We start from the raw sequence: 230,686 nt of genomic DNA, 5'->3' as shown, positions 1-230,686 counted from the left end.
GGCAAAACAATTCATGGGAGACAATATATTTTTTGTAGTCTAGTTCCCGCACGACTTTTTGTAATAGCAAGGGGCCAATATCACCGTAACCTAAATTCTCTGGCTCTTTGCTATTACTGATTTCACACAACTGGGTGGCTAACTCATTATCTTGGGGTACTTTTAAGACGCAATTATTAGCCAAAGTACCCCACTTGCCTTCATAACTAGAGGAAATTACCAATTCTAATTCAAAGTCAAATGGTTTAAGGCAAACTACATCAGTATCTACCCACCAACCGCCTACTTTTTTTAAAAGATGGTATCGAAAAAGATCGGCAAATCCAGCATAACTGCCTTTACCCCATCCCGATTTGTGTGTAAAAATTCGCTCAGATGGTAAAATTTCGTTACCATCCCTAATTACCGTGTTTATGGGAATATTTTGCACATCCCCATAAACATATAGGTGATATTCATGCCCACATTTTATAAATGAGTTGATAGACAGTTGCTCCATAATGGAAAGCTCACCGCCTATCCATAAACCTTGAATAATTTTATTAGTCTTTAACATAAAAATTTCTGATTATCAATCTCAGTACCCAATAATTTATTCATGTTAATTTTTGGATAAAATATGTTTCCATCCATAGCGGAAATACCAGGATTTAGAGCATGCTACATAGTGGTGTAAAACAGCTTTGGGCTGAATGACTTCTGCTTGATTTGGCAAAACAATGTAATCTGTAGCTGGAGCAACAGCGCAGGGCTGACCTGCCATTAACATAGCAATAAGTGCCTGTTCTTGATAATAATGAGTACCATGTTTCTCAATCATGGTTTTACACCAATATTCTAGTTTTTCCCAATCGATATCCTCACTTTTTAAACCGCAAATTCCTACATTCAATCGCTCTGTAATTTCTGCCTGGGCTAGAGAAGACATAAAAGTCTGGGAGTAACCATAGCAGGTTTCGACATCTACCATGTGGCAAGGTTGCTGAGGAGATGTGATCCATTCTAGGAGAAAATCAGGTGTATTGAAAAACAACATATCAGAGTCAAGTACCAGTTTCCATCCTTGAGAGCCAATATGAATATCTGTTAATTTCTTCAGGTTGGGATAATTGAGGCGGCGTTCTCTGAGATAGGGAAATTTACTCTGTGGTAAATATTGCTCTATGCGTTCTTCAACTTCCGCTAACAGAATAATTTGAGCATGAGGGAAAATTCGCTTAATCTTGTTTTGATATTGCTGATCTAAAGAACCATCATCATAAATAATTGGACGTAATATCAAATTTGTGTGTTGTTGCATTGAGTAGGCACAAAAGCAGGTTTGATACCAAAATTTGCGCCCACTCAAAAAATAAATATCTAAAAATGTTGCGGATGATTTAACCTCAACTGTGGGCAGTTTATCGGCAGCAGCTTCCATCTGGAGGCGTGACCAATAATCAATGGTCATATTGATACTTCCCTGACGGGATATTTTTTCTAAAAATCCCTTGGGAGCATAGTATAATTTGTAGGCGATCGCACCCAATCCCCATTGTTTAGCTAAGTAGCGGAGTTGCTGATTGGCAGTCATATTAAATATTATTTAAATTACTATCTATATATATTTATCGTAAATATACGTAGGGTGGGCATTGCCCACCTGACAAACACTATTTCAACATTGCTAAACCTTCAAACAGCCCACAAGCACCTTGCCACTGTACATAATTAGCAGGACTCTTCCAAGGTTGACAGCTAACAAAAGCTTTAGCTTTCCTCAAATGAACAGTCCAACTAGCAACTTTTCCCCAAGGGCGAATATTATGAGCATCTAATACTTGCACCCAGGAACGGGAAGAGGAATAATTGAGTCGAGCCAGATAATTTTTTGTTAAGCGATTAAGAGAAATTAGATGAGTAAGTTGTAGTTGGGGAAAATAACCAACAGCCCAGCCGGCATCAAGCAAAGTCAGATTAATATCACAATCACCACCAGATTGTAAACTCTTACCAGTACGGTCTAAACCTAATCTCAGACTATCGTTTAAGATACTGTTAACATAAAATTTTGCGGCTTGTTGCTGCAAAGCCATTCCAGCACCAATAGGGGCAAATTCAGGGTGTTGTTTTTCGCTATTTGGGTCTTGGTCGTAAGCATAAATTTTGATGTCATTTCCTAAATCTCGCAATGCCAAACAACCCCAAAATTGTTTTACCCAAGGTTCGGGATCAACTTCAAATTCCGGCAGAGATTTACCACCTATTGCCCCTAATTTGGGATAGGTGTTAAAAATCTTGATAGTGTCTTGCAGATAATTAGGGCAGAGGACATTATCATCATCAACAAAGACAATATATTTGCCTTGGCTGGCTTGAATACCCGCAATTCTTGCTCTGGTTAACCCTAGACGTTCCTCACGGATAATTTTAGTATGGGGATGCCAAGACAAGTCTAAATTAGCAAATAAATCTGGATTGCTAGAAGCATTATCAATAATAATTAACTGCCAATCACTATAGGATAAAGACTGCGATCGCAATCCATCTAAGGTTCTTTGCAATCGAGTTAAATTAGGATTATGAGTAGGAATAATAACTGAAATTAGAGGATTCATATACGTGTTTTGATAACTTTTGCTGGAACACCGACAGCAATGGAATAAGGAGGTAAATCTTTAGTCACAACAGAGCCAGCACCAACCACACAACCATCGCCAATTGTGACTCCACCTAAAACAGTAACTCCTGCACCCAACCAAACATCTTTACCTATGGTTGTTGGCAGCAAAATATCAGGTTGCCAACGAATGCGATCGCATTGTTCAGGAATAGTATGATTTGAGGAAAGAATACGGCAGTGCATAGCAATTAGGGAATCTTGCCCAATAGTTACGCCTCCATGACCATAAATTACGGTATAAGGCCCAATAAAAACATTATCTTTGATCGTGATATTTCCTCCCCAAGCGTGCAGAACCACTCCTTGTTCTAACTCTACATTTGATGATAAGGAAATTTTGCCAGGAGAGCCATTGGCAAATCCCAGCCGAGCCGAAATTTGCTTATTTATAGTGCAAGAAGAATCTAATTCTACGCCACTTAATTTTAGATAAAGTTCCTGCCAACTATTGATCAGTTTTTTTTGTTGTGTCAGGAGGCGGTTAAATAAAAGCAACATTTAAACAGGGTTTTTAGTTAAAATCTGAAAGAGATTACGCAGTTTACTACCGACACCGAGACGAAATCTAATTTGGGAAATCAAGCTGGGCTTACCAATGGGAACTGTATCTTTCCAAGGCGTATCTTGAAGATATTTTGCATATTCATGCTTGAATGGATGTTTACAAGCATAATGCCAAGGCTTTGCACTCCCACCTCCCACAAAATGAACAATTTTTGGATCAGATTTAGCTTTGGCATAATTTAATTTTTCGTATCTATCATGATAAACAGAACTGATTGGTAGTTCTTTATCATCCATAAATACTTGTGAGTTCCAAATTAAATCTATCGGCAACCAAGAATTATGAAGGAGAATATTTAAAGTATCTTGGTCATGCCATTGTAGTTTTTCTGGCTGTTGTGAAATCAGTTCACACCCTCGGTCAAAAATGTTAAAATCACGCCAATATTTCAGGTTAATTAACATTAAACCAGCATTGAAATAAAGTGAATTTTTTGGCAGCCCAATTGCAGTAGGATGTTCATCCATACCAACTGCAATGGTTGCGGCGTGACTATAATTATCAATATTTTTCTGCCAAAGTTCATCAATAGACTGACGAATAATCATGTCTGAATCAAGAAATAGAACTTTGTCAATATTAGAAGGTATAACTTGCGGAATAAATAGCCGAAAATAAGTTGCTAAAGATATATGATGACTAATTGGGGCATTTCTTAAAAGACTTTTATCTATATTGATAATTTGAAATTTCTTGTTACTTTGAGATAAAAATTTGTTAAGTTTATAATTATTTTCCGAACTTAATCCGTCAGTAAGGATGTAAACCGTAAAATCTTCATTTTTATTATTTTGAAATAAAGAAGATAACATAACTGCACAATGTTGTGCATAGTTATTGTCTATAGTACAAACTACACTAATACTCATGATTTTTTATCTATATATTGATATCCATAAGTTTAAATCTGTACAAAAAAATAACTTAGACTGCATCTCAGTCATAAATATTATGCTATGGCTTAAAATAATTCAATTTGAAGCTTTGATAAAATGAATAAAGCCAATTAGGTAACAACAGACTGAGCCGATTTTGCAGTCCATGTTTTCTCACTAATTTATACCAGTAATAAAGCCGTTTGGTGAAAGGTATAAAAGTTAGGAAAGGTTGAATCGCTAGGGTAAAATCGAAGTACCAGCCGTGGACATTGGGTAGGAAAACATCTGGCTCACCCAAAAACATCTGATCTTTGGCAGCCAAAGTATCGGTGATAGGCTTGACTGTAGTAGCCACAGTGTAGACATTTTCTAGAAAGGAGCGCCAATTTTCTGGCCAGTGTGCCTGGGATATTTTGTTTCTGGTTGCTTCTCCTAAAGTAAGCCTATATGTTTCATCTGCTATCAAGTGCGATAGCACATCTGTATATTCTTCCACGTTACGCACGCGAATGAGATTACCTGTTAAACCAGGCATATCAGCGCCAAGAATTTCAGCAGCGTCGGAAGAATAAGGATAACGGCTGACTAAAGGTACTCCATAGCTTCCAGCTTCTAATAAAGATGTAATGGAAACAAATGGAAACGAATCAACATAAATGTCGGCAGCTTGGTAATATATGGCAGTGTTTTGGGTTTCAGTGATCGCTTTAATTCTACCTTGTGTTTGCTCAATAGCTGTTGACCAATCCCCTGGATTATTGGCTCCCACAACCAACAAACAAGCATTTTGATATTGTTGCAAGATAGGAATATGTGCATCAGCATAAGTCATGCCATTGACGGCTCTACTGTACTTAACAGACCTCGCTATTGACAGCAGTACAATAGTATCTTCTGCAATACCAAGTTTTTGCTTCGCTTCGGCACGGGAAAGTTCTCTATAAGTAGGATCTACAATTGTCGGTAAGAGTACGTTGCGCTGCGCTTCAACACCCCGACGTTTCTGTGATAAGCGCATACCAGACTCGCGTAAATTAACAACTAAATCGCTGATACTAACACCTAGCCAAAAAAGATGGTCTGCATAATCAACAAATACCACTGGTGGTGATTGCTCTTTATTGGCAAAGGCAATCATAGGAATTACGTCTTGATTATATACGTGCAGTATAACTAGATCGGCTGTTGCCGCAATTTCCCTTAGCTTTGTAGCTCTAGAAATAATATTGTCAGATTCCTGATTTAATACATATATTTTGCCATCACTCTTGCTCACACAGTCTTGTAAAATTTGGGGAATTTCCTGCGACTCCTGCTTCGTCAAAGCCAGTGAATGGATACTTTCTTGATCTTGCTGCATCCAACGCCAAAGCATTCTGGAATGTCCACCAATGGACATGACAGATGTACATACGTGTAATATATTCTTTGGTCTATTAGATTTAGATATTACAGCCTCTTTTTTCAGATAACTATTTTGTTTAATTGCATGTTTTCCAATTTCTAGTAGAACTTGCTCAAGCTCCCAACTCACAAACAACCCACAAGGTTGGCCACAGGCAAACTTGGCTGCCATTTCTGCACAAACCGTCCCATCCTCATACTTACGACGCTTAACTAGCGTCTTTGCTTGTAAAAGCAGACTATGAAATACTGCAAAGTTTTGGGGAATGAGATTAATACCTTCTTGTTGCCAGAGACTCAAGGTATTTTGGGATTCTCTTTTCATATCAAATCACACACACAGTTTTTGCCCATAAGTTTTAATACTTATTTAAGAAAATAATCTTAAATTTATATTTTTTAGAGACGTTGTATTTCAACGTCTCTATCCAAAGGTTTAGCTCACATTTTGTACTGCCAGATAGAGCTAAGATAATTTAAGGAACAATCAGATTTGCGTTGGGAGCTTGAGGTATTGCTCCCATATCTGCTAAGACATTAACTGTTATTTGCTGGACACGAATATCTTCCCTTGCTGGAGTAACATTATCACTGTCTAGCCCCCAAGCCCATTGAATAGTTCCTGAAGCAAAGACTTTAGCACCACTGCTGGCAGTGTAACGAACAGAATGAGATTTGGTATAGTCTTGATTTGAAGGTAATACTCTTTCTTCGACTGGTTCATCGAAGTTAGGTGATAAGCTCTCAGATGGGTCAACTATGGACTGAGATAAAATGACTAAACCAGCAGGAGTAGACCCATTGTTAACAATAAAATCCCATTCATAGCCTACTAACAGAGGCAGTTGATCGCCATTCTGGAGTCCTGTGTTTGCATAATAAGGATCACTGCTGTTGCTAACAACAAAGTTATAACCCCCGTATATGTTTAAGGTATCGCCACCATACATAACTCCTAACAAAGCGTTTTCTGGCCGTTGGTTTTGAACACTCCGAAACTTATTAGTGGCTGCTGATGCTCCCTGCTGCTGGGCTACAGGATCTTGTGACCAATCTTGCTTGTAACAAGCCATAACGCGATTAGGCCGCACTGACCCAGATGCAGAAGTAGAATTTTCAAAGCGTACTCGCCAATAGCAAGTATTGGCTGAGAAAAATCCCAGATTAATTCTGGCACTACGGGCAGCTTCAACTGCATCACGCATTTCTTTAGACCAGTATTCATCATGACCCACAGACAAAAATACCTTATGGTTTAGTAAACTTTGCCCATTTACGTGGATCTGCACATTATCAGTGTAGGTGACATTGTAAGCCTGAGATTCCAGCCACCGCACCATGTTATATTCCCATCGCAGAGGTGTATCAGCTTCGTAAGATTCCTGAGAACTTGCTTGTGAGTAAGGACGATCATAGGAAACCTTGAAAGCCCTTTGACCATTCAGACTGTTAAAACCATACAAACTATATGACCCCATTGTGCTGTATGCCTGAACAGTGTTACAGGCACTTTGGAAGAGAATATCCGCATTGCTGTTATCATCACGCACAACAAACCACACATGGGCCTGTTTACCAGTTGTTTTATCTGTCAACTTTGCTACATAAAGACCACTAGTCCAATTACCTCCTACTGGTAGAGTATAGGAAGTAGACCAATTGCACTCAATCAAACGGGTAACAGGATCTGGGATAGGGGCTGGTTGAGTTGTACCATTAAGCACTCCACTACTAGCCATTAGCCTGCCTCCTGTACCACCATAGTAACCCAAACGGTACACATCTATGGTGAACTGCCCAGCTTGTGACAAAGAAACCTTAATAGGTAAAGACTCACCTTTATTCACACTGGTGGCGGAGGCATAACCTGCAATTTCGCCACTAGCACGGTTGCTCAATTTCCAGTTAGTTGTGCCAGGATTCGTATTTTCTAAATATATAGAGTTGGGGTTCGCTGGGGCAGCCGAGGCAGAAAATGTGGTGCTGCCAATGCCTGGTACTGTAGCAGTTACTACTACTCCTCCTGGGCCAGTGGGAACTGATCCTAGGGTCAAGTTAGTACTGGCATAGCCGTTAGCATCAGTAACTACACTACTGCGCGAGACTGATCCTCCACCCTTGGTCACACTAAAACTGACAGTGGTTGCTGCCTGGGGATTGTTTTGGGCATCAACCACTCTTAAAATCAAAGGGTTAGGAAGAGTTTCACCAATCGCACCAACTTGATTGTCTCCACTTACTTTGATAAAGGTACTGCCCACAACAAAACCAATGTCGCAGTAATAGTTACTATTTTGGTAAGAACTAGTGGGGAAAGTATTAGGAGTCACGCTAAAAACTCCATTGTTACCATCTGCAACCGAACTTAAGTCATTGTTGATAATAGAGCCACTTAGTTCATTAGTGGTCGCTACATAATACGCGTTGATGTTTACAGATACAACGTATACAATGTCAGGCTCAATCTTAATAGGTGTATTGAATACTTGTTCTTGCCAACCCGAAGTAGTCTCGCTGGTAAAAGTAGCACTCCCTAAGAGTTCTCCTGTCGCTGACCAGATTTTGCCAATATGAGTTCCTGTCTCACTAGGAGCTTTCCAGAAACGAATAGCGATAATCTGTCCCCCTCTAGCACTACGGAATTTCATCCCTAGTTCATAGGAACTATTATCAGTAGCATTATCAATATTTGGAACTTGATTTGTGAAAATTGTTTCTGCATTGCCAGAAGGAATCGCTGTGGCAGAGAAGGTGACACTGCCAATTCCGCTTGCTGTGGCAGTTACTTTATTAACTACACCCAATGTCGCCCCAGGCACAGAACCTAACGTTAAGTATGTTCCTGCTTGTCCATTGGCATTAGTGACTGCACTGGTGAGTGAAACAGATCCGCCACCACTGGTAACGGCAAAGTTCACTGTCACGCCAGATTGCAGATTCCCAGCACTGTCTTTAACTTGGACAACTAACTGATTCGCTAAGGTAGTGCCAGCTGCACCATTTTGATTGTCACCACTGAGTTTGGTAATAGTGGGTTGGGCAACTGCCACAAAGTTAATGTCACGGTAATAGTTGGTGTTATTGTAAGAATTACTGGGAAAAGTACCCGCATTACCAAATACACCATTGCCACCATCAGCAACTGAACTTAGGCTGCCATTAACTATGGAATTAGTTAATTCTCTACTAGTGGCAACATAATAAGCATTGACGTTTACAGAGACGACATAAGTTGTATTAGCTTGAACAGTAAGTGGTGTACTTAAGGTCTGTTGCTGCCAACCAGAAGCAGTTTCGTTGGTAAAGGTAACACTGGCTAACAAAGTTCCTGTAGCCGACCAGATTCTGCCAATATGAGTGCCTGTCTCACTGGGAGCTTTCCAAAAGCGAATCGCAGTAATTTGTCCTGTTGTGGCGCTGCGGAATTTCATCCCTAATTCATAGGGACTATTATCAGTCGCGTTACCGATGCTTGGGACTTGAGTTGTCAAAACTGTTTGTGTATTTCCAGAAGCAATAGTAGTAGCTGAGAAGGTGACGCTACCAATTCCATTTGCTGTGGCGGTTACACTATTTGTTGCTCCAGCTACAGACCCTAAAGTTAGGCTAGTACTAGCTTGTCCATTGCCATTAGTGACTGCACTAGTGGGTGAAATCAACCCGCCACCACTGGTAACAGCAAAGTTCACTGTCACACCAGATTGCGGATTTCCAGCACTGTCTTTAACTTGGACAACTAACTGATTAGCTAAGGTAGCGCCAGCTGCACCAGTTTGATTATCACCACTGAGTTTGGTAATGGTGGGTTGGGCAACTGCCACAAAGTTAATGTCACGGTAATAGTTGGTATTGCGAAAGGAGGTAGTGGGAAAATTGCCAGGAGTTCCATTAAATACGCCATTGCTACCATCTGCAACTGAACTCAGATCACCATTGACTATAGTGTTGGCTAGTTCATCATTAGTGGCAACATAATAAGCGTTGACGTTTACAGAGACGACATAAGTTGTATTAGCTTGAATAGTAAGTGGTGTACTTAAGGTCTGTTGCTGCCAACCAGAAGCAGTTTCGTTGGTAAAGGTAACACTGGCTAACAAAATTCCTGTAGCCGACCAGATTCTGCCAATATGAGTGCCTGTCTCACTGGGAGCTTTCCAAAAGCGAATCGCAGTAATTTGTCCTGTTGTGGCACTGCGGAATTTCATCCCTAATTCATAGGGACTATTATCAGTCGCGTTACCGATGCTTGGGGCTTGATTGGTAAATAATACAGTCATAGCTATTTCTTATAATTAAAGTCTTATTACTGAAGTAAGTCGCTAGAAATTTGATTTTTAACAACCTGCTTAGAAAGTATGTAAACGCTAATTTTTAGCGTCTTGACAAGCCACTTTCAACGTTTTGACAACATAGTCCTGTTCTGGTTCTGTCATTTGGTGAAATAAGGGTAAGAGAACAGTATTGTCTTGTGCTTGCTCACTTTCAAAAAGGCGATCGCAATTTCCTTGACTAGACTGGCAATCTTTTCTTGGATTGGCACATAACCAAGTTTCATGTTGTTGATATGCTGGTTCGCGGTGGGCGCACATAATGCCCCGACGTGTTGATATGCCAGCATCCAACATTGTTTGCATAACTTGTCTTTGGTCACATTTTTGTGGCAACCTAACGCAATAACTCTGCCAGTTACTTTTTGTCCAAGTTGGCTCTGACGGTAATTTCAGTCCAGGAATATCTGCGAGTATTTCCTGGTATCGTTGTGCTAAATAGCGCCGACGCTCCACAATCTCTGGAAGGCGTTTGAGCTGTTCTCGCCCGACTGCTGCTTGAATATCAGTCATCCGGTAGTTATAGCCCAGCATTGGGTAAGACTCAAATATTACCTGTTTTGCACCGTGGCGCACAGTGTCAGGTACGCTCATTCCATGTTGTCGCCAAAGGCGAAATTGCTTGTCCCACTCTGTGTTGTTTGTAGTTAACATTCCACCATCACCAGTACTGATGATTTTGCGGGGGTGAAAAGAAAAACAAGCGATATCACCATGAGGCTTGCCAATCTTCTCCCACTGCCCATTCCAGAGAATTTCGCTACCGATCGCACAAGCTGCATCTTCAATTACTGGCAAATTGTGGCGGTGGGAAATATCTAAGATGGCTTTGAGGTCGCAAGGCATCCCAATCTGATGGACAATGAGAATAGCACGGGTGCGATCGCTAATCGCATCCTCAATTAAAATCGGGTTGATGTTGTATGTCTGTGGTTCAATATCCACAAACACTGGTATTGCTCCGCAATAGCGAATGCTGTTAGCTGTGGCAATGTAGGAATGGCTGACGGTAATCACTTCATCCCCTGGCTGCACACCCACAGCCAAGAGTGCTAAGTGTAATGCTGTGGTACAGTTGGAGACTGCACAAGCATACTGTCCTCCTACATAGGCAGCAAACTCTTGCTCAAAGGCAGTGACTTCTGGCCCCTGTGTGATCCAGCCAGACATAATCGCTCGTTTAGCTGCTTCAGCTTCAGCTTCACCTATCCAGGGTTTAGCGATGGGGATAGATTGCATTCTCTCAGACATTGCTTGCTTCCTGTGCCAATTTTTGTTCACGCCACCAACTAACTAACCGATGTAATCCCTCTTCCAGAGATACCTGTGCCTCGAAACCCAGTAATTGTTTTGCTTTATTTACATCTGCCAGTCGGCGAGACACGGGGTTGACTTTACGTTCTGGCCCGTATTCTGGCTGTAAATCTGAATTCATTACCTTTGCCAAACTATAGGCTAGGTCATTGAGGCTAGTTTCTACATTACTAGCAATGTTAAATACTTCATCGGTGACATCGGCTTTGGCAGCCAAGATATTTGCTCTGGCAATGTCTTCGATATATACAAAATCCATTGTTTGTTTGCCATCACCAAAAATCAGTGGTGGCTGTCCTTTGATAATACGCTCCATCCAGCGAATCAATACTTCAGTATATACACCGTAAATATCCATCCGCGGCCCATAGACGTTAAAGTAGCGTAGTGCTACATAGTCCAACCCGTACATATCATAAAAGCTGCGTAATAAGCCTTCGTTGAAAACCTTGGCGGCTCCATAGAGAGTGCGGTTATTATAAGGGTGATGAGATTCAGTTGTGGGAAATTCCTCTGCCATTCCATATATTGAGGCTGATGAGGCCGCAACTACCTTTTTCACTCCAGCTTTTACTGCTGCTTCTAAAACGTTAAAAGTGCCATCAGCCAGGACTTCCAACGCTAACCGTGGTTCCTCAGCACATTGGGTAATGCGGATTGCTGCCTGATGAAAAACTATATCCACACCTTGCATAACTTCATACAGAAGTTTTTGATCTCGGATATCACCTTCTACAATGACCAAAGGGCCATGTTCTTTTGCCCAAGCAAGGTTTTTCAATTGTCCACGGGTGAAATTATCTAGAATAATAATTTCTGAGACTCCTTCGCCTACTAGTAAATCGGCAATATGGGAGCCTACTAAACCTGCACCACCTGTAATTAAAATTCGTTTATTTTGCATATTCTTCCTTATGTTGGTTCATATCCTTCTCGCCAGCGTAAAAATTTAGCAGGCACTCCAGCCACGATCGCAAATGGCGGTACATCCTTGGTGACAACTGCTCCAGCACCAACAATGCTGTTTTTGCCAATAGTCACACCTGGTAAAATAACCGCATTCATCCCAATATCGGCTCCTGTTTCTATTTTGACAGGTTTAATTTCTAAATCGGTTTGAATAATCGGCAAGTCAATTGGCAAGCCAGTGTGTGTTGAACCTAGTACTTTGGCACCTGGCCCCCAACCGACGTAATCTTCAATAATTAAATTACGGGCATCAAAGTAACTCTGTGGGCCAATCCAAACATGATTACCGATAATACAAGACCCATCGAATCTTCCTTGAATGTAGCTTTGGGAACCAATAAATACTTGATTGCCAATCTCAAAGGTTTCCAAGTGTTTAAAGCCTACATCATTACCAATACGAACGTTATGTCCGAATTTTCGTGCTGTAGCACGCCAAATTGCCCGACGCATCAACCCATCAAAGTCGCCATCACTGGTCACAAACCTGGCATATAGTTCGATTAATGATTGTCGTTCGTACTGAGTACGCAAATATTCTGCTAGTTGAATTTCAAAGTCAGGGTCTAACTTTTGTGCTTGTAAGCCGTGGACAGCTTTGGCTATCTTAATCGTACCTGGGTCGGACATTGAATTTCTGGGTTATGTTAAGCTAATTATTGCCTTAGCAACTTGAGTTTGCGCCTCTGTGGTTAGTTCGGCATACATTGGCAGAGATAACACTTCTTTTGCTGCGGCTTCGGCGTGGGGAAAATCTCCAGCTTTGTAGCCCAATTCAGAATATGCTGGTTGTAAATGGACGGGAATGGGGTAATGAATTCCTGTTTGGATTTCCATTTCTTGCAGACCTTGTTGCAGAGCATCTCTTTGGGGCGATCGCACTGCATAAACATGGTAAACATGGCGGCTGTAAGGCATTACCTTGGGTATGCTCACACCAGATTCTGCTAAGAGTTGGTTGTAATATGCTGCGTGGCTTCTCCTCGCTTCTGTCCAGGTTTCAATGTAACGCAACTTAACTCTTAAAATCGCTCCCTGGATACCATCCATACGATAGTTATAACCCTTGAGAACATGGTGATATCTGCGTTCTTGACCCCAGTCACGCAGCATTCCCATAGTCCGAGCATATTCGGAATTGTTGGTAACTGCCATACCTCCTTCGCCGTAAGCCCCTAAGTTTTTTCCGGGATAGAAACTAAAACAACCAATGTCGCCAATACTACCTACTCTTTGTCCTTTGTATTCAGCACCGTGAGCTTGGGCGGCATCTTCGATCACCACCAAACCATGACGACGCGCAATATCCAAAATTGGCTCCATATCTGCTGGTTGACCGTACAAATGTACGGGCAAGATAGCTTTGGTGTGTTCTGTTATGGCTTTTTCAATTTGGGTGACATCTATTGTGTAGGAAACAGGATCGATATCGACAAAAACGGGTGTAGCGCCGGTATAACAAATGGCTGCCGTGGTTGCTACGAAGGTGAAAGGTACGGTAATTACTTCGTCACCAGCACCAATGCCTGCTGCTAGTAATGCTAAATGTAGCGCACTGGTACCTGTATTGACAGCAATACCGTAATCTGCATTGCAATATGCCGCAAATTCTTGTTCTAATGCTTTGACTTCGTTACCTAAGACGAACTGTGTGCTTTCCAAGACTTTCAGAACAGCAGTATCAATTTCGTCTTTAATGCTTAAATACTGAGCCTTTAAATCTACAAATGGAATCATGCTGCTACCTCTATTTTGTTTAATTCGATGAGTCGGCCTTGTTGTCTCAGAGACTGAGTTGCAGCTTCTAGAATTCTGACGATTTGCAGCCCAGCTTTGCCATCGGTTAGTGGGCGATCGCCTTTGGTAATACAATCGATGAAGTGTAAGCCTTCAGTCCGCAAAGCTTCGGTAACATCCAACTTCGGCGACCACATATCCCCTGTGCGATAACCAATCAGCATTTGGTAAAGGCTTTCAGAATTACCATTGACTGTAATACCCTTGTCATAAATTTTGACTTTTTCACTGGGTTCTAAGTCATCATAAACAATCATTCTTTGACTACCACCGATCAGGGTGCGCCGTACTTTGACTGGCGCTAACCAATTGACGTTGATATGGGCAATCAAGTTATTTTCAAAGAATAAGGTGAGGTAAGCAATATTTTCTGGTTCTCCAGGTACATGACTCACGCCTGTAGCCGATACTGCGTAAGGTTGTGATGGCAATACATAGTTCATGATGGAGAGATCATGAACAGCTAAATCCCAAATAACGTTGACATCATGCTGAAAAAGTCCCAGATTGACGCGCACAGAATCATAATAGTAAATGTCCCCTAACTGATTGCCTGCAATCAAATCGTGCATTTTCCGCACGGCACCTGTGTAAACAAAGGTGTGATCTACCATCAGTACTAGGTTGCGTTTTTGAGCTTCATCAATTAGCCGCATCGCCTGTTCTGAAGTTGTAGTCATCGGTTTTTCTACCAGCACATGTTTGCCTGCTTGCAATGCTGCTAATGCCAATTCAAAATGGGTAGAAACTGGTGTGGCGATCGCGATCGCATCAATTTTGGGGTCTTTCAATAAATCTTGACTATCTGTAGTTACCTTTAAGGTTGGATAGCGAGTTTGGGCTTTTGCTAAGAGTTCTGGCTTGAAGTCACTTACACTAGTAACCTGCCCTCCTGGAATCTCTGCAAAATTTCGTACTAGGTTAGGCCCCCAGTAACCATAGCCAATAACACCGATATTTACGTTGTTTCCCATTATTTTTACTAAATAATCAAAAGAAAGTAAAATCTATCTGAAAATTTGTATGTGAATTTAATTCAATCACTACGTTTATGCTTAACTGATATTGTTGGCCGAGACTTCCAACTGTTGACAGCGATCGCGAACATCACCTATTACTTTAGCTGGGACTCCAACTACAATTGCATAATCAGGAACATCATGATTTACCACTGCTCCCGCACCAACAATGGCTTTTTTACCAATGGTTACGCCTGGTAAGATGGTGGCGTTACTGCCAATAGATGCACATTGTTTAACTAATGTCTTAACAACACACCAATCATCTCCTGTTTTCAAACTGCCATCTTCATTAGTGGCACGGGGATAAATGTCATTGGTAAACATAACTCCATGACCAATAAAAACTTCGTTTTCTAAGACAACGCCTTCACACAAAAAGCTATGTGATGAAATCTTACATCGGCTACCAATCATCACATCTTTTTGAATTTCTACAAATGCTCCTATTTTGGTTTCGTCACCAATTTCACAACCGTAAAGATTTACCAGATTGGTGTGAAATATTTTGACGTTTTTACCTAATTTGACATCATCGTTGATTGGCACTTTACTCTACCTTTTGCTGTTATGAGATTTGTTCCACAGATTGCCAAACGGCATCTTCTAAATAAATACACTCATCAGACTGCCATTCATAGTCTGGACGCTCGAATTTGTGCATAGTGACTTCAAATGGGCAAATTTCTCGGAGATTTTCCTGTAAAGTCTCGCTACGCCTTTCGGACAACCATGTTGTTAAAGTGTATGAACCCATATAAAGTCTTGATTTCGGAATTTCACAGCGGAGAATAAATGTTCCAGTTTTTTGACAAAAAGGAGCATTTGATTCAAAAAACCAAAAAATGCAAATTGGTTGCTGTAAAGAATTGACTATCTGAAAAGCAAAGCGCAGACTCTCATGGGGTTGAGTGATGTGTAATGCAAACTCAACGGTTATTGGTTCGCCCCAACAGTGAATTCCCTCTGCTTCCGATGTATGCACTCGCGCCCAAGCGATGTAATTACCAGTTTTATTTACAGGTGCTTGATAGTATGCGGGTGGTATGGAATCATCTTTCTGTCCAACTAAATACAGCTGTACAGCTTTATTAGTATTACCATCAAACTGAATATTACCTTTAGAAAGTAAGATACAGCGTTTGGTAAGCTGGGCGATCGCTGTCATACTATGGCTAACAAATAAAACTGTCCGCCCTTCCTTGGTTGCAACATCATCCATTTTCCCCAAGCACTTCTTCTGAAATGAGGAATCACCGACAGCTAGAACTTCATCAACAATTAAAATTTCGGGTTCTAGATGAGCTGCCACAGAAAAAGCTAGGCGTACATACATTCCAGAAGAATATCGCTTGACTGGGGTGTCTAAAAACTTTTCTACTTCGGCAAAGGCAACTATTTCATCAAATTTCTGCTTAATTTCAACTTTACTCATCCCCAGCACAGAACCATTGAGATAGATGTTTTCTCTACCTGTAAGTTCTGGGTGAAATCCTGTACCAACTTCTAATAAACTTGCCACCCTGCCTTGGATGGTGATACGCCCTTTAGTTGGTTCAGTAATCCGGCTCAGAATTTTCAGGAGCGTTGATTTACCTGCACCATTGCGTCCAATTACACCAATTGCTTCACCTTGTTTAATCTCGAAGGAAACATCATTTAATGCCCAAAATTCTTCAATATGTGGATTCGATATTTTTTTCTCAGCAGGTTTGATGAAATTGTGAGTTAAAGATTTCGCTTTATTAGCAATCACATCACGGAGAGATTTGTAGCGATAGCGGCCAGCACTCTCCTGTTGATGACTAATAATATATTTTTTTCCAAGATTTTCAACGCGAATTACATTGTCTGACATCTGCTTTATTCCCATTGATTACCATTTAAATTACGTCAGCAAATGTCCGTTCGACTTTGCGGAAATACCAGATGCCACTTAGTAATAAAAGTCCCACTAAGATTAGAGATAAGGAAAATCCTGGCCAGTAAATTTTGGAATCACCACCTAAAATAGCCCAGCGAAATCCATCAATTACTCCTACCATCGGATTCAATGAATACAGCAATCGCCACTGTTCTGGTACGAGGTTGCTACTAAACCCAACTGGTGAGATGTACAAACCAAACTGGACAATAAATGGCACGATGTAGCGAAAGTCACGATATTCTACATTTAATGCAGCAAACCATAGCCCTACCCCAGTGGCAGCAGCAAAGGCAATACAAATAAATAAGGGTAATGTCAGAATCCGCCAATCAGGAACAAAATTATACCAAGCCATAAGTGCCAGTAGAATTGTGCCAGAAATCATAAAATCTACAAAGCTAACAATTACTGAACTCAGCGGCACAATTAAACGAGGAAAGTAGACTTTAGATATCAAGTTGGCATTACCGATAAGGCTGTTGCTACAGTCACTCAGAGCATTGGCAAAAAACTGCCAAGGTAACATTGCCGCAAATACCAGGATTGGATAAGGTGCGGATGAAGGTAATTTGGCTAAATTCCCAAAGACTACAGTAAATACAACCATCGTCAAAAATGGTCGGATTAGCGCCCATGCTAAACCAACCACAGTTTGCTTGTAACGCACCAAGATGTCACGCCAAGCAAGAAAATATAATAATTCTCGATAGCGCCACAAATCCTGCCAGTACTGACGCTCAACTTTTCCAGCTTCTAGTACTAGCTCTGGTGTGGAAGCTATATCTTGACCACTCATAGTATTTATTTAAAGTTTTTATGTCTATTTAACTTACAAATTGGAAATCTTTCATACCTTGATAACTAAGCAGTCTTGACTGCCTACGAGTAAACTCTCCTACAGAGGGATTCCCAGATGGATGAATCACCCCTGTCACTTGCTGCCAAAGTTCTTGTGGAGCTAGTGAAAGTTTATATGTGCGATCGCTAGATTTTTGTACGTGATACCATTTTGTCTGTTGGCACTGTTCACACCAAAATGCCTCTAACCATTCTCCTTCTATGAGAACTGCTGTTTGGCTTGCTACTAGCATTAACGCATTGCGTCGACTGATACCTCTTTGTTGCAGTTGACCTGGTTTATCAGCAAAAATCTGATATTTTTGACTGGAACTATCTATATAGCAGCTATGAATTGGACAGTAGATTGCCCTTCTTTTTGATCGCTTCCGATTTCGGTCACACCTTCTCTGCAATTCGGCCTCCCACACTAATACACTACAAAATAGATAAACAAGGAAGGTTTCAGTGGAGGGACTGAGATCAAAGTGACCATCAAAGCCCATCTCCTAAATATTTGACATCTGACTAATAATTTGATTTAGACTATATTAATTATCGGAATCTTTTACTCTATTAATTAAGTCTATTAGTTCGGTTTTAAATATTATTTAACAAGCATTTTTCGGCATTTTATCTTCATCATACTATTGATACACCTTGAGAAACTAATTAAATATTTTTCCCTTTGCACACCACTATAACATATTTTGAAACTTTGTTTTTTTATCAAATTAAGCTTGGTTTTCAATTTTTATTGAACTTACAAACTTCATGGATGGAAGTGTTGCGCTGTAGTAAAAAAATATTAGTTTTACTTCTTTCAACGGTCAACACTATCCTAACCCATTTAAAAGGAACTAATGATTGGATCTCTAGTTTTTTATTAATAGCTTGCTCTCTTTATAAAGATAAATATTATTTACCTCCTAAACTAAACAATCAATAATAAATATTAGGTTTTAAATTAGTGAATTCGTTATCAACAGTAAGAGGAACAAAAAGTTGGTTTTTCCCTGTTTAAATTTTCACTAAATTAACTAATGAATTAAAATTTCTATTTTGTCTGGGTCTGTACCTGAGATAGTGGAAGTCTCGAATCAGAAGCAATTGCTTGTTGTAAAACTTCAAAATACTGTTGAGAGATTAACTTTGGTGTAAAGTGCGATCGCAAGTATTGTCGACCAGACTTTCCCATTCTTTCGCCTAATTGTGGGTCACGGCTAAGTAAACGAATAAATTGAGCTAGTCCGTGACCATCTCCATTGTCAAAAGTTCCGCCACAATTAGCTTCTGCAATTAACTGTCTCAGATAAGAGTACGGTGAACAAATAACTGCTATGGGTCTTCCCGCAGCTAAAGCCGAGTAAAGTTTACTCGGAACAACTAAACCTTCTGTTGTTTCGTCTACACTTACAAAGGACAAGTCACAGGCTGTTAAAGAGAAAGGGAGTACCTGCTTATCTTGATATGGCAGAAATGTAAAGTTTCTTAATCCTAAGCGGTTTACTTCCTTAATTAGTTCTTCTCGCTTTGCACCACCACCAATACATACAAACTGAATTGGTTCATCTTGTAGTTCTTTGGCTGCTGCTAACATAGTTTCAATATCATGGCAGCGTCCCATATTGCCTGAGTAGAGAACTGTAAACTTCTGCACAAGGTTATGCTTCCATGCAAACCAGTTTTCTTGTTTAGCAATTGGAGTAATTAAATCTGGGTTAGCCCAACTATGAATGACCGAAATCTTATCGCTGATCTCTGGACAATGAGCTAACACACGTTGTTTCATGGCAGGACTTAAAACTATAATCCCTTTGGCATTTAACCAAACTTTTTGGTTAATAGCACGCCAAATCTTAACTAACCAATGGCTTTTTGAAACTACACCCAGAGCGATCGCAATATCAGGGTAAAGATCATATATGATGCAGACATAGGGAAGTTTAAATAATAAATAACCCAAATATCCCAGCAATGGCAAAAACGGTGGTGCTGTTGTCACCAACATCACATTGTTACGTTGCCAAGCTCTCAACATATACAAAAAAGCGCGTAAAGTATACAATACTCCATTAACAGCTTTGCCACGAATTCTTCCTGGCCAAAGTTGAGCTGTCCGAGATCGCTGAACTCTAAGACGGTCTAGTTTTTCTACAGATGGCGCTGCTATTGAGTTAAAGGCATATCCAGGTTGACTAGTAAAAACTTCTACATCTACCCCTTGCTGCCCTAACTGTTTTACTAATTCCTCTATTAACTGTCCCGTAGCAGCATAGTCTGGGGGAAAATATTGGGTAACTACAGATAATTTAAGAGATTGTTGAATTTTTAGGCAATTCTCACTGGTTTCTTCTAACCGAGTAGAAATGGATTGTGAAAACTTTTGGTTCATCCATTCATTGAGTCGCATCGGCAGTATCCTACTTAAGAATTTAGAGATTTCTAGGGAAATATAACTGAACCACTAAAGCTCTTAAGTCATTAATATGTACAGTCTAATATTTACTTTCCTTTACTTATTTTTAGTCAGATTAAAGTCTGGCATAAAAGTGACAAACTTTATTAGCATTTTCACAAGCTTACTGATCGTGATTGGAGTGCTAAAAGACCTTGACTAAATACATGTAAGTGTATTTTATATGTATAATAAATATTACAAAGCAGGGGGGAACACAAGATATATAGTGAGTTTTATTTTTAAATAAAACTTTTTTGGTTAGTTGCTAATTTGCGCGGATTAAATACCTACATAAATAAAATTTGTTAGTCTTTGTTTAGGTACTAGAAAGCCTAACTGAACTTTGTATCTAATTTTTTATGTTGTATGTAGAATTTTACATTGTGTTTTTCGGGTTATTTACTTGCTAGTGATTTTATGCAGTTCATACAATATTGTTGAGAATCACACTTATAATCTTAAACAGTAAGATATCATGTTTTAAAGGATACTCATAAGCTTCATCAAAAATTTATCTTGCCTAAGATTTTTTATACAATATCTTCATATATATCGATTGTTGTTTCCGTACTAGCTCTTATGTGTCTTGAACTGAAGCCTTCACATTACTAACTAGAACTAAATTGGTTGATTTGGTCTTGTTAAGCTACTTATTGACAGTATAATGCTGAAATAATTATGACTATTGAACAATCAAGTAGTTCCTTAAAGTTGATAATTATTTTGAGATATTATAACTTAGCATTAGTCATTAGTATAGTTCATAGTCCAGATATGTATTACATTTTGTCACTTAGCTTGCTTTCCTAGCATTCTTAATAATCCGAAAGTTATTGATTACAATATGTGTATGTAGAGAAATCAAGGACTAGTTTTAATCAAAGTGTATAGTAATTTACTGTGGGTATGTATTTTAAAAATCCATAGACTTGGCTTTAATTACTGAATCTTTATTAGAAAATAATTATTATTTTTACAATAAAAGAAATATAAATATTCTAAAACTTAATTAATTTGTATGTAGTTTGGATTTATTATCATTAATAATGATTAGTACATAAAATTATATATAACTAAACCACTTTTATTAGAATTTTACATATCTTCATAGATATTACTACCCAAACAGCATCTAACAAAAACGTTATAAATATTACAAGTCTTATTTAATTGATTCCTAAGTATTTGCAAATAATGGATAATTATCGCTCTCAATACTCTAACTCAGGACATAATAGCAATCCTGAACATCTATTTTCCTCGAACCAATCTCTGCCGTGGAATGAAGAATCAGAGGGTGGATGGAACCTTCAAGAAATTTTGGATATTTTGCAGCGAAGATGGCTAATTATTTCTGGAGTTGCTACTGTTGCAATGGTCGTTATTGCTACTGGTTTAACGCTTAATCCAGCCAAGCCAGAATATGAAGCTAACTTTCAGATTCTCGTAGAACCAGTTAGTGATGATAGCAAAAGTGTTGATGTAATCAAAGATACTAATGCTAATTCTAATCAATCTACTCTGGATTATGATAGCCAAATTCAGATTCTTAAAAGTCCAGTAATTTTAGGTGATGTTGTTAAACGTGTACAAATTACTTATCCAGATATAACTTATGATTTTCTAGCTCAATCTTTAAATGTTTTTCAGTTAGGCAAGACAAAAATTATACAAGTAAGTTATCGAGATAACGATCCCGATAAAGTGAAGCTGGTTTTAGATAAAACTGCTCAATCTTACTTAGAATATAGTAAAGAAAAACGACAAACTAAATTAGGGCAAGGACTTCAGTTTGTTGAAGCACAACTTAAAATTTCCCAAAATCGTGTTGATCAGTTACAACAACAATTGCAGACTCTCAAACAAATATACAATTTAAACGACCCAGAAACTGAAACAAAATCACTAGATTCTGAAACAGCAAACTTAACTGCACAAAAACAAACAATTAATTTTCAGTTAGCGCAAGCTCGTGCTAATTTAGCTCTGCTGCAACAGCCAGATGGTGCTAAAGCCGCACTGACTGGTGCTGCTTTATATCAACAGTTAATCAGCCAGAAAAATCAATTAGATGCTCAGGTAGCTGCGGATGCGACCCGTTTCCAACCCGATAATCCCACACTTCAATCATTGAAAGAAAAGCGAGATAGTTTATTACCTTTAATTAACCAAGAGGCGAAGCGTTTTTTGGATATTAAACGTGCTGAAATTGTAACTGGAATTAAAGTTTTAGAAGCACAGAATCTAGCTATAGCAAAAAGAGAACAGGAATTACAACAAAAACGCAAGCAACTACCTATTTTATCGCGTCAATATACAGATTTACAGCGAAAATTACAAGTTGCTGTTGAAAGTCTTAATCGTTTTTTATCTACTCGTGAAAATTTGCAAATTCAAAAATCCCAGACAGAATTTAGCTGGGAGCTAGTGCAAGCACCTATTAGGCCAGGATTTCCAGCTACTTCTTCTAGTTTGAAAAAAAACCTTTTATCAGGATTGGCAGCAAGTTTGGCCATTGGAGTTGGTGTTGCTTTATTGCTAGAAAAGTTAGACAGCACCTACAATAGTATTAAAGATTTAAAGGAAAAAGTAAAATTACCCTTGTTAGGTAATATACCTTTTGAAAAGCAAATTCAGACTGAGAAAGATAACTCTTTTTTTCCACGAAATCTCCCTGTGTTCAATTTACCAAAATACTTTTCTGAATTTATACCTAATTTAACCGTTGGAACAGTTCAGGAAAGTAGTAACTACACTACACATTTCTTAGAAGCTTTAAGGGTGCTTTATACCAATATTCAGCTTCTAAATTCTGATCACCCAATTCGTTCTATTGTGATTACTTCATCGATGCCTGGTGATGGGAAATCTACAGTTGCTTTTAATCTAGCTCAAATAGCTACAGCAATGGGTCAAAGAGTACTGTTGGTAGATGCGGATCTTCGTAGACCAACGATTCATAGTTTATCAAATTTAAATAATATGTGGGGGTTGAGTAATTTAATTTCGACTAATTTACCAGTAGGAGAAGCTATTCAAGAAATACCTACGCTGAGTCAATTATCTGTCATTACCTCTGGGCCAATACCACCAGATGCGACAAAACTACTGTCTTCAGAAAAAATGAAACGATTGATGAGTGAGTTTCACAATTCTTTTGACTTAGTAATTTATGATGTACCTCCTTTGGTGGGGCTTGCCGATGTTAGTTTGCTTGCACCCAATACAGACGGGATTTTAATGGTGGTAAAAATTGGCAAAACCCAGTCTTCAGTACTTAATCGTGCTATTGAAAACTTAAAACTTTCTCGGTTGAATATCTTAGGTATAGTTGGCAATGGCGATAAAACCACCTTCAAGAGTTATTAGCTAGTGAGTCTTGATGATGGGTAATTTTCTGGGGCTGGATGTTTTGCTAAGAGAAAGCGATCACTCTCAAACTCCAGCCTATTCAGCTATATAATTTATTTGCAATTACTGGCTGAATTTTGCCAACGCAACTATTGTTGAACGAGTAGCGATCGCATCTTTTTTTTACTTAAAGATTTCTACTTATTCCTTATTAACCTGAGTATACTTTTTATCGTTATCTCTTAAAAGTTTATTAGTGCTGACAAATACAAACACCAACAGTAATAGCTGGATTTGCCAAGGTGCTAAGACTAGACTGACAACTAAGCTGATAATAGTAAACACACCAGTCAAGTAAGCTAGTTCATCGCTACATTTTTTTGATAAATAACCAGTTGCTAAACCAGTGAATAAAGGGATTAAAAAAACCAAAGGCATTGCAATTCTTCTCCTAAAATTTAAGATGCCAAAGATTAAGAAATTTTAATTTAAAGTTTTATTCATAATGATTGCTGTCAATCTTACATCTAAAGATGTTTTCTTCACAATACTCTAAATAAAGAAACAATCACCAAGTTAAGATTCCGTAATTGTCTAGTAAATAAGTTTAACACTCAGTGCTGTCACTATAATATCTATCTAGGATATTACCTTTAGAAGTAACGTTTTCCCCTTATATACCCAATGCTAAACATTCCTCAACTCTTAGCAGCTGAACTAGACCTTAAACCTTATCAGGTGCAGAACGCGCTGGAACTTTTGGCGGAGGGTGCAACGATTCCGTTTATTGCACGGTACCGCAAAGAGCGCACTGGTGAAATGAATGAAGTGCAATTGCGCGATTTGTTTGATAAGTACAATTACTTAACAGAATTAGAGGCAAGAAAATCTGTAATTCTAAATGCGATCGCCGAACAAGGTAAACTCACTGATGAGTTAAAAACACAAATTATCTCTTGCCAACAAAAAACAGAACTTGAGGATTTATACCTACCATATCGACCAAAGCGCCGCACCCGTGCCACCATTGCCAAAGAAAAAGGATTAGAACCTTTAGCTGAGTTTATTCAATCTCTAAATATTAAAAATGGTATAGCTGCATCTTTAGCAGCAGAAGCAAGCAAGTATCTTTCTGAAGAGAAAGGTGTAAAAACCACAGATGAGGCGCTAAAAGGTGCATCTGATATCCTTGCGGAAGCAGTCGCCGAAACAGCAGAACTGCGTGCTTATTTGCGTGATTATTTCCTAGAAGCTGGAGTTTTTGTTTCTCGGATTAAAGATGATCATCCTGAAGGTACAACTAAATTTGAGATGTACCGCAATTATCAAATCAAAGTCAAAAATATTGCTCCCCACAATATGTTGGCATTGTGTCGGGGTGAAGCAGAGGGAGTATTAAGCTTTGATATTAATTTTGATGAAGATTATGTACTTGGTTATCTCGAATCTCAAGTAATTCGCACCAAAGTCAGAGATATTCGGGATTTTTATCAGACAATGTTAAAAGATGCGTTTAACCGCCTGATGAAAACCTCTCTGACGGCAGAAGTAATTTCTACCAAAAAAGATTATGCAGATATAGAATCTATCAAAACCTTTGAGGCTAATTTGCGGGAGTTATTGCTGTCTGCACCGGCGGGGATGAAACCGACTTTAGCGATAGATCCGGGATTTAGAACTGGATGTAAAGTGGCTGTTTTAGATGAAACAGGCAAATTTTTAGAATATCAGGCAGTTTTCCCTCACCAAGCGGCTGAACAACGCACAAAAGCAGCACAAACGATTAAAAATTTGATTGAAAAATATCAAATCGAGCTAATTGCTATTGGTAACGGGACAGCTTCGCGGGAAACTGATGAGTTTGTCATCCAAGTATTACAAACTCTTGACCGTAAACCAATTAAAGTGATGGTGAATGAATCTGGTGCATCGATATATTCTGCCAGCAAAGTAGCTTTAGAAGAATTTCCTGATTTAGATGTAACCGTGCGGGGTGCAATTAGTATTGGCCGCCGTTTGCAAGACCCTTTGGCAGAATTAGTCAAAATAGATCCCAAATCTATTGGTGTGGGACAATATCAGCACGATGTTGATCAGAAGCTGTTGAGAAAGAAACTGGATGAAACTGTAGAAAGCTGCGTCAATTTTGTGGGTGTAGATTTAAATACAGCTTCTAAAGAACTTTTAACGTTTGTGTCTGGGATTACAGCCGCAGTTGCCAACAATATTGTTACCTATCGCAATCAAAATGGTGCTTTTAAAAATCGTCGTCAACTTTTGAAAGTGCCGAAATTAGGGCCGAAAGCTTTTGAACAAGCCGCCGGATTTTTGCGGATTCGCAATGGTGATCATCCTTTAGATAATACGGCTGTGCATCCTGAAAGTTACTCAGTTGTGGAAGCGATCGCCTCTGACCTCAACGTTAAACTAAATCAAGTCAGCCAAATTGCGGAAAAGCTCAAAAAACTCGATCTGAAAAAATATGTCACCGATACCATTGGTGAACCAACATTACGAGATATCCTCAGCGAACTCGAAAAACCAGGACGAGACCCCCGCGCTGAATTTAAGTATGCGACTTTTAAAGAAGGCATCAAAGAAATTAGCGATTTACAAATAGGGATGGAATTAGAAGGAATAATCACAAATGTTGCCAATTTTGGCGCATTTGTCGATATTGGTGTACATCAAGATGGTTTAGTACATATTTCCCAACTCGCCGATAGATTTGTGGAAGATCCCAAGCAAATTGTCAAGGTGGGACAAGTTGTCAAAGTGAGAGTCTTGGAAGTGAACGAGAAATTAAAACGGATTAGTTTGTCAATGAAAGCAGTCAAGCAATGAAAAGTGCTGAGTATTGAAGGAGGCAGGAGGCAGGAGGCAGAAGGCAGAAGGCAGAAGGAAAAATCCTTTCCAATTAATTCAGGACTTACGCAGTGAGACGAAAAATCAAGAGTTTTGGGAAGGGTGTCAGGGCAAAATAAAGTCAAAAATCAAAAGTCAGAGAATTTTTGACTTTTGACTTTCCAGCGCCGCCCTACACCCAGTCTCAAGCAGTACCCTTAAATACTCGTTCGGCGGGGCCAGTCATATATACCCGTTCGTCAATTTCTGACCATTCAAGTTCTAAGCAACCTCCTGGTAATTCTACAGTCGCGGCGCGATCGCATTTTCCAGTTAACACGCCAGCGACTAAAGAAGCACAAGCACCTGTACCACAAGCTAATGTAATTCCTGCGCCTCTTTCCCATACCCGCATTTTCAAGTAGTCACGACTTACTACTTGAATAAATTCGGTGTTGGTTCTTTGGGGAAACACTGGGTGATGTTCAAACTTGGGGCCGATGGTTTCTAAGGGAATTGCAGCGACATCTTCCACAAAAGTGATGCAGTGGGGATTTCCCATACTCACACAGGTAACTTCCCAAGTTTGTCCAGCGACTTCTAAGGGTTGATTAATTACTTTGGCATCAGCCGCACCCAGGGTAGTCGGAATTTCGCCAGCTAGTAAATGTGGTAAACCCATATCCACCTTGATTTGACCATCTGGTGTCAGTTGGGGTGTAATTGTCCCCGCCAAGGTATGAATGCGATATTTATCTTGAGTGCGGGATATGCCTTCTAAATCGGCGAGAAATGCAGCTAAACAGCGAATTCCGTTACCACACATTTCCGGTTCTGAACCATCGGAATTAAAAATCCGCATGGTGTAATCAGTACCGTTTTTTCCTGGTAAGGCGAAAATTACACCATCTGCACCGATACCAAAGTGGCGATCGCACCACTCAACGGCTTTCTCTGGTGTGATACGTGGCGTGGCTGCCCCGCGATTGTCAATTAAAATGAAGTCGTTGCCTAGACCGTGATACTTAGTAAATTCAATTGCCATTTTGCCAATGATGAATTATCAATGATTAGGAAAGTATGAAGTATAAAGTATGAAGCATGAAACAAGAAATTTTGTCCTTCATAATTGATAGTTCATAATTTGCCACTCCTTACTAAGAAAACTTTCGATTGTGCATAAACCATTATCAAAAATGCCGACAACAGAATTTGATACTTCTCTGCCTAGCATTCGGCAAGTACAGAACCTAATTAAACAAGCCGCAGTAGTTGATTTCAAACTAGTCACAGGCGACCTATTGACAGGTAAGATTTTATGGCAAGACCCCGGTTGCGTTTGTATTGCTGATGAAAACAACCAGCAAACAACCATTTGGAAACAAGCGATCGTCTATCTTCAACCCAAAGGTTAATTAGGCTAAAGGTTAGAGGTAGAGGCTAGGGGCTAGTATTTTTGCTCAGAACTCTCAACTCAGCACTTTCAAGACAGAAACTCTTTGAGGGTTTGTGCTTCACTCGCTTTGGCTATGGGGATAGACAAAGGCATTTTGTTGGGTGCGGTGAATAAAGATTGTAGTTGATTCAGACTGGGTAAGCTACCACATAATAATACTTGGTCGCCAACTTTCAGTTCTGTTTTTTCATCAGGGCGGCGAATAAACTTGCCATCCCGTCGCAGTGCTTGGATTTGTAATGATTTTTCGTGATTTTTCAAGTCAGCCAGGGTTTTATTCTCAACGGGAGAATCAGCCTCGATTACTATCCATTGACAAGCACTATTTTCTCCGGGAACAGCTATTTTACCTTGAGCAAATTCTTCTAAGGCGGCTAGTTCTTCGGATGCGCCGACAACTAATAAGCGATCGCCTTCTTCTAATTTTGTGAGATTGTTGGGATAATCGATTTCTGTGCCATTGGCGCGGCGAATCGCCATCAAGCTGACCCCTGTTAAGTAGCGCATATCCGCTTCTTCTAAACTCATTCCAATGAGAGGTGAAGTTGCAGGTAAGGGATACCAGCGCCGATTTAAATCGCGGGTTGCTTGGTCTAAATCGCGGGAAACCTCAGAAGCAGAACGTTCTGGGCGCAAATCCAAATAATGATCGTTGCGGATTTGCTGCATTTCTCGCTGGACGATAAATTGTGAGAAGCCTAGATCGTTTAATAAATAAGTCGCCATTTCTAAGCTGGCTTCAAATTCTGGTTGAACAACTTCCCGCGCCCCTAATTGATAAAGCACCTCAATATTTTTGTCTTGGGTGGCGCGAACAACCAAATTTAATTCTGGATGTAATTCTAAAGCGCGTTTTAAACACAGACGAGTACTCATAGGGTCAGGAAGTGCGATCGCCATTCCTTTCGCATGGTTTACGCCTGCGGTTTCCAAAACGTGAAAACTCACACAGTTACCATAAACATAAGCCACACCCGCATCTCGTAACTGCTGAATCCGGCTTTCGGATTGGTCAATGACTACCACAGGTAAGTCATGCTGTTGCAATAACTTCACCAAATTTTTACCTACCCGCCCATAACCACAAACAACTATATGGTCTTTTACAGGTAATTCTTCCGATACATCTCTGGCTTCACCTTCTCCTGCTAAATAAGGTTTCAGCCAAGGCATCGATTCGGCAAAGTTAAACAAAAATGGTAATAGCCGCAGCACAAAAGGAGTCAATATCAGGGTAACGGCTGTAGTTCCTAAAATTAGTAAATATATACGTCGAGATACCAGCCCTAATGCTTGACCTTCACTAGCCAACACAAAGGAAAATTCCCCAATTTGTGCCAGTCCAAACCCAGCAATTAAAGCTGTTTTCAACGGGTAGCGGAAGAGTTTAACTAAGGGCGTAATAATCAAAAACTTGCCCACAAACACCAACGCCACTAACCCTAAAATTAATTCCAGATTGTTCCACAAAAACACCGGGTCAATCAACATCCCAATGGCGGCGAAGAACAAACTAGCAAAAATATCTCGTAGCGGTTCTACATAAGTTAAAGTTTGGTCAGCGTATTCCACCTCAGAAATCATCAAGCCGGCGACAAACGCCCCCATTTCAATTGATAAGCCCAAATATTCTGTGAGTAGGGCAATACCTAAACATAAAGCTACTACACCGAGTAAAAATAATTCCCGGCTTTCGGTGCGGGCTAACATTCGCAACAATGGCGGTATCAGCCAAATACCAGCCACAACTGCCCCAGCCGCAAATAAACAAATCCGTACCAAGGCTGTGAGTACTGCTACACCAATTACTTCTGCTGGGGCGTGCAGCGCAGGTAAAACAGCCAGCATTAGCCCTAAAGCTAAGTCCTGTACAACCAAAATCCCCAGCATAACCTGTCCGTGGGGCGTTTCTGTTTCGTTACGCTCCATCAAGCACTTGAGGACAACGGCGGTGGAAGACAAGGAGAGAATTGACCCCAAGAATACACCTTTAGCGGGTAAACTGCCCCAAGCGCCCGTTACGCCACACACCACCACTGTGACTAAGATTGTCAAGGCGATTTGTAGTCCACCCCCACCAAGAGCGATCGCTTTTACTTTTTTTAATTCCGCAAAAGAAAACTCCACGCCCAAGGCAAATAGTAGAAAGGCTACCCCGAATTGCGCCAAAGTTTCTACTTGAATAACCTCTTTAATCAGTCCTAGCCCCGCAGGCCCGACAACCATTCCGCCAATGAGATACCCCAACAGCACTGGTTGTTTTAACAGGGATGCCAACAGCCCCCCACAGGCTGCGACTCCCAAAACTAATACTAAATCGACAATTAATCTAAAATCTTCTTGCACAATCTTTAAAAAGAACTATTAAGACCTGTTAACTTCAGCATACAAATTTTTATCTATCTGGGGGTTAAATTGTTGGCATAGAGGTCACAAAATTTGTGCTTTCTTCTTCCAGGACTTACAAACAAAGATTTTTGCTTGGGACGGGTGTAAGGGTTTGGAATACCTTGAAGACTCAATTTTTCGTTTTCTTGTGTCAGCCCTCAAGAATCAACCTACATAATTTATGGCTGGTATAGCCTTTCCTAGTCTACTGAGGTACAAATTTATCTGCGTCCATCGGCGGTTAATTATTCTTGCTTGTACTTCACTAGCATAAGAAATGCCATGACGGCTCATAATTAAATATTAGAGATACAGTTAATTGCAGCATCTCCATCAGCAGAACCACTTGCTCTGCACTGAATTATCCAAAAAAGCGTATAAAAAATCACTGTTTCTAATTTAATTTCAAGAGTTATAGGACTTACGCAAGAACCCTCTCAAATCCTCTTAACTTCGTGTCCTTTGCGCCCTTTGCGGTACCCTTCGGGAAGCCGCTTGTGCGTCTACGTTTTTTCATGATTTTGCGTAAGTCCTGAGTTAGCTGAAGAAATCCAATAAGAGAGAGTATTTCTCCGGTAGTGTACTGACGACCGGATGAGTAAAATTTAGGTTTTACGGCAGTGCATTCAGCTAAAACCTGACTTTGTAAATACTCTCTCATCTTTCTAACCATGAAAATTCTACATTACAAACAAGAATATATCTGGCTCAAAGTTCTTGTTATTTCTATCTTGATTTTAGGAATTTATTTCCGGTTTGTTAACCTTGATAAAAAAGTTTATTGGACAGATGAAGTTTATACTTCATTATGGCTTTCTGGTCATCCCAGTACAGAAATTATTGAAAAATTTTATAATGGTGAAGTTGTTAATGTTGGTATCTTACAACAATATCAACAAGTAAATCCAGCCCAGGGTATCAGTAGTGCAATGGTGCGGCTGGCTATAGAAGATTCTCAACATCCACCACTATATTATTTTTTGGCTTGGTTTTGGTCAGCTTGGTTTGGTAATTCGGTCGCTGTAATTAGGAGTTTATCTGCTGTTATTAGTGTATTTTCTTTAATCAGTATATATTATTTATGCCGAGAATTATTTGCATTGTCTTTAACAAGATGGATGTCCGTTTCACTTATAGCTATCTCGCCGTTTCATATTTTATATGCTCAGGAAGCTAGAGAATATAGCTTATGGACATTAACTATTATCTTTGCTAATTACACAATTCTCTTGGCTTTAAGAAAAAAAACATTTACTAGTTGGGTTATTTATGCGGTTTCTTTAATTTTGAGTTTTTACACATTTTTATTCTCAATCTTTGTGGTACTTGGGCATGGTATTTATATATTAGGTATTAATGGGTTCAAAAAAACTCAGTCATTAATTGCTTATCTATTATCTGTCACAGTAACCATTATCGCCTTTATTCCTTGGCTGATAGTTATTTACCAAGGTAAAATCTCTGGCAGAATTCAAAGACTAGACTGGATCAAAGAAGCGACAAGTTTACCAGCGTTAATTGGGAAATGGCTGCTCAATATAACTCGAATTTTTCTAGATTGGGTAATTATTAATGATAATATCTCATTTAAAGCAATAATTTGGTTGATACCATTTACTTTGGTTATTGTAATTTTAATTAGTTATGGATTTTATTATCTCTATCGTTCAACACCTAAAACTACTTGGTTATTTATATTTACTTTAACTTTAACAACGGCAATAGCCTTAATTATTCCTGATATTATTTCTGGCGGTAGACGTTCGGGAGTTGCGAGATATCTAATACCGACATTTTTAGGAATTCAATTAACGGTAGCTCATCTTTTAGCTAGTAAGTTAGTTGCACTTCAAAGCATAAAACGGCAGAATATCTGGCGATTGATGACTATTTTTATCATTTCTTGTGGGGTGATATCTTGCGTAATTCTTTCCCCAGAAGATATTTGGTGGAATAAAGGTGCGGCAAATAATTTAAGACTAAATCAAGTTGCTGCTGTGATCAATCAAACTTCTCAGCCTGTATTAGTTAGTGATGCTAATTTTCCCTATATTTTAGGATTAACTCATATAGTTAATGCAGATGTGAATTTTCAGCTAACTACTCAGCCTCAAAATTTGGTAATTCCCAAAGCCACAGATAATTTATTTTTGTTTTATCCATCACGAAATTTACACAGATATTTAAAGGTTAACTATCATTTAGAACCTGCTTACATCGAGAAAAATCCAGTTTTTGGTTTATGGAAAATTCAAGCTGTTAATCAGCGCAATTGACAATTAGGTGGGTTAAGGCATCAATCAAGCGATCGCTCTCCATTGGCATAATATTCTTACCGTGCATAATTTCCTGTGTCATCACAAAATGCACCAGTGAACCGATGAGTATTCTGGCTGTGGCTTCTGGGTCGGGGATGTTTAATTCCGAACATGATGCTAAATATTTACTGATAGTCTCAATGGCGGGTTTGGCAATACTCGCAATAAATACCTGCGCCAATTCTGGGAAACGCGCCGACTCTCCCATTAACAGCCGCTCAAATGCTTGATATTCTTGGTCATTCACCATTTGGTCTAATGCTGTTTTGGCTAACCGCCGCAGCACAATATAAGGTTCCCCTTGGAGGGGGTGTGTCCCTAAAATAGAGTGAAACCGCTTTCTAGCCAATTTTTCGATTAATGCCCGAAATAACCCTTCTTTATCTTGAAAATGGCTGTATACCGTAGCTTTAGAAACGTTGGCGGCTTCTGCTACCTTATCCATACTCGTAGCGGCGTAGCCGTGGGCGAGAAACTCCTGCATTGCCCCTTGGAGAATCTTTTCGACTTTTTCTGTTGAATTGGAACGGTCAATTTCTCCCACTTTTGGGCGTGCCATGTTGCAATATTCCTGATTTTGTAATCGTTCTGAAGATTTTCTGTAGCTTAGGACTGACGCACCAACATTGTCTGTGGAGGTTGGGTGTGGGGGTGAAAGGGTATGGGGTGTAAGGGTTTTGAATACTTACACCCTTACACTCTTATACCCCTGCACCCTTTACTAAAACCTTATTTTTTCGTTTTTTTGCGTAAGTCCTAACATACACCCCTTCACCCTTACCTGACAGGTGTAGGTATTTTACAAACGTGGCTGAAATGGGGTTTTTCCGTTAGTTGAAAACTCAAATTTTAGTCTTTGATTTTTTACCTAAGAACGAAATTTCGTTATTTGAACCACGTTTAGAACTCTGTCTGAGAGTGTCCACTCATACCCACATCAAAAACCTACACCTGTCAGTTCACCCTTACACCCTCGCTCACACCTTTGATTTTTCTTCTCACTGCTAAAGTCCTGTAGCTGTAACACCTGATTCGGAAGTCAGTTGAGCAATGCTCTTAAATAGTAAATACTTTTTCGCGATCGCTTGACTAAACTACTCGGTTTAGTATAATCCTAATTATATAACTATACGGTTTAGTTTTGTATTTCCCGCTTCATTGTTCTTGAATAACCGTTGAGCATCTACATCAGGTTTTACATAGATAAGGGTGTAAGGGTATGAGGGTGTGGGTGTGATTTTAAACCTCTATATTCTTTTCAATATCCAATCATCAAAACTGGGTTATGACATTTACCAAAACTCTATTTTGCCACCGGAATTTGAATCAACCAATTGGAATGGTTTCAAAGGTATGCTATCGTGCAGAACTCAAAGCTAGGCAGACCGATATCTCGTCAGTTAATTTTCCGTCCACCTTTTTTGATAGCGACTATTGTATCTTTAACCGTAATTGGCAGCAGTTTTTTTACTGTGTTGAAGTTTCGGGAAGTTGCTAACCAAAGAGCGCAAAATTCATCTGTGCTGTTACCAGAAATCAAGACAGTCACAGCTTTAGGGCGAATTGAACCAAAAGGAAAACTGATAAAACTCTCAGCCTCGACCTCAACAGAAGTTAGTCGAGTCGAACAATTATTAATTAATGAAGGGGATAAGGTAAAAGCAGGGCAAATAATTGCCATTTTAGATAATCGCGATCGCTTAGAAGCAGCATATAAAGAAGCGCAAGAACAAGTAAAAGTTGCCCAAGCGAACCTAAATCGTACCAAAACAGGTGCAAAACGCGGAGAAATTGCCGCCCAAACCGCGAAAATCACCCGCCTCCAAGCCGAACGTCAAGGTGATATTGCTGCTCAAGTCGCCACAGTTTCCCGCTTACAAGCCGAAGTCGCCAACGCTGTCATTGAAAACAATCGTTATCAAATTTTGTTTAAAGAAGGTGCAATTTCCATTTCCCAACGCGATAGCAAACGTTTAAGTTTAGAAACAGCCCAAAAAAGTCTCCAAGAAGCCCAAGCCCAGTTAAAACGCATTCAAGCAGCTAGTGAACAACAAATTCAAGAAGCCGCAGCTACATTAGACCAAATTACCGAAGTTCCGCAAGTCGATGTAGAAGCCGCCCAAGCCGAAGTAAACCGCGCCATAGCAGCAATGAATCGGGCTAAGGTAAATTTAGAACAAGCTTACGTGCGATCGCTTCAAGATGGTCAAGTGATTGAAATCCACGCCCAGCCAGGGGAATTAATTAGTAACGATGGCATTGCGGACATTGGACAAACTAGCCAAATGTATGTCGTCGCCGAAGTGTATGAAAGTGATATTGGTAAAGTCAGCCCAGGACAAAAAGTCCAAATAGTCGGTGATTTTCTACCTATTGAATTACAAGGAACTGTAGAACGCAAAGGCTTACAAGTACGGCGACAAAATCTTGTGAATACTGACCCTTTGAGTAACATTGATAACCGAATCGTCGAAGTACATATCCGACTCGATAAAACATCCAGTCAAAAAGCAGCCACTCTCAGCAATATGCAAGTCAAGGTGGTGATTCAACTGTGATTAAGAGGCTAGAGACTAGGGGCTAGGGACTATAAATAATTCTGCTGAATTATTTACACCAATTCTTTTCCTGTCACCTGTAACCTTTAACCTGTTCCCTCTCTCCATGATTTAATTTTGCGTAACTACAGATGATGGGAATAATCAAACATATACAGCGACGCACACCTTTGGGATGGCTGCAACTGAGTCATGAAAAAAGTCGGCTGTTGGTAGCATTATCAGGTATTGCCTTTGCGGATGTGCTGATGTTTATGCAGCTTGGCTTTGAGAGGGCATTGTATGACAGTAATACAAGACTGCATCGCAGTTTAAAAGCCGATATTGTATTACTGAGTCCTCAAGCCCGTAACTTGCAAAGCATGTCTTCGTTTTCGCGGCGACGCTTGTATCAAGCGATGGATGTACCAGGGGTAGAGTCAGCCGAACCAATGTATTTTAGTAACAGTATTTGGAAGAATCCCCAAACGCGCCGTGAGACGGGGGTGTTAGTCATTGGGTTTAATCCTAATAAGCCAGTGTTTGATTTACCCGATGTCAACCAACAATTACAAACCATCGCCTTACCTGATAACGTACTATTTGACCGTGGTGCAAGAGGTGATTATCAAAAAGCGATCGCCCAAATTGATCAAGGTAAAATTCTTACCACAGAAATGGAACGACGCACAATTAGAATTACTGGATTGTTCCAAGTTGGTGCGTCGTTTGGGGCAGATGGTAGCTTGATGACTAGCGACCAGAACTTTTTGCGGATATTTCCTCGGCGACAGTCAAGTAGTATTAGTTTGGGTTTAATTAAAGTCAAACCTGGCTATGAAGCGAAACAAGTTGCAATGGCTTTGAAATCACACCTGAGAGATGATGTCAAAGTGTTAACTCATGCCGAATTTATTGAATTTGAAAACAACTTTTGGCGAACCAATTCCCCCATTGGGTTTATTTTTAGCTTGGGTGTATCAATGGGGTTTGTGGTAGGGGTAATTATTGTTTACCAAGTTCTTTCTGCTGACGTGAATGCCCATATCAGAGAATATGCCACATTTAAAGCGATTGGCTACCGGAATTACTATTTACTTGGTGTCATTTTTGAAGAAGCATTAATATTAGCATTACTTGGGTTTATTCCCGGTGTTGCCGTGTCTTTAGGACTTTATCAACTAACTCGCGCTGCAACCAATTTACCAATGTATATGACTTTAATGCGGGGATTGCAAGTCATAATTCTCACTTTTATTATGTGTGCAATTTCTGGAGCGATCGCTACTCGTAAACTCCAATCTGCTGACCCTGCGGATATGTTTTAAAATGACTCACAAACCCATTATTGCTATTGAAAATCTCAATCACTACTTTGGTTATGGGCCATTGCGTAAGCAAGTCTTGTTTAAAATCAACTTAGAAATTAACGCTGGTGAAATTATTATTTTGACAGGCCCTTCTGGTTCTGGTAAAACTACCTTGTTAACTTTAGTTGGTGGGTTGCGCTCTTCACAATTTGGCAGTTTGCAGGTTTTAGGACAAGAACTTTGTGGGGCGACAGCAGAACAATTAGTTAAAACTCGCCGCCATAATGGTTACATTTTTCAGGCACACAACCTGCATGGTAGTTTAACAGCAGTACAGAATGTCAAAGTTGGTTTAGAATTACACACTCATATTAGTTCCCAAGAAATCCAAACTCGCTCAATTCAGATGTTAGAGCAAGTTGGTTTAGGAAATCATTTACATTACTATCCTGACAAATTATCAGGTGGACAAAAACAACGAGTTGCGATCGCCCGCGCTTTGGTGAGTTATCCCAAAATTGTTTTAGCCGATGAACCAACAGCCGCCCTTGATAGTCAATCTGGTCGAGATGTTGTCAACCTGATGCAAAAACTCGCCAAGGAACAAGGCTGTACCATCCTGATGGTGACACACGACCATCGCATTTTAGACATAGCCGATCGCATTGTACAGATGGAAGATGGCAAACTAGTCCAAGCCGTCAAGCTGTAAGATTATTCACAACATTGTCGTGTGGTTGCAATATCGTCGTCATATCTATGTGTGATATTAAATGCTGTATTTGGTTACAAAATGCTTTTTTTTGGGTATTAAGGTAGGGCTTCCTACCTTTTTTTTTATTACAACACAGAGGTAGCAAAGATATATTCCTTTGCTACCCCAGCTTGACTAACTACTCAATGCCTTGATAAACCGTTGCAAACTCTTAAACATACTGGGCTTTTTCACAGGTGTAGCGTCACTTGAACCCTGCGATCGCCCTTGCATGAGAAGATAATCGATATCATCACCCGATGGTTTTTTGGGTAGTTCGGCAATTATTTCCCAATTTTCGCCTTTTTGTACTAAAACTTCCCACTGTCCGGGATAGCAGCGAAATACAGCCGTGGTTTCATCAACTGGGCGCAGATAGTAACAAGATTCAATGGTATTCAGAAACCTTTGGCGGACTTGTCTAGCTGCATAACCAATACCCACAGTCCCAGAATCTTCTAGGCGTGGATTTAACATGACCAAAGGGCGATCGCCAATAATTTCACAAACTTTTTCTAGTTGGGGTATTTCCACAGCAGTAGGGGAAACAAATAAGAAAATTTCGTCTTCTGGCTGAATTTTAGATTGAATCGAAACAGCCCTACCCGTACCAATATCCAGAATTTGGAATGGTGCATCTACCCAATCACGCCGCGCTAAGGCTGCACCACCAGCATCAGCAAAGAACACTTTCAACCGCGACTCATATTCAGCAAATAGCGGTATAAATTGTTCTGCTATGGGCATTTGTTTGAGTTCCGGGAACAGCAAATCAATTTGTACACGATTGTAACCATCTGCTAAAGCGGCTTTTGTAGCCTCACGGGCTTGGGCGATCGCATCTTCAAGACTGTCGGGAAGTTGAGTCATAGTTAGTTTATATCAGGTTTGAGTAATTGAATCACCAATGCCTAATTTTTGCAGTTTTACCGCCCAGCGATCGCTTACTCAACCACAAACCTTACTTCATCTGTAACTTTTCTGGCCCCACATTAGCTATTTCATAACCATTCGGGTAACTGCGGATAGGAGAATCAATATAAAAATTAGTCTGAGTCCGAGGCGGAAGCCAGTGCATGAATTTGGCGCGGAATTTGAGGATTTTGACCATAATAGAACGCAACCACGGAGAAGGATGTTCAAAACCAAAGGCATCAAGCATTGTCTCATCCAGTAAGGCATAGACGATTGGTTTCAATGGTTTTCGCATCCACCAAGGAAACCAACTTAAAAATAAAGCCAGTGTTGATTCTCCAACACGGCGGTTTGTATCAGAATAGCGAAAATTTTCCTTTTCGTAGTTGAGTTTATAGCGTTCAAACTCTGCGTAGGTTTCGGGAATATTTTCAATGTGCATTCTCTTACCAACTTCTCGCCAAAAGTAAAAGGACGCTAATTTTTCTTGTTCGCACATCAACCGCCAACCAAAATTGGCATTCCAATCGATAGGATCATAAATAAAGGTCGATAGTACATATAAGAAATCAGCGTTGTCAATTTTAAAGCGTCCGTGGATGGAGTTCATCCGTTGCAATGCTTGTTGACCGCGATCGCTTTTATAACCCCATTTAACAATTTCTACCAACAAAATCGATGTGTCGTCATAGCGTTTTTGCGGACGCTGATGAAATTCTTTGGTTTTATCCAGTAATTTAGAAATGCTGGGAACACAGTAAGTTCGCATTAAAGCCACTTCGAGCGATCGCTGCATTTCCCAAGAAAATTCATACCCCGACATCAGATAATATATCTCGCTATGGTCGGTTACTGGGTCAAGTTGCTGAATCCGATTAAGGTTTTGGTAACGGTTGGGAAACATAATTCATCATCAAGACTGTATTTATTCTTAATCATTTCTGTCAGGATTGATTTATCACTTTTGATTATGTTATTTTTAATCAGACCAATCGGTCGGTAAAATTGACATAAAAGCTTAAAAATGCTGAATATACACTCAGCACTCAGCACTTTTCTATATGTCCAAAGGTGAAGAAACCAAAACTCGCATTCTCCAACAAGCGGCGGAACTGTTTAACCAACAGGGATATGCGGGTGCGTCGATTTCAGATATTATGCGTGTTACCGGATTGCAGAAAGGAGGAATTTACAATCACTTTTCTAGTAAAGATGAACTAGCATTACAAGCATTTGATTTTGCGATCGCGCTTGTCAGTCAGCGAACAAAAGCCGCACTTCGCAGTCAACACCATGCAAGTGAACGTCTAGAAGCAATTATGGAAGTATTTAGCAGCTTTGTTGAGCATCCACCAATTAAAGGTGGTTGTCCACTGTTGAATACAGCAATTGAGAGTGATGATGCTCATCCAGCATTGCGCGATCGGGCGCGACAAGCAATGAACTCTTGGCTTAACTTAATTTCTCAAATTATTACCAAGGGAATAGATAGAGGTGAAATTCGCACTGAAGTAAATGCAGAGGAAGTTGCAACTATTATTATTGCTACCTTAGAAGGTGCAATCATGATGAGCAAATTATATGACGATGTAATTCATATACAAAGAGCAATTACTCATTTAAAACAGTATATAAACACTAATCTTAAAAGCTATGGTACAAGTTAAAGTATATGGTTTAGCAGATAAACTAAATCCAATTAAATCAGATTTATCTCACATTATTCATACCTCACTAATTGAGATTTTCAAAGTTCCGCCAGAAAAGAAATTTCAGCGATACTTTCCATTAGAAAAAGACAATTTTTATTATCCTAGCGATAGGTCAGATAATTATTTAGTTATCGAAATTATTATGTTTGAAGGACGCTCAGTTGAAACAAAAAAAGAGCTAATTCGACAATTGATTCAAAATATTCATAAAACTTTTGATATTTCTGTGAATGATATTGAAATTACTCTTTTTGAAACACCAAAATCTAATTGGGGCATTAGAGGAACAACCGGAGATGAATTAAATTTGAATTACAAGGTAGAAGTTTAAATTGGTGCATAATATCGTGTCCGGTCAAATACTTATTATTAAAGCAGAGGGGGAGGAGAGAGGGTTTTAACGTTTCTGCACAGATTTCTGGAATCATAACTGATTAACCGGACATGATATAAGCTTTAAATGACAATTTAGATTCGCATAATTATCAAAATGTAGCATTTTTTAAAATTAAAAGACCTTTCGGTCTTGAATATGACTTGGAACACAAAGTTAAATTTTTTTGTCTAATTACAAACCTTTCGGTCTTTTATTTTGAGGAATATTGAGTGATGTTGAAGTTTTACTACAATCCCATTTCCCCCAATGCGCGGCGTGTATGGCTCACTTTACTAGAAAAAGAAATTGCTTTTGAGCCAATCTTGATGAATTTAGATGGTGATCAATTACAACCAGAATTTTTAAAAGTTAATCCTTTTCATCATATTCCAGTCCTAGTTGATGATGACTTACAAATAGTCGAATCTCTAGCAATTATGGACTATTTAGAAGCAAAATATCCTACACCTTCACTACTACCCAAAGAACATCAAGCTTTAGCAAAAGTACGAATGGTGCAGTATGTGACTGCTAATGAATTATTTCCACAAATAGTCTCATTAATTTATGAAAATGCAGACTCACCGCAATTTCTTAAAGCCACACAGCATATAGATAAAGTGCTACTATTCTTGACGGAATTATTGGGTAATTCTTTCTATTTTGGCAGTGAACAGTTAACTTTAGCAGATATAGTTGCTGGTATAGCTGTGTCTTCCTTACCAAGTTTAGGTATTAACTTGAATCATTATCCCAAGATAAATGAATGGACTGAGCGACTGATGCAACGTCCAGTCTGGCAGAAAACAAAATTGAGTGCAGATGATTTTGAACAGTTCAAGCGGCGAGTCCGAATTTTAGTAAAGTTGCGTAGGCGGGAGTTAAATCGGGGAAAGTAGTGATTGAGAGATGCGATCGCTTGAGGCTGTATAAATGATATTTTTTCAACGGTAAATTGCAAATATGACAGCACTGTCATCATATATCTCAAGCCGACCAAGTTTCCCGAAAGTCAGCGTAGAGTGTTAGCCCACCATCAATAAATAGTGTTTGTCCCGTGATATATGCGGCTTCATCAGATGCTAAAAAAGCTACGGCTGCGGCCATTTCTTCTGAAGTTCCCGCACGACTCATTGGAATATGACTTTCAACTACTGCGTATTTTTCCTTGGTTAAGTCATGGAATAATTTTTATGAATCTTTTTATTGGGTAATGTGGAGAATTTTGTCTGACTGTGATGGGCAATTTCCTCGACAGTCACCGTGATGTTTTCTAAGGTATTAAATCTTAACTAAGAGGGTCAAAGCGGTTAACTAATGCAGCTACTATAATCATTGGTAGAGCAACAAGTAAGCAAATTAACCATTGATTTAAGTTCAGTGGCGCAGTAGCAAATAAGTTATTCATTAAGCTCCACTGACTGAAAATTATTTGTAAAAATATCGTAGTAGCAATGCCAATTCCAATAGCTGAAGCATCGCTGAATGTTTGTCTAATTCCTCGTAATTGATTAATTAGAAAAACTCCTAATTGGCTAATACTTAAAAGATAAAATAGCCTACCAGCTACTAAAGCTTGAATCGCCATTGTTCGACCTAAATCAATATTGCCTGTAGTTTGTTTGATCCATTCAAATACACCAAAAATTAAAATCCAGTTAAACACAGAAATTACCGCTATACGCTTAACTAAACTTTTAGAAAGTAAAGGTTCACGAGGGCTACGCGGTTTTTGTTGCATGACTCTTTGAGATTTTGGCTCAAAGGCTAAAGGTACAGTCATAGCGATGGAGTTAACCATATTTAGCCACAATACTTGTAAAGATAAAATAGGCAATTCTCTGGCAAATAAAATGCTAATTAAAATCGTCATTGATTCACCACCATTAACAGGTAAGATGAAGGCGATCGCTTTCAATAAATTACGATAAACAGTCCGCCCTTCTTCCACCGCAGCTTCTATGGAGGCGAAGTTATCATCAGTCAAAATCATGTCTGAGGCTTCTTTGGCGACTTCTGTACCCGCACCCCCCATTGCAATGCCAATGTCTGCTTGTCTTAAGGCTGGTGCATCATTTACACCATCCCCTGTCATCGCCACTATTTCACCTTTTGATTGCAAGGCTTCAACAAGGCGGAGTTTCTGTTCTGGTGCAACACGAGCAAATACTGAACCATCTTCTATCGCCGTAGCCAATGCAGAATTATCCATTTGGGCAAGTTGACTACCCGTAAAAGCCAACACTTCACCATCTTGATTAAAGCCCATGCGCTGGGCGATCGCTCTTGCTGTTACTGCGTGGTCGCCGGTAATCATTTTGACTTGAATACCTGCATTCTGACAGGCTGCTACCGCCTTAATTGCTTCTGTTCTAGGCGGATCAATCATTCCTTGCAATCCCAAAAATACCAAATCCTGCTCGATATCTGCATGGTCGAGGGTATCTTGAGTAGCTGAGACAGATTTTTTCGCCAACGCCAGCACCCGTAAACCCAGGTTCGCCATCACATCAACTTCTTGATGTATGGTGTCTGCATCAACAGAGGTGTTGTTACCCTCCACATTTAACATCTGCTGACAACGTTTGAGAATAGCTTCTACTGAACCTTTAACGTAAATGGTTCTTTGGGAGGAACTTCCGCCCTGATGCAAGGTTGCCATATATTGAAACTCAGACTCAAACGGAATGACATCTATTCTGGGCATTTGAGTATCTAAGTCGCTGCGATGCAGTCCAATTTTATGAGCAGCAGTAATCAATGCTCCCTCGGTAGGATCACCCACAACTTGCCATTGTCCATCCTTTTGTTCGAGGTGCGAGTCATTACATAAAAGTCCCACTTGCAGACATTCTGCTAACGCAGGGAAATTTTGCCAGTCTATAGGCTGTTCATCTGCTAAAATTTCTCCTTCTGGGGCGTAACCTGTACCTGTGACTGTATATTGTTCACCACCTGCATAAATTGCTTGTACAGTCATTTGGTTTTCGGTGAGCGTCCCTGTTTTATCAGAGCAGATGACTGTAGCACCGCCCAAAGTTTCCACGGCTGGCAGTTTCCGCACGATCGCATGGCGGCGAGCCATACGGGAAACACCAATGGCTAATGTCACAGTTACTACTGCTGGCAATCCTTCAGGAATCGCACTCACCGCAAAAGCCACAGCCGCCTCAAACATTCCTGCCCAAGAATTGCCATATCCTAACCCGACTGCAAACGTCAGCGCAGCGATACCTAGAATAATGTACAGCAAGGTACGGCTAAATTTATCAAATTTTCGCGTCAAGGGAGTTTTTAAACTCGTTCCTTGTTCAATCAGTTGGGAAATCCGCCCGGTTTCTGTGGCTTCGCCAATGGCGACGACAATTCCCTTACCAGTGCCGAAAGTCACAAAGCTACCAGCATAAGCCATATTAGCCCGTTCTGCTAAAACTGCATCTACCTCAACGGGTTCGATATTTTTTTCAATAGCGACTGACTCACCTGTGAGTGCTGATTCATTAACTTGCAGATTGCGAGATTTTACCAAACGCAAATCCGCCGGGACTTTATCGCCAGAAGTGAGTAAGACGACATCTCCTGGTACTAACTCTGTCGAGGGAACTTCTACCTTTTGACCGTTGCGGAGAATAGTTGCATTGGTTTGGACTGAAGAAGCTAAAGCTGCGATCGCACTTTCGGCTTTTGATTCTTGAATAAAACCTATAATGGCGTTAATCAAAGTTACGCCCCAAATTACCCAAGCATTTACCCACTGTCCAATTAACGCTTTAATTGCAACCGCAATCAGCAAAATGTACAGCAATGGTTGGTTAAATTGCAATAGAAATCTGATTATTGGGTTCGTTCCCGATTTACCCTTAAGTTCATTAGTACCGTAACGTTCTCGTCGTTTTACTACCTCATCTGAAGTTAAACCTGTTTCTGGATTAGTGCTGAAGTTCTGAGCTACCTTTGAGGCTGGTAAATTGTGCCATTGCTTTGGCTGCGTGATTATTTCAGAGGTTGCTGCCATTTTTTTGTATCAAGATGATTAATGTTAATCACCAAGATTATGAAAAATGAATGTGATCAAAAGGTGACAGAAATATTTATTTTGCAAAAGTTTCAATACGCTTCTGGTCTTGGTTAAAAATCACTGTACCGACATTCCTGGGCTTAAGTGCAATTATTCTATTGCTACTGGTATTGTTTACTATTCTTCAAGTCCCTTCTTTTGTTATCGGTAATGATAATTTTTGGTTATTTCGTTGGCGATATGAACAGGACGCTAATTTTTCAATTGCCTTCAATCCCTTAAATGTATTTGCCATAGCATCTATCATTGGCTTGATCAGTATGTGCTTTAACCAGAGTCGGCGCAGATGATAGAGACACTAATGATTGGGAGATGCGATCGCTAGAATCTATGTAGACAATATATTTTTTAAAGCTAGTCCGAGAGACTGCATAAACTCATAACCCCAAACCTATTGATTGAGTGAAGGGATGAAACCCGCACACTAAACACTCACATTCAAAGGAAAACGGTTATGAAAACACATCTTTTATTGAGCCTTGCTTGTTCTATCTCTTTGTTGGGTACAGCTACATTACCTACTCATGCTCAACAAGTTCCACCTGACGAACCACAACCACAAGCCATCAGTTCCGAAATTACCATACCTCAAGATACCGCAATTATTGTGGCTTTTCCTGCACCTGTGACCATCGATGTTGGACAAAAGAAAGATTATCCTCTAACTCTTCCTTTAGCTAGTGCCATTAAAGATGCTCACGGCAACATCATCGCACCTGAAAACACGCCTGTCAGTATAGTTTTAAAACCAAAAGAAGGCGGAGCGAAAATTGTAGCCCAGTCTTTAGTAATTAACGGCAGAATTGTCACCATTAAAGCCTCTAGCCAAGTTATTCCTGGTACTACCATTACCCATGTACGAGCTAATGATAAGGCGATCGAAAATGGTTCAGTTTGGGGGAGAATTGGCGGCAGTACTTTAGGCTTTATCAGCCAAGGAGATCCTGAGCAATTTGATCGAGGAGCTATGTTAGGCAGTGCTGTAGGATTGTTGACAGGCTTGCGTTCCGCAGAAAACACCCGGATTGTGCAAATTCCCCAAAGCAGTGTTTATGTCTTATCCCTTGAGGCTCCTATTAGTTTAACTCCTCGTTAGTGCCAAAAAAATCAGATAAAATCACTGTCAAAATTTTACGCTGGCTGCAAGATGGCTAAATGAAAATTATGTCGATTTTCCACTATCAAGTATTTTTCTTGTAATGGTTGCCACTGCTGCCATAATTGGTAACGATGTTCTGCTAATAAGTTAGCTAAGGTAGGCAGATGCGCGTGGAATTCTGATTTAAAAATATCTGTTAGCCACTCTCCCATCACTACGCTGTCTTGAATGCTCCCTAAAATATCTTGTATGCTTTTTACTTCTGCAATGTAACCTGTGTAAGAGTCTGCATATAATTCAGCAAATAATTCCATTTGATAACGCAACCGTTTTGCTTGTTTGCGTAAATCATGAATCGTATCACCTTTACTAGTTAAATGTTGTTCTATTTTTTCAGCTTGCCAATCATGGCGAATTTTCACTTCTGACTCTGTAACTTGAGTCCCGACTAACCAACCAGGATGGAGAAAGAAAATACTGACTTCTGGTAACAGTAAATCTGGTAATACTTGCTGAATTGGCAGAGAACCTAAAGATTGATATTGAGGTTTTTCTAACCATTCTTCTAATGTTTGCTTAAAAGATTTATATGGTTCATCTTTAAGTGTATTCAACACATCAGCTAATGCAACTTCTCGCTGTTTTGCTAAAGCCTGAAAAGCCTTATTTAGAGATTTTTGTTCTTTATGGGGTAGTTTTGGTTGGTAAAGCTGTTCTAAACTTTCTTTGAGTACATCTAAGTCTCTGAGGCTACCCAATCGGCGAGCAATTTTGCCTATATTTTTATCGCTGGCTGGCTTGGGCAAATCTAATACAACATCAAACCGACTAACTGCGGTGCGGAGACGGCGCATTCCCACACGCATTTGATGTAATGCTTCGGGATCTTCATCTTTTTTAACAGTTTTTTCGTACTTTAAAGTTTTATTAAAATGCTTTTGAATTGCTTGGTAGGCGTATTCGCCTAGGGTTTTTACGGTGGGTTTGGTGGCTAATTTCATAATTAATAACAACTAGTTACTTATTGGGTTTATTGCATACTAGCATTAGTTTAAAAAATCATCTATCTCTAGATAGTTTTTTTAAGCCAATAATCATCATAATAAGTATTAACATTATAATATTTCGGGTTGATTATAAACATAAAAACAAATTTATTTAAGAGATATATTGAGCGATTTATAAGTAAAATGGTTATTATAACTGTTAAAGATTGATGATAATTACAAATTAAAAATTTTATAAAAACTATAGAAAAATTGCAGACTATCCAGCCAGTTATTCTCTGATTTACTGAAGCTTTCAAGAATAAAGAACAGATATTTCGGGAGTCAGGTTAACGCCTGAAAAACATTTATGGTTGGGTTCAGATGAAACTTCTACCTTGGAAAGACTAACGTTGAGTGAGGCAAATAAATTTGCAGAACACCAACAATATAGAGTCTCAGACTTTTTAAATTTACCCGCCTCCGAAGATGAGGAAATTGATATTGAAGGAATGGCGTATACAGACTATTATGTATGGATTTTCGGTTCCCATAGCTACAAACGCAAAAAACCAAAACCTGACCAATCTGATCAAAAAAATGTTTCTAGACTAGCAAAAATTGAAATCGAATTTAATCGCTATATCTTAGGTAGAATTCCTTAAAACTCTAGATTCCAAGATATATCAGGAGTGCCTTCGCTGTTAGTGGTTTATGATTTTCCGGCTGAGACTAGGTTAATTGACGATCGCAACATCACAGCCGATATATTCCCCTGAAGTTAAAGGTTAGTGGAAATCGCTTGCACAGGACAAGTCGGAATACACTGTTCACAAACAATACAGCGCGATCGCGTAAACGTTAGCTTGAATGTTTCTGGGTGCAGACTCAGTGCTTCTGTGGGACATACTCCAGTACATAAGCCACAGTCAACACAAACATCTTCATCAATGGCAATTTCTCCCAAACTGGAAGATACACCAATGTGACGCGATCGCATCCATTCAATTGCTGCATCTAACTGATCAATATCTCCAGAGAGTTCCACCACCAGTTTACCAATTTGATTGGGGGCAACTTGGGCGCGGATAATATTGGCAGCTACATTAAAATCTTTTGCCAGTACATAGGTTACAGGCATTTGAATGGCACGCTTGGGGAATGTTAGAGTAACTCGTTTTTTCACAGGTTTAAGCAGGTAGAGGCGGACAGATAAAAAGAAAACGATAAACTAAATAGTGGCAATAGTTAATAAGTATGAATAAATTTGCTATGACTACAGAAGCACCCGTTAATTCTCCCGCCAAACCGGAATCTAAATTTGGGGCGCGTTTGAGAAACTTCTTAATTGTAATAGTAGCGATCGCCCTGAGTGTTGCCCTTGTCTTAGGGTTAAGAACTGAAACTAATTCCATTTCCGTTGCTGAGTTGGCGAAAAACTCCACCCCCTTAGATGTTGCTGTGAGTAACGGTAAACCATCCATCGTTGAGTTTTACGCTGACTGGTGTACTGTTTGCCAAAAAATGGCACCAGATATGGCAGAACTTGAACAGCAGTATGCCGACAAAGCTAATTTTGTCATGCTGAACGTAGATAACACCAAATGGTTGCCAGAAATGTTGAAATATCGCGTAGATGGGATTCCCCATTTTGTATTTTTAACTAAAGATGCAGAAAGCATAGCCCAGGCGATCGGTGATATACCTCGTAATATCATGGCTAATAATGTCGAGGCGTTAGTTGCGGGTACACCCTTACCTTATGCCCAAGCTAGTGGTAAAACTTCTAAAGTTTCCACCTCAGTTCCATCAAAACAGCAAGATGATCCCCGCAGTCATGGGAGTCAAGTCGTGAATTAATCTTGTTAAACATAGAAAAATCAAGGTAGGTTGGGTGGAACCTAGACACCCGCAGGGTAATGAAACCCAACAAAATCAACATTTCACTGCATCGTCCAATTCACTAAATTACTGATACACATCACTTTCTCTGAACCTCTCCTTCTGTTCGCCGAGCGAAGTCGAGGCGCTATCTTCATATATGTATACTTTTTAAAGTGAAATGGTATCAGTCCTATCTTTGTCAACAAAAACAAATGCACCAGTAATATCTTACTGGTGCAACAAGCAAATCTCGATAAACAGGGAAGTAATTGAGAACAGTTGTTCGCTATTTTTATAGATAGATATTGTACCGATTTGACCAACCTAGATTTTATTGGCTCAACCGCCTGCAACAGCAGGTACAATACTCACTTCATCACCATCTTTCAACGGTGTAGCTATTCCCTCTAAAAAGCGGATATCTTCACTATTCACATACAAATTTAAAAAGCGTCGTGGTTGTCCGTGTTCATCACACAGCCGCTCTTTGATACCAGGACAATGTTTTTCTAAGGAATTGAACAACTCAGCGACACTGCTACCTGTGCATTCGATGGTAGCTTTATTATCTGTGAACTTTTGGAGAGCAGTGGGAATTAAAACAGTAACAGCCATATTGGAAGTGTGAAGTGTGAAGTGTGAAATTTAGGTTTTTACCTTTAACTGCCCTTCGGGCGAGGCAGAAAGCAGAGGACAGGAGGCAGAAGGGAAAATTTTGAATTAAGAATAAAGCCTTTTTGACTCGCCTATATGGGTTTAAGTCTCCCGCCATCATCTGGTGATTTGGCAGTCTACGATTAGAGGTGGGTTTGCATCACCCTCTAATCAGCCTCCTGCCTTTCAACTCCTGTCTCCTTTAAACTAGAACTTGTTGCCATTCCAGGCGGTCTAGAGTACGAGAACGTTCTAGCGCACGTTCAAAACTATCGAGTTTGGCATCAATTGTCAATGGTTCGCCAACGTAACCTTGAACTGCTTCTTGAGTTTTCAAACCATTGCCAGTGATATAAACCACAGTAGTTTCATCTGGATCAATTTTGCCAGCTTCTACCAATTTTTTCAGCACAGCGACGGTTGTTCCACCTGCTGTTTCTGTAAAGATACCTTCGGTTTCTGCCAGCAACTTGATGCCTTCGATAATTTCTGCATCGGTAACTGATTCAATATTACCGCCTGTTTTCTTCGCAATTTCGACAGCATAGACACCATCTGCTGGATTCCCAATTGCGATCGATTTAGCAATTGTATTTGGTTTCACAGGCTTGATAAAGTCGCGATCTTCTCTAAATGCTTGGGCGATGGGTGAACAACCTTCAGCTTGTGCGCCGCTAAAACGCACATTTTTGCCTTCTACTAAGCCAACTTCAACAAATTCTTTGAAGCCTTTATAGATTTTGGTAAATAGTGAACCAGAAGCCAAAGGTGCAACTATATGATCTGGTAATTGCCAACCTAATTGTTCCGCTACTTCAAAACCAAGAGTTTTGGAACCTTCAGAGTAGTAAGGGCGTAGATTAATATTTACAAAACCCCAGCCATGTGTGTTTGCTACTTCCGAACAGAGGCGGTTTACTTGATCGTAGTTGCCTTTAACAGCCATGAGAGTAGGACTGTAAATCAAGCTACCTAGCACTTTACCTGCTTCTAAGTCAGAGGGTATGAATACGCAGCAGTCTAAACCAGCATGAGCCGCGATCGCTGCTGTCGAATTTGCTAAGTTACCAGTACTAGCACAAGATACTGTCGTAAAACCTAACTCTCTGGCGCGAGACAAAGCAACTGAAACTACCCGATCCTTAAAGCTGAGGGTAGGCATGTTGACGGCATCATTTTTAATGTAAAGCTTATTCAGACCCAGGCGACGGGCAAGACGTTGGGAACGCACCAAAGGAGTCATCCCGGTTCCCACATCAATTACATTGTCAGTTGCAACAGGTAAAAATTGACGATAGCGCCAAATTGAATTTGGCCCGGCTTGAATTTTTTCGCGGCTCACACTCAGGCGAATATTGTTGTAGTTATATTTCACTTCCAACGGCCCAAAGCAAAACTCACAAACATGACTAGCTTGGAGTTCGTATTCTGCACCACATTCTTTACACTTCAACGCTTCTAGATTACCTGTGGTGGTTTGGGTGTGTGTGGAGATTGCCTGAGTCATAGCGATCGCTTTCCCTGTTTTGTCCGTCAACTGTCGCTTGATAGTAACACGAGTAAAAATACCAGTCAAACATACCCGATAAAAATAGTCGGATATATTGTCCCGGCACTCTAAATTCTTTGAGCAAACAAAAACCTATTTTTTATTGTTAATGAACACTCAGTATTACGGTGTTGTCATATTAACGAAGTATAAAAAATTAGGAGCATCTTAACTATGATTTAGTAAAAACTACTGTGTACCTTTAAGTATGAATTTTTGGTATACCAGTATTTCGACTGTTTTTTAATTCCAGAGGCTTGATTTAAGGTTGTTATTGTTACGCAATATTGGTGTAACAAGTAATAGCCAAAGTGTCGGTAAATAGTACCGAGTCTAAGTAAAATCTATAACTCGTAGGCAATTAGGATTACATCACCGTTGGAATTGAATAATTCAATTCCAGCATTTATATGGACTCTCATCGAAATTAATCAGGCTGCACCATACTAAGCGACTACACCCAATGAAATCTCGTTACCAAATTCACAAGGCGCAAAACTGTATATTTCACAATACTTTAGTAGCAACAGTATTGTTAGCTAACGGGTTTTTCTTGGTTTCCCCAGTGTTAGCTCAAACTACCCCAACCGCAGCTGGTTCAACTATCGATAACCAAGCAACAGCCACCTACGAAGACCCCAACAATCCCAACGTACCAATCAACAGTACTTCTAATACCGTTACTGTCACCGTAGCCGAAGTAGCTGGGATATCCGTTGTCGCTGGTACACCTGAAGATGATAACGGTGGAACTATTCAAATCGGCGATCTCATCTATTTTCCATTTACAATTACCAACGTCGGTAACGACCCAACTAGATTCCAAATTCCCACCCAAGCTGGGATTACAGGCCCAGGTACCCAAGGCACACTACAATACAGTACCGACGGTGGAACAACATGGACAAATGTTCCTAATGGTGGCTTTACCACATCTTCCATACCTGTGAATGGCACGATACTAGTCAGAGTACCAGTCACAGTCAATTCTGGTGCAACATCAGGTCAAACCATCAAAGTTACTTTAGGGGAAACTAACCCTGCTGAAACCGCAACCAACTCCCCACGTAGCGGCTCAGTTAATGATGCGAGAGATATTTACACGGTAGATAACCCAGATGGTACGCCTGTAGAAGTTCTAGGTACACCTGCTAACGGAGTAGTAGAAGGCAGCGCCTCAGCCAGCATCACAATTAATCCAAAAAATTATTCTTTGGCTACTATCTTCAAAACTCGTGGTACTTATAACAATCAGAATACTCTCGGAGATATCACAGACGATACCATCAACTACAACTTAAGTTTACAAGTTAGGTCTACTGATAATACAGGACAAAACATCACGCCTTCAGCCTTAGCAGGTTCTGTCGTAACAGGTCTTTCTGGCACAAATATCCTAGTATCAGATGCTATTCCCGCCGGTACTCAATTAGCAGTTGCGCCGACAGCTCCTACTGGTTGGACTGTCGTTTACTCTACTACTCCTGTCACTACATCTGCTAACGCTGCTACCTGGACAACCACAGCCCCAACTTTATCTACTGTCACCCGCATCGGTTTTGCAAAAACTACTGTAGATGGCAACACATCTACTTATCTTCCTGCTGCTGATGCACAATCAACCAGTTTCTCTATTCAAGTAAAAGTTAAAGCTGGAGAAACTGCACCTTTAACCATCGCCAACATCGCCCAAGTCTTCGGTAAAACCCCAGGAACAGATGCGCCAGTGTTTGACGAATCTGGTGATCAAAACCCCAGTAACTTCAATGGAGTTTCAGGTAACATGACACCTCCAGCCAACACAGATACAAATGGGGATGGTGTACCAGATCAGTTACCACCGACTGTACCTGACGGTTATATTAATGATTCAAATGATTTAACCACAACTGGAACTGACACTGCTGGCAACAATACTGGTGATACTGAAAATACAACCGCCAACTCTGGTGGTGAAGCCAACGTATTTACTCTTGATGTTGTTTTGCTGCTCAATGGGCCAAACGGTTTTCCTGGAGCAGTAGGGCCAACAAATAACAATGATGACTTTACGAATAAATCTTCCAATGTACCAGCAGATATGACTCCTGGTACAACATTTGATCCAGATCAAGTAAGTTTTACTAACACTATTCTCAATCCGGGTACTGTAGCAGCCAATGTCTCTTTAATACCAACGCCACCAGCTAACCCAAGTAATTTACCTGTAGATACATTGGTGACTATATCTTACGGGGGAGCATCTGCTACTTATAGATATGATGGTACACAGTTTGTCTTTACAAGTGGTACTGGTAGTGTAGCAGGCAATCCAGTTAGTGCGACTAACCCAGTACGCATTGATAACGTAGCTTCCAATGGAACAGCTAGCTACACTGTCATTGTTGACTTACCAAGTGACACGCGACTTTCTACTGATCCTGGCTTTGAACGAGGTTTCTCAGTACCAGTTACAGCATTTGTTGACACTGATAATAATGGATTACCAGATGACCGAGCAACAAACACCACGATTAATCGTGTCTATACTGGTTTCTTGCAATTAATCAAACAGTCACGGGTTTTACAAGGAACAGGCCCAGCCGTGCAAGGAAGTGATGGAACTTTGAGTACAGCACCAAAAAAACCAGCACCAGGCAACATTATTGAGTACGTGATTCAGTACAAAAATATTTCTGAACCGCAGCCAGCGAGTGGTAGTAATAATGTAATTTTAAATGCTGGCAACGTGGTAATTACAGAAGATGGCAGTGGCACTGTAAATTCTAATAATTGGGCGAAAGATAATGATGGCAATGGTGCAATTGATACTAGCCATGTTCTTGGCTCAGTTCAGGGAGCAGGAACAACTCAATTCTTCAGTGGCACTCCTGCTAATAATCTTCTTAGTGGTGAACAAAGTGGTACTACTGCGAGTAGCGATGTCACCAAGTATGTGAATACTCTTACTAACCCAGTTGCACCTGGTGCAACTGGAACATTTATCTTCCAGCGCAAAGTGAACTAATAGTAATTTATCAGGGTGGCTACAATGCAACGAATTTTAATCAATGGAATAGGGGCAATTTTATTACTAACTACAGCCTCATTTATAAATCCTCTACCAGGATTACTTTATAGCTGGACAATTAACAGAGCAGTGGCACAAAGTCCTGAAAAACAACAGACTTTAAAGTTATTTTTGGCAGCTGAAAAGCAAGTTTTAATTAAGGATGAACAAGGAAAGCAAAAAATCACATGGCAGGCTTTGAATAACAAAGCGATTGTCAAACCAGGAGATATCTTACGCTATACCTTGACTGGTGAAAATACAAGCGATCGCCCCCTGAAGAATCTTAATCTCAATCAACCAATTGCCAAAGGCATGGTTTATATTTTAAAGTCAGCTAATTTTCCTAGTGATGTCAAAGTTAGCTACAGCATTGATGGTGGGCGTAGTTTCGTAGTAAATCCCACAATTAAAGTTACTCTACCTAATGGCAATATCCAAACTCAACCTGCACCAGCTAGTGCTTATACACATATTCGCTTTTATAGCCCAGTAATTGCAGCCAACACTACACTCAAAGTCACTTATCAAACGCAGGTGCGTTAAATCCTAAATAAAAAAGACAAAACCTCAAATTTTTCGTTTGAGAATTCATCACTTTTTTATTATTTGGGCTTTACAACTCAAATATTAATTTTTAGAATGTAAATCCATCTACTAAAAATGGTATGTAAAACAATGAATTTTTTCAGTGTTATACGAAAACAAAAACAAAATATTTTTAGTAGTAGATGGCAATATAAATTGTCTAATATTATTGTGGTAATTGGTTTTTTAACAATAAATATTCCTGTCAATACAACGGCACAAGAAACAACAAACAATATTGTCAATCAGGCTAGTTATACTTATACAGATTCACAGAATATTAATAGGCCGTATCGAGGAATTTCTGGTGAGCTAAAACTATTAACTGATATTAATATTTCTAGTAGCAAATCAGGGAGAATTTTAGGCTGTGCTGGAACAACATTGTCTGACTATACAGGTTTCTCTGTGGGCTTATATGAAGCCGATATTAATGATCCAACAGGTACAGAATTAGGCAAAATCGTATCTTTAACTCGCACAGAGTTACCGGATGTTCCAAATAATAATCTTCCTGGTGGACAAAACCCAAATATTGAGAATTCTAATCCTTTTTTCTTGAAAAATAACCCAGCAGGTGTTTACAACATATTGCTTGACCCGAATAGAGGTCAAACTGAGGCTGGTAAAACTTACATTTTGGTAGTCAATCCACCACAAAATTCTAATTACCAACAGCGGCGAATTAAAATTCAGATTACTGGTGTTGATAGCACTAATAATAACAGTGTGAAATATGTGGCAGCTTCTTTGGATGGAGAACCGTTAAATAGTACAGGTGCAACCAGAGTTGAAGACACATTAGTTGCCGTTGCAAAGGCAGAAGTTAACCAACGTAGTTTATTGGCTTTGGCATTTACAGCTAATTTATGTACAGCACAACAATTACAAATTATTAAAACAGGCGATCGCGCCACTGCGGAACCAGGGGATACAGTTATCTACCGCATATCTGTAAAAAACTTATCTGATTCTGGTTTAAACAACTTAGCTGTTACTGATAACTTGCCTTTAGGCTTTCATTTTATTAACAAATCTGTGCGCGGTGAGTTGGATGGTCAAGCAGTTAACATTACCACAGAGCGCAATGGCAATACAGTTATCTTCCGCACAGATGTGACAATTCCATCTCAAAAAGTGGTGAATATTGCCTACGCTGCCCAACTTACACCCGATGCAGTGCGGGGGACTGGTCGCAATAGTGCGATCGCCCGTGTACTCAGAACTGACAATAGTCTAGCAGCCAAGGATGGCCCAGCAACGCACCAATTAGTGATTCGTCCGGGGATTGTGGCTGACTGCGGCACAATTATCGGTCGTGTATTTGAAGATAAAAACTTTGATGGTGAACAGCAAACTGGTGAACCAGGAATTCCCAATGCCGTAATTTTCTTAGAAAACGGTAATCGCATCACCACAGATCCCAATGGTTTGTTTTCTGTTGCCAATGTTTTGCCAGGAAGTCATACCGGAGTCCTCGACCTCAGCAGCATTCCCGGCTACACCCTAGCTCCCAACCGCAAATTCCGCGAACGTAATACCCAATCTCGCTGGGTGCGTCTAGAACCTGGCGGCTTAGTCCGAATGAACTTTGCTGTCACCCCCAGCAGGAGTAAATAAAGTATGAAACCTCAAATATACGGTGTAACTACATTTCATCTCAGGCTGATGGGTGCTGTAGCAGGTGCAATCAGCGTTGTTTTGTATCCGGCTGTTGTTCAAGCCCAAACATTCACACCAGAAACAGAAAATAATCTCCAGAATCAGTTTCCCTCTGCTTCCACCTCAGCCGCAGCAGAGAATCAGATTTCTGTGAACACCTCCAGAGAAGTTGATGAACTTTCTGAGCAAAATCCTTTGGCACAAGACAATCAGATTGATAGTTCGTTGCCAAATATTAACGAACTGACCGCGGTTGAGCCTGTTGTCACAAAAACCAGCATACAACCATTTCAACCAGCAACTGATATTAAAATTCCTAAAAACTTACGTAAAATTGCGGCATCTGTAGACAATCAAAATACAGCGATCAAAATTCTTAACCCATCTACCGATAGTGTGCTAGATATTCCGGCGACTAACGTGAGTGTGCAGTTTTCTAATGGTAGTCAGGTAGAATTGCGCGTCAACGGCGTACTGGTAGATTCTACATTAATTGGACAGACAGAAACTGATAGTCAGACCAATTTAGTCACACAGACATGGTATGGTGTCTCACTCCAAGCCGGAGAAAATATCATCTCTGCACAAGAGGTCGGAAAACCAGAATCATCGCTAAAAGTCAGGATAATAGTGCGGAGTGCGCCAAAAAAGCTCACACTAGAAACAGTTGAAGCTCGTATTCCGGCTGATGGACGTTCGACTGCAACTATTCGTGGTGAATTAATTGATGAAAATGGCAATCGCTCTAACCGCGATGCTGTTGTGACCGTTATCCCAACGGCGGGAGAGTTAGTCGGGAAGGACTTCAAACCTGATGAACCAGGATTTCAGGTAGAAGCGAAAGCTGGAGAGTTTACCGCTACATTACGTTCTGATTTAAAAGCCCAAACCGTCCGCATTCGTGCCATAACCAATGATTTAGAAGCCTTTACCCAACTGCAATTTGAAACGGCTTTGCGTCCGAGTTTATTAACTGGCGTTATCGATGTCCGTTTAGGTGCAAGAGGTACAGATTATTACAGCAGTTTTCGAGATTTTGTCCGTCCTGACAAAGATACCCGCACTCAATTAGATTTTCACTCAGCGATATTTGCCACAGGTGCAATCGGCGAATGGTTGTTTACCGGTGCATATAATAGTTCCCGCACTCTTAACGAAGATTGCAACTGCGACAATCGCTTATTTAGAAATTATCAATTTAACGAGCAGAACTATCCTGTTTATGGTGATAGTTCCCGCACCGATGTTGTTACACCCTCAATAGATAGTGTATTTTTGCGGTTTGAACGCACCTCAAAAATTCCGAATGCGGCTCCTGATTATTTCATGTGGGGTGATTATGACACAGAAGAGTTTGCTCGGATATCTCAGCAATTTACCTCTATTACTCGTCAATTACACGGCTTTAAAACTAACTACAATTTTGGAAATTTTCAATTTACAGGCTTTTATGGCAATAATCTCGAAGGCTTTCAACGAGATACTATTGCGCCTGATGGTACGAGTGGTTATTACTTCCTCTCCAGAAGGTTAGTCATCGCTGGTAGTGAAAATGTCTTTTTGGAATTAGAAGAACTAAACCGTCCTGGTACTGTATTGCAACGAAAACAACTTAGCCGCGGCCCAGACTACGAAATTGATTACGATCGCGGTACATTAATTTTTCGTGAACCAATTCTTCGTACAGATATAGATAGTACTGGACAAGTCTTAGTCCGACGTATTGTAGTGAGCTATCAATATGACAGCCAAGACTCTGACAGTAATATCTATGCAGGTCGATTACAGTATCATTTCTCGCGCACATTGAATCAAGAAAGTTGGTTAGGTGCAACCTTTGTCCAAGAAAATCAAGGAGTGCGAGACTTTCAACTGTATGGTGCAGATGCACTGATTTCGTTAGGTAGTAATGGCAGGCTAATAGCTGAATATGCTCATTCTACAAATGACTCAGAAGTGATTGGCAAAGTCAGTGGTGCAGCTTACCGCTTAGAAGCAGAGGGACAAATTAGCAATACTATTCAAGGACGTGCTTATTATCGATTTGCTGATACAGGCTTTGCTAATAATGCCACCATTAGCTTTGTACCTGGACAAACTCGCTATGGTGGACAAGTCACAGCGAGACTGTCACAAACAACCAATTTTCGGGCGCAATACGACCACGAAGATAACTTTGGAATTGCACCCCAACCACTAGATACTTTTGAAGAACTATTTGCACCACGTTCGGAAGCTACACCAGGGAGTAAAGTTGATAACTCTTTAACAACAATTTCCGCCGGGATTCAACAACGCTTAGGTAAGGCGACGGTTGATGTTGATTGGATTCATCGCCATCGGGAAGATCGGATTCCGGTGAATGCTTTAACGAGTGATTCCCAGCAATTGCGATCGCGTCTGACTTTTCCCATCGCCAAAAACCTGACCTTCGCTGCTCAAAATGAACTTACACTCTCTTCCAGTGCAGATACTGTTTACCCAGACCGTACCATCTTGGGTTTGAATTGGGCAGCTATCCCTGGCGTAAATATCAGTCTCGCCCAACAGTTTTACAGTAGTGGTCAACAGAGTGGGAATTCGATCACCAGTTTAAGCATCAATGGTGAGCATAAACTCGGCACAGATACAACTTTGACGGCTCGTTACTCAATTTTAGGAGGTGCTAACCAACTCACAACTCAAGGGGCTATTGGCCTAAATAACCGTTGGACAATCGCTCCTGGTTTGCGGCTGAATCTGGCTTATGAACATGTATTTGGCAACTTCTTCAACCGCACCGGAGCAGGACAACAATACGCCCAACCTTTTACAGTCGGTCAAGCCGCTTCATCAATTGGTTTTGAAAGTGGCGATAGTTACAGTGCTGGCTTAGAATACAGTGATAACCCTGAGTTCCAAGCCAGTGCGCGTTATGAGCATCGCACTTCTGCGAGTGGTTCTAATACAGTAATTTCGGCAGCAGCCACAGGCAAAATTTCGCCAGCATTGACAGCCTTAGCAAGGTATCAACAGGCAAACTCAGCTAATCAAAAACTCACAGGCTTAGGTGATACGGTAAACCTCAAACTCGGTTTAGCTTACCGTGACCCCAGCAATGATAAATTTAATGCTTTGCTGCGGTATGAATACCGAGAAAATCCAGCGGTGATTCCTGACACGATTTTGTTAGGTAGTGGTACAGGCTCTAAAGACCACACTTTTGCTTTAGAAGCTATTTATGCACCCAATTGGCAATGGGAATTTTACGGTAAATATGCTTTGCGGAACAGTACATCTTACCTAGCCAACGATTTAGTCGGGACTAGTAGCGTGAATTTAGGGCAATTAAGAGCTACTTACCGCTTGGGATACAAGATGGATTTAGTAGGAGAGGCGCGTTGGATAGGGCAAGGTAATTATAGTGAAACAGGCTTTGTTGTCGAAACTGGTTATTATTTATCGCCTAATCTGCGTTTAGCAGCTGGATATGCTTTTGGCAGAGTTGATGACCGAGATTTTTCCGGTGTGCGTTCTGCTGGTGGCCCTTATTTGGGTTTAACCTTGAAACTCAACGAATTATTTGAAGGTTTTGGACAGCAGAAAATCCCACCACCACAACGTTAGAGTTGATAAATCTAGCTTTTTAACTAATTGGTGGTAGATTTAGCGAGACTTTGGGAAATCTAAAAGCTAAAGACTTGGTAAATGAATTAGTCATGTTTCGCCAATAGTATTTCTGAGTATATCGGGAATTTAGTGGTGCGATCGCTATCATTCAATCGACATCAGGAGCTAGTGACACAGCAATGGATCTACTGTACAAACATCTTTTAGCACCCAAAAAAACACCTCGAAAATGCTATCAGAGATTATTCAACAGTGTAGGATTATCATTATTAGCCCTGAGTGTTTGCTCGCAAACTGTCCGAGCCGAAGGAAGCCGCACACTTTATCCTAGTGGAGCTACTGGTAATCGTGCTAACATCGAATGGCGTAATAGTACTTATGGTATAGTACAGCGCCGTACTTTACTCAAAGTCTACGCGCAGGCTGGCGAATATATTCTCATGGGGTCTTCGGCGGTCAAAGTTAGTAATGGTGATATTCGGGTTTTTAGCCCAGGCGCTGTTACCGGTTTCGTTGGTAACGAAAACATTCCTTCTTCAGCGGCTTTTAGCTGTAAGGCTCAATCAGGAACAAATACAGGTAGAATTACTAGCCGGACTCTAGAGTTAGCTGGGCCACGTTCTGCTGATGGTACAGGTAATACCAGTGGTTATATACCTTGTGTTTATCAAGCACCAACCACCGGCGTTTATACTATCGTCTTTTCTGGCCCATCAGGAGAAAACTCTAACAACGAGACAGCCTCCACAGGTGAAATTGAGTTAACTAGTGCCAACAATTTTAATGGTCAGCAAAGTACCAGTGTTGCAGCTTGGGATGTCACAGTCCGCAGCAGTGCCAGCTCAACCACAGATATTAACGGTAGGCTATTCAGTTACTATTTTGCCTTTTTTACTGGTGATAACGGTCGATATCTCAATTTTCCCGTTTATCCAGTCACGACAGATGGCTACCAATATGAAATCAAGCTCAGAGGTACAGACCCGAATGGATTCATTCTTTACGGCAACCAAGTAGGATTTTATGATAGCGATGGTAAGACACCCCTCTATCATAATGTTCTGGCAAAAGATAATACCCTAAGTCCCCTAGAAGGGGGTACTACCTTATCTCGCCCACAATATGCCACATTTTTGAATCCTTTAGATACACAAGCACTGTCATCTATTGATCGCTACAGACCTGATGGCACCTTGGATGGTACTGGTATTCCTCTTACACCTACTGTACCCAGTGTAAGTAATTTGAATTTTTTAGGTACTGCTAGTGGCAATACAAGTTCTTTAGGTACAGGCGGTACTTTTACTTTTAACACCAACATAGCAGGTAACTACGAAATCGTTATTAGTAGAGATGGCTCAAATTTTGACCCGACTAACAGCCAAAACCGTGTGTTAAGAGGTGTGATGAACGTATCAGGCTTACAGTCTGTGAGTTGGAATGGTAAAGATAATAGCGGTGATAATTTCCCAGTGGGAACTAACTATCCAGTCCGTGTCAAGGTTCATTCAGGGGAATATCACTTTCCTTTACTGGATGCAGAGAATAACTTTTCTGGTGGGCCGACCATTACAATGCTGAACAGTACTAATCCCTTGGGAAATACCACTGTATTTTATGATGACCGCGGATACACAACTATTGGCGGTACAAATGTTGGTGTTCCAGGTAATGTACTTTGTGGTGTTGGTCAACCAAACCCAGCTTTTAGCAACCCAATTTCTGGGTTTAACAGCAGTAACAATGACCGGAAATTTGGTCAGTTTGGTAATAATGGTAACACCAATGTAAAATGTACTGGTTCTTTTGGCGACGCTAAAGGACTAGATTTATGGACTTTTTATCCCAGTAATACAGAAACAACACCATTAAATATTATTAATTTTGGTACAACTATCTCTGGCACTTTATATGAAGATACCGATCGCGGAGATGATTTTGATACAGTTGAACCAACTTTACCTGCTGGGATTAATGTCAAACTAATCAAAGCTAGTGATAACTCTGTTGTCACCGTAACTAGTACGGACGCTTCTGGTAATTACACTTTTACCGGTGTGGCAAATGGTAGTTATAAAATTCAAGTTGATACCACCAATAGCAACATTCCTGTAGGGTTTTCTTTGGGTACACCTAATGACCTAGCAGTTACTGTCTCTGGAAGTGCGATAACCAATCAAAACTTCGGCTTTGATGTTTACAAAGTCTCGCCTCAAGCCGGCAAAATTATTATTAATGAAGTGCTATATAACGAAACAGGATCAAATAACAGTGCCAGTACAAATGATGAGTTTATCGAACTTTATAATGCTTCCTCTTCAACTGTTGATTTAAGTGGTGTCAAATTAGCAGATGGCAATCTCATTGTTAATAGTGTTGAGGCTACAGCAAATAGCTTTAATTACACCTTTCCCAGTGGCACAACTTTAAAACCAGGAGAATACGCCGTTATTTGGATAGGTTCTAAAAACTCCAACACTCAAGCTTCAGATGCAGCGTTTCAAGATTGGCTAGGGGTTTCAACTCGACTGACTAACACCGGTGATGATGTCTGGTTGTACGATAGCCAAAATCAAATTATTGATTATGTTGCTTATGGTTCTAGTGGTGCAATTAACACACCTCCACCTAGTTCTCTGAATCTTTGGGACGATACTTATCAATCATCCCTTGATAATGCCAGTGATGGTCAGTCTATTAGCTTGACGGCAAATGGTAACGATACCAATACTAGTGCTTGTTGGGAACAATCTACCAGTACCAATTCCAGCAGCAGATGTTCCACTTATTTACCAACTAGAGATACGGATATTATTGGTAATCGCATTACTAGCGTTGGTGTAAATAATAACGGTAGTAAGGCAAACCTAGTATTAGTCAAACGAATTACCCGTATTAATAATCAAGCTTTAACTAATGTTGTGGATGGTCGTAGTAATGTCGCTACAAGTGCCACCGATTACGTTCCATCACCTTACGATACTGATGATAATGATGGCAAATGGCCTAGTAACTACTTGCGAGGGCAAATAAATGCTGGTGCTATCAAGCCAGGGGATGAAGTCGAATATACAATTTATTTTCTCTCTAATGGTGGCAATAGTGCTAATAATGTCAAATTCTGTGATTTAATCCCATCTAATAGTACTTTTATTACCACAGCTTTTAATGGTCAAACTCCAAATGATGGTGTTTCCGGAGGAAACCAAGGTATTGCAATGGCTGTTGGTTCTACTACACCCACTGTTTATTTTAGTAACACAGCAGATGCTGATCGAGGCGCTTTTTACGCTGCCAATGATTCATCTACACCTGCGAACTGCGGTAATAATACAAATGGGGCTGTAGTAGTCAATGTTACCAATTCTAGTCTAACGAGCTTACCTGCGGCGACGGGAAAAGGCACACCAACTAATTCTTATGGTTTTATTAGGTTCCGTGTCAAGATAAACTAACAGGATTTATACAGAAAGTTTGTCTGTAACAATTGGGTGCCAGGGTGTAAGTCTTCAAAACCCTTACACCTATTCTTAACAGGCAACTTTTGTGATTAAGTCCTATACTCTATTGTGTGTTAGGTAGAGTATTGCCGCAGTTTTTACAGGGTATGGCAGAACCAATTAAGATTCTTTTACAAACAACAATTCCCACCACTGAAAACGACTGGAGCATTTTCCGGTTTTCAATGCTACAGGAATATTTAGCCTCTATTCAAGATGAAGCGGGTAATTTTTTATTTACAGTTGTAGCACGCGATCGCATTTCCGATGCCGAAGGCAATGATCCGATTTTAGGAAGCCTTGACCAATCTGATTTTGATGAACTTTGGTTATTTGCTTTAGATGTTGGTGATGGTTTAACCGCCAAAGATATTGCGGGAATTAACGCTTTTCGCCAACGTGGGGGCGGAATTTTAACCACCCGCGACCATCAAGATATGGGCTGTTCTATGTGCGATTTAATTGATATTGGCGAGATTCATTATTTCAATAGCAAAAATCCTGACCCAGATCAATCTCGTTGGTGTCGAGATGACCCCTATACAACTTATATTTCTTGGCCTAACTATCATTCAGGCGCGAATGGTGATTATCAACAAATCACTGTTGTTGAACCAATTCACGAACTATTAAAAAATCCAAATTCACCATCAGGTGTAATTGAATTTTTTCCAGCACATCCCCATGAAGGCGGAATTGGTATACCTTCCAGTAATCCCAAGGCGCAGGTAATTGCTTTAGGAAAAAGCTTAATCACAGGTCGTGATTTCAATTTAATTGTGGCAGTTGATCATTACCAAGATGCACAAGGTAATAATTTAGGACGTACTGTCGCTACTTCCAGTTTTCATCATTTTGTGGATTACAACTGGGATATTACTAAAGGCTGTCCTAGTTTTGTGGATGAACCACCTGGCAATGGGATGAAAAACGAGCCACGGGCTGTAGAAGATATTAAAACTTATGTTCGTAATCTAGCTTTGTGGCTGGCAAAAAAAGCCTGAAGTCTGAAATGAAAAAATTTTATAGTCAGGCTTTTAGCAATTTGGAATGAAGTATGAAGATGAAAGCATGAAATTTCACACTTCATACTTCACCCTAGCCTGCGGCGAGCCGCTACGCGTCTACATACTTTTAATTACGCATCATTCAAAGCTGCAATACCGGGCAGAACTTTGCCTTCGAGTAATTCTAAGCTTGCACCGCCACCGGTAGAAATATGGCTCATTTGATCAGCCAAACCTACTTTTTCTACAGCCGCAACAGAGTCACCACCACCGATAATGGTAGTTGTACCTGTTTTGCTGATATCTGCAAGAGTATGTGCGATCGCTTCTGTACCGACAGCAAATTTATCAAACTCAAACACACCCATAGGCCCGTTCCAAATTACAGTCTTGCAATCAGCTAAAGCTTCTTGGAAGACTTTCACAGAATCAGGGCCAATATCCAAGCCCATACCATCAGCAGGGATATTCTCAATGCTGACAGTAGTTGCATTGGCATCGGGGGCAAATTTATCCGCCGAGACAATATCTGTAGGTAGCAAGAAGGTAACACCTTTTTCTTTCGCTTTGGCTTCCAAAGATTTTGCTAGTTCCAGCTTGTCTTCTTCTACCAAAGACTTACCAACATTTAAACCACGGGCTTTGTAGAAGGTGAAAATCATTCCACCGCCAATGATTAGCTTGTCGCACTTCTCTAGGAGAGTTTCGATCACGCCGATTTTGCTAGATACCTTGGAACCACCAACAATTGCAGCCAAAGGACGTTGAGGATTTTCAATCGCGCTTTGGAGGTATTGCAATTCTTTTTCAATCAAATATCCAGCCACAGAAGGACTCAGATAATGAGTCACACCTTCTGTAGAAGCATGGGCGCGGTGTGCTGTGCCGAAAGCATCATTTACGTAAAAATCAGCGTTAGAAGCTAGTTTTTTCGCAAATTCTGGATCATTTCCTTCTTCTTCTTTGTAGAAACGGACATTTTCTAGTAACAGCACTTGGCCATTTGCTAACGCCGCGACTTTAGCCGCCACTTCATCACCAATACAGTCATCAGTTTTAACAACTTCTTGCCCTAACAACTCAGAGAGGCGCTTGGCAACAGGTGTGAGACGCAATTTTTCATCAACACCTTTGGGACGACCAAAATGGCTTGCTAGAATGACCTTAGCGCCCTTCTGCGTCAAATCTTTAATGGTTGGTAAAGCAGCGCGAATGCGAGTATCATCTGTGATGTTGCCTTGGTCATCCACAGGCACATTAAAGTCAACTCGCACAAAAGCGCGTTTACCAGAAATATCAGCCGCAGATAAACTTGCTAAAGTTTTTTTGGACACAGCCAAACCCTCCTGATTGCCTTTTTGTTATCGTTTTGAAAGTATAACCATCAAGATTTTACCGGAGTCTGGGGTGCGGAGGAGAGATATGTTTAAGACAGTATTATTTCCAATCGATCAAAGTCGGGAAGCACGGGAAGCTGCTGATGTAGTGGCTAATGTCGTGCAGAAGTACGGAAGCCGCTTGGTTTTGCTATCTGTGGTTGAGGAAACCGCCACAGAAACGCCAGCACCAAGTCCTGATCCGATGGTGTCGCCAGAAGTAGTTGCTAAACTGCTAGAAAATGCCCAAGCTTTATTCTCACAGCAAGGTATTCAGTCTGAAATTCTAGAAAGACAGGGAAAACCAGCGTTTACTATTTGTGATGTGGCTGATGAAATTGGCGCGGATTTAATTATTATGGGCTGTCGCGGGCTTGGCTTAACTGATGAAGGTGCAACTGACAGTGTGACAACAAGAGTGATTAATCTTTCTCCTTGTCCAGTGTTGATTGTGCCTTAGTTTCTTAGGTGATAGGTGATAGGTTACAGGTGACAGTATATGTCGTGGCAAGCCTTGAGTATGGCATTATAACTGTCTTGTGGGATGGGCTTCTGGCCTGTCCAATGTGGGTAGGCGGCCCACAGCACAAGAGTTTATGCACTATTTTAGCTTTGCCACGTCACTACAAATTAAAATGGCGTTGCATAAATGCGGGATGAATGGGCGGTTGAAACCATTGAAAGCTCGTTCCAAATTGAGCGAAATCATCCCCTGATTCAGCAACGCCATTAAAATCAGTTATTTTTTGACTAAAAAATAGGCTGTAACATACTCAGGTAATTGCTGAATATACTGGTTAAATTCTTGGCGATTTTGAAAAATTCCTGCTAAAAAATCGAGTTGGTAAAGATTGGGTAAAAAGGCTCCACCAGTATCGGCAATTACTCCCATTCTGAGATTTTTACGCCCACCTTGGTTATGTTCTATAACGACTACTTTACCTAAGCCAACATTGAGGACATCGCCAGCAAAAGTCACTCCTGGTTTAATTGAAATTTTGGCATCTATTTTGTGACCATAACCTTTAATGGCATCTACTTTTTTAAAATACCAATAACGCTTTTGGGCTGTTCCTTTTAAGCCCCGGACATAAGACATCCCATTATTTCTATCGACATTAAAGAATGCTTGAGAACCATCGGTAAATTTAATCAAGATAGTACCTTGTAAAAGAGCTTCTTCTAAGCCGTCACGGGTGAGATAAGCTAATGGTTGAACTTTGCCAAATTCTTTACCACCTTGTTCATAAATACCGGATAAAACATCTTGCTTGGTGTAACGAGTATAAAATTTATCTGTAATTGCGTTATCTTTTAAACTATAAATTGCTGTATTAAATTTAGCTGTTTTAGTATGAGAACCCGTATGGGTAAATACTGCATATTTGGTGATGCGTAGCTGTTTTTGACGAGTATTTTGCTTGTTATAAGCATTCCACTTAATTACCCGAAAATTTTGATTGATAAAATTCGGGTCTTGGAGACGTGTCGGGCGATTATTTGCTATGTCTTCTTTTAAGACAACAATCATGAAATCTAATGTTTTAAGAACATCTTCGACACTGACTCCTTGAGTTCCTAATACACCTTTACGTTGAATATCTGGGTCATCTGTAGCGTGGTCTTTGAAATATTGTCGGGTATTGACAAGGGTACTTAATAAATCTGTTTGATTAAAATTAACTTTGCTGGTTGGTAATTTAGTTGTCGATAAAATTTGATTCCCATTAATACTAAATTTATAATTCTTCCACTCGTCAATTACGGGATAGCCAACAGATACACCAGCCGCATATTTATCAGGTGCATTCAGGCTCAGATTTTGCATTCCAGCCAAGGAAATTTGCGGTTGAGATGGAGCAGAATTATCTTGACTATTTGCTGATGATGGGAGTTGTATGTTTTTTAACTGTGAGGGAAAATAGCTATGAGCAAATATAGCAGTTAATAAGGAAGTAATACCCAAAGACAGATTGAGTGTGTGACGCAAAAAGTTACTCATAGGCTCGAAAAAATTGCTATTAATCAATAATAATTACACTTGCTTAATATCTGGGCGATATTAATTTGACAATCCAGTAACCGTGATTACAATAGTGGCATTATAACTAAGTTCATCTTGCTAAAATCAAGCTCACAAAATTCAGTACTTCCCATCATCAGCTAATAAATAGATACTCGGTAAGAGAAGAGTCATGAAACTCTGGTGATAAATTGTGCGGAAGATTCATGGAAAATTTACAGTATTTATCCAGAAGAAAATAACTCATATTACCGTTGTTCTGTCAATACGTAACATTTGTACAAATAGCAGCAAATGATACTGTCAAAAATCTTACATGACAGTTTAATCATCAATAATCTAAAAAAAATCTAAAAAATGTTAAGTATCTCCATTAATCAACCTTTACCTAGAGTGCCGCGTTTGGTGACAGTTTTACCAGGGACTCGCGCTAAAGCAATTGTAGAACGCGATCGCGCTGTAACTTCCCCATCTTATACCCGCGACTATCCCTTAGTGGTGGCTCGCGGTCAAGGCTGTATGGTGGAAGATGTGGACGGCAATGTATTTTTAGATATGACAGCTGGTATTGCTGTCACCGCTACTGGACACGCCCACCCAGAAGTTGTGCAAGCTATTCAAGAACAGTCGGCTTGTTTGCTGCACATGTCAGGGACGGATTTTTATTATGAACCAATGGTGGAATTAGCGGAAAAATTAGCTTTTCGCGCTCCCTTTCCTGAAGGTGCAAAGGTATTTTTTACCAATTCTGGGGCGGAGTCCAACGAAGGCGCAATTAAACTAGCTCGATATTACACCAAGCGATCGCTCATCGTTGCCTTTTTGGGTGCATTCCACGGACGTACCTACGGCGCAATGTCCCTGACTGGTTCTAAAACAGTGCAACGGGCTAACTTTGGGGCGTTAGTTCCGGGAGTAACTCACATTCCTTACGGCACACACGCCAGTTTAGATTATTTAGAAACCCAGTTATTTCATACCATACTACCGCCCCAGGAAGTCGCAGCGATTTTTGTTGAGCCAATTCAAGGCGAAGGCGGTTATATTGTCCCTGAAGATGGATTTTTGCAAAGAATTCGAGATATCTGCGATCGCTACGGCATATTAATGGTAGTAGATGAAGTGCAATCAGGGATGGGGCGTACAGGCCGCTTATTTGCTATTGAACATTGGGGTGTAATGCCCGATATTATCACCACCGCTAAAGGTCTTGCCAGTGGTTTACCCCTCGGCGCAATTCTCGCCCGCCCAGAATTGATGACTTGGCCTCCTGGTTCCCACGCTACCACATTCGGCGGCAACCCTGTGGCTTGTGCGGCGGCTTTAGCAACATTGCGACTGTTAGAAAGCGGCTTAATAACCAACGCTACCCAAATGGGCGAACTATTACAAGCTGGCTTAACCCAGTTACATCAAAGATTTCCCAAAATGTCGTTACCTAGAGGTAAAGGTTTGATGGTAGCCGTGGATTTAGTCGATGCAGCTGGTAACTATGATAGTAAATTACGCGATCGCATCATCCAAGAAGCCTTTTTACGCGGTTTATTATTACTTGGTTGTGGAAAAGCCGCCATTCGTTTTTGTCCACCCTTAATTATTGACAGTCACCAAATACAAACCGCCCTAAATATTCTCTCTGATATTCTCAAAAGTGCTGAGTAGACAAGGTAGAGGGGGTAGACAAGGTAGAAAGATTGCTCCCTTTGTCCCAATACAGTTCAGTTAAGCATTTCTTTCTTCTTTCTTCTCTCTGCGTCCTTGGCGTACTTGGCGGTTCGTTAAAAAATTTGTCTTTGATAAAGAGTTTTAGCTTTAACTGAACCGTATTGCCCTTTGTCCCCCTTGTCTCCCTTGTCCCCCTTGTCCCCTACCCCTCTGCGTGAAAAATTATGACCCCCGAACTCGCATCTTATCTCTGGGAAGCACTTTGGCAAGAATACAAAGCCAGAGTCAATTATGCTCAAATTTACGAAAAAATGATTATGAATGCGGGTGGAACCGTCGCTAACGACCATATTGCTTTTCGTTCTTTGCGGTTGCTAGTCGATACTCCCCAAGGAAAAATTAACTTAGGTATCAATCACTTAGCACAAATAGCTGAAGCATTGGGTTACGAAGTTGCGGGTGAATATACATTTACCGCTACCCATCTTTATGCGCGTCACTATCAACATCCCCAAGCAGTAGAATTTGACTTACCCAAACTTTTTATTAGTGAATTAATTGTTGATGAATTACCAGAAAATATTGCCCAACTCATTTATCAAACAGTCTCAAAAATTCCTGACACAATGCTTTCTTTCTGGACACCTATTTTCTCAGATAAAAAACAATTAAAGCAAATCTTTTCTCGTCCTTGGCAAGTTCCCCAACGTTCCGTTGTGGAGGAAGTGAACAAAATCACTCAATATGGCGCTTGGGTATTGTTGCATGGTTACGCCGTCAATCACTTTACAGGATATATTAACCGCCAAAATACCCCTGCATATCCTGATATAGATACTACTGCTGAGGCTTTAGCGAAATTAGGTGTCCCGATGAAAACCGAAATTGAAGGTGATTTAACTTGTGGTTTGCGCCAAACTGCAACTCACGCCGTCTCAGAAATGGTGACAGTCTTAGATAACAACAGTCAAGCAGAAATCCAAATACCTTGGACTTACGCTTATTATGAACTTGCCCAGCGTTACATAGTAGAGTCGGAACCTGGTAAACCAGCACTATTTCAGGCTTTTTTGGGCAGAAATGCTCAACATTTGTTTGAAATGACTAGAAAAATAGCCTAAGTGTCCTCCTTATATAGATTCCTATGAAGATTGGGTGTAAGGGTGTATGGGGGTAAGAATTTCGAGAACATAGACTCTCATTTAAAACTTCAATTTCCCCTTTTCTTACTTTGTAACCTGTAACCTATAACCTGTAACCTCTCACCTATCCCCTGCTGATCTAAGAAACATAAGCTCCTGATGGACATTCATGGTAAACGTAAGATTTAATCAAAGTATTCTAAGCCGCCAGGAATTTTAGAGGGAACCAATGAATAAAATTATACTGAGTTTACTTTCCACTCCGATGCTGATTAGTTCTATCCTGTCGATGACAGCGATGGTTAATCAAGCACAAGCAGCAGAACCAGTAGTTAAAAATACTGAAGACCGTTTATCTTGTATCCGCAATAAGCATAAGGTTGGCTTAGTATGTGCTAGAGCTTCTGTGTTAGCACAACTCCCAACTGAACAGGCTGAAGTAGAATTTTCTAACGATAATGTCCCGATGTTAGAGTTCAGTGACCAAGAAAGTGAAATGGCAGTTACTTTGTTTGGTTGTGACTGTCCAGCCTGCATCAATTCGTTGCGTCAAATGAGTGGTGCTAGACCTTTGGTTTATTAAACCTGCACAGGCGATCGCTGTCAATTTATCTGTTGTCAACCAAGACTTTAGCGATGCGATCGCTATTTTCTTATTTACTTATTTCCCATTTGGCTTCAGATAAATTATCTTTTAAACTTGAGTAAACTATATATATACTGCCATCTCCAAAATTATAAGTGCTATGGGTAAACTTAATAGATATTTCTTTGAAGTTTGTTGTCAAAATCACCTTGCCATTTCTTGATAAACCTTTATATTTCTCTGGCAATTCTATCTCTTCTATACATTTTTCTAGTTCAAAATGATTTTGAAGACATCGAATTTGTCCATGTATTTTTCCTACTTTAATTAAACTGACTATATATTCTCTCGGCTGGCGATAAATATTCAAGTTGTTAGCAGGAATAGTTTGATAAGCATTGTGAGCAATTCCGCTCACAAAACACAAAATTCCTAAAGTTAAGATAATCAATGTAAAATATTCAGATTTTTGGCTTTTATTTTTAGCGATCATTATAAATGATCTGGTTAAAGCGAATCCATTCAAAACAGCTATAGGTAAACAAATAAATAAAAAGATAAAACTCAGGGATATCCCCGTTTGCGGTGAATAGATTTTCCAGAAAGGAAAGCTAATATTAGTTGCTAATATTGTGATACAGAATATGAGAATTGAAACTATCCTAAATATCATCAGCATTTGGTGATAGCGAATGTTGGTCATTAATAGCTTGCCCATTAGTTTGCCACACCAAAAATCAAAAGTCACTGAACATAGAAATTGTAGTGAATTGGCAACAGAACTATCAGAAATATCTATTCTGTCAAATCTAAAAATTAAATTAAATAAAATTTAAAACGATAAATCTGTTTTATGATTTTCAAAATCATTGGAGTTATGATAAAAACTGTTAATTAACTTGTGAAATCAAAATCTGCTCAATCAACAACTTTTGTAACAAACAAAACAAATTGTAAAGTGATATTACAAACATTGCAAAAATATTTAGAAATTGTTTTATAGCCAAACATGGCTCTAACGTAGAACCTATAGGAAAGACTTGAGGCAAGTGTCATGAACATTAGTGATATAAAAAACTATCGATTTGTCTGTACACTCACTTTTGGCGATATTTACGGTCAAATTATTGTTTGGCTGATTACAATTGCAGTTAGTCTGGCATCTGCCTTAGCCTTAATGGGTGCGAGACGACCGGTATATGCTTTAGCAACTGTAGGTTTAATTGTGCTGCTTTCGTTGCCTTTCTTGCTATTTGCTTTTGTAACTACATTGTTAAATCATATTGAACTAGTTGCTATAGAACCAGGAACCAAAACTGTACCTATCCCTGGTAATATTTCCCAGCAAAAACCTGTACAAGCTACCACCTGAAAAGTGGAGAGTAGTAAATTTTATTAATTGTTGGTGCTGAATTCTGAACGAATGATTAATTTCCCTGTCAACAGACGGGGAATTTTTTTGTAAAGATTAGAAACTGCTCAGTGAATCGCATCTCTACAATAGAACAGCAGCTTTTTGCGATCGGGGACTAGTTATGCTGGAACATGATGTGATTATTGTCGGGGGCGGATTGGCAGGATGTCGGGCGGCTGTGGAAATTGCCCGTACTGACCCCAGTTTAAATGTTGCTGTAGTCGCTAAAACTCACCCTATCCGTTCTCATTCGGTTGCAGCCCAAGGCGGAATGGCTGCATCGTTAAAAAATGTTGATACAGAAGATTCTTGGGAAGCACACGCTTTTGATACGGTCAAAGGTTCTGATTACTTAGCCGACCAAGATGCAGTAGCGATTCTCACTCAAGAAGCGCCTGATGTGGTGATTGACTTAGAACACATGGGTGTTTTATTCTCGCGCTTACCTGATGGACGCATCGCCCAACGGGCTTTCGGTGGACATTCTCACAATCGCACCTGTTACGCGGCTGATAAAACTGGTCACGCAATTTTGCATGAATTAGTCAATAATCTGCGGCGTTACGGTGTGCAGATTTATCAAGAGTGGTACGTAATGCGCCTGATTTTAGAAGAAGGGCAGGCGAAAGGTTTGGTGATGTATCACCTCTTGGATGGGCATATAGAGGTGGTTAGGGCAAAAGCGGTAATGTTTGCCACTGGTGGTTATGGTCGCGTTTATAACACCACATCCAACGATTACGCTTCTACAGGCGATGGTTTGGCGATGACTGCACTTGCAGGTTTACCCTTGGAAGATATGGAGTTTGTGCAGTTCCATCCCACAGGTTTATATCCGGTCGGGGTGTTAATTTCAGAAGCAGTCCGGGGAGAAGGGGCGTATTTAATTAATAGTGAGGGCGATCGCTTTATGGCGAACTACGCACCCAGCCGTATGGAACTTGCCCCCCGCGATATTACCTCACGGGCGATCGCTTATGAAATTCGCGCCGGGCGTGGCGTTCATCCCGATGGTAGTGCTGGCGGCCCCTTTGTCTATCTCGACTTGCGCCATTTGGGCAAGGAAAAAATTATGAGTCGCGTTCCCTTTTGTTGGGAAGAAGCCCATCGCTTAGTCGGCGTTGATGCGGTGACTCAACCAATGCCTGTCCGCCCGACAATTCATTATTGTATGGGTGGTATACCTGTGAACACTAATGGTCAAGTCCGCAGTAGTGATGATGGTTTAGTAGAAGGCTTTTTTGCTGCGGGTGAAACTGCTTGCGTTTCCGTTCATGGGGCAAATCGGTTAGGTAGTAACTCGCTATTAGAATGTGTAGTTTATGGCAAACGCACTGGGGCTGCGATCGCTCAATATGTGCAAAAACGCAAATTACCTACTATTGAAGAACAACGTTACATCAAAGAAGCCCAGCAAGAAATTCAAGCTTTACTAGAACAACCAGGACAGTATCGGATTAACCAAGTCCGCCAAGCCTTTCAAGATACCATGACTGAATTTTGCGGCGTTTTCCGCACCCAAGAATTAATGAGTCAAGGTTGGGAAAAAATCACAGAAATTCAGCAAAAATACTCTCAAGTTTACTTAGACGACAAGGGTAGTTGCTGGAATACCGAACTAGTAGAAGCTTTAGAACTACGAAGCTTAATGGTAGTTGGGCAAACAATTTTAGCATCCGCCTTAAATCGCCAAGAAAGTCGCGGCGCACACTTCCGCGAAGACTTCCCCCAGCGAGATGATGTGAAATTCCTCCAACATACAATGGCTTACTATTCACCCGCAGGTATTGATATTCAATATCGCCCTGTAGTGATTAATATGTTTCAGCCACAAGAGAGGAAGTATTAGTTAAGTGTCGGGGATAAGAGCGTATAACAATCTTCATTCCCCGTTTCCTACATCTATGTAATGCCTATAGTGTTATAACCACTTTATCAAGCAATATACTATGGCTGACAAATCTATTCTATAGATATAATATATATGTTACAAACCACCTCACTACGAAGATATGCAATAAGGTTTCCATATTTAGGATTTAGGACTCCAAAAGATTTTACCCTTCTCACCTGGATGGGCTGCTCCCTCTTTATCAGAAGGCCACTCGAAGTATATTTCACTTGGTAATTTCAAATGTTTGAGCAAGTGTAGTGTATTGCGCCACGCAGTATTTGCATTTACTCCCTGAATCCAAATATTTGCCTCTGGTAAGTAGTCATAACCATTTTCATTTATTTCACCTTGCTTGATATTAGATCGAGTCAGTCTCTTCAGAGCTTCAACAGACATACCTTGTTGAATTGCTATTTCGTGTACTTTAGCTGCGATTTTATTCCAATTCGGCTTATTAATTTCCTTGTCATCAATTAAAGCTCGTAAGACTTTACTGTGAGTAAGATTACTGGGATTCTCAGGATCTATGACTATATAATTCTCTGTTTCAAAACAATTCTTAGTTTCACAAAAATTTTCTATTCCAGAGACTTGTTGAGACTTCTGAAATATATCATGTTCATTCAACAACTTCTCTATCACAGTTACAGGGGTATCTTCAAACGGAACAGCGATCTCTTGAAGACGTTTGTAAATAGGATCAGGTATTCTTACAACTGGCATTTTATCTTTCTTCTGTGTTTATCCTACGTCTACAAATGTAACATACATATTTGTAAATAGAAGCTACATATAAATAATTTTTACGGTATGGTGATACTCGCTATCATATTGAATAACAGTCTATGCCTACTGTAGAACAGGCTCTTGCCTGCGTTAGAGTCTGCCAAATGCTGTCAAATGGTTATCAACCTATCCATGTGTTTCGCTATAACCTGAATACTAAAACAGTATTTATCCTTGCTGGTGTGACTGAGAGTTTAGAGATTCTGATTTTTTCTGATGGTCAATGGAATTTTAACGATGACGAAACCTGATTTTAGCAAAATGACCCGTCAAGAACTGAGAGCCTACATATTGGCTCATCGAGAGGATGATGAAGCGATTGAAGCTTTAATTCAACGTGGAAATCCCAATAGTCCCAAATATCCATTTCCTCAGACTGAAGAGGATTTTCAAGAAATGGAAGAAATACTCAAGCGAAAATTAGGTAGCAGCGAAGAAGCTGTTTGAAATATTTTAATTGAGAGGGGCGATCGCACCTGCACAAACTAAAAATTATGCAAGAGTTTGTCTAAATATTCCCTAATAAACAGCCATGTCTTTCTTAAAACCCTACTCACAAACACTATATAATACCGACTACTTGCAATGGATAGAAACAACTGTAGAAAAATTGCAAAATCATGACTATGCAAATGTGGACTGGGAAAACCTCATTGAAGAAATCGCGGACATAGGAAGGAGTGAGCGTCGCAGCCTCAAAAGTAATCTGATTGTGATTCTGGTGCATTTACTAAAATGGCAATTTCAGCCTAAACACAAAAGTGGTAGCTGGGAAGCAAGCATTATTGAGCATCGTAGACGTATAAATGAAGCTTTACATGAATCGCCTAGTCTTAACTCTTATATTGACAGCATCTTTGCAGAGTGTTATTCACAAGCTATTAAGCAGGCAAAAGCTGAAACTGGTTTGCCTATAGAATCTTTTCCTAGTATCTGCCCCTACAAAATACTAGATGTGATCAATGATGAGTATTTACCAGAGTAAACAGACATACAGCAAAATTCAGGATAATCATTATATATCTCGACAATCCTAAAAGTTGCACTCCTGATCCTATCTGCACCTCTGTAACTCTGCATGAGGTAAATTATCCAGCAATTATGCAAAACTCTCAATTTTCACACAATGCTCCCAGGCTAACTTTGCCGCACCTACCATTCCCGCCGAGTTACCTAATTCCGCAGGCAAAAGTTGTAAACCAAAGCGCGAAGTTGCCATAACTCGCCGTTCAATTTCTGCTTTGGCGGCTGGGAAGAAAAATTTAAAACTAGCACTAACACCGCCACCAATGACGATCGCCTCTGGTGTTAAAACATAAATTAAACTGGCTAAACCTGTTCCCAAATCTCTGCCGTATTCTTGCCAAAAAGCCAAAGCATCACTATCTCCCGCCTCAGCCAGAGCGCCTAATTCCGCTGGTTCTTTCCCTGTACGGCGACGAATGGCAATAATTGAAGCATACTGTTCTAAGGAGCCTTGATTGCCACTGTTGCAGATTGGGCCGTTAGGGTTGAAGGTGATTAAACCGAGTTCGCCACCTGCGCCACGATGTCCGACAAACAATTTGCCATCTAGAATAATTGCGCCACCAACCCCGGTTCCCAAGGTCAACATAATGAAATTTTGCCAGTTACGACCGGCTCCTAACCAAGCTTCTGCAACTCCTGCACAATTGGCATCGTTAGCAATGACAGTGGGTTTGCCTGTTTTAGCTTCTAACCAGTCAGCTAAAGGGACATTATGCCATTGGGGTAAGTTAATGGCGATTTGAGCAATGCGTCCTGTCGCATCCGCCGGGCCAGGAGTACCGACACCAATAGCAATAGTTTGATTATCTGGGTCAACTTGCGCGATCGCATCTACCATCACACTCAAAACTGCTTCTGGAGTTGCTGGTTGGGGTGTTTCCACCGTTAATGATTGCCAGCAAGTACCATCTTGGCTGAACCGCCCTAGTTTAATTGCTGTTCCCCCGACATCAATGCCAATTACTTCTGGTTTAATCACAATTGCATATCCCACATTTCAGTTGTGATACAGAAATGTATCACTTGTGCTTGTCTGTGATGTAATCGGTTGATTCATCAGAACGTACAGAAGCAACTTGCAAACTAGTATTAGGGTAATAATTAACACTTGATTTTCCCTGAGAAGATGCAACTGGTGTCCCGCTCAAAATTCCAGCTAGAGCAACAGAAAGCATAAATCCACCCGCGGCAGCAGCAATTAAAGTAAGGTTATCTTTCACACAAATCTCTCAGTAAACATTACAAATTTAGTCAAGAGTCAAATGTAACTAAAAAATCAATATTCAGACTTTATACTTCAGTTGACTATTTCCGAATCCCATTTTCTCCCCGCAAACGAGGATTGACAAATTCATTTAACCCCTCACCGAGTAGGGATAACCCTACTACCATCAATGTCATTGCTAAACCAGGAAACAGCGTCGTCCACCAAACCCCTGTAGGTAATGCTTCCAAGGCTTGTTTTAAATCATGTCCCCATTCTGGTACTTCTTCTGGTAATCCCAGCCCTAAAAAGCCTAAACCGCCCAATACTAAAATTGCATCGGCGGCGTTGAGGGTAAATAGTACAGGTACGCTTTGAATGACGTTGAAAAATAAATAACGCGACAGCACAATCCAGGTAGAAGCGCCCATTGCTTGTGCTGCTTCGATGAAGACTTCTGTTTTCACACTTACTGTATGGTTGCGAACTACACGGTAATATTGGGGGATGTAAGCAATACTAATAGCGATCGCAGCATTGAATATGCCTCGCCCCACAACAAAGGCAAGCGTTACAGAAAGTAATAATCCCGGTAAGGTGTAGATACTATCCATCAGAAACAGCAACACCTTGTCTAACCTACCGCCAAGATAGCCACTCACCATCCCCAGAGGTACACCAATCACCATACTCAATGCGGTGGCTAAAATCACTACTTGTAATGCAGCTTGAGCGCCAAACAAAGTGCGCGAAAATACATCATGACCCAAGCGACTAGTACCAAACCAATATTTAGCGGATGGTGCTTCTTGAATGGGGTTAGCAAGAAAATCTTTAGGGTTTTGTAGCCATCCCCAAGCCTGCATTACAGGGGCGAAAAATGCCAAAAAGATAAAAAACAGGGTGATGGCTAACCCAATAATCATTAATTTTTGGGACAGATTCGGATTTTTGGCAAAACGTAAAAAAGTTGGCAGCTGACGTTTAGTTATGGTCATGAGCGATCGCCTGCATTCAGCAAGATACGCTGACCATTGTACATAGGGGAGTGGGGAGTGGGCATTAATAAAGTCAAAAGTCAAAAGTAAAAATGTAAAAGAGTAAATTCTTTTTAATTTTTGCCTTTTGCCTTTTGACTTCTTACTCCCTAAATGTTGCTTTCAATCAACTGGCGGTACTCGCTCTTTTGTTTCACGCCTTTGATTTCTTTCAACAGTTCTTTGTCTTTGAAGAACTGTACTGTTGGTGTACCTGTGACTCCAGCGTTTTCAGCAATCTCGCGGTCTTTATCGATGTCAATTTCCACAAAGTGAATTTTGCCGTCGAATTCATCCACTACTTTATTGAGTATGGGTTTGAGGGTATGACATGGGCCGCAACCAGGAGCGACGTATTTGACAATGAGCAGGCGATCGCTTTCGTGGAATAATTTCCGTAAAGCATAACCACCTTCATGACGTGTCGCCTGTAAATTAAACCCAGCTGCTTCCTCAGCTTCCGTTTTCTTTTGTACTGGCTGAGTTTCTAACTCATTGTTAAGAGTGGGTTCTTGATGGAACTCTTGAATCAAACCATTAGAAGATAACCAACGTTCTGCCAACAACGCCGCCATACAACCAGTACCCGCAGCTGTAATTGCTTGGCGATATTCATGGTCTTGCACATCACCAGCAGCGTAAACGCCTTCAACACTGGTTTCTACAGAACCGTCTTTGGTGACGATGTAACCCACCTCATCTAGTTCTAGTTGTTCCTTAAATAAAGATGTATTGGGAGTGTGACCGATCGCATAAAATAAACCCTTGGCATGAATTTGGCTTTCTGCACCCGTTTTATTATTGCGAACTTTCACACCATCCATGTGACCATTACCGAACACATCCACAACTTCTGTGTTCCAATGCACTTGGATTTTCGGGTTACTCAAAACTCGGTCTTGCATAGCTTTAGAAGCCCGCATCTTATCAGACCGTACCAACAAGTTAACTTTGGAACCATATTTAGTTAGGTAAATTGATTCTTCTGCGGCTGAGTCCCCAGCACCAATTACCGCTAACTCTGCGCCGTGGAAAATTGGTGTTGCACCATCACAAATTGCACAAGCAGAAATTCCCCGACTCCAAAACTGATGTTCACTGGCTAAACCCAAACGTTTCGCCGTTGCACCAGTGGCAATAATTAAACTATGGGCTTTAACTTCTCTTTCTTCAGAGCGCACAGTAAACGGACGCTGGCTTAAATCCACAGATATGACATCCTCAGTATATAACTCAGCCCCCCAACGTTCTGCCTGTGCCTTCATCCGATCCATCAGTTCCGGCCCTGTAATCCCTTGTGGGAAGCCAGGGAAATTTTCTACCTCTGTAGTTGTCATCAGCTGCCCACCCGGCAATCCTCCAGCTTGGAAACCTTCAAACAAAACGGGTTTCAGATTAGCTCGTGCTGCATAGATAGCAGCAGTGTAACCTGCTGGCCCAGAACCAATAATCACTACGTTTTCTACTGTTGGGTTAGACATATATCTATACGAACTCATAACGACTACGCTTAATATAACATAACCATAGAGTGAGAGGGAAGGTAGATAAATGGGAATACTCAAACTTAAGCCAATTCTTTTTAGTCATGCTTCTGCCAGATACAGGTATTGGGGCAGACTGTGGAGAATGCAATCACAGGAGCAATTTACCTATGAATAACCCAACATCAGACTTAAAAGAGAAAATTCGCCAGCAGTTTGAAGCAACTCCATACCCTAATAATTCTGTAGAGGAAACGCCTAAAAATAAACTGAATTTACTTTACGTTTATAATTTTGTCACATCTTTCTATTTAAGAAACCAAGAAATTATCAATACTAAAGATAAAGTTATTTTAGATGCGGGTTGTGGTTCTGGTTATACATCACTAGCCCTAGCAGAAGCCAATCCTAATGCCAAGATTATCGGTGTTGATTTATCAGCAGAATCCGTAAAATTAGCACGCCAAAGACTGCTATATCATGGCTTTGATCATGCAGAATTTTATACACTTTCTATTGAAGATTTACCCCAGTTAGGGATGCAATTTGACTATATTAACTGTGATGAAACTCTTTATTTACTGCCAGATCCAGTTTTAGGTTTGCAAGCAATGAAATCTGTTTTGCAACCTCATGGGATTATTCATACTAATTTACATAGTTACCGCCAAAGATTTTATTATTACCAAGCTCAAGAACTTTTTCAACTAATGGGACTACTAGATAGTACGCCTCAAGAACTGGAGGTTGAATTAGTTCGAGAAACGATGCAAGCTCTAAGGGATGACGTAGTTCTCAAACAAAAAGCTTGGGATAGCGCCTTTGACCAAGCACCGAATCTGGCTTTAGTGAATCATTTGCTCCAAGGGGATAAAGGTTACACAGTTAAGCAAATGTTTGCCATGCTGCAAGCTACTGACCTGGAATTTATCAGTATGGTGCAATGGCGACACTGGGAACTGATGGATTTATTTAAAAATCGAGATGATTTGCCAGCTTTTCTAGCCATGAGCCTCCCCGAACTTTCAATAGAGGAGCAGTTACATATATTTGAACTATTACATCCTGCTCATCGGTTGCTAGATTTTTGGTGTGGTCATCCCAATCAAGGAAAGTTGTTTGAGCCAATTTCTGAGTGGACATTAGCAGACTGGCAAAGTACAAAAGTACATCTGCACCCCCAATTAAGAACAGAAAAAATCAAACAAGATTTGATTAACTGCATCACTCAAGGCAATTCATGGTCAGTTGCCAACTATATAAATCTTCCTTTAAAGGGGCCTATAGATTTAGATCCCAACTTAGTAGCTTGCTTGTTACCTCTCTGGGAGGGAGGGCAAGCATTTGACTCCTTGGTACAACGCTGGTTACTGATTAAGCCAATAGATGCTGTCACTTTAGAACCGATGAGTTATGAGCAAGGCTGTGTTCAAGTTCAAAGTCTGTTGAGTAAACTAGAAGTCTTTCTCTACGTGCTTTTAGAACGTTGTGCATAAAGTACATACGGCACATTTTCAGAATTTTTTGCTGTAGGTGATATGAAACGTGAAACAAGTGGGTAACTTAAGCCTAGAAGTCAAGAATAATACATCTCACCCCCCAGAGGAGAAACTCTCAATGAAGCCTGCAATCAAACCTGAACTTCAAGCTAAATTTTTGCAACACCTAAATAATCGTAAGAATAGAGCAGATGAAGGTTTTACCTTGATTGAATTGCTCGTAGTAGTAATTATTATTGGTGTTTTGGCTGCTATTGCCTTACCTTCTTTGCTTGGTCAAGTTAACAAAGCCAAGCAGTCAGAAGCGAGAAATAGCATTGGTGCAATTAACCGCGCTCAACAAGCTTACTTCTTGGAATTCCAGTCCTTCTCAACTGACTTAAGCCAATTAGGTGTTGGGATTAAAACCCAAACTGATAACTATGATTACAGCAGCATTATTAGTGGTAGCAGTGCTACCGTTGCTGGTGTAATTTCTCACAAAGCTCAAGCCCGTAAACCAGCTTTAAAAGCTTATGTGGGGATTGTTGGCACAATAGTTGGTAATGCTCAAACCAGTGAAGCATTAACAGTGGCTTTTGCCTGTGAAGCTCCAATACCTGGTACAGGTAGTGTTCCCACTGCAAGTGCTGTTAGTGGCTGTCCTGGCACCTATAAATCTCTGGGTGGTTAATGTCATAAATGCTTGTTATTGTGCTATTTCGAGCTAATAGTATTTGAATTTTGCATTAAGTGAGTAGTGAAATATTGAACTACTCACTTTGTTTTATTGGTTAGTAGTAAATCAGGAGGATTTCAATGTCTGCAATAATAGAAACACAAAGTTTAGCAGAACTAAATGAAAGAGCATATAAATATCTAGTTCAAGGAAATTATTATCAGGCAACTCAGATTTATGAACAACTAATAGATGTTGAACCCCAGATTAAATCTTATTATTGGTATTTGGGTTTAGTATTGTTACTTCAAAAGCAGGAAGCTGAAGCTCAGACAACTTGGCTGATGGCAATGATGGAGGTAGAAGAATATGATATTGCTCAAGTAACAGATGAATTAAGAGAAATTTTAAACCAAGAAGCAGTTAGGCAAGAAAGTATAGAAGATAATGCTAATGCTGCGCTGATTCGGCAACATATAAAAGAAATTTGTCCGGCAGACATTAATAATTTATTACATTTAATTCAATTACAAATAAAGCTAGAGAAATATACAGGTGAAGAACTAGCAGACTTTGGAATTCTCAAACTACTTCAGGCTGAACCACCAGTTACGGTAGAGTGGAAATTATTAATTGCTGTTTTAGAAAATATTGTAACTTATGCTCCTTTACATCCATCATCATTAGAATTTACTAAAACTTGTATTTCTTATATTAGTGAAAAATCACAAGCTAATACTTTTATTAATATTTTAATTCTTGCGGCAGTTAATATTGGTTATGTACAAAAGCAACCAGGAATAGCAGCTTCATTTTTAGAAATTTGTTTAACTTTAGATGCAAATCATAGAGAAATTTTATTCTATATTACAGGTCTTTATTTTACTGCTGGTAAATATTCTCAAGGTATAGAAACAGCAAAAAGCTCATATTCATTAGCTACTGAATTACCAGAAAAAATATTTGCTAACAATTTAGTTCTTAGAGGTTTAGTGAGTTCTGGTGGTACGAACTGGCAAGCTGCTTATGAAGCTTGGCAAAAACATGAACTGCTGTTAGAAGAAGTAAAGCAATTAAGTCCTATTAATTTAAGTTCATTACAAGTATCAAGGTTATTTAATACTGATTACTTTACACCATATTTTCAAGATAAACCACAAGCATATAGAACTCTTCGCAATGGTCTGTCAGAAATATGTCAGAATAATATTGAAATTTATGCTCAAGAAACAATTACAAAGCATAAAACAAGACATACTCAAAAGATATTATCAACTACAAAAAATCTAAAAATTGGTTATTTATCTCATTGTTTTCGCAGCCACTCTGTAGGTTGGTTGGCTAGATGGTTAATTAAACACCATGACCGCGATCGCTTTCAAATTAATGGCTACTTTCTCAGTTGTGATCCTGCATTTGATCCTCTACATGAATGGTATCTAAATAACTTTAATTACTCTTACAAATCTGCTATACCTGAAGCATTAACAGAACAAATTTTTCAAGACGAAATTGATATCTTAGTTGATTTAGATAGTATTACCTTAGATTTAACCTGTGGAATTATGGCGATCAAGCCTGCACCAATTCAAGTAACTTGGTTAGGATGGGATGCTTCCGGAATTCCTGCAATTGATTATTTTATTGCTGATCCTTATGTTTTGCCAGAATCAGCCGATGAATATTACAGAGAAAAAATCTGGCGTTTACCACAAACATACATAGCTGTTGATGGTTTTGAGGTAGGTGTACCTACTCTGCGCCGGGATGATTTAAAGATTCCTACTGATGCAGTAGTTTATTTTAGCGGACAACGGGGTTTTAAACGTCATCCTGATACTGCACGCCTGCAAATGAAAATTATTAAAGAAGTACCTAACAGCTACTTTTTAATTAAAGGTGATGCTGACGAGGAATCAATTAAAACCTTCTTTTATCAATTAGCTGAAGAAGAAGGTGTTGAGCTTGAAAGGTTGTTGTTTTTACCGGGCGCACCATCAGAAGCGTCCCATCGAGCTAATTTAGAAATCGCAGATGTAGTTTTAGATACATATCCTTATAATGGTGCGACAACAACTTTAGAAACTTTGTGGATGGGTATTCCTTTAGTGACAAGAGTTGGTGAGCAATTTGCCGCACGTAACAGTTACACTATGATGGTTAATGCTGGCATTACTGAAGGTATCGCCTGGACAGATGCAGAATATGTCGAGTGGGGTGTGCGCTTGGGTAAAGATGAAAATTTACGCCAGCAAGTAGCCAAAAAGCTGAAAGCATCTCGCCAGACTGCTCCTTTGTGGAATGGTAAACAATTTGCCTGTGAAATGGAAGCAGCTTACGAGCAAATGTGGCAGAAGTATATAATCTCTGGTGATACTCATCGATAGACCTGAAATATACCGCCGTTTGCATACTCGTGGAATACTGTAGAGACTCTAGAGACGTTACATGTAACGTCTCTACAACATCTTAAATTTTACACTGACTACAATTTAGAAGTATTGAGTAAGGTGAGTTTAGCAACTTTTCGCCCTAGCCTTCTCCAATAAGTATCTCGCCATCCTTTCCAAGATGTCATATCAAGATACTCAAAAAACAGATGTTTTTTTGGATGTTGGCATTCTGTACGTAATCCTGCATACCAAGGTTTAGGAGCATTAGTAAAATGAATAATGCCAGGATTATTCACTATTTCTTGAAGTACATTTTCTGAATATGGGCTATCTTTTGATGATATATCATTATACACTTTTGGCATTTGGTTCCATTTGGGATGAAGTTCTCCCCATTTACCAGCTATAACCGCGTTTAAACCATCTTGATCATCTGGTGAATATTCTATATTCTCTCTGAGATAATTGATGACTTTCAATCCCAGATTTTCGGTGCGCCATTTATCTAGATTAATTACTAAAAGCCCAGAGTTGAAATATTTAGTATCTGGTGATAAGCCTAAGTCTTGATAATTTCTTAATCCTTGGGACATGGATATATATAGTTGTACGTCATCTTGTACCGCTAATACATAGTTATCTGCAATATCAATATTCCATAGTTCTTCTAAATCTCCTGTGACAACCATATCACTATCTAGATAAATTGCCTTATTAACTTCTTTAGGTAAAAATTCAGTAATGAGTAAGCGATAATAGCAGCTAATTGTCAGGTGTCTAGATAATACTAGATTTTCAAATATTTTATTGTCTGGTTGTACCCAAGAAATATTTATTTGTTCGGGATTAAATGATTGAATTATTTTACGTTTGTTAGATTGACTAATGCCGCCATCAATAATTAATAGAGAGATTTTACGGTTACTTTTCAGATTGGCTAAAGCTGAACTGACTGTTACAGCTAAAGGCATTGCATAGTTATTATCAGCAGCACAAACGAGAAAAATTGGTTGAGGATTGAAATTAACCAGCATAAATTTGACTACCAATTATTGTAGCGTGAGAGTTTGATGATTAAACAAGTAAATGCTGTACCAAAAATATAAAGGTTTAATGGTACATAAAAAACTATTGTTGAGGCATGATTTAGTGAGTTGCATTGTTACTGATGCAACTTACTCAGACAAAATTATCAGCCATTAATGATGGCAAATGGCAAATGTGAGTCTTTAGATTTATATGCCGTTTATGCTATTCCTCAATAGGAATAAAGTTTTTAAACAAGTAATTTCACAATCAATTAGGGTGGAGTGTCTCCAACTTCAGCCATCACATTAAAATCCAGCATTGGAGCGAATAAATAAACACTACCGCGATTAATGTAACGGCTTAGTTGCAGCCAGTTTTGAAATTCTGCTGCGATACTAATCATGAATACAAGTTAGATTTTTATTGTGTGGCTTGATAGTAACACGTTGGGGTACCCTTACCATCCTAGAAGATAATTACAAAATTTTTCTCAAGAATCAGTAAAGTTTTCAAAAAATATATAAAGCATGAAATTGATATTTCATTATGATTTATTTCAAATTTATTTATGTTTTCTAAATAACAGATTGTTGATATTAATTACTGTAATGCTTACTCTCTAAAATATGTTATTTTGTCATTTAAAACTGGTGTTTTGTAAATTTAGTATTGTATAACACTAAATATTTGTATCTAATTGTGTTTATTTATCCTAATAAAAATCAACTGTAACACAAATTACAATTTAATGTTTAATTATCAATAATTGCTCAGGTAAATATTAGGACTTTTTGATGCCTTGGCAAAAATGCGATCGCCAACATACACCGCACCTACAATAAAAAAGGCGGAAATACCGCCGCGTCACACTTACACCTTGTTTTATCTGAATAAACTCAGTTTGACTTATGAAAATGGCATTTTGATGACAAACTTGTGTCATTTCATAACCAGTTATATTGCTTCCACTTCCAGCAAAGGTTAATAATTTTTTAGTATTTGTTACATTTGTATAGAAAAAATGCGATTTATGGTTATTCACGAAGACTTGTAATTTAGGAAGGGCTTTTCTGAGCTTCCTTTTGAGCAGCTTCACTATACTTCCTATATAGTTCAGTACGAATCTGCGCTTCTCGATAGCGAGTGTGATTTGCTGGTACTGCGGCCATTAAATCAGATGCACGTTGCCATTTAGCAGCTAAATCTAACCACTGAATTGAAGTTGTAGCTGTTTTGCCATTAATGGTAGCTTGGTTGGCAATCCGCACTGCTGAACCAAAAGGATCATTAACTTCTTCAGGATCGCCAAGATTGTTTTGAGCGTTATTAACTGGTGCTACTGGTTTGTTTTCTTTAGGTTTGGTGGTAGTAACCGGCTTGGGGGTTTCTAATTGAACTAGAATTTTTAGCCTATCACCTAACTGAGCGTATACAAGCCAACCCAATAACAACAGAAAGCCTATACTGACAACTGTTGGGATTCTGGTTTTGGGTAAATATCGATATTTGTTTCTGTTGATGAGTACAGAATTACGTGCAGATTGAGTTTTGAGCAGATTTGACTGTGTTAGGTGAGTTGTAGCTTGGGTGAAGTCTTGAATTAGCTGCTTAACTATGTGTGGTTGCGCTAAAGTAATTTCCTGTGACCACAGTAATTGATTTTGGGGATCAAGAGAAATTTCTTTGAGCCAAAGTAGTTGTTCTTCCCTAACAATGCGGCTATTAATATTGACTCGGTGAATATTACGTGGTGCGATCGATTCTAGAATTTTCTGGATTTGTCCTACTAGGGTTGATTGTTCCAGTTGTTCTATTGTCGATGCCTCACAGAGAAGTTGTAAGACTCCATCAGCAAAAATAGCTCTGGTTCTGACACCAGAGTCGGCTAACTTTTCGTTTAACAATTGAATGATTGCAGCAACGCTACCCTGGTGAGCTTGCCAAGCAATATCATTTATCCGATCTACCATTTCTAGCATTTGAGTTTTCGTGATAGCTTTTTAACCCTGATTTATTACCAGACGGGGATACTTCGGCTACTGTTCTAGGGAACTTGAGCTTGTCTTTAGATTTTATGAGTAAAAAGACGAGTTGCCAAATAAAATCTTTAAAATTGGCATTCTTCTGCTTTTGGCAAGAAGAATCTAATAATATCAGTCAGTGTACCCCTATTCTGAGTAAGTGATTAATTATGAAGTTATAAACATCACTTCTGTAGTATAAAGTTCTGTTGGTCTAAATAGTATCAGGATCAATACTTAGCAATCTCTACTTTTATAGTAATTTTTCTACCTGAGTCTCCGGTACTGATTTGATTATTCTTTAGTTTCAGTACTACTTGTACTATTTTCTCCGTAATCAGTAGTGTTTTTTCTCCATCTGCTTAACCAACACTAATTGATTATTCCTTTACTTAACCAGATCAATGCAAGGGTTCATACTGAATTTCTATAATTATCTTATACCGGACTCATATTTAATTTCTGAAAAAAAATCAGTACCTTTAGATAAGGCTGCTTTCCTACTCCCCAACACTAATTGCGACAACTTTGGAAACCAAAACAACGCAGCGGCTCCTTTCTATTCCCTACTCCCTATATATACAAGCAGATTCGGAAATCAAACTGGATACGATGCAAGGCAGCAATCACGCAAAAAATAATAATTGCTTTGACACTGAACTATAGAAATAAATTAATGTCTTTCAGACTTAAGACTTCAGGCTTTCTGTATTAGTCTCTTCTCGGAAAAAATGATTTTTCTGGTAATTTATCTTTTTTGTCAGAAAACTCTGTGCAATTTTTCGCTTCATCAGTCAGCACAATAGAAGGTTGTACTGCACATTTAAGATAATGATTATTAGCATAAAATCTACAGTTCTTGCAAGGAACTTGATGCAAGGGATTGACGCTAAATACCATTTTATTATCTAGTAATATCTTAATTTTTCGTAATATCAAGAAAAAAACCACCCAGCTACACAGAAGACCGACAGGACTTAAATATAATGCAGTAGCCGGAATATTTAAATCTTGAGGTTGTGTTTTCTCTGTTGGACGATCAGTATGGCTTAAATAAGAATTATTGATTTCTATGGTTTTTTTTACTTCAGTTTTGCTAAGCATAATCTGACTATATATATTTGTACTATTGTGAGATTTTTAAAATTTCAATTCTCAACCTTCTAAATTTATTGTCTATATGCACCATAATTACCTATATAGCATTCCTATTTAATATAGGAACAAAACAGACAAGGGAGAGCAGGTAGAGAATGTTTGTAAATCATTGAGGATGGACATATCATTCAAGACGAATTATACATATATATATATTTTATGGGACAACTTGTGATACTAGGTATATTTTTTAAGACTCTAATTATATATTTAGCGAAAGAAAAATCCTCATGTCTCTGCCGAGAGTTTTGATTATTGTTAATGGATATATATCAAAAGAAATAAGCTAATTGTGTGGTGTGCCATAAATAAATTTATGTAAAAAAGTGAAAACTTTTTTGTTTAGATTGAGATTGTCAATATTTTATTAATTTATTTAAACTAAATTGCTGTTCAGCCATAAAAAAAGGTGGTTTTACCCACCTTTCTGTCTTACTCTCCAGAAAAACTTATTTATGGCTACCTAACCATTTAGCGGCTGCAATACCTATAATTGCTGCAACAACAGGGTTACTCAGGAATTTAAGAATGCCTGGTTGTTCTGCTAGAACTTCGCGGAAAATATCTGGATGGTTATGATAAGCAAAAGAAGCAAGTCTGCTGACATCATCAGCACTCATCCGGTTGGGGTTGTGAGTAGAAAGACTTAGCTGTTGTTCTAAGTGGCGCTCATCCAAACCTCTATCTTTCAAATGTTTGAAAAAGGCGCGAGCAACGTCATCTCTTTCATTTGGTTTAATTTGAGCGATCGCCTTTTGTAATTCTGGCTCCATTTGGCTGCTAGGAATGCTCTCTGGATGAAGAGAACGACCAAATAATTGACGACGTTGATCTGTAGTTGTACGTTGAGCGAAATCGTCAAAATTATCGTATTGAGTAGCTGCATTAGTGGATGGATCATCTAATGATTCCACATCACCTTGAGCTAAATCTTGCATGATTTGTCGTCTGTATTCTTCGCTGGTTGACACTTTTTTATCTCCTTATTCAAAATCAAATTCCAAATTCTCTCTGCAAAATTCTGGAATTTTTAAGTTTAAATTCAATCACGCCAGTATAGTTCCAACCCTAATTAGCTATACTTGACTTGATTAGTCTGAACATCGTATTGAGTCGTCAAAATTAACTTTTTGTCAGGGCTGTAAACTAAGACAGTTAAATCTTGATTGGGGAAATTTTTCCGAAAGCCTTGAACTAAAGATTTAGCTAAAGGTCGAACTTCATTAGGACGAACTTCACGAGAAATTACAACACCTAATTTGTTGTTATCTCTTACATAAGCGTCTTTGACTAAGCCTCTAGAGGTTTGTACTACCCAATTACCAAAAGTTTGACCACCAGGAGTATTACCTCTTTCTAGTTCGCTGTAAGTGACATCTCTGCCAATTACAGGCGGATTGGTTGTGCGGTCAGCTTGGCTGACTGTAGCACCACCACAAGCGGTAGTTACAGTTAAAATTACAATTAAAATACCTGCGATCGCAGTTTTCCGAATCTGCTCCAGCGATATCATTATTTCACTCCTAAAATAAACCTTTTAAATAAGCCAAATTACTTGTATAGGACTTACACACTAAAATTGTGTATGGAGATTTGGATAGAGGTATGAAAGGGTATGAGGTGTATAGATTTGGATATAACTCTACACCTTTTTACCCTTACCATCCTTCGATTAATTGCTAACTAAAATTAGTTCTAGTCGAGCTTTCTTTTCACAGAATCTTTGACATCTTCCATACCTTGACGTACTTCGCTTTCAGCTTGCTTTGCTTTGCCTTCAGTTTTATCTTCAGGGTCGCCAGTTACATTACCTAGTGCTTCTTGAGCTTTACCTTCAATATTTTTAGCAGTAGCTTTTGCGCGATCTTCTAAGCTCATTTTACTCTCCTAATCTTATATAAATTCCGATTCAAAGTTGTGAATTAACTTTGAATTTCTTGGTGATTACCTTTACAAATTAGCTTTATAGTTTGGGTCTAGCCTTCCGCCACAGGATATATTATTGGTCTCTATAAAAAGAGAGATACTAAAATTAGCCAGATATAATGAGATCCCCGACTTGTTAAAAAAGCGGGGATCTGAAAGCGATAAACATTGTAATTAGGTTATATAAATGATTAAATAACTCAAAATTTTTATCCGAATAAATAATTAAAAAACCCGCTCTCTTGAAGAGTTCGGGTTACTCAGATAATTAAAAATGCTTTTTTAGTCTAGTCGATAAAACCCATAAGAATTTCAGAATCGTCAATAGTATTAGAAGCTACTGGACGGTTCCCCATCACAGAATAGCTGCTAGAAATTACTAAGGCACTAGAAGCAATGGGACGCAAACCAGAGAGGTTAATGCTATCAACAACTTTAATAGTGTTAGCAGCAATGGGGCGAATACCCATCACGTTGATGGTTTCTACTACTTCTAAATTACTAGCAGAAATGGGACGTATACCTGCAATTGAGACTGTTTCTGCTACTTGTAAATCGCTACCAGCAATTGGACGAACTCCAGCAATGGCTAGGGTTCCAGGCTTATCGGATTTTTCTGTATCTTGAGTGGTTTGATCGTTATTCACAGTTTGACCTTGATTATTTTCAACTTCCACCGTTGTTTCCCCCTTGAGCTTGGCACGTCTTTGGCGAGGACTAGCTGCTTTGCCCGTGCTGCTGATGCTCATAAACTCTACCTCTGGTTTCTTAATTGAACTTTACAATATTTGAGGAAAAATTAGACTTTTTCCCATATATCAAAGTTTACCCTTAAAAAACCTTGCATATATATAATTATCTTCAAAACTTACACATAAGTAAATTTAAAGTATCAATTTTTGTAAAATAATATTGCCGTTAATTCATTTGGGTTCTGTGGGGTCACAGGTACAGAGTGGTATCGTTACCATGAGATAGGGTATTACTAGCAGAACTGTATGACAGAATTTTGTCTTCAAGCTCCCTTTTCACCGACAGGTGATCAACCACAAGCGATCGCACAACTTGTTTCCAGTATCCAATCGGGTAATCGTTACCAAACTTTACTGGGAGCTACAGGCACCGGCAAAACCTTTACAGTAGCAGCAGTAATTGAGAAAATCGGTAAACCAACCTTAGTTTTGGCACATAACAAGACTTTAGCTGCACAACTGTGTAATGAGTTACGTGAGTTCTTTCCCAAAAATGCAGTTGAGTATTTTGTCAGCTATTACGATTACTATCAGCCAGAAGCTTATATCCCAGTCACAGACACTTACATTGAAAAAACGGCTGCGATTAATGATGAAATTGATATGTTGCGTCACTCAGCGACGCGATCGCTGTTTGAACGTCGAGATGTGATCGTCGTTGCATCTATTAGCTGTATCTACGGTTTAGGGATTCCCGCCGAATACTTAAAAGCAGCCATACCCTTAAAAATTGGGATGGAAGTTAATCAACGGGAAGTTTTGCGCGATTTAGCCTCAGTACAATATAGCCGCAATGATTTAGAAATGGGTCGGGGACGTTTCCGCGTCCGGGGTGATGTGTTAGAAATCGGACCAGCCTACGAAGATAGAATTATTCGGGTGGAATTTTTTGGTGATGAAATTGATGCAATTCGCTATATTGACCCGGTAACAGGCGAAATTATTTCGAGTTTAGAAGCTGTTAACATCTACCCAGCGCGACACTTTGTTACCCCAGAAGAACGCTTAGAAATTGCTTGCGAAGATATTGCCTTTGAATTAAAACAGCAAAAACTAGAATTAGAAACAACAGGCAAATTATTAGAAGCCCAACGGATAGATCAGCGCACTCGTTACGATTTAGAAATGTTGCGCGAAGTGGGTTATTGTAACGGCGTAGAAAACTATTCCCGTCACCTTGCAGGCCGACAAGCAGGTGAACCACCAGAATGTTTAATTGATTATTTCCCGAAAGATTGGCTGTTAGTTATTGATGAATCTCATGTGACTGTGCCACAAATTCGGGGGATGTATAACGGCGACCAAGCCAGGAAAAAAGTGTTAATTGAACATGGATTTCGTCTGCCCAGTGCTGCCGATAATCGTCCTTTGAAAGCAGATGAATTTTGGCAAAAAGTAAACCAATGTATTTTCGTTTCAGCAACACCGGGAAATTGGGAATTAGAAATTTCTGATAATCATATTGTTGAACAAGTAATTCGTCCCACAGGTGTTATTGACCCAGAAATTTCTGTGCGTCCCACCGAAGGACAAATTGATGATTTACTAGGAGAAATTAAAGACAGAGTTGACCGTCACGAAAGAACGTTAATTACAACATTAACTAAGCGGATGGCGGAAGATTTAACAGAATATTTGCAAGACCATAGCATTAAGGTACGGTATTTGCATTCTGAAATTAATTCCATTGAACGGATTGAAATTATTCAAGATTTACGCGAGGGAAATTTCGATGTATTAGTTGGGGTAAACTTGCTGCGGGAAGGTTTGGACTTACCAGAAGTTTCCTTAGTGGCAATTTTAGATGCTGATAAAGAAGGTTTTTTACGTGCTGAACGTTCTTTAATTCAAACCATTGGTAGGGCGGCGCGTCACATTCGCGGACAGGCAATTTTATATGCTGATAATTTAACAGACAGCATGATTAAAGCCATTGAAGAAACAGAAAGACGGCGGAACATTCAAACTGCATATAACCGCATACATGGAATTACACCGCAACCGGTTGTCAAAAAATCGAGTAATGCAATTTTGTCGTTTTTAGAAGTATCGCGTCGGTTAAATGCTACAGAATTAAAAGTTGTAGATGAACATATCAATGAAATACCGTTAGAGGATATTCCCGACTTAATTATTAAGTTAGAAGCCCAGATGAAAGATGCCGCCAAAAAACTAGAATTTGAAGAAGCAGCAAAACTGCGCGATCGCATCAAACATCTGCGAGATAAATTACTAGGTCATTAGGTGACAAAGTGCTGAGTTAAAGACTAGGTAAATCAATAAAAATAGGTCATTTGTCATTTAACATTCTTACGAATGACAAATGACAAATGACAACCTAACTACCTAGCAATTCTCCCCATATACCTCCCCCAGAGTTGAGCAGCTTGGGCGCTGCTACCGTAAGTGGGGGAATTATTATCATTTCCTAGCCAGATACCTGTTACCAATCGGCGGCTAGGAATAAACCCAATAAACCAAAGGTCAACGTTGTTATTAGTTGTCCCTGTTTTACCAGCTTCTCCCAAACCAATAGCTGCACTACGACCAGTACCTCTACTTACCACTCCCCGCATCAAGGTAGTCATTTCATCAGCTACCTCTGTGGAAAGAACTCGTTTATTAGCCTCACGGTTTTGTTGGTCAAAGGAATAGATGACACGACAGGTTTTTAAATCTTTTCGATCCTTACAATCACCACTGTCGAGAATGCGGCTAATGGCGTGGGGGGGATTCCAAACACCTTGATTCCCAATTGCACCAAAAGCCCCGGTCATTTCTAAAACATTGACCACACTTTGACCGAGTACCAAACCAGGAACCGGATCAAGTTGTGACTTTACCCCCAATTTCTGCGCCATAGCCACAACTTTATTTAAACCAACTTCCTTGGCAACTCGCAAAGCAACGGGGTTTTCTGACAGTGCCAAACCCGTGGCAATATCTAAACTGACATCAGCACCAGCGCGACAAGGTTTATAAGTAAAGCCCTGCCAAGGCAAAGGGGCGCAAGAATAAGTTTTATATGGTGAAATGCCTTGTTGGATGGCTGCGGTGTAGGCAAAAATTTTAAAGGTAGAACCTGGTTGTCTTTTGGCTTGGACAGCACGATTGAATTGACTTTTGCGGTAATCAGTACCGCCGACCATTGCCAAAATACTACCTGTTTTGGAATCTAAAGTAACGATCGCCCCTTGGGAAAAACGCAAGTTTGAACCTTCATTATTCACAGAATTTCGCAGTGAGGCTTCGGCTTGGGCTTGAATTGCTGGGTCAAGTTGGGTTTCAATGATGTAGTTTCCTTCCCTAGCTGCACCTTCACCCAAAATTGAGTCTAGTTCTTGAAAGACATAACTATAAAAATAAGGTGCAATAGTTTTGGCTTGCTGTTCGCAAACTTTGGGGCTGACTTGGACTGTAGAACGTCTCGCCCGATTTGCATCTTCTTGGGAGATTTTGCCCATTTCCAACATCCGCTTAATTACACGATTGCGGTAATCAGCAGCTTCTAGTTTATTGGGGCCATCACCACAAAAATCAAACGCATTGGGCGCGGGTAAAATCCCAACTAATGTTGCGGCTTCGGCTAAGGTGAGTTCTTTGGCCGACTTCTCAAAGTAATACTTAGCAGCATCTTCAAAACCTGAAGTATCTCCCCCCAAAAACACACGATTTAAATAAGTCAGCAAAATGTAATCTTTGCTATAAAAAGTTTCTAGCTTTAGTGCCACAATAGCTTCACGCAATTTTCGTCCCAGGGAGTCTTGGGAGCCTACATAATCACGGAATAAACTACGAGCGACCTGTTGGGTAACTGTACTCGCCCCTTGCTGTAAATCGCCACTGCGACTATTAATTAATACTGCCCGTAAAATCCCCAAGGGGTCTACACCAACGTGCCAGTAATAACGGCTATCTTCTGAAGCGACGACTGCATTGGCTAAGTAAGGGCCGAAGTCTGGCAAGGTCTTCATATCTACGTGAGAAGTGGTTCGCGGTTCACGTAGAGGTGTTGAGCCATCACGAGCATAAACTATGACTGGGGCGCGAGTAGCTGTAGGTAAAGGTCGAACGGTAAACTTCATCCATTCCACACCAATGACCAAGGCTAACAGCGCACTAGCACCGCCCACTCCATACCCTGCCCAAGTTCCAGCTTTGACATACCATGCTGGTGGATCTACATATTGCAATCTGACTGATGCTGCTAGTTCTGGCGGCCCTAGAGTGATGATATCGCCATGCCGCAGTTCTAGAGAAGTCAGCCGCCGTTTCCCCAGATAAATACCATTGGTTGAGCTTTCATCTCGAATCACGAACACAGGTTTGCGTTGGGTAGAGTCCCGCGACAAAGACAGATGAATTTGGCTGACAACTGGGTTACGAACAACGATATCGCAAGATTTAGAACTGCGTCCTAGAATATAGCGATCGCCCAACAATGGGTAGACCTCTGCCTTATCCGCCCCTGCATCCTGTACCCAAAGTTCCGGTACTCTAGCATTTGGCTTCAGCGCCAGCTTGGAAAAATCGACCCTAGCTTGAATTGTATGTACGGCTTGAGTCAGTTGACCAAGTATAGTTTGTGGCTTTTGGGGAGGTTGGGGAGAATTCATCGGCTATTAGATCACGATTATTTGAGAGTGAAGAATCGGCGAATGGCGATTGTCTGACAGGTCTTTCACCATTTTACTCATAAGCCACAGCAGAAGTTGGGACAATTCCGCATCATTGCGCCTTGAGCCATATTTGTCAATCAGCTTAACAATCCAACGCAATGTATTGAAGTTACACTACACTTAGCGATCGCATCAAAAATCAAGTTGGCTGAGTCAAGTGAAGAGAATGCTAGTGCGATCGCCCAATTAAATTAACTGAAAACTCAAAGTCCGCGTAACTTTGCGCTTACCTCCGCGCCACTCCCCGTTTAAAATTAAGCATAGTATAGTACACCATATATATGAATATTTCCTTGACTCCAGAAATACAACAATTTATTCAAAATCAAGTTGCAAGCGGTAAGTATGCTTCAACAGAAGAAGTGATTATTGCGGGTATTCAACTGTTAGAAGAAAGAGAACGTATTTATCAAGGTAGATTTGAGGAATTGCAACGAGAAATCATGCTTGGAGTCGAAGCTTCAGAACGAGGGGAAGTTATTGACGCAGCAACGATTTTTCATCAACTAGAACAGAAACTACAACAGCGTCGCCAGCAGAGTAATAAATGAGCAATATTTGTAAATTTACTGCTCCTGCAAGTCGGGATATTGAAAGCATTATTGATTATGTTGCTGACAACAGTAGTTTTGATGCTGCGGAGCGGTTGCTGAAAAAAATTAACAAACAGTGCAGTAATCTAGCAAACTTTCCCAACATGGGACGCAAGCGTGATGAACTTTTACCGTTATTACGTAGCTTTCCTGTGGATGATTATCTGATTTTTTATCGTCCAATTGCAAGCGGAATTGAAATTTTACGGGTAGTTAGTGGTTATCGTGATTTAAAAGCACTGTTTGATGAGGAGTAATAAGTGGTAATGCAAAATTAAATATACATTCATTCCTGCGCGCGTCCGATAAATTTCTCTGTGTTGCTACTAGGAATGTTTTGGGGAAATCCACTTGGTTTGGGAAGATGATTTAAGTTAATAACGAGATTATAAATTTGAGTAATATCTCCGACTGTAATGTTGTCTTTAGCTTGGACATTCTTTAATATTGCTTGTACAACGCGACGCTCTGGATTTGTAGTCATGGTTTTAAATAAATATTAAGCAGCATTCACCATGTAGGTTGTATCATTCACAATGTCGGCGATCGCATTCACAATGCTAAGTATACTGAGGTTTGTGTTGGGTTTCACTATAAAAATTATGACTAGTATAGGTTGGGTTGAAGAATGAAACTTAACACATATAGGCTTTTGTTGGGTTTTGCGATCGCTCCAACTAACCTACATTTCTTCTTCAGTGAATCAAAAAGGTAGTTTTGAGCATTATTTGGAGAATGCTTCAGTAGCTCAAATAACAAAGGTGGGAATTGTTGAAATAGTTTATAAAATATCGCATCTCGTCGCATAAAAAATTTTAATACTTATCAGGAAAATATTTAGCCATCTAGATTTTGTCTGAAATAAGTTATTTGGTTTACATTGATAAATTTCTGATTTTTATCTATGTATCTCTGATTCTATCTGGGGTTAGTTGTCAGATGACTACAATTTTTTGATAATTTTTTTGTATTTTAAACAACGAATTTGCTTCAGTAAAATTATTGAAACTCATTGATTTCAATAGAGATGACTAAATTTTATAGCAAAAATAAACATCAGCTTTTAGGATGATTTTCTAAATTTAATTGTTTGGTTTAATGGGGCGAGTGTTCTGTTTCCGTTGAGGTTAAGTTCATAATGAAGGGAAAATCTCTGTCGTTGATTGGTACAGCTTTGACTTTGGCTTTGAGTGCTAATGTTGCAGTTGCTCAATCCAGTAAATCCCCAATTGCTCAGTCCAGTAGCCCATCCACTAGTTCACCAACGGAAATTCAGCTGTCACCAGAAGGTTTCAAAATTCTGTGTGAACGTTTCCCCTTAAATTCCCGTTGTCCCAACGGTCAACCACTTACCCCATCTTCTTCTGGTACTACCACAGTACCCGAAACACAGCCTTCTGGAAGCACAACCAGCCCAGACAGCACAACTACCACACCTGGATCAACACCTAACAGCACAACAGTACCTGCTGAACCTACAACTCCTGGCAGTACAACCGCACCAGATTCCACGAATCCGACCAATACAATTCCCGCACCTGGTAGCAGCACACCAGATTCCACAACCCCTGCACCAGATTCCACAACTCCTAATCAAATTACACCAGCCCCAGATTCCAGCACTCCTGGCAGTGTAACTCCAGCCCCAGATTCCAGCACTCCTGGTAGTGTAACTCCAGCCCCAGATTCCAGCACTCCTGGCAGTGTAACTCCAGCACCAGATTCTACAACTCCTAATCAAATTACACCAGCACCAGATTCCAGCACTCCTGGTAGTGTAAATCCTGCGCCTGGCTCTACCGGCACACCGGACAACAGCATTAAACCAGGTTCTGCATCTCCTTCCAAGTAAAAGCAAAAATTTGGTTAGGGAAACTTCTGTGGTATAGCGTCTAATTCAGTAATTAATGATGACGATGTGTAATTAGACGAACATGATATGACAGGTAGTTAAAAGCTAGTGGAATTGATAAATTATAAGAGAGAGTGCGATCGCATTCTCTCTTATAATTTTGGCTACTCAAAATAAAAAGTAACGCTGCGCCATTGGTAAAACTGTTGCAGGTTCACAAGTCAGCAATTCGCCATCAGCCCTGACTTCGTAAGTTTCTGAGTCTACTTCGATGTGTGGTAATGCGTCATTTAGCTTCAAGTCACCTTTACTTATCTGACGGGTTCCAGTCACCGCCACAGTTGATTTTTTTAATCCCAACTGCTGGGGAATTTCTCTTTCTAAAGCGGCTTGGGAAACAAATGTGAAAGATGTTGCATTCCTCGCACCAGCAAAACTACCAAACATTGGTTGCATGTGAACGGGTTGGGGTGTGGGAATACTGGCGTTAGCATCACCCATTTGCGCCCAAGCTATCATTCCACCTTTAATCACTATCTCTGGCTTGACACCAAAAAATGCAGGTCGCCACAAGCATAAGTCTGCAATTTTTCCGGCTTCTACAGAACCGACATAATCAGCAATTCCATGTGTAATTGCAGGATTAATAGTGTATTTTGCTACGTATCTTTTGGCGCGTAAATTATCGGCTTGGTTATCTCCCTCTAGGCTTCCCCGTTGTACCTTCATTTTATGGGCAGTCTGCCAAGTCCGAATTATTACCTCTCCCACTCTCCCCATTGCCTGGGAATCCGAAGAAATCATACTAAACGCGCCTAAATCATGCAAAATATCTTCGGCGGCGATGGTTTCTCGACGAATGCGCGACTCCGCAAAAGCCACATCTTCCGGAATACTGGGGTCGAGGTGATGACATACCATCAACATATCTAGGTGTTCATCTAAGGTGTTGAGGGTATAAGGTCGAGTGGGATTTGTCGAAGAAGGGAGAACATTAGCTTGACCGCAGACTTTGATGATATCGGGTGCATGTCCACCACCTGCGCCTTCGGTGTGGTAAGTATGAATGGCGCGGTTTTTAAAGGCGGCGATGGTATCTTCCACAAACCCGGCTTCGTTGAGAGTGTCGGTGTGGATGGCGACCTGGACATCGTATTCATCAGCCACACTCAGACAAGTATCAATGGTGGCGGGAGTCGTCCCCCAGTCCTCATGCAATTTTAAACCCATTGCACCAGCTTGCACTTGTTCTGCTAATGCTTGGGGTTGACTGGCGTTACCTTTACCCAAAAATCCCAAGTTCATCGGAAAAGCATCGGCCGCTTGTAACATCCGGTAAATGTTCCAAGGGCCGGGGGTGCAGGTGGTGGCGTTGGTTCCGGTGGCGGGGCCAGTTCCACCGCCAATCATGGTTGTGATTCCAGAGGCGATCGCAACTTCAATTTGCTGGGGACAAATAAAATGTATATGGCTATCAATTCCGCCCGCCGTGAGAATCATTCCCTCCCCGGCTAAGGCTTCAGTTCCAGGGCCAATAATAATATCTACGTTGTCTTGAATATAAGGATTACCCGCTTTACCGATTTTAAATATCTTGCCATCTTTAATGCCGATGTCTGCTTTGACGATTCCCCACCAATCAAGGATTAAGGCATTGGTAATGACTAAATCGACAGCACCATCGGCGTTAGAAATCGGCGATTGTCCCATCCCATCACGAATCACTTTACCACCGCCAAACTTCACTTCATCACCGTAGGTAGTAAAGTCTTGTTCGACTTCGATAAATAATTCTGTATCAGCTAGGCGGATGCGATCGCCTACTGTCGGCCCGTAGGTTTCTGCGTAGGCGCGGCGAGACATTCTATAACTCATAACTAATCCTGATAATTATTTTTTATTCCCATCTGAAACACTCCCGCTACTGAGAATAGATTTTAGTTTTAGGGTATGTATACTGAAGTGGGTTCAATTCCTAGTTCACTACGCCATTGGGTTAGGGGTTTATCCCAACCTTCTTCCCATTTTTGGGCTATGAGGGGTTTAGCTTTTGCTCCCATACGATAGCCTATGGCAATTTGTGTTAATAAATTATCCATTTGTTCTGGTGCATTAATTAATGTTCTCATTAATCCCCCTGCTAAGAGAATGATGGGTAAGGGGATACGAATTTGAGCTAAACAAAATGCTTGTAATCCTAATTCACCATTGACATCAAAGCCTAATCCTGTAACTACATGCCAAATATCATGAGTTTGTCTGAGGCGATGCAAGATATAGCTGGTGTCATCTGTGATTTTTAAACCCCGATAATAATTGGGATCAAAACCTGTGTCTTTTATATATTTAGCAAAAGCATATCCTAGTGAACCTTCAGGACATTTGCCGATCGCTTCCATATCTGGAGGTGGTGCAATATAACGTTCTTGAATAATTTGTGCTACTTCTGGTTTTGATTTGATATATTCAATTGCTAATTTGGTCGCTTTGATGTTAATCATTCCATCTTCAATATCTGGAGTTGCATCAGCACGACCAGGATCTATAAATAGAGTAATTGCACCTTTTAATGTGTTTAAAAATTCTAGATTTAACCCGCGTAAATCTTTCAAAAACATCTGCATCCTGCCTTTATGTATTTGGTTTTAAGGCATGAAAGCCTTAACTATAATTGGCCATTTACCTTAGCATTAAATCCGTAAACTTGCCGACTACCAGTAAAGGGTATTAAAGTGACTTCCTTTTCATCCCCTGGCTCAAAGCGCACTGCTGTGCCAGCCGGAATATCAAGGCGCATTCCTTTGGCTTGTTCTCTATCAAAAATTAATGCAGAATTGACTTCATAAAAGTGAAAATGTGAACCTACTTGAATCGGGCGATCGCCTGTATTTGCCACTGGCAATTTTACAGTCGGACGACCTGCATTTAGTTCTAGTTCCCCTGCTGCTGTGATAATTTCTCCAGGTATCATAGTAATTTTATAAAATAAATTTAACGAATTGGATTATGTACTGTCACTAACTTTGTGCCATCTGGAAAAGTGGCTTCTACCTGGACTTCATGTACCATTTCTGCGACACCTTCCATGACATCATTTCTGCTTAATAAAGTTGTGCCGTAACTCATCAATTCCGCAACAGTTTGTCCATCTCTTGCGCCTTCTAAAATTGCAGCAGATATATAAGCAACTGCTTCGGGATAATTTAATTTCAAGCCTCTTTCTTTGCGTCTTTCCGCTAATAAAGCAGCAGTAAAAATTAATAATTTATCTTTTTCCTGCGGCGTAAGTTGCATCTTTGCATCCTTTATCGTTCGTTTAAATCTGCCAAACTCTGGGTATACATATACTACGACTTAAAAAAGATGTTCGTAGTATGTGCCAAACAGCTGTAAACCAGTTTCGCACCTCAGATGTGGAAGCGCCGCGATATCTACACAAAAGTCCATGTTCTAGTTGTGTCACGCCTACTAAGTGTTGAGTGGGGAGTGTTGGTTCGACTTCGCTCACCAAGCGGGAGTGGGGAGTAGGGAGTGCTGTACACTGAGCGAAGTCGAAGTGTGAGTATTGAGTGCTGGGTGTTGTTTCGGCTCCGTTCACCAAGCGGGAGTGGGGGGTAAAGAGAGAACGTGCTTGTTCGACGATTTCTGTGGAGACAGGATGGCCAAGCCAAATCAAGCTACCGACAATTGGCTGTCCAAATAAACCAGATGGACTGTGAAAAATTTCGGAGTTTCCTGGTAAAAATTGACGGTCTATCCATAATGGAATACCTTGTCGCCAAATTTCAGTGTGCGATCGCCATTTTCCTTGTAAGAATTTCTCTCCTCTCGCACTGCGACCAAAGCGTGTGATTTCCCAGCCTAAAAAACAGGCTCCGGGTGCTAATTCTACCCGTAAATCTTGGCGATAATCTGCGCCGTTAAACAAAATTGTTTCTTGAGGTAACAATTCTAAACAAGCGCCTGGATCAATTTGAATATCTAGAGTTTGTCTGGCTTGTAAGCCATTACTGCGATAGATTTTACTGGCTGCGGCTGTGGTAATTAAAGCTTGAGTATTGGGTTTGAGGTGGAAATAAGATGATAAGCGATCGCCACCCACCACACCCCCGGCTGTATGTAAAATGACGCTATGACAGACTTGTTCACCTTCTGGGTAAAACGGACGTTGCACTTTGAGCGGTGCTTGATGATGGTTATAAATTAGCTGGGTCGAATTTTGGCAATTATCATATACTAAGTTCAGTTTTCCCTGCCAAGCTGTTGTGGTTTGTGGTTGATCAATCATTGTGAATCCAAGAAGTAGTAACACTCAAACTTCCACCTCAGCAATTTTAATTGAAGGAGGCAGGAAATCTGCGTAAATACTCCTAAATAAAAATATCCCCAACTTCTCAACGAAGAGAGGGATATGAGACTGTTGTTGAAATTCTCAATTTCTGTCTACATCTTTATACCTCATCAGTTCAATATATAGCGGAAAATTATGTTGCTCACCTGCTAGTTGATTTTCAACCTCAAAAGTGAAGTTTTTAGTCATCTGTGCTGACCAGTTTTTCTCATATAGCATCAGCATAGTTGGGACTTTTCTCACATTGTTGTTTTGGCAAGTTGACATTTGTTGGAAATCTTTAAACTTCACACATAAACTATCAACAGCTAAAGCGATGTGAGTAGTCATTTTCATGCTTCTATTCACAGCATCTAACATTGGTTCAGCTTTAATATCAGTCATACCCAAATAGCCGATATTCTGTAAGTCTTCCATCGTTCGCAGCATACTAACACTGTTGTAATTAGTGCTGACTAAAGTACCACCTCTAGAATGTTGAGAATTCCTAGTACTTGCTTTTATGGCTCCAGAGATTACAGGTTTTTCTTCTAACAAATTACGCTGCTGATTAGTAGCATTTTTTAATGCTATTTGATCATCATGGAAATCATAAACATAAGTTGGCTCTGCGATCGCACCTGATATAAAAAAGTGCTGTCCATCTTTTGACCAAACTAAATCATCATGAGAGTTGGGAATACTGATTTGTTGGCGTTGAACTAATGTACCTGTACTGAGATCATAAACCATCACCCATTTTAATGGCGGAGTTTGGCGATCGCTTGATTGATTAGTGAATTTCTGCCCATAATCACTAATCAGCACTAATAGAGTTTTGCCATCAGGGCTAAGAGCTATACTAATCAATTCAGTAGTATCACTATAATTGCTGATCGATAACTCTTTGGTGGCTAAAGGTACAAGAGTCGAGACAGACAAAGTAGTAGATGTTGTGTGGTTAATAGATATTGACATCACACCAGTTTGATGAACATGCTTAGTAGCCATAGCACCTACAGATTGGATGTTGATGCTTAAGGTACTTACAAGTATAAGTACTGGTAGATATCCTGGATGTCTGCTAATTACCATGAAATCTTCCGATATCTTGATGTAAGAGCTAAACAAGAGTTTTCTTTATAACTTAGATTTCATGCAAAATTACGTGGTTTTTTATATTTTTTTAATACTTTCTCTAATAACAGTTTCCCTCTACTGTTTTACTCTTTATAGAACATACACAGTAGAAGGAAATATTTTATCTATTTCAAGTTTACGTAATCTTGATTAGTAGTTGAAACCTCTTATATTCTCTCACTCATCTATTTACTTCATCAACAGTTCAACTACAACAGCAATTAGTTAGAAAAAATTACTATCCACTTTCTAAGCTCAATATCTTTGCACCAACAATTCTTTTAACAAACTAATCTCATTGCTCAACAATTTTACATGATTTTATCTACTGGCTGTTTCTATAGAAACATTCATCTTCTGCCAAAAAGAGAAATCTTTATTCATCTGTGCTGACCAGGTTTTATCATGAGTCATCAGCATTGAATCTACCATTTTCTCGGCATTTTTGTTTTGGCAATTTGTTGGTAATTTGGCATTTTCAGAATTAACACAGGCGTTTTCTGTTACAAAAGCTAAGTAAGTTGTGACTTTGAGTTCTCTATTTAAAGCATCGGATCTGGGTTCAGCATTAACTTCATTCATCCCTACATAAGCGATGTTTTGTGAATCTTCCATTGTCCGCAGCATACTAATAGCGTTGTAGTTAGTGCTAACCAGTGTGCCGTGTCTGAGAGATTGAGAGTTAGCTACATCATCGGAAGTATTTGCTTGAGATGTCATACTAGCAATCATTTCGTTACTCATGAATACTTTATTAGCACCTACTGGCATTTTGTCATATTTACTCACAGTCAGACCCACTAAAGTTCCAGACATTGAATCTGTATTCTGAAATAATCCACCGTCATAATTAGGAAAGACGGCTGTTGGGTTAACATTTTGTGTTAGCTCAATAAAAGGAGTGTGTGCTTGATATTGATTACTCGCTAAAGTGGCAAAGGTCGAATTGATTGTGGATGAGGTTGCACTACCTTCTAAATAATTGACAGACTGAGCATTCTGCGCGTTAACCGATTGGATGTTTGCACTTAAAGTAGTTGCAAGTACGAGTCCTAGTAGATAGCCTTGACTTTTGTTAGTTAGCATGGAATCAATCTTCCTGTACCCTATAAATTTTATCAGTGAAACTTTCTTTCTTTTTATTTAATTTTTAGGTTAAGATAAGATTAAACTCAGGATATGTGTGACCTTTATAAAATGTAGGTAGATTTTAGGTAAATTTTTGCAAATTAATATCTGAGCAAAAATTATTCTATAGGAAATAATCTTGGTTGATGTAATCTGCCTTAACAATCTAAAAAGCTCATGAGATAAGCTTTTTCTTGCTCTTGGCCTTAAATATAACAACATTGCGTCACACAATTATTAAAAATAGCTGAAAGATTCCAGATAAATTGAAAAGGTCAATTATGTCTGGACAATTTAGGTAGTTTTTGCACAAATAATTAATTCTGTAAAGTAGTTTTGGATACAATTCGCGTCTTTTTGAGTTCGGCTGAGGAGAGTTGTTCACCACTTTGCAGTCGGGTTGCAGATGTTTGCAAAACATTGGCGGCGTTAGTGTCACCGATTTGTAAGGCAGTGTTCGCCGCAGTTTGTAACATGGTTGCAGCCCCAATGCGATCGCCTTGTTGTAATTTCATCTCTGCTAACTGAGTTTGGCGATATTTGGCTAATGTCAAAATTGACTGCTGTACCTGGGGATTGAGGGCGGGTTGATATTGGCGCAGGAAATTAGCAGATATATTAATCATCGGAGAAAGTAAGCCTTCTTGCTTGGAGGCGGGGTCATCGTAACAAATCTGCATCTGTCCAATGACTTGTTCTCCTGCTGGTAATTTTCCTAAATAAAGATTGACTAAAACTACCCGGTCTACATCTTGCATTAAATCACCCAGTCGCACTTTAAAGCCGCCATTGCTGGTTTGCTGCACTGGTAACTCGATTGTGTCTGGAAAAACTTGGGCGATGGGTTTTAATTCTGCTAGTCGGATATGAGGTACTAGGGAAAACTGCAAATAAGCGTTTGTTAGCCCTATTGATGATATTCGCCCAAACAACCGCCCAAATTGTTCTAAAACTTGTTCTGGATGCTCAATATAAGCCAAACTACCGCCGCCAGCATCAGCAATTTTTTCTAGTAAATCTGAGTTCCAGTTATTACCGAAACCGAGAGTATTAATGGTCAGATTGATTTTAGCTGCCTTTTGCGCCAGTTCCAGACAGCGTTTGTTGTCATCGTTGCCAATTTCCCACTTCCACAGCCGTAAACTGCTTTCACCATGTCCATCAGTGAGAAGGAAAGCTTGAGAAACAGCGCCTTTAGCACCTTGCATCAGTTCTGTGATGCCTAATTCTAACCCGGCAGCAATAGCAGTACCGCCACTGGCGATGAGTTTTTTTGGCAATAGTGATTTAATGGTGCTGGGGTCTTGAATTACTTGATAGGGAACAATCACTTCCGCAGAACCAGAAAAAGCCACTATTGAGATGCGATCGCCAGGTTGTAACTTATTTAATAATTGCTCTACTGCTTGCATCACAGTTTGCATTGGTTTGCCGTGCATTGAACCGCTTTTATCCAGAATTAAGCATAAATTCAACGGCAAACGCCCCTCAACCTGATCAGCAAGCGCAGAAACCGAAACTACTAATTGACGTTGACTGCTGACTTGAGCCACATCAACGTTACGATCACTTAGCAACGAGAGCAATTTAACCTTCATTGTGGCGGGATATCTTGCAACACAGTTTTGGAGACAATGCGAGTTTTTTTGCGATCGCTTTCGCTTAAATCTCCTCCCGATTGTAATTGCGTGGCAGAAGTTTGCAAGACTGTGGCTGCACCTGTATCACCCATTTGCAAAGCAGTTTTAGCAGCAGTTTGCAGCATAGTTGCAGCCCCAACGCGATCGCCTTGTTGTAATTTTGCTTCGGCGAGTTGGGTTTGGCGATACTTGGCTAAAGCCAAAATTGATTGCTGCACCTGGGGATTAATGTTTGGTTGGTAAGCCCTGGTAACATTGGCGTACACTGGGAGATTAGCGGTAAATAACCCCGTTTGATTTTGGGCAGGATCATCGTAGCGAATTTGGACATTTGCGATCGCTTGTTGACCTTCCGGCAATTGTCCCAGATAAATATTAGCTAAAATTACTCGCTCCACATCTCTCATTAAATCGCCCAACCGAATCGCAAACCTTCCATCGGCTTCTTGTTGCAAAGGAAGTTCAATTGTATCGGGGTAAACTTGGGCAACAGGTTTAAGTTCTGCTAACCGGACATTCGGCATTAAAGAAAATAACAGATAAGCATTGGTCAAGCCTACAGTTTGAATCCGGCTGAATAACCGCCCAAACTCATTCACAGCTTGATCAGGTTGTTGAATATAAGATAAAGTGCCTAAACCTGCATCAGCGATTCTTTCTAAAACATCTTGGTTCCAATTGTCGCCAAAGCCCAAAGTATTTAAAGTTAAGTTATAACCAGCAGCTAACTGAGCGAACTTAAAACAACGGTTATTATCGCCATGTTCATTTTCCCCATCAGTGAGCAAAAATGCTTGGGAAATGCGGTCTTTTTTGCCCTTAGCTAACTCCTCAATCGCCAGACGCAACCCTTCATCAATCGCCGTCCCGCCATCAGCAGATAAGCGGTTAATTTGCTTTTTGATTTGTTCTGGGTCTTCCACAGATTGATTTGCAATTAATACCTTAGCGCGATGATCGAAAACTACCACACTCAGGCGATCGCTAGGCTTAAGCCTATCAACCAACAAATTTGCGGCTTTTTTTACCGTTTCCAGGGGTTTACCATTCATCGAGCCACTATGGTCGAGAATTAAACATAAATTAATCGGCAGAGTCCGGTCTTGGGTATCTGCGATCGCGGACACAGAAATCGACAGCTGACGTTGACTGCTAGTTTGATTAGCATCAACATTGACATCATTCAGGGCAGGCTGCAAATTGACCTTCATAACCCAAACTTCCTAAATTCAGGATATATACAATAATTTAGTTAAGAATCCAGCACTCAAGAGCCAGAAATCAAAATTGAGCAAAAATTCTAGATGGTAGGTCAGTTGAGTGTTGACTGTCCTCACCATTGTGACTTCTGACTCCTGACTCCGAAATCCCGAATTCTCACCATATTTATAAATAACTTCAAATCGCCAGATAAACGCTACGGAAAACTTATCTTGCGAAGATAGATTAATATATTCACAATAATCTTAGAAGCCTAGCTTTAGCAGATGCCAGCAATCTCGCCCATTAGCGAGGAAACCGCACCTGACTCTAGCCAGCATCGCGCTAGGATGTATTACAGTTAACGGCATAATTTCAGGCGATCAGTTGCTATGGACATTTCCCCCATCAAGGCTGTTCAAGCCCCATACTACGGCGATAACTTCTACCGGACACCGCCGCCAGATTTACCCTCCCTTCTGTTAAAAGAGCGAATTGTCTATCTGGGAATGCCACTGGTACCTGCTGTGACGGAATTAATCGTCGCTCAATTATTGTACTTGCAGTCAGACGACCCCGAAAAACCTATTAAAATCTATATCAACTCGACAGGCACTTCCGGTTATAGTGGCGAACCCATTGGCTTTGAAACCGAAGCCTTTGCCATCTATGACACCATGAAATACATTAAACCTCCCATCCACACCATTTGTATTGGTTCCGCGATGGGTATGGCTGCCATGTTATTGAGTGCTGGTACTAAAGGTTGTCGCGCCAGCTTGCCCAACGCTACCATTATTCTGCACCAGCCCAAGAGCTACGCCCAAGGTCAAGCAACTGATATTCAGATTCGGGCGAAGGAAGTTCTGGCAAACAAAGCATCGATGGTTGAGATTTTGACCCGTACCACCGAACAGACGGCCGAAAGAATCACCAAAGACATGGATCGTCTCTTCTACATGAGTGCATATCAAGCCAAAGAGTACGGTTTAATCGATCGCGTGTTTGAAAAAGAAGAACTCGCTAATCCACCAGTACCAACTAGTGTTCTTTAAGAAGGCAGAAGACAGAAGGCAGGAGGCAGGAGGTAGAAAAAATTAAATTTCCTATTTCCTCTTCCTTTAAATAATGACTAAATCACCAACGGAGTAAAGAAAATGCCTATAGGCGTTCCTAAAGTTCCTTACCGGATGCCCGGAGGGCAGTATACAGATTGGATTAGCATCTACGATCGCCTTTACCGTGAACGGATTATTTTCTTGGGGCGTGATGTTGATGATGAAATTGCTAACCAAATCATCGCTGTCATGCTGTATCTGGATTCCGAAGACCCAGGTAAAGATATTTATTTGTATATCAACTCCCCTGGTGGGATGGTAACATCTGGTTTGGCGATTTATGATACGATGCAACACATCAAATCTGATGTTGTAACCATTTGTGTCGGTCTGGCGGCTTCAATGGGTTCTTTCTTGTTGACTGCGGGGACTAAAGGCAAGCGCCTCGCATTGCCCCATTCCCGGATTATGATTCACCAACCTTCTGGCGGAACCCGCGGACAAGCCACCGACATCGAAATCGAAGCCAGAGAAATTCTGCGGATTCGCAATCAACTCAATAACATTTACGCTCAAAATACTGGTCAACCCTTGGCCAAGATTGAGAAAGACATGGATCGTGACTTCTTTATGTCCGCTCAAGAAGCCAAAGAATACGGATTGATTGACCGTGTGATTGAAGAACGAATCTAGGATGAAGTCAAAAGGTAAAGGGCAGAAGTCAAAAGAAATCTAAGTGTTCTGAAATCTTTTGCTTTTTTACTTTTACCTTTTGACTTTCCCAAAACTGTCTAGTTTGAACTATAAATTAGCAAATTATTGTTTATCATTAAAACCTCATGCTAAAGGCAGAATGCTGATAGCTGTATATTAGATAGCTTAGATAGCTGATATCTCGAAATGGATCTAGGAGATTGCTACCGTTTATTGGGTTTAAGGTCGGGAGCCTCGTTTGCAGAAATCAAATCGTCTTACAGACGACTGGCGCAGCAATATCACCCCGATATCAACCCGGATGACAAAAAAGCTAAAGATAAGTTTATTGCCTTGACAGAAGCTTATAGGCTGCTCTTAACGGTGGTACCGCCAGAAGAAACAGTCGAGCAGCCGTCAAGTCAACAGTTTGTGTCTAGGCGCGAGGAAGCAAAAGCCACGCCTAAAACCACAGTCACTACAGAAACCTTTGTGGCTAGGCGCGAGGAACCAAAGGCGACTCGTCAAGATGCTGCACCAAAAACCACAGTCACCACGGAAAAACCACAGTCACCGCCTGCGAATATTGCCGAAATTGAACAACGGCTGAAGTGGAAGACTTATGAGCAATTGCAAAGATTTTTGAAAGAAAAAAGATTTCCCCAAGCGATCGCCCTTGCGGAAGCCTTGGTAGATCGTTTACCCAAAGATGCGGAAGTCCGCCAATGGTTAGCGATCGCTTATCAAATTTGGGGTAGGGCGCTGATTAACGATAATCAAGTCCTCAAAGCCAGAATTTACCTGAAAAAAGCCCTCAAAACTGACCCTAATAACAAAGCTTTGTGGAATGAAGTCCAACGTGATTTTCAGAAAATAGAGCAAATTTTTTAAAATTTGTCATTTTTGACAAATTCATGTGTGTTTTACCACCAGCTTCTCTGTAAGAATCAGGGTTAGAATTATAAAAAAGTGAGAAGTGCTTCATTGCCCAATACGGTTCAGTTAAGGCTCAAAGTCATTTAAATTAGGGATCGTAATCAATACTGAAAGTAAACTGTAGTGCATCTCAAAGATTTTTCATTGTACTGTTATCATCAACTGACTAAACCTTTGATGCCACTAGGCGTTGTTCACTCCGGCGAGGTAGTTTATACGCCAGATGGTGAGGACTGTTCAAACCTTTGATACCACTAGGTGTTGTTCACACCAGAGTGCAGTGAGGGGTGGCTGCGGTGCTTTTTAAACCTCTGATGCCACCAAGCGTTGATCACAAAATTGATTCTAATGGAGCGTACACTCGATATAACGTCTCGTTACTGGTATCCGCAAAATTATGAAAAAATAGAACCATAAAGGACACATAGACGCGCTGCCTTGCCTTTATGTGAGACACATCATCTCTTAGTTATGCAACGCTAAATCAAATTTTTTATTTTCTTCTGAAGGCGGAAACGATTTTGCCGGGTAGTCTTTCTAAGATGAGTTAAATCAATTAAGCGATCGCTATGTCTCGTCATCTAGAAAGATTATTACAACTAGATTCTCTGTTAAGAACCAAGCAACGTCCAACAAATGCTAGTCTCGCTCAAGAGTTAGAGGTGAGTGAACGGACAATTCGTAATGATTTGGCTTTCTTAAAAGATCGCTTTCATGCTCCTTTGGAGTATAGCCATAAATTAGGACATCACTATACTGAACCCGAATGGCGATTGCCGAGTATTCCTTTATCTAAAGGTGAACTATTTGCCTTGACTGTTGGAGCAAGAATGCTAGAGGCTTATGCTGGTTCGCCTTATGCTTTACAGTTGCGAAGTGCGATCGCACGGTTGAGTGAACGTTTACCTGAAACAATCTGGGTAAATATGCAGCAACTGGCGCAGGAATATATTCTTTTTGGTGCTGGTGCAGAAACAGATTTAGATCCAGATATTTGGCACAAAATAGAAGACGCTTGCAGTTTAAGAAAAAGAGTCATGATGACCTACTATACTGCAAGTCGGAATACAACTTCTGAACGCAAGCTAGACCCTTATCTGTTACTCGTTTATCGCGGTACTAATTTATATTTAATTGGCTATTGCCATACCCGCCAGGAATTTCGCTGGTTTAGGATAGATCGAATTACAAAATTAGAAATATTACCAGAAGATTACACTCCAGATCCCAACTTTAATATCAAAGAATATATAGGCAGTGTGTTTCAGCATGAGGTTGGAGACAAACAGCTTGATGTAGAAATTTGGTTTGACTCAAAAACTGCACCTTATATTCGTGAACGACGTTGGCACTACACCCAGGAGATTGCAGAACATTCAGATGGTTCGCTGACGCTGAAAATGAGTGTACGCGGCATTAACGACTTGAAGCGGTGGGTGATGTGGTATGGCAAAGGTGCAATTGTCAAGAGTCCGCCTGAGTTGGTGGAGTTGGTACGAGAGGAAATTGAGGGTATGAGGAAAAATTACACTTTATCCCCAGGATGTAAATCATGATGATAGGATTTCGATATAGACTACAGTTACCTTTGATTCGACTGTACAGCGTTTTACGCTCTCAGGCGTTGGGCAAGAACTTAGTAAGTCTAAAACCTGTTGCCACCTGTGATTGCCGTCAGGCGCTGTTGCAGAAGTTATATGCTTTTCTGCTGTGCAACAGGTTTTTTTATAGACAAAGCTCCTGTGATGGAACGAAGTAATTCATGATGGAACTAAGTAAATCAATAACCATAGATTTTAGCTTTGTTTTTAAAATTAGGAAAAATTTTTTTATCTTTTTTGAAAATTCGGAGTAATATAAAAAAAACGGCAACCAAATTACTTTGGAGCCGAAGACATATAATTTTCTTAACTCAATTATGACAAATAATCTGAAATACGGGAATAGGGATAGACTGTTCCTTGAAAGTGAGCATGAAAACATGGACTCACTTCAGCAGTCTGCTAGGTATGTTTCTGCAATCGACTTAGCCAAAATCACAATTGAGTCGATAACAAGAGTTTTTAGCCAAACAATCAGCTATCAGCGAAATAGCGTTAGTTATCCTCATGAGGTATCAGATAACCGAACTCAAGCTGATAAGCTAAGACAACGGCGTGAAATGGAAGAATATATCGCTAAATATGCAAAGCGCAAATAATGCGATCGCACTATCGCCTCCTCAACGCAAGTTAGGCGCAAAATAGATAATTAATTTTATTATTGCTAGGGTTTTTTGCCCTAGCCTATCTTCCTGTAATTGTTTTTGCATTTACCATGAATAACATTATCAATTTATCGTTTCCCGTAACTGGAACAGAGTTATGGGCAGATCATAACCATCGTCTTTGTGCAGCTATTTGTACACAACTTCCAGAGTTGCATGAATTAAAAGGATTTGCAATTAATACCATTACAGGTATTCCTAACAAGCAGGGAAAAATTAGTTTAACTCATAAATCAAGGTTGTTATTGAGACTTCCAGTAGAAGCGATCGCACAAGTTTATCAGCTTACTGGTAAAACGCTGGATGTTGGTGGTTATGCGATTCAACTAGGCAATCCAGAACTGCAAACTTTGAAACCTGTAGAATCGCTTAAAGCTAGAATTGTCACTATCAAAGGATACACTGAACCTGCGTTATTTCTTGGTGCTGCACATCGGCAATTACAACAACTAGAAATTAATGCAAATATTGGTATTCCCGCAAATGAGCAAGGAGAACCGAAACGCTTAACTTTGACGATTAAGAAAAAAGTCCGAGGGGAAATTAAAAAATACACAATAGTTGGTTTTAGTGTAATTGTTTCTGAATTAAGTGCAGAAGATTCGATTAAATTACAAATTCATGGCTTAGGTGGCAAACGTCGTTTAGGCTGCGGTATTTTTTGTCCAAATATCACAATTTATCAGGGTAGAAGAGAATACGATGCAAAAGCAGTTATTAGCTAAAAGCCCCAGAGAAGACGGAAAAATATTGACTGTTGAGGAGCATTTAAGCGATACTGATAATGCTGTAATGGCAATATTTAAGCAGCGAATATTGTTAAACTGGTGTCGTTTTTTTGGTGTTAAAGATGCCGATAAGTTTATACTTAATTTGAGAATTGCAGCATTATTTCATGATATAGGCAAGGCAAATGCTGAATTTGATGCAGCAGTTAATAAAAAACTCAAACAGCAAACGCTTAGACATGAGTGGTTGAGTGCTTTAATTTTACACTTGCCAAGTGTACGTTCTTGGTTAGCATCCAATAAATCAGATTTAGATTTAGAAGTCATTACTGCTGCTGTACTTAGTCATCACTTAAAAGCAAGTAAAAAAGAATGGGGTAAACCTCGAACTGTTGAACAGGTGGAATTATTTTTACATCATCCTGAAATTACAAATATTCTGCAAAAAATAGCCGAGATTGCAAAAATTGAGGGTTTACCTGCTGAATTACCTGATAAATGGTTAGTAAATGATCCTTTGTGGCAACAAGCTTATTTCGATGCGGACGAAGCGGGAGCTAAATTTTCTGATGATATCTACGATGATATTGAACGTCGTTCGTTATTACTAGCAGTTAAAGCAGGATTGATAGCTGCGGATTCTGTTGCTTCAGCAATGTTCCGAGAAAAGAAATTACTTGAACAATGGGTTGATGAAACACTACACGCACCTGTAATTACTGCGGAAGAATTAGAAACTAAAATTCTGCAACCTCGTTATGCTCATATTGAGAAAAAATCTGATGAGAAGTTTGAGTTACATCCTTTCCAAAAAAAAGCTCAAGAACAAGGTGATAGAGTTCTTTTATTAAGCGGTTGTGGTAGTGGAAAGACAATATTTGGCTATAAATGGCATCAAGCTGCGTTAAGTCGTAACCAAGTTGGTCATATCATATTTCTCTATCCAACTCGTGGTACTGCAACAGAAGGTTTTAAAGATTATGTTTCTTGTGCGCCAGAAACGGATGCTAGTTTAGTTACCGGAACAGCCATTTATGAATTACAGGAAATGGCAAAGAATCCTTCTGATTATACCCCTAGTGAAGGGAAAGATTTTACAACCGATGAACGTTTATTTGCGCTAGGTTTTTGGGGTAAGCGGTTCTTTTCTGCCACTGTAGACCAATTTCTCTGTTTTTTAACTCACGGTTATAGTGGTTTGTGTTTGTTACCAGTTTTGGCTGATTCAGTAATAGTCATTGATGAGGTACACAGTTTTTCTCGTGGGATGTTTGATAACCTCATTAGTTTTTTACAGAATTTCAATATTCCAGTGTTGTGTATGACTGCAACTTTAACTAAAACCCGACAGGAAGAACTGAAAAATGCTGGCTTGAAAGTATTTCCTGCGGCTACCGATGAGAAATTGAAGGAAATTGAAGAACATCCCAGATATGACGTGAAGTTTGTTGCTAAGGATAGTGCTTATAGTTATGCAAAATCAGCTTATCAAGATAATCAATTTCGCGTTTTATGGGTTGTAAATACTGTTGATAGATGTCGCAAAATAGCAGGAAGACGCGAGGATAATACAGGATTAGAATTTGATTTAGATACAGAGGTTTTGACGTATCATAGCCGTTTTAAACTCAAAGATAGGCAAAAACGCCATCAAGAAACTATTGCTGCATTCGCCTATGAAAAAGGGGAAAGAAAACCTGCGATCGCAGTTACAACGCAAGTATGCGAAATGTCTCTAGATTTAGATGCAGATGTCTTAATTACAGAACTTGCACCCATCTCTTCACTAGTGCAGCGATTTGGACGTTCTAATCGTCATCTTTCTCATGGTAATGAATTTCGCTCTCAAATATTAGTCTACGAACCAGATAACATTAAACCTTATCAGAAAGATGAAATTAAGGCAGCCAAAAAGTTTATTGAGTATATACAAGGAGAAAAAATTAGTCAGGCACAACTAGCAAAGGCATTAGAAGATTATTCCCCAGCAGAAAGATATGCCGATGGTAATTGTGCTTTTTTAGAAGGTGGTTATTGGGCTAAATCTCAACCATTTCGAGATACAGATGATTACTCAGTAGATGCAATTCTCAGCAGTGATTTGAAAACAGTTGGAGAATTACTTGAACAGAAAAATCCTTATGACGGTTATGTATTACCAGTACCTAAAAAACTGGCTCATCAGCAATGGAAAGGCCGTCCTGAAAAAATGCCACGTTATTTAGCTGTGGCTGATGCAAGTTTATATTGCCCAAGAAGGGGATTCGGGGAATGGAAGATTTAAAACTGGAATATAAATTAGCAGAATTACCATCTGCTCAACATCGTGCAGGTTTAGCAGGTTTGGTATTAATGGTGCAATATTTACGTGATACCCAACCTTGGTTTAAAGAGCGCGAAGGTGCAGTATTAGAATTGCAGAATCTCAATGAATTTGGTGTAACTTTATTACTCAATTTGCAGGGGTTACAAGCACTTTTTGACCTGACTTACCAAGCATTCTCTGAAGAACGCTCAACGGAGAAAAAAATCAAGAAATATGACCGCTTAGAAGAAGTTGAAGTACCAGATAAAAAAGATAAAACTAAAACTAAGCGTGTTTTGAAATACTTCTACACTGTAACAACTCCCCAAGGTTCATTTCTTGCTGATTGGGATAAGTCAAATGATAGTTCTGAACGCGGACTGTGGATAAAACTTTGGCGAGATGTGGTTTGGAGTATACTTAAAGGACGAGATAAAGCTCGTATACCTTTTAATAATCGATTAAATAGTGCTTCTTATTCACAGGATGTGCGAAATGTTTGGGGGGAATTGCAACATCCATATAAAATTACTGCACAATCAAGTAGTTTCTATCTAGGTGCGATGGCTACCAATTCAGAAAATGTACCGACTAAAGATAAAGCACGCTATCAATTTCTGTTACATTTCTGGGTATTTGTTGCACAAATTTATTGTCCTGCAATCTTAGATAAAGATGGTAATCGAGAGCCTACAGGTTATGCTTTGGCAATTCCTGACGTGGCAAATTTGAAAAATTTCTGTCGCGTATTTCCTAAAGTTTTGCGAGATAGAGATTTAAAGAAATGGCGTTATTTACCTCGTGAGGCAGTAATTGACTTACCGGAAGAAGGCGCACTTGATTTATTATTATTGTTGCGCGATCGCATCGCTCGTGAAACAGGCGATCAAGAAATACGCCGACTGATTTTAGGTGTTGAACTTATCCATGCAGAAAAAGTTGGAAATAATATCAAAATTCGTTCCATCAGCATTGTTAGTCCAACAAGAGAATGCTTAGATAAATACCAAATAATTAAAACCTCATACTTATGTCCGTGGTTTCGTAAGCAGCGATTAATCAATCTTTTGCGAAAACAAACAGATGAAGAGGAATTATATAGTAATTTACCCAAAATTCAACCCTGGTCTGATTTTGATGCAGTTTTAAGCCGCATTCCTCGAACTTGGTTACAAGATTATACTTTTAACCATGATGCTCGTAATTTATTTGAAATAGAAATAGGAATCAAAATGAAAAAAGAAATTCGTGACTATGCGTCAATAGTTTACGATGTTTGCCAAAGTTATGTAAGAGGTAAACTTGAAAGTAAATACAAAATTAAATGGCATAACGGTAAAAAATGCTATTTTCAAGATAAAAAACAGATTCCTCAAGCAGATGGTGATGACAAAAAAAAGAAAATTGCTAATGAGGCATTTCTCGCCGTCCGTTCTCGAACTGAGACTACCGCATTCATAGATTATTTTGTCTCTGCCCTTTATCCTTTCGTTAAAAAAGATGAGTTTGTCAATTTTGCAGATTTTTTATTTAATCATACTAATGAAATTCGCGCATTAACTCTTTTAGCTCTCTCCAGCCAGTTTCCCCTAAATCCAAAAGAAGAAAATCTATTTTCTGAAGAGGATGCTGCTTAATTATTTACCTTTGATGACCATTAGGCTTATTAAACATTACAGATAAAATCGATGACACAACTTAATTTATTCGCCACAGTATTAACTTATCCTGCACCCACTAGCAACTATCGCGGTGAATCAGAAGAAAACCGCACTGTATTGCAAAAAATCTCAAAACATGGGCAAAAATATGCGGTTGTTAGTCCAGAATCTATCCGTAATGCTTTACGCGAAACCCTAATTTTAATGGGGCTACCAAATAACCGTTCTAGAGTTTATGATGCTGACCAATTAGCTGTGGAATTTAAAGAGTTTCCGAATGCTAGTAAATATGCAGATGATTTTCTGTTTGGTTTTATGGTTGCCAAGCCTGAAGACGCTAAAAAAAATAAGCCTTTGCCGCCAAAACGAGATAGTATTTTTCGCTGTAATATGGCAGTGGCATTAAGCTCATACAAATATGATTCTGTATTTAATCAATCTCCACTTAATGTCAAAACTAAAAACAATGAAAAAACTTTTTGGAGTAATTCTGGCACTTCTGTATTATTACATCGGGAAGTAACTCATACAGCTTTTCAATATCCTTTTGCATTATCACAACGCGATTGTTTAGAGCGTCCTGAATGGGTAAAAGCATTACTACAAGCTATCGCTCAACTAAATAAAGTCGCTGGTGGTCATGCACGAGCATATTATGAATTTGCACCCTGTTCTGTGGTAGCAAGGCTTACCCCTAGATTAGTCGCTGGATACGAAACTTACGGTTTTATCGAAACAGGAGAATTTCCGCAATTAAATCGTTTGGGGAAAGCTGATGATGAAAATTGCGATTTACCCGCTAATGAGTTCTGGATTGGTGGTGAGATTGTCCGTAAAATGGAACTCGAAGAAATCACCAGATTAAAAGAAGCTGGAGCGCATTTATATAACAATCCAGAACAGTTATTTGATGCTTTAGCTAATGAATTTTTACCTAATAGTAAATAATGACTAATTTTGATAGAAAAACTTTGATTGAGCAATTTTTTCAAATTAAAGCTCCCTTTGCGTCATTTCGACCTTTCCAGTCTGGAGCTTATCGTTCAACTACACCCATACCTTCTCCATCAACAGTATATGGTTTGTTGCTCAATATTGCAGGAATTGAACAGCGAAGTGATGTAACAACACCTGTAACGTCAATGCGAGAAGATTTACCTGAAATTGAAATTGCGATCGCACAAATTTCCCAGCCAGAAACAGCACTATTAACACAACAATTACATCATTATCCTGTCGGTGCCTCCGGTGCTGAACTTGCACAAAAAACCTATGGTTCTAAATATTGGATAGCACCAGTCAAACGAGAAGTTTTAGTTAATTTAAACTTGGTAATTGGTATGAAAGCAGAACAATGGTTATGCGATCGCATTCTCCAAGGACTTAACGGTGAACTAGACGAGCCTCGCTATGGGCTACCATTTGCAGGAGACAATAATTTTTTGTTTGATTCAATTGAATCTATTGATAGTCCTCCTATGGCGCGGTGGTACTCTCCATTACAACAGGGAAACCATTCACCAGAACGCGGATATTGTAGGTTAACAGTTTGGATTAATCGAGCCGATAATAGCAAGACAGAAATAGCGGTGTTTGCGCCTAGTTCTTTTTGCTTACATCCCCCAGAATCTGCTTGGATAAAACTACCAGTCTCTAATATGGGCGATCGCCTTGGGTTAAATCCCTAAAATTATATTTCCTCTGATGTCGTAAGGCGTTTAACTAATCCAAAAAAACCTTACAGACATATATGCAAATTCTCGAACATTTTGAAATCTCCGCTAAACCCGAAACTATTCGTGTTTCTGCCCTCCACGCTCTCGCCTATTGCCCTCGGCTGTTTTATCTAGAAGAAGTCGAGGAACTTTACACCCAAGATGCAGCCGTATTTGCTGGACGCAGATTACACGCCGAACTAGAAAAACAAGAAGATGAAGAATGGGAAGAACTGTTTCTCGAAAGCGAAGAATTAGGTTTGCGTGGTCGGCTTGATGCCCTCCGCACTCGTGATGGACAAACGATACCTTACGAACACAAACGTGGTCGCGCTCATCGAGATGAAAATAATCAGCCCCAGGCTTGGGAAAGCGATCGCCTGCAAATTCTCGCTTATGCTTACCTATTAGAATCCGCGCATGGAATCACTGTTAAGGAAGGCCGCATCCGCTATCACGCTGATAATGTAGTTGTTCATGTGCCACTAGATGAAGCAGGACGTTTAAAAGTAAAACAAGCAATTCAACAAGCCAGAATTCTCAGACAGTCAACTTACCGACCACCTGTAATTGATAACGAGCGATTGTGCACCCGTTGTTCCTTAGCTCCGGTCTGTTTGCCAGAAGAAGCAAGACTTGCCCATAATCGAGAGTGGCAACCAATTCGCTTATTTCCTGAAGATGACGAACGCCAAGTCATTCACATTTTAGAACCTGGGACATCAGTTGGCAGAACAGGAGAACAAATCAAAATTACCCGCCGCAATCAACCTGTTGAGACAGTTCCGGCACGTCAAATAGGACAAATAGTGCTGCATAGCTTTTCGCAAATCTCTACCCAAGCACTACACTTTTGCGCTGCTCAGGACATTGGAGTGCATTTCATTTCAGGAGGTGGTCGCTATCTTGGGAGTTTTGACACACGCTCTGGCAGCATTCAACGCCGTATTCGTCAGTATGCAGCACTGAGCAATCCTGATGCTTGTCTAGAGTTAGCCCGTAAACTCGTAATTTGTCGCGGTCAGGGACAACGCAAATTTTTAATGCGAGGTACAAGGAGTAAAGCTAAAACAGAGAAATTAGAAAAAGCGATCGCACAAATGAAAGCGGTTCTCAAACAAGTTCCGCAAGCGAAGTCTCTAGAGTCGCTTTTAGGATACGAGGGAAATCTGGCTGCTTTATATTTTGGTGCTTTACCCGATTTAATTTCGCCAGAAGTACCCCAAGAATTACATTTTGCTGGCAGAAATCGCCGTCCACCGCTAGACCGATTCAATGCAATGCTGGGCTTTGGTTATGCTTTGCTACTCAAAGATGTGATGAATGCGATTTTAACTGTTGGCTTAGAACCTGCTTTGGGATTTTACCATCAGCCGCGATCGCAAGCTGCACCCCTAGCATTAGATTTACTAGAAATATTTCGCGTCCCTTTGGTAGATATGACTGTGACAGCTTCGGTTAACCGGGGTCAATGGGATACCAAAGCAGATTTTGAGATTCGCGGAAAGCAAGTTTGGTTAAGCGAACTTGGGCGGCGTAAATTTGTTGAGTTATACGAATCTCGCAAACAAGAAAGCTGGAAACATCCTGTTACTGGTTACTCCCTCACGTATCGCCGTTTATTTGAATTAGAGGTGCGACTGTTAGAAAAAGAATGGTCTGGGGAGGGTGGTTTGTTTGGTCAATTAATTTTGCGATGAGGTGTAGCAATGGGTGAATCACAAAACTGCTACCTGATTTGCTACGACATTCGCGATCCCAAACGTTGGCGGAAGGCTTACAACTTACTCCAAGGATATGGCGAAAGGATGCAATACTCTATTTTCCGTTCTTGGTTGACCATGCGATCGCGCGAAAAATTGCGTTGGGAACTTGAGAAAATTCTCGCCCCAGAAGACAGTCTGTTATTAATTCGGCTGTCAAATCAGTGCGTTAATTCTATTCCGGCTTACAATCGTCCTGGTGCTTGGTCAAATCAAGAAGAACCTTACCGGATTGTCTAAAAACATGGATCTGAGTTTGTGGAACATGAAATAAAACTCAAACAGGATAAAAACCTTACTGGGCTTGCTTTTGAGCTTTTTTAGGTGAACAGGAGGTGCTTGCATTTTTTTGCGTGAGGTCAAAACCTAGTCCTGGTAAGCGTTCTAAGTTGAGACGGAAACTTGAAAGTTAAACTTTTGGTAAGCAATTGACTTCTTTTGTTGCTTTTTTACCTAGATGCTTGCAAAATAGCAACTGAGTGGTCTGATGACATGGGTTTGAGCGATCGCTCTGATTAAACCTTTGATGCCGTAAGGCGTTGATCACTAGCAAGCAAGAATGATGTTAGTGCTTCTGTGTTAACTGATTAAACCTTTGATGCCGTAAGGCGTTGATCACATCGTAAGGTTCCGTTCAAGTCCTACGACTTACGGCTGATTAAACCTTTGATGCCGTAAGGCGTTGATCACGTATTTGGGTGGGGACGACCCAGGGTAGCGTAATTCTGATTAAACCTTTGATGCCGTAAGGCGTTGATCACTTCAAATTCGTCAGGTTCAACAAACCTGCCCAAAGTGCTGATTAAACCTTTGATGCCGTAAGGCGTTGATCACTAACTTACGAAGGGCAAACCTTCAAAGACTTAGGCTCTGATTAAACCTTTGATGCCGTAAGGCGTTGATCACAATAGAGGCGGAAAATGTTCTACAGTCTCAGCCCAACTGATTAAACCTTTGATGCCGTAAGGCGTTGATCACTATTGTTTGCCTTGATTCTTCCCGCTCAATGGAAGCTGATTAAACCTTTGATGCCGTAAGGCGTTGATCACTCTGAATTAAATCGGTTGATGGATGCTGGTAGTAGCGCTGATTAAACCTTTGATGCCGTAAGGCGTTGATCACTGGAAGATGCACGAGAAGCAGACCCGGTGTTTGTTTCTGATTAAACCTTTGATGCCGTAAGGCGTTGATCACCGATATCTGCGGCAAACCGTTAGCACCAGACGGGACTGATTAAACCTTTGATGCCGTAAGGCGTTGATCACCGGAAGGTTTATAAAAATAACTTCCTGATGCTGATGACTGATTAAACCTTTGATGCCGTAAGGCGTTGATCACTCATGAGTAGCGCATTGACAGCCTCCGATTTTACTGCTGATTAAACCTTTGATGCCGTAAGGCGTTGATCACGTGGAACAATCGATTGTGGTACACACACAGCATTGACCTGATTAAACCTTTGATGCCGTAAGGCGTTGATCACATGCCAAACTAGCCAACTTGGTTAGTCCGTTGGTTAGTTTCTGATTAAACCTTTGATGCCGTAAGGCGTTGATCACAACTAACTCAGGTGCAGATATGAGTAAAGTTTATTTCCTGATTAAACCTTTGATGCCGTAAGGCGTTGATCACGTAATCCAGTAATTAAACGGTTGTAAAATCTTAAGTCTGATTAAACCTTTGATGCCGTAAGGCGTTGATCACAAGCAAGAGCTTACACTATTCTTGATACTAATTCGCCTGATTAAACCTTTGATGCCGTAAGGCGTTGATCACTAGCCTTACCTAATGCACTAGTCGCCGCACTAGTGCTGATTAAACCTTTGATGCCGTAAGGCGTTGATCACTATATTCGGGTCTGTAAGGTCGCACAATTCTACACCTGATTAAACCTTTGATGCCGTAAGGCGTTGATCACGTTTAGAAGGCGCTATAGATAGCTTAGGCGCTGGTCTGATTAAACCTTTGATGCCGTAAGGCGTTGATCACTTGTCTACTGCACCAAACAGAGTTTGAGCAATATTCTGATTAAACCTTTGATGCCGTAAGGCGTTGATCACAATTTTGCAAATAAATACTTAAATCGCTTGCTATGTCTGATTAAACCTTTGATGCCGTAAGGCGTTGATCACTCCTTCCTCCCCGAAGACATCACCCAGCAACAACTGCTGATTAAACCTTTGATGCCGTAAGGCGTTGATCACAACCACTTGATCAAGAACTAATTCCTGGGGCAGTCAACTGATTAAACCTTTGATGCCGTAAGGCGTTGATCACTGGAATTGGTTGACTTTGTGAGGGTTAATCCTGGCCTGATTAAACCTTTGATGCCGTAAGGCGTTGATCACGAAGTAGATTTAAATGAGCTATTAGAAGACTAATTCCTGATTAAACCTTTGATGCCGTAAGGCGTTGATCACAAAGTTCAAGGCTTAAATATCTCCCTTGCCACCAATGCTGATTAAACCTTTGATGCCGTAAGGCGTTGATCACTATCTACGATTGGTAGATTAGCAGATGTTAAGCGTTTCTGATTAAACCTTTGATGCCGTAAGGCGTTGATCACGTGAAGTGCTTGGGGAATACGGCGGAGAAATTATCACTGATTAAACCTTTGATGCCGTAAGGCGTTGATCACATACAGCAAAAAAAATAATTTGGAAATTAAATTTTTCTGATTAAACCTTTGATGCCGTAAGGCGTTGATCACTAGTCAAGAGTTGCTACGTATATTCACTGACCCTTGCTGATTAAACCTTTGATGCCGTAAGGCGTTGATCACATTGGGAATAGCTCAACCATTTGCAACAGCGCCCACTGATTAAACCTTTGATGCCGTAAGGCGTTGATCACCAGAAAAAATGAGCGCCTTTAACCCACTGCCAGTTGCTGATTAAACCTTTGATGCCGTAAGGCGTTGATCACGGCCTGGCCCGCCCATTGCTTCTGCGATCGTCCCAGCACCGACTGATTAAACCTTTGATGCCGTAAGGCGTTGATCACTCGAGGGTTATGGCAACGAAAGATGAACAAGTTATCTGATTAAACCTTTGATGCCGTAAGGCGTTGATCACGCTTTTCGTAGGGATGAGTACGTAGTATTCGATGAGCCTGATTAAACCTTTGATGCCGTAAGGCGTTGATCACTAAGTTCGTAAGTTCAAATCATCCCGCCATTCTCCACTGATTAAACCTTTGATGCCGTAAGGCGTTGATCACATTGATAGAGTAACTTGTAGTTGAAACAATAGCCACTGACTAAACCTTTGATGTCGTAAGGCGTTAATCACGACAATAACTATCAGCTGTCAACGAAACTTTTTGTAATTAGTTTTGTCTATAAGATTAATTCATTAGTTTATCAGGAAATTATATGCGATCGCCTATCGTAATCGGTACAGGGTTGCTTGTATCTATAATTTTGAATGCCCAAGTATTCGCACAATCTACGGTTAATTTACCACAAATAACTGCCCAGAACTCGTCGCAACAAATCTTAAATCAAAATAATAAAAAGACAAACTCAGGGCTGATTACTCTACAAAGAACAGCCTGCTTTGGTGCTTGTCCTATTTATAAAATTACCATCTTTCCTGATGGGAGAGTTGTCTACGAAGGGGAGCGTTTTGTGAAAGTTGTCGGTAAAAGAACTGCCAGAATTAGTCCCCAAGCAGTCAGAAGATTAGTTGCAGAATTTAATAAGGTAAACTATTTTTCATTAGCAAATAGCTATCAAGGTGGACGGACAGATGCGCCTTCTGCAATTACTTCTTTAACTATCGGTAAACGTCAAAAAACTGTGAATCATTATCTTGGTTCACCCAATGCACCACAAGCACTCACAGCTTTAGAAAATAAAATCGATACTGTTGTCAATTCTCAGCGTTGGGTTGGTTCTAAAAATGAACCAACACCAAATCCAAATGATTCTAATTCCACTCAACTCAAAGTTAACCGTCAATTGTGGAATCAGCAAAAACTTAATAACTATCGCTTTACATTTAGCCGGAGTTGTTTCTGTGTACCCAAAGCGACACAACCAGTAGTAATTACAGTGCGTAATGGTCAAGTTGCTTCCATTACACCTGTGAATAATAATGAACCAGTTGATGCAGAACTGTTCCAACAATATAATTCAATTCCTAAACTGTTTGGGATAATTGATGATGCGATCGCCAAAAAAGCATCTAGTCTCAATGTTAAATATGATCCGCAATTTGGCTACCCAACGCAAATTAATATTGATTACAATCAACAAGTTGCCGATGAAGAGCTATATCTGACCATTAGCAATCTTGAACCGTTGAGATAATGTCTTGCACAGAGTAAATTATCCTTGGGGCGTACAATCGTACACCCCTTTTATTTTGCAATTAAGCTTGTAAGTAGGTCGTCGTGAATATTTATCGTCAGGATAAGGCAGGAGGCAGAAGGCAGAAGGCAGGAGTAAAGAGGCTTTTAGCTTAGTTAATCTTTCGTAACATAGTTAGGTTTTTTCCCACCGACGTACTTATAAACTGAAATATCTCTGACTGCTATCAAGTTCTCAGACTCAGGGATGATGAGTATTGATTAAATAAATTGACAAAATCAGACTATAACTAGTGATATCTCAGCGATATGCAGCAATTACAAGGAATAAGGTCATGATTAAATCATGGATGATCATTGGTGGCGTAGCAATATTAGTGGCTTTGGGTGCTAATTTAATTCAACCACGCGATCGCCAATGGTTCAAACGCTTACAAAGACCGAGATGGCTGACTTTTGAAGCCGCAATTCCGGTGATTTGGACTGTAATTTTTATTTGTGGTGCTTGGTCAGCTTATATTGTCTGGGAAACTAACCCAGGAACAACATCCACTTGGTTATTGATGAGTTTATATTTAATTTTAGAAATTGCGATCATTGCCTATACCCCTGTGATGTTTCGGTTGCGAAGTCTGCAAGCAGGCACAATTATTGGTGGTACAGGCTTTATTATCGGCCTTATATTAACCCTTACTGTCTTACCTGTCTCCGGTTGGGCAGCATTGTTATTAGTACCCTTTTTACTATGGAGTCCCATTGGTACTTATACCACTTGGCAGATGCAAAGTCTCAATCCGCAAGATGTCTGAGTATCAAACCTGCGGTTGATTTCACCCTTACCTTATATTGTCAAACTGGCAGGTATAGCAGGGAACAGAGAACAGGTGACAGGGTTAAAAGCCTTGTATTGCTTAATTTTTATCACCTGTTAATGTTCTAGATTGCTGTACAACTTGTCAAACGATAAGGAAAAGGGTATGAGTATGCTTTCATCTAGTGTCATCATTGGGGTGATAACTTTCTTAATTGCCTTTGGTAGTTTTTTCATCACACCGCGTGATGTGAAATGGTTTTCCCATTTAAGTCGCCCACAATGGCTAGTTTTTGAACCACTGATTCCCTTTATCTGGACTGCAATTTTTATTTGCGGTGCAATTTCGGCTAACATAGTCTGGCAACACAACCCCGGAAGTCTGGTTACTTGGTTTTTGATGGGTTTATACCTGTTCGTAGAAGTCATCACCATTGCCTATATCCCTCTCATGTTGAGGTTACGCAGCTTAAAAGTTGGGGAAACTCTGGGGTTAGTTGGGCTGATTTCAGCCATAGTTTTGGCTTTGGTAGTTTTGCCAATTTCACTATTAGCAACCGTATTACTAGTTCCCTATCTAGTGTGGAGTCCCATCGGCACACTAACTACAGATGAATTAAAACAACTTAATCCCGAAGATGCGTGAAGGTAGGGAGTGGGGAGAGGAAATACTAATACTTTTGTCTCCTGACTTCTGCCTCCTGCCTTCTGCCTTCTGCCTTCTGCTATACAATTCGACCATAACGTGCTGTCCAGTTATTAGCGGAATTTGCTTGATTATTCAACCACGCCCACATTTGATCTCCAAAACAAAAATGCCACCACTCTCTAGGGTTACGTTGAAAGCCAGCTTTTAACATGACATCATTTAATAACTGACGGTGGGTATGATATTTTTGTGCTTGGGGATGGGGATGATTAGCATAGTAATTGGGATGCGATCGCTCTGACAACTCATCAATCGGCGAACCCATATCTACTATTAGCCCCGCATCATCAACTAACGTCACATCCACAGCAGCCCCGGTACTATGAGGTGGCGGCGTTTTTTCATCCAGACTCGGAACTGCCCAAATTTGATAAACCGCTTCCCAAATTTCTTCGCGTTGGGTTGGTGATAACTCAGTTTCCGTCAGTCCCCTGTCTTGTAATGCCGTAGCAAAACTATAATCGACCATAAACTGCTGCACAGTCACCGGACGATAACCATCAAAAATTTGAATATGCCAATGAGGATGCAGTAATTCCAAATAATTTTGGGCTTTGATTAAATTTTCTACAACACTTTGGCGGAGATAATAAGGCGAATATTCTCCATAAATAGCGCCCAGTTTTTCATAAGGATGGGGAGATTCCACCGCAAACAAATGCAAAGGAATTTCTACCAGTGGTTCACCGCATTCAACAATGGGGATATGGTGATAAGGTCTCATAAGCTGTTAAGCATATAAGAAAGCAGATTGAGGCCGCAGGGGTGCAGGGAGCCGAGGGCAAGGGAGAGGGTTTGTAGCTTTTATTACCATGAGCATGGTGTAATTTAAATGACGATTGGCTTCCCGATTTTGGTGTTTAGATTTAAGATTTTGGTTGACTTTCCAGAATCTTAAATCATACTATCTATTCCCATTTGGTAAGAAAATTAATAACCATAAGGATTTCCTTGCACGCCGTTTGTATACTGTCCAGGAACAGAAGTATTAGAAGGTATTTGAACAGGTAAACCTCTAAAATAGCGGTTGTCTTGATAACTGGCAGGAGCCGCAGGTGTCACAATATATGCAGAAGAATTCTGTACAGTAGTGGGTGTAGTGTTAGTTGGCGCAACTGAATTAATAGGTTGTGTTGTAGTTATTGTTGGTACTGAATTAGTCAAAGGCTGGGCAGTATTGACACCGTTATAATAATTTGTTGGTTGGCTAGTTACAGTTGGTTGGATGTAACTTGTACCGCTATTTAAATTGGTGTTAGGGAGAAAATTCTGCGTACTTGTCGGTAAACTTTGGGGAATTGGAGTATAGGGATTTTTGCTGGAATTATTGCTGAAATTTGTAGTTGTACTGTTAATGTTCGATAAATTCTGCGAAAGCCCGGTGTATGGAGTTTGACCAAAAGTATTGCCGGGGTTGGCAGTTGCACTATTAATATTAGACGGTGTTGTTTGGTTTGTTGAGGGTGAAAGTGTAGTTGTTGAAGGGGTAATTGAGTTGTAGGGGTTGTTTGGAGTCTGGTTAGTGCCGGTTCCCACGGCATAAGGGTTATCTGTTGACCCTTTTGGTTGAGAAGAAGAATTTGATAACTGATTACTGCTACCGTTTTGGATGCCAAACTGTAACAAACTTTCTGTTTGGGCAACAAAAGGATTTTTACTATCAGAGCTAGATGTACCACCACTAATTCCGAGAATGGCATTAGATTTGTTAGAAGATTTTTGCTTGTTAATTACATCCTGTAAAAAATCTTTACCCTTTTTCGGCTTGGAGTTATCTGTCAAGGAATTCACAATTGCCGGAGATTCTGCTTTTTCAACGTCATTATACAGAACTGGTAAGTTATCAATATCAGCTGCGATCGCTTTATCTTCCGCCGAAAGAGACGAATTATCAGCTTGTTGTGTTGTAACTTCGCCGTTTTGTTTGCCAGTAAACGCATCAGGGTTAGCCCAGTATTCTCGAATTACTAGCCCTAGCACTGATAAAAAAATTGCTGTTCCCCAAAAAGCTGGCTTGCTAAAACTCCATAACCTAGCTTTGAGATAACGTAAGTAAGCGGGTGGATAATGACGATTTGACATAGCTGAGTCTCAGAATTTACTGGCAGACGGTATACCTGGGTGCAAACGTACAGCAAAACAGTTGCAGCCGTAGTTGGATGATATTGTGATCATCCTAGCCTGATTACGGATAAAAAATGCAGGTTTAAGTATAAAATTTCATACTAAAGTTCCCTCACTTCATACTTTCACAAAATCATTATGCCGAGATTGTGAGCTTCGGTCACTTTCGATAACATCATAAATTCAAACCTGAACTAACTTTGTGGTAGCGAATGGGGAATAACCAATGGGGAGTAGAGAAAAGAAAATTAACCAATTATCCCTGTAGTCAGAAAGATTAGGACATTGTGTAGGCTTAAAAACTAGCAATAGTAATACTTTTCCTCCTGCCTTCTGCCTCTTGCCTTCTGCCTCCTCTACTTCCCCTATCTCCCCTCCTCCTCTGCTATTCACCAGGAGACTACAGCAATGATGAAAGCTGAAGATATTATGACCAAGGATGTGATTACCATTCGCGGTTCGGCCACTGTTGCTGAAGCCGTCCGACTGATGAAAGACAACAACTTGCGTGCCTTGGTTGTAGATCGTCGCTATGATAATGATGCCTATGGCATGGTTAGCGAAACAGATATTGTCTATAAGGTAATAGCCTACGGTAAAGACCCCAAGCAGGTACGGGTTTATGAAATTATGAGTAAACCCTGTATTGTCGTCAATCCTGAGTTAAGTGTGGAATATGTAGCACGGTTGTTTGCTAACACTGGTATTCGCAGAGCGCCAGTCATTCAAGGCAAGCTGTTAGGTATTATTTCAATTACTGATATTTTGACCAAGAGTAATTTTATCGAAGCCCCAACAGCACTCAGGTTAGAAGAAAAAATTCAAAAAGCTGTTGAAACCGCTCGCGCTATTTGTACCCAACATGGCGCTTATTCTAAAGCCTGTGCTGCTGCTTGGGATGAGGTGGAAGAACTGCAAGCCGAAGCCGCCCATCAAAAAGCTGAAGCTATGGTTTCGGCGAAGGTTTCCTTTGAAGAATACTGTCGAGAAAATCCCAATGCGCCAGAATGCCGGAATTATAATCCTTAGAAGTCAAAAGTAAAAAGTAAAAAGGCAAAAACTTTCTTTTTACTTTTACCTTTTACCTTTTACCTTTTACCTTTCTTATTCTTCGCTGTTGAGAATTTTCGGGACTTTGAAATAGTCGCCTTCTTGCTCAGGCGCACTATCGAGGATCGCATCTCGGTCAGGATAGGGTTGTAATTCATCCTCGCGTGTCACGTTGCTGACATCAATTGCGCGTGTAGTTGGTGGCACATTACTCACATCTAATTCACTCAGTTGTTCCACATATTCCAAAATGTTTCCTAGCTGAGTGGTAAATTGCTCTTCTTCTGCTGGTGTTAATTCTAACCGAGCAAGGAGAGCTACTTTATGAACTTGGTCACGATCAATCATAAATTGTCATTTGTCATGGGTGATTGGTGATTTGTCATTAGTCCTTTGTCATTTGTCAGGACTAATGACAAATAACTAAAAGAATACGTCAATTTGTATCCGACCAGTGGTTTTTAGCCAGTTTTGCGCTTCAATGTAGTTATTGGGAGCCATACGTATGGCTCTTATCCAATAATCGGCTGCTTGGTCAAACAAAGCTTCACCACCGTCATTATCTCCAGCTTCTTTGGCTTTTTCGCCTTTGTAATGATAAATTACAGCGATGTTATTTAAGGCTTGGGGCAGACGTGGGTTAGTTTCAATTGCTTGGTGATACAGTTCTAAGGCTTTTTCATGATCACCATTACTAGCGTAAATTAGCCCCATGTTATAGAAAATATAACTGCGATCGTAGGGATCTTCTTCGAGGGTAAGGGCTTCTTCATAATATTCCAAAGCTTCGGCATATTCGCCTTCTGCTTGGGCGGACATCCCATCTCGGTAATAAACAAATGCTTCTTTAGCTTTTCTGTTAGCTGGCAGAATCTTGAGAATGATATCCGCCATAACTGTAAAAGATTTGTCAATAAAGTTATCGTTTTTCTGGGTTCTTGGCATAACTGCCTCTATAGTTGTACAGCTACTAGCTCAAAAGATGCTTTTAGGAATTACAGCGTTTCGCAGTTGGGTGCTGACTCAGCACTCAATAGTTAATTTAACTGATTTGGCAGGCCATTCTCCTCATTCAGAGGCATAATACATTCTGGACTGTTGTGCTGGGGCTTGTTGACCAAATTGCCCACGGGGTAAGCTGTCATTGCTTCCGCCGGATAAGGATCTAACAGTGGCTGAAGTTTTTCGGGTGTTTGCACTTGTGTATCTAGCCACAAATCGTAATCTTCTGGTGCCAAAATGACTGGCATTCGCTCATGGATTGGTGCTAACAATTCGTTGGCTGTTGTAGTGATAATTGTACAAGAAGCGATTTCTTCTCCTTCGGGTGAGTGCCATACATCCCATAGTCCGGCAAAACCAAAGGGTTTCCCATCTTGCAGGCGAAAATAAAATGGCTGTTTTTTACTTTGTTGCTTTTGCCACTCATAAAAGCCATCTGCTATGACTAAACAGCGTCGGCGCTTGAAAGATGCTCGAAAAGCAGGTTTTTCTGCTACAGTTTCGGCTCTAGCGTTAATCAGCTTGACTCCCATTTTTGCATCTTTTGCCCAACTCGGAATCAACCCCCAACGTAATTGTTGAAATTCATACTGTTCATTGCTGGGGTGATGTAGCACTGTTGGCACCATTTGTGTAGGTGCAATGTTATATTGAGCAGCTAAATTGGGAACTTGTTGGAGATGGAAAGCCTGACGGAGAGCCTCTGCTGACTGATTTACGGTAAATCTTCCACACATATTTTTTAGTTTTCCCCTGGAATTAAATTGCACATTTAAAGTTGATAAATACTAGAGATAATCAATAATTTGTTTTTTATTTTTTCAGATAAATCTAGTTTTCATGAAGATGCTTAAAAGGACAATAATTATCCTGTTCAACTCGAAACATTTTGTAAGATATTGTATTTTAGAGCCTCATTTCTCTGAATACTCTTCATCATCTTTTTGGCATGGAAACGCTACGTCTGTACGATTTTTTACCCTCCGGTAATGGCTATAAGGTACGTCTTTTATTATCACAAATGGGTATTCCCTATGAAAGAATCGAGGTGAATATCTTAAAGGGAGAAAGTCGGACACCTGAATTTTTAAATAAAAATCCGAATGGCAAAATACCTGTTTTGGAAGTTGAACCAGGGAAATACTTAACAGAATCAAATGCCATTTTGGCTTATCTCAGTGAATACACAGAATTTTTACCTTACGATCGCTTTTTAAAAGCACAGGTTTTGCAATGGTTATTTTTTGAACAATACAGTCACGAACCTTATATTGCCACATCACGATTTTGGGTTGCAATTTTAGGGAAAGCTCAAGAATATCAGGCGGCGTTAGCGCAAAAGCAAGAACCAGGTTACGCCGCATTAAGAGTGATGGAAAATCATCTGCAATCTCGTTTGTATTTTGTTGGCGATCGCTATACCATTGCTGATATTGCCTTGTTCGCTTATACCCATGTCGCTGATGAAGGTGGTTTTGATTTATCCCGATTTCCCGCAATTCAAAAATGGATAGAACGTATCAAAGCTCAACCTGGATATATCAGTATTACATATCAGCCAATTCCCCAAGAAGCAGAATTCTGCTAAAAATAACAAGGGTCAGAATTCAGAACGATTAACAAATCATCATGTTGACAACAAAAGATTTCGTTAGTTTCTCTGTGTTAGCTGTCAAACACTACTTAATTCTGACTTTTGTATACTTGTTTACCATTGATCATTATTCAGCCACACTCAAGTTTTGAAGTTGCAAAAACTTATCAGAAATCTTGTGAGGAATTGGTTTTGGCCGCATAGTTTTAGCATCTACCCATACCCATAGTGCTTCCGCAGTGACTAATAAATCATCTTCGTTTTGTTTGCGGATTTCATAACATCGAAAAGCACGGGTACCACGCATTTCTTTTAACCAAGTGGTAACTTCTAGAGTATCACCTGCCACTGCTGGCCGGAGATATTCAATTTCTACCCGGCGCATCACAAAAACACCACCTAACTCGCGGTAAACATCTAAAGTTGCACCAAGATATTCTGAGTGTTCGATGGCTGCTTGTTCTAAATAGTTTTGGTAAACTGCATTATTTACATGTCCCAAAGCATCCATTTCATAGTGGCGGACGCGGAGTAATGTCTTAAATTGTTGCATGAAAAGAATAAAATTTAGTGAGACGAAAATGAAAGGCTAATTTGGACTATAGACGGAATTACTGATACATTATTGATGCAACTCTCTTAAATTTACGATTTTATTGAAGGTAAAGCACCAGAATCATTATGAAATCTCTACACCGTCCCGATTTATATGGCTGGTCTACTTTCAATCCTGCAAGAAATATTGATTTCAATGGGATTGCCTGGATTCGTCCAGATGGCAATATCTTAATTGACCCGGTAGCTTTATCAAATCACGACTGGAATCATCTCGAATCCCTCGGTGGTGTGGATTGGATTATACTAACAAACTCGGAGCATGTGAGATCAGCTAAGGAAATTGCTGTGCAAACTTATGCTAAAATAGCTGGCCCTGCTGCCGAAAAAGAATCGTTCCCGATAGCTTGCGATCGCTGGTTATCTGATGGTGATGAGTTTGTACCAGGCTTAAAGATTATTGAACTCCAAGGTTCCAAGACTCCAGGCGAATTAGCACTACTATTAGAAGACACTACCTTAATTACAGGCGATTTGATCCGGGCGCATACAGCCGGGAGTTTAACTATTTTGGCAAAGGAAAAGTTACTTAATCCAGCAGCGGCGATCGCTTCTGTCCACAGACTGGCACAATTAAGCAAGGTAGAAACTGTCTTAGTCGGGGATGGTTGGTCAGTGTTTCGAGATGGACACCTGCGTTTAAAAGAATTAGCAGCAACATTATGATTGATTGGGATAATTAATACCAATTCTATGTGAGGCTGCATTTAATCTTTTATCTCTTCTTTCTTTGTGTTCTTTGCGCCCTACCCTGCGGGAAGCCACTACCGCGTCTATGTGGTTCGTTCTTTAATTCAGTGCATCTTCATACAGACTTGGTATAATCACTATTCTTGTAGTGATTGGATGAAATATTATAGCGATCGCTGTTTAGACATAAATCCACTGACTTAAGTTACTCAAAAAATATTACTGTGCAAGGTTTTCTCAACTTAAACAAACCATTTGATTGGACTTCTCACGACTGTGTGGCGCGGGTACGCAAGCTGCTGCGCCTCAAACGGGTAGGACACGCGGGAACTTTAGACCCTGCTGCGACTGGGGTTTTACCAATTGCAATGGGTAAAGCCACAAGGTTATTGCAGTATCTCCCAGGGGAAAAAGCTTACAAAGCTACTATCCGTTTTGGTGTGCGTACCACAACCGATGATTTGCAAGGAGAAATTATCACCTCACGGCCTTGTGCAAATTTGAGTTTGGCTGAAATCGAAACTGCAATTACACAATTTGTTGGGAAGATTGAACAAATACCGCCAATGTATAGTGCAATTCAAGTTGATGGAAAACGCTTGTATGATTTGGCGCGTCAAGGTGAAACGGTGGAAGTTCCTGTACGTACAGTTGAAGTTTTTCAGATAGATATTTTAGATTGGCGCGAGGGGAATTTTCCAGAATTAGATGTGGCGATCGCTTGTGGTAGTGGTACATATATTAGAGCGATCGCCCGTGATTTAGGTTTAGTCTTAAACACTGGCGGAACTCTCGCTGCTTTAACTCGCACCCAAAGCAGTGGTTTTAATTTAACTACTAGTCTTTCTTTCGCTGACTTAGAAACACAGTTGGAAACTGGAACATTTCAACCCATTTCCCCTGATGTCGCTTTGCAGCATTTACCCACTGTGAATTTACCTCCAGAACTTGCCCGCAAATGGTGTCAAGGACAAAAAGTTTCGCTTAATTTTGATAATCTTGGACTTGTGCGCGTATATGAAAATGAAACGCGATTTTTAGGAATTGGACAATCGCAAGATGAAATATTAATTCCTCAAATGGTGTTTGAACCAGTTTCCTAAATTAAGTTTTATTTTGAGTTCTCTTGTTTTTCAGATAATGAGCTACTTTTTAAACATATTTTCTTTCATTAAACTTGGAGGGCAATATGTCAGATCAACATGAAGGGAAAGGTAGTTGCTTATGTGGAAAAATTCGTATCTTTGCTTCCACAGTCAGTAAAAGCATTAGCGGATGTCATTGTCAAATGTGTAGAAAATGGGGAGGTGGCCCCTTCTTGGTAGCAGATTGCGGTAATGATGTTTCGTTTGAAAATCAAGAAAGTATTACTATATTTGGCTCTTCACAATGGCTAGAACGTGGCTTTTGCAGTCAATGTGGAACTCATCTATTTTGTAGATTGAAAGAAACCAAACAGTACTTTATCCCTGTGGGAATATTTGAGCAACCAAAAGATTTTGTTTTTGAGCGTCAAATATTTATTGATGAAAAACCTGCCTATTATGGCTTTGCAAATGAAACAGAAAATATGACTGAAGCTGAGTTTATTGCTCAGTTTCCTCGACCAACAGCTTGACACTACCTATGCTGATCCTGTTGGCATTATTTATATATGGAAGAGTGCCTTGAATAACCTGAGATTAATTATTCAACCGTATATTTTTTACTGTTTAATTCAGACTTGGCTTACAGTATTTAATATTCCTGGTATGAAACGTGGCTTTTTAAAATTAATCGACTTCATAAATGACTTTCGTGCTTCTCCTGTCAGTTTCCCTCTCGCCAGTTGAATCTCTTGTCATTTTTTATCTCCCTAAAGTAACAAAAGAGGGATTACATCTGCTTCGACTGCTATACAAACATCTCTCCCTTGTCTCCCTTGTCTCCCTCGTCTCTCTAGTATCATTACCAGAGCTTCTTTCCTACTCCCTATCACAAAATTAATGACATACTTCAGGTACGATCGCATCCTCAAGATTTGCACCGATAAGATTAGCGCCGCGCAGTTTAGTACCGGTAAGGTTAGCACCAGTTAAGTTTGCACCAGCCAAATTTGCGCCTTGAAGATTTGCCCAGCTTAAATTTGCACCTGTTAAATCAGCTTCACTAAGGTTAGCTTGCAACATATATGCACTAACTAAGTAAGCATGACTGAGATTCGCATTACATAAATCTGTTTTGTACAGATAAGCCCCAATTAAATCGGCTTTGTAGAGGTTGGCTTTACTGAGATCGGCTGCAATCAAGTTGGCTTCAATCAAGTTAGAGTAGGCGAGGTTAGCACGGATGAGTTTTGCTGCGCCCAAGTCAGCACTTTTGAGGTTAGCATCTTTGAGGTCTGTGCCGATTAGAATAGCATGGGCGATCGCAGCTTCTTTTAAATTTGCCTCACTTAAATCCGCACCAATGAAATTGGCATGACTCAAATTTGCCTGTGTCAACGTTGCACCCTTTAAGTTCGCCACACTCAAGTTCGCTCCACTTAAATTGGCTTCAATGAGCTTGGCTTGTTCCAGATTTGCGCCACTAAAATCTGCACCGTTCAGATTCGCACGTACCAGTAAAGCCTGACTCAAATCTGCTTTGGTCAAGTTGGCTTGATAAAGATTTGCACCTCTAAGGTTATCTTTTTGCAAGTTTGCAGCACTAAGGTCTGGTTGAATTTGCGGATTTTTCTGTCTCCATTCACTCCAGGTAACTGCACCGGCTCTCAGTAAAACCAGATGCTCTTGATTTGCCATTGTCTCTCCTTTACTCCTGGCGGCCACTATTGGGATTTGTCCGACCAGCTACACTTTCAATTGCGGTTAACGCTCCCCTTGCTCCTGCTAGAATATCTTGTTCTTGTCCACCTAAATACAACCTGCCAAAACTTCCTACAGCTTGTACCTCTAAAATATTAATCGCCGCCGCTTTTTCGGCTTCGTTGGCGGCTAGTGCAGCATAAGCAGCAGGTTCCACTTCTAAGACATATAAAGTTTGTCCCGCTAATAGCAACTGTCCGCGACGGGTACGATTGATTAATTGTGTTTGGTAAGCGTCAATATTACGGATAATTTGACTAGACACAACACGCGGTTTGAGACATTCTTCGCGCTTAACTCCTAACAGATCCAAAATAGCTTGACCTGCTGTGCGCGTTTCTCCTTGGGAACCAGAATGAACTTCTAATAAACCGTATAATCGCTCAACTACTTGGACTCCGGGACGAACAGAGGCGGATTTTAAGGCGACATCAGTAATTTTATTAATTTCAATCCCAGGCGAAATTTCAATCCATAATGATGTGTCTCCTGGTAAGGGCAAGAAACCTTGAGCTACTGTTCCCATATAAGCTGCGTGTTGCGGCTGCAAGCTATCAAGAAATACGAAACTGCGTAGTTCTATACCCAAGGTTCTGCTCTCCAGTCATGAAGTAAAGTTTACATATTGCAATAATATGCCGTAACTTTAAACTACCATAAGCTACAGTCAATCTTTTATGTACTGAGTAGTGAACAATGACAGATGCGTTAGGATGGCGAAAAAAATTTGGCGTGCTTGCGCCTAGTACAAATACGATTGTCGAACCTGATTTTCATACAATGGCTGTGCCTGGGGTGACTTCTCATACATCGCGGATTTATCTGAGGAACCAGGATTTGAGTAGTGATGAAAAGATGGTACAGCTTTTGGAGGCGATCGCTCAAGAACTGTTTTCGGCAATTGATCGGGTGATGACGGCGGGTGTCGATTACCTGATTATGGCGATGAGTGCGGAAACTTTTTGGGAAGGTAAAGCAGGCAACCTAGATTTTATCAAACGAGTTGAGGATTATGCTGGTATCAAGGTGGCTTCTTGTGCTTCGGCATATCAGGCCGCACTAGCAGCCTTTCAAGTGAATAAAATCGCTGTAATTGCCCCTCATCCAGCCATAGCTGATGATAAAATCCGCAGCTTTTTTAGTGACATTGGCATAGAAGTTGTACGCCTTAAAAGTCTCCGTTGTCCTACGGCAATTTCCATTGCAGAGGTATCTGAAAATACTTTAAGAACACATCTTCAAGAACTGGATGGTGATGATATAGAGGCAATTGTACAGATGGGGACTAATTTAAGTATGCTCCGATTGGCGGATGAAATGGAGCGATCGCTTGCTAAACCAGTAATTGCTGTCAACGCCGCCACTTGGTGGTACGCCCTACGCCAAAACGACATTCACGATCAAATTTATGGCTGTGGTAGACTTTTGCGAGAATTTTAATCTAGTACAGTTCCGTATTTTTATATTTTCTCAGGCTTTCTCCAAACCGTAATACTTTTCCGCAGTGATTCTTTACCAAATCGCTTCATTTGTTGACTACTATTACCCTTCCGTTGGGGTAAAACATATATTTTTTCTGGAACAAAACCAATAGCCTCAGCTATTTCAGTACAAAGCATATCAACAGGTATAATTTTCGTCACTATAGCGTACATTGTCATTCACAAAAGCAACGTAATCCCTCTTTGTTTTGGATTATTCTCTGCCAAAGGTAACAAAAGAGGGATGAGCTACTTACTTTATCCTCACAACTTCCTCAAATTATCTTTCTATAACTAACAGTGTGAGACCTAAGAGCCAATTATTGACTACAAATTTCGTAAGCAACACTGAGAGAAATGAAACTCAAAAGCTGGCATTTTGAATATTAATTAAGTTGACAAATTTTGCCGAGGAATGTGTTGCAATAAAACTTGCTAATGCCCAGGCAGTAAGAGGTTCTTAGATATCACTATCTGTTATGGAAACTCTATTATGCTAGACACATTGTTAGATTCAGCAACATCTCTCTCGAATGCTCAAGAACAAGCTTTAGTTTTACCTTTAAGCAATGTAGGAATTGCAGATATCCCTTTAGTTGGCGGTAAAAATGCTTCTTTAGGAGAAATGATTCAGCAATTGCGGCGCAAAGGAGTCAAAGTGCCAACAGGCTTTGCGACAACTGCTTTTGCTTACCGTTACTTTATTGCTGCGGCTGGAATTGAAACCAAACTCAGAGAGATATTTGCCGATTTAAATGTGGAGGATGTACAAAATCTGCGGCAATGCGGCAAAAAGGCAAGAATGCTGATGTTGCAAACTCCATTTCCGCCAGATTTACAATCAGCGATCGCTCAATCTTATCAAAATCTTTGCGAAGAATACGGTGCTGATACTGATGTTGCTGTACGTTCTAGCGCCACCGCCGAAGATTTGCCTGATGCTAGTTTTGCAGGTCAACAAGAAACTTATTTAAATGTCCACGGACTGCAAGCCGTTTTAGAATCCTGTCATAAGTGTTTTGCTTCGATTTTTACCGACCGTGCGATTTCCTATCGCCAAATTAAAGGCTTTGATCACTTTAATATTGCTTTATCAGTGGGCGTACAAAAAATGGTACGTTCTGATTTGGCGGTGTCTGGTGTCATGTTTTCCATTGATACCGAAACAGGTTTTAAAGATGCTGCTTTAATTACCGCCGCTTACGGTCTAGGTGAAAACGTTGTGCAAGGTGCTGTCAACCCCGATGAATATTTGGTGTTTAAACCAACTCTCAAACAAGGTTATCAACCAATTATTCAAAAGCGTCTAGGTACGAAAGAAATCAAAATGGTTTATGACCTAGAAGGCTTGAAATTAACTAAAAATATTTCCGTCCCCAGCACCGAAAGAAATCAATACGCCCTCAATGATCAAGAAATTCTCCAACTAGCAAACTGGGCTTGCATTATTGAAGAACATTATTCCCAAGTGCGGGGAACTTACACGCCGATGGATATTGAATGGGCGAAAGATGGTTTGACTGATGAATTATTTATTGTGCAAGCGCGTCCAGAAACAGTCCAGTCGCAAAAAATTAAAAATGTTCTCAAACAATATCAACTCAAAGACAAGGGTGAGGTACTACTAACAGGTCGCAGTGTTGGGGAGATGATTGGCCAAGGTAAAGCCAGAGTTATTTTAGATGTCCATCAAATTAACCAGTTTCAACCGGGAGAAGTACTAGTTACTAACCGCACTGACCCTGATTGGGAACCAATTATGAAACGGGCGAGTGCAATTGTTACTAATTCTGGCGGTAGGACTTGTCATGCAGCAATTATCGCCAGAGAAATGGGAATTCCGGCGCTGGTTGGTAGCGGAAATGCCACAACTATTTTAAAAACAGGGCAAGAAATTACTGTGAGTTGTGCTGAAGGTGAAACAGGGAAAGTTTATCAAGGTTTATTACCTTACGAAGTCCAAGAATTGCCTTTGGAAAAATTGCCCCGCACACATACCCAAATCATGATGAATTTGGCGAATCCCGAAGAGGCTTTGGGTTTAACTGCGATTCCGAATGATGGTGTAGGATTAGCGAGGATGGAATTTATTATTAATAATCACATCAAAGCTCATCCACTGGCGTTAATTCACTTTGATCAGTTAGAAGATGAATTGGCAAGATACAAAATTACTGAGTTAACTGCCCAATACGAAGACAAAACTAAATTCTTTGTTGATAAACTAGCCCAAGGTATCGGAACGATCGCCGCAGCTTTTTATCCTAAACCTGTCATCGTGCGGTTATCAGATTTCAAGAGTAACGAATATGCCAATCTCTTGGGTGGTAGGCAATTTGAACCCAAAGAAGAAAACCCGATGATTGGTTGGCGTGGTGCTTCGCGTTATTACGATTCTCGTTACCGTGAAGGTTTCGCCCTAGAATGTCAAGCGATGAAGCGAGTAAGGGATGAAATGGGTTTAACCAACGTCATTCTGATGATTCCTTTCTGTCGGACTCCCCAAGAAGGTAAACGTGTGTTGGCAGAAATGGCGCAACATGGTTTAGTACGCGGAGTCAACGGACTGCAAGTATATGTCATGTGTGAATTACCCAGCAATGTGCAACTAGCAGATAAATTTAGTGAAATTTTTGATGGTTTTTCGATTGGTTCCAATGATTTAACGCAGTTGACCTTGGGACTTGACAGAGATTCAGAATTGGTCGCCCATTTATTTGATGAACGAGATGAAGCTGTCACCAGAACCATTGCTAATGCGATCGCTACTGTTAAGCAGTATGGTCGCAAAATCGGGATTTGTGGTCAAGCACCAAGTGACTATCCAGAATTTGCCCGCTTCTTAGTTGAGCAAGGAATTGATTCTATCAGTCTCAACCCTGACTCAGTACTCAAGACTCTCTTAGAAATTGCCAAAGCGGAAGAAAAAGAATGAATGAAGTCTGAAGTCTGAAGTTTCATACTTTAGACTTCTACTTCTTATGCTGAAGCACATCTAACTTTCTGGCATTTTTATTGGCGAAATTTGTTTTATATCATTGTCCGGGTAATTAGTGGTAATTTCGACAATCTGTGCAGAAACGTGAAAACCCTCTCCTCTGCTTCCTTTGCTGTCTGTATGAGAAGTTTTTTACCGGACATGATATTAATAATCGGCATCATATTTGATTTTTTCAAAACCCTATACCTTTTTTAGTTTTTTAACCTGATTAAACACAAGATAAATTACAAACAACTTGAAATCTATGTTCAAGAAAATTTTAGTGGCCGTTAATAATACAGAAATTGGACATCATGTTTTTGTACAAGCTTTATCATTAGCCAAATTAACTAATGCTGAGTTAATGATATTGCAAGTCATTTCTCCTTTTAATGATGACTTTCGCAATACTTCGACAACGGAAATACATAGCCGTTATACGTCATCTCAGAGCCATAATTTAGAATATTATGTAGGAGAATGGGAACAATTAAAACAGCAAGGAATTGAGTTTTTAAAATTATTAACAAATCAGGCGATCGCCAAAGGTATAGCCGCAGAATTTACCCAAGAATTAGGTGATCCTGGTCGGATGATTTGTGAGGTGGCTAAAAATTGCGATGTTGATGTCATAGTGATCGGTCGGCGTGGTTTGAGTGGAATTAGTGAATTATTTCTTGGTAGCGTGAGTAATTATGTTTTACATCATGCACCCTGTTCAGTTCTGACAGTTCTCAATTATTCGTGAATCACTAGACACAAACTCAGTTTTACCACTTGAGATTTTAGTAGAAACTTATTGTGCTTGATTAACGTCCAGAAGGCAGAGCATTTTAACCAATATCAAAAATTATGAACCGAAAGCAGATAATTTTGATTGCTTGTGCTGTGAGTTTATTATCTGTTGGTGCGATCGCTACAAGACAGATGAAATCAAAATCTACTGATGAAGTATTGGTGCAGAATTTGACACAGCAAATTGCTCAACTGGAGGTAAAACAAGCACTTTTAGCATCTATATATACACAAGATGCACCACAATTTACTCAGGTGATTGCAGAAAAAGCAAATTTAGCACAACGTCTTGAACAACTACAGTCGCAGAGTTATCAAAATCAACTTGTGGTTGCTACGACCAATGCTCTAGAGTCAAAACTAGGGGAGTTAGAAGTAGAATATACAAAAGACCGCTCAAAACTGAGTGAACATCATCCTGTGCAGCAAATCCGCCAATCACAGATGAATAACATCCGTCAACGTCTGATAGCATTGCGTTAGTTTTGGTAATAGTGTAGCTAATTTGATGAATGTGATCGCTTCTGGGTTAAATAACGAGAAAACCGTCTCAGAAGGTACTCTTCCAGTTGGCTAAAGTTGATATCTTCCTGTTAACAGCGAAAGTGTTGTCAGGTAGATTAATGACAAGAATTAATGGATTTATTGGTCGCCGTAACTTTTTGAAATTTGCTGGGACAGGTAGTTTAGCGATCGCAGCGACAACGATTGGTGGTAGTTTAATAGGTAATATCCCAAAAACTGCGATCGCTGATGTTCATCCAGCTAATCCAAATCCAGTTAACCCTAATCAAGCTTTAAAACTTTTGCTGGATGGTAATCAACGCTTTACCCAATACAAACGTCAATACCCCCATCAAACATTGGCACGTTTACAATTAGTAGCCAAAGCACAATACCCTTTTGCGGCTATTTTAGGTTGTGCTGACTCTAGAGTTCCGGCTGAAATTATTTTCGACCAAGGACTAGGAGATTTATTTGTGGTGCGTGTTGCTGGTAATGTCGCTAGTGACATGACTATCGGTAGCTTAGAATATACTACAGCCGTCCTTGGTACACAATTGATTGTGGTGTTGGGTCATACAAAATGTGGTGCTGTAGCCGCAGCCATGAAAAACGAACCTATGCCCGGTATGATTAGCAACGTAGCTGAAAGTATTAAACCTGCATTAACTAACTTTAATTCCACTGATGCAGTTATTGCTAATGTGCAGTATCAGTCAAAAAAATTACAAAAAAGTTCGCCAATATTAACTCAATTGATACAAGCCAGCAAACTTCAAATAGTTGGTGCTTGCTATGATATCGATACTGGTAAAGTTAATTTAATTACCTAAATTATCAGGTAGATATAGCAATTTTATTTGACTTGTAGACATCCTACTGCTTCAGATCCCCGAATTCTTGAAGAAGTCGGGGATATTTTCGTTCAGCAATTCTTTCAAGTGCGATCAATACTGTTGATTTCTGACATACACTAATTTGTGACTTAAGTCTTGTGAACATAGAAAAATTAACCATAGATTAAATCAATACGTAACCATATTATTCTGCTATGAAAATTATGTGTAATAAAAATACACCACTCTGATATATTGCAGTAAATGACAAACATTGAAAATTACTAAGTTAAAGTAACAAATTTATCTTTACCTAAAAGACAAAGTATGGTAAGTAGAATTGTTTTTTAGGTAAAAGAATTTAATTTGATACTGTACACAGTAACTTAGGGAAAATTTACTGTTGGGAGAGAGGTAGACTAATGAGCAAGATTAATGGCTTTGTAGGGCGGCGAAATTTTTTGAAAATAGCTGGTGTAGGTAGTATTGGTGCGAGTGCTGCTGCTACTAGTCTTTTAAAAGGAGAACCAGCAGTTGCTCAACAAAAACCTGATACTGATGCAAAGCCGGAACCAGTCAATCCTGACACAGCTTTGAAAAGAATTATTGAAGGTAATCAAAGATTTGTAGAAGGAAAGCGACTCAATCCAAATCAATCAAGATTGCGTTTACAAGAAACTGCTGTAGCCCAGTATCCATTTGCTTCTATATTAGGTTGTGCTGATTCTAGAGTACCGGCAGAAATTGTTTTTGACCAAGGATTAGGAGATTTATTTGTGGTGCGAGTTGCTGGGAATGTCGCCAGTCAAACAGCTATCGGTAGTTTAGAATTTGCTACATCTGTGTTAGGTTCACAGTTAATTGTAGTTGTTGGTCATGCAAAATGTGGCGCGGTATCAGCAGCAATTCAAGGCGCACCACTACCTGGAAGAATTGGAGTATTTGTAGAGGAAATCAAACCCGCAGTAGAATCAGTTAGACACAAAACAGGTAGTTTAGAAGAAAATTCTATTATTGCCAATGTGCAGTATCAAGTAACAAGATTAGTTGAAAGTTCGACAATTTTAAAAGGCTTAGTCAAAGAAGGTAAATTGAAGATAGTTGGCGGACGTTATGACCTTAAAACAGGCAAATTTACGCTGGTAGCTTGAGATAACGAGTAACTTTGTCAATAAAAATTGCCCAGTTACAAGGAAATCAGATTTTAATAAATTTACATAACTGAAGGCTGCTAATCACAGAATAAAAAGTAGATATGATGAGGGTGAGGAAATATCACCCTTTTTTTTATACCAATTAATCAGAACTGACAATGACAGACTTTCGAGAAATTCCCGTATGGGAAAAAGCCCATGAACTCACAGTTGCTATTTATGAAATTACCAGAACCTTTCCCGAAGCGGAATTATTGGGTTTAACACAGCAAATTCGGTTAGCCTGTGCCGCAATTCCGATTAAAATAGCCCAAGGATGCGATCGCGATGATAAAACCGAACAAATCAACTTGCTGGTGTTGGCGAAGGATGCAGCGATTGAAGTGGAATATTATCTGCTGCTTTGTTATGAGTTAGATATGCTCACCCCATCTGATTACGATCGCCTGATTAGCAGTGTAGTGGAAGTCAAGCAACTTTTAATATCGTTTATTGATAAGCAGAGTCGGAACTTTTGAATACAGCAGTTATTAAACTTCTACCACAACACATCCAAATGATCCGCAGTCACGCCGAAAGAACCTACCCCAACGAATGCTGCGGAATTATCCTGGGTTATCTAGAAAATCAAATTAAAACCGTCGTCGAAATTATCCCCACCAAAAACGCCTGGAGTGCTGAGTCAGCGAACTTCGCCCCTAATACAGAACGCAGTGAAACCAGCAGATATGCGATCGCACCCCAAGATATGTTACAAATACAAAAATCAGCGCGGGATAAATCATTAAACATAATTGGCATTTATCACTCCCACCCTGATAACCCCGCAATTCCTTCCGAATGCGATCGCCAGTATGCTTGGCCTGCATACTCGTATATAATAGTTTCCGTTCAAAATGGCCAAGCTGGCGAACTCCTCAGTTGGAGTCTAAATGACCAGCATCAGTTTCAACCAGAGACAATTGATACCATAAATTTAGCTACTTAAGTTAAATAAACACATCATTTTTCGATAGTATTAATAATCCGCTCGTCCACAGCACAACTGCTATGTTAAATCCCAACCTGGATGAAATCCAGCTAACTAAAGACGACTACGAACGATACTCTCGCCACCTGATTTTGCCAGAAGTCGGTGTCGAAGGGCAGAAACGCTTAAAAGCCGCCAGTGTATTATGTATCGGTACAGGTGGTTTAGGTTCTCCACTGCTGTTATATTTAGCCGCAGCTGGTATCGGCCGCATTGGTATTGTGGATTTTGATGTTGTTGATACTTCTAACCTGCAACGTCAAGTAATTCACGGTACTTCTTGGGTAGGTAAACCCAAAATTGAATCTGCTAAAAACCGCATTCACGAAATTAACCCTTATTGTCAGGTTGATTTATACGAAACTCGTCTGAGTTCCGAAAACGCCCTCGATATTATTAGACCTTACGATATCGTGGTGGATGGAACTGATAACTTCCCCACGAGATATCTCGTCAACGATGCTTGTGTATTGTTGAACAAGCCCAACGTTTACGGTTCAATTTTCCGGTTTGAAGGTCAAGCAACGGTATTTAACTACGAAGGCGGGCCGAACTACCGCGACTTGTATCCCGAACCACCACCACCAGGGATGGTTCCTTCCTGTGCAGAAGGTGGCGTTTTGGGAATTTTACCCGGAATGATTGGTGTTATCCAAGCAACGGAAACTGTCAAAATTATTCTCGGTAATGGTAATACTTTAAGCGGTAGGTTATTGCTATACAACGCCCTAGATATGAAATTCCGGGAGTTGAAACTGCGTCCTAACCCCATCCGCCCAGTCATTGAACAGCTGATAGACTACGAACAATTCTGCGGTATTCCCCAAGCCAAGGCGGAAGAAGAAAAACAACAGCAAGAAATTGCTGAAATGACAGTGACAGAATTAAAAGCATTGCTAGATAGTGGTGCGAAAGATTTTGTCTTGTTGGATGTGCGTAACCCCCACGAATACGACATTGCAAAAATCCCTGGTTCGGTATTAGTACCACTACCAGATATTGAAAGTGGTCATGGTGTAGCTAAGGTGAAAGAAGTCCTCAACGGCCACCGTTTAATTGCTCATTGTAAGATGGGCGGTCGTTCTGCCAAAGCCCTCAGCATCCTCAAGGACGCGGGAATTGTTGGTACAAATGTCAAAGGCGGGATCACTGCATGGAGTCGAGAAGTTGATCCTTCGGTTCCTGAATATTAAGCATCATCTGTCAATCAAGCAGAAAAAATCAAAGGGGAGGTAATATAAATTACTTCCCCTTTCTCTGTTATGAGTATTGCGCGATCGCCTGCACAAGTCTTAAGGTTGTCAGTATTAGCGTTGACTTTAAACCCAATCTCTCAAGACAACCTTTGGGTGTAAATCCTGCGTCAAATCCCATAAGTACGATGATATGGTTTCAGCAAGGTCTTGGCTTGATAAACATAAACAATATTCACAACCTCTCCACCCCGACGCAATACTATTTGTTCAATTTCTTCCAAGCTGCGAAAATGTTGGCGATAACTAGCCATTAAATCTGTTCTCAAATTAAACGGCGCAGTCGTAATATATAGCGCGTCTTTTCCTACCCATTGTTCCGCCGTAGACCAAAAAGCAAAGCCACGGTTATCATTGCCAATATCAAAACAAGTAATCGGAATTTGTGCTAAAGGTTGCAACGCCATCGCAAGCGGGCCTGCTACATAATAGCGATTAGTAAATATAAAGCTAGAATTTTGCAGTGCAGTTTTCAAAACTGGAGATTCACGAAATTTTTCTCGTAGTTGTTGAACATCAATTAATTCTGTGGAAGGGTCATTCTTAACAGGTAAAAATCCACCCAATACAGCATACTGGCTAGGTTTTTGGAATATGCCGATGGTTAATTGCAGCAATAAAATCAGCATAATACTAGTAACCATAATTCCTGAACCTAACAGCCAGCGTCGCACCCAACGCGATGATTTCTGTTCCCAAATTACGACTTGCTGTCCTAATAATAAAGTAATTCCCCAAAATCCCGGCATTGCCCAAGCTGGTAAAATTTGCCGATATCCTCCAATAAAAGTGAAGCCTAAAATTAAAGGTAAAGATAGCCAGAAAATTAAGAGTTTAGCGGGATAGAAATCATCTTGATAAGTTAATGATTTTTGCGCCAAAATTTGTTGAATTCTTCTAATAACTGGCTGTAAACTAATATGCCATAGAGGAAAACCTATGGTGGGAAACAAATAAGCTACTTGAACTAAAGCAACTAAGAATACATTTATTAAATTGTAGCCACCTTGAGGTACGGCTCTGGCTGATTGAAAACTAAAAGATACCCAATCATGCTGCATATTCCAGAACACAATCGGGGAAATGGTGATGATAAATAATCCTAAACTGAACCATGCCCAAGGCGATCGCACTACAACCCGATGCGGCGGACTAGTTAGACAAAAACCAACTAACCCTAGTCCTAAAATAAACCCATGATATTTACTATTACAGGCCAAACCGACCAAAATTCCTAAAATGGCTAAACGGTAGCTGGGAACATACAAAGGCCTGCGGAAAAACTCAGCCACCGCACAATATAAACTAGCCGACCAAAACAAGATTAAGGGACTGTCTGGTAAACTCAATACACCAAAACCAACTTGAAAAATGGGGCTGATAGTAGCAATAACCAAAGTAAACACAGCCGCCTTGACAGAAAATATTCTTTGACTAGTTAAATATAAAAATATCAAACTACCTGTATAGCAAAGTATCGCGCCTAAACGAATGGTAAATTGTGAAACTTCTCCCGTTAACCAAGTTCCAAAACCAGTCGTGAGGGCGACTATAGCCGGATGATCAAAATAGCTCCAGTCGAGATGTAAACTGTAAATATAGTAATATGCTTCATCAAAGGTAGGGTAAAGCCAAAAAGCAATTATGGCTCTAAATAATAATCCTCCAACCAACAAAAAAAGCACTGATTGATGAGCTTTTTGAGTAAACCATTTTTGAGATATTTGCATTTATTTAGATTTTGTTTTTTCAAACATTTGCACATCGTAAAGATATTTATAATATTTTCCCTTTATACAATACAGCAAAAACAGAGTATTGCCTGTGCCAAAATAAAATGTATGTAAAATTACGGTCTTGACCAATGGCGTGGAATCCAGGGCAGCACTTATTTGGCGATCGCTACACAATCGAGAGACAATTAGGCGAAGATGGGATTACTCTGACTTACCTAAGTTGGGTTGAAAAACGTAGATGCAAAGCGGCTTCCCGCAGGCTAACCCAACATCCTCAAGACTTTGTTGGGTTTCGCTATCGCCCCACCCAACCTTTTATATTGAGGAAAGTATGAAACGACAAACGTTGAACAAACAACAGCCCGATAATAAAAATTACCTACAACCAAACCACTAAAATAAAAGCATACATCGATAAATTACATCGCCCTGACTATGACAACTGTAATTGCTAGACCTTCATCCTTGATTAGCAGTATCAGAATAGAAAAGCTGGATAAATTTAACCTATTCAAATTTAATGATGAACTGCAAGCACGGATGGAAGAACTTCTAGAACGCAAAAAAGCTGATTTACTAACTCCAGAAGAAGTTATCGAACTTGAAGAAATTGGCGAACTAGATAGAATTTTTACCCATATCAATGCAATGCTGGTAGCTCAGAACAATGATTGATGATGCTACTAAAGAAATTGTCCGAAAACGTGCCAACTATCTGTGCGAGTATTGCCATTCTCCAGAACGCATTTCCACAACAAGATTTACAGTAGACCATTTGATACCAAAGTCTATCGGTGGTTCTGATGAACTTAATAATTTAGCCTTGGCTTGTCGTCGTTGTAATGAGCGTCGCTACAACTTTGTCGCGGGATATGACTTATAGACTAACGCAGTAGTACCCTTATTTAATCCTCGTCAACAAATTTGGTCAGAGCATTTCTTTTGGTCAGCAGATGGTAGGACAATTATTGGAGTTACCCCTATCGGTAGAGCAACCTGCAAGCGACTTGATATGAACGACGATCGCTATCCAGAAGATGACTCGATTCAATGTGCGCGGAGTTTTTGGGTTAAAGCAGGTTTACATCCCCCTAGTCAAGATCCAAGAGAAAGCTAGGCGATAGGATTATATTGAATAATACGACATATTAACAACCAAGACTTCAGACTTCAGACTTTAATGCCCTTTTCCAGCACCTAAATACAATTCGCCCACTTTTGGATCTGTTAATAATTCTTGACCAGGGCCAGAAATCGCATCTCGCCCAGATTCCAATACATAACCGCGATGTGCCATTTCTAGGGCTTTACGCGCATTTTGTTCTACCAGTACGATCGCAGTACCACTTTGATTAATTTGTTTAATCTGCTCAAATACTTGGGTGACAAGAATTGGAGATAAAGCTGCCGAAGGTTCATCCAACAGTAATAAACTGGGTTCTAACATCAAAGCTTTACCCATTGCCAGCATTTGCCGTTCTCCTCCAGAGAGTGTACCAGCCCGTTGCTTGCGGCGATCGCTCAATTTGGGAAACATTGCAAATATTTTATCTTTTACAGGCTTCAGAGGTGCATTACTCACAAACGCCCCCATTTCTAAATTTTCTTCCACACTCAAAGAAGGAAAAACATTAGCAATTTGGGGTACATAGGACAAGCCTTTCTTGACAATTTGATTTGACTTTAGTCCAGCAATATTCTCGCCCTTAAAGGTAATTGTGCCTGTATGGGGTGTTAACAGACCAAAAATAGTTTTTGCCAAGGTGGACTTTCCCGCACCGTTGGGGCCAATTACTGTCACCAATTCTCCAACTTCTACCCGAAAATTCACACCTTGCAAAATATCTACATCTTTGATGTAACCAGCATGGACATTTGTAACTTCGAGTATTGGGGCAGAGTGATCAACTGAACCTGACATACAATCCTTGAATTAATTGAATTTTATGATGCTACGCGATCGCGTAAATTTTAACTTGAGTTTGCAAAATAACGTTTTGACCTCTCTCCCAAACCTTCTCTTTGTCGGCTAAGGTGTACACACAAGTCGAAAATTTTCATGTCCAAGCCATCCCCACCTAGAACTAAAGTTCCAGACTCATAGCCAAAGTCTACTTCAGGAGACTGGAATCAATTTCTCTTTGTGTCCTCTTTAGCGGACTTGTACTATGAGACTCTAAATAAATTCCGAAGCGGGACTGTAACCTGTAACCTGTAACCTGTAACCTATCACCTATCCATTTTTGCGACGGTGACGTACTGCCAAAAATATCCCTGCCAAAGATAATACAGCTAGACCACTCGGTTCCGGAACAGGAGGTGCTGGTTGTGAGATAATTACTTCCCCACTTGCTAACTCACCATTGTCGCCAACTTCACCGATGTAAAGATATAGCGGACTAGTGGTAGTAACAGGACTTTTGAATTTAAATTCAACTTGACCATGATTTCCCAAGCTGAAAAACCCAAAAATTCTTTTAGGGTCAGTAGTGGCGTTAGCATCAAAATTTCCCAATGTAGCCACCGCATGATTGACATTACCACCTGTAGTCCCAAACAATTCTGGCGATGTAGGCGAACGCTGGCTTCCAGGGGTGAAGATAGTTCCGGTAGGACTAAAATCAAAAACATCTAATAAATCTGCTGCGGAAATGTTTCTGGCTGCGACGGCGCTGTCAACAGCAACGTAACTCAGCTTAATGCCATCTAAATCAAAACCAGTAACATTACCCGGAGAGCCAGCAGTACTATCACTAATATCTTTAATTACAATAGAAGCAATCTCACCAAAGCTAATTGCCGGAATTTCCGCCCTTAGAACGGCGGTGGTTGCAGGAGAACCACCTGTGACCCCTGTTAGCTTAGTAAAGCCAAGCGCGATCGTTGCGGCTGTTGCACTTTGACTTGAAATCAAGCTAATAGCTAACGTAGCTATACTAGACGTTAAAAAATTAACACTAGGAAAACTACTTAGTTGTTTCATGAATTTTAATATCTTTTTTCAGAGAAATACAAATATCACTTATCTGTCAGATTTAGCTGAGGATGCTAACTGAGGTAATTAACTAGAAAGTTTATCAGATGTGATTAAGAAGATATCAAAATTATATAAATTTTTTATACGTAAGCCTTAAGTACTTAAGAGTTTGCTAGACAGTAAATCGAGAAGGGTGTGAGAGTGTAAAGGTTCTGTACACCTACACTCCTACACCCTGTTCTCAAACTTTAGTTTTTTTGCGTAAGTTCTACGGAACTCTAGCTAGGTGTTTTCTGCAAATCGGGTCGTTCTTCTTGAACGATCGCACCTGTGACGGGGCATACTTGGAAACATATTCCACAATCAATACAGGTAGAAAAGTCAATCCAGTACCAATCAGTTCCTTGCACATTTTTGCCTGGCCCTGGATGGATGCAGGCTACAGGACAAGCATCCACACAATCGGCAACACCTTCACAAACATCAGTCACAATTGAATGTGGCATTTGATAGATTCCCTCTCTTTAGTGATCAAGTCAATGGTTATTGGTCATTGGTCATTAGTTATTTTTATTTACAAATGACAAATGATTATTGACTAATACTTTCTATTGTGGGTGAGCCATCGGCTTTAATCCAAGCGATTTGAGCAATTCGGCGATCGCTGGCATACTGACGAATAGCTTGTGCATCTCTTCCCCCTAGTTCCATTTCCACTATGACTAAGTGAGTAGAATCTCGGAGTTTTTGAGCATAAGCAAAAGCCGCGGCTTCTGCACTTGCGGTTTCTGGTACTACTAACCAGTTACTAGCAGGGATATCTTGGGGTAATTGCTGGCTCGATAGCAGAACTTGGTATACATCCTCAATATTGAGGACAAAACCAATTCCGGGGATGTTTTCGCCTTGGGGATGATACAGTCCTAAAAGTTGGTCATAGCGACCACCCCGCCCTAAAACTGTGGCTGGATGATCGCGGTTGTGGACAATTTCAAAGACAATACCTGTGTAATAGTCAATGGTTTGGATCAAACTCAGATCCAAGATGATGGGAAACTTTCTTTCTGATTCCAGTAACTCTACCAGCGATTTCAGGTTATTGACAGCTGCTTGCTGTTCTGCATCCAAACCCAGACTACTGACTTTTTGTAATACATCTTGACTTTTACCCCGCAGGTCGAGCATGATTCTGGCGCGATCGCGTAAATCCTCACTCAAGGGCAAAGTATCGATAGTCACGCGGTCAAGGTGAGCGATCGCTTGACGTACTTTTGCTTGTAAATTAGCCGGAAAAGCCTGTAAAAGCGAGCGAGTAATTCCCGCTTCGCCTAAAACTATTTGCCAATCTCGCAAACCCAGCCCGTCTAAACAATCACCCACCAACAGCAGCACTTCAGCATTAGCCCGCAGTCCGCCAACACCTAAAAGTTCCACACCAGCTTGATAAAACTCTTGCTGACGATTGTGGCGATTTTCCCAAATTCGCCGGAAGACATTGGCATGATAATAAAGTCGTTGCGGATAAGTGACACCTTCCATACGCGACACTACAGCACGCGCAATCGAAGCTGTCAATTCTGGACGCAACCCTAGTTCTTCATCTTCAGAATTTTGCAGTTGAATCACCATCTGGCGTTGAATTGCTTCCCCCGCCATCAAAGTGTCCATCCGTTCCAGCGTTGAGGTAATAATCTTGTGATATCCCCAACGATGGAACACTTGTTGTAACCTATCTTCAATCCAGCGTTTTTGAGCTACATCTAAAGGTAATAAATCCCTTGCTCCCGCTGCTGGTTGATACACCATTATTTTTTATTCCCACCAAACAAACCGCCAAATAAACCTCCACCTCCTGATTTATCTGGTTGTGTCCCAGTTTTGGCAGATGGAGTTGCTTTAGAACCACCGGATTGTTGACCCAAAGCTTTATCTATTTTAGGTTTCCATGCGCTCGCTGTTTGGTCATTCGGGTCTAATTTTAAAGCATTGTCAAAATGAATCTTGGCCATTTTGAGTTGATTTTGCTTTAAATAAACCAAGCCAATCAAACTATGACAGCGGCTACTCTTGGGAGCCAGTTTCAGCGCGTCTTGCAATTCAACTTTCGCTTGAGCAAATTGGTTTTTCTCAATTAAAGTTTGCGCCCGCCGAATATATTGTTCTACGGCTGCGTCTTCTTTGGGGGGCGCTGGTGGTGGGGGTGCAGCAGCTGTATTTGGGGCTGTGTTAGCCGTTGGTGGGGGAGATTTAGTTGCAGTTGCTTGATTAGAGAACGCTTTACCAGCACTCCGCATTAAATAAACCAAGTTCAACTCGCTAATTTGAGCAACGATAGGGATTACTTGCTGTAAGGAAGTGAATTGAGTTGCAGCAATTTTAGCGATCGCAGTTTTATAGGAATGATCAATATTGGGCGCAGCCGCCAATTGTCTAGCTAAATCAGTGGTAAGCTCGATCGAGCTTGACTCTTGTACCAAACGCTTACCCATTTGGGACAAAATTACCATATATTCTGTGCGGGTGCGATCGTTAGAGAGTGTTTCATAAGCTGGGTTCACCAACTTCGACAATAATTCACTAGCTAACTTTTTTTCTCCAGGCGTAGCGGAAGCATTACTGTCGGGATGCAACCGCCGCGCAATTTGTAGATAACGCTTCCGAATGTCTTTTACGTCCGCATCCACGGTAACGCACAAGACTGCGTGATGATCTATAAAGTCATATTTAAACAATCCACGATCTATTTTTAGCGACATAGGTTGGTTTTGTACCAAAGGAGTCATAAGATTCCTTCTAGTTTACTTCGCTCACTCAGTGGATTGTCAGTAGCAATTTTTCATTTATTCCCTAGCTAAGAGTCAATAGTTTCTATGATCCTCACACTGAGGTTAGAAACGTCTTTTTAGCAACCAGCAATTTAATCTACGGACTACACCCAGTGCTTAAATAGTAGCTATAGCAAGCTTTATGTCCTAAAAAGCTAAAAACAGTCTGTTTTTAGGCTACACTGAGCAATTTATTATGGACAGATTGAGTATAATTTTACTGTGAAATTTTAGACATTGAGTTTGAATATTTTTTCATCATGTCAATTCAATCGCCATTCCTCAAGGTTGTTCCTGATGATTGGTAATGACAAAGCGCAAAAGATAGATAAATCACAATCGCCTCAATCGCCTAAATAGTGCAGCAAAATTGATTCCAACTGCACTATCCGAATTGGCTTCACAAGATAGTCATACTTTTCTAGTTGTAGATTATTTAATTCTGGGCAATCATTTTTTGGAACACCCATAAATACTACAGCCATATTGAGCAATTCAGATTCTGCCTGCAATGCTTGTAGTAGTCTTATATTGTTATTTGCTAAAAATTGTGTATCTAGTAAAAGTAAACTTGGCTGAAAATTTTTAATAGTTGCTAAAACTTTATCTTGATGATTTATCCATTCTACTTGGTAGCCAAGAATTTGGAGATAATCTTGTAAAAATATCCCGATATTTTCTTCTGCTTCAGCAATTAAAATGCGTTTCTGCACTACTTGATCTGCTAACGAAGAAAGTTCATGAGTATCTTCTTGGCTCAGATTTATTTCTGTGATTAAATCTACTTGTTCTGGAATAAATAAGGTAAAGCGGCTACCTTCTCCTAATTTTGATTCGACAGTGACATCTCCACCATGCAAGCGTGCTAATTTACGTGTTAAGGCTAGTCCTAAGCCTGTACCTTCATACTGACGATTTAATTGACTATCTAGCTGTTTAAATGGTTCAAAAAGCAGATGAAATTGACTATTATCTATACCAATACCAGTATCAGCAACAGTAAATTTAATACCTTCAGGAACTTTTTTAATTTCTAAACTTACCTGACCTGTTGGTGTAAATTTAATTGCATTGGTCATTAAGTTAATTAGCATTTGTTTGCAGCGCCGAATATCAACTCGACAAATTTCTGCCTGTGGGTCAATTTCGCTGATCAGTTTTAACCCTTTTTCTTGAGCTTGATCACTGACTGTCGAAAGGGCATAATTACATAAGTCTAATACAGATACCGTTGATAAATGTAATTCTTCTTTACCTGATTCTACTTTTGATAAATCTAGAATGTCGTTGATGATTGCTAATAAATGTTCGCCGCTACTATATATACAACTAACATATTCTTGTTGTTTCTCATTTAAAGCACCAACCATTTCTTGTTGTAATAACTGCGATAAGCCCATAATGGCATTTAAGGGAGTTCGCAGTTCATGGCTCATTGTTGCTAAAAATTCGTTTTTGGCGCGATTACCCGCTTCTGCGGCTGCTTGAGATGCACGCAGCTTTAACTCTGTTTGTTTGCGTTCTGTAATATCTTCAATAATTGCCAAGAAAAACTCTGGTGTTCCATTACTCCCTGGAATCATGGAAATTGAGAGTTTAGTCCACACTAACTGACCATTTTTGTGGCGGAAGTGTTTTTCTATTTCAATGCGATCGCGTATTCCTGCTACTAGTTGTTTATATAGCTCTAAATCTCCTTTCTGGGGCGCAATATAATCGATAAAATACTTTCCATAAATTTCTTCCCGGCTGTATCCCAACATTTGAGATAGCCTGGGATTCACATCTACTATTTTTGCTTGGATATCTGCAATTCCAATCCCCATTGATGAACGCTCAAAAATTGCGCGAAATTTTGCTTCACTTTTACCTAAAGCTGCTTGTACAATGTGGCGATCGCTGGCTTCTATTGCTAAAGCAACAAAATCAGCAATTGAACTTGCAAAATTTTCTTCTTCAACAGTCCATTGGCGCATTTCACCAAAGTGTTCATGACAAACTACCCCTACTACACGTCCTCCTAACCAAATCGGCGCATCTAGTAACGATGCAATGCCAAATACTTTTAAATAAGATGCTGCTAATTCTTGGGTTCTTTGGTCGTTAATCGCATCATTTATAGCTAGACTGCGTTCCATTTCCAAACTTTGGAAATAATTAGGATAATTGGCTTTTAATAAAGTCTGACCTGATATATGTATGTTTTTCCGCGTATCATACAAATTAATACACTCAATGGCAGTGTTATCAGCAGTGTATAACCATACACCTACTCGCTCAACCGACAGTGTTTTTGCTGCTACCTCTGTAATTTCTTGTAGTGTTGCCTGAAGATTGCCTGTTTGGAATGTTTTACTCCTCGCTAACTGCACTAAGGATTGGATTTGTTTGCGCTGCTCATTGTCTCTAGTCTGCACAATCTCTGGTTGACCATCATTAACCACTGCTAACTGCATCTAATACACCTGTTAAGTAATTACCATGTCTGAGGGAGTTATCACAAAAACAGAACTATCTTTTATAACTACAAATACTCTGGAGGATTTTTCAGAACAGGATAGTATATTTTTTTTCATTAAACTCTTTGGGTACAGTGCAATACTTATTACTAAAATTACATTATTATTAGTTATCCAACTTTGGCAATCCTCTTGTATATAACTACGTACGGAATCGCTATTTGTTAAAAATTTTATGATTTTAAGACATCATTTCCATATAGCTACTATGCTATTAACCAGCTCATATAGTTACAAGATGCTTTTTATCAACAAATTTATGATTGATGCCTCATACCTCATACCATAGAAGGCAAGATAATAGCATCACTCCTGAAGACGATATCTCCTAAAATTAAAGGTAATCACTATCAGAATATTTTGATTTATGCCACTTTCTCAAATAGTCAATTTGCTCAGTTAATCATAACGCTAATAAATTGCGCCATTCTCCTACAGAAAGATACTTAATTAGTTGAAGTTTGTAAAAATTTAACTGGTAGCAGATGTTCGGGAGATAAAGTAATGACTAATCGCAATCTCAGAATTGTCTCTTTAATACCAAGTGCAACGGAGATTTTAGCCACACTAGGCTTAACTGATGCAATTGTAGGGCGATCGCATGAATGTGACTATCCGCCAGATATTCAAAAAATTCCTATATGTACTGAAGCACGCTTTAATACTGATGTGCCTAGCAACGATATTCACACTAAAGTCAATGATTTATTGCAATCAGCGTTGAGCATTTATCACATCAAAACCGATGTTTTAGAGCAGTTGCAACCAACTCACATTATCACCCAAGATCAATGTGATGTTTGTGCCGTCAGCTTACCAGAAGTGGAAAAAGCTGTTAGTAATTTCATCTCAACTTCACCAAAAATTATTTCTTTACAACCTAATCTTCTACAAGATGTTTGGACTGATATTGAACAAGTTGCTCATATCTTTGATGTAGACTCAGTAAAATTACTGGAAAATCTAGAGGCCAGAGTTAAAATCATCCAACAAAAAATTCAGGGGTTGGCACTCAATGAACTGCCAAAAGTTGCTTGTATTGAGTGGACAGATCCTTTGATGACAGGGGCAAACTGGATTCCCGAATTAGTCAACTTCGCAGGCGGACAATCGCTGTTTAGCCATCCCGGTAAACCTTCTGCAACCTTAGAATGGCAAACATTCATCGCCAGTAATCCAGATGTAATTGTATTTATGCCTTGTGGCTTTGATTTAATTCGCACTCGCCAAGAAGCTGAATTACTAACTCAACGTTCCGAATGGCAAACACTCCACGCCTGCAAAACAGGTAGAGTTTATATTACTGATGGTAATGCTTACTTCAACCGTCCTGGCCCAAGATTAGTTGACTCTTTAGAAATTCTGGCAGAAATTTTGCATCCAGAAATTTTTGACTATGGTTACAAAGGTACTGCTTGGGAAATTTTGTAAAAGTGCTGAGTCATGATTTTTTAGGTAGTCTAAAAAACAAATTGAATAATTTTTATTAACTCAACAAACCTCTATCGCCCTTGTCCTCCTTGTCGCCCTTGTCCCCCCAATCTTACCCCCTCTAAATAGCCACATGATTGAGCCACTCAATTAAAGGTCTTAAAGTTCCAGGTAAAGCGGCTTCACTGACAATGACTGTGTGCTGTTTATCGTTATCTTCTACAGTTAACCTATACTGAAAGCGATCGCTCTGGGGATTTGGCGAGGGAATTTGTGCAGGTAAGCGAAATAAATCTGCTGCTTGGACTAATAATGGTAGTTCTTTAGCTTCCTTTGGTGGAAGATTGTTGGTGTCTAGGGTTGTTTTCTTCGTTATTCCAGCAAAGCCACCTGTGCGTTCAAATGTGATCCGCATTGTTTTGCTCTCCGTTGTATACAAAAACTGGGAGAAAAAACTATCTTCCCCCAGTTTAGCAACAATGAAAAGAAGTCAGAACAGAACTGACGCACGAAGATTGTCTGTTGAGACTGGGTGTGGGGGTGAATGGGTATAGGGTGTAAGGGTTTTGAAAACTTACACCCTTACACCCTATACTCTTACACCCTATCCCTATTACTATCTACACAGTCTGTTCTGTATTCTGGCTTCTGACTCCTGAATTCTGCTTAAATGACTCCTACTTTTTGCCAAGCATTCTGTACAGCTTTTTGTTCTGGACTATCTGTACCGTAGAGTTCTCCTGCAACTTGGATGGTGACGTTAGCGGCGGTTTTAAATTGTGCTTGGTTACGCAAGCGATCGCGTAAAGCAATGTACCAGATTTTCCCAGCTTTTTCCCAAGCGTAACCGCCAATTTCCACTGCGGCTAAATAAAAAGCATAGTTAGGGATACCAGAATTGATATGCACACCCGCATTATCTTCCCAACCAGTATATTTATCGCGCATATGGGCTGGTTGCGGATCTTTGCCCAACACAGGATCATCATAAGCTGTTCCTGGGGCTTTCATCGAGCGAATCCCAACACCTTTAACACCAGGCGCTAAAAGACCTTCACCAATAATCCAGTCTGCTTGGTCGGCGGTTTGATTTTTTAATCTTTGTTTGACCAAGGAACCAAAAACATCTGAAAATGATTCGTTCAAAGCCCCTGGTTCACCATAATATTGCAGACCAGCTTCGTATTGAGTTACTCCATGTGTTAACTCATGCCCAATAATATCAATACATTTTGTGAAGCGTTGGAACAGTTCGCCATCGCCATCGCCGTAGACCATTTGATCACCGTTCCAAAAGGCGTTGTCATATTTAACACCATAGTGAACGCTAGAGTCTAAACGCAAACCCTTGTCATCAACTGAATTGCGTTCAAATACTTCATAATACAAGTCATAAGTAGCACCAGCAGCATCATAAGCTTCATTGACTGCTTCATCAGTGCTTGGCGGATCACCTTCACTACGTACTAAAGTACCGGGAAGTTGCTGTCCATTTTTCGCGTCGTAGATAGTGCGTCGCTTCTCACCTGGAGAAGGAGAGAAGAAAATATTCCCGACAACATTCCGTCGTCCTCGGAACTGTGCGGAGACGTTTAACGTATGAAACGCCCAAGAACGTTGCTGCGGATTACCATTCACAGCCACATGCTCTAGCATGTGAGGTGGCAAAATACAACAAATAGGACATCTTGTGTAAATTGAATGCTGAAATTGAAAACCTGATGATTTTTTCTTACGCGCCATATAAGATATTCTCCTTCAAAAAAAACTAAGCGATCGCTATGCTAATTCATGCAATCAACATATCCTCTAGAAATAATTTTTATTGACTTTTCTACTAGTTTTTGGATATGTCTGTCCAGCATCTATAATACTGAGTCACAAAACTTAAAACCTGTCATTTTAGCCTGAGTGTTTGCACCAATCAATCACAACTATCCACAGAACTTGCAGGGCTAAATGATAGTTCCTTTTAAGAACGATTATGCTATTTCCTCAAGCTCTTTTACAGGATATTTCCTAAATATTTTATTAAGCTTTGTTGCATATATAGGAATTTTTACGACTTGTTAAACTGGTAATGAGTGTGTTGCAAATAAAGTTTAAATATAACTTGCCAATTTAAATTATTTGGTAACATAGTATCCGCCAAATCAAAGACTTACATTCAGCAGCTACCAATTGTTAAGGCTAAATTTCGGAAAAATTTATATTAATTTATCTTATAAAAATTCAGTCCTACCTTAGTTCATTTTTGGCTGGTTGGCAACTTCGTTAATCTAGCTACGTATTAAATAGTGAAAATGATAATCAGTATATTTCTTATATCGTTTTTAACTAGTACATAACGGCGTAAATAGAGTAATTATTCTAAATAAATGTAAAGCCTATTTAATAATATTTTTGACTTCACAGGAGTACAAGTACAGGTCGGAGTAAAGAAACAAACCGTAAGAAATTTCTAAAAGGTTTGTGGTATCGTTATTATTTCTTTTTCCTTTTGCCTTGTTTTACTAGCCATTTTTCTAGGTGAAATTCTCCCCATTTTTCCGATGCTATGTCTGGATATAAAGCGACAAGATAGAAGCATCACAAAATATTGGCGGAGAACTTTATGTCTTCATTGCAGGATTTTTCCAACAGTTTAGCGGATATTGTAGAACAGGCTGGGAATACTGTAGTGGCTGTTAATGCGGGTAAACGTCTTTCTTCCAGTGGTATTCACTGGCGTAACAATATCATTGTGACTTCTGATGAATCTCTGGGGCGTTATGACGAAATCACGGTAACTCTCGCAGATAGAAATACTATACCAGCGTTATTTCTTGGTCATGACCCTAGTACTGATATAGCTGTTTTTCAACTACAAAATGCAGCAATTCCAGTTGCACAAATTGGTGATGTCACCAAACTCAAAGTTGGTCATTTAGTTTTGGGACTAGCTAGAAGTAGCGAAGGTGATATCCGGGCGGCGATGGGGGCGGTGAGTGTAGTTAGTGGGGCTTGGCGGAGTATGAGTGGTGGTAATATTGACCAATTTATCCGCCCAGATATCACGCTTTACCCTGGTTGTGCTGGCGGGGCGCTAGTAGACGCGGCTGGTTATGTGGTGGGAATGAATACATCAGGAAGGCGCGGTACGGCTTTGACAATTCCTGCTAGTACAGTTGAGCGTGTAGTCAATCAATTACTGACTAAAGGACACATTTCTCGCGGTTATTTGGGTGTAGGTATGCAGCCTGTACGCTTACCGCACAACTTGAAAAATAGTTTAAATTTACCAACAACAACGGGGGTAATTGTTGTCAATGTGGAATCATCTAGTCCGGCTGACAAGGCAGGTGTATTGCTGGGGGATGTGTTGGTAAAATTGGATAATGTAGCTGTCAGCGATACAGGCGATGTCTTGGCACTACTAAATAATAGCGATCGCATCGGTAAACTCATCAAAGTGCAAGTTGTCCGGGGTGGGACATTAGTTGAATTAGATATTGTGGTTGGCGAACGCCCCGTTGAGTAAGCAATTTCTCAGGATTTCAGGCAAATATGATTACACAATTCAATGATGAACTGTCCGCAGTTGCTGCTAAACTGCGTCAAAGCACAGTCAAAGTTAAAAGCGGTGGGTTGGGAGTTGGTTCTGGGGTAATTTGGCAAGCAGACGGGTTGATTATTACAAATGCTCATGTGGCGACCAGTCAGCAGCCGACTGTAGAATTATCTGATGGTAGGGTATTTACGGCTGTGCGATCGCACTTTAACCCACAGCAAGACTTAGCCGTACTCAAAATTTCTGCAACTAACTTACATCCTGCCACCATCGGTAATTCTGATACATTGCGAGTTGGTGAATTAGTTTTGGCTGTAGGTAATCCTTTAGGTGATGATGGTGCATTCACAATGGGGATGGTTCACAGCAATCATAAATCAGCCGTCATCGCAGATTTACAGCTTTATCCTGGTAATTCTGGTGGATGTTTAGCTGATTGTCTGGGGCGAGTTGTTGGGATTAATACAATGATTGTCAACGGTTTGGCGGTGGCAATTCCCAGCAACACTGTTAACTGTTTTCTGAGTGGTAGTCCTCGTTGGCAACTCGGAGTCACCTTGCAACCTGTGGTTTTAGACAGGCTCAGTCTCGGTTTATTGGTATTATCTATAGTTCCTGGTAGTGTGGCAGAAACTGTTGGTTTGCAAATTGGCGATATCTTAATTGGCGTTGCAGGACGGTTATTCACTCGACCTGATGACTTGGCTAAATATCTGCATCACAACCAAGAGTCTATACCATTACAAGTGCGGCGGGGGAGAAAGCAATTTATTATTGACATTGCCCAGAAAACCTCTGTGGAGGCGACATGATCCGAGTGGTGGTCATTGCTGCTTCTGTGGTAGTGCAGGTGGGTTTGTCATCGCTGATCAATGATCATCCCCAACTAACTGTGGTGGGAACAACATCAGATTTGGAGACATTCACCAAGGAATTTGAACAACTACAACCAGATGTATTGCTGTTAGATTTCAGCAGCCATCTTTCATCAACTTGGACAAAATTGCAACTGATATCAGAACAACAAATTTTGCTGATTACAGAAGATATCGAGAGTATTGACCTAGAAATTGGCTTACGTTCTGGTGTTCGGGGAATATTACCCAGTACTAGCACAGAAGCGGAAATTACTGCGGCGATCGAAGCGATCGCATCGGGTTTGATTGTGCTGCACCCAGATTATTTAGAATTACTCCCTATACGCGAAAAAGTTGTGGCTAACCCTGTGCAAACTTTGACACCCAGAGAAATCGAGGTGTTGGGAATGTTAGGTTCTGGGTTGGGTAATAAAGCGATCGCTAAACGTCTACAAATTTCCGAACATACGGTAAAGTTCCATGTTTCATCCATCTTTCAAAAGCTGGCTGTTTCCTCCCGCACCGAAGCGGTGACAGCTGGTGTCAGACTGGGCTTAATTATGCTGTAGTGGGAGGCAGGAGAAGTCAAAAGTAAAAAATGAAAAGTCAAAAGTATTCTTCATTTTTGCCTTTTTACTTTTGCCTTTTGACTTACCGCTACGCGGTTGAGGCAGGAGGTAAGATTTTTACTATGCTTGGTGCGATAAATCAAGATTTTACTTGCTGATGTTGAATTTGAGATTCGAGAATTGCTCCATAAAGCGGACTAATTCGCATCAATTCCTCATGGGTTCCTTGGGCTACCAATTGACCTTTATCGATTAATAAAATGCGATCAGCATTTTTGACTGTACTAATGCGTTGGGCTACCACAAAGGTGACACAAGCTTTTTGCTGCATTAAATTATCTAGTTCGGCTTGAATTTGGGTGGCTGTTTTAGCATCCACCGCAGAGGTACTATCATCCAAAATCAGAATACTGTAATCGGTAAGTAAGGTGCGGGCGATCGCAATCCGTTGCTTTTGTCCGCCAGATAAACCAACACCCCGTTCACCGACAATTGTGTTGTAGCCATCGGGCAAGCCGATCACAAAATCATGAATCTGGGCAGTTTTCGCCACTTCTATGACCTGTTCTATACTGGCATTGGGTTTGGCGTAGGCAATATTGTCGCGGATAGTCCCAGAGAATAAGGTGCTTTCTTGAAAGACTATACCAATATGCGATCGCAAACTTTGGAGCGTAAAATCTCGCACATCGCGCCCATCAATGCGAATCGCGCCCCCAGTCACATCATAAAAGCGGGCAATCAAGTTCATAATTGTGCTTTTACCGGAACCTGTCATTCCTAGAACTGCGATGAGTTCTTTGGGCTTAGTTTCAAAAGATACATTTTTTAGGGCTTCTGTAGTAGCTCCCGGATAGCGAAAGGAAACGTTTTCAAAGGTAATGCGGCCACCGCAAGTATCAAATAACATCGCATTTGGGCGATCGCGGATTTCCACGGCAGCATCCACTATTTCAAACACTCGTGTCGCTGAGGCTGCGGCTTGAGCGATCGCTGGGGCAGCAAAGCCGATTAATAATATTGGTTGAAAAATTAACACTAAGTATGAGTTGAACGCTACTAGTTCCCCAATGGAAAAACTATTACCAATTACCTGTATACCTCCATAGCCAAAAACTGCCAGCGTTACCAAATTACTCAGTAAAAAGATAAACGGGAATGTATTGCGAATCGCACGAATTGTCTGCATATTGGCGGTGACGAGGACATCATTTAAGGTGGTGTAACGCGATTTTTCCGCAGACTCACGCACAAATGCTTTTACTACCCGTATCCCTAGCAGGTTTTCTTGCAAAACCGCATTCAAATTACCCAACTGCTGTTGGATTTGCCCAAACAGTCGGTTATTGCGATTCACAAAGCTTGCCATCAACCATGCAGATATCGGGACTACCGACAAGGTAATTAAAGCCAATTGCCAATTCATGATGAGCAGAATCGCAGCAATACTCACCAATGTTACTAATCCCCCAATCACTTGAATCAAGCTAGTCCCCACAAAGGTGCGGATTTGCTCAATATCACTGGTGACACGGGTTAATAATTGGGAAGTCTGCGACTGATCATGATAGCTAAAACTCAGATTTTGAATTTTGCTGAAAATTTTGTTGCGTAAATCATAAGCCACACCTTGAGATGCTGCTTCTGCTAAATAGCTTTGACCAAAGTTAAACAAACCCCGTGCGATCGCTGCCACTACCATCCAAGCCGCACTATAAAGTACTATTTGTAAATTGCGCGGTGCAATACCTTGATCAATTCCCCAACGAAATAATTGCGGTGTCACAGCATTGGCAACTGTTAACAATAAAACACTAATCAAAGCTCCCAAAGAAGTCCAACGGTAATTGCCTAAGCTCTTTAACACTCGCCCAATTGAGCGCATCGGCGAATTTTGCCGCATTTCTGGTTGTTGCACCAATTGTCCTCACCTCAAATTAGTACTCACAAATGACTGAAATAGAGTTTCGGGTGGGGGTGTAAGGTTTGAATTTCACCCTTGCGTAATCATAAACCACACCAGCAAAGTATGAAATTACTCTGAGGACTGACACAAATTGAGTTGTTGAGATAGGGTATCAGAATTTTGAACACCTACACTTCTACGGGGAAGTCAAAAATTCTCTGATTTGTGACTTTTAATTTTTAACTTTTGACTTAATTTCACCCCATGTTCCATGCCGTCACCACAGGTAATTGCACTGCAACAGTAGTACCAGCTGCGGTATCAGAATGAATAGATAATTCCCCACCATGAGCATGAAGAATGCGTTTAGAAATTGCTAATCCCAACCCTGTTCCGTTAGATTTGGTGGAGAAGAATGGCTGAGTTAGTTGTGCAAGAATTTCGGGCGGAATTGGCTCGCCACCATTACAAACATTAATCCTAACTTGATCCAAAGATGAATTTTTTACTTCCCAGATAATCACATCTCCAGGATAAACTGCCTCACAAGCATTACGCACAATATTAATAAATACTTGTTTGAGCTTATCTTGATCACCCAAAATTTTTATTGGGTTTGGGCTGGGAATAAATTTAATTTCCCGTTCTAATGCTTCTGGCATTTCCCAAATTAATTTCAGCAACTCTCGAATCAAGTCATTTATCTCTAATTCATCCAGTTGCAATACTTGAGGTTTCGCATACAGCAAAATTTCACTCAACAAGTTTTCTAAGCGAGAGGCTTCACCTAATGCTAAAGATAATCGCTCTTGTGCTGCTGGGTTTAAACTAGTCTTTTGGAAATATTTTAATCCCATGAGCATTGTTGTCAGAGGATTGCGAATTTCATGCACAATCATGGCAGCAAATTCACCAATTGCTGCTAGACGTTCTTGTTCGACTAGTTTGGCTTGGGCAGTTCGCAGTTCAACAGTACGTTTTTCTACTTCTGATTCTAAAATTTGATTAAATTCGCACTGTTGTTGGTAGAGATAATAATTATCTATGGCTGTAGCTGCGCGTTCGGCAAATACTTCAGCTACTTGAATTTCTTCTTGAGTAAATGCTCTGTGCTGGCGATGAAACGAGCAGATTGTACCAATGACTTTTCCTTCGGCTGTTTTTAAAGGTATACCTAAATAAGCACAATAACCTTCAGGAATCTGCCCATACTCTGGATTCTTGACTGCATCTTCTACAGCCAAAGGACGACCAATTTCGATGACTGTGCCAGTGAGTAAACCATGTAGTGAATAGACATGCTCACCCTCGCCCATGTCAATACTACTGGCTAGTACTTTCTCAAAGCCTTTTTGGCAAACGGTCACTACTGACCAATCAATTTCTAATAATTCGCTGACTCCACAGGCAATGCTTTGTAGGTAGCTAGATAGTTCTCCAGAGCGATAGTTCAAACAAGATAAAAATGCGATCGCTCGTCTTTCGCGCTGCCATAGTTGTTTTTGCAACAAACTTGTTTTACCATCAGCTTTGCTCATATATGCCTGTTGCAGAAGTTAATATTTTTTTATAATCATTAATCCTAAGTTCAAAACTTTTGCCAGGGATACTTCTGGTTTTTTAGAATAATTTAATAACTTTGGATTTTGATTTTATCAATCTAAACAATACTATAATTGCTCTCTTAAACACTAGAGATTTATATTTTTTTTACTATTTTAATAAATTTTAATATTATCTAAAATTGGACATTAAACGACCAAGTAAAATAGTTTACTCCTTATTGAGAATAACTATTTTTTATCACAAGTATAGAAGTTAATTTTAGGTTAATATCCGTTAAAAACTAGCTAACCAATAATAATTTATTTTTTGAATGGCTGGAATACAAACTCAGACAAATTTTCATGTCTTGACTTGTAATAACTATTGATATAGCAGTCCTAAATCATTTGTGAAATTTCTATATCTCTTTCTTCTTTCTTCGCTTTGCGTCCTACCCTTCGGGAAGCCACTTCGTGTCTAGGCGTTCTTGGCGGTTCGTTTCCTTATCTATGTTTTTCACGATTCATTTAGGATTGCTATATGTCGAATAATTATCAAACCCTAATTTAGCCAAAATTACAATGCAATAGTTATTGCAGCAAATAACATCATTTTAAACATACCATGCTCCCAGAATAAAACTCAAGTAAATCGATGAAATGGCAGATTAAAAGGAGTTTTCAGAATAATAAAAGTTATGGCAAGGTAACGCGATCAGAGTTCATCTGATGCTTATCTGTAATCATGCGTAATTAAATTTTTTCATCAAGAAAAAACAGTATTTATACTGGGTACAATTGTAAAAAATAAAGCGTATTTTTGATATATATGATACTCATTACATCACTAAACAAGGCAACTCTGAATCAGTTAAGTACAAAAGTGATTTTGAGTGCCTAGAAAACTGACTCAATATTTATGCGTGGGTATTTAGTGTGAAGACAAAATTTATAATTAGCCATACACACAAGCATCAAATGATTTGTAAACCGCGCATAACAACACTGAATCCTTTAACCTTCGGGTTTGTTATTGCCGCGGTATTGTGTAATTATCATCAGGCATACGCCCAAACAACCAATCCGCAAAGTTTACCACCAGGAAGGATAGAAGAAATTCCAGTTACGCCCTTACCATCAGATGCGCTACCACAGCCATCAGAACAAGAGCCATTACTTCCGCCTGTGGAATTACCTGATCAACCAACAACAGGAGAAGATAATCCTAATATTAAATTCCGGGTGGAGCGTATTGAAGTTGTTGGCAGTACAGTATTTACACCAAAAGATTTTGCACCGATTACAGCTTCTTTTGTGGGGCGCGAAGTATCCTTTGCAGAGTTATTACAAGTCAAAGAAGCTATTAGCAAGTTCTACACCGATAAAGGCTATGTCACTACTGGGGCTTTAATTTCACCGCAAACACTAGATGCCGGAGTCGTCAAAATTCAGGTAGTTGAAGGTAGTTTGCAAGAAATCAAAGTCGTGGGTAATCGACGATTGAATAGTAACTACATTCGCGATCGCATTCGTATAGGTGCAGGAAAACCCCTGAATGTACCACACTTACTAGAAAAACTACAATTACTCCGCCTCGATCCACGCATTAAAAACCTTTCTGCGGAATTGCAAACTGGTACAACTCCTGGAACCAATATCTTACGCGTCGAAGTTCAAGAAGCCGACACCTTCACAGGATCACTCAGCTTGGATAACGGGCGATCGCCTAGCGTTGGCAGTTTTCGGCGGGGTATAGATGTCCAAGAGGCCAATCTATTAGGCCTAGGGGATACCTTGAGTGTGGGCTATACCAACACCAATGGTAGTAATACAATTGCCGCTAGTTACACATTGCCTGTGAATGCTTATAACGGTGCTTTATCGTTTAGTGTTAATCAAGGCTGGAACAACGTTATTGAAGAACCTTTCAGCGTTCTGGATATTCAATCAAATAGCACCGCTTACGAATTCGGATTTCGTCAACCATTACTGCAAAAACCAACCCAAGAATTAGCCGTAGGGGTATCATTCTCCCGCCAAGAAAGTCAAACAATCATTGGTCTAGATAATATTGGTGGCTTTCCTTTATCTCCAGGATCTGATGAGAATGGGAGAACCAAAATTTCTGCCTTGCGCTTTACCCAAGAGTATACCCACCGCAGCAGTACACAAGTTTTCGCCGCGCGATCGCAATTTAGTTTGGGAGTTGATTGGTTTGGAGCTAGTGTGAGTGACGAGGCTCCCGATAGCCGCTTTTTTAGTTGGCGAGGACAAGCACAGTGGGTGAGACAATTTGCTCCAGATACCTTGTTCTTAACTAGGGCTGATTTACAACTAGCCGCAAATAACCTAGTACCTTTAGAGCAATTTGGATTAGGTGGACAGTTAAGCGTGCGGGGTTATCGCCAAGATACATTACTCACAGATAGCGGCTTCTTGTTTTCTTCAGAATTTCGTTTTCCAATTGTACGTGCTAACAAAATCCAAGGAGTTTTACAACTAGCACCATTTGTTGATGTCGGCCAAGGCTGGAATAACAAGGGTAATAATCCCTCCACCAATACCTTAGTCGGTGCGGGGTTTGGGCTGTTATGGAAACAAGGAAATAACTTTTCTGCCCGTTTAGATTGGGGTATTCCTATCATATCTGTGGAGGGCGATAAGCGATCGCTCCAAGAAAACGGATTGTATTTCTCTATGCAATACTCACTGTTTTAATCAAAGTGATTAATTAATTCCTTTGATGGGGAATCCTAAAATTTAGGCAATTGGAAATTGTGGGTATCAAGAGCGAACTAAAATATGAACACAAGTCTAGTTGGGAGTGGGATAGGATTAGCGATTATTCTCCTATGGAGTAATGCTGCCAATGCCGATGTGACAACTGATGGCACACTCGGCACCGAAATTTCTCAACCAAGCAGCAATAGCTTTGATATTACTAAAGGTACCCAGAATGGAAGTAACCTTTTTCATAGCTTCGGTCAATTTTCCATACCTAACGGTACTACTGTCACGTTCCAAAATCCTACCAGTGTACAAAACATCTTCGCCCGTGTCACAGGTGGTAGTTTATCAGAAATAGATGGCATAATCAAAGCCCAAGGTAGCGCCAATTTATTTCTACTGAATCCTGCGGGGATTTTGTTTGGGGCTAATGCTCAACTAAATATTGGTGGTTCTTTTGTTGGGACAAGCGCAGATAGCATTGTATTTGCAGATGGGTTGAAATTTAGCGCCACCAATACCACATCACCAGCCTTATTAACTATGAGTGTTCCCGTTGGTTTGCAACTTGGCAGCAATCCAGGGGCGATTACCGTTCAAGGAGCCGGACACATGGCCGATTTCCAGGCATCAACTCAAATATCTGGACTCAACGTCGGCACAAGAGGATTACAAGTAAAATCTGGCAACACCCTAGCATTAGTGGGTGGGAATGTTGCCTTAGATGGCGGCTTGCTCTCCGCACCAGGCGGACAAATAGAACTGGGTAGCATCAGTAATGCTAATGTTACTCTCAATTCCACTTCCCAAGGATTTACCCTGAGTTACCCCAAGACTGCGAGTTTTGGTGATATTACCCTTACCCAACGTGCTTTAGCATCTACACGGGATCTCAGCCTAGAAAATGGCGGATCTATCAACATTCAAGGGAGGCAGGTAAGTATCCGTGATGGTTCTTTAGTATTTGTCCAAAATCGTAGTAACCAAGCTGCGGGTGACATTGTTGTGAATGCTACAGAAGCATTGAATATTATTGGTAAGTCCTCTGATTTTAAAAGTTCTAGCAGTTTAGTCAATGACACCCGATCTTCTGCGGCAGCAGGGCATATCATTGTAAATACCCCGAAGTTAAATATTGATCAAGGTGGTTACATCTTAAACCGCACATTTAGCGCCGCCACTGGGGGCAACATTATCATCAATAGTGATGCAACCCATGTCAATGGGTTTGCACAGGGTGATCCTCTTGCTTTTCGAGCCGTGAGCCAGATATTAGCCGCTTCTTTTGGTGCAGGAAAAGGCGGAGATATTTCCATTACCACTCAAGATTTATCTGTTTCAGCCGGAGGCAATATAGCAGCTAGACCTTATTTATCAGGTAAAGGCGGCGACCTTAATATCAAGGCAGATACAATCCAAGTACTAGGTGCAGGAACGCCAAAGGGTAGTTATTTTAGTTTAGTTTCTGCTGCCACATTCGGGCCTGGTGATGCTGGTAATTTGAACATTGAAACCCGTAAATTGTCTGTTCAAGGTGGTGGTAGAGTATCGGCTTCAAGCATAATTTTAGGCAATGCAGGTTCATTAACTATCAATGCCTCAGAATCAATTGATGTGAGTGGGATGAAACCTGGAGAAACCCCCAGTTATATTGGTAGTGCTGTTCTGCCTGTCAACGCTTTTAGTAAAATTTCCCGTGCCAATGCCGGTAACACGACTATTAACGCTCCCACTGTGAACGTTTCTGATGGGGCAACGATTTTTGTTCAAAATACTGGCTCTGGCACAGCTGGTAATCTGATCATCAATGCCAATGCCCTGACACTTAAAAATGGTGGCAACCTTTTAGCCTCCACAAAAGCAGGTGAAGGCGGTAATATCAACCTGCAACTGCGAGATTTATTACTCATGCGTTATGGTGGCTTTATTAGTGCAGAAGCAGGTGGTACTGGCAATGGTGGCAATATTATTATTAATGCTCCAGTTATAGTTGGGCTAGAAAATAGTGACATTATTGCCAATGCCGTAGAAGGAAAGGGTGGGAATATTAGCATTACAACTCAAGGCATTATTGGTTTAAAATTCCGCGATACCCTGACACCCAGAAAAGATTTGACCAATGATATTACAGCCAGTTCCGCATTTAATGTCAATGGTACAGTCGCAATTAACAATGTTGGTGTTGACCCCAATTCAGGTTTAGTCGAATTACCGGCAAATGTCAGTGATCCATCGCAGCAAATAGCGAGTGGTTGTGCTGCGAATACAGGTAGTAGTTTTGTGGCCATTGGTCGGGGTGGTGTACCACAAAATCCGACGCAGGAAATTAGGAGCGATCGCACCTGGTCAGACATTCGAGATATCTCTGCATTCCACACCACAAAACCAGTCAAAGCCCAAACAGCAAAATCTCCAGAAACACTTGTCCAAGCTACCTCTTGGCGACGTAACGCCCAAGGCAAAATTGAATTAATTGCCAATCAATCTTCTAGTCAGGTACAACCAAAATTAACCTGTGCTGCTCTACCCCAAGATTAATTAATGTTACGGAAATTATCAAGTTGGGAACAATAAATACGGTATAAAAAACAAGAAATAAGTTAATGAAATTAACTTTTGTTGGGTTTGGCTGTCTTGGTGCAATCTGTATCTGGGCTGTTTGCAACAATGGTGTTCACGCACAAGTAACTCCTGATAACACTCTCAATACATCTGTAGATACTAGTAGCAATAGTTACACTATTAAGAATGGCACTCGTGTCGGCAACAATTTATTTCATAGCTTTAGTCAGTTCTCTATCCTGCAAGGTGTCACTGCATCATTTGACAATGCTACTGATATTCAAAATATTTTTAGTCGAGTCACTGGTGGTGAGATGTCCACAATTGATGGTTCAATTAGTGCCAAGGGTAGTGCCAATTTATTTTTAATCAACCCTGCCGGAATTATCTTTGGCAAGAATGCCAGTTTAAGTATTGGTGGTTCTTTTGTAGCGACAACTGCCAATAGCATTAAATTTGATGATGGCAACGTGTTCAGCACCGACATAACTAAATCCCCTCTTTTAACCATGAAGGTACCGATTGGTTTGCAACTGGGAAGCAATGCCGGAGCCATCCAAGTACAAGGAAAACTAGAAGTTCCTACTGGTAAAACTTTGGCTTTGGTTGGTAGTCAAATTGATCTGACAAAAGCCAGCCTAATAGCCCCCGATGGGTATGTAGAGTTGTGGGCGGTACGAAATGCTGACATCAAGATGGACAATTCAACTGGATGGCAATTAACAAGTTCTGCGGCTACGGCTGACTGGGATACGATTACTTTGCAGCAAGATTCATTAGTCGATGCAAGTGGAATAAATGGTGGGGAAATCTACGTACAAGGAAGGGGATTGACCTTAAAGGATGGGTCAAGTATTCGATCTAATACTTCGTCTGGCCAGGGTAGAGGAATTATTGTCAAAACCACAGAATTTGTTGACTTATTGGGAGCTTCTAGCCCAGGACAAATTGGTCGTGGTTTGGCAACATTGATAAATAGTGGAGCCACAGGCCGAGCTGGAGATATAAAGATTGAAACTAAGTACTTACGAATGACTAATGGAGCTAGGCTTCAATCTACAACCTCTGGCAATAACTCTAGATCGGGAGACATAAATATCCAAGCTACAGATATAGAACTTTTTGGAGCCAACCCATTTGCGACTCCTTTTGGCGTTTACTTACCTACTGACATTACTACAATAATTCAGGGTGGCAACAATAATCAGGCTGGCAACATTACCATTGAAGCTGCTCGAATTCGTACTACGAATGGTGGTGTAATCAGTTCCGATATTTTAAACATTGTGAACCGTAAATTAACCGCTACGGGCAGAACTGGGAATATTTCAATCCGGGCTACCGAGAGTTTTGAAATTGCAGGTGGAACACCAACTTTGCGTTCTGGAGTTACGACTTCAGTACAGCCATCGGGTGCAGGTCAAGGAGGAAATATCGCTATTGAGACTGGACAGTTACGACTCAGCAATGGGGGAGCCATCCGCAGTACCTTAGCGGGAAATGGTACTGCTGGAAATATCATTATCCAAGCTAAAGATGTGGCTGTCAGCGACCCAGTGATCGAGCCTTTGAGTCAGTTAGTCAGTGGCATCAATACTTCTGTGGGTAAAAATATAGTTGGTTCTGGTGGCACAATCAACTTAACAGCAGATAATTTAAAAGTCTTCAACGGTGGTCAAATTACTTCCTCCACACAAGGTCAAGGCAATGCTGGCAGTATTAACTTACAAGTAAAAAATATTGATGTACAGGGTGTATCTCAACCCTTAAGAAATGGTCAGATTTTACCCAGTAGCATCACTGCATCTTCGACAACTAACTTTGCAGCAGGATCTGTGAATATTAAATCTGATACGGTGCGCGTGCAGAACCATGCTCAAATCACCGTCAGTAATACAGGTACAGGCGATGCTGGAAATCTCAATCTCAATGCTCGCCAGATTGTCTTGAATAATGGCGCTAGTCTACGTTCCGAAGTCAATGGAGGCGGTCAAGGGAATATTCAACTGCAAGCAAAAGATGTGTTGTTGCTGCGATATGGCAGTAAAATTAGTGCCAATGCCAGTGGTAATTCTACTGGAGGTAACATTAATATCAATGCACCCATCATCGTTGGTTTAGAAGACAGCGATATTATTGCCAATGCAGTTCAAGGTCGTGGCGGCAATATTCTCATCACAACTCAAGGAATTATCGGTTTAGAATATCGTTCACAATTAACACCAGAAAACGATATTACTGCCAGTTCGCAGTTTGGTGTGAATGGGACAGTTGCAGTCAATAATGTTGGTGTTGACCCCAATTCAGGTTTAGTAGAGTTACCAGCAAATGTTACCGATCAATCGCAGCAAATAGCGAATACTTGTGATGGCAATCAAGGTAGTAGTTTTGTTGCTACAGGACGCGGTGGAATACCACAAAATCCGACACAGGAGATTAATAGCGATCGCACCTGGTCAGACATTCGTGATATCTCTGCATTAAATACCACAAAACCAACACAAGCACAAATACCAAAAAATTCAGAAACACTTGTGCAAGCCACCTCTTGGCGACGTAATCCTCAAGGCAAAGTTGAATTAATTGCCGATAAATCTTCTGTGAATTTAGCACCATCATTAACTTGTGCTGCTATTCATAAAAGCTGAAAAAAACTCACCATAACATTACATAGCCAACCCAATCACAAAATTTACCTTGGGAAAACTAGACACAAGGTGATAATTACAAGTTTGGTTGATGAAAGTAACTTTTGCTAACTTCGGTTTAATTGGTGCAGTTTATCTCTTGGCTATTGGTAACAGCCATGTTCAGGCAGAAGTCAAACCTGATGGTACTCTCGGCACTGCTGTGTCTGGAAGTAATAGTTACAACATTACTGGCGGGACTGCGGTTGGCAACAATTTATTTCATAGCTTTAGTCAATTCTCTATTCCTACAGGTGGTTCTGCAACCTTTAGCAGTAATTCTGGCATCCAAAACATTTTTAGTCGGGTGACTGGTGGTAATGTTTCTGATATTAATGGTTCCATCACAACTAATAGCGGTGTAAATCTGTTTTTGCTCAACCCGGCGGGGATTATCTTTGGAGCCAATGCTCGTTTAAACGTTGGTGGTTCTTTTATCGGCACAACTGCAAATAGCATCAAATTTGCTGATGGTAATGAGTTTAGCAGCAACACAACAATTTCTCCTGTGTTAACCATGAGCATCCCCATTGGTTTACAGATGGGGCAGAATCCAGCAGCAATCAAAGTTCAAGCCTCTACAACCCCACTGCAAGTCCCTAAAAACAAAACCTTAGCATTAGTTGGCGGAGATATTTTGATAGATGGCCGTACTCTTTCCACTCCTCAAGGACGGATTGCAATCGGTGCTGTTGATGATGGAACTGTCAGCCTCATTCCCAATAATTTAGGTTGGAGTCTTGGTTATCAAGATGTGCAGAATTTTCGGGATATTACTCTGTCTAAGCAGTCTCTACTTTCCACAGGTGGAAATGGGGAAATTAACATCTGGGGTGCTAATTTAACCTTGAGTGGTGGTTCTCGTGTATCAGTGCAGAATACCACCAATATTGCCACTCCCGGCAAAATTTCTGTTCATACATCGAAACTACTTACAATCACTGGTGATAATACTGCGGGAAGTACAACTAGTGCGATTAGGGCAGGCGCTATTGGCACTGGAATGGTTGCCAATATGGAAATATTTACACAAGACTTGATTGCTAATAATGGCGGCATAATTTTGACAAACAATTCTGGTGCTTCTGTAGGCGGAGGTAATATTACAGTTAATGCCTCTAGAACAATTCAAGTAGCCGGAGTAGGAAAAAGACCAAGTAATCGTAGTGGTATTTCTGGCTTGACTTTTTCTTCTGGGAAAGGTGGAAATGTGAATGTTTCCACAAATCAGTTAGTAATTTTGGATGGTGCTGTGGTGACAACTTCCACACTCGCTAAAGGTACGGCGGGAAATGTAACAGTCAACGCCGCAGAGTCTATTAACTTATCTGGATTTGAAACAGCTTCAACTAATTTTGCCCCTAGTTCCCTGAGTTCTTCAACTTTGAATGCTGGTAATTCAGGTAACTTAATTGTGAATACGGCTAAATTGTCAGTTAATCATGGGGCAAGAGTTGAAGCTTCTTCTTATGCTAGTGGTAATGCTGGCAATGTGATTCTCAATGCTTTTGAATCAGTGGAAGTTGCTGGTAAGCCAGCACAATCTTTCTTAATTCCGAGTTTTATCGGTTCATCAACTGTGCAGCAAGCGGGTTCATCAAGAGTTTTAACTGGTAATAGTGGAGATGTGCATATTACAACCCAGCAGTTAAGGGTGGCTGATGGTGGATTAGTTAATGTCAGAAATGATGGCACAGGTAATGCGGGAAAAGTAGGCATCGATGCTAATTTTGTGATGTTAGATACTCAAGGTGCTATTATTGCTACGACTAAAATCGGCGAAGGAGGTAATATAGCTGTTAGTGCTAATACCTTATTGATGCGCCATAATAGTGCCATCAATGCTACATCCGGCAGTGTAGGTAATGGCGGTAACATTACTATCAACGCACCCATTATTTTGGCTTTAGAAAACAGTGATATTGTGGCTAATGCGGTAAAAGGCAGAGGTGGAAATATTGCTATCACAACTCACGGAATTTTCGGGTTGAAATATAGTCCCCAACTAACACTAGAAAGTGATATTACTGCCAGTTCACAATTAGGGGTAAATGGTACAGTGGAAGTTAATACTGTAGGTGTTGACCCCAATTCAGGTTTAGTGGAATTACCTGTGAATGTTAGTGATCCATCGCAAAAAATCACTACAGGATGTGCAGACACCTATGGTAGTAGTTTTGTCGCCACAGGAAAAGGTGGGATACCGCAAAATCCGACGCAGGAATTGAGGAGCGATCGCACCTGGTCAGACATTCGAGATATCTCTGCATTCCACACCACAAAACCAGTCAAAGCCCAAACAGCAAAATCTCCCGAAACTCTTGTGCAAGCTACTTCTTGGCGACTTAATGCCCAAGGCAAAATTGAACTGATTGCAGCTAAATCTCCTTCTCAGGTGCAACCCTCATTAACCTGTACGGCTGTTCCCAAAAATTAATCGATGTTAAAAACAATACTAAATTGGGAAAAATAAAACACTGAATAAAAAATAAGAACTAGGTTAATGAAACTAACGCTTGCTGGGTTTGGTTTCCTGGGTGCAATCTGCATATCTGTTATTTATAACAGTGGTGTTTATGCCGAAGTAAAGCCTGATAACACTCTCAACACTGCTGTGAGTGGTAGTAGTAATTACACCATCACCGATGGCACTCGTGTTGGCAATAATTTATTTCATAGCTTCAGCCAATTCTCTATTCCTATAAATGGCTCTGCATCATTCGATAATGCTACTGATATTCAAAATATTTTTAGTCGGGTGACTGGCGGTGATGTTTCCAAAATCAATGGTTCCATCAGTGCCAAAGGGAATGCCAATTTATTTTTACTTAACCCAGCAGGCATTATTTTTGGTGCTAGTGCCAGCTTAAATATTGGTGGTTCATTTGTCGGGACAACTGCCAATAGTATTAAATTTCCTAATGGCATTGAGTTTAGTGCAGTCAATGTTTCAGGTACTCCATTATTAACAATGAGTGCGCCTATTGGCTTGCAAATGGGTAGTAATCCACAGCCCATAACAGTTCAAGGTACAGGTTATGCCCTAAAAGCTGACAGTAGCCTCAGCCCCATTACTCAAAATCCTAGTTCCTCCCAACTGATGGTAAAGCCAGGAAAAACGTTGGCTTTGGTAGGCGGTAACATAAATCTCACCGGAGCAACCTTGAACGCACCTCAAGGACGAGTGGAATTGGGAAGTTTAAGCGGAGTCGGACTGGTCAGTTTGAACCCCATTGCCCAAGGCTATCAGTTGGGTTACGAGAGTGGACAAAGCTTTGCAGATATTCACCTCAGCCAAAAATCCTTGCTAACGATAGGAGCATTACCAAGTGTAGGGGCATTTAATGCTGGTTCAGTGCAGTTGCAGGGAAAGCACATTCAAATCAGCGATGGTTCAATCATATTTTCCAAAAATCTAGGAAATGTTGCTGGGGGTGAAATTTTTTTACAGGCTTCAGAAGGGATTGATATTGTTGGTACAACAGCCAATGCCCAGATTCGTAGTGGTATCCGTTCTGAAGGGTTGAATACTGGTACAGGTTCATCCATCCATATCATTACTCCCCAGTTAAGCATCTCACAAGGTGCCGGAGTCAACAATAATGCTTTTGGATTGGCTGGCAGTGGTGCAAGTGGGAATATTCAGATTGATGCTGGAACAGTCGAGTTATCTGGTTTCGCTCCCATCAACCCCACAGGAGTAACCTCTCTAACTACATCTACCCGAACTGCTAAGTCAGCAGGCAATCTTTCTATTAATACTAATAATCTAGTGGTTTCTGGGGGAGCAGCTATTGCTTCAGTCACATTTGCGACTGGTTCCACAGGGCAAGTAACCATCCGCAGTAAGAATACGACTGTCACAGGAGACAATCCAACAGGACTCTATAGCAATATTGGTGCAATCACCTATGGTACCGGCAATGCCCAAACCTTGACGTTGGATACAAACCGATTACAATTGCTCAATGGCGGAGTGGTTGCAACTACGTCCTTCTTGATTGGTCAAGCTGGAAATTTGCACATTAACGCCACGGAATCGATTTTAATTGATGGGCATAGCCAGGTTAACAATAGCAGTATTAACTCAGCTGTCCTTTACCCTCCAGCATTAATCCAAAAGCTTTTCAAGTTGCCAAATGTTCTGTCAGCGAATGCCGGAACTGTGAATGTAACAACCCCGAATTTGATGCTGACCAATGGCGGTGCAGTCAGTGTAACCAACCAGGGTAAAGGTGATGGAGGTAACATCAATATCATCGCAAATAATATCCAATTAAAAAATCAAAGCTTAATTCAAGCACAAACCAAATCTGGCAATGGTGGTAACATTAATTTGCAAACTAGGAGTTTATTACTACTGCGCGATAATAGTCAAATTACCTCAACAGCAAGCGGTAACGGTAACGGAGGTAATATTAACATCAATGCACCCATCCTTGTGGGATTAGAAAATAGTGACATTATTGCCAACGCCGTACAAGGAAAGGGTGGAAATATTGCCATTACAACTCAAGGCATTATTGGTTTAAAATTCCGCGATACCCTGACACCCAGAAAAGACTTGACCAACGATATTACAGCCAGTTCCGCATTTAATGTCAATGGTACAGTCGCAATTAACAATGTTGGTGTTGACCCCAATTCAGGTTTAGTCGAATTACCTGCCAATGTCAGTGATCCATCGCAGCAAATAGCGAGTGGTTGTTCCGCTAATCCCAGTAGTAGTTTTGTCGCCACAGGACGAGGTGGAATACCACAAAATCCGACGCAGGAGATCAGGAGCGATCGCACTTGGTCAGACATCCGCGATATCTCTGCATTCCACACCACACAACCAGTCAAAGCCCAAACAGCAAAATCTCCAGAAACACTTGTCCAAGCTACCTCTTGGCGACGTAACGCCCAAGGCAAAATTGAATTAATTGCCAATCAATCTTCTAGTCAGGTACAACCAAAATTAACCTGTGCTGCTCTACCCACAAATTAATTTTTTATATATTTTAAATTATCAAATGACAAATAAAAACGTAGCATTACGTAAAATCAGTCAAGATTGGAAATTTATTGATGAATCGGAATTAGAAGACTTTGTTTGGGATAACTTGGAAGAACTTTTTGGGCTAAAACCATTGGCGAGACAGTTATCTGTTAAAGGGGAAATTTGTGACATTTTAGCAATAGCAGCAAATAATCAATTAACTATTATTGAATTAAAAAACACAGAAGATAGATATGTAATTAATCAGTCAACACGATATTATGAGACTTTATTAGAAGAAAAACCTTTGAATACTCATATTAATTATGATGTTCCTATTCGTTTGTTTGCTATCTGTCCGAGTTTTCACAGGCATAATTTAATTGATGACAAATACAGCAAATTAGATTTTGACCTATTCACTTTTTTTATAAAAAATGAAAATAATGATTTTAATTTTTATTTGACTCACAGTATTACCCAAATTAAACCAAAAGTTATAAAAATTAATTATCAAGAAGTTAATTTCCAAAATCAACCCCAAGATAATATTCCTGAACCACCAAGATTACTATTAGATTGGTTAGGGACTTTAACACAAACGGAAAGAGAAAATTTAACAAAAATTAGAAATCAAATATTAAGCTTCGACTCCAGAATAGAAGAGATGATAGTAAATAAAAGCGTTATATATGCAAGTAAATACGGTAAAGACAAGATCAGGCAATGTGCAGAGTTATGTTTTGATAAAAAATCGAGAAAAATACTATTATTTCTCTGGTTAATGATACCCAGTCGCCAAAATAAAACTATTGCCAGAATGCAGATTGATACACTAGATGATTACTTAACATATTGGCGATATATTCCTTTAAAAGAAGGAAGTATATCTAGGGAAAAACTGTCTTATCTTAGTATTGATTATACATTCTATAGTGTTCCAGGAAATTCACAAAACTTTCTTTCTTTCGCCAGAAATGGTAACTCAATGTTTAGAAAACTAGATAAGGACAATATTACTCATCTTAAAAGTAGACGGCTAATATTTAAAGAATCAGCAAATGGAGAGATTGTTGTTGATTCGATCCAACATATAGTTAATCAAGCATTAACTATATGGTTAGACAAAATTAGTTGAAATAATCATCTTTAAAAAACATCAAGATAATAACATTTTTTTAACTTCGGATAAAGATACCGAAACACTATCTTTTTCTTCTTCTTTAGCTTCTCGTAAATCTTTTAAATCTTCTAAATCCTCCAGCAATTCCTGAACTTTTAAAAACTCCTCATAAGGTAAAACGGCAAATTGCTTTTGACCATCTTTTGTTAAAAATTCAGGATGTAATTCAATCATTTTTACAACTCCTTTTACTCATAAGCTTTACTGCGATGCTTCACCCTATATATCATGATAGTCTGTTCTTCTAATTCAAACAAAACTCGATAATCACCTACTCTCAAACGATATTCTGGCGTAAAGTTGGTTAAGCGTTTGACATCTCCCTGTAAGTCATCTTGCATCGCTTCAATTTTACTGATGATGCGTTCTCTAATATCTACAGGAAATTTCTCTAAATCTTTAATTGCTTTGGGCTTAAATTCTATTTGGTACTGCACATACTTAACTCTCTTGAAATATATTAGGGTGAGCCATGAAGACTCACCCTAGTTAAACTATACCAACAAAGCTTCCTCCTCCTTACTAATCACCCGCCCTTCATCCTCAAAACCGGCGATTTGATCAAAGTTCAAATACCGATATAAATTATCAGCAAAAGGATGAATTTTATTCGCCACAATATCAAGATATTCCTGTACTGTGGGAATGCGACCTAATAACGCGCAAACTGCGGCTAATTCGGCTGAACCTAAATACACTCTTGCGCCTTTACCCATGCGGTTATTGAAGTTGCGGGTAGAGGTGGAAAATACAGTTGTGCCGTCAGCAACTCGCGCCTGATTTCCCATACATAAACTGCATCCTGGCATTTCTGTTCTCGCGCCGGCTGCACCAAAAATACTGTATACACCTTCTTCTTTTAACTGGTGTTCATCCATGCGGGTTGGTGGTGCTATCCACAGGCGAGTTTTGACTTCTCCTGCACCTTCTAAAACTTTGGCTGTGGCGCGATAATGACCGATGTTTGTCATACAAGAACCAAGGAAAACTTCTTGTACTGGATCATTAGCAACTTCCGATAATAATTTAACATTATCGGGGTCGTTTGGAGCAGCTACAATTGGTTCTGTGATTTTGTTCAAATCAATTTCAATGACTGCGGCATATTCTGCATCTGCGTCGGCTTCTAGTAATACAGGATTTGCTAACCATGCTTCCATTTGGGCGACGCGGCGCATAATTGTACGCGCATCTTGATAGCCTCTGGCTACCATGTTCTTTAACAGGGCAATGTTGGAACGCAGATATTCAGCAATTGTTTCTTGACTGAGTTTAATGGTGCAGCCTGCACAGGAACGTTCGGCGGAAGCGTCTGTTAATTCAAAGGCTTGTTCGACTTTTAAATCTGGTAAGCCTTCCATTTCTAAAATTCTGCCGGAGAAGATGTTTTTCTTGTTCTCTTTCTCGACGGTTAGCAAACCTTTTTGAATGGCAACGTAAGGAATAGCGTTAACAATATCTCTTAAGGTAATTCCTGGTTGCAATTCTCCTTTGAATCTTACCAACACTGATTCTGGCATATCCAAAGGCATGACACCCAACGCGCCAGCAAAGGCGACTAAACCGGAACCGGCGGGGAAGGAAATACCTAAGGGGAAGCGGGTGTGAGAGTCGCCACCTGTACCGACGGTATCGGGTAACAGCATTCGGTTTAGCCATGAGTGGATGATACCATCGCCGGGACGTAGGGCGACACCAGCGCGGGAAGAGAAGAAGTCGGGGAGTTCGTGGTGGGTTTTGATGTCTACGGGTTTGGGATAGGCGGCGGTGTGACAGAAACTTTGCATGACTAAGTCTGCACTGAAGCCTAGACAAGCGAGTTCTTTGAGTTCGTCGCGGGTCATGGGGCCTGTGGTATCTTGAGAACCAACGGTGGTCATGATGGGTTCGCAAGATGTACCGGGGCGCACACCAGGTAAACCGCAAGCTTTACCGACCATTTTTTGGGCGAGGGTGTAGCCTTTACCTGTGTCGGCTGGTTGTTGGGGACGGATAAACAGGGTGCTGGGTTCTAAGCCTAATGCTTGGCGGGTTTTGTCGGTGAGGGTACGTCCGATAAGTAGGGGGATGCGTCCACCAGCGCGGACTTCATCAAGAATGGTGTCGGGTTTAAGGGTGAAGGTGGAAATAACTTCGCCGTCTTCGTTGGTAATTTCACCTCTGTAGGGATAGATGGTAATTACCATGCCGGTTTCGAGTTTGGTGACATCGCATTGTATGGGCAAAGCACCGGCATCTTCTGCTGTGTTGAAAAAGATAGGAGCGATCGCACCACCTAAAATATAACCCCCAGCACGTTTGTTGGGAACAAAGGGGATATCTTGTCCTGTATGCCATAACACGGAGTTAATAGCCGACTTCCGCGATGAACCAGTCCCGACAACATCCCCGACATACGCCACGGGATGTCCTTTTTTCTTCAACTCGGCAATAGTTTCTAAGCTTCCGGGTTGCCGTGACTCTAACATAGCCAAGGCGTGGAGGGGAATATCTGGGCGGGTGGTGGCGTGGGTGGCTGGTGATAAGTCGTCGGTGTTGGTTTCACCAGGGACTTTAAACACAGTGACGTTAATATATTCTGGGAGTTTGGGACGGACAGTAAACCATTCCGCCTCAGCCCAGGAATTAACTACCTGCTTGGCGTAGGGGTTAGTTTTGGATAGTTCCAAAACATCATGGAAGGCATCATACACCAATAAAGTTTTGCTGAGGGCGGCGGCGGCGTATGCTGCAATGGGTTCTTTACCTTCACCACCCATTACCAACGGTGTTTCAGAGGAGTCTGATACCGATGTGGTGGCAAATTGCAGTAACTCAATTAAAGATTGAACATTGTAGCCACCTACCATTGTTCCCAGTAATTCTACAGCTTCGATGGGGGAAATGATGGGGCTTTTAACTTCTTTTTTGGCAATGGCGGTAAGGAACCCAGCTTTTACGTAAGCGGCGGGATCAACTCCGGGGGGGACGCGATCGCGCAATAAATGTAATAATGTTTCTTCTTCACCCTTGGGCGGATTTTTCAGTAATTCACATAATTCTGAGGTTTGCTTCGCATCCAACGGTAAAGGGGGAATTCCTAATGCTGCCCTTTCGGCGACTTGTTGACGATATTCTTCTAGCATTGTTGTATTCTCCGTTGGGATGTTCTTCCCTTAATTATGAATTATTTTTAGGCGAGACTTGGCTATAAAAGTTTACCCTATTTTATAGTTGAAAGCCTTACTGGTAATTGATCATCGATAATTTTGACTAATACTTAAATGATAGTTTTGCGTATTAGTTCTAATTGAAGATATTTTACTGAGTGCGATCGCTATGGCATTTCTATTTTATACGTGAACAATAAAGACAAGGAGGGCAAGGTAGACAAGGAAGAGAGAGGTTTGTAAATTATTGAGGATTGCTATATTCTTCGGTGATAAATTGTTATCTTGATGATTGACAAGACTAGTTATCAATACATAAGACTTATGTTGGATTTTGAAACACACCTAGGATGCGTTAGCGAGGCTAAGTTGCGGGATTTAAATATTGACAGCGATATTCTATGACATTATTGATTATTTGAGCGATCGCACCTAACATCGCTTAATTAAAATATGAATTTTAAAAAACAGGATTTTTGTATCTCACGCAGAGGCGCAAAGACGCAAAGAGGTAAAGAAAATCTGGCAAATTCAAAAATCAAAAGTTTATTGAATATCTGCAATAATATTAAACAATTCCGATATAATAATAAATTTGGCTATTGCACTCATCTTTTAGTATATGTCCACAATCTACACCGTAGAGCTACATCACCAAGGCAAAGTTCATACTCTGCAAGTTCCTGAAAACGAAACTATTTTATCAGTAGCTGAAGCTGCTGGTGTTGATTTACCTGCTTCTTGTCATGCAGGTGTATGTACAACTTGCGCCGCGCAAATTACCCAAGGAACTGTAGACCAGACTGATGGGATGGGCGTTAGTCCAGAATTACAAAAACAAGGTTACACATTACTTTGTGTCGCTTATCCCCGTTCTGATTTGAAAATTGAGACTGAAAAAGAAGAAATAGTTTATCAGTTGCAATTTGGCAAAGGCTAATGAAGTCTAAAGTATGAAATTCTATCTTTCATACTTTAGACTTTAAAAGTCATACTTCATTCCGCTATTCTAGAAAAAATTAATTAAGAGGATGAACGTCGATGACTACTCATTTTATTACCGCAGAAATCGATATTCAAGAAACTCCCACTGAGTTACAAAAAGAAATTGAAGCTGAGTTGAAAAAACAAGGTGAACCTCTACGTTGGGCTATTACATCTGTGGATGAAGCACAGCAGAAGGTTGCAGTCGAAGCAGTTGTTACTACAAGTGCAGAGTAGTTTAATTCACATCTTGCACCAAGCGACTGAAGTCGCGGCTACACAGACAAAACCTGCACTTCGACAAACTCCGTGACCACCTGCGCGGGTTTAAAACCATTGATTTTCATTTAGTCCGCGAAGGCGGACTTCGTTTTTATAGCCGCGAATTCCATTCGTTGGGGCTAGAACACTCACTCAGCACTCAGCACTAAGATGCGTCCTTACACTGCGATTTTGATTATACCTACTGGCGTTGGGGCGGCGATTGGGGGATATGCGGGTGATGCTATACCTGTTGCCCGAACTTTAGCACAGGTTTGCGATCGCCTGATTACTCACCCCAATGTTCTCAACGGCGCAAGTTTATATTGGAATATTCCCAACGCTTTTTATGTGGAAGGTTACGGGTTAGATAAATTTGCGGCTGGTGATTGGGGTTTACGTCCAGTCCGTAATAATAAGGTAGGTTTGCTTTTAGACCAAGGAATTGAACCAGATTTATTACTACGTCACTTGCAAGCTGCTGATGCAGCTAGGGCAACCCTGGGATTAACGATTACAGATTATGTAATTACTGATGCCCCATTAAACGTAGAATTACGCACTTCAGCATCAGGGGCAAGTTGGGGAACTATTGGCAACCCAGATAGTTTACTACGTGGTGCGGAAAAACTCATGCAAAAAACTGGGGCAGAAGCGATCGCAGTTGTCGCCCGTTTCCCCGATGATATGGATGAAGATGCTGTGCAGAATTATCTCCAAGGCAAAGGCGTAGACACAATAGCCGGCGCAGAAGCCGTAATTAGTCATTTATTAGTCAGACATTTGCAAATTCCCTGCGCCCATTCACCAGGCCTCGCCAGCGCCCCTCCTTATCCCGATTTATCTCCTCGTTCCGCCGCCGAAGAATTAGGTTATACTTTTTTACCAAGCGTACTTGTAGGCTTAAGTCGCGCCCCGCAATTTATTGTCGAGAAACAATTATTTACATCTTGTCACGATGATATTTGGGCTGATCAAATAGATGCTGCGATTGTGCCTGCAAAAGCTTGTGGTAGCAGTGCTTTACTCAGTTTAAGTCAAAGCCGATGCCAAATAATTACAGTCAGAGATAATCAAACCCAAATCAAAGTTCCAGCCCAACCTTTAGGAATCAAATCCATCCAGGTAAACTCGTATTTAGAGGCAGTTGGTGTATTGGTAGCCCTCAAAGCCGGCATTAATCCCCATGCCTTAGTCAACAATCAATAATCATTCTCTCCCCTGTCCCCCCTCTCTCCCTCCCCCACTCCCTGAACTCCCGTGGTAGAACAACAAAAACAAGACCCTGAAATTCCCTATTTAACCCGTACCCAAGTGCTGATAGCAATGGGTGTAACAGCAATTTTGTTGTGGACAGTTGCCAAAGTCTGGTTACGCTTTGGTGGCGTTTATTTATTCAAGTGGGAATGGAACCCAATAGATTTTTGTTGGGGAATAGGTGTAGGCTTTATCATTACCTGTTTGAGTGGTTTAGCTTATCGCTTGTGGACTGCCTATCGTCAAAGTGCAGATTATTATTTAGAACTAGTCTTAAGACCTTTAGCTTGGCCTGACTTAATTTGGTTAGGTTTACTACCGGGTTTAAGTGAAGAATTATTATTTCGTGGTGTAATGCTGCCGGCTTTAGGCTTAGACCATGTAGCAGTCATTGTCTCTAGCCTTTGCTTTGGAGTTTTACACCTGAGTGGTTCGCAACAATGGCCTTATGTAATGTGGGCAACTGTGATTGGATTGATTTTGGGATATAGCGCCTTGTTGAGTGGTAATTTGTTAGTCCCAATTGTTGCCCATATTATGACCAATTGGATTTCCAGCTATTTTTGGAAAATCCAACAACGTTAAATTTTGTTAGAACTGATGATTTTAAGTTAGTCCGCGTAGGCGGACTTCGTTTTTATAGCCGCGAATTCCATTCGTCGGGGCTTGGTTTTGGTGCGAGATTTGACTAGCTGCGATCGCAATTGCCTGTGGTAAAATTCGATGTTCTTGAATTTGAATCCGGGCGTGGAGTGTTTCTGGTGTATCATCCGGGAACACAGGTACAGCCGCTTGCATTAATATCGGGCCACTGTCAACTTCTAAACAAACCAAATGCACTGTACAGCCAGTAATTGTTACCTTTGCTTGCAAAGCTTGTTCCACCGCATGAAGCCCCTTAAAACTTGGTAACAAACTCGGATGAATATTAATAATTCTGTTAGGAAAAGCATCAATTAACACAGATGTTACCAGCCGCATCCAACCAGCTAAAATTACCAAATCAACATCATGCTGGCGCAGAGTCTGGACAATTTGTTGGTCTAAAGTTTCTCGCTTTTTATATTCGCGGTGGTTTAATAAAACAGTTTCTACACCACGATTAGCGGCTCGTGTTGCTGCTTTCGCCCCTGGATTATTGTAAATTAGAACTGGAATTTGGGCATTAATTTGGCCATTTTCAATAGCTTGGGCAATTGCTTCAAAATTGCTACCATTCCCAGAAGCCAGAATCCCTAGCTTAATTGGGGTATCACTAGATGGTAAGCGATCGCTAATATGGGGAGAAACCAAGCTAAAACTAGAATCGGGGCGAAAGGTCATAACAGCAACAAGGAAAATTAATAGATGCCAAAGATATATACTAATAAATCATGGTTAGATAATGATACATTCGCCGCTTGGACTTTTCTTGCACCCGCATTAATTTTATTAGGAATTTTTGTAATTTGGCCGATCGCCTATTTGTTTTACCTGAGTTTCACTGCTGGTAGTTTTACATCCACAGGTACTTATTGGGTAGGTTTAAAAAACTACTGGCGTTTGTTACTTAACCCAGACTTTTGGCAAGTTTTAGGCAACACAATTTATTTTACCCTGGCTACAGTTATTCCCAGCTTAATTATTCCTTTAGGGTTGGCAGTGTTATTAAATCGTTCTCTAGCTTTGCGGGGAATGTTAAGAAGTGCCTACTTTTTACCTTCCATCATTTCTCTCGTCGCGGCTGGTTTAGGATTTCGCTGGCTATTTCAAACAACTGGCCCTGTCAACGCATTTTTAAATTCATTTGGTATTGCACCAATTCCCTGGTTAGGAGATACCTTTTGGGCAATGCCTGTGTTAATTATTTTAAGTATTTGGAAACAATTAGGTTTTAATATGGTTGTTTTTTTAGCCGGGTTGCAAGCAATTCCTCCCAGTCGCTATGAAGCAGCCGAATTAGATGGTGCAAATGCTTGGCAACAATTTTGGTATGTAACCTTACCAGGATTACGCCCTACTTTAATTTTCGCCACCATCACCACCGCAATTTTCACATTACGGAGTTTTGAACAAGTTTATATCATGACCGGTGGCGGCCCTTTAAATTCGACTAATTTATTGGTTTACTACATTTATCAAGAAGCCTTTGGTCAATTTGATTTTGGTTATGCAGCAGCGGCCGCAACAGTTTTATTAGCCATCGCTTTAGTTTTAGTGTATTTTCAATTACAAACTTGGGGCGAAGAATAATTATTTTGATTTGTGAGTAGAAAGATACCCGACTTCTTCAAGAAGTCGGGTATCTTTTATGATTATTTCCTGACTTATGTCAGCATTTTTTGTTGTGAGAAACACATTTTTAGGCTATTTTACGTCAATTATTCAAATATTCTTTATTTATCCATTCAGCGAATTATCTTGATTAGTGTAATCTCGATATACAGTAACTCTCACAATTGAGCTTTGCAATTATTGACACTCTGAGGTGAGTCACATGAGAAATTTTGCTGGTGTACAGGAATTAATCTCTAACCAAACTCCAGAAAAATCTGGTCAACAGCAGGATTTCAGTGGACGTGATTTGCGAGGAATTGATTTAAGTGGTGCTAAGTTGCGGGGAATAAATTTACGCGGTGCTAATTTAGCTGGTGCAAAATTAACTGGTGCAGACTTAAGTGAAGCAGATTTAACCCAAGTTAATTTGAGTAATGCTGATTTAAGTTATGCTAATTTGTGTGAGTCTTGCTTGTGGCGATCACAATGTACTAACAGTAACTTTTGGGGTGCTTCTTTGTGTGGTGTAGATTTCACCGAAGCAGACTTGAGTTATGCCCAATTTATTGAAGCCTCATTAATAGAAGCTAAATTAATCAAAGCAAATTTGCAAGCAGCTAGTTTATCTGGTGCCATATTACTAGAGGCTAATTTAACCGAAGCAAATTTACATAGTGCAGACTTGACATGGACTAATTTAACTAAAGCCAACTTATTAAACGCCAATCTTTGGGAAACAAAAATCATCTATAGCAAACTCCGGCATACAATTATGCCTGAAGGCACAATTTATAAACCGGAAATCATGATTATTCATTAAATGATTTAGATCCCCGACTTCTTTAAGAAGTCGGGGATCTGAAGTCTAATTAAATATCCAACACTAATTTAGAACTACCGGGTTGAGAAATACAAATTAACACCGAACCTTCATCAATGGTTGCACCTGGTTCTTCTTGATAACTCACTTCCCCTTCACGGAGTTTACACATACAAGTACCGCAAACTCCTATCCGACAACTAAAAGGCGCATCAATATCATTAGCTTCGGCAAATTCTAAAATAGTGCCATCGCTCGGTTGCCATGTTAAAGTCTTACCAGATTTAGCAAAGACAATTTCTGCAAATTCTTCACCTTGAGTTGCAGTCTGAGTTGATTTTGTTGACTCAGTTTTTATTGGGTTCCCAAAGGATTCAAAAGAAACTTTATTATTAGGTACTCCAGCAGCTTTGAGTCCTTCAGTAACAGACTGAATAAATGGAGTTGAACCACATAAAAAATATTCCGCTTCTTGTTGACATAATTCCTGCACTAAAGCTGCATCAACATATCCCACACTCTGATATTTCCCTTCATCTTCCTGTCTAGGACGACTGTAGCGAATATGTACATTTAAATTAGAATTTTGTTGAGCAATTTCGATAATTTCATCATGAAAAGCATGGAATTGACCGTCTCTTGCACCATGTATAAACCAAACCGGACGCTGAGGATTCAGTCGAGTACAAGCTTTTGCCATACTGATCATTGGTGTAATTCCGACACCATTACTAATCAAGACGGCGGGGGTAGATTTATGCACATCCAGCACAAATTTACCGTTTGGTGGTTTGGCGGGAATGATTGCACCTTCGTGAATGCGATCGTGCATAAAATTAGATGCTACACCAGGCATCACATCTAATCCATTGGGTGCAGGTTCGCGTTTAATAGAAAGACGATAATATTCACTTTTTTCAGAATAATCAGACAGTGAATAAGTCCGAATTACAGGCTTTTTATGTCCGGGAATATCAAGTTTTATAGTCAGAAATTGTCCTGGTTGAAAGTTGGGAATTTCACCTTTATCCTCTGGTTGTAAATAAAAAGATGTAATTTCTTCGCTTTCTTTTACCTTGCGAACTACAACAAAATTTCGCCAGTCTTGCCAAACATTACTGTCTGCTGTGGAAATATCGGGAGTGGATTTATCTTCACTATCTTTACCTGTATAAACCAAGCCAAATACAGCCCCAGCCGCCGCACCAAATAGTGAAGAATACACACCAAATTGATGGGCTGATTTATCTTTAGGATTGGCAAACCCAATAATAATAGCAGTAGACAAAGTGACTACTGAACCAACGGTAGCTGCTGCGGCAACGCTTCTGACGAATGGATGGTTAATTCTTCCCAGACTTTCCAGCATTGTTGTTTCCTACCTCAGACTTTTAGTTATGTTGGTATATACCTGCGAAGATTCTGGTTTCCGTCGTTTTAAAAAAAGATTATCAGCATCCTACCGTTCGTTTTTATTACCTTTGGTTCTCTTTAGATTTACTTTAGAAATTCCGTATGAATTAATTAAGAATTACAAACAATTTCTGATTTTGACTAATATTTAAAACTCCCGCTTAGAGAAGACAAAACTAGCGATCGCCAGCAGCATAATACAATAAAGTACGCCATAGACGGCATTTGTAATTAACACAGTTGCATCAGGTAAAGCTTGTATTCCATACACCGCATCGTTTTTTAAATCCAAGCGCGATAAATCTGGCAGAATGAGATATAACCCTTGGGTAATGCGTTCAATGGTGGGGTTTTGACTCAAACGCCCGAATTTAACTACATCTTGGCTAATATTCCCCATTAAATACACAGCAAAGGTTAAAGTTACCGCCAGTAAAGCATTAGTGAAAACGCCCAATGTAATCGCCACAGCGTTGATTAAAGATATCTGTAAAAACAGAAAAACTGAGGCAATCACAATACTGAGGGTGGGATGAGGAATGTTTTCTATTTGCAAAAATCCCAGATAAATGGCTGTCATACTGGTGATTAAAACAGCCAACACTGCTGACAAACCCAAAAACTTGCCAGCAATAATTTCACCCCGGCTGACTGGTTTGGCAATTAACACTAAAATAGTGCGTTTATCAATTTCTTTTTTCACCAGTCCTGTACCCACAAATACGGCGACAATTAAGCTAATGACATTAATAGCCACTATCCCAAAGTCTAATAACATCTTGTTTTCCGTAGTCGCCGCAAATTCCGGTAGTACTCGCCAGGCGATCGCCAACACTAAAGTATAAAATCCAATCACATACAAAATGCGATCGCGCACTACTTCCTGAAATACATTTTTCGCAATTACAAAAGTTCTCATTGGTTCTTAAAAGTGCTGAGTCCTGTACACTGAGCGAAGTCGAAGTGTGAGTGCTGAGTTAAAGATTCTAATTCTCCCCCTTGTCCCCCTTGTCTCCCTTGTCTCCCTTGTCCCCGTTGTCCCACAAAATTACTGTTGTGGTGGTGGAGAACCAGCAATAAACTTACTAACGCGATCGCATTCTATTTCCCCGACCGCAATTTTGTCTTCTGGGTTTGTGCTTGTAATGGCTTTTTTGGTGGAAGTTGCTACTGGATCAATCCGACAAGATTTTTTCAGATAATATCCTTTTTGACTAGAACTAGGGCCACGCCAAATACTCAGCAAATCTAAAACATATCCCCCTGATTTTGTATTCGTCACACGCGGTTCAACTCGCCACAAAGCTTTTTCTTCATATTTTCCTAAGTGTTTATCAATAACTCGATTACCTAAATTTCCTACTTGTAATTTGGCATCGAGTAGCCATTTCTCTACCTGTGACCAAGGTCTTTCATCAATTTGCTGTTCTACTAGTGGTTGTAGTTTATCTAAAATAATTACGCCATTTTTTGGCACTTTTTCACTAATATCTGTTCTTCTGACGAAAGTACTACGCTGAAAATTATCTGCTAGTAAACTAGGATATTCTTGTAACCACTTATCCATCACAAAGTAAAATTGCAGCCAGCAACTTAAAATCATACAACTGGCAACTAAAATCAGAATTTTTTGCCTCACTTCTGGCTTAGGAATTTGTGCTTTAGAATCTGTATCTGTACCTTCAACAAATTCGGGAATGGCTGTAATTAAAGCTGATATTGTCGGCCAAAGCACAATCGTTCTGGGTGTAATCACTTCCTGCTGATTACCAAAAGCAAAAACACTCACTAAAAACCCTGTAATTAATGCACCCACAGGCATAAATGTGCCAGGAACTCTGATGGGGTCATCAGTGGTATACCAAGCTGTGCCAGCAATTAAAAATAACCAGCCACAAAATGCAATAATATCCCTGACATAACCATTGGCGAAATAAGATAAAAATCCCGAAAATACACTCAAATAAATCAATGTTTGCCAAGCATAGGCTTGAGTAGGAACTAATATTTTTCTGACTCTGGCATAGACATCTTCAAAAATTTTAAATATGCCAAATAAATCTTTAAACAGGACATTCATTTTTTCACCTCTAACGTTATGGATATGGCAAAACAAGTAACAGTATTTAGCGATTGCGAATCAATAAAATAATTGTAATCACTGTATAACTAAGAGAATTGGCAATTAATGTAGTAGTCACCAAATTAGTAGTTTGCAATTTGATTCCGGGAATCTCGCGGCGTAACTGTCGGCGCTGGGATGTTTCGGCAATCTCTGGTTTTTTCCAACCATCGTCTCTTAAGGTAAATACCAAAAGCTGTAATAGGATAAATTTCATTAAAAAAGTGGCAAAGAAAATAATCGAAGTCGTAAAAATTAACGTGGCTTGGGTAGTGGGAGAACGAAAATTATTAAAAAATACATAGTTAATTAATTCCGATTTAAATTCTGGAGGAAGCATCGGTTCTAAGATGAAAAATATCACCCAACCAAGAGTTCCCGAAAAAAGATTAGTGGCGATCGCATAAAAAATACTCGTTTTTTTGTCAAACTTTAACCGCCAATGGAAAATATACGCTTCAATCGGAATCGCCACCAGGAAAAATAACAAATTAAACAACATTACGCCAATCGGCAAGAGTCGCGGCGGGGTAGGCAGGGTAAAAAGGTCGTCTAGCATAGTCAGGTAGATTTAAGGTGAAAGGGTAAAGACAAAATAGGGATTATCAGGTTGATGTAGGCAATCACACATTCAGATATCACAGCTAAACACAGAGAGTTGATTCTGAATTCTGCTGTATATGATGGCGATCGCTGTTTACCATCTTGGTGTGCCAGTATACCCCTATTTACCCTGTTAATATATCCTGCTAACTCTTGTATGGAAGTACCCAACCGAGATTTTTTATATCTGGAAGTGCAAGAGGTTAGGTAAGATTAGAGACTGCCACGTTACAGGTTTTTGAGAGATGACAAGGAACGGCATTGGAATTCGCACAGCACAAGCGCGTTCTGAGCGACTCACAGGTCAAATTCACGTTTATGATGGTTTGGGTAAAGGCAAATCACAAGCGGCTTTAGGGGTCGTACTGCGTTCAATTGGCTTAGGAATTAATACTCAAAATAATTCCAATCGCGTTTTACTGCTGCGGTTTTTAAAAGGGCCAGAACGTGATTATGATGAGGATGGTGCGATCGCAGCCCTACAGCGTGGTTTTCCTCATTTAATTGATCAGGTACGGACTGGAAGGGCGGAATTTTTTGGTGCTGAAGAAATTATCCCCTACGACCGCCAAGAAGCAGCGCGGGGTTGGGATGTCGCCAAAGGAGCGATCGCCTCTGGGTTATATTCAGTAGTAGTTTTAGATGAACTTAACCCCGTCCTCGATTTGGGTTTGCTACCAGTGGATGAAGTGGTACGCACATTAAAATCCAAACCCCAAGAATTAGAAATTATCGCCACCGGACGCGGCGCACCCGAAAAATTGCTAGAAATTGCTGATTTACACTCAGAAATGAAGCCGCAACACCACCCCATCGCCCAACAGCTATTAATTGAGGGGATTGAAATTTATACCGGTGCAGGGAAAGGGAAATCAACCAGCGCCTTGGGGAAAGCTTTACAAGCCATTGGGAGGGGGATTAACCATCCTGGTTCTACCCGTGTGTTAATTATGCAATGGCTCAAAGGTGGGAGCGGTTATACCGAAGATGCTGCGATCGCTGCTTTGCAACAATCATACCCAGAAGTGGTAGATCATCAACGTTGTGGCAGAGATGCGATCGTCTGGCGCAATTCCCGGCAAGAATTAGATTATGTCGAAGCCGAACGCGGTTGGGAAATTGCTAAAACTGCGATCGCATCTGGGTTATATAAAACGATCATCTTAGATGAACTCAACCCCACCGTTGATTTAGAACTCCTCCCCGTTGAACCAATTGTTCAAGCCTTACTCCGCAAACCCCGCGACACAGAAGTTATTATTACTGGTCGTTGCCAACAACAACCCGCTTATTTTGATTTAGCCAGTATCCACTCTGAGGTATACTGCCACAAACACTATGCTAATCACGGCGTAGAACTCAAACGGGGAGTTGATTTTTAAATGGATAATACTAACGTGCTGGATTTAGCAACTGGCGCATTGGCGATCGCTATTTTGCTTGGTGGTATGTTGATGATGTTCTCAACTATCTTGACCACCAAGAAATGATTACTTTATACAAGACACCGCCGCTTTGGGGGCTACCCAGCTTTAGTCCAGCTTGTATGAAGCTCGAAACTTGGTTTCGTATGGCCAAGTTAAATTATCAAGCTGATACATCACTTAATTTTGCCATCGCCCCCAAAGGCAAAATTCCCTTTATTGAGTACCAGGGAAAGCTCATAGGTGATTCCACTTTAATCATTGAAATGTTAAAGTCGGAAGCTGGAATAGACTTGGATGCAAACTTAACACCTACAGAGCGAGCCATTTCCTTAGCTTTTCGCCGGATGATTAAAGAAAACATCTACTGGGGAGAAGCTTACATCCGTTACCAAGTTCCAGAAAATTGGCAAGTTTATCGAGAAGCTTTAATTAATATATTGAGTGCTGTTGTACCAGCCGCAGAATGTGAATTGATTGTTGCAGATGCTTGTGAAACTATTTGCACCCAACTCTACAATCAAGGCATGGGTCGTCATAGCGATCAAGAAATTTGTCAAATTATTACGGCTGATTTCCAAGCACTTTCCGATTTTTTAGCCGATAAATTATTTTTTATGGGTGAACAACCCACAACTTTAGATGCAACTGCTTATGCTTACGTCGGTAATTTAATTAAGCCCCCTTTGAAACATTCAATTGTGGATTATGTACTGCAATTAAAAAATCTCTGCCAGCATTATGAACGTATGAATCAGCTATTTTTCAGTGATTTGGAAGTTTAGTGATTGGTAAACAAGCGAGGCTTCTTAAGCAACCAAGATAATGTTCTTTTTTATATTTGATGATAAAAGCTAGATAGACTAAGGCTTTTGAGAGTCAATGGTGGGCAACTTCCTTGCTCGGTCGTTCCTCGAAGCTGGGGGAGCAGGGGTAGCTGGGGAGGCTGGGGGAGAAAACTGCGATCGCCCTTTTATGTCGTTATTTGAGGGTTAACCGACATTGGGGTAAAGTCAGCTAGTGTAAGCATTTAGGTTAAACTCTGCTCTCATTGCCACTCTTCTAAAAAGATGCCTAAGTTTGCACACTAAATTCTTCAGGAGCAATACCCCAGTTTACCCAACTAATACCATCTTGTGCTGATTTAATATCCGGTGGTACACGCAATACATGAATCCTTTGGGTGCTAGGGCAGGTCATTTTCAACAAATAAATTGGTTCTACATCTATATTGGAATTAATTTTAAGAAGCGTGTATTCTTGCCAGGAATCTAATTCAACTGCTTGTAACTGTTCAATAATTCGAGAATAACCAATGCCTTGAATTAACACGCGCCGCAGTTCAGCGTTCTTTTCTTCCAACAACCATTTTGGTTGCCATTCCTCTGGGTGTAATTTGCCATATTTGTCTGGCAACCTAACACCGTGATATGCGTAAATACTATATCCGTCAGCGAATTGAACTGCTGCTTCTCCTTCAGCATGGAGAAGGTATTCGTGATCAAAGGATAGTTTGGTTGAGCGAGCGCAGACAAAGCAGAATCCGTTAAAAGGAAATATTATTCCACCCATCAGTAATACTTGTTGTACAACTTGATATAAATCCGGGTCATAGTAACAATTCAACTCTGAAATGAAAAAATCAAACGTGGCAGCAATGTATATCCAATTAAAAGGTGAAATACATACATAGTTTATCTTCTTGCTCCAAAGTCGCCAAACCAATTCAGATTGATTCCCAGACAGAATCATATTTAATAAGTTAAACGGATTTTCAGTATAGAACTCTAAATTATCACCATCTAAACTTCTCAATAAATAGTTTAGATGATTTGAACTGCTTTTTTTCAATAATGTTTGCTTCCAAAAATCTTTAAGTTGTTTATTGACTATTTTTTCTATATTACCTACTAAATTATTATTCAATTGGCACTGAGAAGAATTAAGTAATAGCATTTCATTGATTGCTGCATAGGGGCTATTACACAAAATAATTTGAGGACTTCTCTTATTTACAAGTGAATAAAGTTTTTCAGCAAACTCTAATACATTATTATTAATAGCTTCAGTCGAAAATGCTATGTTTCTCCACTTCTGCCAATAATTTAAAATTAAAGCTTCCTGTTCTGGTGTTAATTTTTTAGATTTTTGATTAGACATTTTAAGCTAAAAATAGTCACTGTCTAATTGTGGCTACACTGCTCCCAATTAAACATTCGTAAAATCCTTGATTTCTTTATGGATTGGGCGTAAGTAAGAAAGCCCATTAAGAAAAAAATTAGTTTAGTTGTTCAATTGCCTAAACTGTAAGGCTTTCAGCCGCCGCGAACGCGCACCTTGATTTCGCTGTAATGGCAGCGATCGCAACTTTCTCCAAGAGCCACCCCAGCCCCGACAGGGCAATAGAGATGCACAACGCTGGCTTTTAAAAGTATTGATTTACCTGGGTGATGACTAGTATTATTAAGAAATTAAGGGTAGGATTTTCTTACTTTTAGTGTATTTTAATTATCGCTTGACTTGGGGCGATCGCTTGATTAACTGTTTGCAATAGTAACGCGATCGCCCTAGTAAAATGAAAGTCTTTTATGTGAAAGGCAGTGTAACCCAACAATACCAAGTTTTTAAATGTTGGGTTTCGCTATCATCTCACTTCTCAAATCGGGATTTCGATTTAAAATTCTGCACCCTGCCCAGAAGCAGAAATACAGCTTAACTTGCCCCCATTAGCGTTTCTCTGTTAAATCAAGAGAAAATATCGCTTCTGCTAAAGCTTCTGGAAAGTTGTACTTTAACAATGGCTGGCATTTACATTTATAGGGTGTTTGCTGCACATTTACACCATTATGCTGATTTTAACAGTTATATTCCATTGTCTACTGATGTGCGATCGCCTAGCCAACTACAACGATGCGATACTAACCCTAACTCATTAGTCACCAACGATGTAAGGTTGCTTGTTAACCTTACCTCATCCATAGAGAACCTTAACTCATTTGCCACTAACGACGTAAGGTTTCTTATTAACCTTACCTCATTCATAGAGAACCTTAACTCATTTGCCACTAACGACGTAAGGTTTCTTATTAACCCTACCTCATTTATCAAGAAAGCTTACATCATTACATAATAATACTTAAACTTATTGTTCTCTAAAATACTAATATTTGTGATTTTTCCTGAGCCAGATTATAGCCAATTTGAGACAAGCTAACACTATTATCGTTACAGGAGTACATCTATGCCGCGTGCAAAACGCACATCTCGCATACTTGCAAAAGCTAAACTTCGAGCTTCTGGACTAAAAGCAATTGATCCAAACATTGATTTTGGTGATAATAATAGCTTGGAATATATGCAGCAACAAATTGATCACTTAACTGCCAAAATTGATACTCATAACACAGCATTGGCAGTACTGGATGCTTCTAGAACTGAAATTGAACGGCTAGAAAAAAACTTAAGCACCCTTTGTGAAAAAATGCTGCTGGGAGTTGCGTTTAAGTACGGTAACGACAGCAACGAATATGAAATGGCTGGTGGAGTGCGAAAAAGCGATCGCGTCCGTAAAAGTACAGCTACTCGGTTAAAATCTGCACCACCAGAAACCGTCAGCAATAGTAAGTCTTAAAGAATAGGTGATAGGTAACAGATAAAATAAAAGGTTGGGTGATGCTAGTATCCACCCAACCTTTTATCCTCAGAGTAATATTTACTCTCATGCTTGTGACTGACTTAGCAGCCACAATTTATTGTGGTACCAAGCTGGGCTTTCTTGCCTTCAGTAGCGTAACCATCACGTTTCCACCAATCAAGGCCACCAATCAGTTCCCGGACTTCAAAACCCAGAGTCAATAACTTGAGTGCTGTTTTTGTCGAGGCGTTGCAGCCAATACCATCACAATAGCAAACATAAAGTCGTGACTTATCCAGCATCTCAGTTGAATTGAAACAGATTTCTTTGTGTGGTAGGTTCAACGCGCCTGGAATATGTTCTTCTGAAAAAGCATCTGCTGAACGGCCATCAACAACAGTTATCACCTGTCCTTTGTTGAGGGCAACGTATAGATCCCATGAATCCATCTCATACGCAAGTTTACGTTGATAGTGCGCCATCTGATCTATGCTCATTATTATTTCCTTGCTAACGCTGATTTTTTCTAATTAGTTCTAATACTTGCTGATAAGCAGATGTGTTTCCTTGCATTTTATACAAATTCGCTGCCGTTTCTAAATCAGTGATACTTGCTGGTATTTCGCCTAAATCATACCGAGCTAAACCTCGGTTATGGTAGGCTTGGGCATAATTAGCATCAATATTAATCGCTTTGTTATAATCAGCGATCGCACCTTCTAAGTCGCCCAAGTTTCTGTAGACATTGCCGCGATTGTAGTAAGCAAAGGTATAATTCGGGATAATTTTCAAGGCTTGATTGTAATCGGTCAAGGCTCCTTGCAAATCATTAATGTCATACTTAGCATTACCACGATTATTGTAGGCGTAAGCATAATTGGGATTAATTTTAATTGCTTGGGTATAGTCTGCGATCGCACCTTGTTTATTGCCTAAATCAAAGTAAACATTACCGCGATTATAATAAGCTTCAGAATTATTGGTATCGCTCTTGATGGCTTGGCTATAATCTGCCAGTGCTTTTTGCTTTTCACCTAAATAATAAAAGGCGTTACCTCTGCCGTTGTAAGCAGACGAATAATTAGCATTGAATTTAATTGCTTGGTTATAATCTGCGATCGCTGCTGTTAAATCTTTCAAATCAGAGCGAGCATTTCCCCGGTTATAATAAGCTTCGGCATTATTAGGACTAGCTTTTAAAGCTAAAGTATAGTCAGTAATTGCCCCTTGTTTATCACCTAAATAATAACGAGAATTGCCCCTACCGTTGTAAGCTGAAGAATGATTAGGGTTGATTTTCACAGCTTGGGAATAATCTGCGATCGCTCCTTGATAATCACCTAAATCATAACGGGTATTACCCCGGTTATTATAAGCAAACACATAGTTTGGGTTAATCTTAATCGCTTGATTGTAATCAGTAATTGCCCCTTGCTTATCACCTAAACTAGCGCGAGTATTCCCACGATTGTAATAAGCTTCCGCATTCCCTGGGTCAACTTTAATGGCTTGATTATAATCAGCCAAAGCCTTTTGCTTATCTCCCAAAGCGTAGTAGGCATTACCGCGATTATTGTAAGCAGAAGAATAATTAGGATTCAGTTTCAAAGCTTGGTTATAATCAGCCAGCGCCCCCCGCTTATCATCAAAATCATACAAAATATTACCGCGATTGTAATAAGCAAAAGCATATTCAGGATTAATTTTTAAAGCTTGGTTATAATCTTTCAATGCACCTTGTTTATCACCCAAATAATAACGTGCATTTCCCCGATCATTGTAAGCATAAGAATATTGAGGATTCAGGCGAATAGCTTGATTGTAAGCTTCTATCGCTCCTGGATAATCACCTTTTTTATACTTATCTCCGCCCTGAATATAAAAATCATCTGCCTTTGGTGAGGTGGGCGTAGGCTGACTGACAGCACCCACCTCAGCTTTTGGTAAAGTTCGCAAAAAAGTATTAATTGGAATCCCCAAATTAAACCCAGTTTTGATAATTACATCGGGATTTTTATCAGAAATTTGATAATTTTCGGCGGTGTCACCTCTACCGTGAATCCCCACTAATTCACCTTTGTCATTCAGCACTGGGCCGCCACTCATTCCCGGTAGCGTGTCGTTATTGTAAACTAAAGCATAACCATCCCGCAGGGCTTTAGAAGCATTAGCCGTGATCCGCCCTTCCACAAAATTGTAAATTGAGACAGAAATTGCCGCGCTGGGCTGAGGAAACCCCGCCACATAAGATGTTGCACCTTCACTAATGTCATCAGAGTTGCCTAACTTTGCCACAGGATAAGTTTTACTACTGGTAAACTGCCCAATAGCTAAATCTATTCCTGGCAACTTTTTCACCGTGTCGTACTTTAACTCATAACGGCTATCATCAGGCGTGACGACTGCATATTTATCTGGATTTTCGACGACGTGTTTAGCAGTTAATACCGTGTAAGTATCACCCTCGCGGCGAACAATTACCCCAGAACCAGAACCATTTGGATTTTCAATCAGCACCGTCATCGCTTTAGCAACTTTGCTGACTTCCGTTGAAGAAAGGGCTACAGCCTGCGGTTGGACAATAGCAACTGTAACGCCAATCAATGCGGGTGTTAATAAATAATTAAATTTCATAACGATTTTGCTATGGTTGCGGTTAGTAATTGCTTAAAAATATATTGATAATTTTTTTATATCATCCTCATGGTACTGAAATCAGCAATTGTTGAATTCTTATCATAGAGTTTAATGTTTTTTAATTAGCGATCGCCTTTTAGACGTGAAACTTCGACTGGAGAACATGAAAGTTGAGTCTCTGAGGTCGAAGTTTGAGGTTCTGAAGTTGAAATGAAAGTGCATCGCTCCACCTTTCAGGATATTTTAAAAATAATCGAGCGATCGCACCTCACCAAAGACAATTACAACACCTCTAGCGTTCTCCTCTGCGCCTCTGCATGAGATACCTAAAACAGTAATATGGCTTATGACGCGCTAATTTTCCCTATCTTTCGCTAGGATAAGTTAAAAGGTGTAAAAATTATCTCTATCCATAGTAAAAATGAGTATTGACCCTGTAGTTAATGCCCTTAAAAGTCTTGCTAAACCAGCGGCTTCTTTAGTTATTAATCAAGCTCAACGTAATGAAAGTGTAGTTAGACTTTTAAAACAATTCAATTTTGACCCAGTACAACCACCCAAAGATGTTGATGGGGTTTATGTTTATTCTTTAATTGAGTATGGTGTAGATAAGCAAGAAGTAATTTTAAACCTTTTTAGAGAAAGAGAAATTAAAAAATCTTTTTGGAGTGCTTATACCGCGAATAATCCCTTGGGGTTCTACCAAGAAGTAGAAAAATTTTTGCAGAGTAAGGATTTAAAATTTGAGATCCAACGGTCGAGAATTGAATTGCGCTCAGAGTTAGAGGAATTTGGGGAAACATTTATTAAAATTGCCAAAAAAACTAGCTCCATTGAGTTTCAGCCTTTCCCTGAATGGAATTTAGACGAGTATCCAACGGAATTTAAGTCATTAATTAAAGAAAAAATTCGCTCGTTTTGTGGTCGTCAATTTGTATTTGACACATTTCAGCAGTTTCGCAATAAACATTCCAGAGGTTATTTTACCGTAGTGGGTGATGCAGGAATGGGGAAAAGTACCATTGCTGCTAAATATGTCTGGGATAATAAATCACCATGCTATTTTAATGTCCGTTCTGATGGTCGCAATCGTGCGGAGCTATTTCTGGAAAGTATTCGCAAGCAATTAATTAAGCGTTATCAATTACAAAATGCTGATAAGGCTAATTTAGCTGATTTATTAGAACAGGTTAGTAAAAAAATCCCTGCTGGTGAACATCTGGCAATTGTAGTTGATGCGCTGGATGAAGTAGAACAAGAAGCAGGCGGAAATCTTTTAGATTTACCAACAGCACTTCCTGAAAATGTCTATTTTTTCCTAACTAGAAGACCATATACTATAGATAAAAAACGCTTGTCTGCACCAGATGTGCCGACACAAGAGCTAGATTTAAGGGCAAGTCAGTATGCTAGTTTAAGCCGTGACGATATTAAAGAGTATATTCGGTTCTTTTTGAATGACGATCCAGACTATAAGAATGCAATTAAGCAATGGATTCAAGAGCGTGATATTGCTGATGATGACTTTGTTGACCAGGTAGCAACTAAGAGTGAAAATAACTTTATGTACCTGCGTTATGTTTTGCCAGGAATTGCTAAAAGTGACTATAATGACCTGAGTTTAAAGCAATTACCCACAGGACTGCAAGAATATTATCAAATCCACTGGGAACGCATGGGGATGGATAATAAACCCCAGGAAGTAAAGGTATTTATTTTGTTTATTTTAGTGGAGATTGGCACACCAATTCCTTGTGAGATGATTGCGGCAATCGCTCAACAGGATGAATATGATGTGCAAGTAGTTTTAGATGAGTGGGTTGAATATTTGAAGCTGCAAAATCTCAAGGGAGAAAACTGCTACAGCATCTATCACAATAGTTTCTTAGACTTTTTGAAAGCAAAACGAGTTTTAGACGCTACACGCAAACTCTTTCAAGAGGTTAACAAATGGATTGCAGACTACCTTGTAAATAAGATGGCATAATATGGGAGAATTTGCAAACAAATTAGCAGCACAAAATCCTGCTTTTCAACGTGCTTACTTGGGTAGTTTAACCTCAAGCTTGGTTAAGTCAGGAAAGTTGGAGACATATTACCAAACACTAACTGATTTTGATTTTCTGGTGGTAAAGGTTAAGCATCCTGAGTTTGGAGTGCAAGCATTAATTGAAGATTATGATTTAATTGATGAATGGGCAGATATAGATCATCCAGAATATAACTCAGAAAAAATTAAAATTATTAAGTTAATTCAAGCAGCTTTGCAATTGTCTGCCCATATTGTTGCGGTTGATCAAAATCAGTTAGCTAGTCAGTTACACGGACATTTACTAGACAAAAAAATTCCAGTAGTTCAAGCACTGTTAATAAAAAGCAAGCAGCAAACTATAACACCTTGGTTATGTCCTTTAACTGCTAACCTAATCTCTGCTGATAGTAGTTTACTCCGAACTCTTACTGGGCATACTGCCTCAGTAAATGTAGTAGCTATTACTCCTGATGGTAAACAAGTAATTTCTGCCTCTTCTGATAAAACTATTAAAGTTTGGAATCTTGCAAAAGGCAAAGAACTTGTTACTCTCACTGGTCATAAAGGTGGAGTTACTGCAATTGCTGTTACACCTGATGGTAAACAAGTAATTTCTGGTTCATTTGATCAGACTCTTAAAGTATGGAATTTGGCAGAAGCAAAAGAACTGTTTACTCTTGATGGTCATGAGGACAGAATTAACGCAATTACTATTACACCTGATGGGCTAAAGATAATTTCTGCTTCTGATGACAAAACTCTTAAAGTATGGGAATTACAAACAGGTAAGCCACTATTTACTTTCCGTAAACATACAGGTGGAATTAATGACATTGCTATAACTCCTGATGGGTTAAGGGTAGTCTCCGCTTCTTATGACCAGACTCTTAAAGTATGGAACTTAGAAACAGGACAGGAAATTTTATCCTTCAAACGTCACATAAGCTCAGTAGTTAAAGTTGTTATATCACCTGATGATCAAAAAGTAATTTCTATTTCCTCAAACAACCATATTAAATTTTGGGATTTAGAAACAGGTATACAACTTCACACATTATATCATAATCCAAAGGACTCAATAATAGCAGTAATTTATAGTTATAATCAACCAAGTGTTGTTTATACTTCTCCAGATAATACTCTGACAATATGGAAGTTAGAAACAGATGAGAAAATATCAATTCCAATTGAGTATAGTAGCCCCATCAATTCGATAGTTGTTACACACGATTCCAAAAAAATAATTGCTGCTTTTGATGACACAACTCTCAAAGCCTATAATCTAGAAATAAGAAAGCAAAAACTAACTCCGATTGGCCATAGTAATTCGGTAAATGCAGTTGATATCACTCCTGATGGTAAACAAGTAATTTCTGCTTCTTCTGATAAGACTATTAAAGTTTGGAGTCTTGAGACCAAGGCTGAACTATATACTGTAAATTGTCATTACGCCTCAGTAAATTCAGTTGTTATCACACCTAATGGTAAAGAAGTTATTTCTGTCTCTGATGACGACACTGTTAAGGTCTGGAACTTGGCACTACAACAGCAGAATAATTCGGGTATAGCAAAGCCAAGTTTCTGGATTATTACTTCTGTGAAAGCAGTTGCAGTCACTCCTAATAGTAAGCATTTAATTACTGCTAACAATGATAGAACTTTTGCAGTTTGGGATTTAGAAACACGCAAAAAAGTTTTTAATTTTCCTGAAACTAAAAGAGAATTCAGCCAAGAATTAAAAATTTTTTACTCACCTACAGAGCAAACAATAACCCTTAGACAAAAAGATGATTGTCAACCTACTTCGGATGGAAAATGGTGGATTTTGATTTCAAAAACTGGCAAAAATATTAAAGTTATGGAAAATGCTACAAAAAAAGAAGTATTGAGTCTGACAATTGATAATAGAGTTAAAGAAATTACTTTGAACTCGAATGGAATGCTGGAAATATCTAAGGTTTATCAACCCAAAATATTACCTAAATCAGATTTTGATGTAATTATGTGGAATAATTTTCTATGGAATCTTCCACCTCTTGTAATCAAATATTTGAAGACTGGGGAGACAATCGAAATAAATAAAACTGGATTTGTTATAACTTCTGATGATGAGTGGTTAATTAAGGTAAAATATCCACACAAAATAACTATTTATAAAATAGGAAATCAATTTTCTATTTTTCCTATTAATAGTATTGATGCAAATGTAAAAATTCTCTTCCTTAATTCACAAGGTAAGCTAATGAATTTTCCTGGGCATACTAATTCTATCAATGCCGTTGCTATTACTCCAAATGGCACACAAGCAATTTCTGCCTCATCTGATACCAATCTCAAAGTTTGGAATCTATTAACTGGAAAAGAAAAATTGACCCTTACAGAGCATAGCCATGTAGTCAAAGCAGTGGTTGTTACACCTAATAGTAAAAAATTAATTTCTGGTTCATTTGATAAAACTATCAAAGTTTGGAATCTTGAAAACGGAGAAGAACTTTTCACTCTCTGTGGTCATACTGGCAGAGTGCAGGCAGTAGCTGTTACCCCTGATGGAAAACACGTAATTTCTGCTTCCGATGACAATACGCTCAAAGTCTGGAACTTAGAATTAAGGAAAGTTCTCACCACTTACATAGGAGATAGCTCAATTAATTGCTGTGCCGTTGCACCTGATGGCGTAACAATTGTAGCGGGGGATAGTTCTGGTAGGGTGCATTTTTTGCGTCTTGAGGGAATGGAAAGATAAGAAATGTAACATTTTAGGCTTTTATGACAAAAGTAATGAATATTTAATTGTTCGCTCTGACAAATTTGGCAAACAAAATATGTCATCATGCACTTACCTCTAAAATTACCTACTCCTAATCATCCCAGAGGACAGTCTAAGGAGTTTGAGCAAATTATTAACGCAAACAGCCACAATTTTATCGGGCGCAATTTTGTCTTCACGGCGATTAATGAATTTATTTACCGCTATCAGCGCGGTTACTTTACTATTATTGGCGCACCCGGTAGCGGTAAAAGTGCAATTTTAGCTAAATATGCCCTAGATAATCTTGATGTTGTCCATTACAACGTAGAAGTTGCGGGTAAAAATCGTGCTGAGGAATTCTTAAGAAATATCTGCACGCAATTAATAGAGATGTTTGCAATATCTCTCGATAACCAACCTGACCATACAACAAAAGGTAGTTGGTTTTTATCGTTGCTTCTTCAGCAAATCAGTGATCAGTTAGCACCCAATCAAAAGTTAGTTATTGCAATTGATGGCTTAAATTTTATTGACCGCAATAGTCAATCTCCTAGTGCAAATTTGTTTTATCTCCCGCGCTATCTCCCAGATAAGGTTTATTTTCTCCTGACGCGCCGACCATTTTTGCCAGAAAAGTCAGGTTTATTGATTGAAGCACCGTTCCAAAGTCTTGATTTAGCAGATTATGAGGCAGAAAATCAAGCGGATATTCAAGCTTATATTCAAAAGTACCTAACCGCAGAAGAGATCCCCCCAACCCCCCTTGAAAAGGGGGGCAAAGTTCCCCCTTTACTAAGGGGGGCTAGGGGGGATCTAAAATATTGGCTAAATAACCACCATATCAGTGAGCAGGAATTCTGCACGCGCCTCACCACTGAATCGGAAAATAATTTTATGTATCTCAGTCAAATCATAAATGCGATCGCTGATAATTTCTACTCTGAACCATTCCAATACAATCAACTCCCTCCAGGTTTAGAGACATATTATCAGCAGCATTTACAAACAATCCTGCCACCAGAAGAACACTCAGAATTTAAGCTTGCGGTATTGAATGAATTAGTCAAGCAGCAACAACCAATATCAGCCGCCGCAATTGCTGAAATTCTAGAGACAGATGAATTTGAAGTTGAAGAAGTTCTAGAAAACTGGCTAGAGTTCTTGCAACAAGAAAAAAACTCAGACGAAACCTATTACAGTCTTTATCATTCCCGCTTCCGCGACTGGTTAAGTAGACAACAAATCGCTCCACCATCGATGTAATAAAGGATAAAAGACAAATAATCCCACGCCCAAACACCAAAACACAAAGAAATACTTTGCGCCTTTGCGCCTTGGCGTGAGATTAGCCGATAACTTAGAAAAAGCCACTTACCGCAACCATCTAGCTGCATCTTTGGCATGGTAAGTTAAAATCAAGTCTGCACCAGCACGCTTAAAGCCAGTTAAAGTTTCCATAACTACACGCTCTTCATCTATCCAGCCATTCAAAGCCGCAGCTTTAATCATGGAATATTCACCGGAAACGTTGTAAGCTGCAACAGGTAAGTTACTTGCTTCCTTCACCCGCCAGATAATATCCATGTAAGCCAATGCAGGCTTAACCATGAGCATATCCGCACCTTCAGCAATATCTAATTCAATTTCTTTAATGGCTTCCCGACTGTTACCAGGATCCATTTGATAAGTTCTTCTGTCGCCAAATTGGGGTGTGGACTCAGCCGCATCGCGGAAAGGCCCATAATAAGCCGAAGCATACTTAGCAGCATAAGACAAAATGGGTGTATCTTGGAAACCAGCTTCGTCTAACGCAGTCCGAATTGCGTGGACAAAACCATCCATCATCCCTGAAGGTGCGATGATATCTGCACCAGCTTTGGCTTGAGAAACGGCGGTTTTCTTGAGCAATTCCAAGGTGGGGTCGTTGAGGACTCGTCCGGTTAAATCACCCACTTGCAAGTAACCGCAGTGACCATGACTGGTGTATTCACACAAGCAGGTGTCAACAATAACAATCAGGTCGGGAACTGATTCTTTAACAGCAGTGGCAGCTTTTTGGACAATTCCGCAATCATGCCAAGCACCAGTAGCATCAACGTCTTTATCTTCGGGAATGCCAAATAAAATAATGGCGGGAATGCCTAAGTCGTAAACTTCTTTGGCTTCTTCCACAATTTTGTCTACCGATAATTGGTAGACTCCAGGCATAGATTTAACTTCCTTGGCAATTCCGTCACCTGGTACAGCAAACAAGGGGTAAATTAAATCGTTGGTTGTGAGGATGGTTTCACGTACCATCCGACGCAGTTGGGGGTGGCTACGCAAACGACGGGGACGTTGTATGGGAAACATAGGTTTTTGTCAAGGAAACGATGTAATGGACACAAGTCAAAGCGGCACAAAAGTAGAGAAAAACCCTACTACTGTCAGACAAACTACAAACAGTGCTTAACTGTCCTTTGCCCTACTCTTGATGAAGCTGTAGGGCAATTTTGTATTCTACAACTTGGTTGCTACTTCATCTAGCTAACAGTTTGGGCAGAGAGATATTAATTTTTAATTCTGATCTAAAAACATTAAACCGCAGAAAGTTTTGCGAATTTCTTTGTTAACAATGTTCAAGTTTTTATTAGCAATTACCCTGACTGTGTTATAGAACACGAAAAATGAAGGGATAGCGGAAGGGTTGGTCTGGCTTGGTAAGCACACTGGCGATCGCCCAAATTGTTAATCCCCAATGCAGCGCATATCCGAGGAATACTAGAGGGAATAACAAACCAAAAGTTAACCAGAGCAGTGCTGTAATAATGATTCCATAAATCCAAACATTCAGGTGAAAATTAATAGATTCTTTGGCATTTTCTAGGACTACCGGATCATTAGCAATGAATAACATCGCGATCGGTATCCCCACAGACATAAACAGCGTACTGAAGAAAATCGCTGCGTGACACAAGGCAGAGAAAATCTTTCGCTTGTCTGGGTCGTACATACTTTTCTCCTTTGAAGGGTTAGAGGTTAGGGGTCAGGGGGGACAAGGGAGACAGGGGGGACAAGGGAGACAAGGGACGGGAGCAATCTTTCTACCTTGTCTACCCCCTCTACCTTGTCTCCCTTGTCTATTCCCACTCAGCACTTTTTGACCCTATCACGAGCCTCGTTGTTTTAAGATTAAAAGACTTACTAAAGTAGAGAAAAATTAAGTTAAGTAAAGTAACAAGGGTAAGTAATACATTTAGGTCAATTATGTCAACTGAAATTCAGTCAGAACTTTATCAAGCCGTAGAACAGCGACGTAATTTTGCGATTATTTCTCACCCTGACGCGGGGAAAACGACGCTGACAGAAAAGCTACTGTTGTACGGAGGTGCAATTCACGAAGCTGGTGCTGTGAAAGCACGAAGGGCGCAGCGCAAAGCTACTTCCGACTGGATGGCGATGGAACAGCAACGGGGTATTTCGATTACTTCGACGGTTTTACAGTTTGAGTACCAGAACTGTCAGATTAATTTATTAGATACCCCCGGACACCAAGATTTTAGCGAAGATACTTACCGGACTCTGGCTGCTGCTGATAATGCGGTGATGTTAATTGATGTGGCGAAAGGTTTGGAACCGCAAACCCGCAAATTATTTGAAGTATGTAAATTGCGGGGTTTGCCGATTTTCACCTTTGTGAATAAACTCGACCGTCCGGGTAGAGAACCTTTAGAACTGTTAGATGAAATTGAACAGGAACTAGGGTTGCAGACTTACGCTGTGAATTGGCCGATTGGGATGGGCGATCGCTTTAAGGGTGTATTTGATCGTCAGCAACAACAAATTCACTTGTTTGAACGCAGCGCCCACGGTAGCAAAGAAGCCCGTGATACTGTTGTTGAATTGGGTGATGCCACAATTGAACAACTGCTAGAAGAGGACTTGTACTACCAACTGAAAAATGATTTGGAACTGTTAGAGGGAGTCGGCCCGGAACTAGATTTGGAATTAGTGCATCAAGGCAAAATGACCCCAGTGTTCTTTGGTAGCGCCATGACTAACTTTGGCGTAGAGTTATTCCTCAAGTCTTTTCTTGACTATGCCTTAAAACCAGGTGTTCACAATAGCAGCGTCGGGGAAGTTCCGCCCACATATCCTGAGTTTTCGGGTTTTGTGTTCAAATTGCAAGCCAACATGGATCCAAAACACCGCGATCGCATCGCATTTGTCCGGGTCTGCACTGGCAGATTTGAAAAAGATATGACAGTCAATCACGCCCGCACAGGCAAAGTCGTACGTTTATCACGTCCGCAAAAACTCTTTGCCCAAGAACGGGAATCGATTGATGTCGCATATCCAGGTGATGTCATCGGCTTAAATAATCCCGGTGTATTTGCGATCGGCGATACCATTTACACAGGGCAGAAATTGGAATACGAGGGAATTCCATATTTTTCACCAGAACTGTTTGCCACCCTCAGAAACCCCAACCCCTCAAAGTTTAAGCAATTTCAAAAAGGGATTTCGGAATTGCGCGAAGAAGGTGCTGTGCAGATTATGTACTCAACTGATGAAGCTAAACGCGAACCAATTTTGGCGGCGGTGGGTCAGTTGCAATTTGAAGTGGTGCAGTTTCGCCTACAAAACGAGTATGGCGTAGAAACAATTCTCGATTTATTACCCTACAGCGTCGCCCGTTGGGTAGAAGGTGGTTGGGAAGCTTTGAACAAGGTGGGACGTTTATTTAACACCACCACAGTCAAAGACAGTATGGATCGGCCAGTGTTACTATTCCGCAATGAATGGAATTGTCATCAGTTACTAGAAGACCATCCAGATTTAAAATTAAGCGCGATCGCCCCGGTATTTTATGGACAATCATCAGTGGAATCTTGAAACAGAATGCAGAAGTCAGAATCCAGAATTCAGAACTTCTGATTCCTGACTCCTGATTCCTATTTATCGGGTATAGTTGATGTCCACGGCATCGCGGGGTCGCGTTGTTATATCACCGTGGATTCAAAGTCAAAAGCTAAAAGTGAAAAGTAAAAAGAAAATTTTATATCTAAAACGCAAGGCGCAGCAGTCTAGGGACTGGTGAGCGACTTTGTTCTTCTTTACTTTTGCCTTTTAAATTTTTACTTTTACCTTATTCTGTCAGTTAGCAGAGATTGGAGTGCCAGAAATTCTATGCCTTCACGCGCTGAATCATCTTTGGAGGCTGGTTTAACTGCCCTCAAGCAGGGAGATTACCAAACAGCGATCGCTCAACTCGAACCTGTGGCTAGTAGTAAAGGCAACAGCACTACTAGCTTACAAGCTCGTGTGGGGTTAGTTATGGCTTATGCCCGGACTGGTGAAGCCCGCAAGGCGATCGCTTTGTGTCAAACTCTCAGAGACAGCCAAAATCCCCAAGTTCAAGAGTGGGCAGAACGCGCTCTGACACATTTAACAAAACGTAAAAAAACAAAAAAAGTATCTTCTCAAACATCAAAACAACCGACAAACCCCGGCAATTCATCGGCTGTGTCATCCAGACGAGTCCAACAGCCTGTGCTGGAAAAAACAGCACAATCAGGGAATTATCAAAATATTTTTATCGAAACGCCTGTAGGATCACAAAATCAATTTATAGAGTCGGCTGAATATACACCAACTCAGCGATTAAATATTTACTGGCGACAAGCAAAACGCGCCAAAGTCTGGCAACCTCTACGTAAACCAAAATTACTGCCCTTACGGTTAAAAGCCTTGGGAACTCTGGTGGCTTTGTTTTGGGTGATAGACTTCTTTTTCAAGTTAGCAATGGTCTCGGTGAATGTAATTTTAGACAAATTACCCTATTTGGCACCATTGCAACTTTTCTACCGTGACCCCAAGCTGATAGTAATTGGCATTTTAATTATCGCCAGTGCGGTTTCCCCTTGGTTACTTGATTGGTTACTAGGGCGATTTTGTAGTCAGCAACCGCTATCAAAGGATGTTTTACATAGCCGCAGCCGAGAAACAGCCAGAGTCCTGCAACGTTACTGTCAGCAAAAACGTTGGCAATTACCTCATCTGCGAATTATCCCCATCAATACACCCATTGCTTTCACTTATGGCAATCTGCCCCGCAATGCCCGAATTGTCGTCAGTCAAGGGCTATTAAATCAACTGGCAGATGATGAAATTGCCGTGATTTATGCAACTGAGTTGGGACATATTGCCCACGGTGATTATTTAGTGATGTCGTTAGTATTGTTGGTGACTTTGCCGATTTATCGCTTATATCAGCAAATATCTCAGTGGGGAAACAATGTTCCTCCCGGTTTTTGGCAGTGGCCGTTTAATATATTTTCCAGTCTGACTTATGGAATGTGGTGTTTATTGACTGGGACGGCTTTATGGTTATCGCGTTCACGTCATTATTATAGCGATCGCCTAGCAGCCGAAATTACTGGTAATCCTAATGCCTTAATTCGGGCTTTCTTAAAAATTGCGATCGGTACTGCCCATGACATTCAACAATTACAACACACCAACTGTCAGCTCGAAAGTTTGAATCTGCTCATGCCTATTAGCTATCAACAAAGTTTATCTTTGGGTAGCATAGCTGGGCATATTCCCTTTGAATCAGCCTTGATGTGGGATTATCTCAATCCCTATCGTCACTGGTTAGCCATTAATAATAGCCATCCACCCATCGGCCAGCGCATTCAATGGCTGTGTCAAATCGCCCGTCACTGGCACATAGAAACCGAACTGCACCTCAGCAGCGAACAATTTATTAAAACTACACGCCAATCATTCTTACTACAAATCTCTCCCTTTTTAGGCATTCCCGTTGGTTTTGGCTTTGCAGGGTTGATTTGGTTGAGTTGGCAAACTGCTTTTAGTCTCAAATTTTTAAACTTGAAATGGATTTATGAAGATTGGAACTTTGTCAGTGGTTGCTTACTGATTGGTTTTAGCATTGGCTTGGTTATTCGGATGAATAGTTTTTTCCCGAATCTCAAAACTGCGAATGGGCAAACTGATCAAAGTTTACCGAACTTGTTAGCCAATCCATCCGCCATCCCCATTGATAGCACTAGCATTTGTCTGACTGGCAAATTACTAGGTCGTCCCGGTACAGCCAACGCTCTTGCCCAAGACTTAATCTTACAATCCAGCACAGGTTTAGTGAAGTTACACCACGTTCCTTGGCTATGTTTAGGGCAGAAAACCCAATTGCAAGATTTGATTGGTAGGCAAATTACCGTCGTCGGCTGGTTTCGTCGCGGCGCAACACCTTGGCTTGATATCCACACCGTCCAAACTCAAACAGGAACCACCATTTCTAGCCCTCATCCCATTTGGTCTACCATCTTAGCCGTAGCCGCCCAAGCTTGGGGTGCTTATATTTTTCTCATGGGCTAGTACAACAAGGCAAAAGTAAAAAGTGAGCCACTGCGTTGGGCGGGTTTCCCGACTCCCTCAGTGGCGAACTCTGGAGGAGCCAAAAGGACAAAGAAAGAATAGACAACCTTTATGCGTAATTCCTGCGATGACAAAACTTGCAACATTTCTTTACAAGTGTTACATTTATTAACAATATATTTAACAACCAGCATAACTTAGCATTCCGGCTAAGTAATTGTTGTTAGATGCTTGCGCCAATGCCTCTTTTATCCTCCCAACACAGCAGCAGCTAGACCAGCCAATGGCTGGTTTTTGTTTCAGATATTCGCTCTTGAGAAAAAAATGTATTTTATGTTACTATTGATTGGCAATATAATCGGAAATGTGTGTTCTGAACTAGCTACGTAGAAGATACCGTGATAATGTAAGGAATGGTGTTGAATTCTGCGGGCAAGGACATCAAAAAAAATGTTTACTGTGGCAGACAGTAGGCTAATAAATTTACAAATTTTAGAATTAAGGTGGTATGAACTGAGCGTTGTATGCGCTTTTGTAATATACAAGCTTTATCCAAACGAAAAACTGTATTGTATAAGTTGACAGTTTGGAGTAAAAAAAATTGGTTTATGGCAAATTTAATCAAAAGCATCTATTTAATTAACAGCCAAAACCAAGTGATTGTTCTCTTGCCTTGCTTCGTTCATTAAACTCTGGAGGTATAGTTCATGTCCGTTCGCCTATACATAGGCAATTTGCCAAAAGAAGAAATAGATCGCCAAGACTTGCAAGCGGTTTTTGCAGCCGAGGGCGATGCTGTCACCACGAAATTAATTAAAGACCGGAAAACTGGTAAATGTCGTGGTTTTGGTTTCTTAACCGTCAACAATGACGAACAAGCTGATCAAATTATTGAAAAATATAATGGTCAGTTGTTCAAAGATACCCCCATTAAGCTAGAAAAAGCATTACCCCGTACCAAGGGTGATGAAGGCGAAGAACAAGCGCCAAAAGCTGCTAACAACCCAACTCCCAGCAGCAACAAAGAAGGCAATCGCCGTGACAAAGGTTCTAAGAAGTCTAAGCGTAGCGGTGGTGGACGCGAAACTACTACCACAACAGACTCAGATGCAATTCGTCCAGATCCCCGTTGGGCATCTGAACTAGAAAAGCTGAAGCAGATGTTAGCAGCGCAAACCACAAATTAAGACTAGCAATGGAGAAATTAAAAATTAAAAATCCAATTTCAGGTTTTTAATTTTTAATTGTCCACAAGTCCTGACTTTGCGAATCTAAAGATTACTGGCAACTGTAATTAACAGAGCGTAAAAGCACAACGGCTTGTCATGAACATAGCTAGTGCTGGTTGGTAGTAGAGTGACTAAAAAACAAGCTACACAGAGTTCGGTTTGACTAAAGTTTGTCCAAATCTTCCAGAGTTCCGAACCGCTAGTGTGAGGGACATCAATACTCTGAAACCAGGAGAGGCATAGTATTAACTATGTCTCTCCTGGGTTTGTTTACAAAGCAAATCTTTTGGTAAGCGTAGTGTAATGTAGCTCATCATACAGATGATCTGTAATCTATCACTTGTAACCTGTGATGAAATTTAACTCAGTGTTGCATATAGCGTTTATCTATCTAATGAAGTACACTGAATGAAATAGAGGTACGTATCCTAGTGAAAGGTAAAAATGAAAGCATATTCCCTCGATTTACGCCAAAAAATTCTTGATACATATTTACAAGGGGGAATATCACAACGTCAATTAGCCAAAAGATTTTGTGTAACTTTAAGTTTTATCGAGAAATTACTAAAACAGTATAGAGAAACAGGTAGTATTGCGCCTAAAGTCAGGACGGAACAAACACCACCAAAACTAAACGCTGAACAATTTAATGTTCTCAAAGAGATAGTGGAAGCAAACAATGATGCTACTTTAGCAGAAATTCGCGTAATTCTAGCAGAAAAAACAGGAGTCATAATTAGTATTTCTACAGTAGATAGAATGTTACAGAAGATGGAAATCAGCCTAAAAAAAAACATTGCACGCCTCGGAAAAAGAAACTGAAAGAGTTCAATCATTAAGAGTACAATTCTGGCTTCAACTTCAGGGTATACCAGCCGAAAATCTCATATTTATTGACGAAGCAGGAGCTAATCTATCTTTAATAAGACACTCGGCTCGCTCTAAAAAAGGTAAAAGAGCGCATGGTCAAAGACCTCAAAAACGTTGTAAGAATGTCTCTATAATTGGTGCGCTCGCTCTGAAAGGTGTGATTAGCCAATATAGCATTTTAGGTGCAACTGATGGACTCACATTTGAGGCTTATATCTCTCAAAAATTAGTTCCAAGACTTTGGGCAGGTGCTTATGTAATCATCGACAATTGTTCAATCCATAAAGGTGCAGAGATTGAGAAGATAATCCAGTCCGCTGGCGCTAAATTGATTTATTTACCACCATATTCCCCTGATTTTTCCCCTATTGAAAATTGTTGGTCAAAAATTAAAAATTTATTACGTTCTATTGGTGCTAGAAGTTATCCAGACTTAGCAAAAGCGATTGAAACTGCTTTTAGTCAAATCACATTAAATGATATTCATAATTGGTTTACCCATTGTTGCTACTGTACTTCACTAGATTGATAAATGCTATAAGCGTTGGAAATAACAATACATACGTGTCACAATCAATTATGGAAATATTACTGAACTGCTTAAGCAGTCTAACCGGAGGCAGATGTATCTTCTGCCTCTTTCACTATATAGACAACAAATGACTAATGACTTTATCTCATGAATTATGGGTGGCAAATCAAGATTTAGGGCAAGCTTGTCTAGAGCATCCTTTTGTACAAGGTATCGCTGATGGTACGCTTGAACCGTCTAAATTTGCTTACTATGTGGGACAAGATGCTTTTTTCTTAGAAGCTTTTGCCCGTGCTTATAGCATCGCCGCAGCGAAAGCACCAGATTGGCAAGGTTTTAATATATTTCACAATTTAGTCAGTGGGGTTTTAGCCGAGTTACAACTACATCAAAGCTATGCAGCCAAGTGGGGAGTTAATTTACACTCTGTAGAGCCGGGTGCAGCTACTCGCCGCTACACAGATTTTTTGTTAGCTACAGCTTGGAGTAGTGACGTTGGGATAACGGCGGCGGCGATGTCACCTTGTATGCGTTTATATGCTTTTTTGGGGGAACAGTTAGCTTGTCATGGTATTCCCCATCATCAATATGCAGATTGGATTCGGACTTACAGCAGTGGAGATTTTCAACCACTAACTCAGCAATTAGAAAGTTTGGTGGATAACTACGCCACAAATCACGCTTTGGTTCATTCAACTTACCGTTACGCTATGCTGTGCGAACGTGATTTTTTTGCAGCTGCGTGGAATTATGGGAGTCTGGTTTGATTTTTTGTGAGTAAATCAGACAAGGGAGACAAGAGAGGGAGAGGTTTGTAAATCATTTAGGATGGCTATATATAATTACTGACTAAAAATTTACTATGAAAGCAGAAGCAGAAAGCGATCGCAGGTTAACTTGTGAAGTAGAGACTACGCTCAAAGTAATTGGTGGACGCTGGAAAGTTTTAATTATTCGAGAATTAATAACTGGTGTCAAACGTTTTGGTGAATTGCAACGCAGTTTACCGGGAATCACACAAAAAATGTTGACTCAGCAACTCAGAGAAATGGAAGAAGATGGGATAGTACATCGACAAGTTTATGCTGAAATCCCTCCCAAAGTAGAATATTCACTCACAAACTTGGGGGAAAGTCTGAAACCGATTCTTTATGCAATGCACGATTGGGCTGTTGAACATTTCCAGCAGAATTCAGGAGTCAGAATTCGGAATTCAGAATAGAATATTCCAATTCAAAAACATCCCTATTATTTAGGGACAAGGAAGACAAGGAGGACAAGGAAGATGGTAGTTTGGTTGAGTAAACAAATTAGATATATCAGTAATCAGATATGTTAGGAAAATTTAATTAGTCTGTAGATATTCAACTGCTGCGGCTAATTTCGAGGGGTAGCCTTTAGCGAATTCTTCAAACCATAATCCTTCGGGAGAGAAAGGATCTAATTTATCTAACCATTCTTTGGCTTGTTTTTGTAAAAGTTCTAATTGTTGAGCTTTGATTTGTTCTTGGCGAATGCGTTCTTGTTCTAGTTCTTGCTGTCTTTGCAATTCCTCGGCTGCGGCTTGCGCTTCGATATCAGCTTTTACATCCGCCAAAATATTATCGATAATCGACTGTGACTTAGATGGCGGTGTAGAAATGAATGGTGGAACTATGTCGGGTTTTGGTTGTTGTGGTGTAGGCGTGGGTTTGGCGGGATCATATTCCGCTTTGATTTGAGCTAATAGTTTATCAATAGAGTCCATTTTTGTTACTTTTATGTGTGAGCGATCGCTAAAATGAAAGTTAACCGCAGATGCACAGGAATGCACGCGGATAAAATAATCATAGTGTTGAATTGTGAGCCTAATCGTTAATAGCGTTGAGCAACACTTCAGACAAACTTAAATCTTCCATATCTTCCATTGTAATGGTGTCACAAATATCGAATTTTGCCCCAGCACCTTGCAGTTCATCATCTAATACTTTCAGAAACCGAGTAGCTTGGGGATCTGTGCCAACTTGAATAAAGGAAATTCCGAGTTCTTCATCTCTATCCATCCGCCGAGAAGCTTCTATAATAACTCGCATGACTGCTTTGCGATCGTCTGGTTCTCCATCAGTTATTACTAAAATTGTGTCGCCATTGGGCTTTGCTTTACCGGCAGCTTTGCGTTGAAAATAATCATCAGTGGCATGTTTTAATACTGCTGCTAAATCGGTTGTTCCTGATGGATCATTTTCTTGAAAGATTTGTGTAACTTTACTAGCAGTTACATTGTCATAACGCTTAAATCTTCCCGAAAATACATACAAAGTAATCCCATCAGGGTCAAATTGTTCACACTTACTAGCTAAAGCCAAAGTAGATTCTTGGGCTGCAACCCAGCGACTTCTCCCACCTTTTTGATCTTGGGTCGCCATACTGCCACTTTTGTCAATAATTAGAGTATAATCTCGGCTGTCTAGCATAATTAAGTTCTCCAATTAGTTATTAGTCATTTGTTATTAGTCATTTGTCATCTGGTAAAAATCAGAAATTTACTAATCATTGACTATTGACTATTAACAGCTCAATCTGTAATTGCATTCATCAAGACATCAGCAAGACTCATTTCTTCTAAATCGTCTAAAGTGATGGTATCGCAGATATCAAATTTTGCTCCGACACCTTGTAATTGATCATCTAAGGCTTTGAGAAACTTTGTGGCTTGGGGATCTGAACCTACTTGAATAATAGATATTGCCAGTTCTTCATCTCGCTCCATTTGACGAGATGCTTGGATAATTACTTCAAATACAGCTTTGCGATCGTCAGGTTCACCATCAGTAATTACTAATATTGTTTCACCATTGGGTTTGGTTTTACCAGCGGCTTTACGTTGAAAATAATTAGTGGTTGCATCAAGCAGTACACCAGCCAAGTTGGTAGTACCTGCGGGGTCATTTTCTTGAAAAATCTGTAAAACTTTAGCTGATGTCACATCGTCGTAACGCTTGAATCTGCCAGAAAATACATATACAGTGATGCCGTCTGGGTCAAATTGTTCGCATTTTCGTGCTAAAGCCAGAGTAGATTCTTGGGCTATATCCCATCTACTTCTACCACCTGCCTGATCAGGTGTAGACATACTACCGCTTTTGTCTAAGATTAATGTATAGTCGCGATCGCTCATCATATTTTCCTTGCTAATTGTTCTGTTGTGCTACTAGTCTAGTCTACGAGTCTTGTAACTCGGCAAGCCTTTTAGGTATAAATTAACAGAATTACTAAGTATTATAAATGATGTGATTTTTATAACACAGTATTTGTTGAAGGTCAGAATACAAAGATACTCAGGTTTATCGCAATTTGAGACAATAAGTCCGAAATTCAGTTTTATTTGGTATAGTTTGCATTTACAAAAATCATCTATCTTTGGGATAGTCAATTACATCTCGCAATCAGACTGAATGCGGAAAACTTATCTAATATTATGGCATTAAAATGAGATATCTATATCAAAAAGTAGATAGGGATATTCTCACGTATGATTCATGTTTTTTTCATTCATAAATTTAAGTATAGACATTAAGGAAGAAACAAGAAATTTTAGCTTGATTTCTGACTAGTCGTCTATCTTGTAATTAATCAAGAGTTACACATGAATCCTAAAATCATTTTGGGTTTACTCATCGGTGCTAGTTTCGGTTTGTTTTTACCTGTAGGAAGTCAATCGGTTCAAGCTGCTAGTTTTGAATCACAATCTGAGTTAAAGCGTACATCTTCTATCGAATTTGGTGTAGTTGACTTAGCAGGTGGCGAATCTGCCAAACTAAGTTTAGCTGATAATAGTGAGCGCGATAGCAGCAGCAATAACGATAGCAACAGTGACAGTGACAGTGGAGATGATGGTGATTAGAATTTGTATCTAAAAAGCTAATTATTCATCATTAGGTCTTTTTAGAATTCAGGTTCTGAGTTTTATCCTTTTGAAAGGGGCATTGATTGATATAGCAATCCTAAATAATTTATCAGCATCTTTCTATTATCGCCTGTTGCCATATATCAAATAGGAATGTTATACCCCTGCCCCTTTATTTATTAGATATTAATAAAATTGATAAATTGAAAGTCAATTTAAAAAAAATTAACATGATATGAGAACCATACAAGAATTACTAACATACTTTTCATTAGATAAATTTTTTACGGAGTTCTGGACAGAAAAAGCAATTCATATTTCAAGTGATAATTCTCAAAGATGGCAAAAAATTTTTGCGTGGAAAGATTTGAATGAACTACTGAATTATCATAAGCTCAAAGAACCAGATTTACACTTTTCAATAAATGGCAAATCTTTGCCAGAGACAAGGAATCGGCAAGAGTGGAGCGATCGCCTGCGTCAAGGCGCTACACTAATTATCAACGGTGTACATCATCGAATACCGGCTGTCGCTGAACTCGCAGCAAATCTGCGCCATGAAATTGGCTATGAAACCCACATTAATTTATATTGTTCACCAGCCAAACAGCAAGGGTTTGATTGTCACTACGACACTCATGATGTCTTGATTTTGCAAATGGAGGGTGAAAAACAATGGTTTGTTTATGAACCAACAGTTTTATATCCTACCGCAGATATGCCATCATCAAAACAGCAGCAACCACAACAGCAGCCTTATCTCGAATGTGTGTTGCAAGCTGGAGATTTATTGTACATCCCTAGAGGACATTGGCACTATGCTGTGGCTTGTGAACAGCCATCTCTTCACCTCACGGTTGGGATTGAATGTCAAACAGGGCTTGATTGGCTTGATTGGCTGATCAAAGATTTATGTGAAAATGTCAATTGGCGGCAAAGTTTACCAGCGATCGCCAATAGCAATATAAATGTGATAGAAAAACAGTTAAGTGCATTGCGTCAGCATTTAATTGAGACCTTACAGCAACCGGATATTTTCCACAGATATATAGAATCGCTCAATTATCAACATCAACCGCAGTTATTAGTTAGTTTACCCGCTCAAATGGGAACTAATATTTTTCCGAATTTATTTACAACTCAGTTTATTTGGTCGCCACTACACAGGATTCGGATTAAACAAATTGATGACGGACAATATCAAGTGCGCGTTGGTTCTAAACAAATTGACCTTAAAGGTATACCCGAAAAATTAGTAGAAAATTTATTTAATTGTGATGAATTTAATTTATTTGATATTGCTGACTGGTCGCCAGATTTAGATTTAGAAGGTGACATTATTCCTCTAATTACAAATCTTGTAACTGAAGGAATTTTGTTAGTTAAGTAAACACAAAAACCATGTAGAGACGTTACATATAACGTCTCTACATTTACCGCTTGGTGAGCGTAGCCGAACCACTGCCTTCTGCTGTATTAGCAAATTTCTGCTAAATTAACCCACTCATCATAAGATGAGTCATAACCAACATAATGCACAAAGTATTGTTGACCGCGAATTTCTTCAATTGTGGCAGTATACCATTCTTCGTTTTCATCATCCCAGCATTTAACTTTTTGACCAACAGCAAATCCATTATCATCGGATGATTCAATGTCACGAATCCGAATATCTTGTTCACCAACCCACTCATCAGAAGATGAACCATAGCCGATGTAATTGATATAGAATTGGTCGTCTTTAATTTTCTGAATTGTGGCTTTATACCATTCTTCGTCTTCTTCGTCCCAGACTTCTACTGTGCTATTGACTGCATACTGGCTGGTATCTGATTTGGACTTACTGGCGGATGCAGTATCTTGTTTTTGTGGCTTTTTGGCTTCTTCGGCAATTTCGGCTTTGACTAGAGGGTGAGCTTGTAAAATGATGCTGCGGGCAACAGTTTGAATACCTGTATGCTCAAAGTAATTTGTAGTTTGATCTAAGACGGCGGCTACAAAGTCTAAATTATCGTCAGCAATCTGCACAAAACTACTCAAACCCTTAGCAACTGACTGTGGTGTGATTCCCGTCTTGGCGACAAGTCCATTCATCCAGCCTTGGACTGAGTTAAAGGCTTGGGAAAGAAAACCAACTTTATCAGCTGGGCTATTACCAGGTAAAGAACTATTAACAGCTTGGAAAACAGGGTTTTGAGCGATCGCATCACTAGCATTAGCACCGCCAATAATTTCCTGAATTTTAATCAGAAAGTCGGGGCCTAAAGGTAGAATACCATCGATACATACCAAAGCTGCCATCCGCATCAGGGAAGCATTTTGATAGTTATTCGCTAAAGTATTGGCAAATTCTTGGGGGTTTGGTTGGGGAATCCCGTTAATTTTGCAGAAGGCGATGATTTCGACAGCAATTTTGAGAACTAAGTCAATTGTTTGGGTGACATCGGCTTTGGGCGTAATATTACCTAAAAATGAGAGAAAACTAATTTTTTCGCTCACTTTGTTAGCTAAAGCCGCAGTTCCCATTGCTGCATCGGCTTTGTCGATGATTTGATACAGTTTGACTGCTGCTTGATAACCGTTTTGTGGATCTAAGTATATGCTATCGGCGCGATCGCGGATTCTTTGAATCACATTCGCATCAGTTTCACCAGTAATCGCACGCACAGTATTATCAAATCCCACCAAATTATCCCACTGTCCCGGCGCTACATAATCAAGGGCTTTGAGAACTTTGACAGTAATATTGTCACTGGGTAACTCATCAACTAACTGAACAATGGATTTATCCATAAGAAGTCCTTGTAAAACAAAACCTTAATTGCTAGAGTTCCCGAACTAGACACAAAAGTAACTTTGTTTTCCCAGACAATCTCTCGATATCTCTCAATACCTATGAATTTCAACCATCGAAAAAGCACTGTAAAATATTTGCATGAGCTTCCAAGTCCACCAGCGACATTTTAACCATCATGGTTCTAGCCGCACCTCAGCGCCAAAACCCTGTTGTCACTTGGGAAAAACTCCCAGATGATTTTATTCTGCCCGATGATCCACAGGAAAATATTCAACAGCCTTTTTTAGCAGCAGCTTTAACAGAAGCGTTAGCTACAGCCAATCGTATTCAACCAGAGATGCTAGTTGCGTCTAACTTTGGCATCGTTGCTAATATTAATCAAAAAACTGTTGTTAAAGCACCTGATTGGCTATATATACCTCGTGTTTCACCAGTGGGTACAGGTGTAATTCGGCGCAGCTACACACCCAACATCGAAGGTGAAAATGTGGCTGTGGTAATGGAATTTTTATCAGATACCGATAACGGAGAATATTCGATTCGTCCCACCTTTCCCTATGGGAAACTCTATTTTTACGAACAAATATTGCAAGTTCCCGTTTATGTAATTTTTAATCCCTACGAAGTCAGCTTAGAAGTCCTGCGTCTGGAAAATGGACGATATGTATTGCAACAACCAACAGAATCAGGACAATTTTGGATTCCCGAATTGGAATTATTTTTAGGAATTTGGCGCGGAACTCGCTTAGGGATGAATATTTATTGGTTGCGATGGTGGGATGAAGCCGGTAATTTGTTGCTATGGAGTTCCGAACAAGCTGAACAAGAACGCCAACGCGCTGAACAAGAACGCCAACGCGCCGATGACGCGATCGCACAATTGGAAATTGAACGTCAGCGTCAAGCTGTATTATTAGCAAAGCTACGAGAATTGGGTATAGATGCAGAGTAAAACAATTTTGGATTTATACTGTTCTCACAAAAAAACTCCCTCAGATGAACTGAAGGAGGTGTGAGAAGGAGTCTTTTGTGATGAAACATTTATGCAGGGTTAGTTACAGCTTGTCCTTGCAAAAGTTGAATAATCGCTGCTTTTTCTAAAATCCCCACGAGTACGCCATTTTCCCGAATTACAGCTAAAGCGGAGAGTTTTTGTTGTTCTAGTAGCTGGATGACTTCTAGGAGGGGTTGATCTGATTGTACTGTGGTGGATGCAGCAACTGGGCGCATGATTTCTTTAACTTGAGTTTCTGTCCACAGAGTTGTCGGAATTTTTCGCAAGTCATCGAGTGTAACCGCACCAACTAATTGTTCTGCATCATCTGTCACTAAGAAGCGTTTCCAGTCTTGTTTGTGCAGAATTTGTTCATCAGCAAATTCTCTGAGAGTGAGATTTGCAGAGATGATGGGGCTATCAGTTGTAACGACATCTGCGGCTGTTAACCCATCAAGCTTTGCTTGGACTCTGGCAAATTGGGCTGCATTTCCAGCATTTTGTAATAAGAAGAAGCCAATTAATAAATTCCAGAAATTAGCTGCACTGCCAAAAAATACTAGTGGAAGTATACCAGAAGCGATCGCCACCCAACCAAACACCTGTCCAACTCGGCTGGCAAAGGTCACACCTTTATAGGGATTGCCTGTAATTTTCCACACCAGAGCTTTGAGGACATTACCACCATCTAAAGGCAAACCAGGAATCAAGTTAAACAATGCTAAGGCTAAGTTAACGGAAGCTAAAACACCAAGAACTGCTGCCAGTGGCCCTGATACAGGTGTTGTCACACCAATTACGGTGACAATACCACATAATAATAAACTGACTAACGGGCCAGCGATCGCAATCCAAAAAGCTCCTGCGGGAGTTTTCGATTCTTTTTCTAAATTCGCCAAACCACCAAAGATAAACAATGTGATGGATTTAACATCAATTCCTTGGCGTAAAGCGACAAAACTATGTCCTAATTCATGAGCAACGACAGAAGCAAACAATAACAGCGCCGTCATCAATCCTAGTAGCAATGCTAACCCCCCAGACAGTTGGGGAAATTGGGCTGAAAGTCCACTACTATAGCTCCAGGTTACTAAGCCAAACACCAAAAACCATGACGGATGGATGTAAAACGGAATCCCGAAGAGATTACCAACGCGAATTGTGCCATTCATGTCGTTCACCTTTGAAAGCTGCCGAGAGATTTAGTTTTCCTCTCGATGTCTTTAGTGTAACGAAACGTAACAAATATTAAAATCAACCCAGAGTTGTGCTTACCGCCCTGAAAAGTGCGGTTTACCAATTTTGGTATAGAGGTCATAGACGACAGGTGACAGGTAACAGATTTAAAAGTCTTGCTTGCCTCTAAAGACGAAAAATATCTCTCAAACTCTTACTCACCAAGTCTCTGCGTGAGATATTGGCATTACCTTCACAATCTTCTCCACCTCATCTACCATGACCCGCGACAGTCCAAATTTTTCAATCACCGTTGCATTGGTTGTCAAATGGGTACTAATATTCGCTACATGATACTGGCTTGCTTCTGTAGCCAAAGTGGCTGGCAAAATTAACTGATCTCCTAAATGCTCATCAACAGGCGCACCTGTTTGGTGAAACTTCAGCAGTTGTTCACAGGCAATTTCAGCCACCCTTTCCGATGACATCCGCCACCGCCCAAACCCACCAAATCCTGTCAAGCTATTCTCATATTCAGCCGTCAGGAAAATCCCCGCTCCCGCCGCCACGCCTCTTTCCCGTAAAGCTTGTATAGACACCTTGAACCCTGCTATGCGTAATATTTTCTCAGCCCGATTTGCCATCCGTTGAGGAATATGAGCAGGTAATTCTGTCACCACCGCCAGTCCCCGTACTTGGCGTAAATTGCCGCGTTTTAGTAAATGTATGCCACTGAATTGACTACCACCACTCACCTGCAATGCTACCTCTCCGCCACCTTGGGGATACCACCCCCACGCACCTAATTTCACAGATGCTTTGACACCCATACGCTGGAGCATAGGCAGATATACCTGCTCAATGTATGTCATTGTCGGGCTGAAGATCACATGAGTACCACCGCGCAATGTTACTTGAGAATTACCCTTGGCTAAGGCTAAAGGTAAAAGAATTGTTTGTAAAACTAAAGTAATTGCCCCAGCCGAACCACCTTCTAGCACTTCACTGACATCAAAAGTATAATTTCCCGCTTGCACTGGGCTACTGGGAATAAATTCCAGCATCATTGAACCCAACGCATCACCTTGTAGTTGAGCCTGACAAATCTTTGCCGCCGCCCGAACTGCTGTCAGGTGTTGTGGCGCTAACCCTGGCTTTTTGCGTCCGGCGCGAATATTGGCAATGCGAATAGGTTCACCTGTGATAGCGGCCAAACTCAAGCAAGTACGGAGAACTTGTCCGCCTCCTTCCCCATAGGAACCGTCAATGTCAATCATGAGCAGTGTTTGAATGATGGATGTTGGGTAATGCCCAAGTTTTGACAATTAAACCACAGATGACCAAAAATAAACACAGGTAATCAGGACTGATGCACAAAGATTGTCAGGGGTGTAGTAGTATCACCACCCAATATTGCTATGTATACCTAGCAGAGGAGTAGGGGTTGAGGAGTGTATGTATCTAAAGCTCTTACACTCAGTCTCTACAATAAATCTTTGTGCGTAATTTATGTCTATAACTAACTTTGACACTGCGGACAAAAATGACTAGAACGGCCAGCTAACCGAATTCGCTGAATCACATTGTTACAAACTCGGCAAGGTTCCCCAGCGCGATTGTAAACCCAGGCGACACCACCATAGTTACCGTTGATCCCCTTAACGTTAAGGAAATTACTAAAAGTGGTACCGCCAGCCGCAATACTAGTTTCTAAAACTTCAATGATGACTTTACGTAACTGTTCAATTTGCTGCGGTTGCAAATCTGTACACAAGGTTTCTGGTAACACGCCACATTTAAATAATGCTTCGTCGGCGTAGATATTACCTAATCCCGCGACGACAGATTGATCTAATAATGCGGTTTTAATCGGACGGCGGCGATTTTTGAGTTTAGCAGCCAGATACGCAACGGTGAATTCTGGTGCAAACGGGTCGGCTGCTAATTTAGCTAAACCAGTAATGACACTTTCGACCGGCACTTTTGGGGGAACCCACCACATTTGACCGAAGGTGCGTTGGTCAACAAAGCGCAATTCCTGTTGATCCCCAAAAAATAGTCTGACTCTTGTGTGTTTGTGCAGTGGTTCATCACGGTGCAGCCATAATAATTGACCAGTCATCCGCAGATGCACTCCAAGGTAGCCAGCACCAGGGGAAAGTTCAGCGAGAAGATATTTCCCCCGGCGATGCCAAGTCATGATGGCACCACCTTGGATTCCTTGAATAAACTCATCAACAGAAAACGGGTAGGCGATGGTGCGATTGAGCAACACATCTCCACCCGTAATGTTTTGATTCAGGGTCAATTGATTTAGACCCCGGCGGACTGTTTCAACTTCAGGCAGTTCAGGCATTGGAACTGATAAGTAAGCAAATTATCTAGGGATCATCGAAAAGGCTCAGGGACATAATCTCTTGCCTATTCTGGTTGGGAAAGATGAGAGGAAGTACTGTAAGCACTTAGGGGTAAATATCTATTCTATCGAACAGAAACCGTAAATACCCGCAGGGCAGTTTCTCTGACTTAGAGTAGGCTGAGAGGAAGCATGAAAGAACTGAAACTTTAGGCTTCATTCTACATACTTAAAGCTTCCCTTCATCATCCCATTAAAGAATCCCCTTTGAGCTTTGCTACTTATTTTTTAGCTTTAGCCGGAGGAGCTACTTCGATTAGTTCATCTAAGGCAAAGTTATTGGTGTTGATGCCAGAGTAATTTACCTTATCAAAACGGACGATTACTGGGTATTTAATGCCGCTTTGATCGATAGAAGCCACGGTGCCGACATCTTGGAACCAGTAGGATTCTGGGCGGAGAATACGTACTTTAGAACCACGTTGAACCATGATTATCTTCCCTTTTAGTTATCAATTGCCGATATATAGGGCTATTTGATTTCACTCTACAACCTGAAGGTCGTTGCTAGAGGGTTTGTTAAGTTATTTATCTGATTTCATGGGGCAGTGGGTTCGACTTCGCGGTAATCGAGCGAAGTCGAGATTCACCCACCAGAGGCAGGAGGCAGGAGTCCGTGGGTTCGACTTCGCGGTAATCGAGCGAAGTCGAGATTCACCCACCGGGTAGGAGGCTAAAGGATAAGATTTCATACTTTAGACTTCACACTTCATACTTTTTCGCTTGATATCTTCCTCTCGTTAGGTTCTCAGAAAAATTCTTATACCTAGAATGGGGTCAGACCCTCCTTGACAAAGCGCACATGATGAAATAACTTCGTTCTCGTTCGCCAAAACACACAAAAGGAAAACTTTATGTTCGAGTTAAAACAAATACGCTACCCTCGTTACCCCTGCCAATGCGGAGATCATCATCTATATAAGTAATGTCTAACCAGCCTTGTTGGTTTTCGCTGTTAATTGGGACATCAATTCCCGAAAACTTTTTACCTGATTCAATTTGGTGAATAAAATTATCTGGTGAAGTGTAGCCAATTAAACGTTGTAAACCTACAATAGAACGATTAAATTTTACTTGGACGCGACGACCGGAAACTGGCTCAAATTTAGCTGCTACGCTGACTAATCCTTCGAGATAAGGTAAGCCATAAATTTCAGCAATGTTGTAAACGCTGGTAGTTTCTACCCGAATACACTGATAAATTTGACCAAGTTTACAAAAAGGTAAACGATCTAGGTTTAAAAGCGCCTTACTAGTGGTATAAAGTAATTGCCAATTTCCATTTAGCAAGTAACTTGCTTCTACTGGGCGTGGTGTTGGGTTAAAGTCTTCTAAATTAGCGATCGCAGCTAAGATAGCTTGTTTTTGTGGCTCAGTAGCCAGTAAACCACGATTGGTTGGTGCGATCGCATTGATTAAAGCCGCCTTGCCCATCATTGTTTATTACCCCAAATCAAAAATGTGTAAAATTCATCCACCTTAAGTCGAATTATTGTTGCCCTATGTATCAAGCTCTCAAAAGTTTTAAGAATTTATTCCTATTTGTACTACCACTATTAAATAAAATATTTTTGCTAACTTACGGATTTCAGCAGGCAAGACTTGAATCAATAAATAACTAAATTATTACGTTTCAAGTGATAGACTGCTTAATGTCTAGTTACATTAACATTTTGTTTCTTCGTCGATATGTTGAATTCTCCCTTACGTGAAGAACCCCGCAACCAACGCGCTGCTGTAATTCCATTAAAACAAGAATCTTCCCTCTTAGATTGGCTGCAATCCAATGGTCGTTTAATAGCGCGTGATGTGCATGAACCTGATTTTTCTGAGGAAGAAAACGAAGAAATCTCAGATTTTCTCGGTGGAGAAGATGGCATTGGCGACTATCTTGATGATGATGATGACGATATAGCTATTGACGAAGATTAGCCAGCAGGCTAGGGACTTGGTGATAGCTGTCGTCCCTGTAATTAAATTTTGTAGTGTGGAGTGAAGGGAACATCCTGTGGACGCTAAATTGTCTCCTAACCAAGGATTAAACATTTTTTCTGGTATCGGTCTCGCTTCTGCCTTAGCCACCGGGCTGGGTTTAGCGGCAGTAATTTGTGATTTGATGGGCAATAGATTGCCTTGGCAAAACACATCACTCACGATGCCTTTGTTGTTGTGTGCAGTGATTTCGGCTGCTGTGGGTTATGTGGTAGTACCTCTACTACAAGCACTCAAAACTGGACAAATTATCCGCGAAGATGGCCCACAAGCCCATCTAAAAAAAGCAGGCACACCAACAATGGGCGGGATATTCTTCATCCCGGTAGCGGCGATCGTTGCCTGTATAATGTCTAATTTCGCCACAGAAGTTGTTGCTGTCTCCGCATTAACACTGAGCTATGGTTTTATTGGTTGGATTGATGACTGGCAAATTCTCCGCCGTAAGTCCAATAAAGGGATTTCTCCCAAAATGAAATTAGCTTTGCAAATTGGGTTTGCAGTGCTGTTTTGTATATGGTTAATGTTTAATCAGCCTTCTAATATTACAAATATTGCTTTGCCTTGGGTGAGCTTTGCACTGCCTTTAGGTTTCCTGTTTTGGCCGTTGGCAGGGTTTGTGCTGGTGGCAGAGAGTAATGCAACTAATTTAACTGATGGTATTGATGGTTTAGCAGGTGGAACTGTCGCGATCGCACTTTTGGCTTTAGGTGCTGTAGTCGCCCCAACTTCCCTACCGTTGATGGTTTTCTGTGCGGCTTTAAGTGGTAGTTGCTTAGGTTTCTTGGCACACAACCGCAACCCAGCCCGCGTATTTATGGGTGATACTGGTTCTCTGGCGTTAGGTGGTGCGTTAGCGGCTGTGGCACTGTTAACCAACAGCTTGGTAGCATTATTTATCCTCAGTGGGATCTTCTTTGTGGAAACTTTGTCTGTAATGGCGCAGGTTGCTTATTACAAAGCGACAAAAGGCCCAGATGGCAAAGGCAAACGCTTGTTAAGAATGGCTCCTTTACATCATCATTTAGAGTTGGGTGGCTGGTCAGAATTACAAGTTGTGGCTGTATTTTATGTCATAGCTGCCATGTTAGCTGTCATTTGTTTAGCGATCGCACCTTTCTAATTTATTTAAAAAACTGATTTAAAAAAAAGAACCCTCGAAATTTCGAGGGTTCTTTTTTTATAGGGAAGGGGGACAAGGAAGACAAGGATGATAAGGGGAACAGCGTTTTTCACTCCAATCAAATACATTCATCTAGTCTCTAGTCCCTAGCCTCTATCACCTGTCACCTGTCACCTGTCACCTGTCACCTGTCACCTATCACCTGTCACCTGTTACCTAACAGAAAAAGCTTCGCTAAATCGGCGAGTTACGGGTTCGATCAGGAAAGTTAAAATTGATTTTTTGCGCGTGACAATTTCGCCTGTAGCTACCATACCGGGTGTAAATACTACTTCTTTACCCCGTACGTTTAGGGAATGTTTATTCATTTGAATTCTGGTGGGGAAAACCAACCCTAAGTCTTTATCAACTACAGCATTGGGGCTAACTTGTACGACTGTGCCATCAATAGTGCCGAATTCTTGGAAAGGAAAAGTCGCCATTTTAACCTTTGCTTTCATTCCTGGACGAATAAAGCCAATATCGCGGTTGAGGACTTTTACTTCTAGTTCTAATTCTTCA

Annotated in this window: 200 protein-coding genes, 3 pseudogenes and 1 CRISPR repeat array (2 of these 204 cut by a window edge); of the genes and pseudogenes, 102 read left to right on the top strand and 101 right to left on the bottom strand. The window is 40.2% G+C overall.

What is annotated here, in order from left to right:
* The 18 genes and pseudogenes from H6G75_RS01640 to H6G75_RS01555 form a co-directional block, all read right to left on the bottom strand.
* Positions 1–556, bottom strand: the 5' portion of a protein-coding gene (locus tag H6G75_RS01640) for a glycosyltransferase (protein ID WP_190978255.1). The gene continues 248 nt to the left of window position 1, outside the view; 556 of the gene's 804 nt are visible here — the first part of the coding sequence; it begins with the start codon at positions 554–556; its stop codon lies off the left edge, out of view.
* Positions 557–601: 45 nt separating this feature from the next.
* Positions 602–1,573 carry a glycosyl transferase gene (locus tag H6G75_RS01635; RefSeq protein ID WP_190978254.1) on the bottom strand — a complete coding sequence of 324 codons (972 nt, stop codon included), beginning with the start codon at positions 1,571–1,573 and terminating at the stop codon, positions 602–604.
* 79 nt (positions 1,574–1,652) lie between these two features.
* Positions 1,653–2,597, bottom strand: coding sequence for a glycosyltransferase (locus H6G75_RS01630; RefSeq protein ID WP_190978253.1), 945 nt, complete (start codon positions 2,595–2,597; stop codon positions 1,653–1,655).
* Complete coding sequence (locus H6G75_RS33400; RefSeq protein WP_190978252.1) at positions 2,594–3,160, bottom strand: acyltransferase; 567 nt, start codon at positions 3,158–3,160, stop codon at positions 2,594–2,596. Before H6G75_RS33400 ends, H6G75_RS01630 begins: the two co-directional genes overlap by 4 nt.
* On the bottom strand, positions 3,161–4,096 hold the full coding sequence (locus H6G75_RS01620) for a glycosyltransferase family 8 protein (RefSeq protein WP_190978251.1): 936 nt from the start codon (positions 4,094–4,096) through the stop codon (positions 3,161–3,163).
* An 85-nt stretch (positions 4,097–4,181) separates the two neighbouring features.
* Complete coding sequence (locus tag H6G75_RS01615) at positions 4,182–5,834, bottom strand: glycosyltransferase (RefSeq protein ID WP_190978250.1); 1,653 nt, start codon at positions 5,832–5,834, stop codon at positions 4,182–4,184.
* 151 nt (positions 5,835–5,985) lie between these two features.
* Positions 5,986–9,027, bottom strand: a complete 3,042-nt coding sequence (locus H6G75_RS01610; protein ID WP_397331225.1) for a N,N-dimethylformamidase beta subunit family domain-containing protein — start codon at positions 9,025–9,027, stop codon at positions 5,986–5,988.
* 33 nt (positions 9,028–9,060) lie between these two features.
* Positions 9,061–9,786, bottom strand: a pseudogene (locus H6G75_RS33870) (DUF4082 domain-containing protein); the annotation flags it as partial.
* An 87-nt stretch (positions 9,787–9,873) separates the two neighbouring features.
* Positions 9,874–11,088, bottom strand: a complete 1,215-nt coding sequence (locus H6G75_RS01600) for a DegT/DnrJ/EryC1/StrS aminotransferase family protein (protein WP_190978249.1) — start codon at positions 11,086–11,088, stop codon at positions 9,874–9,876.
* A complete protein-coding gene (locus H6G75_RS01595) occupies positions 11,081–12,055 on the bottom strand; it encodes an NAD-dependent epimerase/dehydratase family protein (protein WP_190978248.1) in 975 nt (324 codons plus the stop codon). The genes H6G75_RS01600 and H6G75_RS01595 overlap by 8 nt, the downstream gene beginning before the upstream one ends.
* Positions 12,056–12,063: 8 nt before the next feature.
* Entirely contained in the window at positions 12,064–12,750 is a 687-nt protein-coding gene (locus H6G75_RS01590) for a DapH/DapD/GlmU-related protein (RefSeq protein WP_190978247.1), read from the bottom strand.
* Positions 12,751–12,762: 12 nt separating this feature from the next.
* Positions 12,763–13,857, bottom strand: a complete 1,095-nt coding sequence (locus H6G75_RS01585) for a DegT/DnrJ/EryC1/StrS aminotransferase family protein (RefSeq protein ID WP_190978246.1) — start codon at positions 13,855–13,857, stop codon at positions 12,763–12,765.
* Positions 13,854–14,891, bottom strand: a complete 1,038-nt coding sequence (locus H6G75_RS01580) for a Gfo/Idh/MocA family protein (protein WP_190978245.1) — start codon at positions 14,889–14,891, stop codon at positions 13,854–13,856. The genes H6G75_RS01585 and H6G75_RS01580 overlap by 4 nt, the downstream gene beginning before the upstream one ends.
* 81 nt (positions 14,892–14,972) lie before the next feature.
* Positions 14,973–15,485, bottom strand: coding sequence for an acyltransferase (locus H6G75_RS01575; protein ID WP_190978244.1), 513 nt, complete (start codon positions 15,483–15,485; stop codon positions 14,973–14,975).
* Between the two features lie 19 nt (positions 15,486–15,504).
* Entirely contained in the window at positions 15,505–16,794 is a 1,290-nt protein-coding gene (locus H6G75_RS01570; protein WP_190978243.1) for a polysaccharide ABC transporter ATP-binding protein, read from the bottom strand.
* 25 nt (positions 16,795–16,819) lie between these two features.
* Entirely contained in the window at positions 16,820–17,659 is an 840-nt protein-coding gene (locus tag H6G75_RS01565) for an ABC transporter permease (protein WP_190978242.1), read from the bottom strand.
* A 28-nt stretch (positions 17,660–17,687) separates the two neighbouring features.
* Entirely contained in the window at positions 17,688–18,116 is a 429-nt protein-coding gene (locus H6G75_RS01560; RefSeq protein ID WP_190978306.1) for a hypothetical protein, read from the bottom strand.
* Between the two features lie 641 nt (positions 18,117–18,757).
* Positions 18,758–20,113 (bottom strand): glycosyltransferase family 4 protein, encoded by a 1,356-nt coding sequence (locus H6G75_RS01555; RefSeq protein ID WP_190978241.1) that lies wholly within the window; start codon positions 20,111–20,113, stop codon positions 18,758–18,760.
* Between the two features lie 1,242 nt (positions 20,114–21,355).
* Between H6G75_RS01555 and H6G75_RS01550 the strand changes: the two genes are divergently transcribed.
* A complete protein-coding gene (locus H6G75_RS01550; protein WP_190978240.1) occupies positions 21,356–23,530 on the top strand; it encodes a polysaccharide biosynthesis tyrosine autokinase in 2,175 nt (724 codons plus the stop codon).
* Between the two features lie 183 nt (positions 23,531–23,713).
* Here H6G75_RS01550 and H6G75_RS01545 read toward each other — a convergent pair whose 3' ends face one another.
* A complete protein-coding gene (locus tag H6G75_RS01545; protein ID WP_190978239.1) occupies positions 23,714–23,950 on the bottom strand; it encodes a hypothetical protein in 237 nt (78 codons plus the stop codon).
* Between the two features lie 246 nt (positions 23,951–24,196).
* On the opposite strand from H6G75_RS01545, the gene H6G75_RS01540 reads away from it, so the two are divergent.
* Positions 24,197–26,356 (top strand): Tex family protein, encoded by a 2,160-nt coding sequence (locus tag H6G75_RS01540; protein ID WP_190978238.1) that lies wholly within the window; start codon positions 24,197–24,199, stop codon positions 26,354–26,356.
* Between the two features lie 205 nt (positions 26,357–26,561).
* Here the strand turns inward: H6G75_RS01540 and dapF are convergent, their stop codons facing one another.
* Positions 26,562–27,401: a diaminopimelate epimerase gene (gene dapF, locus H6G75_RS01535; protein ID WP_190978237.1), complete on the bottom strand. Its 840-nt coding sequence runs from the start codon at positions 27,399–27,401 to the stop codon at positions 26,562–26,564.
* A gap of 151 nt (positions 27,402–27,552) precedes the next feature.
* Between dapF and H6G75_RS01530 the strand changes: the two genes are divergently transcribed.
* Positions 27,553–27,771: an Hfq-related RNA-binding protein gene (locus tag H6G75_RS01530; RefSeq protein WP_190978236.1), complete on the top strand. Its 219-nt coding sequence runs from the start codon at positions 27,553–27,555 to the stop codon at positions 27,769–27,771.
* 68 nt (positions 27,772–27,839) lie between these two features.
* On the opposite strand, the gene H6G75_RS01525 is transcribed toward H6G75_RS01530, so the two are convergent.
* Entirely contained in the window at positions 27,840–30,158 is a 2,319-nt protein-coding gene (locus tag H6G75_RS01525) for a cation:proton antiporter (protein ID WP_190978235.1), read from the bottom strand.
* A 713-nt stretch (positions 30,159–30,871) separates the two neighbouring features.
* Between H6G75_RS01525 and H6G75_RS01520 the strand changes: the two genes are divergently transcribed.
* A complete protein-coding gene (locus tag H6G75_RS01520; RefSeq protein WP_190978234.1) occupies positions 30,872–32,476 on the top strand; it encodes a glycosyltransferase family 39 protein in 1,605 nt (534 codons plus the stop codon).
* Here the strand turns inward: H6G75_RS01520 and H6G75_RS01515 are convergent.
* On the bottom strand, positions 32,460–33,077 hold the full coding sequence (locus H6G75_RS01515; protein WP_190978233.1) for a TetR/AcrR family transcriptional regulator: 618 nt from the start codon (positions 33,075–33,077) through the stop codon (positions 32,460–32,462). The two genes, H6G75_RS01520 and H6G75_RS01515, sit on opposite strands and share 17 nt — an antisense overlap.
* An 802-nt stretch (positions 33,078–33,879) precedes the next feature.
* On the opposite strand from H6G75_RS01515, the gene H6G75_RS01510 reads away from it, so the two are divergent.
* The 3 genes from H6G75_RS01510 to H6G75_RS01500 all read left to right on the top strand — a co-directional run bounded on the left by H6G75_RS01510 (position 33,880) and on the right by H6G75_RS01500 (position 37,077).
* On the top strand, positions 33,880–35,076 hold the full coding sequence (locus H6G75_RS01510) for an HlyD family efflux transporter periplasmic adaptor subunit (protein WP_190978232.1): 1,197 nt from the start codon (positions 33,880–33,882) through the stop codon (positions 35,074–35,076).
* A gap of 131 nt (positions 35,077–35,207) precedes the next feature.
* Positions 35,208–36,383, top strand: a complete 1,176-nt coding sequence (devC, locus tag H6G75_RS01505) for an ABC transporter permease DevC (protein ID WP_397331193.1) — start codon at positions 35,208–35,210, stop codon at positions 36,381–36,383.
* A gap of 1 nt (position 36,384) precedes the next feature.
* Positions 36,385–37,077, top strand: a complete 693-nt coding sequence (locus H6G75_RS01500; RefSeq protein WP_190978231.1) for a DevA family ABC transporter ATP-binding protein — start codon at positions 36,385–36,387, stop codon at positions 37,075–37,077.
* A gap of 177 nt (positions 37,078–37,254) precedes the next feature.
* On the opposite strand, the gene H6G75_RS01495 is transcribed toward H6G75_RS01500, so the two are convergent.
* Together H6G75_RS01495 and H6G75_RS01490 are read right to left on the bottom strand one after the other, a co-directional pair.
* Entirely contained in the window at positions 37,255–37,989 is a 735-nt protein-coding gene (locus tag H6G75_RS01495) for a DUF1995 family protein (RefSeq protein WP_190978230.1), read from the bottom strand.
* A gap of 91 nt (positions 37,990–38,080) precedes the next feature.
* Positions 38,081–38,938: an oxygenase MpaB family protein gene (locus H6G75_RS01490; RefSeq protein ID WP_190978229.1), complete on the bottom strand. Its 858-nt coding sequence runs from the start codon at positions 38,936–38,938 to the stop codon at positions 38,081–38,083.
* A 157-nt stretch (positions 38,939–39,095) separates the two neighbouring features.
* Here H6G75_RS01490 and H6G75_RS01485 point away from each other — a divergent pair, with 157 nt between their 5' ends.
* The 3 genes from H6G75_RS01485 (at position 39,096) to H6G75_RS01475 (ending at position 41,021) form a co-directional block, all read left to right on the top strand.
* Entirely contained in the window at positions 39,096–39,701 is a 606-nt protein-coding gene (locus tag H6G75_RS01485; protein WP_190978228.1) for a TetR/AcrR family transcriptional regulator, read from the top strand.
* Complete coding sequence (locus H6G75_RS01480; protein ID WP_190978227.1) at positions 39,688–40,077, top strand: tautomerase family protein; 390 nt, start codon at positions 39,688–39,690, stop codon at positions 40,075–40,077. Before H6G75_RS01485 ends, H6G75_RS01480 begins: the two co-directional genes overlap by 14 nt.
* Positions 40,078–40,355: 278 nt before the next feature.
* Complete coding sequence (locus tag H6G75_RS01475) at positions 40,356–41,021, top strand: glutathione S-transferase family protein (protein WP_190978226.1); 666 nt, start codon at positions 40,356–40,358, stop codon at positions 41,019–41,021.
* Between the two features lie 88 nt (positions 41,022–41,109).
* Here H6G75_RS01475 and H6G75_RS01470 read toward each other — a convergent pair.
* Positions 41,110–41,289 (bottom strand): annotated as a pseudogene (locus H6G75_RS01470) (SDR family oxidoreductase); the annotation flags it as partial.
* A 121-nt stretch (positions 41,290–41,410) separates the two neighbouring features.
* Positions 41,411–44,137, bottom strand: a complete 2,727-nt coding sequence (locus H6G75_RS01465) for a cation-transporting P-type ATPase (protein WP_190978225.1) — start codon at positions 44,135–44,137, stop codon at positions 41,411–41,413.
* 517 nt (positions 44,138–44,654) lie between these two features.
* Between H6G75_RS01465 and H6G75_RS01460 the strand changes: the two genes are divergently transcribed.
* A complete protein-coding gene (locus tag H6G75_RS01460; protein ID WP_190978224.1) occupies positions 44,655–45,296 on the top strand; it encodes a hypothetical protein in 642 nt (213 codons plus the stop codon).
* A gap of 35 nt (positions 45,297–45,331) precedes the next feature.
* Here the strand turns inward: H6G75_RS01460 and H6G75_RS01455 are convergent, their stop codons facing one another.
* On the bottom strand, positions 45,332–46,300 hold the full coding sequence (locus H6G75_RS01455; protein ID WP_190978223.1) for a CHAD domain-containing protein: 969 nt from the start codon (positions 46,298–46,300) through the stop codon (positions 45,332–45,334).
* Between the two features lie 311 nt (positions 46,301–46,611).
* Between H6G75_RS01455 and H6G75_RS01450 the strand changes: the two are divergent.
* Positions 46,612–46,947: pseudogene (locus H6G75_RS01450) on the top strand (DUF3616 domain-containing protein); the annotation flags it as partial.
* 119 nt (positions 46,948–47,066) lie between these two features.
* Here H6G75_RS01450 and H6G75_RS01445 read toward each other — a convergent pair.
* The gene (locus H6G75_RS01445) at positions 47,067–47,471 is read right to left on the bottom strand and encodes an NIL domain-containing protein (protein ID WP_190978222.1); all 405 of its coding nucleotides are present in this window, start codon (positions 47,469–47,471) and stop codon (positions 47,067–47,069) included.
* Positions 47,472–47,557: 86 nt separating this feature from the next.
* Here H6G75_RS01445 and H6G75_RS01440 point away from each other — a divergent pair, with 86 nt between their 5' ends.
* Positions 47,558–48,145 (top strand): thioredoxin family protein, encoded by a 588-nt coding sequence (locus H6G75_RS01440; protein WP_190978303.1) that lies wholly within the window; start codon positions 47,558–47,560, stop codon positions 48,143–48,145.
* A 363-nt stretch (positions 48,146–48,508) separates the two neighbouring features.
* On the opposite strand, the gene H6G75_RS01435 is transcribed toward H6G75_RS01440, so the two are convergent.
* Positions 48,509–48,784, bottom strand: a complete 276-nt coding sequence (locus tag H6G75_RS01435) for a MoaD/ThiS family protein (protein WP_190978221.1) — start codon at positions 48,782–48,784, stop codon at positions 48,509–48,511.
* 241 nt (positions 48,785–49,025) lie between these two features.
* Positions 49,026–50,330, bottom strand: coding sequence for a threonine synthase (gene thrC / locus H6G75_RS01430; protein ID WP_190978302.1), 1,305 nt, complete (start codon positions 50,328–50,330; stop codon positions 49,026–49,028).
* Between the two features lie 505 nt (positions 50,331–50,835).
* Between thrC and H6G75_RS01425 the strand changes: the two genes are divergently transcribed.
* The 6 genes from H6G75_RS01425 to H6G75_RS01400 all read left to right on the top strand — a co-directional run bounded on the left by H6G75_RS01425 (position 50,836) and on the right by H6G75_RS01400 (position 63,784).
* Positions 50,836–53,379 (top strand): hypothetical protein, encoded by a 2,544-nt coding sequence (locus H6G75_RS01425; RefSeq protein ID WP_190978220.1) that lies wholly within the window; start codon positions 50,836–50,838, stop codon positions 53,377–53,379.
* Positions 53,380–53,403: 24 nt separating this feature from the next.
* Entirely contained in the window at positions 53,404–53,967 is a 564-nt protein-coding gene (locus H6G75_RS01420) for a DUF11 domain-containing protein (protein WP_190978219.1), read from the top strand.
* 132 nt (positions 53,968–54,099) lie between these two features.
* Positions 54,100–55,629: a DUF11 domain-containing protein gene (locus H6G75_RS01415; RefSeq protein WP_190978218.1), complete on the top strand. Its 1,530-nt coding sequence runs from the start codon at positions 54,100–54,102 to the stop codon at positions 55,627–55,629.
* Positions 55,630–55,632: 3 nt separating this feature from the next.
* Positions 55,633–59,277 carry a TonB-dependent receptor gene (locus tag H6G75_RS01410; RefSeq protein WP_190978217.1) on the top strand — a complete coding sequence of 1,215 codons (3,645 nt, stop codon included), beginning with the start codon at positions 55,633–55,635 and terminating at the stop codon, positions 59,275–59,277.
* A 182-nt stretch (positions 59,278–59,459) separates the two neighbouring features.
* Positions 59,460–62,735: a lamin tail domain-containing protein gene (locus H6G75_RS01405; RefSeq protein ID WP_190978216.1), complete on the top strand. Its 3,276-nt coding sequence runs from the start codon at positions 59,460–59,462 to the stop codon at positions 62,733–62,735.
* A gap of 152 nt (positions 62,736–62,887) precedes the next feature.
* Positions 62,888–63,784 carry a hypothetical protein gene (locus H6G75_RS01400; protein WP_190978215.1) on the top strand — a complete coding sequence of 299 codons (897 nt, stop codon included), beginning with the start codon at positions 62,888–62,890 and terminating at the stop codon, positions 63,782–63,784.
* A gap of 134 nt (positions 63,785–63,918) precedes the next feature.
* Here the strand turns inward: H6G75_RS01400 and H6G75_RS01395 are convergent, their stop codons facing one another.
* Entirely contained in the window at positions 63,919–65,121 is a 1,203-nt protein-coding gene (locus H6G75_RS01395; RefSeq protein ID WP_190978214.1) for a phosphoglycerate kinase, read from the bottom strand.
* An 88-nt stretch (positions 65,122–65,209) separates the two neighbouring features.
* Here H6G75_RS01395 and H6G75_RS01390 point away from each other — a divergent pair, with 88 nt between their 5' ends.
* Complete coding sequence (locus H6G75_RS01390) at positions 65,210–65,623, top strand: universal stress protein (RefSeq protein WP_190978213.1); 414 nt, start codon at positions 65,210–65,212, stop codon at positions 65,621–65,623.
* A gap of 279 nt (positions 65,624–65,902) precedes the next feature.
* Here the strand turns inward: H6G75_RS01390 and H6G75_RS01385 are convergent, their stop codons facing one another.
* Positions 65,903–67,165, bottom strand: a complete 1,263-nt coding sequence (locus H6G75_RS01385) for a hypothetical protein (RefSeq protein WP_190978212.1) — start codon at positions 67,163–67,165, stop codon at positions 65,903–65,905.
* Between the two features lie 378 nt (positions 67,166–67,543).
* On the opposite strand from H6G75_RS01385, the gene H6G75_RS01380 reads away from it, so the two are divergent.
* From H6G75_RS01380 to H6G75_RS01370, 3 genes are all read left to right on the top strand, one after another.
* Complete coding sequence (locus H6G75_RS01380; RefSeq protein WP_190978211.1) at positions 67,544–68,848, top strand: acetyl ornithine aminotransferase family protein; 1,305 nt, start codon at positions 67,544–67,546, stop codon at positions 68,846–68,848.
* A gap of 227 nt (positions 68,849–69,075) precedes the next feature.
* Entirely contained in the window at positions 69,076–69,972 is an 897-nt protein-coding gene (locus H6G75_RS01375) for a DUF1338 domain-containing protein (RefSeq protein WP_190978210.1), read from the top strand.
* Between the two features lie 250 nt (positions 69,973–70,222).
* Positions 70,223–70,576: a hypothetical protein gene (locus H6G75_RS01370; RefSeq protein WP_190978209.1), complete on the top strand. Its 354-nt coding sequence runs from the start codon at positions 70,223–70,225 to the stop codon at positions 70,574–70,576.
* Between the two features lie 70 nt (positions 70,577–70,646).
* On the opposite strand, the gene H6G75_RS01365 is transcribed toward H6G75_RS01370, so the two are convergent.
* Entirely contained in the window at positions 70,647–71,297 is a 651-nt protein-coding gene (locus H6G75_RS01365; RefSeq protein ID WP_190978208.1) for a hypothetical protein, read from the bottom strand.
* Between the two features lie 336 nt (positions 71,298–71,633).
* Here H6G75_RS01365 and H6G75_RS01360 point away from each other — a divergent pair, with 336 nt between their 5' ends.
* Both H6G75_RS01360 and H6G75_RS01355 read left to right on the top strand, forming a co-directional pair.
* The gene (locus H6G75_RS01360; protein WP_062288069.1) at positions 71,634–71,951 is read left to right on the top strand and encodes a hypothetical protein; all 318 of its coding nucleotides are present in this window, start codon (positions 71,634–71,636) and stop codon (positions 71,949–71,951) included.
* Positions 71,952–72,114: 163 nt separating this feature from the next.
* Positions 72,115–73,842 carry a succinate dehydrogenase/fumarate reductase flavoprotein subunit gene (locus H6G75_RS01355; protein WP_190978207.1) on the top strand — a complete coding sequence of 576 codons (1,728 nt, stop codon included), beginning with the start codon at positions 72,115–72,117 and terminating at the stop codon, positions 73,840–73,842.
* A gap of 183 nt (positions 73,843–74,025) precedes the next feature.
* On the opposite strand, the gene H6G75_RS01350 is transcribed toward H6G75_RS01355, so the two are convergent.
* Positions 74,026–74,610: a T4SS efffector SepA family protein gene (locus H6G75_RS01350; protein ID WP_190978206.1), complete on the bottom strand. Its 585-nt coding sequence runs from the start codon at positions 74,608–74,610 to the stop codon at positions 74,026–74,028.
* A 122-nt stretch (positions 74,611–74,732) separates the two neighbouring features.
* Here H6G75_RS01350 and H6G75_RS01345 point away from each other — a divergent pair, with 122 nt between their 5' ends.
* From H6G75_RS01345 to H6G75_RS01335, 3 genes are all read left to right on the top strand, one after another.
* Entirely contained in the window at positions 74,733–74,924 is a 192-nt protein-coding gene (locus H6G75_RS01345) for a DUF6888 family protein (protein WP_190978205.1), read from the top strand.
* Positions 74,911–75,120, top strand: coding sequence for a DUF6887 family protein (locus H6G75_RS01340; protein WP_190978204.1), 210 nt, complete (start codon positions 74,911–74,913; stop codon positions 75,118–75,120). The genes H6G75_RS01345 and H6G75_RS01340 overlap by 14 nt, the downstream gene beginning before the upstream one ends.
* Before the next feature lie 85 nt (positions 75,121–75,205).
* Entirely contained in the window at positions 75,206–75,658 is a 453-nt protein-coding gene (locus H6G75_RS01335; RefSeq protein ID WP_190978203.1) for a DUF29 domain-containing protein, read from the top strand.
* A 114-nt stretch (positions 75,659–75,772) separates the two neighbouring features.
* Here H6G75_RS01335 and H6G75_RS01330 read toward each other — a convergent pair whose 3' ends face one another.
* The 4 genes from H6G75_RS01330 to trxB form a co-directional block, all read right to left on the bottom strand.
* Positions 75,773–76,681 (bottom strand): ROK family protein, encoded by a 909-nt coding sequence (locus H6G75_RS01330; protein WP_190978301.1) that lies wholly within the window; start codon positions 76,679–76,681, stop codon positions 75,773–75,775.
* Positions 76,682–76,721: 40 nt separating this feature from the next.
* Positions 76,722–76,922: a hypothetical protein gene (locus tag H6G75_RS01325; protein ID WP_190978202.1), complete on the bottom strand. Its 201-nt coding sequence runs from the start codon at positions 76,920–76,922 to the stop codon at positions 76,722–76,724.
* A gap of 85 nt (positions 76,923–77,007) precedes the next feature.
* On the bottom strand, positions 77,008–77,904 hold the full coding sequence (locus tag H6G75_RS01320; protein WP_190978201.1) for an ABC transporter permease: 897 nt from the start codon (positions 77,902–77,904) through the stop codon (positions 77,008–77,010).
* A 149-nt stretch (positions 77,905–78,053) separates the two neighbouring features.
* Entirely contained in the window at positions 78,054–79,424 is a 1,371-nt protein-coding gene (gene trxB / locus H6G75_RS01315; protein WP_190978200.1) for a thioredoxin-disulfide reductase, read from the bottom strand.
* Between the two features lie 173 nt (positions 79,425–79,597).
* Between trxB and H6G75_RS01310 the strand changes: the two genes are divergently transcribed.
* The 3 genes from H6G75_RS01310 to H6G75_RS01300 all read left to right on the top strand — a co-directional run bounded on the left by H6G75_RS01310 (position 79,598) and on the right by H6G75_RS01300 (position 83,971).
* Positions 79,598–80,923 (top strand): class I SAM-dependent methyltransferase, encoded by a 1,326-nt coding sequence (locus tag H6G75_RS01310; RefSeq protein ID WP_190978199.1) that lies wholly within the window; start codon positions 79,598–79,600, stop codon positions 80,921–80,923.
* Positions 80,924–81,044: 121 nt separating this feature from the next.
* A complete protein-coding gene (locus tag H6G75_RS01305) occupies positions 81,045–81,599 on the top strand; it encodes a type IV pilin-like G/H family protein (protein ID WP_190978198.1) in 555 nt (184 codons plus the stop codon).
* 125 nt (positions 81,600–81,724) lie between these two features.
* On the top strand, positions 81,725–83,971 hold the full coding sequence (locus H6G75_RS01300; protein ID WP_190978197.1) for an O-linked N-acetylglucosamine transferase, SPINDLY family protein: 2,247 nt from the start codon (positions 81,725–81,727) through the stop codon (positions 83,969–83,971).
* Between the two features lie 98 nt (positions 83,972–84,069).
* Here H6G75_RS01300 and H6G75_RS01295 read toward each other — a convergent pair whose 3' ends face one another.
* Positions 84,070–85,011, bottom strand: a complete 942-nt coding sequence (locus H6G75_RS01295) for a glycosyltransferase family 8 protein (RefSeq protein ID WP_190978196.1) — start codon at positions 85,009–85,011, stop codon at positions 84,070–84,072.
* Between the two features lie 266 nt (positions 85,012–85,277).
* Positions 85,278–85,409, bottom strand: coding sequence for a hypothetical protein (locus H6G75_RS33395; RefSeq protein WP_277884060.1), 132 nt, complete (start codon positions 85,407–85,409; stop codon positions 85,278–85,280).
* 405 nt (positions 85,410–85,814) lie between these two features.
* Here H6G75_RS33395 and H6G75_RS32770 point away from each other — a divergent pair, with 405 nt between their 5' ends.
* Positions 85,815–85,991, top strand: a complete 177-nt coding sequence (locus H6G75_RS32770) for a hypothetical protein (RefSeq protein WP_206757365.1) — start codon at positions 85,815–85,817, stop codon at positions 85,989–85,991.
* Between the two features lie 70 nt (positions 85,992–86,061).
* Here the strand turns inward: H6G75_RS32770 and H6G75_RS01290 are convergent, their stop codons facing one another.
* The 6 genes from H6G75_RS01290 to H6G75_RS01265 all read right to left on the bottom strand — a co-directional run bounded on the left by H6G75_RS01290 (position 86,062) and on the right by H6G75_RS01265 (position 90,860).
* The gene (locus tag H6G75_RS01290) at positions 86,062–86,976 is read right to left on the bottom strand and encodes a hypothetical protein (protein ID WP_190978300.1); all 915 of its coding nucleotides are present in this window, start codon (positions 86,974–86,976) and stop codon (positions 86,062–86,064) included.
* 762 nt (positions 86,977–87,738) lie between these two features.
* On the bottom strand, positions 87,739–88,131 hold the full coding sequence (locus H6G75_RS01285; RefSeq protein WP_190978195.1) for a hypothetical protein: 393 nt from the start codon (positions 88,129–88,131) through the stop codon (positions 87,739–87,741).
* Between the two features lie 503 nt (positions 88,132–88,634).
* Positions 88,635–89,156: a hypothetical protein gene (locus tag H6G75_RS01280; protein WP_190978194.1), complete on the bottom strand. Its 522-nt coding sequence runs from the start codon at positions 89,154–89,156 to the stop codon at positions 88,635–88,637.
* A 101-nt stretch (positions 89,157–89,257) separates the two neighbouring features.
* Positions 89,258–89,698 carry a hypothetical protein gene (locus H6G75_RS01275; protein ID WP_190978193.1) on the bottom strand — a complete coding sequence of 147 codons (441 nt, stop codon included), beginning with the start codon at positions 89,696–89,698 and terminating at the stop codon, positions 89,258–89,260.
* A 182-nt stretch (positions 89,699–89,880) separates the two neighbouring features.
* Positions 89,881–90,063 carry a CsbD family protein gene (locus tag H6G75_RS01270; RefSeq protein ID WP_096580205.1) on the bottom strand — a complete coding sequence of 61 codons (183 nt, stop codon included), beginning with the start codon at positions 90,061–90,063 and terminating at the stop codon, positions 89,881–89,883.
* A gap of 335 nt (positions 90,064–90,398) precedes the next feature.
* The gene (locus tag H6G75_RS01265; protein ID WP_062288109.1) at positions 90,399–90,860 is read right to left on the bottom strand and encodes a hypothetical protein; all 462 of its coding nucleotides are present in this window, start codon (positions 90,858–90,860) and stop codon (positions 90,399–90,401) included.
* A gap of 249 nt (positions 90,861–91,109) precedes the next feature.
* On the opposite strand from H6G75_RS01265, the gene uvrB reads away from it, so the two are divergent.
* The gene (uvrB, locus tag H6G75_RS01260; RefSeq protein ID WP_190978192.1) at positions 91,110–93,107 is read left to right on the top strand and encodes an excinuclease ABC subunit UvrB; all 1,998 of its coding nucleotides are present in this window, start codon (positions 91,110–91,112) and stop codon (positions 93,105–93,107) included.
* Between the two features lie 98 nt (positions 93,108–93,205).
* On the opposite strand, the gene H6G75_RS01255 is transcribed toward uvrB, so the two are convergent.
* Positions 93,206–95,479 carry a transglycosylase domain-containing protein gene (locus tag H6G75_RS01255; RefSeq protein WP_190978191.1) on the bottom strand — a complete coding sequence of 758 codons (2,274 nt, stop codon included), beginning with the start codon at positions 95,477–95,479 and terminating at the stop codon, positions 93,206–93,208.
* A gap of 344 nt (positions 95,480–95,823) precedes the next feature.
* Between H6G75_RS01255 and H6G75_RS01250 the strand changes: the two genes are divergently transcribed.
* A complete protein-coding gene (locus H6G75_RS01250) occupies positions 95,824–96,093 on the top strand; it encodes a type II toxin-antitoxin system ParD family antitoxin (protein ID WP_190978190.1) in 270 nt (89 codons plus the stop codon).
* The gene (locus H6G75_RS01245) at positions 96,090–96,392 is read left to right on the top strand and encodes a type II toxin-antitoxin system RelE/ParE family toxin (RefSeq protein ID WP_190978189.1); all 303 of its coding nucleotides are present in this window, start codon (positions 96,090–96,092) and stop codon (positions 96,390–96,392) included. Before H6G75_RS01250 ends, H6G75_RS01245 begins: the two co-directional genes overlap by 4 nt.
* Before the next feature lie 29 nt (positions 96,393–96,421).
* Here H6G75_RS01245 and H6G75_RS01240 read toward each other — a convergent pair whose 3' ends face one another.
* The gene (locus tag H6G75_RS01240; protein ID WP_190978188.1) at positions 96,422–96,619 is read right to left on the bottom strand and encodes a hypothetical protein; all 198 of its coding nucleotides are present in this window, start codon (positions 96,617–96,619) and stop codon (positions 96,422–96,424) included.
* Between the two features lie 122 nt (positions 96,620–96,741).
* The gene (locus H6G75_RS33865; protein ID WP_190978187.1) at positions 96,742–96,942 is read right to left on the bottom strand and encodes a DUF2887 domain-containing protein; all 201 of its coding nucleotides are present in this window, start codon (positions 96,940–96,942) and stop codon (positions 96,742–96,744) included.
* A 331-nt stretch (positions 96,943–97,273) separates the two neighbouring features.
* On the opposite strand from H6G75_RS33865, the gene H6G75_RS01230 reads away from it, so the two are divergent.
* Entirely contained in the window at positions 97,274–97,987 is a 714-nt protein-coding gene (locus tag H6G75_RS01230; RefSeq protein ID WP_190978186.1) for a hypothetical protein, read from the top strand.
* 168 nt (positions 97,988–98,155) lie between these two features.
* On the opposite strand, the gene ureC is transcribed toward H6G75_RS01230, so the two are convergent.
* The 9 genes from ureC to H6G75_RS01185 all read right to left on the bottom strand — a co-directional run bounded on the left by ureC (position 98,156) and on the right by H6G75_RS01185 (position 107,436).
* The gene (gene ureC / locus H6G75_RS01225) at positions 98,156–99,862 is read right to left on the bottom strand and encodes an urease subunit alpha (RefSeq protein WP_190978185.1); all 1,707 of its coding nucleotides are present in this window, start codon (positions 99,860–99,862) and stop codon (positions 98,156–98,158) included.
* A 68-nt stretch (positions 99,863–99,930) separates the two neighbouring features.
* Entirely contained in the window at positions 99,931–100,605 is a 675-nt protein-coding gene (locus H6G75_RS01220) for a Coq4 family protein (protein WP_190978184.1), read from the bottom strand.
* A gap of 47 nt (positions 100,606–100,652) precedes the next feature.
* Positions 100,653–100,958, bottom strand: a complete 306-nt coding sequence (locus H6G75_RS01215) for an urease subunit beta (protein ID WP_190592403.1) — start codon at positions 100,956–100,958, stop codon at positions 100,653–100,655.
* A gap of 20 nt (positions 100,959–100,978) precedes the next feature.
* Positions 100,979–101,281, bottom strand: a complete 303-nt coding sequence (gene ureA, locus H6G75_RS01210) for an urease subunit gamma (protein ID WP_190978183.1) — start codon at positions 101,279–101,281, stop codon at positions 100,979–100,981.
* Between the two features lie 22 nt (positions 101,282–101,303).
* The gene (locus H6G75_RS01205) at positions 101,304–102,275 is read right to left on the bottom strand and encodes an urease accessory protein UreD (protein ID WP_190978182.1); all 972 of its coding nucleotides are present in this window, start codon (positions 102,273–102,275) and stop codon (positions 101,304–101,306) included.
* 144 nt (positions 102,276–102,419) lie between these two features.
* Positions 102,420–103,328, bottom strand: a complete 909-nt coding sequence (locus H6G75_RS01200; protein WP_190978181.1) for a YncE family protein — start codon at positions 103,326–103,328, stop codon at positions 102,420–102,422.
* A 450-nt stretch (positions 103,329–103,778) separates the two neighbouring features.
* On the bottom strand, positions 103,779–104,543 hold the full coding sequence (locus H6G75_RS01195) for a hypothetical protein (RefSeq protein ID WP_190978180.1): 765 nt from the start codon (positions 104,541–104,543) through the stop codon (positions 103,779–103,781).
* Positions 104,544–104,902: 359 nt separating this feature from the next.
* Entirely contained in the window at positions 104,903–106,183 is a 1,281-nt protein-coding gene (locus H6G75_RS01190; protein WP_190978179.1) for a VWA domain-containing protein, read from the bottom strand.
* A complete protein-coding gene (locus H6G75_RS01185; protein WP_190978178.1) occupies positions 106,180–107,436 on the bottom strand; it encodes a VWA domain-containing protein in 1,257 nt (418 codons plus the stop codon). The genes H6G75_RS01190 and H6G75_RS01185 overlap by 4 nt, the downstream gene beginning before the upstream one ends.
* A 381-nt stretch (positions 107,437–107,817) precedes the next feature.
* Between H6G75_RS01185 and H6G75_RS01180 the strand changes: the two genes are divergently transcribed.
* The 15 genes from H6G75_RS01180 (at position 107,818) to H6G75_RS01110 (ending at position 126,318) form a co-directional block, all read left to right on the top strand.
* Entirely contained in the window at positions 107,818–108,480 is a 663-nt protein-coding gene (locus tag H6G75_RS01180) for an ATP-dependent Clp protease proteolytic subunit (RefSeq protein WP_190978177.1), read from the top strand.
* Positions 108,481–108,582: 102 nt separating this feature from the next.
* A complete protein-coding gene (locus H6G75_RS01175) occupies positions 108,583–109,176 on the top strand; it encodes an ATP-dependent Clp protease proteolytic subunit (protein WP_190968735.1) in 594 nt (197 codons plus the stop codon).
* 207 nt (positions 109,177–109,383) lie between these two features.
* Entirely contained in the window at positions 109,384–110,067 is a 684-nt protein-coding gene (locus H6G75_RS01170; protein WP_190978176.1) for a J domain-containing protein, read from the top strand.
* 614 nt (positions 110,068–110,681) lie between these two features.
* Positions 110,682–111,668, top strand: coding sequence for a YafY family protein (locus tag H6G75_RS01165; protein ID WP_190978175.1), 987 nt, complete (start codon positions 110,682–110,684; stop codon positions 111,666–111,668).
* A gap of 425 nt (positions 111,669–112,093) precedes the next feature.
* The gene (locus tag H6G75_RS01160; RefSeq protein WP_190978174.1) at positions 112,094–112,312 is read left to right on the top strand and encodes a hypothetical protein; all 219 of its coding nucleotides are present in this window, start codon (positions 112,094–112,096) and stop codon (positions 112,310–112,312) included.
* Between the two features lie 116 nt (positions 112,313–112,428).
* Complete coding sequence (cas6, locus tag H6G75_RS01155) at positions 112,429–113,103, top strand: type I-MYXAN CRISPR-associated protein Cas6/Cmx6 (RefSeq protein ID WP_190978173.1); 675 nt, start codon at positions 112,429–112,431, stop codon at positions 113,101–113,103.
* Complete coding sequence (gene cas3 / locus H6G75_RS01150) at positions 113,081–115,390, top strand: CRISPR-associated helicase Cas3' (RefSeq protein WP_190978172.1); 2,310 nt, start codon at positions 113,081–113,083, stop codon at positions 115,388–115,390. Before cas6 ends, cas3 begins: the two co-directional genes overlap by 23 nt.
* Complete coding sequence (gene cmx8 / locus H6G75_RS01145) at positions 115,378–117,048, top strand: type I-MYXAN CRISPR-associated protein Cmx8 (protein ID WP_190978171.1); 1,671 nt, start codon at positions 115,378–115,380, stop codon at positions 117,046–117,048. The genes cas3 and cmx8 overlap by 13 nt, the downstream gene beginning before the upstream one ends.
* A 51-nt stretch (positions 117,049–117,099) precedes the next feature.
* Positions 117,100–118,020 (top strand): type I-B CRISPR-associated protein Cas7/Cst2/DevR, encoded by a 921-nt coding sequence (locus tag H6G75_RS01140; RefSeq protein WP_190978170.1) that lies wholly within the window; start codon positions 117,100–117,102, stop codon positions 118,018–118,020.
* Positions 118,020–118,760 (top strand): type I-MYXAN CRISPR-associated protein Cas5/Cmx5/DevS, encoded by a 741-nt coding sequence (gene cas5 / locus H6G75_RS01135; protein ID WP_190978169.1) that lies wholly within the window; start codon positions 118,020–118,022, stop codon positions 118,758–118,760. The genes H6G75_RS01140 and cas5 overlap by 1 nt, the downstream gene beginning before the upstream one ends.
* Before the next feature lie 62 nt (positions 118,761–118,822).
* Positions 118,823–120,487 (top strand): type I-MYXAN CRISPR-associated endonuclease Cas4/Cas1, encoded by a 1,665-nt coding sequence (locus H6G75_RS01130; RefSeq protein ID WP_190978168.1) that lies wholly within the window; start codon positions 118,823–118,825, stop codon positions 120,485–120,487.
* A 9-nt stretch (positions 120,488–120,496) separates the two neighbouring features.
* The gene (gene cas2 / locus H6G75_RS01125) at positions 120,497–120,790 is read left to right on the top strand and encodes a CRISPR-associated endonuclease Cas2 (protein WP_190978167.1); all 294 of its coding nucleotides are present in this window, start codon (positions 120,497–120,499) and stop codon (positions 120,788–120,790) included.
* Between the two features lie 271 nt (positions 120,791–121,061).
* Positions 121,062–123,840: direct repeats of the CRISPR family, unit length 36 nt; unit sequence CTGATTAAACCTTTGATGCCGTAAGGCGTTGATCAC.
* Between the two features lie 83 nt (positions 123,841–123,923).
* On the top strand, positions 123,924–124,862 hold the full coding sequence (locus H6G75_RS01120; RefSeq protein ID WP_190978166.1) for a DUF6174 domain-containing protein: 939 nt from the start codon (positions 123,924–123,926) through the stop codon (positions 124,860–124,862).
* Positions 124,863–125,196: 334 nt separating this feature from the next.
* Complete coding sequence (locus tag H6G75_RS01115) at positions 125,197–125,670, top strand: TspO/MBR family protein (protein ID WP_190978165.1); 474 nt, start codon at positions 125,197–125,199, stop codon at positions 125,668–125,670.
* Between the two features lie 174 nt (positions 125,671–125,844).
* The gene (locus H6G75_RS01110) at positions 125,845–126,318 is read left to right on the top strand and encodes a TspO/MBR family protein (RefSeq protein WP_190978164.1); all 474 of its coding nucleotides are present in this window, start codon (positions 125,845–125,847) and stop codon (positions 126,316–126,318) included.
* Between the two features lie 79 nt (positions 126,319–126,397).
* Here the strand turns inward: H6G75_RS01110 and H6G75_RS01105 are convergent, their stop codons facing one another.
* Together H6G75_RS01105 and H6G75_RS01100 are read right to left on the bottom strand one after the other, a co-directional pair.
* On the bottom strand, positions 126,398–127,105 hold the full coding sequence (locus H6G75_RS01105; RefSeq protein ID WP_190978163.1) for a M15 family metallopeptidase: 708 nt from the start codon (positions 127,103–127,105) through the stop codon (positions 126,398–126,400).
* A 206-nt stretch (positions 127,106–127,311) separates the two neighbouring features.
* Positions 127,312–128,463 carry a hypothetical protein gene (locus H6G75_RS01100; RefSeq protein WP_190978162.1) on the bottom strand — a complete coding sequence of 384 codons (1,152 nt, stop codon included), beginning with the start codon at positions 128,461–128,463 and terminating at the stop codon, positions 127,312–127,314.
* A 450-nt stretch (positions 128,464–128,913) separates the two neighbouring features.
* Between H6G75_RS01100 and H6G75_RS01095 the strand changes: the two genes are divergently transcribed.
* Positions 128,914–129,534 carry a CBS domain-containing protein gene (locus tag H6G75_RS01095; RefSeq protein ID WP_190978161.1) on the top strand — a complete coding sequence of 207 codons (621 nt, stop codon included), beginning with the start codon at positions 128,914–128,916 and terminating at the stop codon, positions 129,532–129,534.
* Positions 129,535–129,609: 75 nt separating this feature from the next.
* On the opposite strand, the gene gatC is transcribed toward H6G75_RS01095, so the two are convergent.
* The 3 genes from gatC to H6G75_RS01080 form a co-directional block, all read right to left on the bottom strand.
* A complete protein-coding gene (gene gatC, locus H6G75_RS01090; protein ID WP_190978160.1) occupies positions 129,610–129,903 on the bottom strand; it encodes an Asp-tRNA(Asn)/Glu-tRNA(Gln) amidotransferase subunit GatC in 294 nt (97 codons plus the stop codon).
* 75 nt (positions 129,904–129,978) lie between these two features.
* On the bottom strand, positions 129,979–130,500 hold the full coding sequence (locus H6G75_RS01085; RefSeq protein ID WP_190590338.1) for a photosystem I assembly protein Ycf3: 522 nt from the start codon (positions 130,498–130,500) through the stop codon (positions 129,979–129,981).
* 92 nt (positions 130,501–130,592) lie between these two features.
* Positions 130,593–131,294: an SOS response-associated peptidase gene (locus H6G75_RS01080; RefSeq protein WP_190978159.1), complete on the bottom strand. Its 702-nt coding sequence runs from the start codon at positions 131,292–131,294 to the stop codon at positions 130,593–130,595.
* A gap of 212 nt (positions 131,295–131,506) precedes the next feature.
* On the opposite strand from H6G75_RS01080, the gene H6G75_RS01075 reads away from it, so the two are divergent.
* The gene (locus H6G75_RS01075) at positions 131,507–132,145 is read left to right on the top strand and encodes a glutathione S-transferase family protein (protein ID WP_190978158.1); all 639 of its coding nucleotides are present in this window, start codon (positions 131,507–131,509) and stop codon (positions 132,143–132,145) included.
* Between the two features lie 133 nt (positions 132,146–132,278).
* Here the strand turns inward: H6G75_RS01075 and H6G75_RS01070 are convergent, their stop codons facing one another.
* A complete protein-coding gene (locus H6G75_RS01070) occupies positions 132,279–132,704 on the bottom strand; it encodes a thioesterase family protein (protein WP_190978157.1) in 426 nt (141 codons plus the stop codon).
* A gap of 128 nt (positions 132,705–132,832) precedes the next feature.
* On the opposite strand from H6G75_RS01070, the gene H6G75_RS01065 reads away from it, so the two are divergent.
* From H6G75_RS01065 to H6G75_RS01055, 3 genes are all read left to right on the top strand, one after another.
* The gene (locus tag H6G75_RS01065) at positions 132,833–133,432 is read left to right on the top strand and encodes an MBL fold metallo-hydrolase (RefSeq protein ID WP_190978156.1); all 600 of its coding nucleotides are present in this window, start codon (positions 132,833–132,835) and stop codon (positions 133,430–133,432) included.
* Positions 133,433–133,680: 248 nt separating this feature from the next.
* Positions 133,681–134,559, top strand: coding sequence for a tRNA pseudouridine(55) synthase TruB (gene truB, locus H6G75_RS01060; protein ID WP_190978155.1), 879 nt, complete (start codon positions 133,681–133,683; stop codon positions 134,557–134,559).
* Positions 134,560–134,645: 86 nt separating this feature from the next.
* On the top strand, positions 134,646–135,074 hold the full coding sequence (locus H6G75_RS01055) for a GFA family protein (RefSeq protein ID WP_190978154.1): 429 nt from the start codon (positions 134,646–134,648) through the stop codon (positions 135,072–135,074).
* Positions 135,075–135,438: 364 nt separating this feature from the next.
* Here the strand turns inward: H6G75_RS01055 and H6G75_RS01050 are convergent, their stop codons facing one another.
* A complete protein-coding gene (locus tag H6G75_RS01050; RefSeq protein WP_190978153.1) occupies positions 135,439–136,239 on the bottom strand; it encodes a pentapeptide repeat-containing protein in 801 nt (266 codons plus the stop codon).
* A gap of 10 nt (positions 136,240–136,249) precedes the next feature.
* Positions 136,250–136,891 carry a hypothetical protein gene (locus H6G75_RS01045; RefSeq protein ID WP_190592583.1) on the bottom strand — a complete coding sequence of 214 codons (642 nt, stop codon included), beginning with the start codon at positions 136,889–136,891 and terminating at the stop codon, positions 136,250–136,252.
* Between the two features lie 107 nt (positions 136,892–136,998).
* On the opposite strand from H6G75_RS01045, the gene H6G75_RS01040 reads away from it, so the two are divergent.
* Positions 136,999–137,742 carry an aspartate/glutamate racemase family protein gene (locus H6G75_RS01040; RefSeq protein ID WP_190978152.1) on the top strand — a complete coding sequence of 248 codons (744 nt, stop codon included), beginning with the start codon at positions 136,999–137,001 and terminating at the stop codon, positions 137,740–137,742.
* A gap of 20 nt (positions 137,743–137,762) precedes the next feature.
* Here H6G75_RS01040 and H6G75_RS01035 read toward each other — a convergent pair whose 3' ends face one another.
* The gene (locus H6G75_RS01035; protein WP_190978151.1) at positions 137,763–137,957 is read right to left on the bottom strand and encodes a hypothetical protein; all 195 of its coding nucleotides are present in this window, start codon (positions 137,955–137,957) and stop codon (positions 137,763–137,765) included.
* A gap of 319 nt (positions 137,958–138,276) precedes the next feature.
* On the opposite strand from H6G75_RS01035, the gene ppsA reads away from it, so the two are divergent.
* The 8 genes from ppsA to moeB all read left to right on the top strand — a co-directional run bounded on the left by ppsA (position 138,277) and on the right by moeB (position 146,275).
* Complete coding sequence (gene ppsA / locus H6G75_RS01030; RefSeq protein WP_190978150.1) at positions 138,277–140,718, top strand: phosphoenolpyruvate synthase; 2,442 nt, start codon at positions 138,277–138,279, stop codon at positions 140,716–140,718.
* A 310-nt stretch (positions 140,719–141,028) separates the two neighbouring features.
* The gene (locus tag H6G75_RS01025; protein ID WP_190978149.1) at positions 141,029–141,511 is read left to right on the top strand and encodes a universal stress protein; all 483 of its coding nucleotides are present in this window, start codon (positions 141,029–141,031) and stop codon (positions 141,509–141,511) included.
* Positions 141,512–141,615: 104 nt separating this feature from the next.
* A complete protein-coding gene (locus tag H6G75_RS01020; protein WP_190978148.1) occupies positions 141,616–142,041 on the top strand; it encodes a hypothetical protein in 426 nt (141 codons plus the stop codon).
* A 140-nt stretch (positions 142,042–142,181) separates the two neighbouring features.
* The gene (locus H6G75_RS01015; RefSeq protein ID WP_190978147.1) at positions 142,182–142,895 is read left to right on the top strand and encodes a carbonic anhydrase; all 714 of its coding nucleotides are present in this window, start codon (positions 142,182–142,184) and stop codon (positions 142,893–142,895) included.
* A 425-nt stretch (positions 142,896–143,320) separates the two neighbouring features.
* Positions 143,321–144,049 (top strand): carbonic anhydrase, encoded by a 729-nt coding sequence (locus tag H6G75_RS01010; protein WP_190978146.1) that lies wholly within the window; start codon positions 143,321–143,323, stop codon positions 144,047–144,049.
* Positions 144,050–144,210: 161 nt separating this feature from the next.
* Positions 144,211–144,570 (top strand): four helix bundle protein, encoded by a 360-nt coding sequence (locus H6G75_RS01005; protein ID WP_190592917.1) that lies wholly within the window; start codon positions 144,211–144,213, stop codon positions 144,568–144,570.
* Entirely contained in the window at positions 144,567–145,040 is a 474-nt protein-coding gene (locus tag H6G75_RS01000; RefSeq protein ID WP_190978145.1) for a Mov34/MPN/PAD-1 family protein, read from the top strand. The genes H6G75_RS01005 and H6G75_RS01000 overlap by 4 nt, the downstream gene beginning before the upstream one ends.
* 62 nt (positions 145,041–145,102) lie before the next feature.
* Positions 145,103–146,275 (top strand): molybdopterin-synthase adenylyltransferase MoeB, encoded by a 1,173-nt coding sequence (gene moeB, locus H6G75_RS00995; protein WP_190978144.1) that lies wholly within the window; start codon positions 145,103–145,105, stop codon positions 146,273–146,275.
* Between the two features lie 170 nt (positions 146,276–146,445).
* Here moeB and H6G75_RS00990 read toward each other — a convergent pair whose 3' ends face one another.
* Positions 146,446–148,065, bottom strand: a complete 1,620-nt coding sequence (locus H6G75_RS00990; protein WP_190978143.1) for a glycosyltransferase family 39 protein — start codon at positions 148,063–148,065, stop codon at positions 146,446–146,448.
* A 134-nt stretch (positions 148,066–148,199) separates the two neighbouring features.
* Between H6G75_RS00990 and H6G75_RS33860 the strand changes: the two genes are divergently transcribed.
* The 3 genes from H6G75_RS33860 (at position 148,200) to H6G75_RS33740 (ending at position 148,954) form a co-directional block, all read left to right on the top strand.
* Complete coding sequence (locus H6G75_RS33860; protein WP_397331160.1) at positions 148,200–148,406, top strand: hypothetical protein; 207 nt, start codon at positions 148,200–148,202, stop codon at positions 148,404–148,406.
* Positions 148,407–148,506: 100 nt separating this feature from the next.
* Positions 148,507–148,746, top strand: a complete 240-nt coding sequence (locus H6G75_RS00980) for a hypothetical protein (RefSeq protein ID WP_190978142.1) — start codon at positions 148,507–148,509, stop codon at positions 148,744–148,746.
* Positions 148,739–148,954, top strand: coding sequence for an HNH endonuclease (locus tag H6G75_RS33740; protein ID WP_190978141.1), 216 nt, complete (start codon positions 148,739–148,741; stop codon positions 148,952–148,954). The genes H6G75_RS00980 and H6G75_RS33740 overlap by 8 nt, the downstream gene beginning before the upstream one ends.
* 294 nt (positions 148,955–149,248) lie before the next feature.
* Here the strand turns inward: H6G75_RS33740 and H6G75_RS00970 are convergent, their stop codons facing one another.
* From H6G75_RS00970 to H6G75_RS00945, 6 genes are all read right to left on the bottom strand, one after another.
* Complete coding sequence (locus H6G75_RS00970) at positions 149,249–149,992, bottom strand: ABC transporter ATP-binding protein (protein WP_190978140.1); 744 nt, start codon at positions 149,990–149,992, stop codon at positions 149,249–149,251.
* 312 nt (positions 149,993–150,304) lie between these two features.
* A complete protein-coding gene (locus H6G75_RS00965; protein WP_190978139.1) occupies positions 150,305–151,054 on the bottom strand; it encodes a PEP-CTERM sorting domain-containing protein in 750 nt (249 codons plus the stop codon).
* A gap of 272 nt (positions 151,055–151,326) precedes the next feature.
* On the bottom strand, positions 151,327–151,554 hold the full coding sequence (locus H6G75_RS00960; RefSeq protein WP_062298355.1) for a ferredoxin family protein: 228 nt from the start codon (positions 151,552–151,554) through the stop codon (positions 151,327–151,329).
* Between the two features lie 85 nt (positions 151,555–151,639).
* Positions 151,640–152,854 carry an ATP phosphoribosyltransferase regulatory subunit gene (locus H6G75_RS00955; RefSeq protein WP_190978138.1) on the bottom strand — a complete coding sequence of 405 codons (1,215 nt, stop codon included), beginning with the start codon at positions 152,852–152,854 and terminating at the stop codon, positions 151,640–151,642.
* Entirely contained in the window at positions 152,854–153,804 is a 951-nt protein-coding gene (locus tag H6G75_RS00950; RefSeq protein ID WP_190978137.1) for a J domain-containing protein, read from the bottom strand. The genes H6G75_RS00955 and H6G75_RS00950 overlap by 1 nt, the downstream gene beginning before the upstream one ends.
* Positions 153,805–154,217: 413 nt before the next feature.
* Positions 154,218–156,329 (bottom strand): ATP-binding protein, encoded by a 2,112-nt coding sequence (locus tag H6G75_RS00945; protein WP_190978136.1) that lies wholly within the window; start codon positions 156,327–156,329, stop codon positions 154,218–154,220.
* 567 nt (positions 156,330–156,896) lie between these two features.
* Between H6G75_RS00945 and H6G75_RS00940 the strand changes: the two genes are divergently transcribed.
* Positions 156,897–157,823, top strand: a complete 927-nt coding sequence (locus H6G75_RS00940) for a cobalamin-binding protein (RefSeq protein ID WP_190978135.1) — start codon at positions 156,897–156,899, stop codon at positions 157,821–157,823.
* 121 nt (positions 157,824–157,944) lie between these two features.
* Here the strand turns inward: H6G75_RS00940 and H6G75_RS00935 are convergent, their stop codons facing one another.
* Together H6G75_RS00935 and H6G75_RS00930 are read right to left on the bottom strand one after the other, a co-directional pair.
* A complete protein-coding gene (locus H6G75_RS00935; protein ID WP_190978134.1) occupies positions 157,945–158,238 on the bottom strand; it encodes a protealysin inhibitor emfourin in 294 nt (97 codons plus the stop codon).
* Between the two features lie 251 nt (positions 158,239–158,489).
* Positions 158,490–159,566, bottom strand: a complete 1,077-nt coding sequence (locus H6G75_RS00930; protein WP_190978133.1) for a M4 family metallopeptidase — start codon at positions 159,564–159,566, stop codon at positions 158,490–158,492.
* Between the two features lie 871 nt (positions 159,567–160,437).
* Here H6G75_RS00930 and H6G75_RS00925 point away from each other — a divergent pair.
* Genes H6G75_RS00925 through H6G75_RS00915 form a run of 3 tightly spaced genes read left to right on the top strand, consistent with a single transcriptional unit; the run spans position 160,438 to position 162,799 of the window.
* Entirely contained in the window at positions 160,438–161,343 is a 906-nt protein-coding gene (locus tag H6G75_RS00925; RefSeq protein WP_190978132.1) for a S1C family serine protease, read from the top strand.
* 26 nt (positions 161,344–161,369) lie between these two features.
* Positions 161,370–162,185, top strand: a complete 816-nt coding sequence (locus H6G75_RS00920; protein WP_190978131.1) for a S1C family serine protease — start codon at positions 161,370–161,372, stop codon at positions 162,183–162,185.
* Complete coding sequence (locus tag H6G75_RS00915; RefSeq protein WP_190978130.1) at positions 162,182–162,799, top strand: response regulator transcription factor; 618 nt, start codon at positions 162,182–162,184, stop codon at positions 162,797–162,799. Before H6G75_RS00920 ends, H6G75_RS00915 begins: the two co-directional genes overlap by 4 nt.
* Before the next feature lie 139 nt (positions 162,800–162,938).
* Here H6G75_RS00915 and H6G75_RS00910 read toward each other — a convergent pair whose 3' ends face one another.
* Both H6G75_RS00910 and H6G75_RS00905 read right to left on the bottom strand, forming a co-directional pair.
* Entirely contained in the window at positions 162,939–164,684 is a 1,746-nt protein-coding gene (locus tag H6G75_RS00910) for an ABC transporter ATP-binding protein (RefSeq protein WP_190978299.1), read from the bottom strand.
* 278 nt (positions 164,685–164,962) lie between these two features.
* A complete protein-coding gene (locus H6G75_RS00905; protein WP_190978129.1) occupies positions 164,963–166,243 on the bottom strand; it encodes a GAF domain-containing sensor histidine kinase in 1,281 nt (426 codons plus the stop codon).
* A 984-nt stretch (positions 166,244–167,227) separates the two neighbouring features.
* Between H6G75_RS00905 and H6G75_RS00900 the strand changes: the two genes are divergently transcribed.
* The 6 genes from H6G75_RS00900 to H6G75_RS00875 all read left to right on the top strand — a co-directional run bounded on the left by H6G75_RS00900 (position 167,228) and on the right by H6G75_RS00875 (position 180,344).
* Entirely contained in the window at positions 167,228–168,967 is a 1,740-nt protein-coding gene (locus tag H6G75_RS00900) for a ShlB/FhaC/HecB family hemolysin secretion/activation protein (RefSeq protein WP_190978128.1), read from the top strand.
* A gap of 84 nt (positions 168,968–169,051) precedes the next feature.
* Positions 169,052–171,514 (top strand): S-layer family protein, encoded by a 2,463-nt coding sequence (locus H6G75_RS00895; RefSeq protein ID WP_190978127.1) that lies wholly within the window; start codon positions 169,052–169,054, stop codon positions 171,512–171,514.
* Positions 171,515–171,579: 65 nt separating this feature from the next.
* A complete protein-coding gene (locus tag H6G75_RS00890; protein ID WP_190978126.1) occupies positions 171,580–174,186 on the top strand; it encodes an S-layer family protein in 2,607 nt (868 codons plus the stop codon).
* Between the two features lie 91 nt (positions 174,187–174,277).
* The gene (locus H6G75_RS00885; protein ID WP_190978125.1) at positions 174,278–176,662 is read left to right on the top strand and encodes a filamentous hemagglutinin N-terminal domain-containing protein; all 2,385 of its coding nucleotides are present in this window, start codon (positions 174,278–174,280) and stop codon (positions 176,660–176,662) included.
* 66 nt (positions 176,663–176,728) lie between these two features.
* Complete coding sequence (locus tag H6G75_RS00880; RefSeq protein ID WP_190978124.1) at positions 176,729–179,215, top strand: S-layer family protein; 2,487 nt, start codon at positions 176,729–176,731, stop codon at positions 179,213–179,215.
* Positions 179,216–179,240: 25 nt separating this feature from the next.
* Positions 179,241–180,344, top strand: a complete 1,104-nt coding sequence (locus tag H6G75_RS00875) for an endonuclease NucS (RefSeq protein ID WP_190978123.1) — start codon at positions 179,241–179,243, stop codon at positions 180,342–180,344.
* Positions 180,345–180,365: 21 nt separating this feature from the next.
* Here the strand turns inward: H6G75_RS00875 and H6G75_RS00870 are convergent, their stop codons facing one another.
* The 3 genes from H6G75_RS00870 to acnB are packed head-to-tail and all read right to left on the bottom strand — an operon-like array spanning position 180,366 to position 183,514.
* Entirely contained in the window at positions 180,366–180,563 is a 198-nt protein-coding gene (locus H6G75_RS00870; protein ID WP_190968723.1) for a type II toxin-antitoxin system Phd/YefM family antitoxin, read from the bottom strand.
* A 14-nt stretch (positions 180,564–180,577) separates the two neighbouring features.
* Positions 180,578–180,826, bottom strand: a complete 249-nt coding sequence (locus tag H6G75_RS00865) for a type II toxin-antitoxin system RelE/ParE family toxin (protein ID WP_190471851.1) — start codon at positions 180,824–180,826, stop codon at positions 180,578–180,580.
* Positions 180,827–180,883: 57 nt separating this feature from the next.
* Positions 180,884–183,514 carry a bifunctional aconitate hydratase 2/2-methylisocitrate dehydratase gene (gene acnB / locus H6G75_RS00860; RefSeq protein WP_190978122.1) on the bottom strand — a complete coding sequence of 877 codons (2,631 nt, stop codon included), beginning with the start codon at positions 183,512–183,514 and terminating at the stop codon, positions 180,884–180,886.
* A 646-nt stretch (positions 183,515–184,160) separates the two neighbouring features.
* Between acnB and H6G75_RS00855 the strand changes: the two genes are divergently transcribed.
* The 4 genes from H6G75_RS00855 (at position 184,161) to H6G75_RS00840 (ending at position 186,625) form a co-directional block, all read left to right on the top strand.
* Positions 184,161–184,478 (top strand): 2Fe-2S iron-sulfur cluster-binding protein, encoded by a 318-nt coding sequence (locus H6G75_RS00855; RefSeq protein WP_190978121.1) that lies wholly within the window; start codon positions 184,161–184,163, stop codon positions 184,476–184,478.
* 101 nt (positions 184,479–184,579) lie between these two features.
* The gene (locus tag H6G75_RS00850; RefSeq protein ID WP_190978120.1) at positions 184,580–184,759 is read left to right on the top strand and encodes a hypothetical protein; all 180 of its coding nucleotides are present in this window, start codon (positions 184,580–184,582) and stop codon (positions 184,757–184,759) included.
* Between the two features lie 195 nt (positions 184,760–184,954).
* Positions 184,955–185,992 (top strand): DUF3326 domain-containing protein, encoded by a 1,038-nt coding sequence (locus tag H6G75_RS00845; RefSeq protein ID WP_190978119.1) that lies wholly within the window; start codon positions 184,955–184,957, stop codon positions 185,990–185,992.
* A 51-nt stretch (positions 185,993–186,043) separates the two neighbouring features.
* Positions 186,044–186,625, top strand: coding sequence for a CPBP family intramembrane glutamic endopeptidase (locus H6G75_RS00840; RefSeq protein ID WP_190978118.1), 582 nt, complete (start codon positions 186,044–186,046; stop codon positions 186,623–186,625).
* 21 nt (positions 186,626–186,646) lie between these two features.
* Here the strand turns inward: H6G75_RS00840 and purN are convergent, their stop codons facing one another.
* Entirely contained in the window at positions 186,647–187,363 is a 717-nt protein-coding gene (gene purN, locus H6G75_RS00835; RefSeq protein WP_190978117.1) for a phosphoribosylglycinamide formyltransferase, read from the bottom strand.
* 24 nt (positions 187,364–187,387) lie between these two features.
* Here purN and H6G75_RS00830 point away from each other — a divergent pair, with 24 nt between their 5' ends.
* A complete protein-coding gene (locus H6G75_RS00830; protein ID WP_190978116.1) occupies positions 187,388–188,272 on the top strand; it encodes a carbohydrate ABC transporter permease in 885 nt (294 codons plus the stop codon).
* A 244-nt stretch (positions 188,273–188,516) separates the two neighbouring features.
* Positions 188,517–189,116, top strand: coding sequence for a pentapeptide repeat-containing protein (locus H6G75_RS00825; RefSeq protein WP_190978115.1), 600 nt, complete (start codon positions 188,517–188,519; stop codon positions 189,114–189,116).
* A gap of 49 nt (positions 189,117–189,165) precedes the next feature.
* Here H6G75_RS00825 and H6G75_RS00820 read toward each other — a convergent pair whose 3' ends face one another.
* The 4 genes from H6G75_RS00820 to fraC all read right to left on the bottom strand — a co-directional run bounded on the left by H6G75_RS00820 (position 189,166) and on the right by fraC (position 193,210).
* Positions 189,166–190,485, bottom strand: coding sequence for a 2Fe-2S iron-sulfur cluster-binding protein (locus tag H6G75_RS00820; protein ID WP_190978114.1), 1,320 nt, complete (start codon positions 190,483–190,485; stop codon positions 189,166–189,168).
* A gap of 192 nt (positions 190,486–190,677) precedes the next feature.
* A complete protein-coding gene (locus H6G75_RS00815) occupies positions 190,678–191,448 on the bottom strand; it encodes an ABC transporter permease (protein ID WP_190978113.1) in 771 nt (256 codons plus the stop codon).
* 129 nt (positions 191,449–191,577) lie between these two features.
* Positions 191,578–192,609, bottom strand: coding sequence for a septal junction protein FraD (fraD, locus tag H6G75_RS00810; protein ID WP_190978112.1), 1,032 nt, complete (start codon positions 192,607–192,609; stop codon positions 191,578–191,580).
* A 46-nt stretch (positions 192,610–192,655) separates the two neighbouring features.
* A complete protein-coding gene (gene fraC, locus H6G75_RS00805; protein ID WP_190978111.1) occupies positions 192,656–193,210 on the bottom strand; it encodes a filament integrity protein FraC in 555 nt (184 codons plus the stop codon).
* 99 nt (positions 193,211–193,309) lie between these two features.
* Here fraC and H6G75_RS00800 point away from each other — a divergent pair, with 99 nt between their 5' ends.
* The 3 genes from H6G75_RS00800 (at position 193,310) to H6G75_RS00790 (ending at position 195,463) form a co-directional block, all read left to right on the top strand.
* Positions 193,310–193,465: a hypothetical protein gene (locus H6G75_RS00800; RefSeq protein ID WP_190978110.1), complete on the top strand. Its 156-nt coding sequence runs from the start codon at positions 193,310–193,312 to the stop codon at positions 193,463–193,465.
* A 34-nt stretch (positions 193,466–193,499) separates the two neighbouring features.
* A complete protein-coding gene (locus H6G75_RS00795) occupies positions 193,500–194,636 on the top strand; it encodes a cob(I)yrinic acid a,c-diamide adenosyltransferase (RefSeq protein ID WP_190978109.1) in 1,137 nt (378 codons plus the stop codon).
* 104 nt (positions 194,637–194,740) lie between these two features.
* Positions 194,741–195,463, top strand: coding sequence for a glutathione S-transferase family protein (locus H6G75_RS00790; RefSeq protein ID WP_190978108.1), 723 nt, complete (start codon positions 194,741–194,743; stop codon positions 195,461–195,463).
* Positions 195,464–195,752: 289 nt separating this feature from the next.
* Here the strand turns inward: H6G75_RS00790 and H6G75_RS00785 are convergent, their stop codons facing one another.
* A complete protein-coding gene (locus H6G75_RS00785) occupies positions 195,753–196,838 on the bottom strand; it encodes a DUF6745 domain-containing protein (RefSeq protein ID WP_190978107.1) in 1,086 nt (361 codons plus the stop codon).
* Positions 196,839–197,919: 1,081 nt separating this feature from the next.
* Between H6G75_RS00785 and H6G75_RS00775 the strand changes: the two genes are divergently transcribed.
* On the top strand, positions 197,920–198,309 hold the full coding sequence (locus tag H6G75_RS00775; RefSeq protein ID WP_190978105.1) for a hypothetical protein: 390 nt from the start codon (positions 197,920–197,922) through the stop codon (positions 198,307–198,309).
* A gap of 104 nt (positions 198,310–198,413) precedes the next feature.
* Here the strand turns inward: H6G75_RS00775 and H6G75_RS00770 are convergent, their stop codons facing one another.
* Positions 198,414–198,809 (bottom strand): rhodanese-like domain-containing protein, encoded by a 396-nt coding sequence (locus H6G75_RS00770; protein ID WP_199337665.1) that lies wholly within the window; start codon positions 198,807–198,809, stop codon positions 198,414–198,416.
* 13 nt (positions 198,810–198,822) lie between these two features.
* Positions 198,823–200,946 (bottom strand): serine protease, encoded by a 2,124-nt coding sequence (locus H6G75_RS00765; RefSeq protein ID WP_190978104.1) that lies wholly within the window; start codon positions 200,944–200,946, stop codon positions 198,823–198,825.
* A gap of 424 nt (positions 200,947–201,370) precedes the next feature.
* Between H6G75_RS00765 and H6G75_RS00760 the strand changes: the two genes are divergently transcribed.
* From H6G75_RS00760 to H6G75_RS00750, 3 genes are all read left to right on the top strand, one after another.
* The gene (locus H6G75_RS00760; RefSeq protein ID WP_190978103.1) at positions 201,371–202,936 is read left to right on the top strand and encodes an NACHT domain protein; all 1,566 of its coding nucleotides are present in this window, start codon (positions 201,371–201,373) and stop codon (positions 202,934–202,936) included.
* 1 nt (position 202,937) lies between these two features.
* A complete protein-coding gene (locus H6G75_RS00755) occupies positions 202,938–205,724 on the top strand; it encodes a WD40 repeat domain-containing protein (protein ID WP_190978102.1) in 2,787 nt (928 codons plus the stop codon).
* Positions 205,725–205,811: 87 nt separating this feature from the next.
* Positions 205,812–206,993 carry an ATP-binding protein gene (locus H6G75_RS00750; protein ID WP_190978101.1) on the top strand — a complete coding sequence of 394 codons (1,182 nt, stop codon included), beginning with the start codon at positions 205,812–205,814 and terminating at the stop codon, positions 206,991–206,993.
* A 108-nt stretch (positions 206,994–207,101) separates the two neighbouring features.
* On the opposite strand, the gene hemB is transcribed toward H6G75_RS00750, so the two are convergent.
* Both hemB and H6G75_RS00740 read right to left on the bottom strand, forming a co-directional pair.
* Positions 207,102–208,082: a porphobilinogen synthase gene (gene hemB / locus H6G75_RS00745; protein ID WP_190978100.1), complete on the bottom strand. Its 981-nt coding sequence runs from the start codon at positions 208,080–208,082 to the stop codon at positions 207,102–207,104.
* Between the two features lie 298 nt (positions 208,083–208,380).
* Positions 208,381–208,722 (bottom strand): DUF4870 domain-containing protein, encoded by a 342-nt coding sequence (locus H6G75_RS00740; protein ID WP_190978099.1) that lies wholly within the window; start codon positions 208,720–208,722, stop codon positions 208,381–208,383.
* 254 nt (positions 208,723–208,976) lie between these two features.
* On the opposite strand from H6G75_RS00740, the gene prfC reads away from it, so the two are divergent.
* From prfC to H6G75_RS00710, 6 genes are all read left to right on the top strand, one after another.
* Positions 208,977–210,605, top strand: a complete 1,629-nt coding sequence (gene prfC, locus H6G75_RS00735; RefSeq protein WP_190978098.1) for a peptide chain release factor 3 — start codon at positions 208,977–208,979, stop codon at positions 210,603–210,605.
* Between the two features lie 294 nt (positions 210,606–210,899).
* Positions 210,900–213,110 (top strand): M48 family metallopeptidase, encoded by a 2,211-nt coding sequence (locus tag H6G75_RS00730; protein WP_190978097.1) that lies wholly within the window; start codon positions 210,900–210,902, stop codon positions 213,108–213,110.
* A 707-nt stretch (positions 213,111–213,817) separates the two neighbouring features.
* The gene (locus tag H6G75_RS00725) at positions 213,818–214,297 is read left to right on the top strand and encodes an RNA-binding protein (protein WP_190978096.1); all 480 of its coding nucleotides are present in this window, start codon (positions 213,818–213,820) and stop codon (positions 214,295–214,297) included.
* Between the two features lie 486 nt (positions 214,298–214,783).
* Positions 214,784–215,738, top strand: a protein-coding gene (locus H6G75_RS00720) for an IS630 family transposase (protein ID WP_242051428.1) whose coding sequence is annotated in 2 segments (ribosomal slippage) — positions 214,784–215,127 and positions 215,126–215,738 — 957 coding nt in all. Because the reading frame shifts where the segments join, the coding sequence is not laid out codon by codon here.
* Between the two features lie 137 nt (positions 215,739–215,875).
* A complete protein-coding gene (locus tag H6G75_RS00715; protein WP_190978095.1) occupies positions 215,876–216,508 on the top strand; it encodes a TenA family protein in 633 nt (210 codons plus the stop codon).
* Between the two features lie 95 nt (positions 216,509–216,603).
* On the top strand, positions 216,604–216,963 hold the full coding sequence (locus H6G75_RS00710; RefSeq protein ID WP_190978094.1) for a helix-turn-helix domain-containing protein: 360 nt from the start codon (positions 216,604–216,606) through the stop codon (positions 216,961–216,963).
* 123 nt (positions 216,964–217,086) lie between these two features.
* Here H6G75_RS00710 and H6G75_RS00705 read toward each other — a convergent pair whose 3' ends face one another.
* From H6G75_RS00705 to H6G75_RS00695, 3 genes are all read right to left on the bottom strand, one after another.
* Positions 217,087–217,488: a salt stress protein, Slr1339 family gene (locus H6G75_RS00705; protein WP_190978093.1), complete on the bottom strand. Its 402-nt coding sequence runs from the start codon at positions 217,486–217,488 to the stop codon at positions 217,087–217,089.
* A gap of 100 nt (positions 217,489–217,588) precedes the next feature.
* Positions 217,589–218,194, bottom strand: a complete 606-nt coding sequence (locus tag H6G75_RS00700; RefSeq protein ID WP_190978092.1) for a VWA domain-containing protein — start codon at positions 218,192–218,194, stop codon at positions 217,589–217,591.
* A gap of 101 nt (positions 218,195–218,295) precedes the next feature.
* A complete protein-coding gene (locus tag H6G75_RS00695) occupies positions 218,296–218,901 on the bottom strand; it encodes a VWA domain-containing protein (protein WP_190978091.1) in 606 nt (201 codons plus the stop codon).
* Between the two features lie 465 nt (positions 218,902–219,366).
* Here H6G75_RS00695 and H6G75_RS00690 point away from each other — a divergent pair, with 465 nt between their 5' ends.
* Together H6G75_RS00690 and H6G75_RS00685 are read left to right on the top strand one after the other, a co-directional pair.
* A complete protein-coding gene (locus tag H6G75_RS00690; protein WP_190978090.1) occupies positions 219,367–219,624 on the top strand; it encodes a hypothetical protein in 258 nt (85 codons plus the stop codon).
* Between the two features lie 238 nt (positions 219,625–219,862).
* The gene (locus H6G75_RS00685) at positions 219,863–221,017 is read left to right on the top strand and encodes a cupin domain-containing protein (RefSeq protein ID WP_190978089.1); all 1,155 of its coding nucleotides are present in this window, start codon (positions 219,863–219,865) and stop codon (positions 221,015–221,017) included.
* Between the two features lie 86 nt (positions 221,018–221,103).
* Here the strand turns inward: H6G75_RS00685 and H6G75_RS00680 are convergent, their stop codons facing one another.
* Positions 221,104–222,420, bottom strand: coding sequence for a Tudor-knot domain-containing protein (locus H6G75_RS00680; protein WP_190978088.1), 1,317 nt, complete (start codon positions 222,418–222,420; stop codon positions 221,104–221,106).
* Positions 222,421–222,599: 179 nt separating this feature from the next.
* Between H6G75_RS00680 and H6G75_RS00675 the strand changes: the two genes are divergently transcribed.
* Entirely contained in the window at positions 222,600–223,376 is a 777-nt protein-coding gene (locus tag H6G75_RS00675; RefSeq protein WP_190978087.1) for a Uma2 family endonuclease, read from the top strand.
* 89 nt (positions 223,377–223,465) lie between these two features.
* Here the strand turns inward: H6G75_RS00675 and H6G75_RS00670 are convergent, their stop codons facing one another.
* The 5 genes from H6G75_RS00670 to H6G75_RS00650 all read right to left on the bottom strand — a co-directional run bounded on the left by H6G75_RS00670 (position 223,466) and on the right by H6G75_RS00650 (position 228,447).
* Positions 223,466–224,590: a site-2 protease family protein gene (locus tag H6G75_RS00670; RefSeq protein ID WP_190978086.1), complete on the bottom strand. Its 1,125-nt coding sequence runs from the start codon at positions 224,588–224,590 to the stop codon at positions 223,466–223,468.
* A gap of 222 nt (positions 224,591–224,812) precedes the next feature.
* Entirely contained in the window at positions 224,813–225,871 is a 1,059-nt protein-coding gene (gene rtcA / locus H6G75_RS00665; RefSeq protein ID WP_190978085.1) for an RNA 3'-terminal phosphate cyclase, read from the bottom strand.
* Between the two features lie 242 nt (positions 225,872–226,113).
* Positions 226,114–226,950, bottom strand: coding sequence for a DNA-formamidopyrimidine glycosylase (locus tag H6G75_RS00660; RefSeq protein ID WP_190978084.1), 837 nt, complete (start codon positions 226,948–226,950; stop codon positions 226,114–226,116).
* Between the two features lie 281 nt (positions 226,951–227,231).
* Positions 227,232–227,441 (bottom strand): photosystem I reaction center subunit IV, encoded by a 210-nt coding sequence (locus tag H6G75_RS00655; protein ID WP_062286960.1) that lies wholly within the window; start codon positions 227,439–227,441, stop codon positions 227,232–227,234.
* A 421-nt stretch (positions 227,442–227,862) separates the two neighbouring features.
* Positions 227,863–228,447 carry a PAP/fibrillin family protein gene (locus tag H6G75_RS00650; RefSeq protein ID WP_190978083.1) on the bottom strand — a complete coding sequence of 195 codons (585 nt, stop codon included), beginning with the start codon at positions 228,445–228,447 and terminating at the stop codon, positions 227,863–227,865.
* Positions 228,448–228,699: 252 nt separating this feature from the next.
* Between H6G75_RS00650 and H6G75_RS00645 the strand changes: the two genes are divergently transcribed.
* Both H6G75_RS00645 and mraY read left to right on the top strand, forming a co-directional pair.
* A complete protein-coding gene (locus tag H6G75_RS00645; RefSeq protein WP_190978082.1) occupies positions 228,700–228,942 on the top strand; it encodes a DUF3134 domain-containing protein in 243 nt (80 codons plus the stop codon).
* Between the two features lie 76 nt (positions 228,943–229,018).
* Positions 229,019–230,125, top strand: coding sequence for a phospho-N-acetylmuramoyl-pentapeptide-transferase (mraY, locus tag H6G75_RS00640; protein ID WP_190978081.1), 1,107 nt, complete (start codon positions 229,019–229,021; stop codon positions 230,123–230,125).
* Between the two features lie 212 nt (positions 230,126–230,337).
* Here mraY and H6G75_RS00635 read toward each other — a convergent pair whose 3' ends face one another.
* On the bottom strand, positions 230,338–230,686 hold the 3' portion of the coding sequence (locus H6G75_RS00635; protein ID WP_190978080.1) for an HlyD family efflux transporter periplasmic adaptor subunit. The gene runs 1,148 nt beyond the window's last position; 349 of the gene's 1,497 nt are visible here — the last part of the coding sequence; its start codon lies off the right edge, out of view — the gene reads right to left on this strand; it ends in the stop codon at positions 230,338–230,340.

Source organism: Nostoc sp. FACHB-280, from assembly GCF_014697615.1.
GTDB lineage: Bacteria > Cyanobacteriota > Cyanobacteriia > Cyanobacteriales > Nostocaceae > Nostoc_B.
This window is presented reverse-complemented; position numbering and strand designations above follow the sequence as displayed.

Bases quoted from the DNA above. Each gene is read 5' to 3' on its own strand.
- H6G75_RS01635 (WP_190978254.1), bottom strand. From the start codon at position 1,573: ATGACTGCCAATCAGCAACTCCGCTACTTAGCTAAACAATGGGGATTG.
- H6G75_RS01630 (WP_190978253.1), bottom strand. From the start codon at position 2,597: ATGAATCCTCTAATTTCAGTTATTATTCCTACTCATAATCCTAATTTA.
- H6G75_RS33400 (WP_190978252.1), bottom strand. From the start codon at position 3,160: ATGTTGCTTTTATTTAACCGCCTCCTGACACAACAAAAAAAACTGATC.
- H6G75_RS01620 (WP_190978251.1), bottom strand. From the start codon at position 4,096: ATGAGTATTAGTGTAGTTTGTACTATAGACAATAACTATGCACAACAT.
- H6G75_RS01615 (WP_190978250.1), bottom strand. From the start codon at position 5,834: ATGAAAAGAGAATCCCAAAATACCTTGAGTCTCTGGCAACAAGAAGGT.
- H6G75_RS01600 (WP_190978249.1), bottom strand. From the start codon at position 11,088: ATGTCTGAGAGAATGCAATCTATCCCCATCGCTAAACCCTGGATAGGT.
- H6G75_RS01595 (WP_190978248.1), bottom strand. From the start codon at position 12,055: ATGCAAAATAAACGAATTTTAATTACAGGTGGTGCAGGTTTAGTAGGC.
- H6G75_RS01590 (WP_190978247.1), bottom strand. From the start codon at position 12,750: ATGTCCGACCCAGGTACGATTAAGATAGCCAAAGCTGTCCACGGCTTA.
- H6G75_RS01585 (WP_190978246.1), bottom strand. From the start codon at position 13,857: ATGATTCCATTTGTAGATTTAAAGGCTCAGTATTTAAGCATTAAAGAC.
- H6G75_RS01580 (WP_190978245.1), bottom strand. From the start codon at position 14,891: ATGGGAAACAACGTAAATATCGGTGTTATTGGCTATGGTTACTGGGGG.
- H6G75_RS01570 (WP_190978243.1), bottom strand. From the start codon at position 16,794: ATGTCAGACAATGTAATTCGCGTTGAAAATCTTGGAAAAAAATATATT.
- H6G75_RS01565 (WP_190978242.1), bottom strand. From the start codon at position 17,659: ATGAGTGGTCAAGATATAGCTTCCACACCAGAGCTAGTACTAGAAGCT.
- H6G75_RS01555 (WP_190978241.1), bottom strand. From the start codon at position 20,113: ATGCGACTCAATGAATGGATGAACCAAAAGTTTTCACAATCCATTTCT.
- H6G75_RS01550 (WP_190978240.1), top strand. From the start codon at position 21,356: ATGGATAATTATCGCTCTCAATACTCTAACTCAGGACATAATAGCAAT.
- H6G75_RS01545 (WP_190978239.1), bottom strand. From the start codon at position 23,950: ATGCCTTTGGTTTTTTTAATCCCTTTATTCACTGGTTTAGCAACTGGT.
- H6G75_RS01540 (WP_190978238.1), top strand. From the start codon at position 24,197: ATGCTAAACATTCCTCAACTCTTAGCAGCTGAACTAGACCTTAAACCT.
- dapF (WP_190978237.1), bottom strand. From the start codon at position 27,401: ATGGCAATTGAATTTACTAAGTATCACGGTCTAGGCAACGACTTCATT.
- H6G75_RS01530 (WP_190978236.1), top strand. From the start codon at position 27,553: ATGCCGACAACAGAATTTGATACTTCTCTGCCTAGCATTCGGCAAGTA.
- H6G75_RS01520 (WP_190978234.1), top strand. From the start codon at position 30,872: ATGAAAATTCTACATTACAAACAAGAATATATCTGGCTCAAAGTTCTT.
- H6G75_RS01515 (WP_190978233.1), bottom strand. From the start codon at position 33,077: ATGGCACGCCCAAAAGTGGGAGAAATTGACCGTTCCAATTCAACAGAA.
- devC (WP_397331193.1), top strand. From the start codon at position 35,208: ATGATGGGAATAATCAAACATATACAGCGACGCACACCTTTGGGATGG.
- H6G75_RS01500 (WP_190978231.1), top strand. From the start codon at position 36,385: ATGACTCACAAACCCATTATTGCTATTGAAAATCTCAATCACTACTTT.
- H6G75_RS01495 (WP_190978230.1), bottom strand. From the start codon at position 37,989: ATGACTCAACTTCCCGACAGTCTTGAAGATGCGATCGCCCAAGCCCGT.
- H6G75_RS01490 (WP_190978229.1), bottom strand. From the start codon at position 38,938: ATGTTTCCCAACCGTTACCAAAACCTTAATCGGATTCAGCAACTTGAC.
- H6G75_RS01485 (WP_190978228.1), top strand. From the start codon at position 39,096: ATGTCCAAAGGTGAAGAAACCAAAACTCGCATTCTCCAACAAGCGGCG.
- H6G75_RS01480 (WP_190978227.1), top strand. From the start codon at position 39,688: ATGGTACAAGTTAAAGTATATGGTTTAGCAGATAAACTAAATCCAATT.
- H6G75_RS01475 (WP_190978226.1), top strand. From the start codon at position 40,356: ATGTTGAAGTTTTACTACAATCCCATTTCCCCCAATGCGCGGCGTGTA.
- H6G75_RS01465 (WP_190978225.1), bottom strand. From the start codon at position 44,137: ATGGCAGCAACCTCTGAAATAATCACGCAGCCAAAGCAATGGCACAAT.
- H6G75_RS01460 (WP_190978224.1), top strand. From the start codon at position 44,655: ATGAAAACACATCTTTTATTGAGCCTTGCTTGTTCTATCTCTTTGTTG.
- H6G75_RS01455 (WP_190978223.1), bottom strand. From the start codon at position 46,300: ATGAAATTAGCCACCAAACCCACCGTAAAAACCCTAGGCGAATACGCC.
- H6G75_RS01440 (WP_190978303.1), top strand. From the start codon at position 47,558: ATGACTACAGAAGCACCCGTTAATTCTCCCGCCAAACCGGAATCTAAA.
- H6G75_RS01435 (WP_190978221.1), bottom strand. From the start codon at position 48,784: ATGGCTGTTACTGTTTTAATTCCCACTGCTCTCCAAAAGTTCACAGAT.
- thrC (WP_190978302.1), bottom strand. From the start codon at position 50,330: ATGACTCAGGCAATCTCCACACACACCCAAACCACCACAGGTAATCTA.
- H6G75_RS01425 (WP_190978220.1), top strand. From the start codon at position 50,836: ATGAAATCTCGTTACCAAATTCACAAGGCGCAAAACTGTATATTTCAC.
- H6G75_RS01420 (WP_190978219.1), top strand. From the start codon at position 53,404: ATGCAACGAATTTTAATCAATGGAATAGGGGCAATTTTATTACTAACT.
- H6G75_RS01415 (WP_190978218.1), top strand. From the start codon at position 54,100: ATGAATTTTTTCAGTGTTATACGAAAACAAAAACAAAATATTTTTAGT.
- H6G75_RS01410 (WP_190978217.1), top strand. From the start codon at position 55,633: ATGAAACCTCAAATATACGGTGTAACTACATTTCATCTCAGGCTGATG.
- H6G75_RS01405 (WP_190978216.1), top strand. From the start codon at position 59,460: ATGGATCTACTGTACAAACATCTTTTAGCACCCAAAAAAACACCTCGA.
- H6G75_RS01400 (WP_190978215.1), top strand. From the start codon at position 62,888: ATGGCAGAACCAATTAAGATTCTTTTACAAACAACAATTCCCACCACT.
- H6G75_RS01390 (WP_190978213.1), top strand. From the start codon at position 65,210: ATGTTTAAGACAGTATTATTTCCAATCGATCAAAGTCGGGAAGCACGG.
- H6G75_RS01385 (WP_190978212.1), bottom strand. From the start codon at position 67,165: ATGAGTAACTTTTTGCGTCACACACTCAATCTGTCTTTGGGTATTACT.
- H6G75_RS01380 (WP_190978211.1), top strand. From the start codon at position 67,544: ATGTTAAGTATCTCCATTAATCAACCTTTACCTAGAGTGCCGCGTTTG.
- H6G75_RS01375 (WP_190978210.1), top strand. From the start codon at position 69,076: ATGACCCCCGAACTCGCATCTTATCTCTGGGAAGCACTTTGGCAAGAA.
- H6G75_RS01370 (WP_190978209.1), top strand. From the start codon at position 70,223: ATGAATAAAATTATACTGAGTTTACTTTCCACTCCGATGCTGATTAGT.
- H6G75_RS01365 (WP_190978208.1), bottom strand. From the start codon at position 71,297: ATGGGCAAGCTATTAATGACCAACATTCGCTATCACCAAATGCTGATG.
- H6G75_RS01360 (WP_062288069.1), top strand. From the start codon at position 71,634: ATGAACATTAGTGATATAAAAAACTATCGATTTGTCTGTACACTCACT.
- H6G75_RS01355 (WP_190978207.1), top strand. From the start codon at position 72,115: ATGCTGGAACATGATGTGATTATTGTCGGGGGCGGATTGGCAGGATGT.
- H6G75_RS01350 (WP_190978206.1), bottom strand. From the start codon at position 74,610: ATGCCAGTTGTAAGAATACCTGATCCTATTTACAAACGTCTTCAAGAG.
- H6G75_RS01345 (WP_190978205.1), top strand. From the start codon at position 74,733: ATGCCTACTGTAGAACAGGCTCTTGCCTGCGTTAGAGTCTGCCAAATG.
- H6G75_RS01340 (WP_190978204.1), top strand. From the start codon at position 74,911: ATGACGAAACCTGATTTTAGCAAAATGACCCGTCAAGAACTGAGAGCC.
- H6G75_RS01335 (WP_190978203.1), top strand. From the start codon at position 75,206: ATGTCTTTCTTAAAACCCTACTCACAAACACTATATAATACCGACTAC.
- H6G75_RS01320 (WP_190978201.1), bottom strand. From the start codon at position 77,904: ATGACCATAACTAAACGTCAGCTGCCAACTTTTTTACGTTTTGCCAAA.
- trxB (WP_190978200.1), bottom strand. From the start codon at position 79,424: ATGTCTAACCCAACAGTAGAAAACGTAGTGATTATTGGTTCTGGGCCA.
- H6G75_RS01310 (WP_190978199.1), top strand. From the start codon at position 79,598: ATGAATAACCCAACATCAGACTTAAAAGAGAAAATTCGCCAGCAGTTT.
- H6G75_RS01305 (WP_190978198.1), top strand. From the start codon at position 81,045: ATGAAGCCTGCAATCAAACCTGAACTTCAAGCTAAATTTTTGCAACAC.
- H6G75_RS01300 (WP_190978197.1), top strand. From the start codon at position 81,725: ATGTCTGCAATAATAGAAACACAAAGTTTAGCAGAACTAAATGAAAGA.
- H6G75_RS01295 (WP_190978196.1), bottom strand. From the start codon at position 85,011: ATGCTGGTTAATTTCAATCCTCAACCAATTTTTCTCGTTTGTGCTGCT.
- H6G75_RS33395 (WP_277884060.1), bottom strand. From the start codon at position 85,409: ATGATTAGTATCGCAGCAGAATTTCAAAACTGGCTGCAACTAAGCCGT.
- H6G75_RS32770 (WP_206757365.1), top strand. From the start codon at position 85,815: ATGCGATCGCCAACATACACCGCACCTACAATAAAAAAGGCGGAAATA.
- H6G75_RS01290 (WP_190978300.1), bottom strand. From the start codon at position 86,976: ATGGTAGATCGGATAAATGATATTGCTTGGCAAGCTCACCAGGGTAGC.
- H6G75_RS01285 (WP_190978195.1), bottom strand. From the start codon at position 88,131: ATGCTTAGCAAAACTGAAGTAAAAAAAACCATAGAAATCAATAATTCT.
- H6G75_RS01275 (WP_190978193.1), bottom strand. From the start codon at position 89,698: ATGATATCGCTGGAGCAGATTCGGAAAACTGCGATCGCAGGTATTTTA.
- H6G75_RS01270 (WP_096580205.1), bottom strand. From the start codon at position 90,063: ATGAGCTTAGAAGATCGCGCAAAAGCTACTGCTAAAAATATTGAAGGT.
- H6G75_RS01265 (WP_062288109.1), bottom strand. From the start codon at position 90,860: ATGAGCATCAGCAGCACGGGCAAAGCAGCTAGTCCTCGCCAAAGACGT.
- uvrB (WP_190978192.1), top strand. From the start codon at position 91,110: ATGACAGAATTTTGTCTTCAAGCTCCCTTTTCACCGACAGGTGATCAA.
- H6G75_RS01255 (WP_190978191.1), bottom strand. From the start codon at position 95,479: ATGAATTCTCCCCAACCTCCCCAAAAGCCACAAACTATACTTGGTCAA.
- H6G75_RS01250 (WP_190978190.1), top strand. From the start codon at position 95,824: ATGAATATTTCCTTGACTCCAGAAATACAACAATTTATTCAAAATCAA.
- H6G75_RS01245 (WP_190978189.1), top strand. From the start codon at position 96,090: ATGAGCAATATTTGTAAATTTACTGCTCCTGCAAGTCGGGATATTGAA.
- H6G75_RS01240 (WP_190978188.1), bottom strand. From the start codon at position 96,619: ATGACTACAAATCCAGAGCGTCGCGTTGTACAAGCAATATTAAAGAAT.
- H6G75_RS33865 (WP_190978187.1), bottom strand. From the start codon at position 96,942: ATGCGACGAGATGCGATATTTTATAAACTATTTCAACAATTCCCACCT.
- H6G75_RS01230 (WP_190978186.1), top strand. From the start codon at position 97,274: ATGAAGGGAAAATCTCTGTCGTTGATTGGTACAGCTTTGACTTTGGCT.
- ureC (WP_190978185.1), bottom strand. From the start codon at position 99,862: ATGAGTTATAGAATGTCTCGCCGCGCCTACGCAGAAACCTACGGGCCG.
- H6G75_RS01220 (WP_190978184.1), bottom strand. From the start codon at position 100,605: ATGTTTTTGAAAGATTTACGCGGGTTAAATCTAGAATTTTTAAACACA.
- H6G75_RS01215 (WP_190592403.1), bottom strand. From the start codon at position 100,958: ATGATACCTGGAGAAATTATCACAGCAGCAGGGGAACTAGAACTAAAT.
- ureA (WP_190978183.1), bottom strand. From the start codon at position 101,281: ATGCAACTTACGCCGCAGGAAAAAGATAAATTATTAATTTTTACTGCT.
- H6G75_RS01205 (WP_190978182.1), bottom strand. From the start codon at position 102,275: ATGATTGATCAACCACAAACCACAACAGCTTGGCAGGGAAAACTGAAC.
- H6G75_RS01200 (WP_190978181.1), bottom strand. From the start codon at position 103,328: ATGGCTACTAAGCATGTTCATCAAACTGGTGTGATGTCAATATCTATT.
- H6G75_RS01195 (WP_190978180.1), bottom strand. From the start codon at position 104,543: ATGCTAACTAACAAAAGTCAAGGCTATCTACTAGGACTCGTACTTGCA.
- H6G75_RS01190 (WP_190978179.1), bottom strand. From the start codon at position 106,183: ATGAAGGTTAAATTGCTCTCGTTGCTAAGTGATCGTAACGTTGATGTG.
- H6G75_RS01185 (WP_190978178.1), bottom strand. From the start codon at position 107,436: ATGAAGGTCAATTTGCAGCCTGCCCTGAATGATGTCAATGTTGATGCT.
- H6G75_RS01180 (WP_190978177.1), top strand. From the start codon at position 107,818: ATGGACATTTCCCCCATCAAGGCTGTTCAAGCCCCATACTACGGCGAT.
- H6G75_RS01175 (WP_190968735.1), top strand. From the start codon at position 108,583: ATGCCTATAGGCGTTCCTAAAGTTCCTTACCGGATGCCCGGAGGGCAG.
- H6G75_RS01170 (WP_190978176.1), top strand. From the start codon at position 109,384: ATGGATCTAGGAGATTGCTACCGTTTATTGGGTTTAAGGTCGGGAGCC.
- H6G75_RS01165 (WP_190978175.1), top strand. From the start codon at position 110,682: ATGTCTCGTCATCTAGAAAGATTATTACAACTAGATTCTCTGTTAAGA.
- H6G75_RS01160 (WP_190978174.1), top strand. From the start codon at position 112,094: ATGGACTCACTTCAGCAGTCTGCTAGGTATGTTTCTGCAATCGACTTA.
- cas6 (WP_190978173.1), top strand. From the start codon at position 112,429: ATGAATAACATTATCAATTTATCGTTTCCCGTAACTGGAACAGAGTTA.
- cas3 (WP_190978172.1), top strand. From the start codon at position 113,081: ATGCAAAAGCAGTTATTAGCTAAAAGCCCCAGAGAAGACGGAAAAATA.
- cmx8 (WP_190978171.1), top strand. From the start codon at position 115,378: ATGGAAGATTTAAAACTGGAATATAAATTAGCAGAATTACCATCTGCT.
- H6G75_RS01140 (WP_190978170.1), top strand. From the start codon at position 117,100: ATGACACAACTTAATTTATTCGCCACAGTATTAACTTATCCTGCACCC.
- cas5 (WP_190978169.1), top strand. From the start codon at position 118,020: ATGACTAATTTTGATAGAAAAACTTTGATTGAGCAATTTTTTCAAATT.
- H6G75_RS01130 (WP_190978168.1), top strand. From the start codon at position 118,823: ATGCAAATTCTCGAACATTTTGAAATCTCCGCTAAACCCGAAACTATT.
- cas2 (WP_190978167.1), top strand. From the start codon at position 120,497: ATGGGTGAATCACAAAACTGCTACCTGATTTGCTACGACATTCGCGAT.
- H6G75_RS01120 (WP_190978166.1), top strand. From the start codon at position 123,924: ATGCGATCGCCTATCGTAATCGGTACAGGGTTGCTTGTATCTATAATT.
- H6G75_RS01115 (WP_190978165.1), top strand. From the start codon at position 125,197: ATGATTAAATCATGGATGATCATTGGTGGCGTAGCAATATTAGTGGCT.
- H6G75_RS01110 (WP_190978164.1), top strand. From the start codon at position 125,845: ATGCTTTCATCTAGTGTCATCATTGGGGTGATAACTTTCTTAATTGCC.
- H6G75_RS01105 (WP_190978163.1), bottom strand. From the start codon at position 127,105: ATGAGACCTTATCACCATATCCCCATTGTTGAATGCGGTGAACCACTG.
- H6G75_RS01100 (WP_190978162.1), bottom strand. From the start codon at position 128,463: ATGTCAAATCGTCATTATCCACCCGCTTACTTACGTTATCTCAAAGCT.
- H6G75_RS01095 (WP_190978161.1), top strand. From the start codon at position 128,914: ATGATGAAAGCTGAAGATATTATGACCAAGGATGTGATTACCATTCGC.
- gatC (WP_190978160.1), bottom strand. From the start codon at position 129,903: ATGATTGATCGTGACCAAGTTCATAAAGTAGCTCTCCTTGCTCGGTTA.
- H6G75_RS01085 (WP_190590338.1), bottom strand. From the start codon at position 130,500: ATGCCAAGAACCCAGAAAAACGATAACTTTATTGACAAATCTTTTACA.
- H6G75_RS01080 (WP_190978159.1), bottom strand. From the start codon at position 131,294: ATGTGTGGAAGATTTACCGTAAATCAGTCAGCAGAGGCTCTCCGTCAG.
- H6G75_RS01075 (WP_190978158.1), top strand. From the start codon at position 131,507: ATGGAAACGCTACGTCTGTACGATTTTTTACCCTCCGGTAATGGCTAT.
- H6G75_RS01070 (WP_190978157.1), bottom strand. From the start codon at position 132,704: ATGCAACAATTTAAGACATTACTCCGCGTCCGCCACTATGAAATGGAT.
- H6G75_RS01065 (WP_190978156.1), top strand. From the start codon at position 132,833: ATGAAATCTCTACACCGTCCCGATTTATATGGCTGGTCTACTTTCAAT.
- H6G75_RS01055 (WP_190978154.1), top strand. From the start codon at position 134,646: ATGTCAGATCAACATGAAGGGAAAGGTAGTTGCTTATGTGGAAAAATT.
- H6G75_RS01050 (WP_190978153.1), bottom strand. From the start codon at position 136,239: ATGGCAAATCAAGAGCATCTGGTTTTACTGAGAGCCGGTGCAGTTACC.
- H6G75_RS01040 (WP_190978152.1), top strand. From the start codon at position 136,999: ATGACAGATGCGTTAGGATGGCGAAAAAAATTTGGCGTGCTTGCGCCT.
- H6G75_RS01035 (WP_190978151.1), bottom strand. From the start codon at position 137,957: ATGTACGCTATAGTGACGAAAATTATACCTGTTGATATGCTTTGTACT.
- ppsA (WP_190978150.1), top strand. From the start codon at position 138,277: ATGCTAGACACATTGTTAGATTCAGCAACATCTCTCTCGAATGCTCAA.
- H6G75_RS01025 (WP_190978149.1), top strand. From the start codon at position 141,029: ATGTTCAAGAAAATTTTAGTGGCCGTTAATAATACAGAAATTGGACAT.
- H6G75_RS01020 (WP_190978148.1), top strand. From the start codon at position 141,616: ATGAACCGAAAGCAGATAATTTTGATTGCTTGTGCTGTGAGTTTATTA.
- H6G75_RS01015 (WP_190978147.1), top strand. From the start codon at position 142,182: ATGACAAGAATTAATGGATTTATTGGTCGCCGTAACTTTTTGAAATTT.
- H6G75_RS01010 (WP_190978146.1), top strand. From the start codon at position 143,321: ATGAGCAAGATTAATGGCTTTGTAGGGCGGCGAAATTTTTTGAAAATA.
- H6G75_RS01005 (WP_190592917.1), top strand. From the start codon at position 144,211: ATGACAGACTTTCGAGAAATTCCCGTATGGGAAAAAGCCCATGAACTC.
- moeB (WP_190978144.1), top strand. From the start codon at position 145,103: ATGTTAAATCCCAACCTGGATGAAATCCAGCTAACTAAAGACGACTAC.
- H6G75_RS00990 (WP_190978143.1), bottom strand. From the start codon at position 148,065: ATGCAAATATCTCAAAAATGGTTTACTCAAAAAGCTCATCAATCAGTG.
- H6G75_RS33860 (WP_397331160.1), top strand. From the start codon at position 148,200: ATGGCGTGGAATCCAGGGCAGCACTTATTTGGCGATCGCTACACAATC.
- H6G75_RS00980 (WP_190978142.1), top strand. From the start codon at position 148,507: ATGACAACTGTAATTGCTAGACCTTCATCCTTGATTAGCAGTATCAGA.
- H6G75_RS33740 (WP_190978141.1), top strand. From the start codon at position 148,739: ATGATTGATGATGCTACTAAAGAAATTGTCCGAAAACGTGCCAACTAT.
- H6G75_RS00970 (WP_190978140.1), bottom strand. From the start codon at position 149,992: ATGTCAGGTTCAGTTGATCACTCTGCCCCAATACTCGAAGTTACAAAT.
- H6G75_RS00965 (WP_190978139.1), bottom strand. From the start codon at position 151,054: ATGAAACAACTAAGTAGTTTTCCTAGTGTTAATTTTTTAACGTCTAGT.
- H6G75_RS00960 (WP_062298355.1), bottom strand. From the start codon at position 151,554: ATGCCACATTCAATTGTGACTGATGTTTGTGAAGGTGTTGCCGATTGT.
- H6G75_RS00955 (WP_190978138.1), bottom strand. From the start codon at position 152,854: ATGGTGTATCAACCAGCAGCGGGAGCAAGGGATTTATTACCTTTAGAT.
- H6G75_RS00950 (WP_190978137.1), bottom strand. From the start codon at position 153,804: ATGTCGCTAAAAATAGATCGTGGATTGTTTAAATATGACTTTATAGAT.
- H6G75_RS00945 (WP_190978136.1), bottom strand. From the start codon at position 156,329: ATGCAGTTAGCAGTGGTTAATGATGGTCAACCAGAGATTGTGCAGACT.
- H6G75_RS00940 (WP_190978135.1), top strand. From the start codon at position 156,897: ATGACTAATCGCAATCTCAGAATTGTCTCTTTAATACCAAGTGCAACG.
- H6G75_RS00935 (WP_190978134.1), bottom strand. From the start codon at position 158,238: ATGCGGATCACATTTGAACGCACAGGTGGCTTTGCTGGAATAACGAAG.
- H6G75_RS00930 (WP_190978133.1), bottom strand. From the start codon at position 159,566: ATGGCGCGTAAGAAAAAATCATCAGGTTTTCAATTTCAGCATTCAATT.
- H6G75_RS00925 (WP_190978132.1), top strand. From the start codon at position 160,438: ATGTCTTCATTGCAGGATTTTTCCAACAGTTTAGCGGATATTGTAGAA.
- H6G75_RS00920 (WP_190978131.1), top strand. From the start codon at position 161,370: ATGATTACACAATTCAATGATGAACTGTCCGCAGTTGCTGCTAAACTG.
- H6G75_RS00915 (WP_190978130.1), top strand. From the start codon at position 162,182: ATGATCCGAGTGGTGGTCATTGCTGCTTCTGTGGTAGTGCAGGTGGGT.
- H6G75_RS00910 (WP_190978299.1), bottom strand. From the start codon at position 164,684: ATGCGCTCAATTGGGCGAGTGTTAAAGAGCTTAGGCAATTACCGTTGG.
- H6G75_RS00905 (WP_190978129.1), bottom strand. From the start codon at position 166,243: ATGAGCAAAGCTGATGGTAAAACAAGTTTGTTGCAAAAACAACTATGG.
- H6G75_RS00900 (WP_190978128.1), top strand. From the start codon at position 167,228: ATGATTTGTAAACCGCGCATAACAACACTGAATCCTTTAACCTTCGGG.
- H6G75_RS00895 (WP_190978127.1), top strand. From the start codon at position 169,052: ATGAACACAAGTCTAGTTGGGAGTGGGATAGGATTAGCGATTATTCTC.
- H6G75_RS00890 (WP_190978126.1), top strand. From the start codon at position 171,580: ATGAAATTAACTTTTGTTGGGTTTGGCTGTCTTGGTGCAATCTGTATC.
- H6G75_RS00885 (WP_190978125.1), top strand. From the start codon at position 174,278: ATGAAAGTAACTTTTGCTAACTTCGGTTTAATTGGTGCAGTTTATCTC.
- H6G75_RS00880 (WP_190978124.1), top strand. From the start codon at position 176,729: ATGAAACTAACGCTTGCTGGGTTTGGTTTCCTGGGTGCAATCTGCATA.
- H6G75_RS00875 (WP_190978123.1), top strand. From the start codon at position 179,241: ATGACAAATAAAAACGTAGCATTACGTAAAATCAGTCAAGATTGGAAA.
- H6G75_RS00870 (WP_190968723.1), bottom strand. From the start codon at position 180,563: ATGATTGAATTACATCCTGAATTTTTAACAAAAGATGGTCAAAAGCAA.
- acnB (WP_190978122.1), bottom strand. From the start codon at position 183,514: ATGCTAGAAGAATATCGTCAACAAGTCGCCGAAAGGGCAGCATTAGGA.
- H6G75_RS00855 (WP_190978121.1), top strand. From the start codon at position 184,161: ATGTCCACAATCTACACCGTAGAGCTACATCACCAAGGCAAAGTTCAT.
- H6G75_RS00850 (WP_190978120.1), top strand. From the start codon at position 184,580: ATGACTACTCATTTTATTACCGCAGAAATCGATATTCAAGAAACTCCC.
- H6G75_RS00845 (WP_190978119.1), top strand. From the start codon at position 184,955: ATGCGTCCTTACACTGCGATTTTGATTATACCTACTGGCGTTGGGGCG.
- purN (WP_190978117.1), bottom strand. From the start codon at position 187,363: ATGACCTTTCGCCCCGATTCTAGTTTTAGCTTGGTTTCTCCCCATATT.
- H6G75_RS00830 (WP_190978116.1), top strand. From the start codon at position 187,388: ATGCCAAAGATATATACTAATAAATCATGGTTAGATAATGATACATTC.
- H6G75_RS00825 (WP_190978115.1), top strand. From the start codon at position 188,517: ATGAGAAATTTTGCTGGTGTACAGGAATTAATCTCTAACCAAACTCCA.
- H6G75_RS00820 (WP_190978114.1), bottom strand. From the start codon at position 190,485: ATGCTGGAAAGTCTGGGAAGAATTAACCATCCATTCGTCAGAAGCGTT.
- H6G75_RS00815 (WP_190978113.1), bottom strand. From the start codon at position 191,448: ATGAGAACTTTTGTAATTGCGAAAAATGTATTTCAGGAAGTAGTGCGC.
- fraD (WP_190978112.1), bottom strand. From the start codon at position 192,609: ATGAATGTCCTGTTTAAAGATTTATTTGGCATATTTAAAATTTTTGAA.
- fraC (WP_190978111.1), bottom strand. From the start codon at position 193,210: ATGCTAGACGACCTTTTTACCCTGCCTACCCCGCCGCGACTCTTGCCG.
- H6G75_RS00795 (WP_190978109.1), top strand. From the start codon at position 193,500: ATGACAAGGAACGGCATTGGAATTCGCACAGCACAAGCGCGTTCTGAG.
- H6G75_RS00790 (WP_190978108.1), top strand. From the start codon at position 194,741: ATGATTACTTTATACAAGACACCGCCGCTTTGGGGGCTACCCAGCTTT.
- H6G75_RS00785 (WP_190978107.1), bottom strand. From the start codon at position 196,838: ATGTCTAATCAAAAATCTAAAAAATTAACACCAGAACAGGAAGCTTTA.
- H6G75_RS00775 (WP_190978105.1), top strand. From the start codon at position 197,920: ATGCCGCGTGCAAAACGCACATCTCGCATACTTGCAAAAGCTAAACTT.
- H6G75_RS00770 (WP_199337665.1), bottom strand. From the start codon at position 198,809: ATGAGCATAGATCAGATGGCGCACTATCAACGTAAACTTGCGTATGAG.
- H6G75_RS00765 (WP_190978104.1), bottom strand. From the start codon at position 200,946: ATGAAATTTAATTATTTATTAACACCCGCATTGATTGGCGTTACAGTT.
- H6G75_RS00760 (WP_190978103.1), top strand. From the start codon at position 201,371: ATGAGTATTGACCCTGTAGTTAATGCCCTTAAAAGTCTTGCTAAACCA.
- H6G75_RS00755 (WP_190978102.1), top strand. From the start codon at position 202,938: ATGGGAGAATTTGCAAACAAATTAGCAGCACAAAATCCTGCTTTTCAA.
- H6G75_RS00750 (WP_190978101.1), top strand. From the start codon at position 205,812: ATGCACTTACCTCTAAAATTACCTACTCCTAATCATCCCAGAGGACAG.
- hemB (WP_190978100.1), bottom strand. From the start codon at position 208,082: ATGTTTCCCATACAACGTCCCCGTCGTTTGCGTAGCCACCCCCAACTG.
- H6G75_RS00740 (WP_190978099.1), bottom strand. From the start codon at position 208,722: ATGTACGACCCAGACAAGCGAAAGATTTTCTCTGCCTTGTGTCACGCA.
- prfC (WP_190978098.1), top strand. From the start codon at position 208,977: ATGTCAACTGAAATTCAGTCAGAACTTTATCAAGCCGTAGAACAGCGA.
- H6G75_RS00730 (WP_190978097.1), top strand. From the start codon at position 210,900: ATGCCTTCACGCGCTGAATCATCTTTGGAGGCTGGTTTAACTGCCCTC.
- H6G75_RS00725 (WP_190978096.1), top strand. From the start codon at position 213,818: ATGTCCGTTCGCCTATACATAGGCAATTTGCCAAAAGAAGAAATAGAT.
- H6G75_RS00715 (WP_190978095.1), top strand. From the start codon at position 215,876: ATGACTTTATCTCATGAATTATGGGTGGCAAATCAAGATTTAGGGCAA.
- H6G75_RS00710 (WP_190978094.1), top strand. From the start codon at position 216,604: ATGAAAGCAGAAGCAGAAAGCGATCGCAGGTTAACTTGTGAAGTAGAG.
- H6G75_RS00705 (WP_190978093.1), bottom strand. From the start codon at position 217,488: ATGGACTCTATTGATAAACTATTAGCTCAAATCAAAGCGGAATATGAT.
- H6G75_RS00700 (WP_190978092.1), bottom strand. From the start codon at position 218,194: ATGCTAGACAGCCGAGATTATACTCTAATTATTGACAAAAGTGGCAGT.
- H6G75_RS00695 (WP_190978091.1), bottom strand. From the start codon at position 218,901: ATGATGAGCGATCGCGACTATACATTAATCTTAGACAAAAGCGGTAGT.
- H6G75_RS00690 (WP_190978090.1), top strand. From the start codon at position 219,367: ATGAATCCTAAAATCATTTTGGGTTTACTCATCGGTGCTAGTTTCGGT.
- H6G75_RS00685 (WP_190978089.1), top strand. From the start codon at position 219,863: ATGAGAACCATACAAGAATTACTAACATACTTTTCATTAGATAAATTT.
- H6G75_RS00680 (WP_190978088.1), bottom strand. From the start codon at position 222,420: ATGGATAAATCCATTGTTCAGTTAGTTGATGAGTTACCCAGTGACAAT.
- H6G75_RS00675 (WP_190978087.1), top strand. From the start codon at position 222,600: ATGGTTCTAGCCGCACCTCAGCGCCAAAACCCTGTTGTCACTTGGGAA.
- H6G75_RS00670 (WP_190978086.1), bottom strand. From the start codon at position 224,590: ATGAATGGCACAATTCGCGTTGGTAATCTCTTCGGGATTCCGTTTTAC.
- rtcA (WP_190978085.1), bottom strand. From the start codon at position 225,871: ATGATTGACATTGACGGTTCCTATGGGGAAGGAGGCGGACAAGTTCTC.
- H6G75_RS00660 (WP_190978084.1), bottom strand. From the start codon at position 226,950: ATGCCTGAACTGCCTGAAGTTGAAACAGTCCGCCGGGGTCTAAATCAA.
- H6G75_RS00655 (WP_062286960.1), bottom strand. From the start codon at position 227,441: ATGGTTCAACGTGGTTCTAAAGTACGTATTCTCCGCCCAGAATCCTAC.
- H6G75_RS00650 (WP_190978083.1), bottom strand. From the start codon at position 228,447: ATGATGGGCAAGGCGGCTTTAATCAATGCGATCGCACCAACCAATCGT.
- H6G75_RS00645 (WP_190978082.1), top strand. From the start codon at position 228,700: ATGTTGAATTCTCCCTTACGTGAAGAACCCCGCAACCAACGCGCTGCT.